We start from the raw sequence: 230,686 nt of genomic DNA on the forward strand, positions 1-230,686 counted from the left end.
GCCACGGCCCGATCGCGATCGCGCAGCCCGGCCGGCTCGTGTGGTCGCTCGGCGCGACGCCCGAGGGTCTGGCCGACGACATCGCCCGCACGGGCGCGACGTTCGTCCACCACGACCTCGACCCGATGGCGGCTTTGGTTGTGGTGCAACGGTTCGCCGTCGCGCTGGCCGTGCGCCGCGGGCTCGACCCCGACCACCCGCGCTCGCTCACGCGCTCGGTCATCCTCACCTGATGGCGGTGCTCGGTGTCGACGTCGGCGGCACCACGGTCAAGGCGCGTGTCACCGGCGACGACGGCGCGGTGCTCGCGCAGTGGCGCGAGCCCACGCCGACGGGCGACCCGCAGGCGCTGGCGGGGCTCGTGCGCCGTGCCACCGAGTGGTACCCGGTCGACGCCGTGGGCCTCGTCGTGCCCGGCATCGTCGACGAGCGTGCGGGGCTGTGCCTGCAGGCCGTGAACCTCGGTTGGCGCGACGTTCCGGTGCGGGAGCTCGTTTCCGCTTCGGTGGACGTGCCGTTGGCGTTCGGGCAGGACGTCCGCGCCGGCGCGCTGGCCGAGGTCCGCACGGGCGCGGCGGCCGGTTCTTCGGAACCGGTTCTGTTCGCGGCCGTCGGCACCGGCCTGGCCGGCGCCCTCGTGGTCGACGGCCGGGTGCTCGACAGCCCGTGGGCCGGCGAAATCGGCCAGGTGCTCTTGGCCGGCGGCGGACGGGTGGAGGAGGTCGCCTCGGCCTCCGCCCTCGCGCGCCACGCCGGCGCGCCCGACGCCTTCACCGTCGCCGAACGCGTCCGCGGCGGCGACGGTGCCGCCCTTACCGCTTGGCGCGAGTGCGTCCGCGTGCTCGCCGAGTCCATCGCCTGGACCACCGCCGCCGTGGGTTGCGGCACCGTCGTGGTCGGCGGCGGACTGGCCGAGGCGGGCGCCCTGCTGCTCGACCCGCTCACTCACGAGGTCGCTGCCCGCCTCGGCATCCTCCGCGCGCCGTCGGTCGTCCGCGCCCACCACGGCGACGCGGCCGCGGTCATCGGTGCGACGTTGCTGGCGCAGGAATTGCTGGCCGCGGGAGTGGCCCGATGACCGGCGTGATGTTGCTCGATTCGGCAGCGGGAGCCACCGATCGCGTGGCTCGGCACGAGTCGGTGACCGTGCGAACGCACCGAGGTTGCGCGGCGCCTGTCGGCGCAGGACTCGCTCGTCGTGGGCGTCCTCCCGTGATCGGTGCGACGTTGCCGGCGCAGGACTTGCCGGCCGCGGGAGTGGCCCGATGATCGTCGTGGTCACGCCGAATCCGGCGGTGGACGTCACCTACCGCGTGGCGCGGCACGAGCCCGGGGAGACGAACCGCGTTCTCGAGGTCCAGCGCCGGCCCGGTGGCAAAGGGCTGAACGTCGCGCGGGTGCTGGCCGGGCTGGGGGTCGAGGTGCTGGCCCTGCTGCCGCTCGGGGGTGAGACCGGGCGGTGGGTCGCGGGCGAACTGACTGTGCCGCACGAAGTCTCGCCGCTCGCCGGGGAGACGCGGACGACGGTGACCGTCGTGGGTGAGGGGCATCCGACCGTCTACACCGAGCCCGGGCCGCAGACGAGCGAAGCCGAGTGGACCGCGTTCGGTGAGCTGCTCGGACGGCGGCTCGCGGGCGCGGAGCTGCTGGTCGTCTCGGGATCGTTGCCGCGTGGGGCGCGGGCGGAGTTGCTCGGGGACTGGGTGCGGGCGGCGCACGAGGCCGGTGTCCGGGTGCTCGCCGACGTTTCCGGGCCCGCACTGGTGGCAGCGGCGAATGCCGGGGCGGATGTGGTGAAGCCGAACCTCGCGGAGCTGCTCGACGCGACGTCCACTGTGGACGAAAACGCCGGCGTCGCCGAACTGAAGCGGCGAGGCGCCCGGCTCGTGGTCGTCTCGCGCGGCGCCGAAGGGATCACCGCGCACACACCGGACGACACCATCGAAATCCCCGCCGTCCCCGGCGTCACCGGAAACCCGACCGGAGCCGGCGACGCCGCGACCGCCGGCCTCGCGGCGGCGCTTGTCGACGGCGTCCCCCTGGCCCAAGCGCTTCGCCGCGCCGCCGCGCTCGGGGCGGCGGCCGTGCTGCGCCCGGTGGCGGGCGAGGTCGATGTCGAGGCCTACCGACGTTTTCTCGAACCGAACGGAGAACCCGCATGATCACCCGCCCGGCTCTCGCCCGGATCCTCGCGTCGGCGCGTGAGCGCAACGCCGCGGTCGGCGCGTTCAACGTCATCCTGCTCGAACACGCCGAGGCCATCGCGAGCGGCGCCGAGCAGGCCGGCGTGCCCGTGGTGCTGCAGATCAGCGAGAACTGCGTGCGCTATCACGGCGGGCTGGCGCCGATCGCGCTCGCGTCGCTGGAGATCGCCAAGCGCGCGAAGGTCGAGGTGCTCGTGCACCTGGACCACATCGAGGACCAGGACCTGGTGCGCGAAGGCGTCGAGCTCGGCGTGGACAGCGTGATGTACGACGGGTCCCGCCTGCCCTACGACGAGAACGTGCGCACCACCCGCGAGATCGCCGACCTGTGCCACGCGGCGGGCATCGCCGTGGAGGCGGAGCTCGGCGAGGTCGGCGGCAAGGACGGCGTCCACGCTCCCGGCGCCCGCACCGACCCGGCCGAGGCCGCCGCGTTCGTGAAGGCCACGGGCGTCGACGCGCTGGCGGTCGCCGTCGGCACGTCGCACGCCATGGTGTCGCGCACGGCCAGCGTCGACCGCGCGCTCGTCTCGCGGTTGCGCGACGCGGTGGCGGTGCCGCTGGTGCTGCACGGCTCGTCCGGCCTGTCCGACGACGAGCTGCGCGGCGCCGTCGAGAGCGGGATGACGAAGATCAACATCTCGACGCACCTGAACGGCCTGTTCACCCGCTCGCTCAAGCAGTTCCTCGACGAGCGGCCGGACGTCGTCGACCCGCGCAAGTACGTCCGGCTCGGGCGCGCGGCCGTCGAGGAGGAGACCGCGCGCCTGCTGCGCCTGCTGGCTGCCTAGGCTTTTCGCTTGGCGGCCAGGCGACCGCCTCGGGGCCACCGCACGTCGGTGGCCCAGCCGCAGCGCTCGAACAGCCAGATCACGCGCGCCGACACGTCGACCTGGCCGCGCAGCACGCCGTGGCGCGCGCAGGTCGGGTCGGCGTGGTGGGAGTTGTGCCACGACTCGCCCATGGACAGGATCGCGAGCGGCCAGAAGTTGGCGGCCTTGTCGCGGCTGGCGAAGGGGCGTTCGCCGGTCAGGTGGCACACGGAGTTGACCGACCAGGTCACGTGGTGCAGCAGCGCGATGCGCACCAGGCCCGCCCAGAAGAACGCCGTGACAGCGCCCCACCACGACCACGTGATCAGCCCGCCCAGCGCGGCCGGCAGGGCGACGCTGAGCGCGATCCACAGCGCGAAGAAGCGGTTCACCAGCCGCAGGTCGCGGTCGCCGACGAGGTCCGGGGCGAAGCGGTCGGCGTTGGTCACCTCGCGCTTGAACATCCACCCCATGTGCGCGTGCCAGAACCCGCGCAACAGCGCCGCCGGCGACGTGCCGAACAGCCACGGCGAGTGCGGATCGCCCTCGCGGTCGGCGAACGCGTGGTGGCGGCGGTGGCTCGCGACCCAGAAGATCACCGAACCCTGCACCGCCATGCTCCCCGCCACGGCCAGCGCGATCCGCAGCGCGCGCGGCGCCTTGAACGCGCCGTGCGTGAAGTAGCGGTGGTACCCGACGGTCACGCCGAGCGTGCCGAACGTGTAGAAGACGACGAACAGCGCCGCGTCGACCCAGCTGAGCCCCCAGCCCCAGAGCAGGGGAACGGCGGCGACCAGCGCCACGAACGGCACCAGCAGGAAAGTCTTGAGCACGACCATCTCCGCCGGACCCCGGCGTCCGGAGATCAACGGCTTCACGGTGCTGGACTGGACGGACGTCATGAGCGTCACCTCGCGGCGCTTCGGATGGCGATTCCGAGCCGAAGAGTAAGTGCCCGTTCTGTCCGCCGCGCCGACGGCGAGCCGACGGAGAGTTACAAAGGCGTGGCCGTCCGGGGCGTCAGCCGGCCGGGGTGAGTTCGCGGTCCGTCGGAGGCGCCGGTTCCAGCGACACCACCGGGCCGCGGTCACGGGTGCCGGTCCACAGCGCCGCCGTGACGACGATGACCAGGGCCGAGCCGAGCACGTGGAACGACACCATCGCCTCGGGGACGCCGAGCGCGTACTGCACGGTCCCCACCACACCCTGCGCGAGCGCCACCGCCCAGACCCACGCGTAGCGCTGCCACACGCTCTTCGGGGCGCCCACGCGCAGCAGCTGCAGGCCGAAGACCGCGAGGACCACGAGGTAGACGATCAGGAGTCCGCTGTGGACCTGAGCGAGCTTCTCGATGGGGACGTCGAGGCGGTGGGTGTGGATGTCGCCGCCGTGCGGGCCGGCGCCGGTGACGGTCGTGCCGGCGATGAGGACAGCCCACATCAGCACCGTCAGCAGCACCAGCACCTTGCGACCCAGCGGCGGCACGATCGGGCGCGCGGGTTGGTCGCCCTCGCGGAACGCGCGCAGCAACAGCACGGCGAGCCAGATCAACGGCGTGGACGCGAGGAAGTGGATCGCGACCGTCCACCACTCCAGCTTCGCCAGCACGGTGATGCCCCCGAGCACGGCCTGCAGCACGACGCCGCCCGGCATCGTCCAGGCCAGCACCAGCAGCCGCTTGCGGCTCGGGTGGTCGATGAGGATGCGCCACGCCGTGAGCACAGCCAGGGCGGCCACGACGATGACCGCGCCCGTCAGCATGCGGTTCGAGAACTCGATCCACTGGTTGACCGCGTGGATCCCGGGGTGCTGCACCGGCACGAGACTGCCGGGCACGCACTGCGGCCACGTCGGGCAACCGAGGCCCGAACCCGTCACCCGCACCACGGACCCCGTGACGCCGATGCCGCCCTGCGCCACCACGGCGGCGATCCCGACGGCCCGCTGGACCGCGGCGGAGGGATAGGGCAGGCGGGCGATCAAACTGCGAAGAGGCACGGGGGAATCGTACTCGCGCGCAATTCCGCGCTTTCCCGCCGCATGCGCTGCGACGCTTTTCTCACACCCGTTTCACGAGCACTCAGGTGAGTTTTGTGGTCCGTGTCGCGATAAGTCCGGCCACGATCGCCCACACGGCGAGCACCGCCATCGGCCCGACGGCGAAGTGACCGTCCACCAGTGCCGCGCGCATGCCTTCCGCGAGCGCGCCCGAGGGCAGCAGTGAGACGACCACGCCGAGGCCCGCCGGCAAAGCCGAAGGCGCCAGCAGGATTCCGCCGGCGAGCAGCAGCACGAACCACACGATGTTGGCCAGCGCCAGCACGGCTTCGGCTCGCAGGGCACCGCCGAGCAACACGCCCAGGGCGCCGAACGCGGCCGTGCCCAGCACCAGCAGCACGATCGCCGACGCGATCCCGGCACCCGAGGGCGACCAGCCCAGGAACGCCGCCACCACACCGATCACGATCGACTGCAGCACGACCACCACCAGCGCCGCGACCACGCGCCCGGCCACGAGCAGCCAGCGCGGCAGCGCGGTGGCCGAAAGCCGCTTGAGTACGCCGTAGCGCCGGTCGAAGCCGAGCGCGATGGCCTGTCCCGTGAACGCGGACGACATCACGGCCAGCGCGAGGATCCGCGGCGTGATCCAGTCCACTTTGGACGTCGAGCCGAGCTGGCTCGCGGGCAGGATGTCGAGCAGGCTCAGGCCGATGAGCAGCGCGAGCGGGATGATCAGCGTGAGCAGCAGCTGTTCGCCGTGGCGCAGCGTCAACGCGGCCTCGACGCGCGCGTGCGTGCGCAGCATCCGGCCCAGCGGCCCGCGGCCCGGCGCGGGGGTGAAGGTGCCTTCCGGGAACGTCGTGCTCACGCTCGCAGCTCCCGTCCGGTCAGCTCGAGGAAAACCTCTTCCAGCGTGCGCCGCCCGACTTGCAGCTGTTCGGGCAGCACGCCCTGTTGCGCACACCACGACGTGACGGTCGACACCACCTGCGGATCCACCGCGCCTTCCACGAGGTACGAACCGGGCGAGGACTCGGTCACGCGATAGCCCTCGGGCAACGCCGCCGTGAGCAGCGACAGGTCCAGCCGCGTGCGCGCGCGGAACCGCAGCTGCGCGGCGTCGCCCTCTTCCAGAGTCAACGAGTGGGGCGAGCCCTGGACCACGACCTTGCCGTGGTCCACGATCACGACCTGGTCGGCGAGCGCTTCCGCTTCTTCCATCAGGTGTGTGGTGAGCAGCACGCTCACGCCGTCGCTGCGAAGCGCGGCCAGCAGCTCCCACACCAGGCGCCGCGCCTGCGGGTCCATGCCCGCCGTCGGCTCGTCGAGGAACACCAGCTCGGGTCGCCCGACGAGCGCGCACGCGAGCGAAAGCCGTTGCTGCTGCCCGCCGGAGAGGCGTTTGAACGGGGTGCGCTTCGCGCCGGCCAGCCCGAGCACGTCGAGCAGCCACGCGGGGTCGAGCGGGTTCGCCGCGCACGACGCGACAAGGCCGAGCATCTCCGCGGCGTGCACGCCCGGGTAGGCGCCGCCGCCCTGCGGCATGATGCCGACGCGCGGACGCAGCCGGGCGCTGTTTTTCACAGGATCGAGGCCGAGGACCCGGACTTTTCCGGCGTCAGGCTTGCGAAACCCTTCGCAGATCTCCACCGTGGTCGTCTTGCCCGCGCCGTTGGGCCCGAGCAAGGCCAGCAGGCAGCCACGCTCCATCCGCAGGTCGAGCCCGTCGACCGCGGTGGTGGAGCCGTAGCTTTTCACCAGGCCGGTGATCTCGACCGCTGGGTTGTCCACAACGAATTACGATACGACGTCCACCACGGCGGGCCGTTCCGGGGACGTCCTGGAGAGCAGGAGCGGCGAAAGCCGGTACACCCACGCGAGCCCGCCGAGCGTCACGAGCACGGCCGCGCCGTAGGCCCACGGCAGGATGTAGGCGTGGCCGTCGAACGTGCTCCCGGTGGGCGGCAGCAGGAACGGCAGCCCGGCGCTGACCACGGTCGCGGCCACGCGGAACCGCGACGTGCCCGCCGCCGCGGCCAGGGGGATCACAGCCCACAGCACGTACCACGGCTGCAGGTTGATCTGCAGGATCATCGCGGCGCCGAGCGCCACCCCGAGCCCGATGATGGGCCGGTAGCGCCACTTGAAGCTGGCCCACAGGAACTTGACGGTGACGAACGCCGTCACCAGGTAGCCGAGCGCGCCGATGATGGGCACCAGCGCGTCGGTGTGGTTGCCGAGCCCGAGTGCGATGCCGAGCACCCCGGTGAGGTTCGCGAGCTCGGCGGTGGGGGAGATCCACGAGCGCACGAGGCCGGGGGTGCCGAGCGCGCCGATCCAGCCGAAGCCCAGACCCGTGCCGTAGGAGACCGCGACGAGCACCGCGCCGAACAGCAGCGCCATCGGCACTCCGGCCCGCACGAGGTCCTTGATGCTCCCGTGCCAGCGCCGCGCCACCATCACCGCGAAGAACGGCAACGCGAGCAGTGCGGGCACCTTGACCGCGGCCCCGAGCGTGATGATCGCGACACCGAGCCCGATGCACAGCAGCTCGCCCTTGGCCATCGGCGGTGGGGAGTCGCCCTTGACGCGCACCGGCAGCCGCCGGATGCCGACCTCCAGCCCGGCGACCATCAGCCCGATGGCCAGCGCGTCGTTGTGGGCGCCGGCGATGAAGTGGAAGATCAGCAGCGGGTTGGCCGCGCCCAGCCACAGCGCCGTCACCGGTTGCACGCCGAAGCGGCGCGCCAGCCGCGGCACGGCCCACACGATGAGGACCACGCCGACGAGCGCCAGGCCGCGCTGCAGCAGCACGCCCGTCACGATGTTGTTGCCGCCGATCGGCGCGAGCCAGCCGCCCAGGCGCAGCAGCAGCGGCCCGTACGGCGCCGGCGTCTCGCGCCACATGTTGGCCACGCCCGCGGTGAGCGGGTCGGCCACGCCGAGCGCCTGGGCCGGGCCCAGGGTGTACGGGTCCATCCCGCGGTGCACGATCTCGCTCTGCGCGAGGTAGCTGTAGACGTCCCGGGAGAACAGGGGCGGGATGAGCAGCAGCGGCGCCACCCACATCGCGATCGTGCGGGCCAGCTGGCCCTGGCTCGCCAGGCGGGCGCTCGCGGGCCGGGCGAAGCGGCCGAGCATCAGCCAGCTCAGCACGAGGATGCCCATGCCGGAGAACGCGATGGCGAGCGAGACGGTGGGGATGCGGGTGAACAGGCGCAGCACCGGCAGGTCCTGCACCGGGTTGATCACGGGCGCCGCGCCGGCGCCGAGCGAGCCGAGCGCGAGGAACAGCGAGCCGACCGTGCCGAAGCGCCGGACGATGTCGAGGCCGCGGTGTTCGGCCTGGTCGAGAGGCTGCGGCTCGCGCGGGAGGACGGGCGAAGGTGGCGCCACGGCCGTCGCCGTGTCGCCGGGTGTGCCCACTTCCGGGTCCCGCTGCACGGGTTGCTCGCCGACTGCCACGTCAGGAAGGGTATCGAGTCCCTCCGGCCGTGACTCAGGTCACTGCCGGACACCCCACCTTTGCCCCTGCGCCGGAAATAAGACACACTTGTGTTGTGAAAAAGAACGGGACGCGTGAGAGAGAGGTCTGCGAGGAGCTCGGCGATCAGCCGCGCGCCGCGGACCTCGGCGTTCCCGTGCAGGTCAGCGCCGCAGAAGGGCGCACGCGCCACGAGGTGGCACGCCTGCTTCTCGAACAGGGCCCGATGACCGCCGTGGTGGTCGCGGAGCAGCTCGGCATCAGCCCCACGGCCGTCCGCAGGCACCTCGACGCACTGGTGGCCGACGGCGAGGCCGAGACCCGCGACGCGCCCCGGCGCGGTCCGCGCGGGCGCGGGCGCCCGGCCAAGTTCTTCCTGCTCACCGAGTCGGGCCGCGCCCGGTTCGGGCACGCCTACGACGACCTCGCGGTTTCGGCCATCCGGTTCCTCGCCGAGCACGCCGGCCCCGACGCCGTGCGCGCCTTCGCCGAGAGCCGCGTCGACGCGCTGGTGGGCCCGCACCGCTCCGCCATCACCGGTTCGAGTGATCCCGCGGAGCGCGCCGAGGCCCTGGCCGCGGCCCTGACCAGGGAGGGCTACGCTGCGTCGACCCGCCAGGTCGGTGTCGGTGAACAGCTGTGCCAGCACCACTGCCCGGTCGCGCACGTCGCGGCTGAGTTCCCGCAGCTGTGCGAGGCCGAGACCGAGGCGTTCGCCCGGCTGCTCGGCACCCACGTGCAGCGGCTGGCGACGATCGCACGCGGCGACAACGCGTGCACCACACACGTACCCGCCGTGACGACGGGTATCCCGGCCCTTCCCGAGCCGGACAGCACCAGGCCCTCCGGGACGACCGAGGCGGTTGCGGCGACGCAGCCGGCGCGGGCGGCCCAGGGGCGTACAGCACGGATCCCGAATGGAGGGAAACCCGCATGACTGCCGCTGCCGAGCAGCGCACTCCCACCACCGCGCCACTGAGCCAGGAAGAGACCATCGAGTCCCTTGGCAAGTACGCGTTCGGCTGGGCCGACTCCGACGAAGCGGGCGCCAGCGCCCGTCGCGGACTGAACGAGGATGTCGTCACCGACATCTCCGGGAAGAAGTCCGAGCCGGAGTGGATGCGCGACGCCCGCTTGAAGGCGCTCAAGCTCTTCGAGCTGAAGCCGATGCCCAACTGGGGCGCCGACCTCTCCGGGATCGACTTCGACAACATCAAGTACTTCGTGCGGTCCAGCGAGAAGCAGGCCACCAGCTGGGAAGAGCTGCCCGAGGACATCAAGAACACCTACGACAAGCTCGGCATCCCCGAGGCGGAGAAGCAGCGCCTCGTCGCCGGTGTCGCCGCGCAGTACGAGTCCGAGGTCGTCTACCACTCCATCCGCGAGGACCTGGAGGCCCAGGGCGTGCTGTTCCTGGACACCGACACCGCGCTCAAGGAGCACCCGGAGCTCTTCCAGGAGTACTTCGGTTCCGTGATCCCGGCCGGGGACAACAAGTTCTCCGCGCTGAACACGGCGGTGTGGTCCGGCGGCTCGTTCATCTACGTGCCCAAGGGCGTGAAGGTGGACATCCCGCTGCAGGCCTACTTCCGGATCAACACCGAGAACATGGGCCAGTTCGAGCGCACGCTGATCATCGTCGACGAAGACGCCTACGTGCACTACGTCGAGGGTTGCACCGCGCCGATCTACCAGTCCGACTCGCTGCACTCGGCGGTCGTGGAGATCATCGTGAAGAAGGGCGGCCGCTGCCGCTACACGACGATCCAGAACTGGTCGAACAACGTCTACAACCTGGTCACCAAGCGCGCCAAGTGCGAAGAGGGCGCGACCATGGAATGGATCGACGGCAACATCGGTTCCAAGGTCACCATGAAGTACCCGTCGGTCTTCCTCATGGGTGAGCACGCCAAGGGCGAGGTCCTCTCGGTCGCGTTCGCGGGCGAGGGCCAGCACCAGGACGCGGGCGCCAAGATGGAGCACCTTGCGCCGCACACCTCCTCGACCATCGTGTCGAAGTCGGTGGCGCGCGGCGGCGGCCGGACCTCCTACCGCGGCCTGGTCCGCGTCGCGAAGCGGGCGCACCACTCGCGCTCCAGCGTGGTCTGCGACGCACTGCTGGTCGACACGATCTCGCGCTCGGACACCTACCCGTACGTGGACATCCGCAACGACGAGGTGTCCATGGGCCACGAGGCCACGGTGTCCAAGGTCAGCGAAGAGCAGCTGTTCTACCTGATGTCGCGCGGTCTCGACGAGGCCGAGGCGATGGCGATGATCGTGCGCGGGTTCGTGGAGCCCATCGCGCGTGAGCTGCCGATGGAGTACGCGCTCGAGCTGAACCGCCTGATCGAGCTCCAGATGGAAGGGTCCGTCGGCTAGTCATGTCGGTTACCGAGAACAACGTTTCCGAGGCACTGCGCGAGGGAGCGGTCATTCCGGCCGCTTCCCGCGCGGAGCGCTTCACTTCCTACGACGTCGAGGCCTTCGAGGTCCCCGGCGGACGTGAGGAGAACTGGCGCTTCACCCCGATGAAGCGCCTGCGCGGCCTCCACGACGGCACGGCCGTCGCCTCCGGCGAGATCACGCTCGAAGCCGACGCCGCGCCCGAGTTGACGATCGAGACCGTCGGCCGAGACGACTCGCGGCTGGGCCAGGCCGGTGTGCCGAGCGACCGGATCGCCGCCCAGGCGTACTCCTCGTTCCAGAAGGCAACCGTCGTGACGGTGCCCAAGGAGACGAAGGCGTCGAAGCCGTCGGTGCTGCGCATCCACGGCCCGGGTGCGGGTTTGGTCTCCTACGGGCACCTGCAGGTCCGCGCCGAGGCGTTCGCCGAAGCCGTCGTCGTGCTCGACCACGTCGGCTCCGGCACCTACGCCGACAACGTCGAGTTCGTCATCGGCGACGGCGCCAAGGTCACCGTGGTCAGCGTCCAGGACTGGGCCGACGACGCGGTGCACGTCTCCGAGCAGCACCTCAAGCTGGGCCGCGACGCCGCGCTGCGGCACACCGTGATCACCCTGGGCGGTGACCTGGTCCGCGTCTCGCCGACGGCGACCTTCGCCGACAAGGGTGGCGACGTCGACATGCTCGGCGTCTATTTCGCGGACGGCGGCCAGCACCAGGAGCACCGCCTCTTCGTCGACCACGCGGTGCCGAACTGCAAGTCGCGAGTGGGCTACAAGGGCGCGCTGCAGGGCGAGGGCGCGCACACGGTATGGATCGGCGACGTGCTGATCCGCGCCGCGGCCGAGGCCACCGACACCTACGAGTTCAACCGCAACCTGGTGCTCACACCCGGGGCGCGCGCGGACTCCGTGCCGAACCTGGAGATCGAGACCGGCGAGATCGAAGGCGCCGGCCACGCGAGCGCGACGGGAAGGTTCGACGACGAGCAGTTGTTCTACCTCCAGTCGCGCGGAATCGCGGAGGAGGCGGCGCGGCGGTTGGTCGTCCGCGGGTTCTTCCACGAGATCCTGGTGAAGATCGACGTGCCCGAGGTGCGCGAGCGCCTCGAAGCCGCGATCGAGGCCGAGCTCGAAGCCGTTGGCGCCTGACCCCGTCCACCGCAGACTTTAGGAAACGAAGAATGGCTACCCTGGAAATCAAGGACCTGCACGCCTCGGTCAACACCGACGAAGGCGCCAAGGAGATCCTCAAGGGCGTGAACCTGACGATCAAGTCGGGCGAGACCCACGCGATCATGGGCCCCAACGGCTCTGGCAAGTCCACCCTGTCCTACGCGATCGCCGGCCACCCGAAGTACCAGGTGACCTCCGGCGAGGTGCTGCTGGACGGCGAGAACGTGCTCGAGATGACCGTGGACGAGCGCGCCCGCGCCGGCCTGTTCCTGGCCATGCAGTACCCCGTCGAGGTGCCCGGCGTCTCGATGTCCAACTTCCTCCGCACCGCGGCCACCGCGGTCCGTGGCGAGGCCCCCAAGCTGCGCCACTGGGTCAAGGAGGTCAAGGAGGAGATGGGCAAGCTCGAGATCTCGCAGGAGTTCGCCGAGCGCTCCGTGAACGAGGGCTTCTCCGGCGGCGAGAAGAAGCGCCACGAGATCCTGCAGCTGACGCTGCTCAAGCCGAAGATCGCCATCCTCGACGAGACCGACTCCGGGCTCGACGTCGACGCGCTGCGCGTGGTTTCCGAGGGCGTCAACCAGTACAAGGCTTCGAGCGAGGTCGGCGTCATGCTGATCACGCACTACACCCGCATCCTCCGGCACATCACCCCGGACTTCGTGCACGTCTTCGCCGACGGGCGCATCGTCGAGTCCGGTGGCAAGGAGCTCGCCGACGAGCTGGAGGAGAACGGCTACGTGAAGTACGTGGGCAAGGCCGAGCCCGCCGCACTCTGAGTTTCCGCACAGTTCGCGAGCACCACGAGAAGTTCCCGACTACACCGAGAGGAGTTGGCTCGATGACCACCACGGCTTCGAACAGCCCGACCAACTCTGTTCCCCTTGACGTGGCGGCACTGCGTGCCGACTTCCCGATCCTGTCCCGCACCGTGCGCGACGGGAAACCCTTGGTGTACCTGGACTCCGGCGCGACCTCGCAGCGGCCGACGCAGGTCCTCGACGCCGAGCGCGCGTTCCTCGAGAACTCCAACGCCGCCGTGCACCGCGGTGCGCACCAGCTCGCCGAGGAGGCCACCGACGCCTACGAGTCCGCCCGCGCGCGGATCGCCGAGTTCGTCGGTGCCTCCCCGGAGGAGCTCGTGTTCACCAAGAACGCCACCGAGGGCATCAACCTCGTGGCGTACGCGATGAGCAACGCGAGCACGGCCGGCCCGGAGTCCGAGCGGTTCAAGGTCGGGCCCGGCGACGAGATCGTGATCACCGAGATGGAGCACCACGCGAACCTCGTGCCCTGGCAGCAGCTGTGCCAGCGCACCGGGGCCACGCTGAAGTGGTTCAAGGTGACGCCCGAAGGCCGGCTCGACCTGTCGGAGATCGACGAGCTGATCACGCCGCGCACCAAGCTGGTCGCCTTCGCGCACCAGTCCAACGTGCTCGGCACGATCAACCCGGTCGACGTGCTCGTGGCCAAGGCCAAGTCGGTCGGCGCGCTGACCGTGCTCGACGCGTGCCAGTCGGTGCCCCACGGGGTGTACGGCCAGGGCAACGTCGACTTCGGCGCGCTGGGCGTGGACTTCGCGGCGTTCTCCGGGCACAAGATGCTGGCGCCGTCCGGCATCGGCGTGCTCTACGGGCGCAGCGAGCTGCTCGAAGCGATGCCGCCGTTCCTCACGGGCGGGTCGATGATCGAGCTGGTCCGCATGGAGGGCTCCACGTTCGCCCCGCCGCCGCAGCGGTTCGAGGCCGGCGTGCCGATGACGTCGCAGGCCATCGGCCTCGGTGCGGCCGTCGACTACCTCTCGGCGATCGGCATGGAGCGCATCGCGGCCCACGAGCACCTGCTCACCGAGCACGCGCTCGCCGGGATCAGCGCCATCGACGGCGTCCGCATCATCGGGCCGACCGACATGGCCGACCGCGGCGGCGCGGTGTCGTTCGTGATCGACGGCGTGCACCCGCACGACGCCGGCCAGGTGCTCGACAGCCTGGGCATCGCCGTGCGCGTGGGCCACCACTGCGCGTGGCCGCTGCACCGGGCGTGCTCCGCGCAGGCCACCGTGCGCGCCACGTTCTACCTCTACAACACACTGTCCGAAGTGGACGCTCTCGTCGACGGGATCCGCGAGGCGCAGAAGTTCTTCGGGGTCGCGAAGTGAACCTCGAGAGCATGTACCAGGAGATCATCCTGGACCACTACAAGCACCCGCACGGGCGTGGCTTGAGCGACCCGTACGACGCCGAGTCGTTCCAGGTCAACCCGACCTGCGGCGACGAGGTGACGCTGCGTGTGAAGCTCACGGACGGCAAGGTCGAGCAGGTGTCGTACGAGGGGCAGGGCTGCTCGATCAGCCAGGCCTCCACGTCGGTGCTGACCGACCTCGTCACCGGCCACACCGTGGAGGAGGCGTTCACCACCATGGACGCCTTCGTGGAACTGATGCAGGGCAGGGGCAAGGTCGAGCCCGACGAGGACGTGCTGGAGGACGGCATCGCGTTCGCCGGCGTCGCCAAGTACCCGGCGCGCGTGAAGTGCGCCCTCCTCGGTTGGATGGCGTTCAAGGACGCCGTGGCCCGCACCACCACAGGAGCTGAGAAGGCATGAGCGAAGAGACCGTGGCCCCGGAGGCCGACCCTCGCGAAGGGCGCACCGCCGCGGACCTGCCGGAGCAGACGGCGTCGTCGGTGCCCGCCGACGTCGCCAAGATCGAGGACATCGAAGAGGCGATGCGCGACGTCGTGGACCCCGAACTCGGGATCAACGTCGTCGACCTCGGCCTGGTGTACGACATCCGCGTGGAGAAGGACAACTCGGCCACGCTGGACATGACGCTCACGTCGGCGGCCTGCCCGCTCACCGACGTGATCGAAGACCAGACCTCCGCGGCGCTGACCTCCGGCGGCCTCGTGAGCGACTTCCGGATCAACTGGGTCTGGATGCCGCCGTGGGGCCCGGAAAAGATCACCGACGACGGCCGCGAGCAGCTGCGTGCGCTCGGGTTCACCGTCTGAGCTTTTTCGAAGGAACAGGCCACTCCGCTCGCAGCGGGGTGGCCTGTTCTGCGTTGAGGGTTGTATAACGAGCTATACAGCACCGATCGATTCGACGTACCAAGGTGCCTCGCGCTCGGGGGCAAAGCGGCTCCAGAGCCCAACGGCCTCGGCCAGCGACGTGCGGCGGTCGACGTGCAGGGCCGCGAGCCGGGGGAGTGGCGCGCCCGAGACGAGCAGGTGGTCGAGCTGGGCGCGGGAGAGGCCGAGCACCCGCAGGTGCCGCAGCTCGCCGAGCCGCTCCAGGCCGGTCACGTCGACGCCGCTGACGTCCAGGTGCACCAGGCTCGGCAGGGCGGCGAGCCGGGCCAGGTCGACGGAATGGTCGAGCACCTTCAGCTCCAGGCGCCACAGCCGGTGCCCGGCGAAGGCGGCCAAGTCGACTTCGCCTGCTTCGACGGACAGGGCCTCCAGCGCCGGCAGTTGGGTGAGGCCGCCGGTGACGCGGGCGGCGCGGTTGATGCTCACCTCGCGCAGCGTCGGGAAGCCTTGCAGCACATCGAGGTTCACGGTGCCGGCGTCGTTGAGGTAGAGCTGCTGCACGAGAGGCTGGTCGGCGACGTCGTGCGCGCGCTCGATGCCCGAGCCGGTGACGACCTCGGAGTGGCTGCGGAAGGGGCTGTCGCGCAAGGAAACCTCGGGTTCGAGGAACACTTCGTCTTCGTAGTCCTCGTACCGGTTCTCGCGCAGCGCCTCGACGACCTCGGTGAGCATCGCCGTGACCGACGGCGCGACGTAGCGCAGCGGGCCGTGGACATCGCGGCCGTACTCCACGACCTGGCCGGCGCGGCCGTTCGGCGCGGGGTCGAGGTCGGTGAACAGGAAGTTCATCGCGCGGTCGCTGCCGAAGGTGACCCACCAGTCGTTGCGGGACAAGCGTTTCACGTGCCCGAACGGCAGCGGCTCGAACACCACGCCGGTGTCGGACACCGAGTCTTCCCAGCCGTAGGAACCCGGCAGGCCTTAGGTGTAGTCGGAGACCACCTGGTCGAGGTCGTTGCAGGAGTACGGGCCGAGCAGGCCGACCTGCTCGGGATCGCCGTCGGCCACGCGGTAGAGCGCGCGCAGGTCTTCCGGCAGCCGCGCGCCGATGCGCGCCTCGGCGGCCGCGATGTCCTCCTCCGTGCGCCCGGCGGGCCACGGCGGCGCCTGGCCCTTGATCCGCGTGTAGTGCGCACCGAACTCCTCGCACAGCCGCGTGACCTCGGCGAGCACCGCCGGGTCCGTCGGCGCTCCGGTGGGCGCGGCGGCGGCCGGGCGGAGCAGGCCGGGCCGGGGGTGGCCCGGGTAGCGGAAGTTCTCGTCGAACACGAGCCAGCCGTCGCCGACAGGGGACAGCGCGCCACCCGCGGCGAAGGTGTAGCTGCCATCCGGGCGCAGCCGCAGCTCGTACGCGCCGGCAGGCGCGTCGAAGAGGCTTCGCAGGCTGCTGCCGCTGATCCGCAGCCACTTACGGGTGGGCGTCCAGGCGTCGAGGGCCAGCGAGCCGCCAGTGGCGCGCACCTGCAGCACGGCTTCTTCGGCGCCGGCGGCGGAACGCAGTGCGGTCGCCAGGTCGCGGGCGGCCTCGTCGAAATCCATGGTGGTGAAGCTAGCGCGAAGGTCCGACGAAAACCGGATCCGGGTGCTATGACTGGCCTATGACCGAACCGGACAACGAGCGGGAACCCCGGCGGGGCCAGGCCGTCGCGGCGGTGGCGATCGCGGTTGTGGCCTTCATGCTGGTCGTGGCGACCTGGATCGCGTGGTTGCTGGTGCGGCCCAGGATGGAGGCGGGGCCGGTGTACCCGATCGTGGGGCAGGTGTTCCTGCTCGTGCTGGGGGCGCTGTTCTTCGTCGGGCTGCTGGCCGGGGTGCTGGCGATCGTGCTGGGCCTGACCGGCGGTGGGCGCGAATACGGGGGCGACGTGGCTCGCGCCGGCGTGCTGCTGGGCGTGGTCACGTGCGTGGTCGCGCTCGGCGGGGCGGTCGCGTTCGCGGTCAATCCACTGTGGACTTCGACGGTGGCCAACTTCGACATCGGGACCCTCGGCAACCCCTTCGGCCGGTGACGGTCCTCAAGTCGATCGCGCTGTTCGTCGCCGCGGCGGTGCTGGAGATCGGCGGCGCGTGGCTTATCTGGCAGGGCGTGCGCGAGCACCGCGGCTGGGCGTGGATCGGCGGTGGCATCGTGGCGCTCGGGCTCTACGGATTCGTCGCCACGCTGCAGCCCGACGCGCACTTCGGCCGCATCCTCGCTGCCTACGGCGGGGTTTTCGTGGCGGGCTCGCTGGCCTGGGGTGTGGTGGCCGACGGCTACCGGCCCGACCGGTTCGACGTGATCGGCGCGCTGCTGTGCCTGGCGGGCGTCGCGGTGATCATGTACGCGCCGCGAACCGGGTAACGCTCGCACAACGCCCACGATAGATCAACGTGACCGAACCCGACTTTCCGCCGCCGCCTGCTCCGGTGCAGGTCAAGCGGCGGTTCTCGCCGCCGCTGGCGATCTTCCTGGTGTTCGCGGTCGCCGGCGCCGTGGCCGGCGCGATCGGCGTGGTGAAGGTGCTCGGCTACGGCATGGTGACCGTTCCGGGCGGCTCGATGGCCGGCATCATCCCGCCCGGCACCACCGTGGTCTACAACTGGGGCGACGGCCGGGAGATCCACCGCGGCGACCTGGTCGTGTTCCAGGCCGACGCGCTGCCCGATATGCCGCCCGGCCGGCTCCTCAAGCGCGTGATCGCGGTCGGCGGCGACCGCGTGGTCTGCTGCGACCCTGGCCACCGCATTGAGGTGAACGGCAAGCCGGTCACGGAGCCCTACCTCGACCCGAAGGTGTCGCCCGCCGCGGCGGCGATGCCCTTCAGCGCGCAGGTGCCGCCGGGCACGATCTTCGTCGCCGGCGATACGCGTGACAACTCCAACGACTCGCGCATCTACGTCAGCGCACCCGGCGCGGGCGCCATCCCGCTGTCCAAGGTGGACGGTGTGGTCGTCGCGAAGGGCACGCTCTTCGCCTCGGAAAGCTTCAAGCCCACCACGGCGTTCACCGACGCGGGCCTCCCGGGCGCGTCCATCGAGGACACCGGCCTGACCACGGACCGTTACCTGGCCGCGGGTGGCGCGGCGGTGTTCCTGCTCGGGTTCATCGGCGCGATCGTCACCGGCGTGCGATCCGCCGCAAGACGACGGAAAGCGCCCCGCGAGTGTCCTGATCACGTGCAGGTTGCAGCCGAAGAGCGACCGGTAACGCCGCCGGGGCCGGCCCGATAGAGGGGCGTGACTGACTTCCCGGCGCCCCCGGCAGCGTCGCCTCGCACGCGCCGCTTTTCGCCGTTTCTGGCGCTTTTCGTGGTGTTCGTCCTGGCCGGCCCGGTGCTCGCGGGGACCGGGGTGGTCAAGCTGTTCGGCTACACCACCGTGCGCATCGGCGAACGCTCCATGGAAGCCACGGTCGGATATGACGAGCCCATGGTTCTCCACTGGGCCGGGAGCCACGAGATCCACCGGGGCGACCTGGTCTTGTTCCAGATCGACGCGTTTCCCGACTCGCCGCCCGGCTACCACCTCCTCGCGCGCGTGATCGCCGTCGGCGGTGACCGGGTGGTCTGCTGCGGGCCCGACAACCGGCTGCAGGTGAACGGCAAGTCCGTCACCGAGCCCTACCTCGATCCGGCGGTGCCGCTCTCGGCCGCCGCCTACGAGTTCACCGCGCAGGTGCCGCCAGGCTCAATTTTCGTCGCGGGCGACAAGCGCGACATCCCCGGCGATTCCCGCAACTATGTCTACGCGCCCGGCGACGGGGCCATCCCGCTGTCCAAAGTAGACGGAGTGATTGTCGCGAGGGGCACTGTCTTCTCCTCCGTGACCCTCAAGCCCACCACGGCGTTCACCGACGCCGGCCTGCCTGGAGCGTCCACCGCGGACACCGGACTCCACCTGGCCCGGTACCTGATCCTCGGTGGTGCCGCGCTGTTCGTGCTCGGGTTCATCTGCTTGATCGTGACCGTCGCGCGCTCCGGCGGAAGACGACGAAGAGCAGCCGTAGGCCCACCAATGCACTGATCACGAGCAGGTTGTAGCCGAAGACCTGGTTGAGCGTGAGGTCCGGCAGCAGCCGCGGGCCGCTCGTGCTGCCGAGCAGCAGCACGGCCATCAGGCCGGTCGCGATGCCGACGAACGCCAGCAGCACCTCGTGCACCAGGCCCGTCACGAGGTCGCGATCGCGTTCGTCGGAGAACAGCCGCACGTTGACCGAAAGGCGGCCCTCTTCGAGCGCCGCGCCGATCCGGTCGACGCGGCGGGGGAGCCGGCGCAGCACCGGCAGCAGGGCCAGCACCTCGTCGCGCACGGTCTCCGGCCGCAGGCGCGCGCCGATCTGCTCGGCGGCGAACGTGCGCGATTCGGCGACCACGTCGAAGCCGGGCGCGAGCGTGGCCAGGGTGCCTTCGGCGGTGGCGAGCGCGCGGAAGACGGCGGCGATGGGCGGCGGCACGGCGAGGCGGAAGTCGGCGACCACACGGAACAGGTCGGTGAACAGGTCGAACCCTGGCGCCCGGCCCGGGCTGAAGTGGCGCACGAGCAACGCGCCGAGCGCGCGTTCCAGGCGTTGCTCGTCGATCTCGTCGGGGCGGTCGACGATCTCCAGCAGGCCGTCGCGCAGTCCCGCCGGGTCGCCGCGGTCGAAGGCGAGCAGCAGGCTCTGGAGACCGGCGCGCAGGCCCGCGTCGAGGCGGCCGACGGAGCCGAAGTCGAGCAGGCCGAGGGTGCCGTCGTCGAGCAGGAGGACGTTGCCAGGGTGCGGGTCGGCGTGGAAGACGCCGTCGATGAGCACCTGATCGAGCAGGCAGCGCAGGAAAACCCGCGCGAGCTCTTCACGGTCGCCCGGCGCCGCGGTCGAGAGGGGTTTGCCGTCGAGGCGGCCCATCACGAGCACGCGCTCGGTGGACAGTGCCTTGTGGACGGTCGGCAGCGTTACCCCGGCCACGGGCCGCGCTGCCACGGCCTCGATGTTGGCCGCCTCTACGCGGAAATCCAGCTCCTCGGCCAGCGCGTCGGCGAAGCCGTCGGCCAGGTCGGTGACGCCGAGCGCCCTTGCCCAGCCGGCCCGTTCGTCGAGGAGCGCGGCGAGGCGGCGGACGATGTCGACGTCGCGTTCGGCCTGCGCGCGGATGCCCGGCCGCTGGACCTTGACCACGACCTCGGCGCCGGAGCGCAGCCGCGCGCCGTAGACCTGTGCGATCGACGCCGCCGCGAGCGGTTCCGGGTCGAACTCGGCGAACACGTCGTCGGGATCGGCGCCGAGTTCCTCGCGTAGCAGGGCGAACACGGCTTCAGCGGGTGCGGGCGCCACGCGGTCCTGGAGCCGGCCGAGCTCGTCGACGAAGGCGGGAGGCAGCAGGTCGGAGCGGGTGGAGAGCAGCTGGCCGAGCTTCACGAACGTCACGCCGCCCTCCTCCAGCGCGCGACGCAGTGACCGCGCGAGCTTGGCGTGGGCCGGGCCCGAGGCCGGGTTCGCGTCGGCCGGTGAGGTACCCGCCGAGGCCGTGGCCGATCGCGATGCGCATGATCCGCGAGTAGCGCCGGGTCCGCGCGACGCGGGCGCGCACCGAACGCAGCTGCCCGAACAGCCCGAGCCCGGTCCCCGACGGCGCGGCGAGCTCCGCGACGAACAGGACAAGCAGCGTCGCGGCCAGCGCGCACCCGGCCAGCGGGATGAGCAGCCCGACTGCCGCGCCGGCGCTGTCGAGTACCGCGAGCGGGAAGGTCCGCACCACCAAGCCGCCGACGACCCAACCGAACACCGCCGCGCACAGCGCCCGGACGTACCCGACCCGCACGCCGAGTACCCGCCGCGACGCGGCGACCAGCGGCCACAGCACGAGGACGTAGGCGAAGAGGCCGACCAGCAGGGTTTCCATGGTTGCCGAGCACACCAGGGTTCCCGGTCGTGCGGTTCCAGCCGCGGCGGGACCGCGCTCCCTCTCGCGGGGGACCGTGATGACGGACGGTGCCGGGTCACCTACTTTCGGACGTGGCCACGGGGATTGGTGAACTCCTAACGTCGTGGGGCGAACCGCGGTTGCCGGGTTTCCGGTGACCGGAGCGGACATTTCGGTGAAGGAGACGCGAATGAGGGCACGCGGGTTCGGGCGCATCGCGGCGATCGCGGTGGCGGTGGCGGCGCCGCTGGGTGTCGGGCTGGTCGCGGGGCCGGGCGCGGAGGCCGCCGCGGCGACGACGGTGTACTACACGTCGAGTGGGGCACCGGATTACGTGGCCCAGATCGACCAGGGCGCGGCGAACTGGAACGCCGTGGTGGCCGATGTGAAGCTCGTGAAGCGCTCGTCCGGGGCGACGGTGGTGTTCCACGAGATCCACAGTGGCGGGTCGTACACGCAGACCGATGGTCACGGGAATGGGGACGTGTATTTGGATACGTCTCAGGTGGAGGAGGGATTTGATCCGACAAGGATTGCGGCGCACGAGCTGGGGCACAATCTCGGGCTGCCGGATGATTACGACGGGCCTTGTTCGGAGCTGATGTCGGGGCACGGTCCCGGGACGTCGTGCACCAATGCCAAGCCCAGTGCGCAGGAGGCGGCGAAGGTGCAGCAGTTGTGGCGCAACGGGTTCGGAGGTGTTAAGGGCGTGGGGACTCGGGTTACGGCTGGGGTTTATTGATATTTTCCGGGATTTTCGGAACCGGGATTACAGGGGTGCGGGAAGGCGCCCCCGAAGGTTGATTGTGACTACGGTTCAGGGCCCTTTGTCAAGGCGGGAAAGAGTACCTTGACAAAGGGCCCTGAACCGCGTTTTAGCTTCGAATCGGGGCAGGGGAGGGACTGGGCGTTCCCGCGCGATTGGTAGATCGGCTGCGGTTTGTCGGGGGCGTTGGCCGGCGGTTTGTGGGTGTGGTTCCCGCTGTGGAGGGAGGCGGGAAGGCGAAGCGGCTGGGAGGATCCGGGGGTGGGAGTTCTCCGGCCGGTGGTGAGCGGGGTGACCTATCGCCGATGGGTCTACCTGATCCTGAGCGGGGCGATCAGCGTGCCGTACCTGTTGTTCGCGGCGGTGGCGGTGCCTTCGTTGGCGCCGTTCGTGACGTCGCTGGGGTGGGCGTCGGTGCTCGGGGTTTTGGTGACGGTGGTGGTGTTGGGGGCGACGTCGTTCCTGCCGGCGGTGCGGGTGCTGGAGGCGGCCGCGGTGCGGGAGCTGCTGGGCGAGGCGGCGGCGGGGCGGCCGGCCACCGTGCGGGCGCGGGCGCGGTACAGCCTGATGTTCGTGCTGCACGTCGGGGTCGGGGCGGTGGTGAGCACCGTGACGCTCGCGGTACCGGTGGGGTTCGGGTTTTCGGTGAGCGCGGTGTTCACGGGGAAGCTGGTGGACAACGGCACCGAGGTCGTCGCGGTGGACCGGGGGTGGGGGTCGGCGTGGCTGCCGGTGGCGTTCGCGGCCGCGTTCGTGGTGCTGGTCTACGTGGTGTGGGGCGTCGGCGGGCTGCTGCGGCGGGCGGCGGGGGCGTTGCTGGGGATGTCGGCGGCCGAGCGCATCGCGCAGCTCGAGCGGCGGACCGAACAGCTGGCCGAGCGCACCCGGCTCGCGCGCGAGCTGCACGATTCGGTGGGGCACGCGCTGTCCGTGGTGACGGTGCAGGCGGGGGCCGCGCGCCGGACGCTGCGGACCGACCCGGGGTTCACCGAGCAGGCGCTCACGGCCATCGAGGAATCGGCGCGCACTGCGCTGGACGACCTCGATCACGTACTCGGGTTGTTGCGCGACGGGGCTTCGTCGCGCAACCCGCAGCCGGGCCTGGCGGAGCTGCCGGCGCTCGTCGAGGCAACGCGGCTGGCGGGCACGGAAGTGCACGCCGACGTGCAGGGTTCGCTGGGTGCGGTGCCCGCGGTCGTGTCGCGTGAGGTGTACCGGATCCTGCAGGAGTGCCTGACCAACGCGGTGCGCTACGCGGGCACGGTGCCGGTGAGTGTCGCCGTGGTGGTGTCGGCGGGGCAGCTGTGCGCGACGGTGGCGAACCCGCTGGGCGTGCCCCGCCCACCGCGGGCCCGAGGTGGGCGGGGCCTTCGGGGCATGGCCGAGCGTGCGGAGCTGCTGGGTGGCAAGCTGGCGGCGGGACCGGCGGGGGACCGGTGGGAGGTCGTGGTGACGGTGCCGTGGGGGAACCGATGAAGGTGACCGTGCTGCTGGTCGACGACGAACAGCTCATCCGCGCCGGCCTGCGCGCGATCGTCGACGCGGAGCCGGACCTCACGGTGGTCGGCGAGGCCGCCGACGGAGCCGAGGTGCCGGGCCTGGTCGCACGCCTGCGTCCCGACGTGGTGCTGATGGACGTGCGCATGCCCGCCGTCGACGGGATCCGCGCGACGCAGCACCTGATGTCTACTGTGGACGCTCCGCCGAAGGTGATCGTGGTGACCACCTTCGAAAACGACGACTACGTCTACGACGCCCTGCTCGCCGGCGCCAGCGGCTTCCTGCTCAAGCGCGCCCGCCCGGAGGAGATCGTCGCGGGCATCCGCACCGTGGCCACAGGTGAATCACTGCTCTTCCCGGCCGCCATCCGCCGCCTCGCCGCCGCCCACCCCCGCGGCCCGGCCCGCGACGGCCTCACCTCCGCCGCCCTCACCGACCGCGAGCGCGAAGTCCTGCGCCTCATGGCCGCCGGCCTGTCCAACACGGAAATCGCCACGGACCTCTACCTGGGCCTCCAAACGGTCAAAACCCACGTCGGCAACATCCTCTCCAAACTCGGCGCGCGCGACCGCACCCAGGCGGTGATCCGGGCTTACGAGTCGGGCTTCGTGACGCCGAAACCCTGAGCGGCCCGCACGTCTCGAATCCCGGCCCAGCCGCGCGCCGACGAAGCCACGGCCAGGTCGGTCGGCTCGTCAAGCCGAGCGACTGACCGCCACGTCGCGGCCGATGCCGCGGAGCACCTCGACGCGGTCGGAGCCCGGGCGGCTCAGGACCCAGCTCGAGCCGGGGACCGCTTTGGCTCGCTTTTTGAGCGGGGCGAGCAGGCGGGAGGCGTCGCGGTAGGAGGGGATGGAGCCGCTGCCGCAGACGACGGTGGCCAGCGACACGGTGACCGGCATGCCCTCGGCGGACCAGTGCGTGTCGAGGAGGGCGGCGGCGACCGTGCCGATCTCGTCGACGTCGCAGACGATGAGGAAGTCGTCGCCGCCGACGTGGCTGACGCGCATGCGCGGGAGGCGCCGCGAGAGGCCCGTGAGGGTTTCGCCGAGGGCGCGGATGAGGTCGTCGCCCGCGGCGAAGCCGGCGTTGTCGTTCACGGACTTGAAGGAGTCCACGTCGAGCCACGCCGCCACGAACTGCTCGCCCGTGGAGATGCGGCGTTCGACGTCGCGCGCCACGGCCTCGCTGCCGGGCAGCCGCGTGAGCGGGCTCAGGGTCACGGCCTCCTCGACCTTCGCCTCGGCGACGCCGCGGACCACCTCGGTCACCAGGACCACGCCAAGAGTCCGGCCGGCGTTGTCGACCACGACCACGTCGTCGCCGGTGCGGCCCCAGTCGGCGTCGGTGACCAGCTCGAGGAACTCCAGCGCGCTCGCCGTGGCGTCGATGGTGTGCGGTTTGTCGGCCAGCCGCTCGGCCGGGCGCTTGGCGTGCAGGGCGTGGCCGTACGGGCCGGTCACGGCGACCAGGAACCGCGTGCGGTCGACCGACCACTGTGGACGGTTGTGCTCGTCGACGCCGATCACGCCGGTCGGGGCGTCGGCCGCCGCGAGGACCTCACGCACGGCGTCGCAGGTCGCGTCGGACGGCAGCGTGGTGGCGGGACGCAGGAAGTCGCCGACGCGGGGCGCGGTGGGCGGCGCGGGCGAGCGGCGGTCGTCGGGCACCACGGCGCCGGCCGACGGCGCGCTGCGGTGCGCGGCCGGGGGCGCCAGGAGGTTGCCCTGCGCGATGCGCACGCCGAGGTTCTGCGCCGCGTCCAGCTGCGGACCGGTCTCGATGCCGGTCGCGACGAGCCGGATGCCGGTGCGCGTCGTGAAGTGCAGCAGCGACTCGACCACGGCCACCGCCGCCGGCTCGTCCGGCAGGCCGCGCAGCACGCTGCGGTCGAGCTTCACCAAGTCCACGGGCGCTTGGGCCAGCAACGCGAGCGGGAGGTCGCCGCGACCGAGGCCGTCGAGCGCCAGCCGGAAGCCCAGCTCCGACAAAGCCCGCATACCGCCCAGAAGCCGGTCTCCGGGCAGGTGCGTGAACGGCGGGCCGATCTCCAGGACCACGTCACGTGTGCGGCGGCCGGCGGCACCGAGCTCGGCGATCAGCTCGTCGAACGCGGCGGGGCCCGACGCGAGCGTGCGGGCGGAGATGTTCAGGTGCAGGGGCAGCGCGCTCGGGCGCTCGGCCTCCTGGCGCACCGCGGCCGCGGCGAGGCCCAGGTCGACCTCGGCCAGGCGGCCGGCGCGGCGGGCTTCGGCGAGCAGCTCGTGGGCCGTGCCCTTGCCGGGGCGGGCGAGCGCTTCGTACGCGACAACGCCGCCGGTGTGCAGGCTGTACATCGGCTGGAAGGCGAACCGGACCGCACGGGGCGTCGTCACCCGGAGATCGTCGCATCCTCTCGCGCGGAAACGAAACCGTTGTCGGCAGATGTTCACCGCGCCGGAACCTGAGTTACCTGAATCGGAGTAGCGAAATCGGTAGCGATCACCCGTTCGGGATGGATTTCCGTGGGCCGTTCGGAAGTGTGAAAATTCCCGTCTTCACCATGCACTCACACGAACTCGCACACCGTCCGTGGTGGCCCGGCTCGCGGCAGTGACCAGCGGGTCCGTCCACCTGGAGCTTGATCGTTTGACCCGAAGAATTTTCGGATACGGAATTCGCGGACCGTCCCCGTCCGGCCCGCCGCTTCCGCACGTGGTACCGCTCCCGGCTGTGCGCCGGAGCATTCGGCCGCCGATTTCGACGCCGTTACCGAATCGTATTCGGCCGGCGGCCCGCGAGCCGCGCGCGCAGCGTCGGCGGCGCCGCGCGGAACAGCCGGGCCATCGCCGCCGCCGTGCCCGGCAGGTCTTCCCGGCCCGACGTGTAGGCCTGCTGCACCGGAGCCGGCAGCGCGAAGAAGAGGTCGAAGAACTCGGCGAGCTCGGCGGGCGACATCCGGCGCAAAGCGCGCAATCCGTACTGCCGCAGGGAATGCACGGCCCGCGCCTCGGTCGTCCACAGTGTCCGGCGGGCCGCGCGCACGGCTGCCCGTGGCCCGGCCTCGAAGGCGCCCGCCAGCGCCGCGGCCACGCGCGGAGCCAGCCGCAGCGCGGTCGCGACGCTGTACCCGGTGGCGGGGTGCACGAGCCCGGCGGCGACCCCGAACGGGACCACCGCGCCGCGCCCCGGCAGCGGTACGTCGAGCACGATCCGCACCCGTTCCTCCCGGCCGTGCGGCCGCAGCCCCGCGCCCGCGAGCCGGGTCCGCAGCCGCGCGGCGAGCTCTTCCACCGGCACGCCCGGCCGGTGCGCGAGTGACGTCTCTTCGACGAGCACCGAGCCGTCGCCCAGCGGGAGCAGGTAGCGGAAGCTCGGCGCGCCGTCGCGCCAGTCCATGAACACGGCCGTGTCCGAAGCGCCGGGCACCAGCCGCTCGGCGTCGGCGGCCGGCAGGACCAGCCCGTACGCGGTCTGCTCGGCGCGGTGCCCACGAGGCGGGCCGCCGGACAGCACCCGGTTCCGCCCCGACGCGTCCACGACTACCGCCGTGGCGAGCCGACGGTCGTCGGCGAGCACCACCGTCGAGCCGTGGTGCCCGTGCTCGGCGCGCGCGACCCGCCCGGCCACCACCGTCACCGGCGCGGCCGTGAGCCACGACCGCAGACCGGCGTTGTCGAGCACGAGGTAGCCGCGGTCGAGCCGGTGCTCGCACGTGCCGAACGCGACCGTCGCGCTGGGTGCCGACGCGATCACCTCGCCCGGCAGCCCGGGCAGCTCGTCGGCCCACGCGCTGTAGGTGGCACGCCACGGTGCCTGCGGCGCGGCGTCGACGAGCGTGGTCGCGAGCCCGCGCCGGGCGCAGGCGCGCGCCAGCGCCCACCCGGCGGGCCCGCCGCCCGCGATCAGCACGTCGCTCACCCGTCCGATCCTGCCGTATCCGGCGAGTCCGCCGGGGGCCGGACAGATACGGTGGAGCGCATGGCCGAGACCGACCCGAGAGCCGCGCGCAGGGACCCGTCGAGCTCCGTGGGCGGGTTCACGGACCTCGCCACCAGCCCGTTCCGCATCGATCGCGACCGCATCGCCGCGTCGCCGTTCTTCGCGCGCCTGGGCGGGGTCACGCAGGTGGTCAGCGCCGGCGGCGCCGGGCTGCTGCACAACCGGCTCACCCACAGCCTCAAGGTCGCGCAGGTCGCCCGCGCGATCGCCGAGCGGATCACCGCGGCCAGCGAGTCGGCCGAGCTGGCCGCGAAGCTCGGCGGCTGTGACCCCGACGTCTGCGAGGCCGCCGCGCTCGCCCACGACCTCGGGCACCCGCCGTTCGGCCACCTCGGCGAGCAGACGCTCGACCGCATCGCCCGCCACCGGTTCAGCCTGGCCGACGGCTTCGAGGGCAACGCGCAGACGTTTCGCATCCTCACCACCACCGACGTGCGCGGTCCATCGGCGATCGGTCTCGACCTCACCGCGGCCGTGCGCGCCGCGGTGCTGAAGTACCCGTGGGCGCGGCTGCACTACCCCGAGCCGCACCCCACGGAAATGCGCACGCCTCCCCGCGGCGCGGCCGAGCCCGACGGCTCACCGGGCACCGGCGCGAGCAAGTTTTCCGCCTACGCCACCGAACTCGACGACTTCGCGCAGGCGCGTGGCCCGTTCATCGGGCGCATCGAGCCCTGGCAGCAGACCGTGGAGGCGTCGGTGATGGACACCGCCGACGACATCGCCTACGCGATCCACGACCTGCAGGACTTCCACCGCATCGGCGTGCTGCAGCACGCGCCGGTCGCCGCGGAGCTGGGGGAGTGGCTCGACCAGGCGCTGGAGCTGGCCTCGCTCGACGACGAGCGGGTCGCCGCGGAGCTGCGCCGCCCCGGCCGTTCGCTCGAACAGCTGCGCCGGCGCATGCACCTCAAGGACGGCTGGATCGCCGACGACGACGCGTTCGCCGCCGCGGTCCGGCGCGTGCAGCGAGAGCTCGTCGACGGGCTGCTGGAGAACGGCTTCGACGGTTCGATCGAGGCCGAGCAGGCCACGGCCGCGTTCTCGGCCGGCTGGATCTCGCGGCTCGTCGACGGCGTCTTCGTGCTGTCCTCGCCCTCCACTCGGTCCGGGCACGTCTCGCTGCGCACCGCGCAGTGGCACGAGGTGCAGGTGCTCAAGTTCGTGCACCGCCGGTTCGTGCTCCTGCGCCCGGACCTCGCGCTGCACCAGCGCGGGCAGGCCAGCCTCGTGACCACGCTCGTCGACGCGCTCGACGCGTGGCTGCTCGACCGAGACGAGATCGGCCGGCTGCCCCGCCGGCTGCACGACCTCGTGGAGCTCGCGCAGGACGAGTACGCCGGACTGGTCCACACCATGCCGGAAGTGCTCGTGGGCGCGACCGGCGAACGCGTGGAGGGCACCGACGCAGTGCGCGGCCTCGCGCGCGGGCGCGCCGTGGTCGACTTTGTGGCTTCGCTCACCGACAAGCAGGCCGTGACGCTGCTCGACGCGCTGTCCGGGCGCGCCGCGCAGCCGTGGTCGGACTCGTTCGTGCTCTGAGGCCGCGCTCCGAAAGGCTGCCCGACCCGGCGCTTCGGGGCGGCACTGCCGCTGAATGGCCTACGACCTCCGGTGGGTATGGGAAAATCACGGCCATACGTCACTCTAACGGCTTCTTTTTCCGATTTACCCACGGTACTTAGCTGGATCCAGCCGGTGATCACCGGCGTTGGCCAGCGTGAGTCGGGGCACGCGGTGCGAGATACGGAGGCGCACGTGCGTCGAAGCCGTTCGAAGAGACCCACCGGAGCCAGAACCAGAACCAGAGCCGCGAGCCGGACGACCGTCCTGGCCGCCGGCGCCGCGGCGCTGATCGCCGCGCTGGGCATCGTCACCCCGCCGGTCGCGGGCGCCGCCACGGCGTCCACACCGGACTCCTTCTCCGACAACTCAGCCCGGCAGATCGCGGCACTGCAGTCGATCAAGACCGGGCAGACCAAGGCAGAGTCCAAACTGGACAGCCGCCTGCTCGTCACGCAGAAGCTGCGTTCCCAAAAGCTGAGTGCCTCGGCCGTACCCGCGCTGGGGGCGGGTACGGCGAGCACCGCGGTCGTGGACATCCGTGTCACCAAGGTGTCCGACGCGCTGGTGAACGACCTGCGCAAGGCCGGCGCCGCCGTGCGCACGGTGTCGGACAAGGCCGCGAGCATCCGCGCCGAGGTGCCGCTCGCCGCGTTGCCGGCGATCGCCGCGCGCGCCGACGTGAAGCGGGTCGAGACCGCCGACCAGGCGATCACCGCCCGTGAGCTGGAAACCAAGGCGGGACAAGGGAAAACGGCGCCCGTCGAAACCAAGCAGCAGAAGGCCGCCCGGCTCGACGCCGCGTTGAACCAGGCCCTCGCGGCCAAGAACCGGCGTGCCGCCGCGGCCACCATCACCAGTGAGGGCGACCGCGCGCACAACGCCGACCTCGCCCGCCAGCAGTACGGCGTCACGGGCACCGGCGTGAAGGCGTGTGCGCTGTCCGACGGCGTCGACTCGCTCAAGGTCTCGCAGGCCAAGGGTGAGCTGCCGGCCGTCGACGTCGTTCCCGGCCAGGCCGGCGACGGCGATGAGGGCACCGCGATGCTCGAGATCATCCACGACCTCGCGCCCAACGCGGCTCTCGGTTTCGCCTCCGCGTTCGCCTCCGACGCGAGCTTCGCCGACAACATCCGCAAGCTGCGCTTCGAGTCGCACTGCGACGTGATCGTCGACGACGTCATCTACTTCAAGGAATCCCCGTTCCAGGACTGGATCATCGCCCAGGCCGTGAACGACGTGACCGCCGACGGCGCGCTCTACTTCTCCTCCGCGGGCAACGAGGGCAACGTCGCCGACGGCACCGCCGCCCACTGGGAGGGCGACTTCGCCGACTCCGGCAAGTCGGTCGGCAAGTTCGCCGGCACCGCGCACAACTTCGCGGGCGCGGCGGGCAACCAGATCTTCGAGCCGATCTCCGACGCGTCGTCGGGGAACATCCCCGTGACGCTGCACTGGTCCGACCCGCTCGGCGCTTCGGGCGACGACTACGACCTCTACCTGCTCGACGCGGCGGGCAACGTCGTCGCGTTCAGCCAGGACGTGCAGGACGGCACCCAGGACCCGTACGAGCAGCTCGCCACCCCGCTCTTCGGTGGCACCGGTCTGCGGCTCGCGGTGGTCAAGTTCTCCGGCGAGGGCCGCTACCTCTCGCTGACGGCGTTCGGCAGCCGCTTCCGCGACTCGGCCGATGGCCTCAAGGCCTTCAGCACCCCGGGCGTCACGGTCGGGCACTCCTCGGCGCGCGACGCGTTCTCCGTCGCCGCGGCACCCGCGGCCGCCGCGTTCGGCCGGGCGCTCGAGCCGGGTGACCCGGCCAACCCGACCGGTCCGTTCCCCGGCGCGTTCTCCTCGGCCAGCAAGGCCGAGCGGTTCAGCTCCGACGGCCCGCGCCGGATGTTCTACGAGGCCGACGGCACGCCCATCACGCCGGGCAACGTCTCCTCGACCGGCGGCGAGGTCCGCGACAAGCCGGAGATCACCGCGGCGGACGGCGTCCGCACCTCGGTCGGCGGGTTCGACCCGTTCTTCGGCACCTCGGCCGCCGCGCCGCACGCCGCCGCCATCGCGAGCCTCGTGCTCTCGGGCAACCCCGGTCTGTCCGGTTCGGACGTTCGCGACGCGTTCCTCGCGACGGCCGTGGACATCGAGGCGCCCGGCAGCGACAACCTCACCGGCGCGGGCGTGGTCCTCGCCGACAAGGTGCTCGCCTACACCGGCGCCAGCCCGCAGCCCTACGCGCAGGCCAAGCAGCCCACCGTCACCGGGCCTGACGGCGGCAGCACCCTCGACCCCGGTGACACCGCGAAGGTGACGCTGCCGGTGACCAACACCGGCGACGGGGTCGCGTCGTCCACGAGCGTGGTGCTCACCACGACGACGCCCGGCGTCACGATCGCGCCGCGCGCCAAGTCGTACGGCACGATCAGCCCGGGCCAGACCGGCGTCAACGACTTCACCGTCACGGTCCCGGCCACCCAGGGTCTCGGCGTGCCGGTGGTGTTGTCGGCCAAGGTGACGTTCGCGGGTTCGTTCTCGCCGGTGACCAGCACGTTCGCCCTGCCGGTGGGCACGCCGTCGCCGGTGGTGCAGACCTTCTCCTACACCGGTGCGCCGGTCGCGATCCCGGACAACTCGCAGCTCGGCGCTTCGGTGCCGCTGGTGGTGAGCGGCGTCGGGGCCGCGTCGAAGGTCTCAGTCTCGATCGACGGTTCCAGCTGCACCGCCGACGAGGGCTCGACCACGGTCGGCCTGGACCACACCTACGTCGCGGACCTGGTCGGCACGCTGACCTCGCCCTCGGGCGCGTCGGCCACGCTGTTCCAGCGGGCCGGCAGCGGCGGCAACAACCTGTGCCAGGTCGTGTTCGACGACAGCGCCTCGGCGCTGCTGAGCACGGTCGGGTCGCAGTTCGCGCCGTTCACGGGCACGTACCTGCCGATCGACCCGCAGACCCCGCTCGCCGGGACCTCGGCCGACGGGACGTGGACGTTCAAGGCGGTCGACGTCGCCGGCGGTGACTCGGGCTCGATCCGCAGCGTCTCGCTGCACGTCAACGGCTACGCCCAGGCTTCGTCGCCCGGCGCGGCCGCGGTCGTGCACAAGACGGTGAACACCGGCCCGGTGCACCCCGCGATCGCTTGATCCTCAGGTGAGTACGGGGCCGTCGCGATTCTCGCGGCGGCCCCGTTCTGTTGTCCGTACGGCTAGGCCGGGGGCGGACTACCGCGGCGACCGCACCTTCTCGTAGTGCCGCGCGGCCCGGGCGCGGTTGCCGCACGCGATGGAGCACCATTCGCGGCGCGGGTGGGTCTTCACGAAGAAGAGCACGCAGCCCGGCGCCTGACACGCTCGCAATTTCGCTGCCCCGGGGCCGCCCAGCAGGGCGATCGACTGCTGCGCGATGTCCGCCAGTCCGGCCGCGACCGGCGAGCTCGCGTAGGACAGGCCTTCCCTCAGCGTGCCGCCGGTCAGTTCGAGGAGGGGAATGGGCCGGTGGGTGACGACCTCGTTCAAATCCCGCAGCGCGGAATCCACGTCCGGGCTTCCGTGCTGCGCCAGCGGACGTTCGTCCTTCGTCACCATCGCCGCCAGGTGGCGGACGGCCGCGCGGAGCCGTCGCGCCGAGGCGAGGTCCGCGGAGGTCGCACCGGGGCCCGCGCTCCCGAAGCCGACCGCGTGCAGCCATTCGTCCACGTCGCCGGCCGAGGTCAGGTCGTCGTGGACGCCGTGGGTGTCGGCCCAGATGGTGGTCATGAGGCGAACGGGTACGGGCTCGTCGGGCAGTACCCAGGTCCGCTCGGCTGCTCCCATGTGGACACCTTATCACGGGTGGATGGGGTTGCATGCGTTAGAACGACCTGCTACTACTTCTCACGGAAAGTTCCAGATCTACCCGTGAGAAAGAGAGTTCGCATGACCACGACCATCACTCCTGTGGAGCCCGAGGCCGCGACGGGCGTCGCGAAGGAGCTCCTCGCCGAGGTGAACAAGGCGCTCGGGCTGGTGCCCAACATGACGAAGGTGATGGCGAACAGCCCGGCTCTGCTGAAGGCCTACCGGCGGCGGCCGGCGGCGCGCTGAACGCCGGGATCCGCGAGCGGCTGGCGATCGCCACCGCTCAGCTCAACGGCTGCGAGTACTGCCTGTCGGCCCACACCTTCATCGGCGAGAACATCGCCCACGTCCCGGCCGGCGAGCTGGCGGCGGCGCGCAAGGCCGAGTCCGACGAGGCGCACGTCCAGGCCCTGCTCGAGCTGTCCAACGAGATCGCCTCCAACACCGGCAACGTCGGCGAAGACGCCCTCTCGAAGGCGCGCGCGGCCGGCGTGACCGACGAGGAAGTCGGCGAACTGGTCCTGAACATCTCCCTCAACGTCCTGACGAACTACTTCAACGTGCTCGCGGGCGTCGAGAACGACTGGCCGGTGGTCTCGCTCTGATCCGGTCGGGGAACTGATCGTCGCGTGGCCTGCTCATCAAGCCGAGAGTCGATGAGCGGGCCCTCGAGCCGTGGCTGTCCGAAGTGGACGCGGTGGCGCTGGACGGACGCGGCCGAACAGGCGATCTTCACGGACGCGGTTCCAGGGGAAGCGTGAGACCCGCCACGCGGCGGAAAACCGTTCGGCGTCGCCCCGTACACTGGGTCACGTGGAACGGGAAATCCTCACGGAGTAGCTGCCGCATCGGGCGCTCGTGACCGATCTTCGCAGGGAGCGGAGACGGCGAGCGATGCCGGTGCCTGCCGCTGTCCACGTTCACCCCCGAATCCGGGAGTTCTCTTGATCACGGCCACTGGCCTCGAGCTGCGTGCCGGCTCGCGCATCCTGCTGAACGGCGCCGCCCTCCGCATCCAGCCCGGCGACCGCATCGGCCTCGTCGGCCGCAACGGCGCCGGCAAGACCACGTCGCTGAAGGTTCTCGCGGGCGAGGGCGAACCGCACGCGGGCGAAGTCCGCCGCAGCGGCGAGCTCGGCTACCTGCCGCAGGACCCGCGCGAGGGCGACCTGTCCGTCACGGCGAAGGACCGCGTGCTGTCCGCGCGCGGCCTCGACACGCTGCTGCGCGACATGGAAAAGGCGCAGACCGCGATGTCCGAGCTCGTCGACGACAACCAGCGCGACAAGGCCATCAACCGCTACAGCCGCCTCGAAGAGCGGTTCGCCTCCCTGGGCGGGTACGCCGCCGAGAGCGAGGCCGCGCGCATCTGCTCGAACCTCGGTCTCGCCGACCGCGTGCTCGCGCAGACGCTCAACACGCTCTCCGGCGGCCAGCGCCGGCGGGTGGAGCTGGCGCGCATCCTGTTCGCGGCCGCCGAGGCCGGCGCGGGCGGCAAGTCCGAGACGATCCTGCTGCTCGACGAGCCGACCAACCACCTCGACGCCGACTCGATCACGTGGCTGCGCGGCTTCCTCAAGCAACATGACGGCGGTCTCGTGGTGATCAGCCACGACGTGGAGCTGCTCGCCGACGTCGTGAACAAGGTCTGGTTCCTCGACGCCACGCGCGGCGAGATCGACCTCTACAACATGAGCTGGCAGCGCTACCTCGACGCGCGCGCCACCGACGAGAAGCGCCGCCGCCGCGAGCGCGCAAACGCCGAGAAGAAGGCGTCGGCGTTGCAGCAGCAGGCCGCGAAACTCGGGGCCAAGGCGACGAAGGCCGTGGCGGCCAAGAACATGGCGCGCCGCGCGGAGCAGATGCTCTCGCAGCTCGACGACACGCGTCAGGCCGACAAGGTCGCGCGGATCAAGTTCCCGGAACCCGCCCCGTGCGGACGCACGCCGCTCACGGCCGACGGGCTGTCGAAGTCCTACGGCTCGCTCGAGATCTTCACCGGAGTCGATCTGGCGATCGACCGCGGCTCGAAGGTCGTCGTACTCGGTTTGAACGGTGCCGGAAAGACGACATTGCTCCGGCTGCTCGGCGGAATGGAAACTCCGGATACGGGTTCCGTCGAGCCGGGTCACGGATTGCGTTTGGGCTATTACGCACAGGAACACGAAACTCTCGACCACGATGCGAGCGTGTGGGAAAACATCCGACACCTCGCGCCGGACACGGGCGCGCAGGAGTTGCGGAACCTGCTCGGTTCGTTCCTGTTCACGGGTGAACAACTCGACCAGCCCGCCGGCACGCTTTCCGGCGGCGAGAAGACCCGCCTGGCGCTGGCCGGACTCGTCTCCAGTGCGGCGAACGTGCTGCTCCTGGACGAACCGACCAACAACCTCGATCCGGCCAGCCGTGCGCAGGTCCTGGACGCCCTGCGCAGCTTCGCGGGCGCCGTGGTGCTGGTGACGCACGACCCGGGTGCGGTCGAGGCGCTGGAGCCCGAGCGCGTGATCCTGCTGCCCGACGGGACCGAGGATCATTGGTCCCCGGATTATCTGGAACTTGTCCAGCTAGCGTGATCAGATACGGCCATTTGGGTGCTTGTCACGCCTCGTGAAGCACTTGAATGGCCCAATGTGATCGCAATTTCGCTCGTTTTACGTCTGTCGTCTGGCATTCCTGGGCTTCGTGTTCGATCATTGCCCCGGCAGGGGCCGTCAAATGGCCCAGAACTCCACTCGGCGGGAAGGCGATCGACGTGGCTGATCTCAAGAAAGGCGCGCGGATCACCGGCAACACGCGCGACAAGCTGGCCGCTGACCTGAAGAAGAAATACGAGAAGGGCTCGAGCATCCGGGCCCTTGCTGAGTCCACGGGGCGTTCCTACGGGTTCGTGCACCGTGTTCTCTCTGAGTCCGGGGTCCAGCTGCGGGGGCGCGGCGGGGCCACGCGGGTCAAGAAGAAGTAGCAGTACCAGGCCGACTGCGCGGGGGGCGCAGTCCCTGTTCGGCCGCTCGGAACGTCAGCACTCCTCCGAGCAGCACCAACGGATAAACCAGGTAGCCGTAGCGGGTTGCCGGGGTGAGCAGGACCAACGCGCCGAGCCCGACGGCGATCCGCAAGAGCGCGGCGGATCCCGTCGCGGGGGGACGGCGCACCAGCCACACCAGCATCGCCACTGCTGCGGCCGCCACCAGGACGAGTGAGATCACGCGGCCCGCTGAGCCGGTTTCCGCGATCAGGTGGCCCGGAAGCGGGCTCGCCGCGGGGGAGCGCACCACGCCCATCCCGAGCGGAAACCGGATCACGTGCTCCACGAACGCGTCCGGGGCGACCAGGTACACCGGCAGGTGCAGCACCACGGTCGCACTGACCAAAGTGGTCACGAACCACGCGAGCGCTCTGCGGTCGCGTGAATTTCCGTTGTGCGTACGGCAGAACACGAAGACCGCGAGCACGGCCGCGGCCGGCGCGACGATGAGCTTCGCGCTGATCACGAGTGCCAGCACGAAACCCGACCAGCCCGCGCGCCCGGTTGCAGCGAGTGCGCACGCGAGCACGAGCAGTCCCACAATGGCGAGATCGGGACCGGCGACGGCCCAAGTCAATGCGGTGAGTGGGCACGCGATTGCCAATTGTGCCGAAAGAACCGGAATTCTCGGCCATTTCAGCATTCGTAGTGAGGCGATCACACAGAGAGACGCACAAAGTGCGAACATCCACCGGGCATCGGTGAGCGCATTGGTGAACGGCGTTCCCCCGAACAACGCGCGCGGAAGGCCGAACACTGTCATCACGGGCCCGTAGGGCGTGTAGTCGTTCACCTCGGGAGCGCGCCCGAGAGCGGTGACGTCGACGTAGGGCGTGCCGTGCTGAAGCAGCAGGCTCGCGCTGCGCTCGATCACCCACACTTCGGGCTGCGCGGCCCACGAGAACGGCGTGACGAGCCAGTCGACCCCGGTCAGTCGGCGAATAACGAGCACCACGAGCGGGATGATCATCGCCAACAACCCGATCACCGCGATCGAGCACCACCGCGAGCCGAGCGGGCCGCGGGGCGTGCGCCCGAGCCGTGCCGACACGAGCAGCCAGCCGCTGTGGGCCGCGGCGAAGCCGTACGCGGCCGTCGCGAAGTTGGCCCAGATGCGGTAGCCGTAGAACTCGGACTTGAGCGCGCTGATCAACGCGAAGGCGAAGCAGCCCAGGTAGAACACGAGATCCCAGGTGAAGACGCGCCGGGCCCGGTCCGCGGCGGCCCGGGCCGGCGCCATCAGCAGATGCACCGCTTCCCCCTCACGAACCTGGCCGTCCCCGTCGCGTCAGGCTACCGAGGGCGTCCGGATCACCCGTGCTCGCCCGTTCGGCCCAGTTCGCGCAGCCGCGGGAGCAGTGCGGCCGCCTGCTTCGCCCGGCCCACGGTGTCGCCGGTGGACGGGAGCATGAGGACGAGGTCGGTGAACCCGGAGTCGAGGTAGGTCCGCGCCTCGCGCAGGGTGTCGTCGTCCTCGGCCGAGAGCCGGAACTGCACGGCCCGGCGCACCGTCGCCGGGCCACGGCCGACCGCCGCGCAGTGCCGGTCGAGCACGCCCGAAAGCCGCGTGAGCTCCTCGACGGGCGTCCCCGGCAGGCTCGCGTTGAGCCACACGTCGGCGTGCTCGGCGACGATCCGCAGGCCGCGGCGCTCGCCGTTGCTGCCGAGCCACAGCGGCGGCTTCGGCGTCTGCACGGGTTTCGGGTCGCTCGTCGCGGCCGTCAGCCGGTAGTGGGCACCGCTGAAGTCGGCGACCGGGCGCGTCCACAGCAGGTCGAGGACGGTGCACGCCTCGGCGAGCCGCTCGACGCGTTCGCGGGCCGGCGGGGTCGGCATGCCGAGCATCGTGTCGGCGAGCTCGTCGCCACCCGCGCCGAGGCCCACGTCGAGCCGGCCGCCGCAGAGGTGGTCGATCGTCGCGGCCATCTTGGCCAGCACGGCCGGGTGCCGGTTGGTGTTGCCCGACACCAGACAGCCGATCCGGACGTGGTGCGTGGCCTCGGACATGGCGGCGAGCAGGGTCCAGGCCTCGAAGACGGCGCCGGTGCGGACGGGGCCCATGGGGGCGAAGTGGTCGAAGGTCCAGAGGCCGTCGAACCGCGCGTCGTCGGCGATCGCCCAGATCTCGCGCAGCGTCGCGACGTCCGTGAACTGCTGGGCGGGTTTCAGTCCGAAGGTCACCATGGGGGACTCCTGATCGTCAGGTACAGAAATCATCAGGACTACTGATGATCAGGGTAGGGCTAGGATGCGGTTCATGTCGAGTGCCCCCGAAACCCCGGCCGTCGTGACCCGCCGGCTCGGTTATCTGCTCAAGCATGCGCAGCTGCGGCTGGCCGAGCTGCAGGAGCCGCTACTCGCACCCCACGGGGTGACCGGGCGGCAGGTCGCCGTGCTCGCGCTGCTGGCCGACGGCGAGCCGCAGGCGCAGCAGGAGGCGGCCGCGCGGCTCGGCGTGGACCGGACGACCATGGTGCAGCTCGTCGACGAACTGGAGGACAAGGCGCTCGTGCGGCGCCACGTCGATCCCGCCGATCGCCGCCGCCGGATCGTGACGCCGACGGAGGAGGGGCTGCGCGTGCTGAAGGCGGCCACCGAGGCGTCAGAGGAGGCCGAACGGCGGCTGCTGGACCCGCTCGACGGGCGCGAGGCCGACGCGCTGCGCGAGGCGCTGCGGGCGGTTGTTCACCGCCGGTGAACGCCCCGGGTGGACGCCACAGGGAAGAACTCGGGACGAACCGGCGTTGTGCTGGGCATCTCTGGAAAAAAGCTCAAGTAATATAGAAGTTTTGTCGACCGGGGGAAAGGCTCCACATGGACAACACGTGGGCGTTGCTCGGCTCCGCGATGCGCGGGGCCGACACGCCGAGGGCGCTCACGCGCGGCACCGTGAAACGGGTCGGGCGCTTCGCTCGTCCGCACTGGGTGCGGCTGCTCGTCTTCCTGGTTCTGACGGTGGTGTCCGCCGTGCTGGCGGTGACCACGCCCGTGCTGGCGGGCAAGGTCGTCGACGCGATCGTCGGTCACCAGGACCTGCCGCTGATCATCTGGCTCGCCGTGGTGATCGCGGTGCTCGCCATCCTCGACGCCGGGCTGGGGCTGGCGGAGCGGTGGCAGTCGGCGCGCATCGGCGAGGGGATCATCCTCGACCTGCGCGTCGCCGTGTTCGCGCACGTGCAGAAGCTGCCCATCGCGTTCTTCACGCGCACCCGTACCGGCGCGCTGGTGAGCCGGCTCAACAACGACGTGATCGGCGCGCAGCGCACGTTCACCGCGACGCTCTCGGGCCTGGTCACCAACGTGATCCAGCTCGTGCTCTCGCTCGCGGTGATGGTGACGCTGTCGTGGCAGGTCACGGTCTTCGCGCTGGTGCTGCTGCCGATCTTCGTGCTCCCGGCACGCCGGCTGGGCCGCCGGATGGCCGGGCTGCAGCGCGAGTCGGCGCAGCTCAACGCCGGCATGACCACGCAGATGACCGAGCGGTTCTCGGCGCCGGGCGCCACGCTCGTGAAGCTGTTCGGCCGGCCGCGCCAGGAAGTCGGCGAGTTCAGCGACCGCGCCGGGCGCGTGCGCGACATCGGCGTGCGCACCGCGATGCTCACCCGCTGGTTCATGACCAGCCTCACGCTCGTGTCGGCGCTCGCGCAGGCACTGGTCTACGGCCTCGGCGGCTACCTCGCCTTCACCGGCCAGATCGCGCCCGGCACCGTGGTGGCACTGGCGCTGCTGCTGACCCGCCTCTACGCGCCGCTCACGGCGCTGGCCAACGTCCGCGTGGACGTGATGACCGCGCTGGTGTCGTTCGAGCGGGTCTTCGAGGTGCTCGACCTCGACCCGATGATCAAGGAACCGGCGAAGCCGAAGGCGCTGCCCGCGGGCGGCGTGGCCGTGGAGTTCGAGGACGTGCGCTTCGGGTACCCGGCGGCCGACCGGTTCTCGCTGGCGTCGCTGGAAGACGTGGCCACTTTGGACAGCCGCGGGGGCGAAGAGGTGCTGCACGGCATCAGCTTCCGCGCCGAACCGGGACAGATGGTGGCTTTGGTCGGCTCCTCGGGTGCCGGCAAGTCGACCATCGCCTCGCTGCTGCCGCGCCTTTACGACGTGGACGGTGGTGCGGTCCGGTTGTCCGATGTGGACGTCCGCGACCTGGACTTCGCGGCGCTGCGCGCCACCGTGGGCGTGGTGACGCAGGACGGGCACCTGTTCCACGACACCATCCGCGCCAACCTGGCCTACGCCCGCCCGGGCGTGACCGACGACGAGATCTGGGCCGCGCTGGAGCAGGCCCGCCTGGCCCACCTGGTGCAGTCGCTGCCCGACGGCCTCGACACGACCGTCGGCGAACGCGGCTACCGCCTCTCCGGCGGCGAACGCCAGCGGCTCACCATCGCGCGGCTCCTGCTGGCGCAGCCGAAGGTCGTGGTGCTGGACGAGGCCACGGCGCACCTGGATTCCGAATCGGAGGCCGCGGTCGGCGAGGCCCTCACGGGTGCGCTCGAAGGCCGCACGGCGCTCGTGATCGCGCACCGGCTCTCGACCGTCCGCGCCGCCGACCTGATCCTGGTCGTCGAGGACGGCCGGATCGTCGAACGCGGCACGCACGAACAGCTGCTGGCCCTCGGCGGCCGCTACGCCGAGCTGCACCGCACGCAGTTCGACGAGGAGCCGACGGCCGTCGCGTGACACACTGTGAAGGGCGCCTCGAGAAGACTCGAGGCGCCCTTGGCGTATCCGCTCAGTGTTCGAGGCAGGCGAAGGTCGCGTTGACGAGCGCCATCTTGCGCGGGTCGTCACGCAGCAACGGGCCCATGCGGTTCATCACGTAACCGAAGCCCACGCCGGCCTCCGGGTCGGCGCCACCGGACGAGCCGCCGAGGCCGTCGTGGCCGAACGCGGCCGGGTTGGGACCGAAGCCGCGTGCGTCGCTGCCGAGGTAGAAACCCAGCGCCCACTCGTTGGGCACGCCGGCGACCACGTCGACCGAGGCGCCTTGGCCTTCGCGGGCCCGGGCGAGCGCGCCGGCCGAGATCAGGCGTTCGGAGCCGTCGGCCAGCGCGCCGTAGATGATCGCGAGCCCCTTCGCCGTGCCGTGGCCGTTGAGCGCGGGCATCACGGCGCGCCGCCACGCGGGATCGTTGGCGTGGTGGCCTTCCACGCGCGGGTTCGCCATGGCGGCGAGCGCGACCGGGCCGGCGTTCGCGAACGCCTCGGTGAGCGCCGTGGTCATCTCCGGCGTGAGCACCGGCTCCACGAGCGTCGAGCAGCGCCCGAGGTCGGCTTCCCTGACGCCGATGGAGAAATCCGCATCGAGGGGACCTGCGACGTGCTCGGCGAAGAACGCGTCGATGCCCTGCCCGGCCACGCGGCGCACGACCTCGCCGACGAGGAATCCGTAGGACAGCGCGTGGTACCCGCTGGCCGAGCCGGGCGGGAACAGCGGTTCCTGCGCGGCCAGCAGCCCCGTGATGTGGTCCCAGTCGTAGAGCTCCTCGACCTTCACCGGGCGCGCCAGGCCGATGCCGACGACACCGGAGCGGTGCGAGAGCAGCCACCGCACCGGGATGTCCTGCTTGGCCGCCGTAGCGAACTCGGGCCAGTACCGCGCCACGGGGGCGTCGAGGTCCAGCTCGCCGGCGTCGGCGAGCTGGTGCGCGCAGATCGCCGCCATGCCCTTGGTGGTGGACCAGACATTGGTCAGCGTGTCCGGCCGCCACGGCGTGGTGCGGCCCGGATCCGCCCAGCCGGCCCAGAGATCGACCACGACCTCGCCGTGATGGGTCACGGCGAAGGCCGCGCCCAGCTCGTCGCGCTCGGAGATGTTCTCGACGAACGCGTCCTGCACCGCCTCGAACCCGGGCGCGCAGGTGCCGTGCAGGGGCACGGCCGTCTCATCATCCATGCTGGCCCGCCTCCACTCGACACCGACTGGTCGGTACGCCGAAGTTAGAAGGGCGGACCGGGCCCGTCAAGACCTGCCGGGCCCGGTCCTTTTTCGCCGGGTGCGACCCCGGTTCGCGACGGGCTACCGCAGTGCGGGCACGCGGGGGCCGTACTTGGCGAGCAGGGCCGTGTTGGCCTCGTCGCCGCCCTCCACATTGGAGCTTCGCCACAGCGGGACGTCGATGCCCTCGGCCGTCCCGCGGTCGTAGACCTCCGCCAGGATCAGGTTCCACAGGAACGCGTTGACCACAGTGGACAGTGGTGCGGTGCGCGGCGCGGCGGCCGGGTGGCTCGCGTCGCCGGGGATCACGAGCGAGTCGAGCACGACCGTGCCCTCCTCGACCAGCGTCGTCGCCGAGCGGCGCGGCGCCGCGGCCACGCACGCGCGCGACGTCACGGCGATCACCGACGCGCCCCGGCGGCGGGCACCGGCAGCCAGTTCCACCGGGTACGGGTTCACGCCGGACGTCGAGAACACCACGAGCACGTCGTCGGGGCCCGGCGCGCGCTCGGCCAGCACCTCTTCGGCGAGCCCGCTGCGGCGCTCGGTCTTCGTGCTGTGCTGCGCGCCGTGCAGGGGCAGCAGCTCCGGGTGGTACAGCGGGTAGACGCAGGCGAGGCCACCCGCGCGGTAGAACGTCTCGGCGACCGCGGCGAGCGAGTGCCCGGCACCGGCGGTGAACACGAGGGCGTCGGACCGGATGACCCCGAGGACGAGGTCGGCCGCCGCCGTCAGCGCTTCGGCGTTGGCCTCCCGCGCGGCCGCGAGCTTTTCCGAGGTGCTCTTCCAGATTTCCGTGGCGCTCACCACACCTGCCCTTCGTCGCGGGTTCGGGCGCCAAATGTATCGCTTGGACACGCTTCGTGGTGGATTAGCGTGAGAGCTGATCATCCGGGCGTACCGGTGACTGGGAGGCGGCACGTGGACGGAGTACCCGTCGTTTCGGTGCGGCGCGCGCACGGGCGGACGAGGGCGGTGGCGCTGGTGCTGCACGGCGGCGCCGAGCACGGCATCGCGGCCGTGGGGCCGTGGCGGCTGGCGTACCTGCGCATGGTGCCGCTGGCCCGCGCCCTGCACCGCGCGGGCCGCGCGGCGGGCCTGGAGGTGCGCCTGGTGCGCAACCGCCGCTACGGCTGGAACGCGCCCGAGGAAGACCCGGTGAACGACGCCCGCTGGGCGCTGGAGCGCGTCCGCGCCGAACACCCGGGCCTGCCCGTCGTGCTCGTCGGGCACTCGATGGGCGGACGGGTGGTGCTGCGCGTGGCCGACGACCCCGCCGTGGTGGGCGTGTGCGCCCTCGCACCGTGGACGCCGGCCGGCGAGCCCGTGGACGCCGTCACGGGCCGCTCCGTGGTCATGCTGCACGGCACGCGCGACCGGATCACCTCACCGCGTGATTCCCACGCCTTCGCCGAGCGTGCGCGGGAGCTCGCCAAGCGCCTCGCGCGCTTCGAGGTCACCGGCGAGGGTCACGCGATGATCAAGCGCCCGGCGGTCTGGACCAGGCTGATGTGTGCTTTCACACTGGAAGCGATCGACGCGGGGGAGACCGACGAAACTCTCCGGCAGGCGTGGACCCGGCCCGCGGACGAGCGGCTGCGCATCCCCGTGTGACCGGATCCGGTGACAACCGCGCAGCGCAGGTCGCGTGTGCCGGGAATACCATCAGATGTGGGCCGATGGGCCCATTCCGGAGGGAGTGTCTTGTCCACCTCAAGTGTTGACCGAGCGGCGGGGCCCGCCTCGCAGCCGGTGCCCGACGAAACCCGGTGGCCGGGACTGGCCACGCCGCCGCACTCGCCGCTGCGCGCGCGGGCCGCGGAGGCGCTCTTCCGTCGCGCCGTGAAGAACCTCGACCTGCGGGTCACGTTCCCCGACGGCACCGTCCTGGGTGCCGGTGGCCCGGAAGCGCCGGAGATGCGCATCCTGCGGCCCTCGGCGTTCTTCCACCGCCTCGGCGCCGACGCGAAGATCGGCTTCGGCGAGTCGTACATGGTGGGGGACTGGACCGCCGAGGACCTCGCGGGAGTGCTGACGCCGTTCGCCGAGAAGCTGGCCACGGTCGTGCCGCCGTTCCTGCAGCGGTTCCGCCGCTTCGCCGAGCGCGTGCAGCCGGCGCACGAGGAGAACACGATCGAGGGCTCGCGGTCGAACATCCACCGGCACTACGACCTGTCCAACGACCTGTTCAGCGCGTTCCTCGACGAGTCGATGATGTACTCCTCGGCGCTGTTCGGCCCGGCTGACGGCCTGACTCAGGCCCAGCACCGCAAGCTCGACAGCGTGCTGGACTACGCGGGCGTGCGCGAGGGCAGCGAGGTGCTGGAGATCGGCACCGGCTGGGGCGAGCTGTCGATCCGCGCGGCCTCGCGCGGCGCGAAGGTGACGTCGCTGACCATCTCGCAGGAGCAGAAGGTGCTGGCCGACGCGCGGATCGCCGAGGCGGGCCTGTCCGACCGCATCGACGTGCAGCTGTGCGACTACCGCCAGGCCACGGGCCAGTACGACGCCGTGGTGAGCGTGGAGATGATCGAGGCCGTCGGGCAGTCCTACTGGCCCACGTTCTTCGCCACGATCGGCAAGCGGCTGCACCCGGGCGGGCGCTTCGGCCTGCAGGCCATCACGATGGACCACGACCGGATGCTGGCGGCGGCCAGGTCGTACAGCTGGATCCACAAGTACGTCTTCCCGGGCGGCATCATCCCGTCGGTGCAGGCGATCGAGGACGGCATGCGCGACAACACTCGCCTCAAGCTGGCCGGGATGCGCGAGTTCGGCCAGGACTACGCACGCACGCTCAAGCTGTGGGGCGAGCGGTTCCACCAGCGCTGGGACGACATCCGCGGCTTCGGCTTCGACGACGTGTTCCACCGGATGTGGGAGTTCTACCTCGCCTATTCGGAGGCCGGGTTCCGTTCGGGGCACATCAAGGTGCACCAGTTCGGGTTCGCAGACCCCCGCTGAGCAGGCCATTCCCCGCCGGATGAACCTGCACCAGGTGCCGCACGTCCTTTGGTGGAGGACGTGCGGTTCACTGGGCCGCACGAGTTTTGCCGGATTCGGGGATTGGGTGAAAGCCAATGACGTACGGAGGCGACGACGGCAGGCGGCGGGTGCCGCCCCGGCCACCGCAGCCCGCCGCACGCCCGCGGCAGCATCAGCGGGCACAGATGATGCCGCTGCCGGGCACGAGCAGCAGCCCGTACGACGAGCGCACCAGACCCATGGGCTCGCGCGGCGAGGCTCCCGTGCCCCCGCCGCCCGCACCGCCTCGCCACGCTCCGCCGCGCCAGTCCCCGCCGCCCGGACCGGCTCCGCGCCGGCGCCGCCGGTGGAGCTTCGGCAAGGTCCTGATGACGCTGGTGCTGATCTTCGTCGTGTTCCTCGGCGGGATCTGGGCCTACCTCGAGTTCTCGATCAAGCGCGTCGACGCGCTGGCCGACTACGACGGCCGTCCCGCGGCCGCGTCGGGCACCAACTGGCTGATCGTGGGATCCGACAGCCGTGACGGACTCTCGGCCGCGGACGAGGAACGCCTGGCGACCGGTGACGTCGCGGCGGCCGGCGGCGGGCAGCGCACCGACACGATCATGATCGCGCACATCCCGGACAACGACACCAAGCCGACGCTGCTGAGCCTGCCGCGCGACTCCCAGGTGAAGATCCCGGGCCACGGCACGAACAAGATCAACGCCGCGTTCTCGCTCGGCGGCCCGGCCCTGCTGGTCAAGACCGTGGAAGGCGTCACCGGCCTGCGGATGGACCACTACGCCGAGATCGGCTTCGGCGGGTTCGCCAACATCGTCGACGCGATCGGCGGCGTGGGCATGTGCGTGGACAAGGACATGCACGACACGTTCACCAACATCGACATCAAGGCCGGCTGCCAGACGCTGGACGGGCGCGAGTCGCTCGGGTTCGTCCGCATGCGCCACAGCAGCGCGACCCCGCGTTCGGACCTCGACCGCGTGGCCAACCAGCGCAAGTTCATCGGTGCCCTCGTGAGCCAGATCGCGAGCCCGGGGACCTTGCTGAACCCGTTCGACTTCTTCCCGCTCCTGTCCTCGGCGCCCGACGCGCTGACGATGGACTCGGGTGACCATGTGCACAACCTGGCCGGCCTGGCGATCGCGATGCGCGGCATCTCGTCCGACGGCGTGCTCACCGGCACGGTGCCGGTCACCGACGGCTCGGCCGAGCACTGGGACAAGACGAAGTCGGCGCAGCTGTTCGACGCGCTGAAGAACGACACCCCGGTGCCGCCCACGGCCGTCGTCAACTAGCTCAGGAGCACCGACCACTGGGGCCCGCCGGAAAACGGCGGGCCCCAGCGTTATTTCGATGTCGCAGTGCTGTTGCGGTGCCACCATGAGGACATGGACACCCTCACCGACGGCGTGGTCACCCTCAACCGCTGGCGCTCCGAAGACCTCGACGTGCTCGTGGACACCGTCTCGGCGTCACGCGAGCACATCGGCGCGTGGCTCGTCTGGGCCACCGACAGCTACGGCCCGGCCGAGGGTACGGAGTTCCTCACCGGCACGGCCGAACGCTGGGAGTCGGGTGAGGCGCGGGAATACGGCATCTACACCGCCGACGGCACGCTGGCCGGCGGCTGCGGCCTGATGCGCCGCGGCGACGGCCGCGAGATCGGCTACTGGCTGGCGAAGCCGTGCACCGGCCGCGGCTTGGCCACGCGCGCGACCGCCCTGCTCGTCGCCGAGGCCTGGCGCCTGGGCGCGCCCCACGTCGACATCCTCCACGACGAGCTGAACACCCGCAGTGGTGCCATTCCCGCCCGGCTAGGATTCACCTTGCACCACAAGGAAGCCGCCTCGGACGCACTGGCCCCGGCGTGCTCGGGCAACGACTTCGTGTGGCGCATCCAGCGGCCGGACTGACCCGAGAATCCCTTGCCGGGCAAGGAAAGCATCAGGCGACGTTTTTGCGCTCGCGCAGCACCTTCAGCGCGCGGTCCGCGTGCGCGGTGAAGTTCAGCTCGCTCTTGATCACGTCGAGCACGCGCCGGTCGGTGTCGATGACGAACGTGGTGCGCTTGGTGTGCAGCGGGATGAACTTGCGCCAGGCGCCGAACTGCTTCGCCACCACACCGTCCACATCGGACAACAGTGGGTAGTCGAACCCGTTGGCAGCGGAGAACTCCCGCTGCTTGGCCACGGCGTCCGGGCTGATGCCCACGCGCTGGGCACCCACCTCGGCGAACTCGGCGGCCAGGTCGCGGAAGTGGCAGCTTTCCGCGGTGCAGCCGCTCGTCATGGCGGCGGGGTAGAAGAACAGCACGACGGGGCCGGATGTCAGAAAGTCCGACAGTGTGCGGTCGTCGCCTTGGTCGTCGGAGAGGGTGAAGTCGGGCGCGAGGTCGCCGGTGTCCATCGGGGTCCTTTCGGTCGGGTCCGCGGGAGATGATCCTCCCCGGTGTTCGGAGCCGCACCGCAGGTGGACGGGTCAGCCGGCGTGGCGCTCGATCATCTCGTCCACTTCGTCGCCCGTGGCCGAATCGGCGACGAACGAACCGCGCGCGGCGAGCACGCCGAGCTCGCGCAACCGCGCCGCGTGCTCGGCGCTTCGCACCCCTTCGGCGCCGATGCGCAGCTTGAGCTCCTTGCCGCGCTCGACCAGCTGACGCAGGTGGCGCACGTCGGTCTCCGCGGCGCCGTCGGCGAGCGCGTCGACGACCGGGCCGCTGAGGATGACGTGCCGAATGGGCAGACTGTGGCGGGGGATCAGCTCGAGGTCCGCCGAGCCGGAGATCGTGAGCACGAGCTGCGCGCCGAGGTCGGCGAGCACCGTGAAGGAGTCGTGCACCTCGCCGTTGTCGTCGAACATCGACTCGCGGTCGGTGCACAGGCGCAGCGCACGGGCCGGCAGGTCGTGGCGGTCGAGCTGCTCCTTGACCAGCATCACGAGCTCGTCGTCAGCGGCGAGGCGCTTCGGCAGCCGGATGCAGACGTCGGGCGCGGCGTCGCCGAACCGCTCGCGCCAGCGCGCCGTGGCCGCCAGCGACTCGGCGAGCAGCCACTTGCCGAGCGGCACCGTCATGCCGGTGGTCTGAGCCAGCGGGTAGAAGTCCTCGGAGTCGAGCTCGCCCTTCTCCGGGTGGTTCCAGCGCAGGCCGGCGTTCACGGCCGCGATCTCGTCGGGCTTCGCGAGCTTCACCGTGGGCTGGTAGATCAGGGAGAACTCACCGTTCTCCAGCGCGCCCGCGATCACGGCGCCGAGCTGGTAGCGGCTGCGGTCGCGTGCGTCCTCGTCCGGGTCGAACAACATCCACTTCGCCTTGCCGTGTTCCTTCGCCCGGTGCAGCGCGAGCTCCGCGGCCCGGCGCAGCTCGATGTGCCCGCCGTCGCGGCACGCGCCCACGACGATGCCGACGCTCGCGCTCACCCCGATCCCGTGGCCACCCAGGTAGACCGGCTCGTTGAGATCCTCCAGCGCGCGGTCCACGAGGTTCACCACGTGCTGCCGTGTGAGGTCCTCGCCGCGCAGCAGCACGGCGAACCCGTCGCCGGACAGGCGGGCGACGTACCCGTCGTGGTGCCCGGTGAAGACCGCCGACAGCTTGCTCGCGACCTCTTTCAGCACCTCGTCGCCGACACCCGCGCCGAGGCCGTCGTTGATCACCTTGAAGCCGTCGAGGTCGAGGTACACCAGCGCGATCTGCTCGGTGCGCGGCGCGGCGAGCGCGGCCTCGACGCGGGTGGTGAACGCCTGCGAGTTCGGCAGACCCGTGAGCGGGTCGTGCACGTTCTGGTGCATCAGGCGTTCGCCGAGCAGGTGCAGGTCGTCGGCGTCGGCCGCCATCAGCACCGGGAAGTGGGTGTCGGGCCGGTCGCCGGGCAGCCACGCGAGCGTGACGTTGGTGGTGAGGCCGCCGTCCTCGCTGTGGTCGAGGCGGATGCCGCGCTCGATGACCTTGCCGATGTCGGTGGTGGTGAGGCGTTCGAGGCCGGCGCGGATCCGCGTGGCGCCGTGCTCGGTGGCGGCCAGGTCGGCGAGGTGCTTGCCCCTGAGCCGGTCCTGGGTCGAGCCGAGCAGCTTGGCCAGCGCGAGGTTGACCTCCATGATCACGCCGGAGGGATCGGCGAGCGCGATCCCGATCGGGGCGGTGGAGAAGAGCGTGGTGAAGCGCAGGACTGCGGCTTCGTACGCGGGGGTCGCGAACTCCGTGACCTCCTGGGCGAAGGAGAGCAGGAGACGCTCCAATTCCGCGGGCGGAAGCGTTACTCCTTTCGTGTCGGTCAGCGTCGTCGCGAACTTGCGCGCGACGTCGACCAACCCTGGCGCGGCACCAGGCTCAGGCACACTCCACCTCTTCATGCGCGGACTAAAGCCAGCTCAGACCCGGTGTGAAGGTTCATGGACCCACACTAGGTATGAGTTGGCCGTGAGTGATGCCACGGCATCATGCGCGAAACGGGGTGTCTACCGGCTGAACGAGTGATGACCCGTACACAAATGGTGACGTGATGTCACCTTGAGTGCTCGAACGTGTTTTTCAGTTCGTCCGATTTCCGTTTCTCCGGCACCGTCGGCTCCCCGCCTCCCGCAGCGTCCGTCAACGATATTCGAGGCGCACCGGCAGTCCGTCAGCGGGGACCGGCAACGACACGTAGTCCCAGCGTGCGGTGTAGTCCTGGGGCACCGACCAGCGGAAAGTCCGCAGCATCTCGTGCATCAGCGCCTTGACCTCGAGGCTGCCGAAGTGCAGCCCGATGCACTTGTGCGCACCGCCGCCGAAGGGCATCCACGCGAACCGGTGCGATTTGTCCTCGCGCCGCGGCTCGGCGAAGCGCTCGGGGTCGAAGCGCATCGGGTCGGTCCAGCAGTCGGGGGTGAAGTGGTTCAGCGTCGGCGAGACGCCGACGAGCGTGCCTTCGGGGATGAAGTGACCGAGCACCTCCGTGTCCTTTGTGGTCTTGCGGGCCATCGACGGCACCGGGGCCCGCAGCCGCAGCGATTCCTTCATCACGAGGTCGAGCGTTTCCAGGCTTTCCAGCGCCTCGATGTCCGGCACGTCGTCGCCGAGCGCGAGCGACTCCGCGCGGGCGCGTTCCTGCCACTCCGGGTGCTTGGCCAGGTAGTAGGCCATGGCGCTGCTGGTGATGGTCGTGGTGTCGTGCGCCGCCATCATCAGGAAGATCATGTGGTTCACGATGTCCGCGTCGGTGAACCGGTCGCCGTCCTCGGTGGTGGCAGTGCAGAGCGCGGCGAACAGGTCGTCGCCGCCCGCGCGGCGCTTTTCCGGCAGGGTCTCGCCGAAGTAGCGCTCCAGCAGCCGCCGGCCGCGCAGGCCCGCGGACCAGCGGCCGCCGGGCACGGGGTAGCGCACCAGTGCCGTGCCCGCGCGCACGGTGTTCACGAACGCGCGGCTGATCCGCATCGCGTCGTCGGGCGAGCGCATGTCCATGAACACGCGCGTCGCCACGTCGAGCGTGAGCTGCTTGAGCGCCCAGTACAGCCGCGGCCGCGTGCCGCCGGGCCACGCCTCGACGCCGGCGCGCAGGGCCGGGCCCATCTGCCCGACGTAGCCGACGAGCCGCTCGCGCGTGAACGCGCTCTGCATGATCCGCCGGTGCAGGTGGTGCTCGCCGAAGTCGAGCAGCATGAGGCCGCGGTCGAAGAACTTCTCGATGAAGAACTTCCAGCCCTCCTGCGAGAACGCCTTGTCCTTGTTCACCAGGGCGATCTGCGTGGCCTCGGGGCCGGACAGCGAGACGATCCGGCGGCCGAAGCCACCCATCCACGAGACGGGGCCGTACTTCTCGTAGCGGCTGAAGCTGAAGTCCAGGCCGAAGCGCATCATCTCCAGCGCGTGGCCCACGACCGGCGGGCCGTCGTCGCCGAGCACCGGCTTCAGGCCACTGCCCGCGGGCGGCGCCGCGAGCTCGCGCACGGGGTAGGTGGCCGCCTGCCAGCGCTGGTCGACGGTGCGGGGCAGCGGCATCGACGTGAGCGTGGGCACCCGCTCACGCAGGCTCTCGGCGACCTTGCCGACCTTGCCGACTGCGCTCGTCATGGCGACCTGCCTTCACTGGCGGAACCCCGGTCCGACCTCCACCGTGCCGCGCTGTTGACCGAATGACAATACCTTTGGCCGGCTCCATCCGGGTGATCCTTGACGAAGATCCGGTGCCGGGCGGTGGTTCGCGCCGCCCGGCACCGTTGCCCGGGGTTGCTCAGCCCTGCTCGGCGCGGACCTGGCGGGCTGCCGCGACGAGGTGGCGCAAGGCGGGCTCCACCTCGGCGTAGCGGCGCGTCTTGAGGCCGCAGTCGGGGTTCACCCACAGCCGGTGCGCCGGCACGGCGGCGGCCGCCGTGCGCAGCAGGTCCGCGACCTCCTCGACGCCCGGCACACGGGGCGAGTGGATGTCGTAGACGCCGGGGCCGACGCCGCGCGCGAACCCGCCGGCCGACAGGTCGGCGAGTACCTCCATTTTCGAGCGCGCGGCTTCGATGCTGGTCACGTCGGCGTCGAGGCCGTCGATCGCCGAGAGCACCTCGCCGAACTCCGAATAGCACATGTGCGTGTGGATCTGGGTGCCCGCGGCGGCTCCGGCCGTCGCGACGCGGAACGCCCGCACCGCCCAGTCGAAGTAGACCTCGTGCCCGGCCGCGCGCAGCGGCAGCAGCTCCCGCAGGGCCGGCTCGTCGACCTGGATCACGCGCACGCCCGCGGCTTCGAGGTCGGTCACCTCGTCGCGGATCGCGAACGCGACCTGCAGCGCGGTGTCGGCGAGCGGCTGGTCGTCGCGCACGAACGACCACGCGAGGATCGTGACCGGGCCGGTGAGCATGCCCTTGATCGGCTTGGTGGTGCGGCTTTGCGCGTACCGCGCCCACGGCACGGTCATCGGCCGCGGGCGCGAGACGTCGCCGTAGAGGATCGGCGGGCGGACGCAGCGCGAGCCGTAGGACTGCACCCAGCCGTGCTCGGTCGAGGCGAACCCGGCGAGCTGCTCGGCGAAGTACTGCACCATGTCGTTGCGCTCGGGCTCGCCGTGCACCAGCACGTCGAGGCCCAGCTCCTCCTGCAGCCGCACCACTCGGTCGATCTCGGCGTGCATCTGGGCCACGTACTCGGGTTCGTCGAGCGTGCCCGCGCGGTACGCGGCGCGGGCCTTGCGGAGGTCGGTGGTCTGCGGGAACGAGCCGATCGTGGTGGTCGGCAGCGGCGGCAGGCCGAGGGATTCCCGGTGCGCGGCCGCCCGTTGCTCGTACGGTGCACGCACGGCGTCCTGCGGTGTCAGCGCCGCCAGCCGCTCCCGCACGGCCGCGTCTGCCGGGTTCGTCGCGCGGTCCGCGACGGCCGCCCGCGCCGCCGACAGGTCCACGTCTTCGCCGCGCAGCGCCCGCCCGAGCAGCACGACCTCGGCGACCTTCTGGTCGGCGAACGCGAGCCAGCTCCCGAGTCGTGAATCGAGGTTCTCGGCCTCGACGTCGTAGGGTACGTGCAGCAGCGAGCACGATGTCGTGACGCTCACGTGCTGCGCGGTGCCGGCCAGCCGCGCGGCGCGTTCCAACGCTCGGTCCGGGTCGGTGCGCCACACGTTGCGCCCGTCGACGACGCCGGCGAGCACCTCCTTGTCGCGCAACGCGCCTTCCGCGGCCACAGCGTCCACAAAGGACGCGTCGGTGACGAGGTCCACGGCCAGCGCCTCGATGGGGGAGCGGGCCAGCACGCCCAGCCCGCGGCCGAGTCCGCCGAAGTAACCGGCGACGAGCAGCTTCGGGCGGTCCTCGGCCTTGGCCAGCACGTGGTACGCGCGGGTCAGCGCGTTGAGCTCCTTCGTGGTGCGGTCACCGGCGAACGCCGGTTCATCAAGCTGCACCCACTCGACGCCTTCGGCCTTCAGCGCGGCCAGCAGCTCCGCGTAGGCGGACAGCAGCTCGTCGAGCAGCTCCAGCGGTTCGAAGCCGGGCTGTGTCGCCTTGCTGAGCAGCAGGAACGTGACCGGCCCGACGAGTACCGGCCGCGTCTCGATCCCCAACTCCCGGGCTTCGCGCACCTCGTCGAGCGGCTTCGTGCCCGACAGCGTGAAGCGCGAGCCGGGACCCAGCTCGGGCACGAGGTAGTGGTAGTTGGTGTCGAACCACTTGGTCATCTCGAGCGCAGGCTCGTCCTGCACGCCGCGCGCGGCGGCGAAGTACGTGTCCAGCGGTGAGAGGCCGAGGCGCGCGAAGCGCTCCGGCAGCGCGCCGAACAGCTCGGCGGTGTCGAGCACGTGGTCGTAGTGGGAGAACGTGCCGGACGGGATCGACTCCAGGCCGGCGTCGCGCAGTCGCGACCAGGTCTGTGCGCGAAGTTCGCGGCCGGTGGCGAGCAACTCCGCTTCGCCGGTGGTGCCGGCCCAGTAGCGCTCCAGGGCGCGCTTGAGCTCCCGGGCCGGGCCGATGCGCGGGTATCCCAGGATGGTGGTGCCGATGGTGGTCACAGGCTCTCTCCTCGCGAGCTCGCCAACGAGCCCGGGCACGCGAGAACCGCGTTTCGCCTCAGGCCTGCTCCCACGGGGCCCGGACTCACGCACGCCGTCGGCGCACGTACCACGGGCAGGTCTTCGGACTCGTGGGCGAACCGCTCGCGCCTACTCACCGTCGCTTCCCGGGCCTTCGCCCAGTGCTTGACCACGAAATCGTGGTGACGGCTTTCGTTCCCACTCACCGCTGCGGGGCAGTCCCGGATTCACACCGGGTTCCCTGTTGCCTCACCGGGGCACGACCGAAAAAGCTCGGCCACGCCCTGGCGAACCAGTGGCGTGGCCGAGCCTAGCGGGTCGGGGTTGCCGGCGGCACAAGACGCACCCCGGTCCCAGAGTCCGGGATCAGTCCCAGTCCAGCGCGCCGCCCGACTGGTACTCGATCACGCGGGTCTCGAAGAAGTTCTTCTCCTTCTTCAGGTCCATCGCCTCCGACATCCACGGGAACGGGTTCTCCGTCTCCCCGAAGATCGGCGCGAGGCCGATCTGCTGGGCGCGCCGGTCGGTGATGAAGTGCATGTACTGCTCGCACAGCTGCGCCGAGAGGCCCAGCATGCCGCGCGGCATGGTGTCGCGCGCGTAGCGGACTTCCAGCTCGCACGCGTCGGTCAGCATCTGCCGGATCTCCGCCTGGAACTGCTCGGTCCACAGGTGCGGGTTCTCGATCTTGATCTGGTTGATGCAGTCGATGCCGAAGTTCAGGTGGATCGACTCGTCGCGCAGGATGTACTGGTACTGCTCGGCGATGCCGACCATCTTGTTGCGGCGGCCGAGCGAGAGGATCTGCGCGAAGCCGGTGTAGAACCACATGCCCTCGAAGATCACGTAGAAGGCCACGAGGTCGCGCAGGAACGCCTGGTCGGCCTCCTGCGTGCCGGTCTCGAAGTCCGGGTTCTCGAGGTTCTGCGTGTACTTCAGCGCCCACGCGTCCTTCTCGGAGATGGACGGCACCTCGCGGTACATGTTGAACAGCTCGCCCTCGACCAGGCCGAGGCTTTCGCAGATGTACTGGAAGGTGTGCGTGTGCACGGCTTCCTCGAACGCCTGGCGCAGCAGGTACTGGCGGCACTCGGGGTTGGTGATCTGGCGGTACACCGCGAGCACGATGTTGTTGGCCACCAACGACTCCGCGGTGGCGAAGAAGCCGAGGTTGCGCTTGAGCATCTGGCGCTCGTCCTCGGTCAGGCCGTCGGGCGACTTCCACAGCGCGATGTCGGCCTGCATGGCGACCTCGGTCGGCATCCAGTGGTTGTTGCACGCGGCGAGGTACTTGTCCCACGCCCAGCGGTACTTCATGGGCAGCAGCTGGTTCACGTCGGCGCGCGCGTTGATCATGCGCTTGTCGTCGACGTTGATCCGGGCGGCGCCGACCTCGATCTCGCCGAGGCCGGTGGCGTCCGTGGTCTCCACGTTGGTCATCAAGAGGCTCCAAGAAAAAAGGCTCGTGAGGGGCGCGGCGGGTTCTCGCCCGCCGCACCCCTCACGAGGAGGTCACTGGCAGGCTTCGCAGTCGGGGTCGTCGATGCGGCAGGCGGCGCCTTCGGTGGCGACGAAGTCGATGTCGTCGACCTTCGGCATTTCCTTAGGCTCGGCGGGCTTGGCGGCCGGGACCGCGGCGGGCACGGCCGCGGCGGGGCTCGCCGGGACAGCGGCCGAGGGCGACGGCGCCGGGGCCGGCGTCGCGGCCGGAGCAGCGGCGGCGGCGGGGGCGGCCGAGACCGCGTTCAGCTTGCCGTCGGTGCCGCGCAGGGTGCTCTTCTCCACGTGCGTCGCCGACTGCGCGCGCAGGTAGTACGTGGTCTTGAGGCCCTTGTGCCACGCGTAGCGGTACAGCTCGTCGAGCTTGCGCCCGCTCGGCGCCGCGATGTAGAGGTTCAGCGACTGCGCCTGGTCGATCCACTTCTGCCGGACCGAGCCCGCGTCCACGATCCACTTCGACTCGATCTCGAACGCGGTGGCGTAGAGCGCCTTGAGGTCGTCCGGCACGCGGTCGATCTGGCCGAGGCTGCCGTCGAAGTACTTCAGGTCGCTGACCATGACCTCGTCCCACAGACCGCGGGCCTTGAGGCTCTTGACCAGGTGCGGGTTCACCACGGTGAAGTCGCCCGACATGTTCGACTTCACGTACAGGTTCTGGAACAGCGGCTCGATCGACTGGCCGACGCCGGAGATGTTGGAGATCGTCGCGGTCGGTGCGATCGCCATCACGTTGGAGTTGCGCATGCCGACGGTCTTCACGCGCTCGCGCAGCGGCGCCCAGTCCAACGTCGTGGAGGTGTCGACGGCGAGGGCGTCGCCCTGGCGTGCGTCGATCAGCAGCTGCATCGAGTCGATCGGCAGGATGCCGCGGCTCCACAGCGAACCCTCGAACGTCTGGTACTGGCCGCGCTCCTCGGCGAGGTCGGTCGACGCGGAGATCGCGTAGTAGGACACGTGCTCCATGCTGAGGTCGGCGAACTTCACCGCCTCCTGCGAAGCGAACGGAACGCCGATCTCGAACAGCGCGTCCTGGTAGCCCATGATGCCCAGGCCCACCGGGCGGTGGCGCAGGTTGGAGCGGCGCGCCTCCGGGATCGTGTAGAAGTTGATGTCGATCACGTTGTCGAGCATGCGGACCGCGGTGCGCACGGTCTTCTCGAGGCGCTTGGTGTCGAGGCCCTCGGGCGTCACGTGCTTGAGCAGGTTCACCGAGCCGAGGTTGCAGACCGCGACCTCGTCGATGTTGGTGTTCAGCGTGATCTCGGTGCACAGGTTCGAGGAGTGCACCACGCCGACGTGCTGCTGCGGCGAGCGCAGGTTGCACGGGTCCTTGAACGTGATCCACGGGTGGCCGGTCTCGAACAGCATCGTCAGCATGCGACGCCACAGGTCGACGGCGCGCAGGCGGCGGAAGACCTTGATCTCGCCGCGGTCGGCGGCGGCCTCGTACTCGCGGTAGCGCTCGGCGAACGCGTTGCCGTAGAGGTCGTGCAGGTCCGGCGTCTCGTTGGGGGAGAACAGGGTCCACTGCGCGTCGGCCTCGACGCGGCGCAGGAACTCGTCCGGCACCCAGTTCGCCGTGTTCATGTCGTGCGTGCGGCGGCGGTCGTCACCGGTGTTCTTGCGCAGGTCGAGGAACTCCTCGATGTCCACGTGCCACGTCTCGAGGTACGCGCACGCCGCGCCCTTGCGCTTGCCGCCCTGGTTCACGGCGACGGCGGTGTCGTTGGCGATCTTGAGGAACGGCACGACACCCTGCGACTGGCCGTTGGTGCCCTTGATGTGCGCGCCGAGGCCGCGCACCGGGGTCCAGTCGTTGCCGAGGCCGCCCGAGTACTTGGCGAGCAGCGCGTTGTTCTTGTACGCCTGGAAGATCGAGTCCAGGTCGTCGTCCACAGTGGTCAGGAAGCACGACGAGAGCTGCGCGCGCGTGGTACCCGAGTTGAACAGCGTCGGCGTCGAGGCCATGAAGTGGAAGGTGGAGAGCAGCTCGTAGAACTCGATCGCGCGGGCTTCGCGGTTGTCCTCGCGGATGGCCAGGCCCATGGCCACGCGCATGAAGAACGCCTGCGGCAGCTCGAAGCGCGTGCCGTTGTGGTGCTGGAAGTACCGGTCGTACAGCGTCTGCAGGCCCAGGAACCCGAAGTCCAGGTCACGCTCGGCGTGGATGGCCGCGGTGATCTTGTCGAGGTCGAACGTGAGCAGCTCGCCGTCGACGAGCTCCAGCTCGACCGCGCGGCGCAGGTAGGTGCGGAAGTACGCGGGGTACTCGGCGGTCATCTCGTCCTGGCTGGCCAGGCGAGCGCGGCCGGCGAGGTAGCTCAGGGCCTCTCCGCGCAGCTTGTCCAGCAGGAGCCGCGCACTCACGTACGAGTAGTTCGGCTCCTGCTCGACGAGCACGCGGGCGGCCATGATCTGCGCGAGCGCGAGCTCGTCGGCGCTGATGCCGTCGTAGAGGTTGCGCTTGGCCTCGGCCAGCACCGGCTCGGCGGACACGTCCTCGAGCCCGGCCACGGCCTCGCCCACCACGTGGGACACCCGGGCCCAGTCGAGCGGACGCAGCGAGCCGTCGGTGCCCTTGACGCTGATCGCGGCCTCGGCGGGCGCCGGCGTGGCAGCCTCGCGGGCCTTCGAGCGCTCGTCGCGGTAGAGCACGTACGCGCGGGCGACCTTGTGGTGCTCACCGCGCATCAGGGCGAGCTCGACGAGGTCCTGGATCTGCTCGATGTGCAGGGCGGGCTCGGGGCCGGCGTGGCGCAGCAGGGAAGCCTCGACCTGCTCGGTCAGCTCGGCGACGACGTGGTGCACGCGCGAGGAAGCGGCCGCGTCGCCGCCCTCCACGGCGAGGAAGGCCTTGGTGAGGGCCACGCTGATCTTGCCAGCGTCGAACGGCGACACACTGCCGTCGCGCCGGATCACGCGGACCGCGCTCGGAGCCGAGTCCGCCGACGAGGGCGGACGCTGACCGGTTTCCACTGACATGCGGGTCTCCAACGAAGTCGAAAATGGGCGCGCTTCATCGGCGCACGGCCTCACAAGGCCGTGCGCTGCTGTTTCTCAAATCGGCCCGGCTGCCCTTCCTGAGCGGTCTCCCCGTCGCTGGGGGCTGCCGGTCCACAGAGACTACATCTAGGGGTTCGGGCTTGCACGTGCCCCAAGGGGTGGCGTGTCGCGGGCTCACCCTCGCGGGTTAGTCGATCACTCAGAGCGGCTGGTCGGGGGCGGTTCAGCCGCCGAAGACGAGGGTGAAGTCGCGCAGGCTCGCGCTCACGATCGGGCGACGTCCGGCCAGGAAGCCGAGCGGTCCGGCGGGGTTCACGGACCAGTCGGCAGCAGCCGCGTGCGGCTTCGCACGCGAGGTGACGGGGCTGCGCTTGAGCCGCCCGCCGAGCGTCTGCGCGATCTCGAACCGCGCGGGCAGCGCGGCCGGCAGCCCGGCGCGGCGGGAGAACGCGGCGGTGGCGATCCAGTCGTCGCCGGTGGCCGCGGTGAACTCGCGGTCGCCGCTGAACTCGAGCGTCGCGAGGTCCTTCGGGATGCCCCACAGCTCGCGTCCGCCCGCGAGCGAGACCTCACTGTCGACCCAGATGTCGGTGATCGACGCGGTGAGGCCGCCGCGCACGGCGACGGCGGCGAGCAGCTCGTGGTAGCTCAGCTGCCCCGGCGCGCGGTAGCCGACCCACGCGGTGAACACCGCGGCGTGGCCGCCGGTGGTGACGGGTTCGACGCCTTCGGGCAGTTCCGGTAGTTTGCCGGCCGGGAGCAGCCACGCGGACAGCTGTGCCTGGCCCGCGAGGTGCCACGGTTCGGGCGGGTAGGCGGTCATTCCTCGATCCAGGGCAGGTAGTCCGGCTGGTCGTGGTCGACGCGGAGCTTGAACTCCGGTGGGCGTTTCTGCAGGAACGACAACACGCCTTCGACCGCGTCCGGATTGGTCGGCAGCCCGCCGATCAGCTTCGAGTCCAGCTCGTGCACCTCGAACGGCGACGGGGCCGACGCCATCCGGTACAGCAGCTGGCGCGTGACGGCGACCGACACGGGAGCGGTGTTGGCCACGAGGTCGCGCGCGAGCTCGTAAGCCTTGTCCAGCACGGCTTCCGGCGGGTGGACGCTGTGCACCAGCCCCTTCCGCAACGCCTCTTCGGCGCCGAAGACGCGTCCGCTCACCATCCAGTCCACGGCCGTGCCCATGCCGACGAGCCGGGGGAGGAACCACGCGGACCCGCCTTCGGGGTAGATCCCGCGGCGGGTGAACACGAAGCCGAACTTCGAGTCGTCGGCGGCCAGCCGGTAGTCGCACGACAGCGTGATCGTGATGCCGCCGCCCACCGCCGCGCCGCGCAACGCGGCGATCACGGGCTTGTTCATCGTGAAGATCCGCTTGGAGCAGCGGCCCGCCGGCTCCTGCCAGCCGTCGGGCGGACCCTCGCCGAGCTCGAAGTCGAACCCGCCGGACGACAGGTCGGCCCCCACGGAGAAGTCCTTGCCGGTGCTGGTGAGCACGACCACGCGCACGTCCTCGTCGCGGTCCGCGCGGTCCATGGCGTCACCCAGCTCGTCGGCCATCCGCACGGTGTAGCCGTTGCGCGCCTGGGGCCGGTTCAGCTTGACCGTCGCGATCCGCTCGGCGACCTCGTAGGTGATGTCCGCGTAGGTGCTCATGGCTGGAACGGTAGGACAACGAGGGTTCTACTGGCAACGTGTCAATAGTGGCTCCGCGCTCGATCAGGGGAGAAAACAATCAGGCGCGCTTGATTTTTCCTCGGTCGGGGTGCGAGGGTGGGCCTGAGCGCGTAGTGCTTACAAGAGGACGCATGGAGGCGCAGGATGGCTGATCTCGGCGTGATCCTCGGGGATCTGGCTGCCGAATCACAGGCGATCGACGACGTGGTGGCCGGGCTGCCGCCCGAGGGGTGGGCCAGGCCGACGCCGGCGGAGGGGTGGACGGTCGCGCATCAGATCGCGCACCTGGCCTGGACGGACTCGAAGGCGCTGATCGCCGCGGCCCGGCCCGAGGAGTGGCAGACCGAGGTCGAGCACCTGCTGAGCGTGGGGGAGAGCTACGTCGACCTCGCCGCTGAGGAAGCCGCCGCGACGCCGCCGCAGGAGCTGCTCGCACAGTGGCGCGCCGGGCGGGCGGCGCTGTCCGAAGCGCTCGCCGCCGTGCCCGCCGGGCAGAAGCTGCCCTGGTACGGGCCGCCGATGAGCGCCGCGTCCATGGCCACCGCGCGGATGATGGAGACGTGGGCCCACGGCCAGGACGTGTTCGACGCGCTGGGGCTGGCCCGTGAGCCGACCGGCCGGTTGTGGCACATCGCCCGCTTCGGCACGCGCACGCGGGACTTCGCCTTCAAGCTCAACTCTCTGGCGCCGCCGCCCGTGGAGTTCCGCGTGGAGCTGGCCTCGCCGGACGGCACGACGTGGGCGTTCGGGCCCGAGGACGCCGAGCAGCGGCTCACCGGCAGCGCCGTGGACTTCTGCCTGGTCATCACGCAGCGGCGCCACCCCGCGGACACGGACCTGGTCGCGACCGGCGCCGACGTCGAAGAATGGCTCACCATCGCGCAGGCGTTCGCCGGTCCTCCCGGTGGCGGCCGGAAGCCGGGGCAGTTCGCATGAGCCGCGTGAACAAGGCCCCGATCCGGATCGGGAACGCGTCGGGCTTTTACGGCGACCGGTTCTCCGCCGTGCGCGAGATGCTGACCGGCGGGCCGCTCGACGTGCTCACCGGCGACTACCTCGCCGAGCTGACCATGCTCATCCTCGGGCGCGACCGGATGAAGGACCCCGAACGCGGCTACGCCAAGACCTTCCTGCGCCAGATGGAGGAGAACCTGGCGCTGGCCAAGGAAAAGGGCGTGAAGATCGTCGCCAACGCGGGTGGCCTCAACCCCGCGGGCCTGGCGACGGCGTTGCGTGAGCTGGCCGCGAAGCTCGCCCTCGATGTGCGGATCGCGCACGTCGAGGGCGACGACCTGATCGGGCGTGCCGACGAGCTGGGCTTCAAGGAACCGTTGACCGCCAACGCCTATCTCGGCGCGTGGGGCATCGTCGAGTGCCTGAACGCCGGCGCCGACGTGGTCGTGACCGGCCGGGTCACCGACGCGTCGGTGATCGTCGGGCCCGCCGCCGCGCACTTCGGCTGGACGCGCGAGGACTACGACGCGCTGGCCGGCGCCGTCGCCGCGGGGCACGTGATCGAGTGCGGCGCGCAGGCGACCGGCGGCAACTACGCGTTCTTCCGCGAACAGCCGATCGGCGTGCCCGGGTTCCCGATCGCCGAGATCCACGCCGACGGGTCCAGCGTCATTACGAAACACCCCGGCACCGGCGGGGTCGTGAACACGGGCACGGTCACCGCGCAGCTGCTGTACGAGATCACCGGCGCCCGCTATGCGAACCCCGACGTCACCACGCGCTTGGACACGCTGACGCTGGCCGAGGACGGCCCCGACCGCGTGCGCATCAGCGGCGTGACCGGCGAGGCCCCGCCGCCCACGCTCAAGGTCGCGCTGAACCGGCTCGGCGGGTTCCGCAACGAGACCACGTTCGTGCTCACCGGCCTCGACATCGAGGAGAAGGCCGCGCTCGTGCGCGAGCAGCTGGAGACGGCGCTCGAACGCAAGCCCCCCGCCGAGGTCCGCTGGACGCTCGCGCGCACGGACCACCGCGACGCCGACACCGAGGAACAGGCCAGCGCGCTGCTGCACGTCGCGGTGAAGGACGCGGACCCGAAGATCGCCGGCCGCGCGTTCAGCGGCGCCGCGGTGGAGCTGGCGCTCGCGAGTTATCCCGGCTTCCACGTGACCGCTCCGCCTTCGGACGCGTCGCCGTACGGCGTCTACTCGGCGGCCTTTGTGGACGCCGGCGAGGTACCGCACATCGCGGTGCTCACCGATGGTCGACGTGTCGACATAGCACCGTCCACCAAGACCCGAGCACTGACCGAAGTGGACGAACCGGCGCTGCCCGAGCCGTTGCCGGACGGCCCGGCCCGCCGTGTCCCGCTCGGCCGGGTGATCGGCGCGCGCAGCGGTGACAAGGGCGGTAGTGCCAACCTCGGCGTCTGGGTGCGCTCGGAAGAAGCGTGGCGCTGGCTCGTGCACCGGCTCACCGTCGCCGAGTTCCGCCTGCTGCTGCCGGAGACGGCGCAGCTGCCCGTGACCCGGCACGTGCTGCCGAACCTGTGGGCGATGAACTTCGTGGTCGAGGACATCCTCGGTGAGGGCGTGGCCTCGCAGGCGCGGTTCGACCCGCAGGCCAAGGCGTTCGGCGAATGGCTGCGGGCGCGCGAGATCGACGTGCCGGAGGCGCTGCTGTGATCGTGGACCCGTTCGCCACGCCGGAACGCAAGGAGCTGCGCGCGACCGTGCGGCGGTTCGTCGAGAAGGACGTGCTGCCGCACCTCGACGACTGGGAACGCGCGGGCGAGCTGCCGCGCGAGCTGCACCGCAAGGCCGGGGACCTCGGGCTGCTCGGCGTCGCGTTCCCCGAGGCCGTGGGCGGCGGCGACGGCAACTACCTCGACGCACTCGTGGTCGCCGAGGAGATGCACTACGCGGGCGGCTCAGGCGGCCTGTTCGCGTCGCTGTTCACGTGCGGCATCGCCGTGCCGCACATCGCCGCGGCCGGGGACCCGGTGCAGGTCGAACGCTGGGTGCGGCCGACACTGGAAGGGACGAAGATCGGCTCGCTCGCCGTCACCGAGCCCGACGGCGGGTCCGATGTCGCCGGCATCCGCACCACCGCCGTGCGCGAAGGTGACGAGTACGTGGTCAACGGCGCCAAGACGTTCATCACCTCCGGCTGCCGCGCCGACTTCGTGACCACGGTCGTCCGCACGGGCGGGGAGGGCGCGCACGGCATCTCCCTGCTGGTGGTCGAACGTGGCACGCCCGGGTTCACGGTGTCGCGCAAGCTGGAGAAGATGGGCTGGGCCGCGTCCGACACCGCCGAACTGTCCTACGTGGACGTCCGAGTGCCGGTGGAGAACCTCGTGGGCGCCGAGAACAGCGGCTTCGCCCAGGTGGCCACCCAGTTCGTGACCGAGCGGCTTTCGCTTGCCGTGCAGGCCTACGCCCACGCGCAGCGCGCGCTCGACCTCACGCTCGACTGGTGCCGGCTACGCGAGACGTTCGGCCGGCCGCTCATCTCGCGCCAGGTCGTGCAGCACAAGCTCACCGAGATGGCGCGCAAGACCGACGTCGCGCGCACCTATGCGCGCCAGACCGCTGTGCGCCACGTCTCCGGCGAAGAAGTGATCGCCGAGGCCTGTTTCGCCAAGAACACCGCCGTCGAAGCCGCCGAATGGGTGGTGAACGAGGCCGTGCAGCTGCACGGCGGGCTCGGGTACATGCGCGAGTCCGAAGTGGAGCGGCACTACCGCGACGTCCGCATCCTCGGCATCGGCGGCGGTTCCACCGAGATCCTCACCGGCCTGGCCGCGAAGCGATTGGGATACACCGCATGACCGCATTGAGGTCTGTCGTGGACACACGGGCCGGCGAGTTCGCCGCGAACCGCGAGTCCATGCTCGAGAAGCTCGCCGAGATCGACGCCGAGCACGCCAAGGCCGTGGCCGGCGGCGGCGAGAAGTACGTGGAGCGTCACCGCAAGCGCGGCAAGCTCCTGGCCCGCGAACGGATCGAGCTGCTGATCGACGAGGACTCGCCGTTCCTGGAGCTCTCGCCGCTGGCCGCGTGGGGCTCGGACTACCGCGTGGGCGCGAGCGTGATCACCGGCATCGGCGTGGTCGAGGGCGTGGAGTGCCTGATCTCCGCGAACGACCCGACGGTCAAGGGTGGCGCGAGCAACCCGTGGACCACCAAGAAGAGCTTCCGTGCAGCCGACATCGCGGCGCAGAACCGCCTGCCGGTGATCAACCTCGTCGAGTCCGGCGGCGCGGACCTGCCGACGCAGAAGGAGATCTTCATCCCCGGCGGGCGGATCTTCCGCGACCTCACGCGGTCTTCGGCCGCGAAGGTACCCACCGTGGCGCTGGTCTTCGGCAACTCGACCGCCGGCGGCGCGTACCTGCCGGGCATGTCCGACTACGTCGTGATGGTCAAGGAACGCGCGAAGGTGTTCCTCGGCGGGCCGCCGCTGGTGAAGATGGCGACCGGCGAGGAGTCCGACGACGAGTCGCTGGGCGGCGCCGAGATGCACGCCCGCACGTCGGGCCTGGCCGACTACCTCGCGGCCGACGAGCAGGACGCGATCCGGCTGGGCCGCAGTATCATCAAGCGGCTCAACTGGCACAAGAAGGGGCCGGCGCCTCGGACCGGGTACGCCGAGCCGCTGTTCGATCCCGAGGACCTGCTCGGCATCGTGCCGAGTGATCTCAAGGTGCCGTTCGACCCGCGCGAGGTGATCGCCCGCGTGGTCGACGGGTCGGACTTCGACGAGTTCAAGCCGCTCTACGGGTCGAGCCTGACCACCGGGTGGGCGAACATCCACGGCTACCCCGTCGGCATCCTCGCCAACGCGCAGGGCGTGCTGTTCAGCGAGGAATCGCAGAAGGCCGCGCAGTTCATCCAGCTGGCCAACCAGATCGACACCCCGCTCGTCTTCCTGCACAACACCACCGGCTACATGGTCGGCAAGGAGTACGAGCAGGGCGGCATCATCAAGCACGGCGCGATGATGATCAACGCCGTGTCGAACTCCAAGGTGCCGCACCTGTCCGTCCTCATGGGATCGTCCTACGGCGCCGGGCACTACGGCATGTGCGGGCGCGCCTACGACCCGCGGTTCCTGTTCGCGTGGCCGAGCGCGAAGTCGGCCGTGATGGGCCCGGCGCAGCTGGCCGGCGTGCTGTCCATTGTGGCCCGCGCGGCGGCCGCGAGCCGGGGGCAGGACTACAGCGAGGAGAACGACGCGGCGATGCGCGCCATGGTCGAGAACCAGATCGAGGCCGAGTCGATGCCCATGTTCCTCTCGGGCATGCTCTACGACGACGGCATCATCGACCCGCGCGACACCCGCACGGTGCTCGGCCTGAGCCTGTCGGCGATCCACAACGGACCAGTGAAGGGCGCCGAGGGTGGCTTCGGCGTCTTCCGGATGTAGGGGTGCAGTCGTGATCCACAACCTGCTGGTCGCCAACCGCGGCGAGATCGCCCGCCGCGTTTTCCGCAGCTGCCGCGACGCCGGCATCGGCACGACGGCCGTGTTCTCCGACGCCGACGCCGCGGCCCCGCACACGCGCGAGGCCGACGTCGCGGTCCGGCTGCCGGGAGACGCGCCGGGAGAGACGTACCTGCGCGCGGAGCTGATCGTGAAGGCCGCGGCCGACGCGGGCGCCGACGCCGTGCACCCGGGCTACGGGTTCCTGTCGGAGAACGCCGCGTTCGCGCGGGCCGTGCTCGACGCCGGGCTCACGTGGGTCGGCCCGCCGCCCGCCGCGATCGAGACGATGGGCTCCAAAGTGGAGTCGAAGCGGATCATGGCCGCCGCCGGTGTGCCGGTGCTGTCCGAACTGGACCCCAGTCAAGTCGGCGACGCCGATCTGCCGTTGCTGGTCAAGGCTTCCGCAGGCGGCGGCGGTCGCGGTATGCGGGTGGTCCGGGAGGTGAGTGAGCTCGCCGAGGCCGTCGAGAGCGCCCGGGCCGAGGCCGGTTCCGCGTTCGGGGACCCGACGGTGTTCTGCGAGCGTTACCTCGAGACGGGCCGCCACATCGAGGTGCAGGTGCTCGCCGACAGCCACGGCACGGTGTGGGCGGTGGGGGAGCGCGAGTGCTCCATCCAGCGCCGGCACCAGAAGGTGGTGGAGGAAGCGCCGTCGCCGTTCGTCGACGACGCCATGCGCGCGGAGCTGTTCGACGCGGCGCGCAAGGCCGCGTTGGCCATCGACTACGTCGGCGCGGGCACGGTGGAGTTCCTCGCCGGGCCGGACGGTCGGTTCTACTTCCTGGAGATGAACACCCGCCTGCAGGTGGAGCACCCGGTGACCGAGAACGTCACCGGCCTCGACCTCGTGGCGCTGCAGCTTTCCGTGGCCCAGGGCGCGAAGCTGCCGCCGGAACCGCCTGCGCCGCAAGGGCATTCGATCGAGGTCCGCCTCTACGCCGAAGACCCTGCCGCGGGTTGGCAACCGCAGAGCGGCACGCTGCACACCTTCGAGGTGCCCGGCGTCGACCGCGAGTTCACACACGGCGCGGGGCTGCGGCTCGACTCCGGCGTGGAGAGCGGGTCCGTCGTCGGCGTGCACTACGACCCGATGCTCGCCAAGGTCATCACGTGGGCGCCGACGCGCGACGAGGCCGCCCGCCGGCTCGCCACCGCGCTGGCCGGGGCGAAGATCCACGGCGTGGTCACCAACCGCGACCTGCTCGTGAACATCCTGCGCCACGACGCTTTCCTCGCGGGCGAGACCGACACGGCGTTCTTCGACCGCCATGGCCTCGGCACGCTCGCGAAGCCGCTGGTCAGCGGTGACGGGGAAAAGCTCTCCGCGCTCGCCGCCGCACTGGCCGGCGCCGCGGGCAACCGCGCGGCCGCGACCACTCTGGGCCGTCTGCCCAGTGGCTGGCGCAACGTGCGTTCGGTGGGGCAGCGCAAGGTTTTCACGCGCGGGGACACGACCCACGAGGTCCTGTACTCGCTCACCCGGGACGGCCTGCGGGCCGAGGGGCACGACGACGTGCGGCTGGTCTCGGCGGAGCCGGGCCGGGTAGTGCTCGACGTGGCGGGTGTGCGACGCACGTTTACCGTCGCGCGGCACGGCGAAAAGTCCTTTGTCGACTCCGCGCTCGGCTCGGTGGCGTTCACGGCGGAGCCGCGGTTCGCGGACCCGTCGGCGGCGCTGGCGGCGGGCTCGCTCGTCGCGCCGATGCCGGGCACGATCGTGCGGCTGGCGGTGGGCGTGGGCGACGCCGTGGCGGCGGGGGATCCGCTGCTGTGGCTGGAGGCGATGAAGATGGAACACCGGATCGCGGCCCCCGCCGACGGCGTGGTCACCGAGCTGCCGGTGAAGGTCGGGTTGCAGGTCGAGGTCGGCACGATTCTGGCTGTGGTGGGAGAAGCTGTGGTGGGAGAACGAGCATGAACGCGATGAACTTCGTCGAGCCCGAGGAGCGCGTGGCGCTGCGCAAGGCGGCTTCGGAACTGGCGCGCAAGTACGGGCACGAGTACTACTCGAAGAAGGCCCGCTCGGGCGAGAAGACCGTCGAACTGTGGGACGAGGCCGGCCGGCTCGGTTACCTCGGCGTGAACCTGCCCGAGGAGTACGGCGGCGGCGGTGCGGGCATCGCCGACCTCGCCGCGGTGCTGGAGGAGTTCGCGGCCGCGGGTTCGCCGTTGCTGCTGATGGTCGTCTCTCCGGCGATCTGCGGCACGGTGATCTCGCGCTTCGGCACGGACGAGCAGAAGAAGCAGTGGCTGCCGGGAATTTCCGACGGCAGCAAAAAGATGGTCTTCGCCATCACCGAGCCCGACGCCGGGTCCAACTCGCACAAGATCACCACCACCGCGCGCCGCGACGGCAGTGATTGGGTCCTGAGCGGACGGAAGGTGTTCATCTCCGGCGTCGACGAGGCCGACGCGGTGCTCGTGGTCGGGCGCACGGAGGACGCGAAGTCGGGCCGCCTCAAGCCCGCGCTCTACATCGTGCCCACCGACACCCCGGGCTTCGAGTTCAAGCAGATCGAGATGGATCTGGTCTCGCCGGAGAAGCAGTTCGGCCTGTTCCTCGACGACGTCCACCTGCCGGCCGAAGCGCTGGTGGGGGAGGAGGGCGCGGCGATCGCGCAGCTGTTCGCGGGCCTGAACCCCGAACGCATCATGGGCGCGTCGTTCTCGCTCGGCACCGCTCGCTACGCGCTCGACAAAGCCGTAGCGTACGCCAACGAGCGCCAGGTGTGGGGCGCGCCGATCGGCTCTCACCAGGGGCTGGCGCACCCGCTGGCGCAGATCAAGATCGAGCTGGAGCTGGCGAAGCTGATGACGCAGAAGGCGGCTTCCCTCTACGACTCCGGGGACGACTTCGCGTCGGGCGAGTCGGCCAACATGGCCAAGTACGCCGCCGCGGAGGCCGCGATCCACGCCGTGGACCAGGCCGTGCAGACGCACGGCGGCAACGGGCTCGCGACCGAGTACGGCCTCGGCACGCTCGTGACCGCGGTGCGGCTCGGGCGGATCGCGCCGGTGAGCCGCGAGATGGTGCTCAACTTCGTCGGGCAGCACACCCTCGGGCTGCCGAAGTCCTATTAGGAGTGAGTGTGTCTGAGAAGACTGAGAGGTCTCTGGCGGGCCGCACGATCATCATGTCCGGCGGCAGCCGCGGCATCGGCGAGGCGATCGCCCTGCGCGCGGCCGCCGACGGCGCGAACGTGGCTCTGCTGGCCAAGACCGCCGAACCGCACCCGAAGCTGCCCGGCACGATCTACACCGCGGCCGAGGCCATCGAGAAGGCCGGCGGCAAGGCGCTGCCCATCCTCGGCGACGTCCGCGACGACGAGGGCGTGGCCGCCGCGGTGGCGAAGACCGTCGAGCAGTTCGGCGGCATCGACATCGTGGTGAACAACGCGAGCGCGATCGACCTCACGCCCACCGAGCAGGTGAGCATGAAACGCTACGACCTGATGCAGGACATCAACGCGCGCGGCACTTTCCTGCTGTCCAAGCTGGCCATCCCGCACCTGCGCAAGTCGGCCAACCCGCACGTGCTCACGCTGTCGCCGCCGATCAGCCTCGACGAGAAGTGGTTCACGGCCGGGCACCTCGCGTACAGCATCGCGAAGTACTCGATGAGCCTCGTGACCGTCGGGCTCGCGGCGGAGCTGAGGAAGGACGGCATCGCGGCGAACTCGCTGTGGCCGCGCACCACGATCGACACCGCGGCGATCCGCAACGTCGTGGGCGCGGAGCTGGCCGACCGCAGCCGCACGCCGGAGATCATGGCCGACGCCGCGTACGCGATCCTCACCCGGCCCAGCCGCTCGACGACCGGCAACTTCTTCCTGGACGATGAGGTGCTCGCGGCCGAGGGCGTCACTGATCTGTCGAAGTACCGGATCGGGTCGTCGGAAGCGGACCTGCAGCTCGACTTCTGGGTCGATCCGGCCTGATGCTCCGGGAACCGCAGCAGGAGCGCAGCCGCACCACTCGCCGGCGGCTGATCGAGGCCGCGATGGACTGCATCGGCGAGCGGGGCTGGCACGGCGTCACGGTGGCCGTGATCGCCGAACGCGCCGGCGTGTCGCGCGGCGCCGCGCAGCACCACTTCCCGACGCGCGAGGACCTCGTCGCGGCGGCCGTGGAGCTGCTCGGCGAGTCGCAGATCACCGAGCTGCGGACGAAGGCCGACAGCCTGCCGACGGGCGCGTCGCGGATCTTCGGGGTGGTGGAGATGGTGCTCAACCTCTACACCGGACCCCTGTTCCGTGCCGCGCTGCAGCTGTGGGCCGTGGCCTCCAGCGACGAACAGCTGAGGTCGACGCTGGTGCCGCTCGAGGCGCGCGTCGGCCGCGAGGCGCACCGCGTGACGGTGGAGCTGCTGGGCGTCGACGAGGCGAAGCCAGGGGTCCGCGAGCTGGTCCAGGCCACCCTGGACCTGGCCCGCGGCCTCGGCCTCGCCAACCTGCTGACCGACGACACCCGCCGCCGGCGCCAGATCGTGCGGGAGTGGGCCCACACTCTGGAGACGCGACTGTCCGGAACCGGCGAGGCCTAGTGAACGTCACAACTTCGGCCTAATACGATGTGGTTGTTAACACATTCGGCCCAACGGACGATGACTCCGAGTAAGTGGCTCCACCAGGAAGAAGGTCGGTACCGGTGTCCGGTTCAGAAGACGCGGCAGTCGAGCTGACGCACCGCGCGATGGCGATGCTCAGGGCGGTCGCCGCCCACCGCGCGGAGATGACCACGAGCAGCGAGCCCGACCTCTTCATCGACGGTTTCGCTTGCTGCGACCAGATGACCGCCCACAACCTCGCACACGGCGGCTACATCCGCCCCGCCGTGCAGGACGCCGCGGGCCGCGTGCCCGCCGAGCTGACCGAGGCCGGGCACGCCGCGCTGGAGATCACCGTCGCCGCCTGAGTCGACCACGCGGTCTCGCGAACGGGTGAAGGTTTCGCTTGCCCGTTCGGGTGACCCTTCGGCTCGGGTCGGTGCCCCTGGCCTGGGGTCGGGCTTGCGTGTGAGTGGTCCGGTCGTGACCCTCGCACGGTGAGGTTCAACCACCGCGCCGCCAGCCGCAGTTGCTCGCGGATTTCGCGCGTGACCAGCCGGTTCTTGCACCGGTTCCGGGGCGCATATCGCTGGTCCGGTCGGGCCCTCGGGTAGCGAGGTCGAACCACGCCGCCTCGGCTACGTGCGGGCTTGCCTCGCGAATCGGCTTCACACCGCGCGCTGGTGGTCCAGGCCCCTGCCCTCGGCCGATGAGGTCGGACCACCTCGCCCGCGGTAGGACTCCGCCGTCAGAGCTGCGAGCGGATCTCGCCCGCTCGCGCCGTCACGGTGTCGAGGACGCGTTTCGCCGCCTCCAGGTCCTCAGGGGCGATGCCCGCGAACAGTCGATCGCCGGCCGCGGTCGAGTCCGCCGTCAGGCGTTCGACCAGGTCCCGCGTTGCCGGGGTGACGTCGACGACGTCCCCACTGGTCAGCCGACCCGCCGACACGAGCCGGTCCACCACCGAGCGCACCACCTCGGCGGGCGCGACGGCCGTCGCCGCGATGGTCTCCACCAAGGTGTCGGCGGGCTGGGCGCCATTGGCCACCGTCCGCAGGACCACGTATTCGGTGAAGTCCAGACCTTCGCGGTCCAGTAGCGCGGTGAGCAGGGAACGAGACGCCGCGGCGGCCAGGTTCAGGTCGCGGCCGCCGACGGCACGGGCTGTGGTCATGGTCTTCTCGCTTCCGGTGGGGTCCTCACCCAGCAGCGTCTGCAGGGTGTGTCGGAACCGGCGGGTCCGCGCGCTGCGGGAGCCGCCGAGGTCCGCCGTGAGCTCCTCGTGCAGGTCGCGCACGAGGGCGATCGCCTCGGTGATCACCTCGTGGCCCCGGGCGGTGAGGTCGAGCCGCACCGCGCGCGGGTCGTCCGGGTCCGGGGGACGGGTGACGAGGCCGGCCTGTTCGAGCGCCCGCGCCAGCTTCGACACGTGCAGCGCCTCGAGTCCCGTGTGGTCGGCCAGTTCGCGCTGGCTCGGCCGGACCCCGCGCACCACGAGGCCGGTGAGCGTCGCCAGCAGCGAGTACTGGGCGTGGGTCAGGCCGAGCGGCTTCACGGTCCGGTCGACGGCCGCCCGCCACTTCATGGACAGCCGCCACACGAGGTGACCGGTGGTCGGGTTCTCGAGGCGCATGAAAGATAATGTACATGGATACTATGTCCATGGCTACTATCGACCGGAAGAAACGGGGATCCCGAAACCAAGGGATCCCCGTCTTCAGGCAGCTCAGCCCTGGTACCCGGCCACGATCTTCGTGAACGCGTACTTCTCCTGGTCGATGCCGCTGCACTCGCCGCCGCCGCTGCAATCGCGGTTGGTGGCCCAGAACGTGAAGCGGCCGAGGTGGTGGCTCGAGGCGTAGTCGCGGATCGAGGTGAAGTTCGCGACGGACACGTTCTCGCCGGCGTTGTCGGTCTTGCCGTTCATCGACGACAGGCCGCTGTGCCGGTAGGCCTCGTCGTCGCTCCAGCCGAAAGCGGACTTCAGCTGGTCCTTCAAGCCGTCGACGGCCGACTTCGTCATCGCGGCCATGTCGCCGCCGTCGGAGAAGTCGAAGGGCATGACCGACCAGACGTCGACGTTCGCGCCGATCGCCTTGGCCTGCGTGATGAGGCGGCTGCCCCACTCGGTCGGGCCCTGCGGGCTCGTGCCCATCGTGATGACGACGCGCACGCCCGGGTTCTTCTGCTTGGTGATCTTCACTGCGTTCAGGATCCGGTCCTGCACCGTCGCGTTCTCGAACTCGTCGGTGTTCTCGATGTCGAGGTCGATCGCCTTGAGCTGATAGGCGTCGATCACCTTCTGGTACGCGCCGGCCAGGTCTTCCGGCGACCCGCACTGCGAGCCGAGCTTGGTGCCCGACCAGCCGCCGAACGACGGGATCACGTCGCCGCCGGCCGAGCGGATCTTCTGGATCAGGGCGGCATCCGAACCGTTCAGGTCGCGGTTGCCGTCCCACTTCGGGTTGCAGCCGCCGTCGGACAGCATGAAGGCCAGCGTGAACGCCTTCACGCCGGTGGCCGACATGGCCGCAGCGGGGTCGGTCTGCCCGCCCCATTGGTACAGGTACGGCGAAGCGAGCACGGGGTCCGGCGCGGCCAGCGCCGACGGGGCGAGGCCGAGGGTGGTGGCCAGCGCGGCGCCCGCGGCGAGCGCGACGGTGGCCAGACGGCGCAGGGGTTTCATTGGTCCTCCAACGTGGGACGCACGCGTGAGCGCGCTTGTGTGGAGCACCTCCGATGCTTGATGCGGCGGTATCAACTCAGAGGAGCACTCGGCAGGGATGTGTGCCCCGCCACAATGGACTAGACCATTGACAAGTGTCAAGGTTCCGGCTCGGAAAGAAAAAAACCCACTGTCTTTGGCCCCGGCTCCGCCGGGGCGATCTCGCGCTGGGGTCGGCTCCAACGAATCGGCGAGCCCGCGGCGATCGGTCGCCACGGGCTCGCTCGGTGGTGCTGAAGAGACGGGTCAGGACTGGGCGTAGCAACGCTCGAGCTCGTCGAGCCGGTAGAAGTGGCTGCCGCGGTGCACCGGCGCGCAGCTCGCCTTGAACGCGGTCTGCTTCTCGTTGTAGAGCATGCGCACGAGGTAGCTGTGACCGTCGGTGTAGAGGTCCCACTGGATGTTCGCCGCCATCGGCGCCACCTGCGCGCCGCGGAACGGGTTGTTCGCGTAGGTGAACAGCTTGCTCTCGGGCTGCTGCTTCGTGGCGCCGGGCAGGCCGAGCAGCGACGCCAGGGGGAAGATCTCCTCGGCGTGGGTGAAGCGCAGTTCGGCATCGCGCGTGGTGGTGCCGGCGCGCTTGGCGTCGAGCTGGGCGAACATGTCGCCGAGCAGGCCGCCGGCCATCTTGTACGTGATGTCGCTGCCGGAGAACGCGGGACCGTTCTCGTAGAACGAAGTCACGTCGTCGAGGTAGCCGAACCACGAGGCCTCGTCGAGCGTGATGTAGCGGTCGAAGTGCCAGTGGCCCTCGCCCGCGAGGTCCACGGTGACCTGGTCCATCGAGTACAAGGCGTCGGCCGCGGCGACCTCGTCCTTGAACTCGGCGTGCTTCCCGGCCGCGATCTCGTCCACGAACTTCTTCGAGAAGCTGCGCTGCAGCACCGAACGCGCCACGGCGTGCGTGTGCGGCTGGTCCGTCGCGGCCTTCTCGGCGGCGGCGACGCGCGGGTCGTTGTCGACGTAGTCGTTGTACTCGACGTTCGACTTGTGGAAGTACAACAGGGCGTCGTCGGTGCGGGTGGCTGTGGTCGCCAAGCCGGGCTTCGCCGCCTTCAGGCCGGCGACGAACTCGTTGGCACTGTCCACCGTGCGCTGCTGGCTCGACGCGACGACGTCGATCTTCGGCGTCGTTCCCTTTGCCGCGTCGGCGAAGAGCGACGGCAGCCGTCGCACCATGCGCTGCGCTGTGGTGCGCATCTCGTCGCGGCCAACCTGGGTGAGCAGGCCGTAGCCGTCACGGGCGTTGGCGGCGAGCAGCGCCTGCACGTCCGGGCCGAGCTGCTTGCCGACGCCGGTCAGCGCGCCCTCGGACTTCGCGGTGTTCCACAGCGCCAGCAAGGCGTCGCCGTCGTCGCTGTCGGACAGCGTACGCGCGCCGTGGCGCGAGACGTTCTCGGTGAACACCGGGCGGAACGACGAAGGCAGCCGCTCGTAGGAGTACAGGTTGCCCTGCGGCTCGTAGGCGGTCTTGGTGGTGAACGCGTCCTGGTTCGCGTTCCCCTCGTGCGCCTGCGCCGGCAGGGCGAACAGCCCCGACAGGGCCAATGCGGCCCCGCCGATTCCGGCCACAACACGTCTCATCGAGCTACCCCGCTGTCTGGTCTGGGTGAAAGGACGGCTCAGTAGACACGCCGGTCGTGACGCGGTTCGGGACAGCGGGTATCGCGCCGGTGAATTCCCGGGGTTCCGGTGAGCGGGAAACGCGGTGGTGGGGCGCGCCGTTGCCGTCGGTCCCGGCGGCGACGTTCGTATCGGTGAATGTGTCGGCCGAGGCGATCGCGCCGGCGGCCACGATGCGGCGAATGGTGTTCATGGAAGCTCTTCTTCTCGTCGGTCCGAAACCGTGATCGGCTTCGATCGGACGGTTTTCCGAGCACCCCGCCGGCTGACCACCGCGGCCCGGTGATCACTCTCACCGCGTCCGGGACCCATCCGCGCGGCATCGCGGCTCTGAAGCACCTGCCCACTTAAGGAGGTGCCGCAACCGCGGTGAACCGGCTATTTTGCCGAAATGGTGGGGGATCCGGCGACGGCCGGAGGGGGTCGCCGGCGCCGGTTTCCTGTCGCTGTGGCGAACTGGGAGCTGTGGCGCGTGCGCACCCGCGCGCTGGCGGCGTTCGTGGTGTGCGTGGATGTGGTGGCGCTGGCCGCGACCATCGCCGTGGCGGTGCTGGTTCCCTTGCCGCTCACGGGTTCCGCGCGGTTCGCCGTGCTGGTCGCGGGGCTGTTGGTGAGCGCGGAACTGAGCCGCTCGGCCGAACGCGGACGCGGGGAAACGTTGCTGGGCCCGGGTTTCGGCACGCCGTGGGTGTTCGCCGGCGCGGTGGTGCTGCCGCCGGTGCCCGCCGTGGTGCTCGCGGTGGTCTCGGGCGCGCACCGGTGGCTGCGCGTGCGGCGGCGCGCGCCGTACCGGCAGGTGTTCGAGGTGGCCGCGACGGCGCTGGCCGTGCTGCTCGTCGGCCGGTTCCTCGCCGTGACGGTGCCCGTCCCGCCGAGCTCGCTGGGCGATGTCCGCTTGATGGGACTGCTAGTGGTCGCGGCCGTCGTGTTCACGCTCGTCGACGCGGCGCTGACCGGGGTTGTGCGGGGCTACCGGCAGGGTGTGGCGGGGCTGCTGTTCGACGTCGCGATGGTCGGATTGGGTATCGCACTCGCCTGGGCCGTGGTGGATTCGCCGCTCGTCGTGCCACTGCTCGCCGCGGCGCTCGTGGTGCTGCACCGCGGCGGCGTCGGCGCCACCTCGCGCGCCGAGCCGACGGCGGACGCGGGCACCGGCGCCCTCACAGCTTCCGCCTGGTGGGACGCCGTCCGTGTGCAGCCGGCCCCGGCGTACTCCGTGCTGGTGCTCGACCTCGACCGGTTCGGCGACGTCAACGCCCGCCACGGCCGCCGCGTCGGCGATGCCGTGCTGCGGGCCATCGCCGACGCGTTGCGCGACGAAGTCCGCTCCGCCGACCTCGTGGGGCGCTCCGGTGGTGGCGAGTTCGCCGTGTTCCTCCCCGGCACCAAGCCGTTCGACGCGCTCGCCATCGCCGAACGCATCCGCTTGCGAGTCGCCTCGACAGCCGTCGCGTTGAAGGCGCCCTACGGCAGCCCGCAGTTCGCGTGGGCGACCGTGTCCGTCGGCGTCGCCTCCCGTTCCACTGACGCCGACACGGCGGACGCGGTCTTCGCGGCCGCTGTGAAAGCCGTGCGGCGCGCGAAAGCCGGCGGTCGCAACCGGACCGTGTGTGCCGGTGCTTCGGAAGCGCAGTAGGTCAGTCCGAAGTGGACGGGACGCCGATGTCCTCGAACCACAGCTGCGGCCGAGTCTCGATGAACTCCTCCATCAGCGCCGTGCACGCGGGGTCGTCGAGGACGTCGATGCGCACGCCGTGCTCGGCGAGCCAGTCGTGGCCGCCGGAGAAGGTCTTGGCTTCGCCGATGATCACCCGCGGGATGCCGAACTGGCGCACGAGGCCGCTGCAGTACCAGCACGGCGAGAGCGTGGTGACCATGATCGTGTCGCGGTAGTGGGGGCGGCGCCCGGCGTTGCGGAACGCCGTGGTCTCCGCGTGCAGCGACGGGTCGCCGTCCTGCACCCGGCGGTTGTGGCCGCGGCCGAGGAGCTTGCCGGAGTGGTCGAAGAGGGCCGCGCCGATCGGCACGCCGCCCTCGGCCTTCCCGAGCTCGGCCTCCTCACGGGCGACGGCGAGCAACGCGTGCGGATCGATCTGCATGGCCCACACTTCACCGGCCCCGCTCGCGGAAGGCAAGTCCACGGACATCGAGGACAGATCCTGTCCGCGATGTCTGGCAGAGTGGCCCGCATGTACGGAACCTCGGAGCGGCTGCTGCGCCTGTTGTCCCTGCTGCAGGCCCGCCGCGACTGGCCGGGGCCGGACCTGGCCGACCGGCTCGGCGTCGACGTGCGCACGGTCCGCCGCGACGTCGAGCGCCTGCGTGGCCTCGGTTACCCGGTGCACGCGACGCCGGGGGTCGCGGGTGGCTACCGGCTGGGGGCCGGCGCCGCGCTGCCACCGTTGCTGCTGGACGACGACGAGGCCGTGGCCGTCGCGGTCGGGCTGCGGACGGCGGCGAACGGCACGGTGTCGGGCATCGAGGAGACGTCGGTGCGGGCGCTGGCCAAGCTCGAGCAGGTGCTGCCCGCGCGGCTGCGCCACCGCGTGAGCGCCATGGGCTCGGCGATGCTGCAGCTCGGTGGCGGGGGACCGGTCATCGACGCCGAGGTGCTCACCGTGATCGCGTCGGCCTGCCGCGACCACGAGCGGGTGCGCTTCACCTACGCCAACCACACCGGCCAGGTCACCGAACGCGACGTCGAGCCCCTGCGCCTGGTCCACACGGGTCGTCGCTGGTACCTCGTCGCCTACGACCTGGGCCGCGACGGCTGGCGTACGTTCCGCGTCGACCGCATCGAAGGTGTGCCGGCGCCCGGGTTCCGCTTCACGCCGCGCGAACCGCCCGCGGAAGACCTCGCCGCGTACGTGTCGCAGGCGATCTCTTCGGCGCCGTACGCACACCAGATGTCCCTGCTCGTGTCGGTGCCTGCGGAGGTGCTCGCGGCCCGCGTGCCGCCGACCGCCGGCACCGTCGAGCCCGTGGACGAGCACACGTGCCGGCTGCGCACCGGCGCGACCGACCTCGCCGCGGCGCCGTTCTACCTCGCGCAGTGGGACTACGACTTCGTCGTGGAAGACGCGCCGCCCGGCCTGCTCGACCGGCTGGCGCGCATCGCGGAACGCTTCGCCTCGGCGGCGGCGCGCAGCTGAGCCGGTCGAGGGGTCAGGCTGTTCGCGTGCCGAGCATCCGCAGCACCAGCTCGCTGTACTCCTTGCCAAGCGCGGCCGGCGTCTGGCGCGTGCGCTCGCTGTACCAGCGGGCCACGTCGACACCCAGCGACAGCACCGCGCGCGCCGCCGTGTGCGAATCGGTCACGGAGAACGCACCGGACTCGGCGCCCGCGGCGATCACGTCGCGCACGATGCGCTCGATGCGCCGCCGCAGCTCCGTGACGACCTCGAACTCCTTCTCCGGCAGTGCGTTGAGCTCGTACTGCACCACCCGCGCCACGGTGTGGCGCCGCGCGTGCCAGGCCACGAAGTCCTCGACCACGAGCCGGATGCGCTCGACCGGGTCCTCGGCCTTCTCCAGGGCGTTCTCCACCAGGGCCAGCGTCTGCTCGTGGCCGCTGCGGCTGATCTCGAACAGCAGCGCCGCCTTCGACGGGAAGTGCACGTACAACGCGGCGGGGCTCATTCCCGCAGCGCTGGCGATGTCCCGCGTGGTCGTGGCGTGGTACCCGCGCTTCGCGAAGGACTCCACCCCGGCCAGCATCAGCCGGCGCGCGGTCTCGGGCTGCACGTCGGGCCACAGCTCGGCCGAGAGCGAAGTCGTCATCCGGCGATCCTCCCAGATCTGCTGCCGCGCCCGGCGGGCGTGAACCGTCCACCCAGTCTAAGCGGTTGCTTTGTGCAGGGATCCGGTGACTATTCCCCGATTCTGGGATGCCGTACCTGAAACCCTGGCGGACATCAAGGTCCAGACCCGCGGAAGGCAGCTGGTTTTCGTGCTGGTCAGCCGCGTCCTGTCGTCCGGAGGTACGGGCTCCGGGCCGGTGGGCAAGGCGTGACCCTTCTCGTGCAGCCGAACCGTGGAGTTCGTGTGGTTAAGATCGACAGGACGCAGGACACAGGGCGAGGGCCCCGCCGCGGCGGCAGGCCGTCTCGGTGTCGAGGCGGATCAAGAGCGTATCGAGGTGGGGTCGTCTCCGGTCGTGGACGCGACCTGGTTGATATCGGAGCTGTTGATACGACAATTCGCGGCGAAGGCTCTGATGACGGCGAGGCTTCTTGACGTTTGCGGCCGGATTTTCGTTTGGTTCGATAATCCTTGGCCTGGTCGAGGCGTAGCACCGCGGTAGCTCGCCAGGGGCGGGCTCGCCGCCTCACGTCCCTGTCCGTGCGGCAGGCCGTAAGCCCGGCGCCCGGTTCGTCGCCGGAGTGACGCCCTACCAAGGTTTCGGCTTGATCGGTGTGTGAGATTGCCTGCCGCAACGCGGATCGTGGTTCGATCACGGATCGTGGTGTGTTTAGGTGGGCGTCCCCGCCGATGGAGTGAAGCATGCCCGAACCGGTTGATCTATTGAACGATGACGCCGCAGACACGGCAGCGGATTCGCCGGTGTTCGTGGACGCGACGGGGCGGCGGCGGAAGATCTTCCGCCGAGTGGCCGTCGGCGGAGGGGTTCTGACGATCGGGTACGTCGCGGTTCTGGTCGCCGCGTTGCTGGGTGCCCCGGTTCCGGCGCCGCTGCTCGTCCCGATCACGCAGCTCGGCCCCGGGCACACCGACGTCGCGACCACGCCCGCGGATCCGCCGGAGCAGAGCACCACGACCGACGCCTCGCCGGCACCGGAATCCAGGGCCGACTCCACCCCTGGCCGTGGCGGCGCCGGTCCGGTCGACACCGGCGGGGTGCCCTCGGCCACCACCGGGCAGCCGCCCGCCGAGACGGTTTCAGGCCCCGACCACCGCAATACCCACGCCCCGGACACACCACCGGGTCAGGCTGACCACAGCAAGAAGCCGCGGCCCTGATGGCCACCGGCCGCCACCGGCCGCGGAGAGGCGCTCCGGCCCCACGCGCGCACTGGTTCCTGCTGATCGTGGTGCTGGCCGCCGTCGTCGGCCTGCTCGCGCTGCACGCCGTGGTTCTGGGGGAGTTCCACAGCGACGAGACCGCGCCCCAGATGACCTCGTCAGGCGTGCCCGACGAGGTGCGCACCGGCGGCTCCCTGATCGATGACCGCAACGGCTCGCCGGACGTGCGGCGCCCGCCGGACAAGACGCTGGCCCTGACCTTCGACGACGGACCCGACCCGACCTGGACTCCGGCGGTCCTCGCCGTTCTCGACCGCTATCACGTCAAGGCCACGTTCTTCGTCACCGGCGGGCACGCGGCCGAGTACCCGGGGCTGGTGCGCGACATCGCGGCTCACGGTCACGACATCGGCAACCACACGGCCACCCACGTCGATCTCCGTTCGGCCAGCGACCTGCGGACGCAGCTCGAGCTGCGCTTCACCGATCTCGCCGTGGCCGGTGCGGCCGGGAAGTCCCCGGCGTTGGTCCGTCCGCCGTACTCCGCCACGCCCGCTTCGATCGACAACCCGGCCTGGGCGTCGATCCAGCGGATCGGCGCCGACGGCAAGATCGCTGTGCTCTCCGACACGGACTCCGAAGACTGGCAGCGGCCCGGGATCGCTTCGATCGTCGCGAACTCGACCCCGAAGGACGATCGGGGAACCGTCCTGCTCATGCACGACGCGGGCGGTGATCGTTCGCAGACCGTCGCCGCGCTCGACCGGCTGATCCCGGAGCTGCAGGCCAAGGGGTGGCGGCTGGGTCCGGTGAGCGCCGCGGTCGGTCTCGGCTCGGCCGGGGCTCCCGCCGGTTTCGGCCAGCGAGCGGCCGGCTGGCTGCTGATCGGCGCGGTGCAGGCCAGCGGCGTGGTCGCGAGTGCGCTGACCGTGCTGCTGATCGTCGCCGGTGTGCTCGCCGGGCTGCGCACCTTGGTCACGCTGATCACCACCGCGATGCACGTCCGGCGGCGCCGGTCGAGGAGGCTCGGCGCCGTCACCGCACCGGTGACCGTCATCGTCCCCGCCTACAACGAGCGGGCCGGGATCGAGGCCACGATCCGCTCGGTCCTCGCCTCCGACCACCGCGTCGCGCTGATCGTCGTCGACGACGGGTCGACCGACGGCACCGCCGAACTCGTCGAGAAGTACGTCGGCCGGCGCGTCCGGCTGATCCGCCAGGCGAACGCGGGGAAGGCCGCGGCGCTCAACGCCGGCATCGCCGCGGCGAGCACGGACCTCGTGGTGCTCGTCGACGGAGACACGGTGCTGGAACCCGGCACCGTGCGCACCTTGGTCCAGCACTTCGCCGACCCCGGAATCGGGGCGGTGTCCGGCAACGCGAAGGTCGGCAACCGCCGCGGCCTGCTCGGGCAGTGGCAGCACATCGAGTACGTCATCGGGTTCAACCTCGACCGCCGGCTCTACGACGTGCTGCAGTGCATGCCGACCGTGCCGGGCGCGATCGGGGCCTTCCGCCGGTCCGCGGTGCTGCGGCTCGGCGGCATTCCCGTCGACACGCTGGCCGAGGACACGGATCTGACCATGGCCATGGAACGCGCCGGCTGGCGGGTCGTCTACGAGCAGGAGGCGCGGGCCTGGACCGAGGCGCCGACGACGCTCGGGCAGCTGTGGAAGCAGCGGTACCGGTGGTGCTACGGGACGCTGCAGGCGGTGTGGAAGCACCGCCGTGCCGTGCTCGAACGCGGTGCTGCCGGCCGCCTGGGCCGGCGTGGCCTGCCGTACCTGCTGCTGTTCCAGGTGCTGCTCCCGGTGCTGGCGCCTCTCGTGGACGCCGCCGCGCTCTTCGCGATCCTCACCAGCGACGGGCTCGCCGTCGGCGCGTACTGGCTGGTTTTCCTGGCGCTGCAAGCGATACCCGCGGGGATCGCGTTCCGGCTCGACGGTGAGCGCCTGCGTTCGCTGTTGCTGCTTCCCCTTCAGCAGTTCGTGTACCGGCAGCTGATGTACCTCGTCGTCGTGCAGTCCGTGGTGACCGCGCTCGCCGGGGCGCAGCTGCCGTGGCAGAAGCTTCAGCGCACCGGCCTCGACGCCGACGCTGCGAACCTGCCCGGCGGCTCGTAGCGGGCACCGCATCGCGGTGGGTCCGGGATCCGTGAGCTTCGCTCACGGCTCGTCAGCAGGAGGCCCCACCCCTGCGCCGTGATCGTCTCAGTGCGCACGTCGAAGGAGCCCCCGCCGCCGGCCATCAGTGAACTCCGGTCCCGGGTGCGGCCTGGTGATCGAGCAACCGCGTCTCGAGGCCGGCTCAGTTGCGGGACAGGTCGTCGGTCGCGTGGCGGCTCTGGTGTGCCGCAGGAACCCGGCGAGCAGCTCGGGTTCGGCCTCGCTGTAGTCCGCGAGGATCTCGGCCATCGCCGTGTTCCTCCCGGCGTGGAGCCGGAACAGCTCCCGTTGCGCCCGCGCACGATCCAGCCGCCGTGCGCCGTCCGCCGACCTGGTGGTGGAACAGCGACAGCTGGGTGCGCAGCTCGCGCAACGACTCCTTGACGACCAACGTCGAACGCCGCCGGCGATGGGCCTGGCGCGGATGACCGGATAGTACGTAACTCATATGATATGATAATCGTATGGCATGAACTCAGGCTCGGGGATGCCCGTCATGAGACTCACGCTCTTCGCCGCGACCGGGGGTACCGGCGGCCACGTGCTCGACCGAGCCGTGGCCGCCGGTCACGACGTCACCGCCGTCGTCCGCGACCCCGGCGCGCTCCGCGCATCTGTGCGCACCGTCGTCGCGGACCTGAACGACCCCGACCCGGCAGTCCTCGAGGCGGCCGTGGCGGGCGCGGACGCCGTGCTTTCCGGGCTGGGGCCGCGCAAGGCGGCCGAGTACGGCATCGTCTCGCGCGGCACGCGCGCCATCGTCACGGCAATGCGGGCGGCGCGCGTGCGCCGGCTCGTCGTCGTCAGCGTCGCGGGGGTGCTCGCGCTGCCGACACCCGCACGGCCGCACCCGCCGGGCGACCCCGGCGTGGGGGTCTTTGTGCGGACCGTGCTGAGCCCCCTCGCGCGGCTGCGCCTGGGCCGGCACTACGCCGACGTGGCGCGGATGGAGGACGACCTGCGCGCCAGCGGGCCCGACTGGACGTCGGTGCAGCTGCCGGTGCTCACCAATCGGCCGCCCACCGGGCACTACCGGACGTCCTGCGAGCAGAGCGTCCCGCGCGGCTACCGCATCGCACGGGCCGATGCCGCCCACTTCGTGCTCGCGTGCCTCGGGATGCCCGAGACCGTGGGGCACTCGATCGCCGTCGCGTACTGACCCTGGAGCGTCCCCGATGTCCACCACTTTCCTCGTCGTGACTCTGATCGCCGTGCTGTGCAACGGTTTCTCCGGCATCGCCGCGTTGCTCCACTTCGGACCCATCCTGCCGGGCATGACCCGCGCCGGGGTGCCGGAGTCCTGGCTGACGTTCCCGATCGGCACGCTCAAGACCGCCGGCGCGGTCGGGTTGCCGGCAGGGGTCCTGGGCGTCCCGCAAGTGGGCCGGGCGGCCGCGATCGGCCTCGTGCTGTTCTTCGTTTGCGCCCTCTACACCCACACCCGCGCACGTGACTACACCGCGCAGTTCGGGCTTGCCGTCGCCTTCCTGCTGCTCAACGTCGCCGCCCTGCTGCTGGGCCTGCAGGCCGCTTGACCCGCGCTGGCCGTGCGGCCGGTCCGACGTCAGGCACCGGCCGGCCTCGCGACGAGCCGGGCCTGCCCGGCCGCGGCAGACACGTCGCTGCACGCGGCCGGAGCGGCCCATCGCCTACGCGGGCTCCTCGTAGCGGATGTCGTACTCGGCGGCGATGGGGTTGATCTTCCGCGGGTCCAGCGCCCCGTCGGTCAGCACCGCCGGGCCGGCTTCGAACAGGTCCTCCAGGTAGCACTCCCAGCCGCCCGGTGACGAGATCTGCAGCAATCGCGGCGGTGGCGACGACACGCGGCGCAGTGCGTGCGGGACCCCGTGCGGCAGCAGGACGAACATGCCTTTCGTCGCGGTGAACACACGGTCGTCGAAGTCGACGCCGAGCTCACCGTCCAGTACGTAGATGCACTCGTCCGCGACGTGGTGCGTGTGCCGCGGGATGTCGCGGGCGAGAACCACCTCCAGCAGCGAGAACCGGCCTTCGGTATCGCTGGTCATGGCCTTCACCGCGAAGGCCGGAGGCAGTGGTACGCGCCCTGGGCGTACCTCGCCGGGTTCGAGCAGAAAAAAACGATCGTCGGGCATGGGTGATACCCTCCATCTGCCAAGAATCGGAACCGGACTCCGACTCCGTATTACTGAGTGTATCCGTGGAGAGAACGCAGTTGTCAAGTTCGCCACCGCGCAAGCCGCGAGCCGACGCCGCGCGTAACCGCGCCCGGATTCTTGCGGTCGCCCGCACCCTGCTTGCCGAGCACGGCAGCGAGGTGCAACTACCCGAAGTAGCTCGCGCTGCCGGAGTCGGCACCGGCACGGTGTATCGCCATTTCCCCACCCAGCGTGACCTCGTCGAGGCCGCGGCCGAACTGCGCTTCGCCGAGATCGAGGAGTTCGCCCGCACCCGATGCCTGCGCGCCGAACCAGGACACGCGCTGGCCGGCTACCTCCACCACGTCGGCGAGGTGCTGGCCGCCGACCGCGGACTCTCCGAGTCGATCGAGGGCGCGCGGCAGTCGGCGAGCAGTGAACCGCGAGGCGAGACCCGCGCCCAACTCGAAACCGTCGTCGGTGAGCTCATCGAGCGCGACCGGGGGGCCGGCACGCTCCGCGACGACTGCACGGTCGCGGACGTGTACATGATCGTCGGGTCGGTCTCGGCGACCATCCGCAGCGAAGCCGGCGACTGGCGGCGCTTGCTCGAGATCGTGCTCGACGGGCTGCGCCCACCGACCGGCGCGCGCTGAGCAAACGCCTCAGCCGGCGGCCAGTTCATCGGCGGCGTCGCACACGACCGAGCACGATCCCGGCACCGTGCAGCTCATCTTGGCCAACGCGACCTACCTCAGCGGGCGGATCGCCGACGCCCACGCCCGATTTCGGTTCTTGCCAAGGCTGCGGCCTGTCGCGGTGGTCAGCTGCTGCTTTCGCGGACTTGGAGGGTCGGGGTGAGGCGGGCGGACTCGGCGGGTTCGCCGTGCATGACGGCGTGCAGGAGACGCACGGCGGCCTGGCCGATCTCGAACATCGGGGAGCGCACAGAGGACAGCGGGATCGGCAGCTCGGCGGCCAGCGAGGTGTCGTTGAACCCGACGACCGCGCAGTCGCGGCCCACGGTGAGGCCGTGGGAGCGCAGCGCGCCCATCGCGCCGATCGCGGCGAAGTCGTTGACCGCGAACAACGCCGACGGGCGGCGGCCCGAGGCGAGGATCTGCTCGGCGGCTTCCCGGCCGCCCTGGGTGTCGAAGCGGGACAGCACGATGTCGTCGGCGGCGATGTCGCCGCCGAGTTCACGCCAGCGGTGGACGAAGCCGGCGGTGCGGTCCACGCCGGTGGTCGCGTAGGCCTCGCCGGCGATCACGCAGACGTCGCGGTGTCCCTTGTCCCACAGGTGTTCGGCGACCAGTTCGCCGCCGCGGGTGTCGTCGCAGGTGGCGGACGGGATCTCGGGGTGGTGGCGGTTCATGAGCACGAACGGCACGGCCCGGCGGCGCAGGTCGGACAGCACCATGTCGACGTCCAGGTGCCGGTCGCCGATGATCAGCCCGTCGACGCGGCGGGCGAGCATCAGCTCGACCTTGCGGCGCTGCTCGTCCACGTCGTCGCGGGAGTTGGTGACGAACGAGGAGTAACCGATGGTCGCCGCTTCGGCTTCGACTCCCTCGTACATCACGGCCAGCACGAGGTCGGACAGCCGTGGCACGACCACGCCGAGCAGCCGCGTGCGGCGCGTGCGCAGGCCGGACGCCTGCGGGTCGGGGGAGTAGCCGAGCTCGGCGGCGAGCTCCCGGATCCGGCGCGCGGTGGCGTCCGACGCCGCGCCGCGTGCCGATTCCGGATCGGAGTGCAGCACACGGGACACGGTCGACGGGTGGATGCCCAGCTGCTGGGCCAGATCCTTCAAGGTCGGCACGTGCTCGACGGCCGCCCCGTCTCCGGCGGCCGTGCCATCGCCTTCCCGCGCAGCCTTCGCCCTGGGCAAGCCCCCACCTCTCCGCGGGGTATTGACCCCGATTCGACGCACACCGTACAGTCCGCAGCCATCGTACCCAATCGTTTGGGTACGCCACGGGCACCGTAACCCAAACGATTGGGTTCGGAAACGACCAGGTAACGACGGAGGTAGAGCGTTCGTGACGACCGGCCGGACGAGGGAACGAGGTGAGCACGTCGTGCTGCTCGCGACCGGCGGCACGATCTCCTCCCGCAGCCGTGCGGAGCTGGACGGCGCCGCCGTCGCCTCGGACGGCGCCGACGACCTGCTGCGCAGCACCGGCGGGCCGCACTCGCTGCCAGTGCGCGTGGTCGACGTGCTGCGGGTCGGTTCGTACATGCTCGACGTGGACGACATGCTGCTGGTCTGCGCCCGGATCCGTGAAGCGCTGGCTGACCCCGCGGTGGTCGGCGTCGTGGTCACGCACGGCACCGACACCATGGAGGAGACGGCGTTCCTCGCCGACCTCGTGCACGCGGACCCGCGCCCGGTGGTGTTCACCGGCGCGCAGCGGGCCGCGGACGCGCCCAACCCGGACGGCCCGGACAACCTGGCCCGCGCCCTGGCCCTCGCGGGCACGCCCGACACCCGCGACCGCGGGGTGCTGGTCTGCTTCGCGGGCGAGGTGTTCGCCGCCCGCGGGGTGCGCAAGTCGGAAACCCTGCTGGCCCACGCGTTCAGCAATCCCGACGAGGGCCGCGACGGCTGGGCCGGCGACCGGCCCGAGCCGCTGCCGCTGCCGGACGGCGGCGCCGGCTGCCGCGTCGACTTGGTGGCGTCCTACCCGGGCGCCGACGCGGCGCACCTGCGCGCGTCGCTGGCCGCCGGCGCGGCCGGAATCGTGCTGCAGGGGACCGGGATCGGCAACGCCAACCCGGTGCTGTGCGAGGCCGTCGCCGAGGCCACCGCGCGGGGCCTGGTGGTGGTCACCAGCACTCGCGTCGAGGCCGGCCCGGTCGTCCCGGTGTACGGCGCCGGCGGCGGCAAGGACCTGCTGGCCGCCGGCGCGATCCCGACTGGGCTGCTACGTCCTTCCCAGTCGCTCATCCTGCTGTCTTTGCTCCTGCGGCTCGGGTGGTCCCGCGAAGACATCGCGGCGGCCTTCGCGCGGAGGGGAGGCGAACCCTGACTCCGTTGCTCGGCCCGCATCCGTTGTTCCCCACTCCACGAAAGGCTTGTTCATGACGAAGGACATCCAGGTCGCGTTCGGCATCGACGTCGATGCCGTGGCCGGCCAGCTCGGCTCCTACGGCGGTGAAGACTCGCCCTGCGACATCTCCCGCGGGATGTTCAGCGGCGAGGTCGGCGGCCCGCGGTTGCTGCGTCTGTTCGAGCGGTACGGGCTGACCACGACGTGGTTCGTGCCCGGCCACTCCATCGAGACCTTCCCCGACCTGACCCGCGCCATCGTCGACGCCGGGCACGAGATCGGTGCGCACGGCTACTCGCACGAGAACCCGATCGCGATGACCCGCGAGCAGGAGACGGCCATCCTGGACCGCTCGATCGACCTGATCGAGAAGGTCGCCGGCCGCCGGCCCACCGGCTACGTGGCGCCGTGGTGGGAATTTTCCCCCGTCACCAACGAGATCCTGCTCGAACGCGGCATCAAGTACGACCACTCGCTGATGCACCGCGACTTCGAGCCGTACTACGTCCGGGTCGGCGACAGCTGGACCAAGATTGACTACGCCCAGCCGGCCGAGACCTGGATGAAGCCCCTGGTCCGCGGCGAGGAGACGGACCTGGTCGAGATCCCGGCGAACTGGTACCTCGACGACCTGCCGCCGATGATGTTCGTCAAGGCGTCGGCCAACTCGCACGGCTTCGTCAGCCCGCGCGAGCTCGGCCAGACCTGGCAGGACCAATTCGACTGGGTCTACCGCGAGATGGACCAGGCCACCTTCACCATGACCATCCACCCGGACGTGTCCGGGCGGCCGCAGGTGCTGCTCATGCTGGAGCGGCTCATCGACCACATCAACTCCCACGATGGCGTCAGCTGGCTGACCTTCGACCAGATCGCCGACTCCTTCCTCGCCCGCAACCCCCGGAAGGGAGCCGGGTCGTGAGCGTCGAACCCCTCGACCTGACGGCGCCCGCCGTTGACGAGAAGCGCAGATTCCCCGCCTTCTCCCGGAAATCCACCCGCACCGCCACCGTCCTGGCGCTGATCGCCTGGACCATCGCGGTGTTCGACTACGGCCTGTTCGGCACGCTGCTGCCCGCGATGCAGGAGTCGTTCGGCTGGACCGCGTCCGAGGCCTACCAGATCAACACGTGGATCGCCGTGGGCACCGCGATCGTGTGCTTCGGGATCGGCCCGATCATCGACCGGCTCGGCCGCCGCCGCGGCATGATGACCACCATCGGCGGCACCGCGATCATCTCCACCCTGACCGCGCTGATCCCGGCCGCGCTCGGCGCGGTCAGCGGCGTGATCCTCACCGTCATCCGCTCGTTCGGCGGGCTCGGGTTCTCCGAGCAGGCGGTGAACGCGACCTACATGAACGAGGTCTACCAGGTCACCGAGGACGAGAAACGCCGCAAGCGCCCCGGTTTCTACTACTCGTTCATCCAGGGTGGCTGGCCGCTCGGCTTCCTGCTCTCCAGCGCGCTCGCGTTCGTCTTCCTGGACTCGCTGGGCTGGCGCGCGCTGTACGTGATGGCCGCGGTCCCGGCGGCGATCGTGGTGTGGGTGATCTGGCGCAAGCTGCGCGAGACGCCGCAGTTCGAGCTGCACCAGAAGCTGACCGAACTGGAGAAGGGCGGGCGCGCGACCGACGCGCACGCGCTGGCCGCGTCCTACGGCGTCGAGCACTCCTCGGCCTCGCCGCTCAAGCGGCTGTGGGAACCGGCGTTCCGGCGCAACACGATCGTGCTGTCGCTGGCGTGGATCCTGAACTTCTTCGGCATCGCGATCTTCAGCGTGCTGGGCAGCTCGGTGTTGAAGAACGCCAAGGACGTTTCGCTGTCCAGCGCGTTCTGGATGCTGATCGTGATCAACGCCATCGGCTACTTCGGATACGTGTTCCACGGCTGGCTCGGCGACCGGATCGGCCGCAAGCGCACCATCATCATCGGCTGGATCATCTCCGGCCTGTGCTTCGCGCTGATGCTCAGCCCGGCCGCGAGCACTTCGTTCGTGATCATCCTGACCTACGGCGCCGGGTTGTTCTTCCTGGTCGGCCCGTACGCGGCCATCCAGTACTTCATGGCCGAGTGCTACCCGGTCAGCTGCCGGGCCACTGGCACGTCGTTCATCGGCGCGATGAGCCAGCCCGGCACGATCATCGGCGGCGCCCTGTTCACCGCGGTCGCGGCGGGTTCGGGCACCGGGGCGGCGGCCCTGTGGGTCGGCGCGCTCGGCACCGTGGTCTCCGGTGTGCTGATGATCGCCGCCAAACCGCCCGTCGTCGCCCTGCGAGAGGACCACGCGGATGTCTGAGCCGAAAGCGGCGATCGTCACCGGCGCCGCCAGCGGCATCGGCCGTGCGCTGGCCGTGCACTACGCGCACCGTGGTGTGCACACGGTGATCGGCACGTTCCCCGGCGACCCGCACGACCCGGCCGAGACGCTCCGGCAGGTCGAGGCGGCGGGTGGGAAGGCCGTGGTGCACGAGGTCGACGTGCGCAGCACCGAGCAGGTGGAGGCGTTCGCGCAGCGCGCGGTGGACGAGTTCGGCCGGCTGGACTACGCGGTCGCCAACGCCGGCGTCCTGCGCAACTCCGCGCTGGCCGACCTGTCGGACGAGCGTTGGCACGACATGCTCGACGTCGACCTGACCGGCGTGCTGCGCACCCTGCGGGCCGGCTCGACCCGGATGGGCGAGGGCGGCGCGATGGTGGCGGTGTCCTCCATCGCCGGCGGCGTCTACGGCTGGGAGGACCACGCCCACTACGCCGCGGCCAAGGCCGGCGTGTTGGGCCTGGTGCGCAGCGTCGCGGTCGAACTCGGGCCGCGGCAGATCCGGGCCAACGCGGTGATCCCCGGTCTGATCGAGACGCCGCAGTCGCTCGACCCCGTCAACTCGCTCGGCCCGGACGGGCTCGCGCGCGCCGGCGGCGATATTCCGTGGGGCCGCGTCGGCCGGCCGGAGGAGGTGGCCGACGTGATCGGCTTCCTCACCTCGCCGGCCGCCGGCTACGTGACCGGTCAGGCCATCGTCGTCGACGGCGGCCTGACCGTCCGGATGCGCGCGTGACCGCCCGGACCGTCGTGGTCACCGGCGGCGCCAGCGGCATCGGCCAGGCCATCGCGACGGCGTTCCGGGCCAACGGCGACCGCGTCGCCGTGCTCGACCGGAGCGCGGGCGCCGACGTGATCGCCGTGGACGTGTCCGATGAGGACAGTGTGCGTTCGGCGTTCTCCTCGGTGCGCACCGAGTTCGGGGTGGTCGACGTCCTGGTGAACTCGGCCGGTCTGCTCACCGAGTCGCCGGTCGAGGACATGGACCTGGCGGTGTGGAACGAGACCATCGCGGTCGACCTGACCGGGGTGTTCCTGTGTTGCCGGGAGGTGCTCAAGCCGATGCGGGCACAGCGGTGGGGCCGGATCATCAACATCTCCTCGCAGCTGGGCATCAAGGGCGGCACCGGCCTCGGCCACTACAGCGCGGCCAAGGCCGGGGTCATCGGGTTCACCAAAGCGGTGGCGCTGGAGGTGGCGGCGGACAACGTACTGGTCAACGCCATCGCCCCCGGCCCCATCGAAACCCCGTTGGTGGACGGCATTTCCGAGGCCTGGAAGGTGGCGAAGCGGGCCGAGCTGCCGCTGGGCCGGTTCGGCACCCCGCAGGAGGTCGCCCCGGCGGCGCTGCTGCTGGCCGACGATCCGGGCGGAAACCTGTTCGTGGGGCAGACGCTGGGGCCGAACTCCGGCGACGTGATGCCCTGAAATCACCTGCGGGAAAGGGGTTCGAGGTGTGCGGAGCCTGCGGCCGGACGGTCGTCGCCGATCCGGTGTTCCCGGACGGCCGCAGTACCCGCGGCAACCTGATCGCCGGCCAGGTCCTCGACGCGCTGTGCGCCGCGGCGGGCAACCGGGTCCGGGTCAAAGGTCGCCCCGAGGGTTTCACCGTGGCCCTCCCCGGGCGGCGGCCGGTGCCGTGCGCGACCGTGGCCGAAGTCTGGTCGGCTGTGTTCGCCGCGGCGCCGGCCACCGCCATCACCCCGACCGCCGAGCTCGAAGCGCGGTACCGGACCGAGATCCGGTTGCTGCGCGCCATCATCACGGCTTCCGGTACCGCACCACTGCCGTGATTGGTGAATCAACTCCTCGCTGATGAGCGCACCCGCGGGCCAGGTCACGCATGTGGCTCCGTTGACGCTGCCTGGCGTGCTGCACACGCGCCGCACCGCGAAAAACGTGATGCGTCGGCGGGCGCGCCCCTGATCGCGCGACTCACGATTCTGCACTTACAACGGTCCTCGGTGTCGTGGTGTCGGCAGCCCGGCGCGGCCGGTGGCATCGCGGCAGCGATCTCGGCATGTTTCGGCTCGGATCTCACCGATGGATCCCGAAAACATGCGGGAACGACGGTTCGACTCAGTGCACGAATGGACGGTTCGACATCACCGTGCGCACAGCTCGTCCAATGCCGACTGGCTCTCCTCGTCCGCGGCGCGGTAGATCACCAACAGCTGGTCCGGATCTTGAACTGGCGTCAGCGTTTCGAAATGCACTGCGATCACGCCGACGTCAGGATGCCGCATCACTTTGCGCCCGCGGCCGTTGACCTTGACGTCTCGCTCGTCCCACAATCGCGCGAATTCCTCGTCACGAGTGATGCATTCGGCGATGAGGTCGGTCAACGCCTGATCCTCCGGATGCGCAGCCCACGCGGCGCGCAGGTGGGCGACCCCCTCCCGCACGACGCGTTCGCGGTCGACATAGAACTCACGGATCTCCGGATGCATCAGGCACAGCCACATCGCATTGCGCTGCGACGGCGGCAGCGCGTCGAAATCCAGGAGCAGCCTCGCCATTTCGCCGTTCCAGGCGAGGATGTCGTAGCGGTGGTTCATCAGCATGGCAGGCAGCGGCGAGAGGTCGGCGACCAGCCGGACCAGCGACGGCGCCGCAGTGGTGGCGAGCTTGTCGCCGTTGCGGGGGCGCTGCCGGGCCAGGCCGAAGAGGTAGGCGCGTTCGTCGGGGGCCAGGCGCAGCGCCCGGGACAGCGCCTCCACCACCTCCGCTGAGGGCCGCAGCCCGCGGGCTTGTTCCAGTCGCACGATGTAGTCGACGCTGACCCCGGCCAGTTCGGCGACCTCTTCGCGGCGCAATCCCGGGGTCCGTCGGGCCTGCCGACGCGACGGCAGGCCGAAATCCTGCGGATCGAGGCGTTCGCGCCGGGTCCGCAGGAACGCGGCCAGCTCCTGTGTCACGTCCACGGCGTTGGTGATCATGGCTGGTCCAACAGCTTGGGTAGGACTGGTGTTCCCAGGAACTTCCTTCCCTTACCCCCGGCTCGCGGTGGTCGCAGGCTGGTGCTCGACGACGATCACGAGCACAGGAGGACTTGATGTCGCTCACTCTCGACACCTACCGGCTGCTGGGCCGCTCCGGGTTGCGGGTCTCACCGCTGGCCCTGGGCACGGCGACCTTCGGCACCGAGTGGGGCTGGGGCGCCGAGCGGGACGATGCGCGCAAGCTGTTCGACACCTACGTCGAGCGCGGCGGCAACTTCATCGACACCGCCAGCACCTACACCAACGGCAGCTTCGAGCGCATGCTGGGCGAATTCACCCGCGACCACCGCGAGAGCCTGGTGTTGGCGACGAAGTACATGACGTTGCGACGGCCCGGCGACCCGAACTCCGGGGGCGCTCACCGCAAGAGCCTGTTCGCGTCGGTGGAGACCAGCCTGCGGCAGCTGAACACGGACTACATCGATCTGCTCTTCCTGCACGTGTGGGACTTCACGACACCGGTCGAGGAGATCCTGCGCGGCATGGACGACCTGGTCCGCCACGGCAAGGTCCTGTACGTGGCGATGTCCAACGCTCCGGCCTGGGAGATCTCGCGCATGCAGGCGATCGCCGACCTGCGCGGCTGGTCGCCGCTGGTCGCGCTGCAGATCGAATACAGCCTCATCAACCGGGGCGGAGAACGTGACCTGATCCCGATGGCACGCACGATGGGGCTGGGGGTGACCCCGTTCTCACCGCTGGGCGGCGGAGTGCTTTCCGGCAAGTACAGTCGCACCGACCTGACCGCGACGAGCGCTGACTCCGATGAAAGCAACCGCAAGAGCTTCAACGCCGGCTTGGGCATGGTCACCGAACGCACCCTCGCCATCGCCGACGTCGTGCGGGAGGTCGCCGCGGAGGTGGGACACACATCCGCCCAGGTTGCACTGGCGTGGACCCTGCAGAACCCGGGAGTGACGGCACCCGTTGTCGGCGCTCGCACCCCCGAGCAGCTGGTGGGAAATCTGGGCGCCCTGGAGGTCGACTTCACCGCCGATCAGCTGGCCCGCCTCGACAAGGTCAGCGCGATCGACCTCGGCTACCCGCACGACATGCTCGCCAGTGATCACATCCACGCTGCGACCGCAGGCGACCTGAAGATCCAAACCCACCGCTGATACTCGACATAGCGGTGAGGCAGCACTACCGCCGTACTCTGATGGCGCTCTCTGAAGTGGGCCGGACGCGCTCGCTGAAATGCCCCAGCTGAGGGCTGCAGCGCGACTGGTGTCAGCGGCGGAGTGTGGCAGCGGCGCCGCGGGCGCCGGCGGGGTCGCCGCAGGCGCCCGTGTCCCGAAGGGCCTGGCGACGCTGGATGCGGGCGTGGTGCGCTCGACCTCCGGGCGGGCGCCGGTGGTGCGTTTGCACCGGGGTGAGCAGTAGAGCCGGGTCTTGGCTTGCCGGCCGGTGGCCACGAACGCTTCCCGGCAGATCGGGCAGGTCTTGCGGGTCGCGTTGCAGGTCGGGTCGCGTGGGTCAGGAGGCATGCGCGTTCACCGCCTTCCGCGGCTTGTCCAATGTAGACTGAAGCGGCCGGAGCCGATAAGATCGGTCCGTCCAGGCCGACGACTGTCGCGCGGTGCAGCAACCGCATCCCGCCAGACCGCAGCCCGGCGTGTCGGGCCGGAAACACCGATCTTGGAACAGTCCCATTTACTCTGTGGGCTGGGATGAATCTGAGCTGAGAGCAGGCGGTAGGCGACGTAGAGCTTCCTGGCGTCGTAGGCGATGTAGAGGCCGGCGAAGTTTTCGATCATTTCGAGGAGCCATGGGGATTCTGTGGTCTCGCCGGCTTCGCGAGCTCTTTGCGCCCGGTGGGAGCGGCCAGTCCGCTCGTTCGAGGTCTTCCCTTGGCTTGCGTGTGTGTTCTCCCCGCGCCACTCCGGAAGGAACGGATCGGCGTTCATCGGGAGGAAGCCGGGTCACACGCGATCCCTCCGCTCACCGTCCGGCTCGCCGAGCAGTTCCGGGGTGACGTTCTCGTCGTAGCGGTGCAGTGCCAGCGCCCGCGCGTAGCGTTGCGCGATCCGGGTCATCACCGGTTCGCCTGGCGCCTCAGTCACGCCGAAGACGGTTCCCTGGTAGTCGAGCGGTTCCATCACCGCGGTGATGCGTTCCCACTGCTGCGGTGGGATCAGCCGAACCGGGTCACCGCCGGCGAACCAGCCTATCGGCACCGCCGTTCCCGGCGGAACCACGGTGTTCACGTGCACCACGGCCCCGAACCCGACATCGGCGCCGGACCCGATGCGCGCGCCGTTGTACAGCATCGCGCCGGTCGCGACTCGCGCGTTGCCTTCCACGACGCAGCCACTGAGGTGAGCGTGCGGCCCGACCAGGACGTGGTCCCCGAGGCGAACCGGATGGCGCAGGGAGCCGCGCAGCACCGCGTGCTCCATGATCACGCAATGCGCGCCGATCTCGACCGGCCCTCCCTCCGCGGTGAGCACGGCGCCGAAGAGGACCCGGCTGTGCGGCCCGACGGTGATATCTCCACACAGCACGGCTGTCGGGGCGATGTACGCCGACTTGTCGACCCGCGGGTGCCGGTGCTGGTGTTCGATGAAAACCGCGCCGCGGCCCACCGGATGCAGGTAGTCCTCGGGAAATGTCATCGCGGCCTCCGATCGGTGGGGAAGATCGGTACCGGCGGCGGCGAAAGCCGGGTCCGATCCCGGTTGTTCAGCGTCGTAACCCCTCACACGTCGTAGTACAAAGCGAATTCGAACGGGTGCGGGCGCAGCCGCAGCGGGTCGATTTCGTGTTCCCGCTTGAAGTCGATCCAGGTCTCGATCACGTCCGGAGTGAACACGCCACCTCTGAGGAGGAACTCGTGGTCGGTTTCCAACCGGTCGATCACAGCCTCCAGAGACCCGGGTACCTGGGCGACGTCGCGGGCTTCGTCGGGTGGCAGTTCGTAGAGGTCCTTGTCGATCGGCGGCGCCGGTTCGGTCTTGTTGTGGATCCCGTCGAGGCCGGCCATCAGCATGGCGGCGAACGCGAGGTAGGGGTTGCCCGAGGAATCGGGGCAGCGGAATTCGATGCGCTTGGCCTTGGGGCTGGCGCCGGTGATCGGGATTCGGACGCAGGCGGAGCGGTTGCGCTGGGAGTACACGAGGTTGATCGGTGCCTCGTAGCCGGGGACGAGGCGGTGGTAGGAGTTCATCGTCGGGTTGGTGAAGGCCAGCAGGCTCGGCGCGTGGTGCAGGATGCCGCCGACGTAGTGGCGCCCGATGTCGGACAGGCCGCCGTAACCGGTCTCGTCGTAGAACAGGGGCCCGTTCTCGTCCCACAGGGATTGGTGGCAGTGCATGCCGGAGCCGTTGTCGCCGAAGAGCGGTTTGGGCATGAAAGTGACGGTCTTGCCGGCCGCCCAGGCGGTGTTCTTCACGATGTACTTGAACAGCTGCAGGTCGTCGGCGGCGTGCAGGAGGGTGTTGAACTTGTAGTTGACCTCGGCCTGGCCGCCGCTGCCGACCTCGTGGTGCGCCTTCTCCACGACGATCCCGACGCCGGCCAAGTTGCGCACCATCTCATCACGCAGGTCGGCGTAGTGATCCCGTGGTGGGACGGGGAAGTAGCCGCCCTTGTACGGCGTTTTGTAGCCCTGGTTCCCGCCGGCTTCGTCGGCGCCTGTGTTCCACCAGCCCTCGATCGAGTCGACCTCGTGGAAGGCGCCGTTCTCCGCGGAGTCGAACCGGACGGAGTCGAAGATGTAGAACTCCGCTTCCGGCCCGAAGAACGCCCGGTCCGCGATGCTGGATTCGGTGATGTACTGCTCGGCCTTGCGGGCGATGTTGCGCGGGTCGCGGCTGTACGCCTCGTGCGTGAACGGGTCGTGTACGAAGAAGTTCATCGCGAGCGTCTTCTGGGCTCGGAATGGGTCGACGCGGGCCGTGACCGGGTCGGGAAGCAGCAACATGTCCGACTCGTGGATCGACTGGAACCCGCGGACCGACGAGCCGTCGAAGGCGAGCCCGTCGGTGAAGGACTCCGCGTCAAAGGAGACGGCCGGGACGGTGAAGTGCTGCATGATGCCGGGCAGGTCGCAGAACTGGACGTCGATGAACTGGACGTCCTCATCGGCGATGAAGCGGAGGATCTCGTCGGCGTTGGTGAACATGTTCTCCTGTCTCCTTCGCGGTATCGAGGACGGATTGCGGCGGGCTCAGGACACCAGGACGACGCCGCCGATCGCGATGGGCTGCCACCAGGCGGGTTTCGGCAGTCCGGTGGGCGCCGGCGGATCGACGCAGGCGCGGAGAGCCATCCCGGGTGGGCCGCCGAGCGGCATGGCCGGACTTGTCATGGGCGCGCACCCCAACCTGTATTGCTGGGATCGTGGACCAGGTAGGGACCGTTGGCGGCCGAAGCCGCGGTTCGGGTCCGGCGAGCCCCACCGCCGGGCGCAGTTGCGCTGGGGAATGAGTTTACTGCACATCGAGGACGCCTACGGTGAGCTTGGCGAACCTCTTCTTCCAACGCAGCACAGTATTGCTGTGCGGCCTGGAACTACCCACTGACACCGACCCGGATAACCGTCCTCGCCCGGAAAATTGAGAATCTCCAACGGGACGTCGCACCACACCGGCGAATGTGCGCGACGTCCGGCGTCAGACTGCCGCTCCACCGCCGGCAGCGGGCGGGCATCCGCCCCGAGCCCGGTCAGGACCACGGCTCGGGACATCGGGAGTTCCTCTCGTAGTCGCGTGAGTTCACTGCCTGCACCACGTGTCATACCGGGGTCGGGATCGGGGTGCCGTCGTTGCAGTAGGTCGTCAGGCGGACCGTGCGGGTTCGGCTCGGCGGGTCGAGCACGCTCGTTTGCGGCTGCCGTTCGGGCCCGTCGCAAGGGAGGTCGGTCACGGCCGAAGCCTGTTGTTCTCGGGCGGGGTCAGGCCCCGTCGGATCTGGCTGTCGGCGGTTGCCACGATCGTCTCGGTGACATCCCGGGGCTTCCAGTCCAGCATCGTGCGGGCCTTTTCATTGCTGATGACCGGGATCCGGCCTTGAAGGGCCGCGGCGTCCCGCAGGGCCGGCTGTGTCTTCGCGGCCTCGTGTACCTGCTCAAGGGTCAGTTCGACGGTAGGCAGCATGGCGGCTGCGGCGGGGAAGTGCTCACGCAGGATCTGTGCCATTTGGAAGAAGCTGATCGACGCTCCGCTCACGGCGATGAAGCGCTCGCCCGCCGCGTTCGGGTGCAGCATGGCCCGCAGATGCAGGTCCACGACGTCACGTACGTCGACGACGCCGAAGTACATGATCGGCACCGAGGGCATCTGCCCGGTCAGCATGCCTCTGACCAGGCCCACCGAGCCGGACGGGCGGGTGCCCAGTTGGGGGCCGAAAATGCCGGTGGGGTTGACGACGGTCAGCTCGATGTCTTCGTGGGTGTCGACGTAGTTCCAGGCCGCACGTTCGGCGAGGACCTTCGACTTGTGGTAGGCGGGCAGGCCCTCGGTGTCCGGGTCGGTCCAGTCCGCCTCCGAGTAGTGGTTGTCGGGCTTCACCGTGTATCCGACTGCGGCGTACGAGGACGTCATCACGATCCGCGTTACCCCGGCCTTTCGGGCCGCGGAGATGACCCGCAGCGCACCGTCACGGGCGGGGATGATGAGTTCGTCCTCGGTCTCGGGCGCAGTGGTGGGGAAGGGCGACGCGTGGTGCAGTACGTGACTGACGCCGCGCATGGGTTCCTCCCAGCCCTCGTCGGCGCTGAGGTTGGCGACAGCGAACTCCAGCCGATCCGCCGGATCCACCTCGGCTTGCTGGAGGGCTGCGAGTACCGCGGCCTCCTGTCCGGACTCCCGAACCGTCACGCGGGTCTGATACCCCTCGTGCAGCAGCCGGGCGATCGAGTGTCCGCCGACGAAACCGGTACCGCCGGTGACCAGTACTGTCCCGCGTTCGAGGTTGGAGACGGTGAGATCGTCTGTGCTCATTTTTGTTCGGTCCTTCAGTGTGTGAATTGTTCAAGTACGCGCATGATCGCTGCGCCCGCGCGCTTCTCGGCGGTGGCGTCCCCACGGACCCGGGCGTCCCACAGATCCGCCTTTCGCCGCAGATACGTCAGGCGCAGCTGAAGCTGCTCAATGTCAGCGGCCAGCTTTTCCGCCTGCGAGGCGAACAGATCCCGCTGATCGGCCGCCGCGGAGTCTCCGCGGGCGAGCAGGTCCAGGTAGCGGCGCATCCCACTGACCGTCACTCCCGCCGAACGCAGGCAAGACAGTGCCTCGACGCGGGCCGCAGTCGCCGGCTCGTACCGGCGATGACCACTGGACTCGTCCCGGGCGACCGCTCCGAGCAGGCCGATCTTCTCGTAGTAGCGAAGCGTGGGCTCACTGAAACCCGACCGTCGCGCCATCTCCTGAACGGTCAGACCCGCTGCTTGCTCTCCGGTCGCTGCTGCCATGGGGGAAGCCTCCGATACTTGAAGCGCTTGAAGTCAAGCCCACACATAGATCAATGGGACGCATGTCACCGATCAACAACGTCCATGGTCACTACACCTAGCTCCGGCGCACTCGGGGGATGAGGGCGGAGATTCGCGGCTCAGGCATCCAACCACCGCTTGACCGGCGCCAGCTTCCGGCTAATCCGACATATCGGCTGGAGATGGCGGTGTGGAGAGTTGTACGCACTCCGTCGGAGTGTCTGCTCGACGAAGTCGGACGCTGGGGGATGAATCCCCGGAAATCTCGGCGTGGCGCTTGCTTTGTGCAGGGATCCGATGATGCGTCCCGGATCGGCAGTTGCCGGAGACCGGTGGTTGACACCTTTTTAGATAACCGCTATCTATTGCGGTACCGCAGGGGAGGACGGGTCGTGCAGGACGTGGTGCTGGCGTTGCTGGCCAAGGAGCCGTCGCACGGGTATGACCTGCGCCGCCGGCTGGTGGCGGCGCTGGGACCGCTGGGGGAGACGCTGAACGTGGGGCAGGTCTACGTGACGCTCGCGCGGCTCGAGAAGGCGGGCCTGGTCGTGCAGGACCGCGAGGACGCGCCGGTGCGCGGCCCGCGGCGCAAGGTGTACGCGCTGACGGCGGCCGGGCAGGAGCGGGTGACCGCGTGGATGGGCGAGAGTGCCGGGCCGAGAGCGGACGTGCCGGAGTTCCACCTGAAGCTCGTGGCCGCCGCCGAGTCGGGCCTGGCCGATCCGCTCGCGCTGGTGGATGCGCGGCGGCGCGAGCTGATGCGCAGCCTTGCCGAGGCCCAGCAGGCCAGCCTCGATCACGACCCGAACTCGGAGGCCGGACTGCTCCTGGAGGGCGTCGCCCTGCGGTTGCAGGCCGATCTGCGCTGGCTGGAGGCGTGTGAGCGGACCTGGGCCGCCCGCGCCACGCGGGGGAAAGACGGAGGAAACGGATGACGAGAGACGGTCGGCTGGTCAGCGGCCGCGCACCGCGGGAGAGCGGCCGGCCCGGGGTGGTGCGCGCGGTCGGTCTGTCGCGGGCGTATGGACAGGGCAAGAGCGTGGTGCGCGCCGTCGACGCGGTCGACCTCGACGTGCCCGGCGGGCAGATGCTCGCCGTGACCGGTCCCAGCGGCTGCGGCAAATCGACCCTTCTGCAGCTGCTCGGCGGTCTCGACCGGCCGACCGGCGGCGAGGTGTGGCTCGGCGGCCGGCGCATCGACCACCTCGGCGAGCGGGCGCTGGCCCGGCTGCGGCGCCGCGCCATCGGCTTCGTCTTCCAGTCCTTCCACCTGATGGACGAGCTGAGCGCGGTGGAGAACGTCGAGCTGGCGGCGCTGCTCGCCGGCGCCTCGCCTCGGGCGGCCCGCACCCGTGCCACCGGGCTCCTCGAGCGGGTCGGACTCGCCAACCGGGCCCGGCACCTGCCCTCGGAGCTGTCGGGCGGGCAGCGACAGCGGGTCGCGATCGCCCGTGCGCTGGTCAATGAGCCGCTGGTGGTCTTCGCAGACGAGCCCACCGGAAACCTCGACAGCACCGCGACCCGGGACATCCTGCGGCTCTTCGGCGAACTGCGCGCCGCCCGCCAGACCCTGGTCGTGGTCACCCACGACGAGCGCGTCGCCGCCACGGCGGACCGCGTCGTCGCCCTGCGCGACGGAACGCTGCTCGACGACACCCGCCTGGACGGCGGCACCCGACCGCTCGGCGCGCTCCTGAGCTGGGAGGGCTGAGCCGTGGGGCGCCTGCTGCTGATGTGGCGCTTGGCCGCGCGCGACCTGCGCCGCCGTCCGGCCGAGGCCGCGACCTTCCTGGTCGCCGTCACTCTCGCCAGCGTCAGCCTGACGGTCGGCATCGCGACCACCGGCGCGGTGTCCGACGGGTACGCGAAGACCCGGGAAGCCACCGCCGGCCCCGACGTGATGTCGGTGACCGCGGACCCCGACCCCGCCGCCTTCGCGTCGCGCCTGGCCCGGGTGCCCGGCGTGACCGCGGTCGGAGGCCCGTTCTTCGCGTTCGACACCACCATCCAGGCGCACGGCCGTTCCGCGCACTCCGCGGTGGAGGGGCGTGCCGCCGAAACGTCCTCTGTGGACCGTCCATTGGTGACTTCGGGGACCTGGGTGAGTGCCGGTGGAGCGGTGATCGAGCGCGGCTTCGCCCAGTCGCTCGGAGTGGGTGTCGGGGACCGGATCACCGTAAGTGGCCGTAGCGTTCCCGTCGTGGGGATCGCGATCAGCGCGGCGACCGCGGTGTATCCGTGGGGTGACCCGGCGCAGATCGGGCCGTCCGACCCCGGTGGGATGGTCTGGCTCACCACCGCCGACGCCCGCGCGGCGGCGGGCGGTGATTCCGGCGTCCATCTGATCTACTTGAAGCTGTCCGACCCCTATGCGGCCACCGGGTTCGGGAAGTCCGCGGCGGTCCGGGCCTTGCGTCCCGACGGCGACACGTTCTTCCACTACTGGCAGAACGTCCTGCAGACGGACAAGGCCATCATCGAGTTCACCCGGCCCACGCTGGTCATCGGCGGCTGGCTGCTCACCATCGCCGCGATGGTCACCCTCGCGGCGCTCGCCACCGCGCGCGCCGCCCGCGACAATCGGCGTGCGGCAGTGCTCAAGGCCGTCGGCGCGGGGCCCGGCACGGTCGCCGCAGTGCTGCTGGCGCAGTACCTGGTGCTCACTCTCGTGGCCACGGCATTCGGATTGACCGCCGCGACGGTGGCCGCACCCCACCTGGTCGATCCCAGCGCCGGATTGCTCGACACCGTCAGCCCTCCCGGTGCCGGCACCGTTTTGGCCGCGGTGCTGCTGGCTGTCGTGGTCGCCGTGACCGGTGCGCTCGGCCCCGCCGCGCGGGCGGCCCGCGGCAGCACCGTCCACGCCCTGGCCGACCCGGCGCATGCGCACCCGCGCCTGACCGCCCTGACGGCGTACCTGCCGACGTCGATGCTGCTCGGTGTCCGGCTGGTCGCCGGCCGGCCCGGCCGCGCCGCGCTGGCCTCCGCGGGCACCGCCGCCACCACCCTCATGGTCACCGCGCTGCTCACGTGGCACGCCGATCTCGACGCGACTCCGGCCGTCGAGCGGTTCGGCCCCATCGAAGTGCGCACCGGCCAAACCGGTCAGGTGCTGCTCGCGGTCACCGTCGCGCTGATCGCCCTGTCCACTTTGAACACTGTGCTGCTCGGCTGGAGCACCGCCGTGCAGGCCCGCCGCGCGCTGACCATCTCCCGCACCCTGGGCGCCACACCTGGCCAGGTCGTCGCGGCGTTGAGCGTCTCGCAGCTCCTGCCCGCCGTGCCCGGAGTGGTGACGGGTGTCCCGGTCGGGCTCGGGCTGTACTGGCTGTTCGGAACCCAGGTCACGCCCCCGGGCACGTGGCTGCTCACCGCGGTACTCGCCATCCTGCTCGCCGTCGCGGTGCTGACCGCGCTGCCCGCATGGGCCCACACTCGGAGCCCTGCGGGGAGCGCCCTCGACGGCAATCTCGGCTGAGTGCTTGCTCAGCGCGCGCCCGGCCTCGGCCCGTTCGCCGGGAGACACGTCACAGCGCCTAACGACGGCGACCTGGCCCCGTAAAGTGACCGGAATGGCCGGAAGCAGAGCGGGTGGAGCCAGGTGAGTCGCCGTACGACGCAGCTGGCCGGGCTCGACCTGAACCTGCTTGTCGTTCTCCGGGAGCTGCTGCGTGAGCGCAACGTGACCCGCGCGGCGGGGCGGGTCGGGGTCAGCCAGCCGGCGTTGAGCGCGGCGCTGGCGCGGCTGCGGCGGCACTTCGACGACGAGCTGCTGGTCCGCGAGGGCCGTGGCTACGTCCTGACCCCGCTGGCTCGCCAGCTCGGCCGCCAGGTCGAGGACGTGTGCGCGGCGGCCGAGCAGCTGTTCGCCACCGGGTCGAGCTTCGCGCCCGGCACGTCGGTGCGGGAGTTCACACTGCTGATGGCCGATTACACACTGTCGGTGATCGGGCAGCCGCTGGCCGAGTTGTTCGAGCGGGAGGCGCCGCGCGCGCGGCTGCGGATCCGGCTCGTGCGCGAGTCGCTGAGCGCGGATCTGCCGCGGGTCGTCCGGTTCGTCGACGGGGTCGTCGCGCCGCCGATCGAGCTGGAAAAACTGCCCCGGCTGCGCTCGGCCGAGCTGTTCCGCGACGAGTGGGTCTGCGTCGTGTGGGCCGGGCACGAACTCGGCGCCGCCGGGCTCACCCTGGCCGACCTGCAGCGGCTCGACTGGGTGGTGCCGTATCACCGCGAGCCGGGGGTGCCACTGCCGCCGGTGTCGCGCCGGCTCGCCGCGCTGGGGCTCGCGCCGCGGGTCGCGATGAGCGTGGAGAGCTACCAGGCCGTGCCCGCGCTCGTGGTCGGAACCCACCGGATCGCGCTGGTGCAACGCCGGCTGGCCGTCGAGTTCGCGAAGCGGTCCGACATCTCGGTCCTCGAGTGCCCCGGCGAGCCGGAGGGGATCGTCGAGACGCTGTGGTGGCACGACGACCTCGACCTCGATCCCGCGCACGCCTGGCTGCGCGAGGCGCTGCGCGGCATCGGCGAGCGGCTGGACTGACGGCGCCAACCATAACCCAGGCTGATTATCGGGATCAGGATTTCTGACTTCCGGGCTACGGCGAGGATTCTTAGACTCCTTCGGTGTCAGCGATATATCGCAGCGGAGCGGTATTCGTGATCGGAAGGAATTCCCTGGATGTCGACGACCGTATCCACGACAGACGAGCGACTGACTCCGGAAGCACGACGATCGATCGTCGGCGGCATCCTCTCATTGTTCGTCGACAGCTTCGACATCTATCTGCCCGCGCTCGTGCTGCCGGCGGTGATGGACTACTTCGAACCGCCCTCCATGCCGGCGACGACGAAGGTCACCCTGGTGACCGTCATCTTCGTCGTCACCTTGCTCGGACGGCCGATCGGCGGCCCGATCTTCGGTAACCTGGCGGACAAGATCGGGCGCCGCCGCGTCACCCTCATCACCGGCGTCGGGTTCACGATCGTCACCCTGCTCATCGGCCTCATGCCGGGCTACGCAACCTGGGGTTATGGCTCGATCGTCGGCTTGATCCTGCTTCGCCTGATCGGCGGTGTCTTCCTGGGTGGCGGCTACGCGGGGCCGGTCCCGCTGGCTATCGAACGCTCGCCGATGAGCCGGCGTGGGCTGGTCGGCGGCGTGATGGCGGCCGGTGCTCCCGCGGCGATCACGCTCATCAGCATCATTCAGCTCGTGGTGCTGGAACGGTTTTCCGGTCCGGACCTGCAATCCTGGGGCTGGCGCATTCCGTTCTTCTTCGGGTTTCTGCTCGGAATCGCGTACGTCGCCTACTATTCGCGCGTCAAAGAGGTCGACCTCGAGGCACTCAAGAAATCGCGAAAGGGAAATCGCGCGCCGCTTTTCGAGCTGTTCAGCCGACGCAACATCCGTGGCTTCGGTCAGGTTTTCCTCCTGATGACCGGTATGTGGTTCGCCGCCCAGATCGTGCTCTCGTTCATGCCCGGGCTCCTGGTCGGCGTCCTGCACCAGAACCCGTCCAACGTGAGCACGCTGGAGATCATCGCCAACGTCGCGACGATTATCGGCATGATCCTCGCCGGGGTACTGGGCCAGCGGATCGGCCGCCGGAAACTGCTGCTCGGCTGCGCTGTCGCCATCACCGTCGGGGCGAGCCTCGCCTACGTGTTCCTCGTGCTGGTCGCGCGGTCCGGGGCGGGGTTCCTGCCGATCGGCATCCTCGCGTTCGTCGCCTTCGTACTGCCCAACGCCCCGCTCGGCTGCCTGGTCGTCTACCTCAACGAGCGCTTCGGCGCCGGTGTCCGCTCCTCGGGCTATGGCACGGTCTACACCCTCAGCCTCATCCTGCCCGCGCTCTACAGCGTCTGGATCACCGTGCTGCAGGCCGTGCTGCCGTACGAGTACACCGCGGTGGTGCTGATCGTCCTGGGTGGCGTGCTGTTCTTCATCGGCGCGTGGATCGGCCCGGAGACCAAGGGCACGGTGCTGCTCGGCACGCCGGTCGAATCGGGCCGGGCCACGCAGACGGCCGAATGATCCCGCCCCGACAAGAACGAGGAGCCACGATCAGCACACGCAGCAACCACCCGGTCGGCTCGCCCCGGTGGGCGACGACCCGGACGCAGTGGAAGTCGATGGGCTACACCGACGAGCAGATCCGGCGGCCCAAGATCGCCGTGGTCAACTCGTCGTCCGGGCTCGCGCCGTGTTTCGCCCACCTCGACGCGATCGCCACCGCGGTGAAGGAGTCGATCGACGCCGCCGGCGGGCTGGCTTTCGAGATCCGGACCGTGGCTCCGACCGACTTCATCATGGCCGCCGGCCGTGGTGGTGGCTACGTCCTGTCGGGCCGGGACCTGGTGTCCTACGACATCGAAGCCGTCGTCGACGGGGCACAGCTCGACGGGATGGTCTGCCTGGCCTCGTGCGACAAGACGACGCCGGGCCAGCTGATGGCGGCCGCGCGCACCGACGTGCCGACGCTGGTCATCGCGTGCGGCTACCAGAGCTGCGGTGCCCTCGACGACGGCCGTCGCGTGGATATCGAGGACGTGTTCGTCGACGCCGGCAAGCTGGCGTCGGGCGCGATCAGCTTCGATGACCTCTGCGCCATGTCGGACCGGGCGATCACCGGCCCCGGTGTCTGCACGGGCATGGGCACGGCCAACACGATGCACGTCGTCGCCGAGGCCCTCGGCATGGCACTGCCCGGCACCGCGCCGACCCGCGCCAACAGCGACACCATGTGGGCGGCGGTCCGGGCTTCGGGCGCCGCGATTTTGGCCGCGGTCGAGGCCGACCGGCGACCCAGCACGGTGATGACACCGGGTGCGGTCCGCAACGCGGTGGCCGCGGTGATCGCCGTCAGCGGGTCGATCAACGCGGTCAAACACCTCGAGGCGATCGCCGCCGAACTCCCCGGCGACTTCGATGTGCACGGCCTGTTCGAGGAGCTCGGCCGCCACGTCGGCCCGCTCACGGCTGTGCGCCCCAACGGGCCGTCGTCGATCGAGGAGTTCGACGACGCCGGTGGTGCTCGCGCGGTGCTGGCCCAGCTCGGCGACGTCGTCGACGGCTCGGTCGCGACGATGAGCGGCCGGACGATGGCCGAGAACCTCGCCGGTGTGACGGTGGACGCCGCCGTGATCCGAGCCGAACCGATCCGGCCGGAGTCGACGATCGTGCTGATGCGGGGCAGTCTGTGCCCCGGCACCGCGATCGTGAAGCTGTCGGTCACCGAGACGCGAGCGCGAACATTCCGCGGCCCGGCGCGGGTTTACGAGTCGGCGCCCGAGGCCACCGCGGCGATCGAGCGCGGTGAGGTGCGGCCCGGCGAGGTACTCGTGCTCCGCGGGCTCGGCGTCACCGGAACCCCGGGGATGGGCATGGCGTCGGCCGTGGTCTTCGCGCTCAACGGCGCCGGGCTGAGCGAGCAGGTCGCCTTCGTCACCGACGGGCAGCTCTCCGGGCTCGTGAACAAGGGCATCGTCGTCGGGGAGGTCACCCCCGAAGGCGGGGTCCCCGGCCCGCTCGGTGTGGTGCGCACCGGGGACGAGATCGCGATCGACGTCCCGGCTCGCACCGCCGACCTGCTCGTGGCACCGGCCGAGCTCGAGCACCGGCTCGCGGACTACCCCCGCACGCGGTCGCCGCAGACCTGGCCGGCTCGCCCGGGTTCGTGGCTCGGTGTGTACGCCGACGCCGTGGAACCACTCGACCGGGGCGCGACCCTGCGCCGTTCTTCTTCGTCCTAAGGAGTTTTTGTTGCCTCACGCACTGACCGATCTGCGGGTGAACACCGTCACCCGGCCCGCCGACCGCTCCGTGGAGTCGCTCGAAGCCGACATCCTCGTCGTCGGCGCGGGGATCGCCGGACTGACCGCGGCGATCGACGCGAAACGACGCGGCCGCGACGTCGTGCTCGCCGACGCGCTTCCTGTCCTGGGTGGACAGTGCGTGAACTCCATGATCGGGCTGTTCTGCGGGATCTACGGAAACGCTCCCGAATACCACCAGCTCACGCACGGGATCTTCGACGAGATGTTCCCGGCGCTGGAGCGTTCCGGCGACATCGCGTACAACCGCACCCACACCCAGACCGTCCCCTACGACGAGGTCGCGTTGGGCCGGTGGTTCGAGAACCTCGTTTCCGAGCTCGGGATCAGGGTCGTGCTGGGCGCGTCGATCAACGGGGTCGCCATTGAGGGCGGGGTGATCGAGCAGGTGGACTTCGCGACCCGCTACGGTCCGGTTTCGGTGCGCGCCAAGGGATTCGTGGACGCGACCGGCGACGCCGCGCTGGCGTGGGAAGCCGGGCTGCCGTGCCGGGTGCCGGAGCGGACGGTGTGGGGCTCACAGCAGATCCGGCTCGCCGGTCTGGTCGAGTCGGCCAAACCCGACCCGGCCGAATTGGTGGCCCGCATCGACGAGAAGGCCGACGAGTACGGCCTCCTCCGTCGCGACGGGCTCGCCTTCTTCTTCCCGGGACGCAACACTGCCGTGATGAACATGACTCACGTGGAGGCGCCCCTGACCGCGGTCGAGGCGACCGAGGCGCAGCTGCGGGGGCGGGCGCAGGCCGACCGGGTCGTCGAGTTCCTGCGCATCGAGTTCCCGGCGGCGTTCAAGGACGCTTCCGTGCTGGCCTACGGTTTTCCCGGGCGCCGGCAGACGCGATGGCTGGCCGCCGATCACCAGCTCACCCTCGACGAGGTCCGCAACGGCACCGGTTTCGCGGACGCGGTGGCGCGGACGGCGTGGCCGGTGGAGCTGCACGACCGGGCGTCGGGCTACGCGTGGGAGACTTTCGGGCCGGATCACGTGCACTACGTCCCGCTGCGCAGCCTGACCTCACCGGAGGCACGGAACCTGGTCGCGGCCGGCCGGTGCGTCGACGGCGACGCGGCGGCTCTGTCGAGCGTGCGGGTGATGGGCCCGTGCTCGGCGATGGGCAGCGCCGCCGCGCACGCACTGGACCTGACGCTGGGTGGCGATGTCCACGACGTCGATCTGACCGCGTTGCGTGACCGCATCCGTGACAACGTGGAGGGCTGAGCGATGGTAGGGCTCACCGACGAAGAGAAGGGCATGCGCGACGGCGCGGAAGGCGGCGCGGTCGCGGCGGCGATGGATCTGCTGATCCGCTACGCCGACGCGCTCGGCGCCGAGCGGCTGTGCGAGACCCGAAACGTCGCGGGCACGACCACACAACCTTCGCCGGCCAAGGAAAAGCTGGTCGCCGAGGGTGGCTGGGCCAAGGCGTTCTCGGTGATCAGCCTCGACTGCGACGACGACCTCGAAATCCCGCCGATGCGGGTTCCGACCTGCCAGCTGCAGCACGGGTTCGGCGAAGACGCCCGCGGCATCATGCCGTACCCCGAGCACAAGATCGACCTGCAGGCCGAGGCCGAGTCGTTCGCCAGCAGCCGCGGTGTCAACGTGCTCGCCACTTGCACGCCCTACCAGGTCGGCAACCTCCCGACCTACGGCGAGCACGTCGCCTGGATGGAGTCGTCGGCGGTCGTCTACGCCAACTCCGTCCTGGGCGCGCGCACCAACTGCGAGGGTGGTGCCTCGACCGGCGCCGCGAGCCTGACCGGGCGGATCCCGTGCTGGGGCAACCACCACCGGGAAAACCGCTACGGCACGCACCTCATCGAGACGACGCTGGCGCTCAACGGATTCCAGGACTGGGGGCTGCTCGGCTACTTCGCCGGCGACGTCGTCCAGGAGGAGCGGCCGGTCGTCATCGGCGAGCTGGGCAGCCCGGATCTGGCGGACCTCAAGCATTTCGGTGCCGCCGCCGCGTCGTCCGGCGGCGTGGAGATGTATCACCTGCCGGGCCGGACCCCCGACGCGCCGACGCTCGAGGCCGCCTTCGGAGGCCGCTCGATCCCCGCGTCGATCCGGTACGGCGAAGCAGAGCGTCGTGCCGTCTACGAGTCGCTCAACTCGATCGGGGACAGCGAGGACGTCGATTTCGTGCTGCTGGGCTGCCCGCACGCTTCGCTGGACCAGATCGGCCGGGTTGCCCGCGCGCTCGAGGGCCGCACGATCTCGGCCGGCTGCGAACTGTGGTTGATGACCCCCCGCGCGCTGCGGACGGTCGCCGATCGCAACGGCTGGACCGAAACCATCCGGCGCGCCGGCGGGCGGATCCTCACCGACTCCTGCCCGGCGATGTCGCGTGTCGCTCCGGAAGGCACGAAGGTGTTCGCGACCGACTCCGCGAAGCAGGCCCACTACCTGCCCGCGATCCTCGGGATCGAGGCGTGGTTCGGCACGCTCGAGGAATGCGTCGACGCCGCTGTCACCGGCCGGTGGCGCGGCTCGCTCGCGCCCGTCGGGAAGGCCCGCCGATGACCGGCGTGCAGCTGCGCGGCCGGGGCATCGTTCCCGGCCGCGTCGTCGGCGAGGCGCTGGTCTCCCGAGAGACGATCTCGGGCTGGGGCGGCATCGACCCGGCGACGGGCACGATCATCGAACGCCGGCACGAGCTGTTCGGCGTCTGCTTCACCGGGAAGGTCCTGGTGTTCCCGGGCGCCAAGGGTTCCTCGGGGTGGTCGGGCTTCTTCCAGTCCACCCGGCTGCTGGGCACCGCGCCGCTCGCGATGGTCTTCACCCGCCTCACGACGAAGGCCGCGCTGGGCGCGATCGTGACCCGGGTTCCGGCGATCACCGACCTCGACGACGACCCGGTCGCCCGCATCACCACCGGCGACCTCGTCGAGGTCGACGCCGATCGCGGGCTGGTGCGGGTGCTCCCGCGCTGAGGTCCGAGACGAAGGGGCGGTGCCTCCGGCCCCTCGTCTCGGCCGGTCCACGGGCCGGTCCGGGTGCGCGTGTGCCCGACCTCACCGAGGTTCGCGTTGACCTTGACATTCGTGTGAAGGTTCGATCCTGGTGGCATGCGATACGAAACCGCGGGGCCGGCCGAGACCCCGGACGCAAGCGCGCACCACAAGTTCCCGTGGGGGGCCTTGGCGGCGCTGGCCACCGCCGCGTTCATCACAGCCGGTCGTAGTCGGCGGCACCGAAGGACGCCTGTCCGTGTCGGACGAGCGGGAGGATGCCCAAGGTCTCAGCCCGTGACGCCGGAGCTGCGCCGGGCGGCCGCCCGCTTGAGCTCGCCGCGGGCGATGGTGCGCCGGTGGACGGCGTCGGGGCCGTCGACGATGCGGAGCACCCGCGCCCAGGCGTAGAAGTACGCCCGGGGGAGTGTCGTCGGAGACGCCGGCGCGCCCGGGCGCAGGCCGAGTGCTCCGGCACCGAGCGCGGCGACTCGACTCCCGGAAGACGGTAGCCTCCACTGAGCGACCGCTTAGCCGCCGGGGTGCGCGGCAGAACAGGAGACCAGAGCTGTGAACTCGTTCAAGGACCGCGTGGCGATCGTGACCGGCGCCAGCCGCGGGATCGGCCTCGCCATCGCGAAGGGCCTGGTCGAGCGGGGTGCGAAGGTGTGCATCACCGCGCGGAAGCCCGAGCCGCTCGCCGAGGCCGTCGCTGAGCTCGGGGGCGAAGACTTCGCGATCGCCGTGCCCGGCAAGGCCGACGACACCGGGCACCAGGACGAGGCGGTCGCCAAGACGATCGAGCGCTTCGGCAGGCTCGACATGCTCGTGAACAACACCGGCATCAACCCGGTCTACGGGTCCACGCTCGACATCGACCCGGCCGCCGCGGCGAAGATCTTCGCCGTGAACGTGCTGGCGCCGATCGCCTGGACCAGGCGCGCCCGCGACGCGTGGATGGGCGAGCACGGCGGCTCGGTCGTCAACGTCGCCTCGATCGCCGGCCTGCGCGCGTCGCCCGGTATCGGCATGTACGGCGTGAGCAAGGCCGCGCTGATCCGCCTCACGCAGGAGCTCGGCGCCGAGCTCGGGCCGAAGATCCGCGTGAACGCGGTCGCCCCGGCCGTGGTCAAGACCAAGTTCGCGACCGCCCTGTACGAGGGCAAGGAAGAGGAAGTGGCGGCGGCCTACCCGATGAAGCGCCTCGGTATGCCCGAGGACATCGCGGGCGCGGTGGCGTTCCTGCTCTCCGAGGACGCGGGCTGGATGACCGGCCAGACCGTGGTCCTCGACGGCGGCGTGACTCTGGGCGGTGGCCTGTGAGCGCCGGGGTCGTCATCACGGGTGGCGGCGGCGGGATCGGCCGGGCGCTGGCGCGGCGCTTCGCGGCCGACGGTGCGCGCGTGGTCGTGGCCGACCTCAACGGCGAAGCCGCGGCGGAGGTGGCCGCCGAGGTCGGTGGCACCTCGTTCACCGGTGACGTCGCGAGCGAAGACGGCGTCGCGAAGCTCCTCGCGGCCGCCCGCGAGACGCTGGGCGAGATCGACGTCTTCTGCGCCAACGCGGGCGTCGCGCCCTTCGGCGACGAGCAGGCCACCGAGGACGACTGGGCCCGCACCTGGGACGTCAACGTGATGGCCCACGTCCGCGCGGCCAAGCAGCTGCTGCCCGCGTGGCTCGAACGCGGCAAGGGCCACTTCATCGCCACCGCGTCGGCCGCGGGCCTGCTCACGACGCTGGGCTCCGCGCCGTATTCGGTGACGAAGCACGGCGCGCTGGCCTTCGCCGAGTGGCTTTCGGCGACCTACCGCCACCGCGGCATCACGGTGCAGGCCATCTGCCCGCAGGGCGTGCGCACGGCGATGCTGGAGAGCAGCGGCCCGCGCGGCCAGCTGCTGATGGGCGCGTCGGCGATCGGCCCCGAGCAGGTGGCCGACGCGTTGTTCACCGCCATCGACGAGGGCCGGTTCCTCGTGCTGCCTCACCCCGAGGTCGCCGAGTACTACGCGCTGCGCGCCACGCAGACCGACCGCTGGCTCGGCGGCATGAACAAGCTGCAGCGCAAGATCGAGGCGCTGCCGGAGGATTGATCGTCGCGGGCGGGCGCCCGGCTCGGGTGCCCGCCCGTGCGTTCCGGCTTGCCCGTTCCGGGTACCCGGGGTTGACGCACGGCACGCGGGCTCTCTAGCGTCCCCATACCGACTGGTCGGTGTCCGAGGGAGGCCGCGGGATGAGCTGGTACGACGCGAAGCCCTGGCTCGCGAGCTACGACGAGCAGCGCGCCGCCGCGAGCGAGTTCACGCCGACCACGCCGCTGGCCACCTTCCGCCGCACCGTCGCGCAGGCACCGGAAACCACGGCGCTGGTGTACTTCGACGCCCGGATCACCTACCGCGAGCTGGACGAGCTCTCCGACGCGTTCGCCCGCCACCTCACCGCCTCCGGGTTCGGTCGCGGCGACCGGCTCGCGCTGGTGCTGCAGAACATCCCCCAGTTCGTGATCTCCCTGCTCGGCGCGTGGAAAGCCGGCGGGATCGTGGTGCCGGTCAACCCGATGTACCGCGCGGGCGAGCTGAGCCACGTGCTGACCGACGCCGGCGTCAAGGCGCTCGTCTGCTCACAAACCGCGTGGCACGACTACGTCAGCGCCCTCGTGCCCGACAGCTCGGTGACGATCGCCGTGACCACGAGCGAGCTCGACCTGCAGACCCGCGACGACGAGCGCGTGCTCGGCAAGGTGCGCCGCGAGGCGACGCCGGGCGCGGCCGACCTGCTCGAGGTGCTGCGCTCGACGCCCGGTGATCCGCCGCCCGACCCCGGGCTCGGCCTCGACGACGTCGCGCTGATCAGCTACACGTCCGGTACGAGCGGGAAACCCAAGGGCGCCACCAACACCCACGGCAACCTCGGCACCAACGCCGTGATCCTCGCCGGCGCCGGCCGCGTCGAACCGGGCGCCACGGTGTTCGCGCTCGCGCCCCTGTTCCACATCACCGGGATGGTGTGCGAGGTCGCCTACGCCATCGAGATCGCCGGCACGCTGGCGCTCGCGTACCGCTTCGAAGCTGGCGTGGTGCTCGGGGCGCTGCTGGAGCACAAGCCGGCGTACATGGTCGGCCCGTCGACGGCGTACATGGCGCTGATGGCGCACCCGGACGTCACTCCCGAGCACTTCGCGTCGTTCGACGCGCTGTACTCCGGCGGCGCGGCGCTGCCTCCGGCGGTGGTCGACACGTTCCGCGACCGGTTCGGCCAGTACATCCACAACGGCTACGGCCTCACCGAGACCACAGCCGGCTGCGTCGTGGTGCCCGCCGGTGTCGAGGCGCCCCTCGACCCGGCTTCGGGCACGCTGTCGATCGGGCTGCCGGTGCCCGGCGTGATCGTGCGGATCCTGGCTGACGACGGCACGGAGCTGCCGTTCGGCGAGGCGGGCGAGATCGCCGTCGAAGGGCCCATGGTCGTGCCCGGCTACTGGAACCGGCCGGACGCCACGGCCGAGGCGTTGCCCGGCGGGCGGCTGCTGACCGGCGACGTCGGGTTCATGGACGAGCGTGGCTGGGTCTACGTCGTGGACCGCAAGAAGGACATGATCAACGCCTCCGGGTTCAAGGTGTGGCCGCGCGAGGTCGAGGACGTGCTGTACACGCACCCCGGCGTCCGCGAGGCCGCTGTGGTGGGCGTGCCGGACGAGTACCGCGGCGAGACGGTGAAGGCGTACGTGAGCGCGGCGCCGGGCGCGGCGCCCGATCCCGACGAGCTGGTGGCCTACTGCCGGGAGCGGCTGGCCGCCTACAAGTACCCCCGATCGGTCGAGGTGCTCGCCGAGCTGCCGAAGACCACGAGCGGGAAGATCCTGAGGCGCGAGCTGCGCGCCCGAGGCTAGGAGGACGCGACGGTGGTCGAGACGGTCCGCGGCGCGGTCGAGCCGGCAGCGCTGGGCAAGGTGCTCATGCACGAGCACATTTTCGTGCTGAGCCCGGAGTTCGTGGCCAACTACCCGGAGCACGACGGGTTCGACGAGTCCGTGCACGTGCCGGAGGCGATCGCGAAGCTGCAGGCGCTCAAGGACGCCGGGATCGACACGATCGTGGACCCGACGGTGATCGGGCTGGGGCGCTACGTGCCGCGTGTGCAGAAGGTCGCCGCCGAGGTGGGCCTGCAGATCGTCGTGGCGACGGGTCTGTACACCTACCACGAGGTGCCGCACTACCTCTCGCTGCGCGGGCCGGGCACGCCGCTCGGCGGTGACGACCCGCTGGTCGCGATGTTCGTCGGCGACATCACCGAGGGCATCGCCGGCACCGGCGTGAAGGCCGGGATCCTCAAGTGCGCCACCGACGAACCCGGGATGACGCCCGGCGTCGAGCGGGTGCTGCGCGCGGTCGCCAAGGCGCACCGGGCCACGGGGGCGCCGATCATGACCCACACGCACGCGGGCACGCGGCGCGGGCTGGAGCAGCAGGACGTGTTCGAGTCCGAGGGCGTGGACCTGAGCCGTGTGCTGATCGGGCACAGCGGCGACTCGGCCGACCTCGGCTACCTCACGGCCCTGGCCGACCGCGGCTCGCTGCTCGGCATGGACCGCTTCGGCCTGGACGTCTACCTGCCGTTCGAACAGCGCGTGGCGACGGTCGCGGCGATGTGCGAGCGCGGCTACGCCCGCAGCATGGTGCTCTCGCACGACGCGTCGTGCTACTTCGACTGGCTCGAGGCACCGGTGCGCGAGGCCGTGCTGCCCAACTGGCACTACCTCCACATCACCGACGACGTGCTCCCCGCGCTGCGCGAACGCGGCGTCAGCGAAACCGACCTCACCACGATGCTCGTCGACAACCCGCGCCGCCTGCTCGACCACGGGGGCGCGTACTGACCGGCCTCGGCCGGTAGGCTGGCTGTTCTCTGAGTTCCCGGAGGGGGTGTGGCGATGACCCGGGCCGGCACGCGCAAGGCCGTCGTCTCCGACGAGTCGCCCGCGGTGCCTCGCCGCCTGCTTCACCACGCGACGAAGCTCTTCGCGAAGAAGGGCTTCGACCGCACGTCGGTGCAGGAGATCGTCGAGGCCGCCGGCGTCACCAAAGGCGCCATGTACCACTACTTCGGCTCCAAGGACGACCTGCTCTACGAGATCTACGCCCGCGTGCTGCGCGAGCAGACCTCCCAGCTCGAACGCGTCGCCTCCAGCGCCGCGCCGCTGCGCGAACGCCTGGCCGCCGCCGCGTCCGACGTGGTCGTCAGCAGCATCGACAACCTCGACGACAACACCATCTTCCTGCAGTCCATGCACCAGCTCAGCGCCGACAAGCGCAAGGCCGTGCGCGCCGAACGCCGCAAGTACCACGAACGGTTCCGCCGCCTGATCGAAGAAGGCCAGGCTTCCGGCGAGTTCCGCACGGACAAGCCCGCGGACCTGGTCGTGGACTTCTTCTTCGGCTCGGTCCACCACCTGGGCACGTGGTACCGCCGAGGTGGGCCGCTGTCGGCGCGCGAGGTGGGGGACCAATTCGCGGACCTGCTGCTGTCGATGCTCCGGCCGTAATTCTGCCTCGGCTGTTTTTCTGCCTCGGCTCCGTCGAGGCGTGCGAGATCGCGTTTGAGCCGGCTTCCGAATTCAGCGGTCTGATCGGCCGGGGGCCGATCGCACCGCTGAATTCGGAAACCGGCGCGATCTCGCGCTGTGGTTGGGTTCGCGCACCTCATTCCACGGGCGCGACCACCACCCCGTGGCGCGCGAGGACGCGGGTGACGAAGTCCGTTTTGCCCGCGGTGTAGGCCTCGCGGTCCGTGGTTTCCGTGGCGAGGCGGCGTTTCAGCGTGCCGTACTCCGCGGCCAGCGCCGGATCCGCCCGCAGGGCGTCGCGGAAAGTGAGCTGGGCCCGCCAACGCGGGTGGCCGGCCGGGATCAGGTGCAGGTGCGCCAGCCGATGCTCGTTGGTGGAGTCGGGTAGCACGAAGAACCGCCGCCATTGCGCGCTGACGTCGAGGGACGGCGGCACGTACGCCCAGCCATCGGCCGACAGGACAGCGCCGGCGGAAGCCACCACCGCATCAACGTCCGCCACCGAAGCCATCACGTCCACCACCGGCTTGGCCGCCAACCCCGGCACCGACGTGGACCCGACGTGCTCCACCCCGTCGACCAGCCATGGCCCGAGCACCTCGGCCAAGCGCGCGCACAAGGTCGCACCACGTGCCGCCCACATCGGGTCGGCGGCGGTGACGTGCGGCTTTTCGTACGCCCAAGCCGGGGGATCACTCATGGGCACGCACGCTACCGGCGGGCACCGACAGTTTCGGTGCCCGCCGGGGTTCACGGGCGAGGCGCCGTCGTACTGCCCGGCACTGTTTCGTCGGCCGGGTCGAACGGGAGATACGTCGTGCCCAGCCTGGGGGCCCAGCCGATGGTCAGCGGGGACACGGCGGGGGTCTCCGCGTGCTGGGGGAGGAACCCGATGTCCACCGGGGTCGAGAAGTCCACGGTCAGGAACCGGGTGGGTTCGGCGACGCTCACGAGAGAGCCCTCCTGATCGCTTCCTCGCCCAGGATCGGGTCGTTGGTCGGGTCCTCGACGGCCGGGGCGAGGGCGCGCGGCGCGATTTTCGGGGTGAGGGTCCCGAAGACCGGGTCCGGTGGGGCCGCGGTGTGGTACTCGGGGAAGTGGGCCTGGTAGTCCACCATCGACTGGACCAGTGCGGGCTCCGCGAAGCGCGGTCCCCAGAACTGGGCCGAGATCGGCAGGCCGGCGGTGGCGCCGACGGGGAAGCTCACCATGGGCCAGCCCAGCGCGTTCGGCACCTGGTAGTACGCCCGGTACACCGGGAAGCCGGGGCCACCGCCGGCACGTTCGCCGATCACGTCGCCGAGGGCCAGCACGAGCATGAAGTCGACGCCGGCGTCCTCCAGCGCCCGGGTGTAGTTGGCGATGAGCCGGCGCCGCCGCTGTTCGCCCTCGTAGCGGACGGAGGCGGGGATGCCGCCGTTGAAGCGGTCGGCGCTCGCGAAGCTCGCCGCCGTCTCACCGGGCGCGCGCCGGCCGTACTGGCCGGTGAGGGTCGCGACAGCGTCGGCCGTCGGGATGCCGCTCGCGCAGAAGTCCGCCACCGCCGCGACGAACCGAACCTCGTAGCGGTTCGCGTTCACCACCGCGGCCGAGGGCGACACGGGCGATCCGTCCACCGTCGCCAGCACGTCCGCCGACGCGAAGTAGGGGTTCTGCGCGGGGTCGGTCATGTCCAGACCGGGGAACTCCTTCACCTGGGCGCCCAGGCTCTTCAGCTGTCCCACCAGCCGGTTGAACGCCTTCAGGTGCTCGGCGCCGTAGGTGTCCTGCGGGCTGACCCCGGTCTTGATGGTGCCGCCCACGTTCATCCAGTCCGTCTGCGGGACGCCGATCGTCAGGCCCTGCAACGGAGTCCGCCCTGGCCGCGGCGACGACGGGATCACCGGGAACGGCAGGGGCGCCGAGAGCGTCTGCGGGTCGTTCACCGGGTCCGGACCGAGGATCGTGCTCAGGATCAGCGCCGAGTCCCGTGCGCTGCGGGAGATCGGGCCGAGCACGTCGTAACCCGGTGAGAGCGGCATGAGCCCGGCGATCGACACCGTGCCCAGCGACGGCTTGATCGCGCTGGCGCCGTTCGCGGCCGACGGCATGATGATGCTGCCGCCCGTCTCCTCGCCGATGCAGGCAGCGGCCAGTCGCGCGATGGGAGCGACCCCCGAGCCCTGGCTCGATCCGCCCGGCACGTGCGACGGGCTCCAGGCGTTGCCCGCGAACGTGCCGGTGATCGAGCCGGAGAAAGCCGAGCAGATGGTGTTGCCTAGCAGCACCACGCCGGCCGCGCGCAGCCGGGCGACGACCGTCGCGTCCTGGAGCGCCTTGTTGCCGGTGAACGCCGCGCTGCCGTCCTGCGCGTTCAGGCCCTTGATGCCCACGGAGTCCTTGATGCCCATGGGGATCCCACACAGCGGCGACAGGTCGCCGCCGTGCCGGCGCCAGGTCGAGATCCGCTGGTCGGCGGCTCGCGCGGCGGCGAGCGCGCCGGCGGTGTCGACGCGTACGAACGCGTTGTACGCGCCGTTGTCGCCGTAGACCTCGAAGGGACCGTTGAACTTCGAGATCCGGCCGAGGTAGGCCTGGGTGATCTCGACGCTCGACGTGCGGCCCGCGCGCAGCAGCGCGGCGAGCTCGGTGATCTCGTAGTCCACGAGCCGGCCGCGGTGGGGGATCTGGTTCACCGACGGCAGCGCCGGGCCGCCGGACGGCGCCGCGCTCGCCGGCGCCGCACCCAACGTGAGGGAAAGGGTGCCACCGGCGACCGCCGCACCGGCGCCGCCGAGCACGGATCTCCGCGTGAGTCTTCCTGGTTGTGCCACGTACTGCCTCGCTTCTGAACAGGTGGGGAAGGGCAGGCGCGACGCTAGGACCCTGCGGTTGCGGGGGAGTTTTCGAGTATTACGAAGACATTTCGTGTTCAGACCTTTCGCCCTATGCCGGGAAGCCGTGCCCGGCAAGGAGGCCCTCAGTACCCCGGCCCCGCCACGATTCGGCGCACCCGCCCACCGCGGTTCGCGACCGCAACCCGACCCCGGCGCGAGATCGCGCCGGCTTCTGGATTGAGCGGTGCGATCGGCCCCCGGCCGATCAGACCGCTCAATCCAGAAGCCGGCTCAAAGGCGATCTCGCACGCCTCGGCGGAGCCGAGGCAGACAACACAGCCGAGACAGTTGACTCAGTGCCGCTTCAGGTGATCCAAGATCCGCGGCAGGATGAACTCTCCGGCCTCTTCGGGCAGCCAGTGGCTGGCGCCCTCCACGACCTCGAACTCGTACTCGCCGTCGACATAAGAGCGGGTCAGCTCGGCAGCCGTGCGGCCCAGGTACGGGTCCTCGCCGCCCCACAGGTACAGCGTCGGCACGGAGATGCGGCCGGCGGGGATGTCGAATTCGCTGGCGGCCGGGCCGCGGTACCAGTTCAACGTGGCGGTCAGCGCGCCCGGCTCGGTCAGGCGCGTGATGTTGCGTTCGACCAGCTCGGCGGGCACGCGGTCGCCGTACGCGGCGCGCAGTTCGGCGGCGTCGTCGGCGAGCAGGGAGGCCTCGGCGCGGCCGTCGAGGTGGCGGAAGAAGCGGACGTAGCCGAGGTCGCGGAACTGGCGGGTGTCGTCGGTGGCGGCGCGGTGCAGGGCGGCGGGGTGCGGGGTGGTGAGGATGGTCAGGGATCGCAACTGGTCGGGGTGCGCGCTGGCGAACGCCCAGCCGACCATGCCGCCCCAGTCGTGCGCGACGAGGTGGAAGCGATCCGACCCCAGCGCCGCGGCGAAGGCGATTACGTCGGTGATGAGGTGGCGCACCGAGTACTGGTCGACGTCCAGCGGTCGAGCGCCCGAGGCGTAGCCGCGCTGGTCGACCGCGACGGCGCGGTAGCCGGCCGCGCCCAGTACCGCGAGTTCCGTGGTCCACGAGTCGGCGAACTCCGCCCATCCGTGCAGCAACAGGACGAGCTCCCCGGACTCGGGGCCGGCGGCGAGCGCGCTGTGGTGGTGGGTGCCGACGGTGATCGTCAGCTGCTCGGTGCCCGGGACCATGATCACCAGGCTAGGAAGCCGAAGCTTCCGGCCACCACAGGAAAAAGTGCACTCTTGCCGCCTGTTCGTACGTGCCGGGCACCACCGTCCACAGTGTCCACCACGTGCCCAGGCCCCGCCAGCCGAAACGGCGGGCGGGGCCCCGGAAAACGACCTCAGGCAGGCAGATCCACGAGATCCGCCAGCCGTGCGCGGTGCCGGCCCGGCGTGCCGAACGCGAGCTCGTCGCTCTTGGCGCGCTTGAGGAACAGGTGCGCGGGGTGCTCCCATGTCATGCCGATCCCGCCGTGCAGCTGGATCGCCTCCTCCACGGCGTGCACCGCGATCGGCGCGACGCGCGCCTGCGCCACGGCCACCGCGATCGGCACGTCGAAGCCGCCGGCGAGCGCGTCGGCCGCGTACCGCGCCGTCGCGCGCGCGTTCACCAAGTCCGTGTACAGGTTCGCCAGCCGGTGCTTGAGCGACTGGAACCCGCCGACCGGGCGGCCGAACTGGTAGCGGGCCTTGAGGTAGGTGACGGTGGTCGTCAGCGCCCACTCCGTGAGCCCCGTCTGCTCCGACGCGAGCAGCCCCGCCGCCGTGGTCAGCGCGGTGTCCAGCGCCGCCTGCGCGGCCGCGCCGCTCACGACGAGGCGCGCCGCGGCGTGGTCCAGCTCGACGTCGGCCACCCGCCGCGTGAGATCCAGCGACACCAGCTCGGTCACCTGGGCCGCCGAAGCCTCCACCGCGTACAGCCCCGGCCCGTCCGGCCCGGTCGCGGGCACCACGAGCAGCTCGGCCACGGACGCGTCGACGACCGTGCCGGCCCGCCCGCTCAGCGTCCCGTCACCGTTCACGGACACCGTCGCCGGGAAAGCCGCACCCGGCGCGGTCGACAGCGGCACGGCCAGCGCACCCGTCAGCTCGCCCGCGGCGAGCCGGGGGAGCAGCTCGGCCGCGACCGAGCCGCCCGCCGCCAGCAGCGCCGACGTCGCCAGCACCGCACTGCCGAGGAACGGCACCGGCGCCACACTGCGGCCCAGCTCTTCGAGCACCACGGCCGTCTCGCGCGCCGAAGCGCCGTGCCCGCCGAGCTCCTCGGGCACCATCAGCCCGGCCGCGCCGAGGTCGGCGGCGAGCGTCTTCCACAGCTTCAGGTCGTACGGCTCGGCCGTCTCGACGCGCGCCAGCAGCGCGGCCGGCGAGGCCTGGTCGGTGAGCAGGTCCCGCACCGACGCGCGCAGGTCCTCCTCGACGTCGGAGTACAGCAGGTCCGGGGTGGGCAGCTCGCTCATCGCGGCAGGTCCTTCCAGGCGACGTCCTTGTCCACCCGCGGCTCGGACGGCAGCCCCAGCACGCGTTCGGAGATGATGTTGCGCAGGACCTCCGAGGTCCCGCCCTCGATCGAGTTGCCCTTCGCGCGCAGGTAGCGGTAACCCGCCTCGCGCCCGAGGAAGTCGACCTTCTCCGGCCGCCGCAGCGTCCAGTCGTCGTAGCGCAGGCCTTCTTCGCCGAGCAGCTCGATCTCCAGCCCGGTGAGCTTCTGGTTCAGCTCGGAGAAGGCCACCTTCATCGCGGAGCCCTCCGGCCCCGGCGCACCGGCCGTGAGCTGCTGGCGCAGCCGGGAAGCGGCCAGCCGCAGCGACTCGGCCTCCACCCAGTGCTGCACGAGCCGGTCGCGCAGCTCCGGCGTGCGCAGCTCGGGCCGCTCGCGCCAGGTCTTCGAGACCATGCCGATCAGGCCGCCCTCACGCGGCAGAGCGTTGCCGCCGATGGCCACGCGCTCGTTCATCAGCGTGGTCTGCGCGACCTTCCAGCCCTCGCCGACGGCACCGAGCCGCTGCGAGTCCGGGATGCGCACGCCGGTGAGGAACACCTCGTTGAACTCGGCCTCGCCGGTGATCTGGCGCAACGGCCGGACCTCGACGCCCGGCGCGGTCATGTCGCACATGAAGTACGTCATGCCCTGGTGCTTCGGCACGTCCGGGTCGGTGCGGGTGACGAGGATGGCCCACTGCGAGTTGTGCGCGCCCGAGGTCCACACCTTCTGCCCGGTCACGACCCAGTCGTCGCCGTCGCGCACCGCGCGCGTGGCCAGCGCGGCGAGGTCGGAGCCCGCGCCGGGTTCGCTGAACAGCTGGCACCACACTTCCTCGCCCGTCCACAGTGGACGCAGGAAGCGCGTGCGCTGCTCCTCGGTGCCGAAGGCGAGGATCGTCGGCGCGGCCATGCCGAGGCCGATGCCGATGCGGCGCGGGTCGTTGTCCGGCGCGCCGGCCGCGGCGAACGCGCGGTCGACCACCGGCTGCAGCGCGCGCGCCGCACCCTGGCCGCCCAGGCCCTCGGGGAAGTGCACCCATGCCAGACCCGCGTCGTAGCGGGCGCGCAGGAACTCCAGCCGTTCGGTGGTCTTCGGGTCGTGCGCGGCCAGGAACCCGGCCACCTGGGCCCGGAGGTCGTCGGGGGTCATCGGCCGGCCTCCGCCCGGTACTTCTTGAGCTCACGACGCGCCAGCGAGCGCTTGTGCACCTCGTCCGGTCCGTCGGCCAGGCGCAGCGTGCGCACGCCCGCCCACAGCTCGGCCAGCGGGAAGTCCTGGCTCACGCCACCGGCGCCGTGGGCCTGCACGGCCTTGTCGAGGATCCACTCCACCGTGATCGGGGTGGAGATCTTGATGGCCTGGATCTCGGTGTGCGCGCCCTGGTTGCCCACGGTGTCCATCAGCCACGCGGTCTTGAGCACCAGCAGCCGCTGCTGCTCGATGCGCACGCGCGACTCGGCGATCCAGTCCTGCACCACGCCGGACTCGGCGATGGGCTTGCCGAACGTCTCGCGCGAGAGAGTGCGGCGGCACATGAGCTCCAGCGCTCGCTCGGCCATGCCGATCGCGCGCATGCAGTGGTGGATGCGGCCGGGGCCAAGGCGGGCCTGGGCGATCGCGAACCCGGCGCCCTCGTTGGCGATGAGGTTCTCGGCCGGCACGCGCACGTCCTCGAACAGCACCTCGGCGTGGCCGCCGTGGTCGCCGTCGGTGTAGCCGAACACGTGCATGCCGCGCTTGATGGTCACGCCTGCGGCGTCGCGCGGCACCAGGATCATGCTCTGCTGCTGGTGCGCGGGTGCGTCCGGATCGGTCTTGCCCATCACGATCATGATCTTGCAGTTCGGGTTCATCGCACCCGAGATGAACCACTTGCGGCCGTTGACCACGTACTCGTCGCCGTCACGGCGGATGCTGGTGGCGATGTTGCGCGCGTCGGACGAGGCCACGTCGGGCTCGGTCATCGCGAACGCGGAGCGGATCTCGCCGTCGAGCAGCGGCTGCAGCCACTGCTTTTTCTGCTGCTCGCTGCCGAACATGTGCAGCACTTCCATGTTCCCGGTGTCCGGCGCGGCGCAGTTGACCGCGGTCGGCGCGAGCCGGGGGCTGCGGCCGGTGATCTCGGCCAGCGGCGCGTACTGCAGGTTGGTCAGGCCCGCGCCGTCCTCACCGGGCAGGAAGAAGTTCCACAGGCCGCGCTTGCGCGCCTCGGCCTTGAGCTCCTCGACGACCGGCACCGACGACCAGGGGTTCTCGCGCTCGGCGAGTTGCTCTTCGAAGACCGGTTCGGCCGGGTAGACGTGCGAATCCATGAAGTCGAGCAGCTGCCCGCGCAGCTCCTCGGTGCGCGCGTCGAACGCGAAATCCATGACTACTTCTCCTCTTTGAGCGTCTCGTAGCCGTGCGAGACGAGCGGGGCCACGGCGTCGCCGATGCCCTCGAACCCGGACCCGACGGTCTGGCCCTTGCTGTAGCGGAAGTAGATGCCTTCCAGGATCACTGCGAGCTTGAAGAACGCGAAGCTCACGTACCAGTTGAGCGCCGACACATCGCGGCCGGAGCGCTCGGCGTAGCGGGCGATCACCTCGTCGGTGCTCGGGTAGCCGGGTGCGGAGCTGGCGTTGGACACCATCTGCAGCGACACCTTGTCGCGCTCGGCGTAGGCCACCAGCAGCGCGAGGTCGGTGAGCGGGTCGCCGAGGGTGGACATCTCCCAGTCGAGCACCGCGGTGATGCGGTCGTCGCCGTCCACGAGCACGTTGTCGAGCCGGTAGTCGCCGTGCACGATCGTGGCCGGACCGGAGGTCGGCAGCTTCGCGGCGAGGCTGTCGTGCAGCTCGTCGGCGCCGGGCAGGTCGCGGCTGCGGGAGCCGTCGAGCTGCTTCTTCCAGCGCCGCAGCTGGCGTTCGAGGAAGCCGTCGGGCCGGCCGAAGTCGCCGAGCCCCACCGCTTCCGGGTCCACGGCGTGCAGGTCGACGAGCGTGTCCACGAGCCGGAACCCGATCTCGCGCGTGCGCTCGGTGCCCAGCACGGCCAGCTCGGAGTCGCTGCGGTACGGCGTGCCGGCCACGAACTCCATCACGTAGAACTGCGCGCCGAGCACGTCGGCGTCCTGGCACAGCACGACGGTGCGCGGCACCGGGACCGCCGTGCCGGCCAGACCGGAGATCACCTTGAACTCGCGCGCCATGTCGTGCGCCGTCGGCAGCACGTGCCCGAGCGGCGGCCGCCGGACGACCCAGCGGTGCGTGCCGTCGCCCACGATGTAGGTGAGGTTCGAGCGGCCGCCCTGCACCACCTCGGCGGTCAGCTCACTCGTGACCAGGCCGGGCCGCTGCTCGTCGAGGTAGGCGCGCAGGCGGGCCAGGTCGAGTCCTGGCGGGTCGGACGGGGTCATCGGGCCTCCTCGGGGGTCACCGGGCCACGCTACCGACTAGTCGGTATGTCGTACAGCCGCCGGCCCGGGTGTCCCCGGGCCGGGTGCCTCTCGCGTGGTCAGGCGGGTTGTCGGGCAGTTCCGTCAGGCGACGGTGTCAGATGGGTCGGGCAGGTCAGGCGATCATGCGGGCGACGAACTCGGCGACGCAGGCCGGCTTGGCCTCGCCGTCGATCTCGACGGTCCACCGCACCACAGCCTGCTTGCCACCGGGCACGTCTGTCACCTCGAGCAGGTCCGCGCTGCCGCGCACCTTCGCCCCGACCTTCACCGGGTGCGGGAACCGCACCTTGTTGAGGCCGTAGTTGATGCCCATCTTCAGGCCGTCGACGCGGTAGACCTGCGAGCCGAAGTGCGGCAGCAGTGACAGCGTGAGGAATCCGTGGGCGATGGTGGTGCCGAACGGTCCCGCCGCGGCCTTCTCGGTGTCGAGGTGGATCCACTGGTGGTCGTCGGTGGCGTCGGCGAACTGCTGCACCCGCTCCTGCGTGACGGTGAGCCACTCGCTCTCGCCGAGGCGCTCGCCCGCCGCGGCGGCGAACTCGTCGACGTTCGTGAACACGCGCATGGCCATCAGTCCTTCGGTCCGCCGGCGACGTAGATGACCTGACCCGAGACGAAGCCCGCGCCCTCGCTCACGAGGAACGAGGTCAGGTGGGCGATGTCGTCGGGCGTGCCCACCCGCTGCACCGGGATCTGAGAGGCGGCCGCCTTCTTGAAGTCCTCGAAGTCCATGCCGAGGCGCTCGGCGGTGGCCGCGGTCATGTCCGTGGCGATGAAGCCGGGCGCGATCGCGTTGGCGGTGACGCCGAACTTGCCCAGCTCGATGGCGAGGGTCTTCGTGAAGCCCTGCATGCCGGCCTTGGCGGCGGAGTAGTTGACCTGGCCGCGGTTGCCCAGCGCCGAAGTGCTGGACAGGTTCACGATCCGGCCCCACTTCTCCTGCGTCTGGTACTTCTGCACCGCGCGCGTCATGAGGAACGAGCCCTTGAGGTGCACGCCGAGCACCGAGTCCCAGTCGTTCTCGGTCATCTTGAACAGCAGGTTGTCGCGCGTGATGCCGGCGTTGTTGACCAGCACGGTGGGCGCGCCGAGCTCCTCGGCGACACGGGTGACGGCAGCCTCGACCTGGTCGGCGTCGCTGACGTCCAGCGAGACGCCGACGGCCCGGCCACCCTCGGCCACGATCGCCTCGGCGCCCTGCTTCACCGCGGACTCGTCGAGGTCCAGCAGGCCGACGGCGAACCCGTCGGCGGCGAGGCGACGGGCGACGGCGGCACCGATGCCGCGGCCGGCTCCCGTCACGATGGCAACCCGGGCGGGGGAATCGGTCACGAGGACCCTCCTCAACGTTGAGAAACAGCGATCGGGCACGCAGTCTGCGCGCTAAGCATCCGCTTAGGGAACATACCCGGGGGGCTCCCGGCGGGCCACTGTGACCGGCCTCATGTTCGCCCGGACGAGCGCAGGCTGGGCCGAGAAGGCGCCGCGAGCTGCTCGGTCGTCGCTGGATCGTCGGTGAGGAGGTGCGGGTCAGGACCGGAACCGGGTGATCTTCGCGAGGTGGCGTTCGCGGGTCTCGTGGTCCTCGACGCCCTGGTCGGTGCCCTGGGCGAGGCACAGCACGCCGACCTTGCCGTTGTGCTGGTTGGTGTGGACTTCCTGGACCGCCTGGCCGATCCGGTCGAGCGGGTACACCGTGGACAGCGTCGGGTGGATCATGCCCCGGGTGATGAGGCGGTTCGCTTCCCAGGCTTCGCGGTAGTTGGCGAAGTGGGTGCCGACGATGCGCTTGAGACGCATCCAGAGGTGCCGGTTGTCGTAGACGTGTTCGTAGCCCGAGGTGGAAGCGCAGGTGACGATCGTGCCGCCGCGACGGGCGACGTAGACGCTGGCACCGAAGGTTTCGCGACCGGGGTGCTCGAAGACGATGTCGGGGTCGGTGCCGCCGGTGAGGTCGCGGACCAGGGTGCCGAACCGCTTCCACTCGCGGGGGTCCTGCACGTTTTCCTCCGGCCAGAAGCGGAATCCTTCGGCCTTGCGGTCGATCACCAGCTCGCCTCCCATGGCGCGGACGAGCTCCGCCTTGCGGGGGCTGGACACGACGCACACCGGGATGCCGCCGCCGTTGAGCACGAGCTGGGTGGCGTAGGAGCCGAGGCCGCCGGCCGCGCCCCAGATCAGGACGACGTCGCCCTGTTTCATGGTGGCGCCGTTGCGGGAGACGAGCTGCCGGTAGGCCGTCGAGTGCACCAGGCCGGAGGCGGCGGCCTCCTCCCAGGTCAGGTGGCCGGGCTTCGGCATGAGCTGGTTCGCCTTCACCAGCGCGAGTTCGCCGAGGCCACCGTAGTTGGTCTCGAACCCCCAGATGCGCTGCTCCGGGTCGAGCATCGAGTCGTCGTGCCCGTCGGGGTCCGTGAGCTCGACGTTCAGGCAGTGCGCGACGACGCGGTCGCCGGGCTTGACCGAGCGGACCGCCGCCCCGATGCGCAGGACCACGCCGGACAGGTCGGAACCCACGACGTGGAACGGCTGGTCGTGCTTGCCGGCGCCGGGCACGGTCCTGGCGTAGCGCTGGAGGAAACCGAACGTGGGCAACGGCTCGAACAGCGCGGTCCACACCGTGTTGTAGTTGACGCTGCTGGCCATCACCGCCACCAGGACTTCGTCGGGCCCGACCTCGGGGGTGGCGACCTGCTGGACGTGCAGCGCCTTGGCCGGATCCTTGTCCGCGGTGGCCATGCCCTCGAACATGTCCGACTCCGCGGCGAGAACCACGGCGGCGCGGTAGCTCTCCGGCACGGGCACCGAACCGATCTCGTCGGCGGAAATGTTCTCGGCCGTGACGGCCGCGACGATCTGTTTCACCGTGTTCCTCCGGGTCCTTCGCCGTGGACGATCTGCTCGCGCAGGGCAGCCAGCACCTCGCGCAGCCGCTGGGCGGCCTGGTGGTCGATGAGGTGCCCGGCGCGGTCGAAGCGGTCGTGCGCGGCCGACACGAGCAGTTCCGGCCCGCTCAGCACGCGGTGGCCGTACCCGGCCAGCAGCTGCCGCAGCGCAACCTGCCCTCGTACGGTGCCGAAACCGCCGGGCGAGACGCCGATGACGGCGACGTCCTTGCGAAGCAGCGGAGTGCTCATCGCCGGACGGACGAGCCAGGCGAGCGCGGTGCGCACGACCTCGGGCACCGCGAACGTGAGTTCCCCGGTCGCGATCAGGAGCCCGTCGGCCTTCGCCACCGCCGCGCGCAGATCGCGCGCGGCCGGCGGAAGCCGGCTCTCGGTGTCCTCGTCGCGGTCGTAGCGCGGCACCTGCGCGAGTCCTTCGTGGATCTCGATCGTGACGCCGGCGGGCGCGAGCCCACGCGCCGCGTGCAGCAGCGCGGTGTTCGGCGAGCCCGCCCGCCCGCTGCCCGACATCGCGAGGATGCTGACGTCGTCCTCGGAACCCGTGGTGCTCATCTCGGCAACGCGTCCGAGATCGCCCGGATCAGCTGGGGCGCCCGGTCGTTGAGGTAGAAGTGTCCGCCCGGGTGGGTGGTCACGGTCGTGCGGCCGGTGGTGTGGACCTGCCACGACTCGGCCTCCTCGAACGAGACCTTCGGGTCGGTTTCCCCGACGTGCACGTGGATCGGCGCCGCGATCGGCCCGGTTCCCGCCCAGCGGTAGGTTTCCGCGGCGCGGTAGTCGCTGCGGATGGCCGGGAGGATCATGCGCAGCATCTCCTCGTTGCCGAGGATCTGCGCGTCGGTGCCGCTGAGGCTGCGGATCTCCGCGAGCAGCCCGTCGTCGTCCCGCTGGTGGACGGTTTCGTCACGGCGGCGCGACGGCGCCCGTCTGCCGCTCGCGAACACCACGATCGGGACCACGTCGCGGGCTTCCAGCCGGCACGCGACCTCGAACGCCACCGACGCGCCCATGCTGTGCCCGAAGAAGGCCATGGGCCGGTCGCGGTAGCGCAGCAGCGGGGCCACGAGCGCGTCGGCGAGCTCACCCACGCTGTCCAGGCACGGTTCGGAGCGCCGGTCCTGGCGGCCCGGGTACTGCACGGCGATCACGTCGACGCCGGGCGAGAGCGCCTTCGACACGGGGAAGTAGAAGCTCGCCGAACCGCCGGCGTGCGGGAAACAGACCAGTTGAACCGCGGCTTCCGGAGCGGGGTGGTACCTGCGCGTCCAGAGTTCGATGTCCACGTCGGGAGACACGACAGGCTCCTTCGATCCGGCCGGGGCGTCCGCCACCGGGTCCGGGGCCGATCGTCGGACGGCGCCGACAGCCTGGGCAACCCCTATCCGCAGGACGGCCTTTCCGCCCGCCGAGCGGCGGAATCCGGCGCCGCGACTTGGTCAACTGCGGGGCGCGTTAGGGGTGTGCGCCGTGGTGGGCCGGGAGCACGCTGGACTCGGGTACCGGTCTGGATGTTCCGAGCGGGTTCGACGCGCGTCGGCGTGATCGACGGCGACCAGGCGACGCAGCCGGCAGGTCGCCTAGACGCGCCGGCGGGAAACCGTCGCGCGCGCCCGTTCGCGGTCGTCGGGTGGAGGGGATGACGCGTGAACGCGTTCGATGCGAATCCGGTGTTCGCCGCAGTGGCGCCTCGTGCGGGCCGGGGGTGGTCGGCACCGCGGTGCCGGGCCCGGCCGGAAGGGCGCGAGGGCCGGACAGGCCGGTCGTGCTGAACCTTCCGGAGTCGGCCTTCGTGTCGGATCCGCCGGTGCGGGCCACGGAGACCTTTCCCGAGGCGTTGCGCCGTCTGCGAAAACGGGCCGGCATGACCCAGCAGGAGCTGGCCGACTTCGCCACGTTGAGCGTGCGCGCCATTCGCAACCTCGAACAGGACCGGGTGCGTCGGCCGCGCGCGGAGACGGTGAAGCTCCTCGCGGACGCGCTGCGGCTGCCGGCGGAGGACCGGCGGCTCCTGGAAACCCTGGCGCGGGGCGGCGATGTCGTGGCCGAGCCGCCGCCGTACCCGCCGTTGCGGCTGGCCGAGCCGCGCCCGCGCGACGGCGAGATCCACTTCCTGGCCCGGTTGCTCGTCGAGGCGCGGCGCCGCAAGCTCGTGTCGACCGAGTGCGGCGGTGCCGAATCCCGCGGCGAGACCGTGATCGCCGCGACGCGGGGCGACGGGACCGACGGCGAGTGGCGGGTGCTGTGGGTGGTCTCCACCCCGGATCCCGGCGCGGACGACGGCACCGGGACGTCACGATGACGAACGCCGGTGCGGCCGAACTTCCGCGCCTTGTGCCCGCTCAACTGCCGGTCCGGCCGAATCGCCGTCGCTACGTTGGAAACAGCGGCCGATCGCGGGCGGATCCCTCGGCGCGGCCGACGCGGCAGGAGCCTCGTGTGCCCGGCTGCCGACCAAAGTGGGTCCGCGGGGCCGGATCGGCGCGCGGACGCGCCTGACCACTCGACCTCTGAGGTGTGATCATGGTGGTGCCGACAGCCGGGCTGGCCGACGTCTCGCTCCGAGAGGTCTGGACCAGCATGGCGGTGGTCAGCGAAGCCCAGGAGTTCCGCCCGGTGCCGAAGGTGGGCGACGGCTTCGCCCGGGCGTTGCGGATCGTGCACGACGCACTGCTCGGGCCGAGCGGCGGGGCCGGCCGGCCGGTCCCCTCGGCCGGCGCGATCTTCCCGTACGACGTCCTGGTGCTGACTGACGAGCCGGGCTCCGCTCCGGGTCTTTTCCGCGTCGACGCGGTGCGCCGCGCCTGTGTGCGGCTGCTTCTGCCGGCTCCGGCCCTGCGCGCAGTGGTCCAGGCCATGCCGCGGGCGGCCGGTGTGACCCGTGACGTGTGGGCGATCCTGCTGTCCCGGCCGTGGCTTTCGGTGCGCAAGTACGGGCCGCGCGGGTACCTCTACGCGCAGCTCGACACCGGGCACGCCGCGACCAGCCTGCTGGGTGGCGCACTGGCGACCGGCCCCGCGGAGCTGCACCTGAAACTCGCGCGCCGACAGATCCAGAAGGCGTTGTGGGGACTGCTGCCGTTTCGCGAGCCGCACTCGGTGCTGGCCATCGGCCCGGCGCCGGTCGAGGCCGGACCCGACCTGCTGCCGGTGGTCGAACCACTGCACGCGGTGCGGACCGACTCCCACGGCGATCTCGAGCGCTTCGGCTGGGCGATGCTGCCGGACGGACTGGCCACCGGTGCCGACACCCCCGGCACCTCGGCGGCGGTCCCGACGTCCGTGGTCCCGGGCGCCGGGCCGGGGATCCCGGCGGGGGACTGGCTGAGGTGGACCCGCGCGAGGCGGTCCTGCAACCAGTTCCGGGCCCGGCCCGTCGCCGGCTCCGCCCTGTCCGACGCGCTCGGGGCGCTCGGCACCAGGCTGGTCACGGACCTCGACGGCGCGCCGTCGGAGCTGCGCCTGACCCTCGTGGTCACCACCGACGAGGTCGCCGCCGCGTGTCGCGCGGCCTGGCGCGGCACGGGCGTGGACGTCGTGGTGTCGGCGCCGGCCGACGACCCCGACCACATCCGCCGGCTGTGCATGGGGCAGCGCCACCTCGGTGGCGCCAAGGCGTTCCTGGTGTGCCATGTGGACGGACGGACCACCCTCGGCCGTGGCAGCACCCAGGTTTTCCGCGAAGCGCTCTTCCGCGCCGCCGCGGCGGCGCACCTCGTCTACCTCGGCGCCGCACGGGCCGGGGTGGCGGTGACCTCGGTCGGCGGCTACGACATCGACGGCTGGCGGCTCCTGGCGGGCCTGGGACCGGACGACGAACCGGTGTACCTGATGGCACTCGGCGAGGACGGTGCCGGTCGCGTCAAGCAGGACCGCGCCGCGATCGCCTACGCCCACGGTGAATGAGACGAGAGGAGCCGAGGACATGACTGTGCTCGACCAGGTGCTCACCGAGCACTTCGCCCGCCACCGTGACGCCGCCCTGGTCGCGGACACGCGGGGCGTGCTCACCGGGGCCGAGCTGGCCGGCGCTGCCGGGCGCTTCGCGGCGGAAGCCGCCGCCTGGTGGAACGGCACCGGTGCCACCCGCCGTGACGGCAGGGTCCGGGTGCTCGTGTCGGCCGCGAACTCCGCGGCCTACGTCGCCGCCTACGCCGGGATCCTGCACGCCGGCGCGGTTCCGTTCCTGATCGACCCGGCGCTGGGCGGCGACGAGTTCACCAGCGTGGTCGAAAGCTGCGGGATCGACGTCGTGCTGCACGACCGCGATCTGCCCGCGACAGCGCGACCGGGCGCCCGCACGGAGCTCGGCGGCTTCCGGCTCACCGAGGTCGCCGGCGGTCCGCGGCCGGAGCTGCTCGCCGGCACCGAGGTCTGCCGGTTCACCTCCGGCACCAGCGGGACACCGAACTGCATCGAGTTCTCCGGCACCGCGGTCCACAACGCCGCCGTCGCCTGGAAGGAGGCGACGGCACTGGCACCCGCCGACCGGGTGCTGTGCTTCGCCGGTCTGTTCAACGGGTTGGCCTACAACACTTCCCTGCTCGCCTCGATCCTCGCCGGCGCGTGTCTGTGGCTGCCGTCGGGGCTGCCCAGCGCCGGGCACGTGACCAGGTTCCTCCGTGAGCTCGCCCCGACCCGGCTGGTGGGGTTCCCTGCGCTGTACGAAGCGTTGCTGCGCAAGGAAGGCGAGGTGCCCGAGCTCGCCGGGGTCCGGGTGGCGCTGTCCTCGGCCGCGCCACTGAGCGAGCAGACCGCCCAGGACCTGCTGCGGCGCCACGGCCTGGCCGTCTCGAACTACTACGGGATCGCCGAGGCCGGGCCGCTGACCTTCGACCCGGTACCCACCCCGGAGGGTGGGCTCGGCCTGCCTCTGCCCGGCGTGCGGTTCCGGCTCGACGACGGCGAGATCAAGGTGCGCAGTGAGTCGATGGGGTCGCGGTACCTCAACGTGCCCGGCGCGTTCGAACGCAAGGTGGGCGCCGACGGGTTCTACGCCACCGCGGACGAGGGCTTCTTCGACGACCGGGGCAGCTTGCACCTGCGCGGCCGGGTCGGCAAGGCGCTGAACATCGCCGGGCGCAAGCTCGACGGCGAGGAGATCCGCCGGGTGGTCCTCGACGCGGGGTGCGCCGACGCCGTCGTCTTCGCCGACCGCAAGAACAACGGCGACCCCGTTCTCGTGGCGGTGGTCGCCGGTGCCGGGGCGCCGGACGAGCGCGCGCTGCGCTCGTGGTGCCACGCGCGGCTGGCCGCGCACAAGGTGCCCGAGCGGTTCGTGCGCGTCGAGGCGATTCCCCGCACCAGCCTCGGGAAGCTGCGGATGGCCGCGGTCCAGGAGTTGTTCCACGAGGCCATCGCGACCTCGCCAGCACGGTGACAAGGAGAAAGACACGATGCCGGACGCCCAGGAGATGTACACCAGCGTCGCGAACCTCGTCGCGGAGTCGAGCGACGGCGTGATGACGGCGGCCGACGCCACGCGCCCGGGCCACACCCTGGTCGAGCTCGGTCTCAGCTCGCTCGCGTACCTGCGCCTGATCGACGCGATCGAAAACCGCTACGGGGTCTACATCGACCTCGAGGAGGCGGCCGGGAAACTGGGCACCGTCGAGCAGATCGTCGACTACATGGTGAGTCAGGGCGCGGTCAGTGGCGCTTGATCCGGCCGGCGACCTGACGGTCGGCATCGTCGGCGTGACGGGCCGGCTCGGTTCGCGGATCGCGAGCGAGTGCGCCGCGCAAGGCATCCCGGTGGTGCTGCGGGCCACCCGCGGCGGCTGGAGCCAGGACGCCGTGCCGTCGGTGGTGATCGACGCCGGTACCGCCGAGGCGCTGCCCGAGACCACGCGGTTCTGCGCGCGCCACGGTGCCGCGCTGGTCGAATGCGTGTCGGCACTGGGCCAGGACGGCCCGGCGCTGCTCGACCGGCTGGCCGAGCGGGTCGCCGTGGTGCGCGCCGTGAACCTCTCCGTGGGGCACTGGCTCCAGCGCCACCTCGTCGCCACCGTCGCGCGGATCGCCGGCGCGCTGCCCGCGACGCCGCGCGCGGCCGTGCTGGAACGGCACACGCCAACCAAACGCGACCGGCCGAGCGCGTCCGCGCTCGCCCTGGCCGGGGTCTGGCGCGACGGCGGGCAGCCGCCGGTCGACGAAGTCGTGTCGCTGAGGGCCGGCCACCCCGTCAGCGAGCACACCGTCCGCCTCGACCTGGAGGACGAGTCACTCGAGCTGCGTCACGACGTTCGCGATCTGCGCGCGGCCGCGTTCGGCGCCGTGACCGCGGCCCGCTGGGCGCACACCGCGGAACCGGGACTGGTTCCGCTGCAGCACCTGTTCGATCGGCTGTTCCTCGAGGAGACAACGTGACCACCACCGACAAACCCGCACTCTCGCGTGAGCTCCGCCCGGTCGACCTGCGGATGCGCGTCCTGGTGTCCCTGGCGGCGCGGTCGCTGTCGCTCGGCGGTCACGACGACTTCAACCAGGGGCAGGTTTCGGCGCGCCTGCCCGGCGCGGACTACATGCTGATCAAGGGCGCCGTGCGCGGTTTCGACGAGTGCTGCCCCGACGACGTCATCGTCGCCCCGATCGACCACCGGATCGCCGCGCACCCGATGGCGCCGCCGGAGCTGCCGCTGCATCAGGCCGTGTACTCGGCCCGGCCGGACGTCAACGCGGTCGTGCACAGCCACGCGCCGCACACGCTGGTGTTCGGGGCCACGGACCTCGAGATGCGCCCGGTTTCCCACGACGGCGCCTACTTCGAGCACCGGTTGCCGAGGTTCACGATGGTCACCAACACCATCCTCGACATCGAAACCGGGCTCGGTGTCGCCGAGGCACTGGGCGACGCCCCGGCGGTGTTGCTACGCAACCACGGTGGTGTCGTCGTGGGCGAGTCGATCAAACACGCGACGGTGCACGCGCACACGCTGGAGCGCGCGTGCGGGCTCCAGCTGATCGCCGAGCAGCAGCCGGGCGGTTACCACTGGTCCCCGCCGAAGGACGTCGAGGCGAAGCGCGAGTACATCTACGCGGACCTGTCCGTGCGGTCGTACTGGGACTACTGCGTCAGCAAGGTGAAGCGCACCTGGCCGGAGGCCCGGACATGGTCGTGACCCCCTGCTTCGCGACCGAGGAGCAGGCCGAGCTCCACACGGTGGTGGCGAAGTTCGCCCGCGACGAGCTGCCGGCGCGGGCCGGCGAGGCGGAGGAAGCGGCGCGCTTCCCGCGAGAGCTCGTCCGGCACGCGCTCGGCCTCGGCGTCGCGGCTGTGCCGTTCGACGCGCGGTGGGGCGGCGGCGGGCAGCCGTACGTCTTTTTCCTCCAGCTGCTGGAAGAACTGGCCCACGGCTGGTTCGCCGTGGCCGAATCCGTGCACCTGCAGGTCCTCGCCTCCCACGGCCTCGCCGCGTTCGGCACCGAGGAGCAACGCGAGAGCGTGCTCACCCGGTTGCTGACCGGCGAGCTGCTGGGCGCCACCTGCATGTCCGAGGCTGCGGCCGGCTCGGACCTCGGCGCCGTCGCCACCCGCGCCGAGCTCGCCGGCGAGGCGTACACCTTGTCGGGCACCAAGTCCTGGGTGAGCCACGGCGGGGTCGCCGACGTCTACAACGTCTACTGCCGCACCGGCTCGGGAACCGGGCTGGCCGGGCTTTCGTGCCTGCTGGTGGACGCGACGGCCGACGGGGTGCACCCCCAGCGGCACGAACGCAAGATGGCGGTGAACACCGTGCCCACGGCGCAGATCGTGTTCGACGACGTCCGGGTGCCGGCGGGCCGGCTCGTCGGGCGGCGCGGCCGCGGCATGCTGGTCGCGGCCCACGTGTTCGACCACGGCCGGCTCGGCATCTCGGCGTGCGCGGTCGGCCTCGCGCAGGCCGCGCTCGACGAGGCCGTGGCGTACGCGAAGCAGCGCACCGAGTCCGGCCGGCCCTTGATCGCCGCCCAGGGCACCGCGTTCCTGCTGGCCGACCTGGCCACGCAGGTCGCCGCCGCGCGGGCCCTGCTGCACGCCACCGCCCGCCTCAAGGACACCGGACGTCCGTTCTCCACCGAGGCGGCCAAGTCCAAGCTCTTCGCCACCGACACCGCCGTGCGGGTGACCACCGACGCGATGCAGGTCCTCGGCGACGACGGCTACACGCGCGACTTCCCGCTCGAGCGGTACCTGCGGGAGGCCAAGCTGCTCCAGATCATCGAAGGCACCAACCAGATCCAGCGCAACGCCGTCGCGGCGAGCCTGTGACCCGCCCGTACCCCGAGAGGAAAGCCATGTCTTCGTTGCGTTTCGGTGCCTTCATGTCGCCCCTGCACCCCGTCGGGGAGGATCCCACTCTGCTGCTGCAGAGAGATCTCGAGATCGTCCAGCGGCTGGACGAGCTGAACTACGACGAGGTCTGGATCGGTGAGCACCACTCGTCCGGCTGGGGATCCATTTCCTCCCCGGAGGTCGTCCTCGCCGCCGCCGCCGAGCGCACCCGCCGGATCCGCGTGGCCACCGGGGTCACGGCGCTGCCCTACCACCACCCGTTCATGGTGGCCGAGCGGGCGGTGCAGCTGGACCACCTGACACGGGGCCGGTTCATGCTCGGGGTGGGAGCCGGCTCGGTCATCGGTGACATGCACATGATGGGCGTCGCGCCCGCCGACACCCGCCGCCGCACGGAACAGTCCCTCGAAGTGATCGTGCGGCTGCTGCGCGGGCACGTCGTCACCCACTCCACCGACTGGTTCGCCCTGGCGGACGGCCGGCTGCAGCTGCAGCCGTTCACGCCGGGCGGGTTCGAGATCGCCGTGGCGAGCGCCGCGTCGCCGTTCGGCATGCGCCTGGCCGGGCGGCTGGGTGTCTCGGCCCTCTCGCACGCGGCGCCGCCGTGGGGCGCGATGCGCGCGGGGCACGGGATCGGTGTGGAGAAGCTGGCGGGACAGTGGCAGCACCTCGCCGAAGCGGCGGACGCGGCGGGCCACGAGGCGTCGCGCTCGAGGTGGCGGCTCGCCGTCCCGGTCCACGTCGCGCACTCCCGCGACGAAGCCGTCGAGCAGGTGTACGGCGGCTGGCTGCGCCAGCGCGTGGAGCTGTGGACGGAAACGATGGGCATGCCCATGGGGCGCGGGGATGCTGCGGCCCGCAAGGCATTCGAGTCCACGGTCGACGCCGGCGGTATCATTCTCGGCGACGTGGACGACTGTGTCGCAGGTGTTCAGAAGCTGCAGGAAGCCAGTGGGGGATTCGGAACTTTGCTGCTGTCGATCCAGCATTGGGCCCGCCACGAGCACACCGTGGAAAGCCTCGACCTCTTCGCCCGCCACGTCGCTCCCCGCTTCACCGGTTCCGCCGAGGGCCTGCGCGCCTCGCAGAGCTGGGCGGCGGCCAGCAAGGCGATTTTCCAGCGGGAGAACCACGAAGCCCGCACCCAGGTGACCAGCGGACAGGAGACCGCCCGATGACGCAGGTCGAACCGAAGGCCCCAGGCCGTACCCGCATCGGGCGGGACCTCTGGATCCTCACGTTCTGCCAGTTCCTCTACTACGGCGGCACGAGCGTCGACCTGACCCTCACGGCCGTCGTGGGCCTGCACCTGGCCCCCACCCCGGCACTGGCGACGGCGCCGCTGACCGCGATGACGACGGTCGCGGTGATCGCCTCGTACGGGACCGGTGTGCTGGCCGCCCGGTTCGGCCACCGGCAGGTGCTCGCCGTCGGCGCGTTCCTCGCTGTGGTCGGCGGGCTCGTCTCGGTCTACGCCACCATCACCGGGTCCTTCTGGGTGCTCTGCGCCGGCACCGCGATCGTCGGCCTGTACAAGGCGACGGGCGGCTACTTCCGGTACCTGGCCACGGATCTCGCACCCGAGCACCAGCGGGAGCGGGCACTGAGCATCGTGCTGACCGGCGGCGTGCTGGCGGCGATCATCGGCCCGCTCGCGGCCACCTGGGCCAGCGACCTGTTCCGGGCCGAGTTCGCGGGGTCCTACCTCCTGGTGGCCATCCTCGGTGCCGTGACGGTGCCACTGGTGATGGCGGTCCGCAGCCCCGCGCGGCGGCGCGCGGCCACCGCCGTGGCCGCTGCCGCCACCACGGCCGCGGCCGTGGTGCAGGTTCGCGTGCGCGAGGTGGTCCGCACCAGCAACTTCATCGTCGCGTTCGCGCTGCTGGCGGTGTCGGGCGGGGTGATGACGCTGTTGATGGCCGTCGGGCCGATCGGCAGCGAGCACGCCGGGCACACCCTCGGCGAGGGCGCCATGGTGATCCAGTGGCACCTGATCGGCATGTTCGCGCCGTCACTGATCAGCGGCAAGCTCGTGTCCCGCTGGGGCGCCGACCGCACCGGCCTCATCGGCGCCGCGGTGCTGCTCGCGGGTGCGGTCGTCGGCGCGTCCGGCCTCGGCCTGACCGCCTTCACGGTGTCGCTCGGCCTCGTCGGCGTGGGCTGGAACCTGCTCTACGTCGCGGGAACCGCGTTCGTGATCCGCACCTACCCGGCCGGCGGCGGCGGGCGGGTGCAGGGGGTCATGGAGGCGACGACCGCCGTCGTGTCGGGTGCGGCTTCCTTCTCCGCCAGCCCGATCTTCCTGTCGCTGGGCTGGCAGGGCACCAACGTCGCCGCGGGTCTGTTCCCACTGGTGCTCGTGATCGCCATGGTTTTCGTGTACCGCAACGGTCGCCGGCAGAAGGCGCTCGAACCGCAACTCGGCTGACGGGAAGCGAAAGGGGGCTCGCGGAGGTTCCGCGAGCCCCGTTCGCCGTTCGGCCGTCAGGCCGGGAAACGCCGGCCGTGCAGGAGCGCGTGCATGCCGAGCAGCACACCGCGGACGTGCTCGGCCGTGGTGTCCCTGGCTCGCAGGCGGAACGTGACACCCGCCTTGCCGTGGTCGATGGCGCGCAGGTAGAAACGCGGGCCGATGGCGTGGAACGGCTCGGCCCAGGTGATCCGCGGCTCCGTGTCGTCGAGCGGGTCGATGGCTGCGTCGGTGGTGAAGAAGTTGAACGACCACACGGATTCCGGTTCCGAGCCGGCCGCGGTGACGCGCGTCCGCAGCTCGGCGACGCGGTCGAGGTCGTAGACGCCGAGGCGGTAGGCCTGGAGGCCGAGCTGGTTGACGCGGACGATCACGTCGTCGAACGGTTCGCCCGGCTCTGCGTCGACCTGGGTCGGCGCCCAGGAGTTCAGCGATGTGACGTACTGCTGCAGGCGCGCGGAAAACCGGTTGGAGGAGATCAGCCGGACCGGCAGCGACCACGTGTCGTGGACGTGGCCGGCAGCGACCAGGTACGCGCTCAGCAGCACCGAAGAGAGCGACACGCCCAACCGGTCGGCCGTCTCCTGTGCGGCCACTCGGGCGGTCTCCGAGCTGAGCGCGGCGAGCAGCACGGGGGAGTCGTGCTCGGCGAACGGCCCGCCGCCGGCGCCGGCCGGCGCGGGGGTGGCGTAGGTGGCCGTGAGCATGCGTTCCCAGTGCCGCAGGGCGGCGTCGTGCTTGGCGCGGAACTTCTCGGAGCGCTGCTCGTTCGCGAGGTCCACGAGGTGGTAGGCGGCCTCGGCCGGCGCGGGTGCTCCCGGGCCGGTGAGCTCGGCCAGCACCTCCTCGCACAGCAGCCGGCGGCTGAACGCGTCGGCGGTGATGTGATGGTTGGCGAAGACGATGTGGCCGGCACGGAACCCGTCGGTCACGATTCGCGCCCGCCAGCTGAAGTCGCTGCGCAGGTCGAACGGTTCGCGCGCCGCCTCGTCGGCCACCTCGCCCAGCTCGGCCCGTTCGGCGGTGACGACCTCGACGTCGAGCGGCCCGCCCGGTGCGTTCACGGTCTGCGTGGGGTTCTTCTTGTCGGTGAGGTCGTAGGTGGTCCGCAACGAGTCGTGCCGGGCGGCGACGACGTCGAACGCGGCGCGGACCCGGTCGGTGCTCACCGGGACCGGAACCGGCCACAGCTCGGCGCCGTTCGGCTCGTGCCACCGGTGTCTCGGGTGGAACTCGACGTCACGCCAGCAGGAAAGCTGTCCGAACGTCAAGGGCCCGGTCAGGGTTCCGGATGGTTTCATGGTGTCCTCGTGGTCGTCGAATCTCCCTCGCCTGTTCATTGATAGCGCGGCAGCCGGGTCCCGGGCGGCAGCTTGGCGCACGGATAACTGCCGCCGGAGTGCCCGCCTTGCTGCCGGATGGTGCGGCGGCGCCGAACCTAGATTTTTCAGGGTGCGTAGCTCATCCGGTGCCGACGAGTTCGAGCCCGCTCTAGTCGGCGAAGGCGCCCCGGGCGCCGAATGGCAGTCGATCGCGCTGGCCACCCGGCTCCCGTGTGGGGTGCCGGGCGAAAGAGCGTGGCTGGGCGCTTGGGCGATCGCACTGGGCGCCACCCTGGGCCGCACCGAGGTCTGCTTCGGCGCAGGCGAGGACACCGTGTTCGCCCACCTCGATCCCGACCGCACGGTGGCCGAGCTGCTCACCGGTCTGGACCACCGCAGTGGACACAGGAAAGGGCGCTACGACACGGCTTTCGGGGAGAGCGGCGACAAGGACGTGGTCGTGGTCGTCGACCGGGGTGTGCTGCGCCACCGCACGGACGCCGCCCGGGCCCGGTCGCTGGCCGTGCGTCTCGAACTCGCACTGGCGGCCGTCGTCACCACCCCCGGCGCCCGCCTGCGGGAGCTCGACCTGCTCACCCGGCAGGAACGCGAAGATGCGCTCGTGGGCTGGCAGGGCGAGGTCGTCGAGCTGCCGGCCACGACGCTGCCGGACCTGATCACCGAGACCGTCCGGCGTGTGCCCGCCGCGACCGCGCTGCGTTTCGAGGGTGCCTCGGTCACCTACGCCGAGCTGGCGGCGCGCGCCAACCGGCTGGCTCACCACCTGAGCGCGCTCGGGGCCGGGCCGCGAAGCGTGGTGGCGGTGGCCGTCCCGCGGTCGGTGGAGCTGGTCGTCGCCCTGCTGGCGGTGCACAAACTGGCCGCCGCCTACCTGCCGCTCGACCGCGACCACCCGCGCGAGCGGCTGGCGACGGTGCTCGAGGAGGCGCGGCCCGCAGTGGTCCTGACCACCGGCCCGGAGGCCGATCTGCCGGACGGTCACCCGGTGCTGGCGCTGGACGACCCCGCCGTGGTGGCTGCGCTCGAGGCCGAACCTGAGACACCTCCGTCGATCCGCGTGGCCGGGGACGACCCGGCCTACGTCATCTACACCTCCGGGTCGACCGGGCGGCCCAAGGGTGTCGTGGTCACCCACGCGGCGATCGTGAACCGGTTGCTGTGGATGCAGTCGCGCTACCCGCTCACCGAGTCGGACCGGGTCGTGCAGAAGACCCCGATCACCTTCGACGTGTCGGTGCCGGAACTGTTCGGCCCGCTGATCGCCGGCGCGGTGCTCGTGCTCGCGCGCCCGGGCGGGCACCGGGATCCGGCCTACCTCGCCGGGCTTTTCACCGGTGAAGGTGTGACGTGCGCACATTTCGTGCCGTCGATGCTCCAGGTCTTCCTGCAGGACCCGGCAGCCGCGCGCTGCGCCTCGCTGCGCCGGATCTCCTGCAGCGGCGAAGCGCTGTCTCCGCAGACCCGGGACCGGTGCCTGGCGCTGCTCGACGTGCAATTGCTGAACCTTTACGGGCCGACGGAGGCCGCGGTCGAGGTGACCTACTGGGACTGCGGCGGCGACGAGCCCGGCGCACCGGTGCCGATCGGGCTGCCGGTCTGGAACACGAGGCTGTACGTGCTGGACGCGGTGTCCCGGCCCGTCCCGGTGGGAGTTCCCGGCGAGCTGTACCTCGCGGGCGCCCAGCTCGCCATCGGGTACCTCAACCGTCCGGACCTGACCGAGGAACGGTTCGGCTCCGATCCGTTCGGTCCGCCGGGCAGCCGCATGTACCGGACCGGTGACGTGGTCCGCCGGCGCGCCGACGGAGTGGTCGAGTACCTCGGGAGGGCCGACGACCAGGTGAAGATCCGCGGCTTCCGCGTGGAGCTCGGCGAGGTCGAGTCCGTGGTGCGGCGGGCGCCGGGGGTGGTTCACGCCGCCGTCGTCGTGCGCCCGGACCGGTTCGGTGAGCCGCGGATCGTGGCCTACCCGGTGTCCGCCGGTGGTGTCCTCGACGTGGCGGCGCTGCGCGCGTTCGTCGCGGGCGTGGTGCCCGACTACATGGTGCCCGCTGCGTTCGTCCGGCTCGACGAATTGCCGGTGACCGCCAACGGCAAGCTGGACCGCAAGCGGCTGCCCGAACCGGCCGCCGTGGCGACGGGCGCCGGCGGCAGTGCGCGGACCGAACGCGAGGCACAGCTGTGCCGGCTGTTCTCCGACGTGCTCGAACTGCCGGGGATCGGTGTGGGGGACGACTTTTTCGCGCTCGGCGGGCAGTCCCTGCTTGCCGTGCGGCTGCTGAGCCGGATCCGGACCGTGCTGGGCGCCGACCTCGACCTGGCCACGGTGTTCGACGCGCCGACCCCGGCGGAGCTCGCACGTGCCCTCGATGCCGCGGCCCCCCGGCCGGAGCGCCGTGCGTTGCGGCCGGCCTCCCGACCGGAGCGTGTTCCCCTTTCCGCGGCCCAGCGGGGGATGTGGTTGCTGAACCGGTTGGAGGGCCCCAGCGCCACCTACAACATCCCGCTGTCGTTGACCCTGCGCGGCCCGCTCGACGTGACGGCGCTCGGGGCGGCACTGCGGGAACTGGTGACCCGGCACGAGATCCTGCGCACCGGCTACCGCGAGATCGACGGCGCGCCGGTCCAGGTCGTGCGGGAGCCCCGGATTCCGCTCGACGTTGTGCGCGCCGAGCCGGCGGGGCTGGCCGACCGGGTGCGCGTCGAAGCGCGGCGGCCGTTCGACCTCACACGCGACCCGGTCGTCCGGGCGACCTTGTTCGCGGTCACCGAGGAGCACCACGTGCTGCTGCTCGTCGTGCACCACATCGCCGGCGACGGCTGGTCGATCCGCCCGATCGCCGACGATCTCGCCGCCGCGTACCTTTCCGAAGTGGACGGAGTACCCGCGTCGCGGCCACCGCTTCCGATTCAATACGCGGATTACGCGCGCTGGCAGGCGGAAACGCTCGAACCGGTGCTGGCGGAGCAGCTGTCCTATTGGGAACGCCGGCTTGCCGGAGCGCCGGCCGAACTCGCCTTGCCTGCCGACCGGCCGCGGCCGGCAGGCGGGGAGAGTTCGGCCCACCGGGCTGGCCTGGTCGAGTTCACCGTGGACGCCACCGTCACCGGCCGGCTGCGCGAGCTCGCAACCCGGCATCGGGTCACGCTGTTCATGGTCCTGCACGCGGGCCTCGCCGCGCTGCTCACCCGGCTCGGCGCGGGCGAAGACCTGCCGATCGGCTCGGTGGTCGCGGGCCGGCCGGACGAGGCGCTGGAGGAGCTGGTCGGCTTCTTCGTCAACACCCTCGTCCTGCGGACCGACACCAGCGGGAACCCGGGGTTCGGCGAGCTGCTCGACCGGGTCCGGGAGGCGGACCTGGCCGCGTTCCGATACCAGGACGCGCCGTTCGACCTCGTCGTCGAACGGCTCAACCCCCCTCGCCCGCCGGGCCGGCACCCGCTGTTCCAGACGATGCTCGTGCTCCAGAACACCGCGACGGCCGGGTTCGGCGCGGGCGCGCTGACCGGCGAGGTCGAGGAACTCCCGGTCGGCGAAGCGAAGTTCGACCTGTGCGTCACCTTCACCGAGCACCCGACCGGGCTGGCGGCGGTGCTCGAATACGCCACAGACCTGTTCGACGAGGAGACCGCGGACCTGCTCGCGACCGCCCTGCGGGACGTGCTGGCCGAGCTGGCCACCGCTCCGGACACTCGGGTCGGTGAACTGGCCGTGCCCGAGGAACTCGTCGGCCGCGGCACACCGCCGGTCGCGGAACCGGCCGGCACGGCGGCGGTCGTCACGGGACCGCCACGCACCGCGCAGGAGGAGCTCCTGCTGGCCGCGTTCCGGGACCTGCTCGGCCGGCCCGACATCGACCTGGGCGGCAACTTCTTCGAGTTCGGCGGGTACTCGCTGCTCGCCGTCCGCCTGGTCAGCCGGGTGCGCGCCGTGCTCGGCGTCGACCTGACGGTGCGGCAGCTGTTCGAGACTCCGACTGTCGCGGGCCTCGCGGGCTACCTGCGGGGCGCGTCCGGGCCCAGCCGGCCCGCGCTCACCCGGCAGCCGGCCGAGCCGGACCAGATCCCGCTTTCCCACGCACAGCAACGGCTTTGGTTCCTCAACCACGTGAGCGGGCCGACCGGCACGTACAACGTGCCCTGGGCGTTCCGCGCCCGCGGCCCGCTCGACCTGGCCGCCCTGCGCGCCGCGGTCCGCGACGTGGTCACGAGGCACGAGCCGCTGCGCACGGTCTTTCCCGACGTGGCCGGTGTGCCCGCGCAGCGGCTGCTCGATCCCGGTGAGGTCACCGTGGCCGTGGTCGACGGGGACGCCGACCTGGTCTTCCGGCAGCACGCCGGGCGCGGGTTCGACCTCGCGGTGGACGCACCCCTGCGGGTGACGGTGATCGTGGTGGCACCGGATGAGCACGTCGTGCTGTTCGTGATGCACCACATCGCGGTCGACGGCTGGTCGTTGAACGTGCTCGCGCGTGACTTCGCCACCGCGTACCGGGCGCGGCTCGGCGGCAACGCGCCCGGCTGGTCCGAGCTGCCCGTCCGATACGTCGACTACACCGCCTGGCAGGACCGGCTGGACACCACCGAGGGGCTCGCCTACTGGCGGCGCGCGCTGGCCGGGTCGCCGGACACGATCGCGCTGCCCACGTCCGGGGACCGGCCGGACGCGCCGGCCGGGGAGGTCCGCCTCGCGCTCGGCACCGGTGCCCACGCCGGTCTGCAGGAGCTGGCCCGGGCGCACGGCGTGACGCTGTTCATGGTGCTGCAGGCCGCGGTCGCCGTGGTGCTCACCCGGACCGGGTCGGGCACGGACCTCCCGATCGGCACCGCCGTCGCGGGCCGTGCCGACGACGCGCTGGCCGACCTCGTCGGCTTCTTCGTCAACACCCTCGTGCTGCGCGTGGACACCTCCGGCGAGCCGTCGTTCGCCGGGTTGCTCGAGCGGGTGCGCGAGGTCGACCTCGCCGCCTACGTCCACGAGGATCTTCCGTTCGACCGGCTCGTCGAGGCGCTCAACCCGCACCGGTCGGGCACGAACCAGGCGTTGTTCCAGGTCAGCGTGGTGCTCAACGAGGGCGATCCGCTGCCCCCGCGGCTGCCCGGACTCGTCGTGACGCCCGGGCCCGAGGCGGGCCCGACGGCGAAGTTCGACCTGGCCTTCACCTTCACCGAGCGGGACGGCTTGGCGGGCCTCGTGGAATACAGCACGGGCCGCTTCGACGCCGCGACCGTCACGGTGCTGGCCGAGTGCGTGAGCGCCGTGCTCGAAGCGGTGCTGCGCGCACCGGACGTGCCGATCGGCGAGATCGACCTGCCGAGGCTGCCTGCGCGGGCTGCCGGGCCGGTGACGCGGCAGCGGACGGCCGGCCCCGAGGTGATCGCCGACCCGGAGGTGACCGAGGCGCTGCGCCGCCTGTTCGCCGACGTGCTGGAACGCGCGGACGTGGACCCGCACGACAACTTCTTCGAGCTGGGCGGCTATTCGCTCACCGCCGCCCGGCTGGTGGGCACGATCCGCCGGTCGCTGGGCACGGACGTCGCCGTACGGACCCTCTTCGAGGCGCCGACCCCGGTCGCGCTGGCCGCGCGGCTGGGTGCCGACCGCCGGACCGAACGGGCGAGCTCGCTCGAGCCCGTGTTCGCCTTGCGTGCCACCGGATCCGGAACCCCGCTGTTCTGCGTGGCCCCGGCGGCGGGCATCGGCTGGGTCTACTCCGGACTGCTGGGGTGGCTCGGGGCAGGCAACCCGGTGTTCGCGCTGCAGTCGCGAGCGCTCGGGGAACCCGCGGCGCTGGGCGAGAGCGCCGAGGAGATCGTGGCCGGTCACCTGGCGCGGATCCGGGCGGTGCGGCCGCACGGGCCGTACGCCTTGCTCGGCTGGTCGTTCGGCGGCGCGGTCGCGCACCGGCTGGCGGCCCGGCTGCAGGCCGAGGGCGAGGTGGTCGAACTCGTGTCCATTATGGATGGTTACCCGGCGCGTACCGGCCGGCCCCGGGATCCGCAAGACCCTGAGCTGATCGGCGAGCTGCTGGCCTCATTGGGGCTCGACGAGGGCTTGCCGGGACAGGATTTCGTGAAGATCGTGTCCCATGAGGACAGTCCGCTCGCCGGGCTGCCCGAGGACGTCGCGCGCCGCCTGCCGGCCGTCTTCGCCGGCAACGTCGCGGTGGCGGGCCTGCCCGACGACGCGCCGGTCTACACCGGCCCGGTGCTGTTCTTCCTGGCCACCGAGGGCCGCGACGAGACGTTCCCCGAACCGGCCGACTGGGCGCCGTACGTGGCCGGGGAGTTCGAGGTGTGCGAGGTACCGGTGGCCCACGGTGAGCTGACGTCGCCCGCCGCGCTCGCCGTGGTCGGCCCGGAACTCGCGCGGCGGCTGCGCTGACGGCGAAGGGCGCGGGGGCGGCTCGCCGTCCCCGCGCCCTCGAGAAGGGTCAGGACACGTCCATCGGCGCGCGGACGCACCGGTCCAGCTCGGCGATGAGGTTCCCGGGATTCTCGGTGAAGTACATGTGCGCACCCGGCAGCGCCACGAAGTCCACCCCGGACCCGCCGACCTCGGCCCAGCCCGCGGCGTCGGCTTCGGACACCAGCTCGTCGTGCTCACCGCGCAGCACTGTGATCGGCACGGGCAGCGGGAGCCGGGAGCTCGGCTCGTACTCGTCGGCGATGGTCATGTCCGCCCGCAGGGCGGGCAGGACGACCTCGCGCAGGTCCGGGTCGGCGAGGGCGGCGTGGCGGTAGCCGACGAGGTCGGCGAGCCGCGACACGAACTCGTCGTCGGACAGGGCGGCGGTGCCCAGCCGCACCCGGGGTGCCCAGGGCGAGGCGATGCCGCTCACCACGAGCCGCCGCGGGAGCGGCAGCGCCCGGGTGACGAGCGCCTGCGCCGTCTCGTAGGCCGCCAGTGCGCCGAAGCTGTGTCCGAAGAGGACGAACGGGCCGCCGGCCGCGGCCTCGGCGGCCTTCGCGGCCACCACGTCGACCACCTCGGCCATGGTGGTCAGCGGCTGGTCGAGGAACTGTTCCTCGCGCCCGGGCAGCTGCACCGGCACGAGCGACAGGCGATCGCCGGCGTGCTCGCGCCACTGCCGGAACAGGCTCGCACCGGCGCCGGCGAACGGCACGCACACCAGGCTGGTCGTCGTCATGGGGTCGCCTCCTGCTTGGTTCGGACGAGTTCGGTCATCGCGGTCAGGGAGGAATGGGCGTACAGCTCCCGCATCGAGACGGCCGGCAGGCCGGCGCCCGCGAGCTCGTTGCCCAGCCGGGCGGCCAGCAGCGAGTTCCCGCCGAGCTCGAAGAAGTTGTCCCCGGCCGCGACCGGGCCGCCGAGCAGTCCTTCCCACAGCCGGGCGATCCGCTTGGTCAGCGGGTCGTCGTGCGGGCCCGGTCCCGACGCGCCGGACGGGGGAGCGGGCGCGGGCAAGCGCGTGGTGTCGACCTTGCCGTTGGCGTTGAGCGGAAGCGCGGGAACGGCGGTCAGCGTGTCGGGGACCAGGTGCGCGGGCATTCGCGTGGCCAGCCGCCGGCGCAGCTCCGCCAGCCTGTCGGGCGCGGTGGTCACCACGTACGCGTCGAGGCCTGTGGAACTCCGGGGGACGACCGCCGCCGCGGTGACCGCGGGATCGTCGGTCAGGGCCTGGCGGACCTCGCCGAGCTCGATCCGGTGACCGCGGATCTTGACCTGGTCGTCGAGGCGCCCGAGGTGCTCCAGCTCGCCGTCGGGCAGCTCCCGCCCGCGATCGCCGCTGCGGTACAGCGTGCCGGGGCCTTCCGGGTCGGGGAGGAACCGCTCGGCGGTCAGCTCGGGCCGGTCGAGGTAGCCCAGGGCCACGCCGGCGCCCCCGACGTGGATCTCGCCGGGCTGCCCGGCCGGCACCCGGGTGCCGTGCTCGTCGAGCAGCCGCACGGTCCAGCCTGGCAGCGGGCGGCCGACCGAGCGGGAGCCGAGCGCGACGTCGGCGGCGGTCAGCGTGCGCGCCGTGACGTGCACCGTGGTTTCGGTGATGCCGTACATGTTCTCCACGCGTGCGTGCGGGTACCGGTCGAACCACGGGCCGAGCGTGCGGACGTCGAGCGGTTCACCGCCGAACACCAGCAGGCGGACGGAAAGCCCGCCGCCGGCGAACGCCGGGGTGGCGAGCAGCGGGGCGAACGCCGACGGCGTCTGGTTCAGCACCGTCACGTGTTCGCGCTCCAGCAGGGCGTGGAACTCGGCGGGATCACGGGCGGTCCAATGGGGGACGACCACCAGCCGGCCGCCGGTCATCAGGCACACCCACATCTCCCACACCGAGAAGTCGAAGGCGAAGGAGTGGAACAGGGTCCACACATCGCTCCCGGACAACTCGAACTCCGCCGCGGTGGCGTCGAGCAGTGCGACGACCGTCCGATGGGCAACGAGCACGCCCTTGGGTCGCCCGGTGGAGCCGGAGGTGTGGATGACATACGCGACATCGCCCGCGGCCGGTCCGGCCGGGGCGGGCCGGTCATCCGCGGCAGGCGACGCCACGTCCACGACCCGTGCGCCTTCGACGGCGGTGGCGGAATTCCCGACCACCACGTCGATTCCGGTGTCCGCGGCGATGAACGCGAGCCGCTCGGCGGGGTAGTCCGGATCGAGCGGCACGTACGCGGCGCCGGCCTTCAGCACGGCGAGCAGCGCGACGACCAGCTCCGTGCCGCGGGGCAGCCCGACCCCGACCCGGTCGCCGGGCGACACTCCGGCCGCGGCCAGGGTCCGGGCGAGGTCCGAGGAGCGCCGGTGCAGCTGCGCGTAGGTGAGCGTGGTGCCGTCGGACGTCACGGCCGGGCGGTCCGGTGCGGCCGCGGCCTGACGGGCGAACAGGGACACGATCGTGCGCTCGGGGAGGGCGCCGGACTTCGCGGGTGACGACTTCACGGTGGGTCTGGTCCATTCGTCCGAAGTGGATCGTGCGGCGCAGCCGCGCCGCGAGATCAACGGTATCCGTGCGGGCTCGGACTTCCGGGGAAGAACAACGGCATTTGGGCCGGGCCGCGCCGCGCGCGCAACTGCCGGTCGGGTTGCCGGGCGCGGGCGGGTGGTGCTGGTAGAAACCGCGGCAGCGCCTGCCGCGGCACGGAAATCCGGGCGGGGGCACGCGTTCGACCACGAGGTCCGGATCGGGCCTCGTGGTCGAACGCGGGCGGCGCGGCGCCGGAAACTCAGGAGGGGGTGACGTCCAGCGGCAGCCGCCGCACGCCGATGAGGCTCTTCGGGTGGTGGAACAGGGTCGGCTCGTCGGTGGCGACGGCGAACGACTGGTACCGCTCCAGCAGGTGCTCGAGCGCGATGCGCGTTTCCAGCCGCGCCAGCGGGGCACCGAGGCAGAAGTGCATGCCCTGCCCGAAACCGAGGTGCCGGTTCGGGCTGCGGTGCGGGTCGAACCGGTCCGGGTCGGGGTAGGCCGCTTCGTCCCGGTTGGCCGAAGCCACCCAGAGCGTGAGCATCTGGCCCGCCGGAATGGTCCGGCCGCCCACCTCGGACTCGCGCTTGGTGATCCGGGCGAGGCGGGAGAACGCCGGGCGCATCCGGACGACCTCTTCGACGGCGTCGGGGATCAGGCCGGGGTTCGCGCGCAGTTCCGCCACGGCGCCGGGGTTCTCGTCGAGAGCCAGCACGGTGTTGCCCAGGACGGCGGTCGTGGTGATGTGGCCGGCGAGCAGCAGCAGGGCGACGAACCCGCACACCTCGTCGTCCGACAGCCGTTCCCCGTCCAGCTCGACCTGTACCAGCTGGCTCAGCAGATCGTCGCCGGGCGCGGAGCGGATCTTCGCGACGTGGTCGGTCAGGTAGGCGTGCATCTCGGCCGCGGTCGTGGCGAACCCGATCACCTCGGCCTCGGTCGGCAGCGCGTTCTCCGACCCGCCGTTGGCGAGGATGAACGCGTCGGCCCAGCGCTGGAAATGCGGCCGGTCCTCGCTCGGCACCCCGACCACCTCGGCGATCACGGTCACCGGCAGCGGGTGGCTGAGGTGCCCGACCAAGTCGATCCGCTCCTGCCCGGCGACCTCGTCGAGCAGGGCGCGGGTCAGCTCGTGGATGCGGGGCGCGAGCTCGTTGACGAACCGGGGCGTGAACGCCTTGCTGACCAGGCTGCGCAGCTTGCGGTGCAGCGGCGCGTCCATGCCGACGATGTTGCTCCGGTTGATCCACTCCATGCCCGGGAACGACGGGATGAGCGCGCTCATGTCACTCGAGTACGTCTCGGGGTCGGCGAGCACGCGGGTGATGTCGGCGTGCCGGAACACGTGCCAGACGCCGGGGGTTTCGTCCTGGCTCACCGGTTCCGTCGCGCGCATCTCGGTGAACCAGGCCAACAGCGAACTCAAGGACTCCGGGGTGATCTGCTCGGCATCCGCTCCGGCGGTGGTCATCTGCTGCACTCCTGTCGTACGGGACGGTTGCGCGGCGAACTCGACGCCTGGACCTTATGCGGCCGGCGGCGCCGTTTTGCCTGGTCAGGGTGGTCAACGGGGTGAACGGTAGGGGTAGGCGCGCTCCCGCGCCTACCCCTAGCGGACCCCATGCCCGCCCGTGCGCCGCGCCGATCCCCTAACCTCCGCGCCGCGTGGTTGTCGGTGCTGGTTCGTGATCCTTAGGTTCGGTGCCGAGGCCTGGCGGTGGTGTGCGCACCGAAGACGCCGCGTGGTCCGCGAACCCGAGGAGACGACTCATGAGCACGCAAGATGTGGCCGCGCCCGACTCCGCCGAAAGCACGAACGGCAAGGTGGAGTTCCCGGCTCGCCCGCCGGCGCCCGTGCAGATGCACGAACTGGACTTCCTGCTCGGCGAGTTCCGGTGCGAATACACCAATCTCACCACGGACCCGGTGAGTTCGGGCGTGGCCACCTGGACAACGGTGCCGATTCTGGGCGGGCATTACTACGAGATGACGCAGACGGTGCCGGTTCCGGGCGTCAGCAGCCGCTGGGTGTTCGGCTGGAATCAAGCGGACTCCACATTCTTCACAAGTTATTACGACGATTGGGGTAACCACGGGGCAACCAAATGCGAGGGGTGGCAAGACGGCGAGCTCAAATGCACCGGTGACTACTTCGCGTTCGGGCAGCCCTTCGTGTTCCAGGAGGTCTTCGCCCAGGTCGACGACGACCACTACACCAAGCACGGCTTCGTGCGCCAGGCGGACGCCTGGGTGCCGGTCGACGTGATCCACTGCCACCGCGTCTGACTGCCGACGGGTCCGGCAGACCGGCTCCCCCGGGCGACGTCCCGGTGTCCGGGGACCGGTTTGCCTGATCGGGCAGTGGCGGCCAGGAGTTCGGGCAGACTTCGGCCTCCGTGGGACTGCCCGGTTCGTCGTGTACGCCTCGCCTGCTCCGGTGCGCGGCCGGGTGCGCCGGGGGATCGGGTCACCTGCGCTGGTAGCCATCGCGCGGGAGCACGATCACCGGCGGATCACGGCACGTGGGCGAACGAACACGCCGTCGTGGAGCCCGGGGCAACGGTTCGCCGGGCGCCTTGACAGGAGCGACGGTGATCGTATCCTCAGAGTTATGAGCGTCATCGAGGGAATCGATATCGAATCGGCGACGGCGCTGCGCACTATGGTCTTCTGGTGAAATTCGATTGAACCAATCGAGTGTTCACGCATTTTTTGTGTGACTTCGAAGCGGGACGAGAAGTACTGTCCGGTGTGCTCAATGACGAGTTCCGGAATTCCCGGATGATTTCCGGATGCGTCTCGGAAAGCGAACTGCTTTCGCCCGCCGTCGGCGCGGCCGTGCCACTTCGACCGCCGATGGCTCGACGGGAATCGACGCAGGACGGGCTTGACGCCGCTTGTCTTGAGCAACCCTGGCCGGCGGCCGGATTTTCGCACACGGCGGGGAGACACCGGTGGACTTGGTTGAGCGTGAGCAAGCGCTTGCGTTGCTCGAAGCCCTCTTCGAAGAGGTCGCGGCGGGCGAGGGACGTTCGGCACTGATCAGCGGTCCGGTCGGGACCGGCAAGACCGCCTTGCTCGGCCGGGCGGTGACTGCCGTGGCCGGGCCGGCGCTGGTGCTCTCCGCGCGGTGCTCCCGCGCGGAGCAGTCGCTGGCGATGGGCGTGATCGACCAGCTGCTGCAGTCCCCGGCGTGGCCGGCGGAGGTGCGAGCGCCGCTGCTGCAGCAGTTCGGCCAGGCCGGTCTGCCCTGCGCGGCGGCGGATCTGTCGCACTCCAGCGTGACGTCGACGGCGGTCACCGTGTCCAACGCGATGCTGTCGCTGGCTCTGCGGCGTCCGCTGGTGGTGGTCGTAGACGACATCCAATGGGCCGACCGGACCTCGCTGGCGGTGCTCGCGATCTTCCTCCGCCGTATCAGTTCGTCGCGGATCCTGGTGCTGCTCACGGAATCGACCTCGCGGTTCGGCGTCGACTGGGAGTTCCGGGCGGAGCTGCACGCGCAGCCGGGGTTCCTGTGGTTGCGGCTGCGCCGGCTCTCCGCGACCGGGACCGGCGAGCTGGTCCGGCGGCGGGCCGGGGCCGAGGTCGCCGCGAGATCGGCGACCGCGTACCACGACGCGTCCGGCGGAAACCCGTTGCTGCTGAACGCGTTGCTGCGTGATCACCTGTCCGGCGGAACCGGTGCGGCCGGTGCGACCAGTGCGGCCGAAGCGGACGAGCCGATCGTGGCGGGGGAGTCGTTCGCCAGGGCGGTGCAGGCCTGTCTGCACCGGTGCGAGCCGGCCGTGCGCGAGATCGCCCAGGCGCTGGCAGTGCTGCCCGACGACAACGTTGTCGGCAGATCGAGGCGCCTTCTCGACCTGAACACGCACGACGTCGTCAGCGGTGTGTCGACGCTTGCGGAGATCGGGTTGGTCGAGAACGGCGCTTTCCGGCACCCCGCGGCGCGCCGCGCCGTGCTCGATTCGCTCTCGCTCGAGGAGTGGGCGCGCCACCACGCGCGCGCCGCGCGGCTGATGTACCTGGAGTCCGCGCCGGCGCCGCTGGTCGCGTCGCTGCTGTTGCTCGCGGGTGAAACCGAGGAACCGTGGGCTCCGGGGGTCTTGCTCGAAGCGGCACTGGAGGAGGACGAGCCCGCCCGCGCGCTGGAGATGATCGACCTCGCCGCTCGGAGCACGTCGGACGAGCGCGAGCGCGCGCTTGTCGTCAGCGCCCGGGTCCGGATCGAATGGCGGGCCAACCCGGCGGCCGCGCAGCGCGGCCTGCCCGCGCTGCAGGACGCGATGCGCCAGGGCCACCTCACGGACTGGAGCGCCAGCGCGCTGATCCTGTACTTGCTCTGGCACGGCAAGGCCGACGAGGTCAGCACGACCTGGAACCTGCTGAAGGAGCTGCCGCCGAGTGCCGAGCCTCCGGAAGACTCGGAACTGCGCGCGATGCACCTGTGGACGCAGTACCTGCACCCGGAATCGCACTCGCAGCTGGACACCCTTGCGCCGCCGGTGCCGGCGGACGCGGGGCCGGCCCAGGAGATGAGCGTTCTCGCGGCGAGCGCGCTCACCGCCGTGCTGACCGAGGGGCCGGACGAAGAGCGGGTGGTGGACGCCGAGTACGTGCTGAGCACCTGCCGGCTCGGCGACACGACCGTCGAATGGCTGCTCGTCGCCGTGCTCACGCTCATCTACGCCGGCCGGCTGGACCGCGCGTCGACGTGGTGCGACTCGTTGCTGGCCGAGGCGAACGTGCGTGGGGTGGTGACCTGGCAGGCGATCCTGTCGGCTGCGTCGGCCGACATCGCCCTGCGGACGGGGGAGACCGAGACCGCGCTGGAGCTGGCGACGGCCGCGCTCGACCTCGTGCCACTGGAGGGCTGGGGCGTGGTCGTCGGCTATCCGCTGGGGTGCCTGCTCACGGCGGCGCTCGTCACCGGCCGGCTCGACGACATCGGCGACGAGGTCTGGGATGCCGTGCCGGACAAGATGTTCGCGAGCGGCTTCGGGGTGCAGTACCTCCACGCCCGCGCCTACCACCTGCTCATCACCTCCCGGCCGAGGGCGGCGGTCGACGAGTTCCGCCGCTGCGGTGAGGTCATGCGCGACTGGGGTCTGGACAACCCGCTGCTGGCCGCGTGGCGCCACGGTGCCGCGGAGGCGTACCTGGTCCTCGGTGAGGTCGACGAGGCGCGGGAACTGCTCGCGGAGGAGGCCGGTCTGCCCGGCGCCGGCGACGCGGTCGTGCGCGGTGGCTGGCTGCGGTTGCGCGCGGCCACGGAGGAGCAGGCGCCGGCGCGGGTTTCCCTGCTGCGCCAGTCGGTCGAGCTCCTGGAGGCCGGCGCGAACCGGATCGAGCTGATGCTCGCACTGGCGAGCCTGGCGAACGCCCACAGCGAGCTGGGCGAGTTCGGGCGCGCCAAACTGGTCGCGCGACGGGCCAGGCAGATGGCGAAGCTGTCCGGGGCCGCCGCGCTGTGCGACGAAATCCTTTCCGTCGCCCTGACGCGCCGCCGCCAGACCTCGCCCCAGGACACTGTCGAGCAGGTTGCCCGGGCCGCGCTGTCCGACGCCGAGTTCCGGGTCGCCAACCTGGTTTCCCGCGGGATGACCAACCGGGAGATCAGCGCGGAGCTGTTCCTCACCGTGAGCACGATCGAACAGCACCTCACGCGGATCTACCGGAAGCTGGACGTCAAGGGTCGTCCGGAGATGGTTTCGTTGCTGCAGTGGGGAATCGGGGCTTCGCGCTCGCGCGATACAGGGGTCTCCTAGGGGTAGGGGGTGCGATTCCCGACGGCGAAGATCGGTAGCGGGCCACCGGCCGCCGTCGGCCGTAAGCACCGTTCGGGAGTTGATCCCGAGCGCGTTGCCGACCGGTGATCATCCCGGCTTGAGCCCACGTCGTCACCGTCGGCGGATGTGCGGCCGTCGCGCTGACTCCCCACTGCGAAGAGGTAGGCGCCATGCCGGAATCCCTGCCGGGTCACTCCTCGACCGAGTCCGAGGAACCGGCCGAGCCGATCGCCGTGGTCGGGATTTCGTGCCGGTTGCCCGGTGCGCCGGACCCCGCGCGGTTCGCCGCATTGCTGAGCACCGGACGCGACCACGTCACCGAGGTACCGCCGGGCCGCGCCGCTGCCGACGCGTTCGCGATGTTCCCGGAACTGGCGGCCCGGGGCGGGTTCCTCGACGACGTCGCCGGCTTCGACGCCGCGTTTTTCGGGATCTCGCCACGGGAAGCGGCGTCGATGGACCCGCAGCAACGGCTGATGCTCGAGCTGGCGTGGGAGGCGTTCGAGGACGCCGCGATCGTGCCCGAGCGGCTGCGGAAGACGGCGACGGGTGTGTTCGTCGGCGCCATCGCCGACGACTACGCGGCGCTGGTGCACGAGCGGGGTGCGGTGGGCGTGTCCGCGCACACGCTCACCGGGCTCAACCGGGCGATGATCCCCAACCGGATCTCCTACACGCTGGGGCTGCGGGGGCCGAGCCTCGCGGTGGACACCGGTCAGTCCTCGTCGCTCGTCGCGGTGCACCTCGCCGCGGAGAGCGTGCGCCGAGGCGAATGCTCGATCGCCGTCGCGGGCGGGGTGAACCTGAACCTCGCGGCGGCGAGCACGGTCGCGGTCGCGCGGATGGGCGCGTTGTCCCGCAGCGGCCGGTGCCACACCTTCGACGCCCGCGCCGACGGCTACGTTCGCGGCGAGGGCGGCGGGGCCGTTGTCCTCAAACGACTCTCGGCCGCGGTGGCCGACGGCGATCGGATCTACTGCGTGCTGCGCGGCGGCGCCGTCAACAACGACGGCGGCGGCGCGGGGTTCACCGTGCCCGAGCAGCAGGCACAGGAGGAGCTCCTGCGTGCCGCGTACCGGCGGGCCGGGGTCGCCCTCGCCGAGGTCGGCTACGTGGAGCTGCACGGGACCGGGACCCCGGTCGGTGACCGGGTGGAGGCCGCGGCACTCGGCGCCGTCCTGGGTGCGGCCCGCGCGGTGGGCGCACCGCTTCCCGTGGGCTCGGTCAAGACGAACGTCGGTCATCTCGAAGGCGCCGCGGGGATCGCCGGCCTGCTCAAGGTCGCACTCGGACTGGCACACGGCACGCTGTACCCGACGCTCGGGTTCCGTTCCGCGCCACCGGAGATCCCGCTCGAGACGTTGCGGCTGAGGATGACCACCGAGTCCGCGCCCTGGCGGGGCACCGCGGCGGTCGCCGGCGTGAGCTCGTTCGGGATCGGCGGCACCAACTGCCACCTCGTCCTTTCCGGACCCCCGGTGACCGAAGCCGAGTCCGAAGTAGACTCACCGGTGGCGGGTTCGTGGGTTCCGCTGGCGGTGAGCGGACGTGACGTCGCCGCCGTGCGGGCGCAGGCCGGCGCCGTGCTCGCGCACTGGGACGACCGCCCCGCCACGACCCCGGCCGAGCTGGGCCACGCCCTCGTCGCGACGCGATCGCACTTCGCCGCTCGCGCCGTGGTGCTCGGCCGTGATCGAGCCGAGCTGCGCGCGGGCCTGACCGCGCTCGCCGCGGGAGAAGCCGCTCCGCAGGTGGTGCGTGGTTCGGTGGTGCCCGCGCAGTCCGCGGCGTTCGTGTTCCCGGGCCAGGGCTCGCAGTGGCCCGGCATGGCGACCGAGCTGGCGGCGGCGTACCCGGTGTTCGCGCGGAACCTGGCCGAGTGCGCCGGGCACCTCGCCGACTTGGTGGGCTGGAACCTCCTGGACGTGCTGGCCGACCCCGACCCGGCGGCGCTGGACCAGGTCGACGTGGTGCAGCCGGCGCTGTTCTCGGTGATGGTGAGCCTGGCCGAGCTGTGGCGCTCGTTCGGAGTCCGGCCGGCGGCCGTCGCCGGGCACAGCCAGGGCGAGATCGCCGCCGCGGTGGTGGCCGGTGGGCTGAGCCTGGCCGACGGCGTGCGAGTGGTGGCGCTGCGCAGCCGCGCGTTGCGGGCGCTGGCGGGCGCGGGCGGCATGCTTTCCGTGGCGCTGCCGGCGCACGAGGTCGAGCGGATGCTGGAGCGCCGGGGCGCCGGGTTGTCGCTCGCCGCGGTCAACGGGCCGCGGGCGACGGTCGTCTCGGGCGAACCGGGCCTGCTCGACGAGCTCGCCGCGGAAGTGGCCGAGGCCGGCGCGCGGGCCCGGCGGGTGGCCGTGGACTACGCGTCCCACTCGGCTCAGGTGGAGCAGATCGAAGACCGCCTGCTGCGTGATCTCGCCGGGCTCGAGCCGCGCTCGTCGGAAGTGCCCTTCTACTCGGCGGTGACCGGCGAGCCGATCGACACCGCGGGCCTGGACGCAACCTACTGGTACCGCAACCTCCGTCGCCCGGTGCAGTTCGAGCGCACGGTGCGCGCCCTGCTGCGGGACGGGCACGGGGTCGCCCTCGAGTGCAGCCCGCACCCCGTGCTCACGGTGGGTGTCGCCGAGACGGCGGAGGCGGCCGGGCACGACGTCGCCGTGGTCGGTTCCCTGCGTCGCGGTGAAGGCGGCCCTCGCCGGATGCTCGCGGCCGTGGCCGAGGCGCACACCCGCGGGCTCGAGGTCGACTGGCGGCCGGTGTTCGGCGAACCCGCACCTCGCCGGGTTTCCCTTCCGACGTACGCGTTCCAGCGTCGAGCGCACTGGCTTCCGGCCACTGGTGAGTCCACAGTGGAATCTCGCTCGCCCGCGGTGAAGATCGGACCCGTGGAGATCGAACCCGCGCGCCGGGCCTCTGCCGGCGACGTCCGCGATCTGGTCCGGCTGGTGCGGGGCGAGACCGCGGCGGTCCTGGCGCACGACGACATCGCCGAGGTCGCGGCCGAGGTGCCGTTCCGGGAACTCGGCGTCGACTCCGTGCTCGGGGTCGAGCTGCGGGGCCGGCTGGCCGCGTCGCTCGGGGTGGCGCTGCCGAGCACGCTGCTGTTCGACCACCCGACCCCCGCGGCGGTGGCCGCCTTCCTGACCGGGCACGACGACGTCGAGACCGCCGGCCCGGGTGCCGCGGCGGGCGCGCAGGATCCGGTCGCCATCGTCGCGATGTCCTGCCGGCTGCCCGGCGGGATCGGGTCGGCGGACGAGCTGTGGCAGGCCGTCGTGGACCGGGTGGACACGGTGTCCGGCTTCCCCGACGACCGCGGCTGGGACCGGGACGGCGACTACCCACGGTTCGGTGGTTTCCTCACCGGGGCGCAGGACTTCGATGCCGGGTTCTTCGGCATCTCCCCGCGCGAGGCGCTGGCGATGGACCCGCAGCAGCGGTTGCTGCTGGAGGTCTCGTGGGAGGCGCTCGAACAAGGGGGGATCGACCCGACGTCGCTGCGGGGCAGCCGCGGCGGGGTGTTCGTGGGCGCGATGCCGCAGGACTACGGCCCCCGGCTGCACCGGTCGGACCCCGGAACCCGTGGGCACCTGCTCACCGGAACCACGACCAGTGTCCTTTCCGGACGCTTGGCGTACTTCCTCGGGTTGCGTGGACCGGCGATCACGGTGGACACGGCGTGTTCGTCGTCGTTGGTGGGGTTGCACCTGGCGGCGCAGGCGTTGCGCGGTGGTGAGTGTGACCTGGCGCTGGCCGGTGGGGTCACGGTGATGTCCACTCCGGGCATTTTTCTGGAGTTCTCGCGCCAGGGTGGGCTCGCGGCCGACGGGCGGTGCAAGGCGTTCTCCGCTGACGCCGATGGCACGGGGTGGGCCGAAGGTGTCGGCATCGTCGTGCTGGAACGGCTGTCGGACGCCCGCCGCAACGGACACCGGGTGCTGGCGGTGGTGCGGGGTTCGGCAGTCAACCAGGACGGTGCGTCCAACGGACTGACGGCGCCCAACGGCCCTTCACAGGAACGCGTGATCCGTGACGCACTGGCGGTCGCGGGGCTTCATCCGTCCGAAGTGGACGCCGTCGAGGCGCACGGCACCGGTACCCGGCTCGGCGACCCGATCGAGGCCCACGCTTTGCTCGCCACCTACGGCCGCCACCGCGACACCCCGCTTCTGCTGGGGTCGTTGAAGTCCAACATCGGCCACACGCAGGCCGCGGCCGGAGTGGCCGGCCTGATCAAGATGGTGCAGTCGATGCGGCACGGTGTATTGCCGGCGACGTTGCACGCGGGCGAACCTTCGCGTGAGGTGGACTGGTCCTCGGGTGCCGTGGAGTTGCTGACCGAGAACCGGCAGTGGCCCGAGACGGACCGGCCACGGCGGGCCGGGGTGTCGTCGTTCGGGATCAGCGGAACGAACGCCCACGTCATCGTCGAACAGGCGCCTGCCGGTGAGCCGGTGATCGCCGCGCCGCCGCCGGGCCCGGCGGTGCTGCCGCTCTCCGCGGCCGCGGGACCCGCCGTGGCCGATCAGGCGCGGCGCCTGCGCGACCACCTCGCGGCGCACCCGGAAGCCGGCCTCGCCGACGTCGCCGCTTCGCTGGCCACCGGCCGCGCCGGGCTGGCCGAACGGGCCGCGGTCGTCACCGACGAGCGGCCGCAGGCACTGGCCGCGCTCGAGGCGCTGGCCGCGGGGGAACCCGGAATCGGCCTGGTCCGCGACACCGTCTCCGATGGTGACTTCGCGATGCTGTTCTCCGGGCAGGGCTCGCAGCGGGCCGGCATGGGACGTGAGCTCGCCGAGCGGTTCCCCGCGTTCGCCGCCGCCTTCGACGAGGTGTGCGACACGCTGGCCGGGGAGCTCGGCCTCGACCTGCGTGAGGCGATCTTCGAGAACCCGGCCGCGGCGCTCGACCGGACGGTGTTCACCCAGCCGGCCCTCTTCGCTTTCCACGTGGCGGTTTTCCGGCTGCTGGAATCCTGGGGGGTCCGCCCGGACGTGCTGGCCGGCCATTCGATCGGCGAGCTCGCCGCCGCCCACGTCGCGGGGTTGTGGTCGCTGCGGGACGCCTGCCGGGTGGTGGCCGCCCGGGCCCGCCTGATGCAGGACCTGCCGGCCGGGGGCGCGATGGTGTCCGTGCGCGCGGACGCGTCGCAGGTGCTGGCCCTGATCGGCGATCAGGGTGGGCAGGTCTGTCTCGCCGCGGTCAACGGCCCGGACGCGGTCGTCGTCTCGGGCGCCGGCGACGCCGTGGCGGACCTCGAGGCGCGATGCGCGGCCGGTGGCCTGAAGACCCGGCGGCTGGCGGTCAGCCACGCCTTCCACTCGCCGTTGATGGAGCCGATGCTCGCCGAGTTCCGCGCGGTGCTGGCGGACGTGCGGTTCACGCCGGCGGCGATTCCCTTCGTGTCCACCGTGACCGGCGGTGGCGTGACCACCGAGTGGCTGGAGCCGGACTACTGGGTGCGCCACGCCCGCGACACCGTGCGCTTCGTCGATGCCGTGGCCACGTTGCACGAGGCCGGCGTCCGCACGTTCCTGGAAATCGGCCCGGCCGCCGTGCTCAGCGCGATGGTTCCGGCGTGTCTCCCCGCCGCTTCGGAATGCGCCGCGGTGCCGGTCGCCCGCGCGGACCAGGGCGAGGTGCGCACCCTGCTGACCGCGCTCGCCGCGGTGTGGTGCCGGGGGGTGCGAGTCGACTGGCGGCGATTCCACGGACCGGGTCCGCGGCCGGTCCAGCTGCCCACCTACCCCTTCCAGCGCGAGAGGTTCTGGCTCGACGCCGACGAGCCGGCCACGGCGCCCGGAAACGACGACGTCCAGGCGCTCCTGCGCCGGGCGGACGTCGCCGAAGCCGGCGCGGAGCTCGGTCTCGACGGGGACGCCTCGTTCGCCGACGGCTGGGCCGCGCTGGCCCGCCGGGCCGAGGCCGCCGACCGCGACGCCGCCGTCGACGGCCTGCGCTACACCGTCGAATGGGTGCCGGTGAGCGAACCGCCGGTCACCCGGATGAGCGGGACCTGGCTCGTGGTCGCCGCCGAGGCGGGGGCCGACCTCGAGCTGCTGAGCGGTGCGTTGCGCCGGGCGGGCGCCACCGTGGTCGCCGCCGTCGTACCGGACCACGGCGACTTCGGCGAGGCGCTGCGCCTGAAAATCCACAGTGGACTGTTCGCCGGCGTCGTCGCGCTGCCGGGGCTCGGTGGCGGTGAACCTGTTGCGGCTCTGCTGCTGACCCAGGTGCTGGGTGAACTGGGCGTCACCGCGCCGCTGTGGTGGCTGACGCGGGGCGCGCTGTCGACCGGACCGCGCGACGAGCAGCTCGCGCGTGATCCGGGTGGCCTCGGAGGAGCCGCGCTGTGGGGGCTCGGCCGCGTCGCGGCGCTGGAGCACCCTCGGCGCTGGGGCGGGCTGATCGACCTGCCCGAAACCCTCGACGACCGTGGTGTGCAACGGCTTCTCGCCGTACTCGGCGGGGAAACCGGCGAGGACCAGGTCGCGGTGCGCGGCGCCGGCGTCCTCGCCCGGCGTCTGGTCCCGGCCGCCCGGCCGGCCCGCCCGGAACCCGGCTGGCGGCCGGACGGAACCGTGCTCGTCACCGGCGGAACCGGCGCGCTCGGCGCCCGGGTCGCGCGCTGGCTCGCGCAGCTGGGCGCGCCGCACCTCGTGCTCGCGAGCCGGGGCGGACCGGCGGCCGACGGCGGTGCCGACCTCGCCGACGAGCTGCGGGCGCTCGGCGCCGAGGTCACCCTGGCCGCCTGTGATCTCACGGATCCGGGTGCCGTGACGCGGCTGGTCGCGGGCACGCCTTCCTTGCGAGCGGTGTTCCACCTGGCCGGGGCTCTCGACGACGGGGTGCTGGACGGGCTGACCCCGGCGCGGCTCGCGGGCGTGTTCGCCGCGAAGGCCGGCGGTGCCTGGGCGCTGCACGAGGCGACGCGCGAGCTGGACCTGTCCGCGTTCGTGGTCTTCTCGTCGTTCACCGGTGTTCTCGGCAATGCCGGGCAGGCCGCGTACTCGGCGGCCAACGCCTACCTGGACCGGCTCGCCGAACACCGCCGAGCACTCGGCCTGCCCGCGAGCGCGGTCGCGTGGGGCTCCTGGGGTGAGGGTATGGCCGGCGGCGCCGGTGCGGCCGGCCGGACGCTGGCCCGCCTCGGGCTGCGGCCGTTGCTGCCGGACCACGCGTTCGCCGCCCTGCACCGGCTGATCGACGACGGCGGGTCCGCGCTGGTCGCCGACGTCGACTGGCCCCGGCTGGCGGCTTCGTTCGGTGCCGCCCGACACAGCCCCTTGATCAGCGCGATGCTGGCGGGCAGCGGCGAACGGCCGGCCACCACGCCGGCCGGCCCGGCACCGGGCGCGGCGCCCGCCGCGCTGGACCGCCAGGCGCTGGTGCACCTCGTCCGCACCCACGTGGCCGACGCCCTCGGCTACTCGTCGATCCGCGACGTCGCCGAAGACCGCGCGTTCGCCTCGCTCGGGTTCGACTCGATGGCCATGGTGGACCTGCGCAACCGGCTCGGCGCGGCTTTGGGGACCGACCTGCCCAGCACGGTCGTGTTCGACCACCCGTCCGCGGGGCGGCTGGCCGGGCACTTGCACGACCTGGTGTCCGGCCGCGCCCCGGAAGCCGATGGCCGAGCTGCGCCCGGGTCCGTCGCCGACGAGCCGGTGGCGGTGGTGGGGATGGGGTGCCGGCTGCCGGGCGGGGTGAGCTCGCCGGAGGATTTGTGGCGGCTGGTGTCGGACGGGGTCGACGCTGTGTCGGGGTTTCCGGTGGATCGTGGTTGGGAGGCGTGGCCTGGTTCTGCCGGTGGCCGTGGCGGGTTTCTTGCCGAGGTGGGTGGGTTCGACGCGGGGTTTTTCGGGGTGTCGCCGCGGGAGGCGTTGGCGATGGATCCGCAGCAGCGGTTGTTGTTGGAGGTGTCGTGGGAGGCGGTGGAGCGGGCGGGGATCGATCCGTTGTCGTTGCACGGCAGCCGCACCGGCGTCTACGTGGGAACCAACGGCCAGGACTACAGCCGGCTGCTGGACCGCTCCGGTGAGGAGCACGTCGGCCACGGCATCACGGGCGCGGCCGGCAGTGTCCTTTCCGGACGGTTGTCGTACTTCCTCGGCCTGGAGGGGCCGGCGGTCTCGGTGGACACGGCGTGTTCGTCGTCGTTGGTCGGGCTGCACCTCGCGCTGCAGGCGTTGCGCGGCGGTGAGTGCGACCTGGCTCTGGCCGGTGGGGTCACGGTGATGTCCACGCCGGGGAACTTCGTGGAGTTCTCCCGGCAGGGCGGGCTTTCGGCCGACGGGCGGTGCAAGGCGTTTTCGGCTGAGGCCGACGGCACGGGCTGGGCCGAGGGCGCCGGTGTGGTGGTACTGGAGCGGCTTTCGGATGCCCGCCGTAACGGGCATCGGGTGCTGGCGGTGGTGCGGGGTTCGGCGATCAACCAGGACGGCGCGTCCAACGGCCTGACGGCCCCCAACGGCCCCTCGCAGGAACGCGTGATCCGTGCCGCGCTGGCCGCTGCCGGCCTTGATCCGTCCGAAGTGGACGCGGTCGAAGCCCACGGGACGGGGACGAAGCTGGGCGACCCGATCGAGGCGCATGCGTTGCTGGCGACGTACGGGCGCGACCGGATCGCTGGCGAGCCGCTGTGGCTGGGTTCGCTCAAGTCGAACCTCGGCCACACCCAGGCCGCGTCCGGTGTGGCGGGTGTGATCAAGATGATCGAGTCGTTGCGGCACGGCGTGTTGCCGGCGACGTTGCACGCGCACGAACCGTCGCGTGAGATCGAATGGTCCTCGGGCGCGGTGGAGTTGCTGACCGAGAACCGGCAGTGGCCGGAGACGAACCGCCCGCGGCGGGCCGGGGTTTCGTCGTTCGGAGTGAGTGGCACGAACGCGCACGTCATTCTGGAGCAGGCACCCGAGGAAGAGCCGGTGGTGTCCGAGCCGTCGGATGGTGAGGTGCTCCTGCCGTTGTCCGGGGCGACGGGTGCGGCGTTGGCAGCGCAGGCCGGGCGCTTGAGCGCGTATCTGGCTTCGCATCAGGATGTGTCGGCGGCGGAGGTTGCGCACACGCTCGCGATTGGACGGTCGCGGTTCGAGCATCGCGCGGTGGTGATCGGTGACCGGGCGGCGGCGCTGGGCGGTTTGGCGGCGGTGGCTGAGGGTGTCGAGTCTCCGGATGTGGTGCGGGGGTTGGTGTCGGGTTCCGGTGGTGTGGCTGGTGTTTTCGCTGGTCAGGGTGGTCAGTGGGTTGGCATGGGTCGGGCGTTGTGGGAAGCGTCTGCGGTGTTTGCGGAGTCGATGGTTGCGTGTGAGCGGGCTCTGTCGCCGTGGGTTGACTGGTCGTTGTCCGAGGTGCTCGATGATCCGGTGGCGATGGACCGGGTGTCGGTGGTGCAGCCGGTGTCGTGGGCGGTTGCGGTGTCGTTGGCGGCTTTGTGGGCTGAGGCTGGTGTTGTTCCGGCTGTGGTGGTTGGGCATTCGCAGGGTGAGATCGCGGCTGCGTGTGTTGCTGGTGCGTTGAGTTTGGAGGACGGGGCGCGGGTTGTGGCGGTGCGGTCGGCGTTGATCGAACGTTCGCTTTCGGGCTTGGGGGCGATGGGGTCGATTGCCTGGCCGGCGGAGCGCGTCGAGGAGGTCATCACGACGCTGGAGTTGACCGGTGTCGGTGTGGCGGCGGTGAACAGTCCGGGTGCGGTGATCGTGTCGGGCACGATCGGCGACCTTGAAACGCTGGTTGGGCATTGCGCGAATGAGGGTGCGCGGGCGCGTCGGATTCCGGTGGACTATGCCTCGCACTCGGCGCAGGTCGACACGATCGCCGGCGAGCTGCGTGCTGCGCTCGGCGAAATCTCGCCGCAGGCTTCCGCTGTTCCCATGGTTTCCACTGTTACCGGGCAACGTGTCGATACCACGACGCTGGACGCGGACTACTGGGTTCGGAATCTGCGTTCGACGGTGCGGTTCGCCGACGCGATCACCGCGGTTGCCGAGAGCGGGTTCAGCCGGTTCCTCGAAATCAGTGCCCATCCCGTTCTCACGACCGCTGTCGACGAGATCACCGGTGGCACTGTCCTGCACACGTTGACCCGCAACGGCGGTACTTACCGGCAGTGGCTCACTGCCCTCGCGACCGCGCACGTCACCGGAATCGACGTCACCCTCCCGCAACCCACCCCCCGTCCCACCTACCTGGCCGACCTGCCGACGTATCCCTTCCAGCACCAGCACTTCTGGCTCACCCCGGACACGCCCGAACCGCTCGACGCCGAGTTCTGGTCCATTGTGGAGAAGAAAGATCCGGCGGCCTTCGCGGAAGCGGTCGGTGGCGACGTCCCGGCCGAGTTGTGGGAACAGGCACTGCCTGCGCTGAACCAGTGGCGCGACCGCCGGCGCCACACCCCCGACGACTGGTGCTACGACGTGGCCTGGAGCCGCGTCGACGAGCCCGCGCCCACCCCCCTGCGCGGCAGGTGGGCGCTCGTCGCCGAGCCGGATGACGTGGTTGCCGAAACGGTGGCCGGCGGGCTGATCGCGCGCGGCGCCGAGGTCGACCGCCTGAGCGTGGCCGACCTGCCGTCGGATCTGTCCGAAGTGGATGGCGTGATCGCTGTGCTGGGCCGGGCCGGGGAGACCGCGGACGCCCTGGTGCGCAAGGGGATCGAGCTGCTGACCGCGGCGCGCCGCGGGCCGGTCCCGATGTGGTGGGTGACCGCCGGTGCCGTGGGCATCGACGACACCGAAGCCCCGCGCGCCGTCGACGCGGCGGCGCTCTGGGGACTCGGCCGGGTCGCGGGCCTCGAGCACCCGCAGATCTGGGGCGGTCTTGCCGACCTGCCCCCGGTCGTGGACAACGCCATGGCCGCCCGGCTGTGCGCGATCCTCGCCGCCGGCGGCGACGAACAGGAGTTCGCGATCCGCCCGTCGGGCACCTTCGTCAGGCGGCTGGTGCGCCGTCCCCTCGGGACCGCGGCGCCGGGCCGGCCCTGGACCGTGCGCGGGACCGCGCTCGTGACCGGCGGAACCGGCGCGCTCGGTGCCCGGGTCGCCCGTGAGCTCGCCGTACGCGGTGCCGAGCACCTCGTGCTGACCAGCCGGCGCGGGCCGGCCGCGCCGGGCGCCGCTGAGCTTGTCGCCGAGTTGGGCGAGCTGGGCTGCACCGTCACCATCGCCGCTTGCGACGTGGCCGATCGTGCCGCATTGGCGGCGGTTCTCGCGGAGATCCCGGAGGACAACCCGCTGCGGGTCGTCGTGCACGCCGCCGGCGTCAGCGGGCGGGGTTTGCTGAAGGACGCGACACCCACCGCGGCCCTGCCGGAGCTCACGGCCAAAGTGGACGGTGCCCGCCACCTCGACGAGCTGACCACCAGCCTGGATCTGGACGCGTTCGTCCTGTTCTCCTCCGGCGCCGCGGTGTGGGGGAGCGCGGGATCCGGTGCCTACGCGGCCGGCAACGCCTTCCTCGACAGCCTCGCCCAGCACCGCCGCGCCCGCGGCCTGCCTGCCACCTCGATCGCCTGGGGCAGCTGGGCCGGTGGCGGCATGGTCGACGACGACACCGCGGCGGCGTTCGCCCGCACCGGCCTGCGGTCGATGCCGCCGGAGTCCGCCCTCGCCGTGCTGGGACGGGCGGTCGAGCTGGACCTCACCGGGCTTACCGTGGCCGACATCGACTGGGAGCTCTTCGCCCGGACGTACTCGCTCGCCCGGCGCCGCCCGCTGATCGCCGCGGTGCCGGAGGCGGCGGCCGCGCTCCGCGCGCAGCCGGTCGCGGACCCCGCACCCGGCGGTGAACTGCGCGAGAGCCTGGCCGAGCTGGCGCCGGGCGAGCGGCACCGGCGGCTGGTGGAGCTGGTGCGGTCGCAGGCGGCCGTCGCCCTCGGGCACGCGGCCGCGGTGGACATCGCCGTCGACCGCTCGTTCCGGGACCTCGGCGTCGATTCGCTGACCGCCGTGGATCTGCGCAACCGACTCGCCACCGCGACGGGGCTGACCCTGCCGGTGACCGTGGTGTTCGACCACCCGACCGTCGCCGCCGTCGCGGAGTTGCTGCGGGACGCGCTGTTCGGCGCGCGGGACACCGCCGCGCCGGTCGCCGCCCGGGCCGAGGAGGACGGGGGCGAAGGGGTCGACGAGGTGGTCGTGGTCGGGATGGCCTGCCGGTTCCCCGGCGACGTCGACTCGCCGGACTCCTTGTGGCAGCTGCTGCTCGCCGGCCGGGACGGGATCCGCGACTTCCCGGACGACCGGGGCTGGGACCTCGGCGCATTGCGTGACGGAGCGTCCGGCGGGTTCGCCCTGCGCGGCGGTTTCCTGGACGCACCGGCCGACTTCGACGCTGCCTTCTTCGGCATCTCCCCGCGAGAGGCGACGGCGATGGACCCGCAGCAGCGGTTGCTGCTGGAGACGTCGTGGGAGGCGCTCGAACGCGCGGGGATCGACCCGCGAGCGCTGCAGGGTAGCCGGACCGGGGTTTTCGTCGGCTCCTCGGCCCACGACTACGCGGCGGTGGTCGCCGCGGCCGACGACGGCGACGCCGCTCACGACTATGCGCTGACCGGCGCGGTGGGCAGCGTGATGTCCGGTCGCATCGCCTACGTGCTCGGCCTGGAAGGACCGGCGGTCACGATCGACACCGCGTGCTCGTCTTCGCTGGTGAGCGTGCACAACGCGGCGCAGGCGCTGCGCGGCGGCGAATGCGATCTCGCCCTGGCGGGCGGTGCGTCGGTGATGGCCACGCCGAACGCCTTCGTCGCGTTCGCCCGGCAGGGCGGGCTCGCGCCGGACGGCCGCTGCCGCGCCTTCGCCGACGACGCCGACGGCACGGGGTGGGGTGAGGGCGCGGGAATGCTCGTGCTCGCCCGCCGCTCGGACGCGGAACGGCTCGGCCGCCCGATCCTCGCCGTCGTGAAGGGGTCCGCGGTCAACTCGGACGGGGCCTCGAACGGGCTCACCGCGCCCAACGGCCGGGCCCAGCAACGGGTGATCCGGCAGGCGCTGGCGGCCGCCGGGCTCGGGCCGGAAGCCGTCGACGCGGTGGAAGCGCACGGCACGGCCACCCGCCTCGGCGACCCGATCGAAGCGGAGGCCCTGCTCGCCACCTACGGCGAGCGGGGACCCGACGCCCCTCCGCTGTGGCTCGGCTCCGTGAAGTCCAACCTGGGCCACACGCAGGCGGCCGCCGGGGTCGCGGGCCTGATCAAGGCCGTGCTGAGCCTGCGCCACGGCATCCTGCCGGCGACCCTGCACGCTTCGGTGCCCTCCTCGCGAGTGGAGTGGTCGGGCGGCCGGGTCGAGGTCCTCACCCGGCAGCGGCCGTGGCCGGAGACGGGACACGCGCGCCGGGTCGGGGTGTCCGCGTTCGGCATCAGCGGCACCAACGCCCACGTGATCCTCGAGCAGGGTCCGGAGCCCGTCGCAAATCCCGTCGCCGCGGCCGGGGGGTTCGTGCCGTGGGCCGTCTCGGCTCGCAGTGCCGCGGCGTTGTCCGCGCAGGCTCGCCGGCTGCGCCTGTTCGCGGGCGCGCATCCGGCTGACACCGCCCGGTCGCTGGCGTCCGGGCGGGCCGCGCTCGAACACCGCGCGGTGATCGTCGGCGACACTCCGGACCGGATCGAGGCGGCGCTGACCGCCCTCGCCGAGGACCGCCCGGCCCCCGGCCTCGTCCGGGGCGTCGCGGGCGGGGCACCGTCCGCGGTGCTGTTCTCCGGTCAGGGTTCGCAGCGCCCGGGGATGGGCCACGAGCTGTACCGCGCGTTCCCGGTGTTCGCGGAGACGTTCGACGCCGCGTGCGCCGAGCTTCAGCGTGACCTCGACGAGGACCTGCGGGACATCGTCTTCGGCCAGTCCGAACCGGGTCTGCTGGACCGGACCCGCTACACGCAGGCCGGGTTGTTCGCGCTGCAGGTCGCGTTGTTCCGGCTCGTCGAGCACGCGGGACTGCGGCCGGACTTCCTGGCCGGGCATTCGATCGGCGAGCTCGCCGCGGCGCACGTGGCCGGGGTGTGGTCGCTGGCGGACGCCTGCAGGGTGGTCTCCGCCCGTGGCCGGCTGATGCAGGCGTTGCCGGCCGGCGGCGCGATGCTCGCCGTCCGCGCGACCGAGGACGAGGTGCGCGCCCGGCTCGGCGGACGGTCCGATGTGGACATCGCGGCCGTGAACGGTCCGGCGGCCGTGGTGATTTCGGGCGAGAGCGACGCCGTCGCCCGGCTGGGTGCCGAGTTCGCGGAGCTCGGCCGCAAGATCACGGCCCTGACGGTCTCGCACGCGTTCCACTCACCGCTCATGGAGCCGATGCTCGGCCGGTTCCGGGAAGTCCTCGCCGGCATCGGGTTCGAGCGGCCCGCCCTGACGATCGTCTCCACCCTCACCGGCCGGCCCGCCGGACCGGAGCTGTGCACCCCGGACTATTGGGTCCGTCAGGTGCGAGAGACGGTCCGCTTCGCCGACGCGGTGCGGACGATGCACACCGAAGGCGTGCGGAGCTTCCTCGAGATCGGCCCGAGCGGCGCCCTTTCCGCACTGGTGCCCGACGTCGCCGACGAGGTGACCGGCAGCGCCGAGAGCCCGGCCGTGGCGTCGGCCACCGTCCTGCGGCCGAACCGGCCGGAGACGGAGTCGTTGCTGCTCGGCCTCGCCGAGATGCACGTGAGGGGCGCCGCCCTCGACTGGTCCGTGCTCGTCGAGGGCGGCACCGGCGAGCACGTCGAGCTCCCCACGTACCCGTTCGAACACCGCCGGTTCTGGCCGGAGCCGGGCACGGCGCCGGCGAACCTGGCGAGCGCCGGGCTCGCCGGGGCGGAGCACCCGTTGCTGCGGGCCGCCCTAACCCCGGCCGGGCGCGACGAACGCGTGTTCACCGGGACGGTGAGCCACCGCGACCAGCGCTGGCTCGCGGACCACACCGTGCTCGGCTCCGTCCTCGTGCCGGGCACGGCGTTCCTCGACGTCGTCGCCTGGGCGGGCCTGCAGGCCGGCTGTACCGAAGTCCGCGAACTGGCTCTGCCGGTGCCGCTGCGGGTCCCCGACGACCGCGCGGTGGCGATCCAGGTCCTCGTCGGGGCGCCCGACGACAGTGGTGTCCGCGCGGTGACCGTCCACTCGCGACCCGACGGCGACGCGGACGCGCCGTGGACCTGTCACGCCGAGGGAACCGTGGCCGAACCGGCCGGGCCGCCGGCCACCATGGACTGGGCCGCCACCTGGCCACCGGCGGACGCGGACCCGGTCGATCTGGACGGCTTCTACCCGGACCTGATCGCCGCCGGGTTCGACTACGGCCCGGCGTTCCGCGGCCTGCGCACCGCGTGGCGGGTGGGTGCCGACGTCTACGCCGACGTCGCGACCGAGACCGAGCCCCGCGCCGGGCACGCGGTCGACCCGGCCTTGCTCGACGCCGCGATGCACGCGCTCGGCCCGGCTCGCCGGCCCGAGGACGCCCCGGGCTCCGCGCGCTTGCCGTTCGTGTGGTCCGGCGTTCGGGTGGCCGGTCCGGGCCGCACCCCGAGCCGGGTGCGGCTCACCCGGGCCGGCGACGGCACCGTGCGGGTCGAGGTCGCCGACGGCACCGGCCGGCCGGTGCTCGAGGTCGGCTCGCTCGTGCTGCGCCCGGTGACCGCGGCCGCGCTGGCGGACGTCCCCGGCGCCGAGCCGGACCCCCTCTACCGCGTCACGCAGGTCCCGCACCCCGAGCCGGCCCCGATCTGTCCGGAGTGGACGGTCGTGCCCGTCGCGGCCGGGGCTGTGTCCGACCTGCCCGCGGTTGTGCCGGTCGTGCTCGCCCAGTGCCCGCCGCCCGGCCCGGATCCGCGCACGGCAGCGCACCGCATAACCGCCGACGTGCTCGCCCTCATGCAAGCCTTCCTGGCCGATCCGCGGGCCACGGACGCGGTGCTCGCGGTGGTGACCCGCGACGCCCGCACCGAACCCGCACACGCCGCCGTCGCCGGCCTCGTACGCACCGCGCACACCGAACACCCCGGCCGCTTCGTCCTGCTCGACACCGAGGAGGACGTGGAGCCCGCCGTGCTGGCCGGCCTGGCGAGCAGCGGTGAACCGGAACTCACGGTGACCGCGGCCGGCGTCACGGTGCCGAAGCTGCTCCCCGCCGGGAACCCGGCGCGCCTGGTCCCGCCCGCGGGCGCGGAGTCTTGGCGCCTCGACCGGACGAACGGGGACTCACCCGACGACGTCGCCCTGGTCCCGGCACCGGAGGCCCTGCGGCCGCTCGCGCCCGGCGAGGTGCGGATCGCGGTGCGGGCGGCGGGCGTGAACTTCCGCGACGTCCTCATCACGCTCGGCATGTACCCGGGGGACGCCCGCCCCGGCACCGAGGCGGCCGGGATCGTCGTCGAGACCGGCTCCGGGGTCGACCGCGTCGCCGTCGGCGACCGGGTGATGGGCCTCGTGCCCGACGCGTTCGCGCCGATCGCGATCACAGGACAGCACGCGGTCGTCCGGCTGCCCCGGACCTGGAGCTTTGTCCAGGGTGCCTCGGCGACCGTCGCCTTCCTCACCGCCTCCTACGGCCTGCGCGACCTGGCCGGGCTGCGCTCGGGCGAGTCGGTCCTCGTGCACGCCGCGGCGGGCGGGGTCGGCGGCGCGGCCGTGCAGCTGGCCCGCTCGTGGGGCGCGGAGGTGTTCGCCACCGCGAGCGAAGGCAAGCAGAACGCGTTGCGGGCCATGGGTTTGCCCGGCGACCACGTGGCGTCGTCGCGGACCACAGAGTTCGGCGCGGCGTTCCGCGCCGCCACCGGCGGGCGCGGGGTGGACGTGGTGCTGAACTCGCTGACCGGACCCGTCGCCGACACGTCTCTGGACCTCGTCGCCGACGGCGGGCGGTTCGTGGAGATCGGCAAACTGGACGTCCGGGACCCGGCGCGGCTGCGTTTTCCGTACCACACCTACGACCTCGGCGACATCCCGCCGGCGCGCACGGCGGAGATCCTCGACGAGCTGGCCGAGGGATTTGCCGGCGGTACTCTCGTCGCGCCTCCGGTCACGTGCTGGCCGGTGACCGAATCGCCGGCGGCGTTGCGCGCGCTGAGCCAGGCCGCGCTCGTCGGCAAGGCGGTGCTGACGTTCGGCCCCGGGTTCGCCCCCGGCGACACCGTGCTCGTCACCGGCGGCGCGGGTTCGCTGGGCCGCGTCGTCGCGAAACACCTCGCCGTCGAGCACGGAGTGCGGCACCTCGTGCTCACCGGGCGCCGTGAGCGGCCGGAGGTCGCGCGGCTGCGGACCGAGCTCGGTGAGCTCGGGGTGACGGTCGAGTTCGCGGCGTGCGACGTCGCGGACGAGGCCGCGATGTCTGCGCTGCTGGCGTCGATCACCGAGCGCGGGCGGCTGGCCGGGGTGGTGCACACCGCGGGCGTCACCGACGACGGCGTGCTCACCGCCCTCGGCCCCGATCGGCTCGCGTCCGTGCTCAGGTCCAAAGTGGACGGAGGCTGGCTGCTGCACCGGCTCACGGAAGGGCTCGGCCTCGACGTCTTCGCACTCTTCTCGTCGGCCTCGGCCGCGTTCGGCGCCGCCGGACAGGGAAACTACGCCGCGGCCAACAGTTTCCTCGACACGCTTGCCCGCTACCGCCACGAGCGCGGCCTGCCGGGCACGGCGCTGGCCTGGGGACCGTGGGAACAGGCCGACGGGCTCACCGCGGACCTGACCGAGCGTGACCGCGCCCGGATGGCCACGCTCGGGGTCGGCCCGATCACCACCGGGCAAGGACTTGACCTGTTCGACCGGGCACTCGCCGAGGCGGCCCCGGACTTCGTCACCGCGCGGATTTCCGTGGCGGGCCTGCGATCCCGGGCCGATACGGTGCCGGCACTGCTCACCGAGCTGGTCCCGGCCCGGCGCCCCGACCCGTCGCCGCGCCCGCAGCCCGGTCCGGCGCTCGACCTGCGGGCGCTGCCCGAGGCCGACCGCGCACAGGCGGTGCTGGGGCTCGTGCGTGAGCAGGCGGCTCTCGTGCTCGGCCACGGTGAGGCAGGGGAGGTCGATCCCGGCCAGGCGTTCCGCGAGCTCGGGTTCGACTCGCTGACCGCGGTCGAACTGCGCAACCACCTGCAACGGGCGACGGACCTGGTGCTGCCGGCGACGCTGGTGTTCGACCACCCGACGCCCCGGACCCTGAGCGAGCACCTGCTCGGCCTGCTCGTGCCCGAGCCGCGTGACCCCCGCGAAACCGTGGTGCACCAGCTGGACCGACTCGAACCGGCCATCGAGGCGCTCGAGGCGGCCGCCGGCGGAACCGACGAGATCGCCGGCCGGCTGCGGCGCCTGCTGCGCCGGCTGGAGCGCGTCGGCGGGCCTGCTCCCGCGAGCGCCGGGCCTGGGCAGGTCGATCCGCTCGAGGTGCTGGCCTTCATCGACAAGGAGTTCGGCGACGTGAGCTGACCCGGCCCGGCCCCGACCACCGTCCCGCCCATCCCGGCCCAGGAGCGAATCGCATGGCGAACACCGAGCAACTCGTCGCTTATCTGAAGCAGGTCACCGGCGACCTGCAGGAGGCCCGCCGCCGCGTCGCCGAACTGGAGGACGCGGCCGACGGCCCGATCGCCGTGGTCGGGATGGGCTGCCGGTTCCCCGGTGGGGCCGACTCCCCGGAGCGGCTCTGGGACCTCGTCGACACCGGTGTCGACGCGATCTCCGACTTCCCCGCCGACCGGGGCTGGCAGACGGCGCACCTGGGCGACGGTGTCCGCAAGCAAGGCGGGTTCCTCTACGACGCGGCCGAGTTCGACCCTGCGTTCTTCGGGATCTCGCCGCACGAGGCCCTCGCGATGGACCCGCAGCAGCGTCTGGTGCTGGAGACGGCGTGGGAGGCCCTCGAAAACGCGGGGATCGACCCGGAGACCCTGCGCGGCACCGCGACGGGGGTCTTCGTGGGAGCCGCCAACCAGCACTACGGCCCGGCCGACGCCGAGGCGCTGCAGCTGGTGCGGGGCCACGTGCTGACCGGCGGCACGACCAGCGTCGCGTCGGGCCGGCTGGCCTACGTCCTCGGTCTCGAGGGGCCGGCGGTCACGGTGGACACCGCCTGCTCGTCCGCCCTGGTCGCGCTGCACCTCGCGGTGCGCTCGCTGCGCGCGGGGGAGAGCACGTTCGCCTTCGCCGCCGGCGCGGCCGTGATGGCCGATCCCGGGCTGTTCGCCGAGTTCGCCCAGCAGGGCGGTCTCGCCGGCGACGGGCGCTGCAAGTCCTTCGCCGCGAACGCCGACGGCACCGGCTGGAGCGAAGGCGCCGGTGTGCTCGCGCTCTGCCGCCTCGAGGACGCCCAGCGGCTCGGGCACCCCGTGCTCGCCGTGATCGCCGGCAGCGCGGTGAACTCCGACGGCGCCTCCAACGGCCTGACCGCGCCCAACGGCCCTTCGCAGCAGCGCGTGATCCGCGCGGCGCTGCAGGACGCCGGGCTCGGCCCCGGGCAGATCGACGTCGTCGAGGCCCACGGGACCGGCACCCGCCTCGGGGACCCCGTGGAGGCGCAGGCGCTGATCGCGACCTACGGCGCCGCGCGGACCGCTGCGGAACCGCTGTGGCTCGGGTCGGTCAAGTCGAACATCGGGCACAGCCAGGCGGCCGCCGGCATGGCGGGTGTCATCAAGATGGTCCAGGCGATGCGGCACGGCACCCTGCCCCGGACGCTGCACGCCGACGAGCCCACCACGCAGGTGGACTGGACCACTGGCACGGTGCGGTTGCTGACCGAGGCCCGCCCGTGGCCGCGGACCGGCCGGCCGCGCCGCGCGGCGGTGTCCGCGTTCGGCATCAGCGGCACCAACGCCCACGTCGTTCTCGAGCAGGCGCCGGATTCCGCCGATACCGCCGCCGTGCCTTCGGTGCGGCTTTCCGGCGAGGGGCAGGCGCTGCCGATCGGTGGCGACGAGGTGGCCGGCTCAGCCGCGCAGGTCCCGGCCGGTACTCCGGTACCCCTGCCGCCGGGGTACCGGCTGCCGTTCGTCTTCTCGGCGCGGGGCGAAGACGCGCTCCGCGGGCAGGCCCGCCGCCTGGCCGCACTGCTCGACCAGCGCTCCGGCACCGAGCTCGCCGACCTGGCCACGTCGCTCGTGACGACCCGCGCCCGCCTCACCGACCGCGCGGTCGTGGTCGCGGACGGCGCCGAGGATCTTCGCTCGGCGCTGGCGTCGGTCGCCGAAGGGCGGCCGGACCCGCGGGTCCGGCGAGGCCGGGCGGGTTCGCCCGGTGGGCTCGCGTTCCTCTTCACGGGCCAGGGCTCGCAGCGCGCCGGAACCGGCGCCGAGCTGGCGGAGCTCGACCCGGTGTTCGCCGCGGCGTTCGACGAGGTGTGCGCGGCGTTCGGCGGCGAGCTCGGTGAACCGCTGCGGCCGCTGGCGTTCGGCAGTCCGGGGGCCGGGCCGCTAGACGACACCCGGTACGCGCAGCCCGTGTTGTTCGCCCTGGAGGTGGCGCTGTTCCGGGTGCTGGAGCACTGGGGGGTGCACCCGGATTTCCTGCTGGGGCACTCGATCGGCGAGCTGAGCGCCGCGCACGTGGCCGGGGTGCTGTCCCTGCCCGACGCGGCCCGGCTGGTCGCCGCCCGCGGCCGGCTCATGAGCGCGCTGCCAGTGGGCGGAGCGATGGTCGCCGTCGAGGCCGCCGAGGCGCGGATGCTCGAACTGCTGGCCGCCGAGGGCGGCGGTGAGCCGGTGTCGATCGCCGCGGTGAACGGTCCCGAATCCGTGGTCCTGTCCGGAGCCGAGGACGCCGTGCTGCGCCTGGCCGGCCTCGCCGCGGCACAGGGGCTGCGCACCCGGCGGCTGCGGGTGAGCCACGCGTTCCACTCGCCCCTGATGGAGCCGATGCTGGCCGAGTTCCGGGCCGTCGCGGAAACGCTGGCGTTCCGGTCGCCGCGGATCCCCATCGTGTCCGGCGTGACGGGCCGACCCCTGGCGGATGAGCTCTGCCGGGCGGACTACTGGGTCACCCACGCCCGTGAGGCGGTCCGGTTCCACGACGGAGTGCGGTTCCTCGCCGAGGCCGGAGTGAGCGCCTTCCTGGAGCTCGGCCCTGGCGGGGTGCTCACCGCGATGGCCCGGGACTGCCTCGGCGACTCCGTCGCGCTGACTGAGGCCACGCTCGTGCGCGACCAGGCCGAGCAGGCGTCGCTGCTCTCGGCCGTCGCCGGCCTGCACGTCCACGGGTCCGAAGTGGACTGGTCCACAGTGGTCGGTCGCGCCGGTGGCCGGCGCGTGGCTCTGCCGACCTACGCGTTCCAGCGCCGGCGGTACTGGCTGCCCGCGCACCAGCCCGACGTCTCGGGCACACCGGCGGCCGGCCGCGGAATCCGCTACCGCGAGGCGTGGGTGCCGATCACGCGGGACGACGGCCACCTGGCCGGAACGTGGGTGGCTGTGCTGCCCCGTGACGGCCGCGGCCTCCCGGCCGTCACGGGGGTGCTCGACGCCCTCGGCCGGCGAGCCGAGCGGCTGGTCAGGGTCGACGGGGCCGACGGGCTGGGCGAGGCGCTCCAGGCGCCGGCAGCCGGCGTTCTGTCGCTGCTCGCACTGGCGCCGGACACCGAGCCGCTCGGGCCGACGTCGGCCGTGCTCGAAGCGCTCGACTCGGCAGGCGCCGACATTCCACTGTGGATTATCACCGCCTCGGCCGTGGTGGCCACCGCCGACGACCGGGCCGTCGAGCCCGGGCAGGCGAGTCTCACCGGCGTGCTCCGCGGCCGGGGCGGCCTGGTCGACCTGCCGCCGGTCGCCGGCCGGCGCGACGCCGAGCTGCTCGTCTCGCTGCTCGCCGACCCGCGGGGCGAGGACGAGGTCGCGGTGCGCGCGGCCGGTCTCTTCGGCCGGCGCCTGTTGCCGGCCGGGGCACCGTCCGGCGCGGATCCGTTCGGCCGGGCCGGCGGCACCGTGCTCGTGACCGGCGACCTGGGCGGGTTCACCCCCGACGTGCTGGGCCGGCTGCGGGCCGACGGTCCCCGTCGGGTGCTGCTCGCGCTCCGGCCCGGCGCCGAGGTGCCGGCCGGTCTTCCCGAGGACGTCGAGGTGGCGCCTTGGCCGACCGGCGCCCCACGCCCTCCGGCGCTGGACACCGACCCCGTGCACGTGGTGCTGCACCTGGAAAACCTGAGCCCGGACGGGTCCGCGCGGCCTGGCCCCGACGAGGTGGCGGAGCGCACCGCGCTCGCCGAACTGGCCGCGACGTGGCCCGGCCTCGACGCGTTCCTCGTGTTCTCCACGGTCGCCGGGATCTGGGGCGGCGCCGGCGATCCGCGGCACCTGGCCGCACACACCCGCCTCGCGGCCCTGGTGCACCGTCGCCGGCTCGCCGGGCAGCCCGCCTGCCTCGTCGCGTGGGGCCCGTTCGCGGGTTCCGGTGAGCGAGCCGGCGCCGCGGGTCTCGTGCCGATGGAGCCCGCCCGCGCGCTCGGCGAGATCAACGCGGCCGGGGACGCGGTCCAGGTGATCGCCGACGTCGACTGGCCGGCGTTCCACCCGACGTTCGCCGCTCTTCGGCCGCGCCCGCTCGTGTCTCTGCTCGACGAGGTCCGCGCTCTGCCGGCCGCGCCGGCGCCACGGCCGGGACCGCTCACCGGCCTGCCGGCGGGCGAACTCGACGGCCGCCTGCTCACCGTCGTCCGGACGGCGGCCGCGCTGGTGCTCGGCCACCCGTCCGCGGACGCCGTGCCACCTGAGAGCCGGTTCCAGGAACTGGGTTTCGACTCGCTGCTCGCCGTCCGGTTCCGTGACGCCCTGGCCGAGGCGACCGGGCTGGCGGTGCCGGCGACGGTCGGCTACGACCACCCGACCCCGCTCGCCGTCGCCACGTTCCTCGGCGATCTCGTGCGCGGCGCCGACAGCGCCGACGGCGCCGACGAGCGCCCCACCCCGGCCGTGCACAGCGGCGACCCGATCGCGGTCGTCGCGATGGCCTGCCGGTACCCGGGCGGCGTGACCGCGCCGGAACAGTTGTGGGACCTCGTGTCCGACGGGCGCGACGCGATCGGGCCGTTCCCGGCCGATCGTGGCTGGGACCTGCGCGAGCTGCGGCAGGCCGGGGACGCCGAAGCGGGCCGTGCGCTGCCGCTCAAGGGTGGTTTCCTGGCCGGCGCCGCGGAGTTCGACGCCGCCTTCTTCGGTATCTCGCCCCGCGAGGCGACCGCGATGGATCCGCAGCAGCGGGTGTTGCTGGAGGTCTGCTGGGAGTCGCTCGAACGAGCCGGGCTCGACGCGGGCGCGCTGCGCGGCAGCCGGACCGGTGTGTTCGTCGGCGTCGCCGGCTCCGACTACCAGGGCGTGCTGGACCGGGCCACCGGGGCCGACGGCCACGCGATGACCGGCACCGCCTCGAGCGTCGTGTCCGGCCGGGTGAGCTACACGTTCGGCTTCGAAGGCCCGGCGCTGACGGTGGACACCGCGTGTTCGTCGTCGCTGGTGGCCATCCACCTCGCCGCCCGCGCGCTGCGGGCCGGCGAGTGCGACCTCGCGCTCGCGGGCGGCGTCACCGTGATGAACACGCCGGGTGGTTTCCTCGAGTTCGCCCGCCAGGGTGGCCTCGCGCCCGACGGCCGCTGCAAGTCGTTCGCCGCCACCGCGGACGGGACGGGCTGGTCCGAAGGTGCCGGAGTGCTTGTGCTGCAACGGCTTTCCGACGCCCGGCGCGACGGCAACCGGGTGCTGGCCGTGATCGCCGGCAGCGCGCTGAACTCCGACGGCGCGTCCAACGGCCTCACCGCCCCGAACGGGCCCGCGCAGCAGCGTGTGATCCGCGCGGCGCTGGCCGACGCCGGCCTCCGTCCGTCCGATGTGGACGCGGTGGAGGCCCACGGCACGGGCACCGTGCTCGGCGACCCGATCGAGGCGCAGGCGCTGCTCGCCACCTACGGCCGGGCCCGCGCGGACGAGCAGCCCCTCTGGCTCGGCTCCCTCAAGTCCAACATCGGGCACACCATGGCGGCCGCCGGCGTCGGCGGCGTGATCAAGATGATCCTCGCGATGCGGCACGGGCACCTGCCCGCCACCCTGCACGTGGACCAGCCGACCGGCAAGGTCGACTGGACGGCCGGGGCGGTCCGTCTGCTGACGGAGACCCGGTCGTGGCCGGAGACCGGGCGTCCGCGCCGCGCCGGCGTGTCGTCGTTCGGGATGAGCGGTACCAACGCGCACCTGGTGCTGGCGCAGCCCGACCCGGAGCCTGCAGCCGATCCGGTGTCCGACACCGCTACGCCGGACGCCCCGGAAACCGTTCTGCCCTGGGTGCTCAGTGCCCGCTCGCCGGAGGCACTGGCCGGGTTGGCGGGACGGCTGACCGAAGAGGTCGCCGGCGGTGCGCTGGCGGACGTGCCGCCCGCGCTGCTCGGGCGGGCGCTGCTGGATTCGCGGACCCGGCTGGAGCACCGCGCGGTGGTCCTCGGCCGGGATCGCGCGCAGCTGCTCGACCGGCTCGCCCGGCTCGCGGTCGAGCCCGAGCCCGCCGGTGTGGTGCGGGGTGTCGCCTTGCCCCCGGTTCGCGGGCACGTCTGGGTGTTCCCCGGCCAAGGTGGCCAGTGGGCCGGGATGGCGGCCGCGCTGCTCGAAAGCTCGCCCGTGTTCGCGGTCCGCTGGGCCGAGTGCGAACGCGCGCTGGCGCCCTACCTCGAGCGGTCGCTCACCGAGCTGGCCGCGGCGGACGAGGGGTACCTGGCGGGCGGCCGGGTGGACGTGGTGCAGCCCGCGTTGTTCGCGATGATGGTTTCGCTCGCCGAGGTGTGGCAGTCGTTCGGAGTCGAGCCCGCGGCCGTCGTCGGCCACTCCCAGGGCGAGATCGCCGCCGCGTGTGTGGCCGGGGTGCTGTCGCTCGAAGACGCCGCGAAGGTGGTCGCGCTGCGGGCCAAGGCTCTCACCGCGCTGGCGGGTGCCGGCGGCATGATCTCGCTCGCCGCGCCGGTCGACGTCGTCGCCGAGCTCGTGGGCGCCTGGTCCGGGCGGGCTTCCGTGGCCGCGGTCAACGGCCCGGCCGCCGTCGTCGTGTCCGGTGAGCCGGCCGCGCTGGCGGAGATCCTCGCCGAGGCGGGCGAGCGCGGCATCCGCAACCGGCGGATCGACGTCGACTACGCGTCGCACTCCGCCCAGGTCGAGGTGATCCGGGACGAGGTCGAGTCGGTGCTGGCCGGCATCCGGCCCCGCCAGGGAACCGTGCCGTTCTTCTCGACCGTGACCGGCGAGTGGCTGGACGGGACCACAGCGGACGCCGCCTACTGGTACCGCAACCTGCGTGCGCAGGTGCGGTTCCACGAAGCCGTGGAAACGCTGATGGCCGAAGGGTTCCGCTCGTTCGTCGAGGTCAGTCCGCACCCGGTGCTGGGTGTCGCGATCACGGAGGCCGCGGACCTGGCCGAGCTCGAGACCGCCGTCGCGGGAACGCTGCGCCGGGACGACGGCGGGCTCGAGCGGATGCTCACCTCCGTGGCCGAGGTGTTCGTGGCCGGTGCCCCGGCCGACTTCTCACCGGTGCTGCCCGCGGCCGCCCGGCCATTGCCCGAGCTGCCGACGTATCCGTTCCAGCGCAGGCGGTTCTGGCCCGAAGGTGCGCCGGCGACCGCGACCGGCGACCCCGAGGACGCCCGGTTCTGGGAGCTGGTCGACGGCCTGGACGCCGAGAAGATGGCCGGCACCCTGGGGCTCGCGGACACCGCCCCGCTGAGCGAAGTGCTGCCGGCGCTCTCGTCGTGGCGGCGTGGCCGCCGCGATCAGGCCGCGCTCGACTCGTGGCGCTACGCCGAGACCTGGCAGCCGCTCCCGCCCGCGGCGGTGCGCGGCGGCCGGTGGCTGGTGGTGGTCCCGGACCGGCTCGCCGCCGACCCGGCGGTCACCGTCGTGCTGAGGGCCGTCCCGGACCACGTGCTCGTGCCGGTCGGGGCGGAAGACGTCCGGACCGGTGGTGAAGGACCCGGCGGTGAAGAACACGGCGGTGAAGAACACGGCGGCGAAGGGAACACTGCCGCCGGCGCCCTCACGGAGCGGTTGCGCACCGCGTTGGCCGACCCGGCGATCACCGGAATCCTGTCGCTGACCGCGCTCGACACCGGCGCGCACCCGGCCGACGACGTGGTCCCGGCCGGGCTCGCACTCACTCTGGCGCTCGTCCAGGCCTTGGTGGACCTCGGCGCCGGCGTACCGCTGTGGTGCTGCACCGACGGGGCGGTCGGGGTGCCCGGCGACGGCGGCCCGCGCCGGCCCGAGCAGGCGGCGGCCTGGGCTCTCGGCCGGGTCGCCGCGCTCGAGCACCCCAAGCTGTGGGGCGGTCTGATCGACCTGCCCCGGCACCTGGACCAGCCGGTGATCGACGGGCTCGCGGCTGCCCTCTGCCGGGAAGACGGTGAGGACCAGCTCGCCCTTCGCGAGGACGGCCTGTACGGCCGGCGCCTGACCCACGGCGACGGCGGTCGCGTCACCGGCGGCGGCTGGCGGCCGTCGGGCACGGTGCTGGTCACCGGGGGAACGGGCGCGCTCGGCCTGCGCGTCGCCCGGGCGCTCGCCGCCGGCGGGGCCGGGCACCTCGTCCTGATCAGCCGGAGCGGGGACGCCGCGCCGGGGGTCGCCGACCTGGTTGCCGAACTCGCCGGTGCACACGGCGTCGGGGTCACCGTCGCCGCCTGCGACACCGCCGACCGGACCGAGGTCGCGGCCGTCCTCGACCGCGTGCAGCGGGACTCCGGGCCGGTCACAGCCGTGGTGCACGCGGCAGGCGCCGGCGTGCTGGGCCCGCTGGCCGAGGCGTCGTTCGCCGACCTGCGGACGGTGCTGGGCGCGAAGGTCGCCGGGATCGAGAACGTCGAGGCGGCGCTGGAGACCGCCCGGCTGGAGGCGGTCGTGTACTTCTCGTCGATCACCGCCGTCTGGGGCGCGGGTGACCACGGGGCCTACGCCGCGGCCAACGCAGTGCTCGACGCCCGCGCCCAGAGGCGGACGGCCGACGGCGTGCCGACCCTGTCGGTGGCCTGGGGCCCGTGGGCGGGTGGCGGCATGGTCGCCGACGAGATCCACGACACCCTGCGCCGGCGCGGGCTGCCGGTGCTCGACCCCGACCTGGCGGTCGCCGGTCTGCTCCGCCTGCTGGCCGAGGGCAGCGGTGCCGCGATCCTCGCGGAGGTCGACTGGGCGCGGTTCGTGCCGGTGTTCACCTCCGGCCGCGCTTCCCGCCTGCTCGACGCCCTGCCCGAGGCCCAGCCCGAGCCGGAAGTCGCGGAAACCGGCCCGGTGGCGGGAAACACGACGCTGCGCCGGCTGTCCGAACTGGACGAATCCCAGCGGGTGCGCGCGCTGCGCGAGCTGGTTCGCGAACACACCGCCGCGGTCCTCGGCCACCCGGACGCGGCGGCCGTCGAGCCGCGGCGCGCGTTCTCCGACGCGGGGCTCGACTCGCTTACCGCCGTCGAGCTGCGTGACCGGCTGACCAAGGCCACCGAGGTCCGGTTGCCGACCACGGTCGTGTTCGACCACCCCACGCCCGTCGCCCTCGCCGCCTTCCTGGACCGGTTGGCGTTCGGTGCGCGAACCACCGCCGCGGCGCCGGGCCCGGCACGGATCGTGGCCAAGCCCGAGACCGCCGACCCGATCGCGATCGTCGCGATGAGCTGCCGGTTCCCGGGCGGCATCGACTCGCCGGAGCAGCTGTGGCAGGCGGTGTCCGGTGAAGCCGACCTCATCACCCCGTTCCCGGCCGACCGCGGCTGGCCGCTGGGGAGCCTGTTCGATCCGGACCCGGACGCGCCCGGGACCAGCTACGTCGACCACGCCGGATTCCTGCGCGACGCCACGATGTTCGACCCGGAGTTCTTCGGCATCTCGCCTCGCGAGGCCGTGGCGATGGATCCGCAGCAGCGGGTGCTGCTCGAGACGGCGTGGGAGGTGCTGGAGCGCGCCGGGATCGACCCGAAGTCGTTGCGGGGCAGCCGGACCGGCGTCTACGTCGGCACGACGGACCAGGCCTACGGCGGCCGCCTGACGGCACCGGGCGCGGGCATGGAGGGCTACCTGGCCACGGGTGGCTCGACCAGCGTCGCGTCCGGCCGGATCTCCTACCTGTTCGGCTTCGAAGGACCCGCGGTCAGCATCGACACGGCCTGCTCGGCTTCGCTCGTCGCACTGCACCTCGCCGCGGGGTCGCTGCGCAGCGGCGAGAGCGACCTCGCGCTCGCCGGTGGCGTGATGGTGATGTCGGACCCGACGTCGTTCGTCGCCTTCAGCCGCCAGCGCGCGCTGGCCGCCGACGGGCGGTGCAAGTCGTTCGCCGCGGCGGCCGACGGGTTCACGCTGGCCGAAGGCGCCGGCCTGCTCCTGCTCGAACGGCTTTCCGACGCGCGCCGGCACGGCCATGAGGTCCTCGGGCTGGTGCGGGGGAGCGCGATCAACTCCGACGGCGCGTCCAACGGGCTCACCGCGCCCAATGGCCCGTCGCAGGAGCGGGTGATCCTCGGCGCGCTCGCCGACGCCGGGCTCGAACCGTCCGAAGTGGACGCTGTCGAAGCGCACGGCACCGGCACCCGGCTCGGCGATCCCATCGAGGCCCAGGCGCTGCTCGCGACCTACGGCCGGGCGCACTCCGCCGAGGCCCCGCTCTGGGTCGGGTCGGTGAAGTCCAACATCGGCCACACCCAGCACGCGGCCGGTGCCGCCGGGATCATCAAGATGGTCATGGCCATGCGCCACGCGACGTTGCCGCGGACCCTCCACGTCGACGCGCCGTCGCCGCACGTCGACTGGTCGGCCGGCGCGGTCGAACTGCTCACGGAGGCCCGGCCGTGGCCGGAGACCGGGCGCCCGCGCCGCTTCGGCGTGTCCTCGTTCGGAATCAGCGGCACCAACGCGCACGTGGTGCTGGAGCAGGCGCCGGCAGCCGAGCCGGAGCCGGCACCCGACCCCGTGGCGGAACCCGGACCGCTGCCCGTGGTCGTCTCGGCGCGCAGCCGGGCGGCGCTGGCCGAGCAGGCCGCACGCTTCTCGGCCCTGGTGACCGCGGATCCGGCCCTGCCTCCCGCCGACCTCGCGTTCTCCTCGCTGACCTCACGCGCGGTGCTGGACCACAGCGCCGTGCTGGTGGCCGAGGACCGCGACGAGCTGCTGGCCGGTCTGGCGCGCCTCGCCACACCGGACGGCTCGGACGTGATCCGGGAACGTTCCGCCGAGGGCGAGCTCGCCGTGGTGTTCGCCGGACAGGGTGCACAGCGGACCGGGATGGGAAGCGTTCTGTACCAACGGTTCCCGGTGTTCGCCCGAGCCCTCGACGAGGTGTGCGCTCAGCTCGACCGGCACCTGCGGCGGCCACTGCGGAACGTCATGTTCGCGAAGGCCGGCACCGAGGACGCGGCGCTGCTCGACCGGACCGAGTACGCCCAGTGCGCGCTGTTCGCGTTCGAGGTCGCGCTCTTCCGCCTCCTCGAACAGTGGGGCGTGCGCCCGGACGCGCTGCTCGGGCATTCGATCGGCGAGCTGACCGCGGCGCACCTCGCCGGCGTTTGGACGCTGGAAGACGCGGCTCGGGTCGTCGCCGCACGGGGCCGGCTGATGCAGGAGCTGCCGGCCGGAGGCGCGATGATCGCCGTCGCCGCCGCGGAGCCGGTGGTGCGCGAGTGCCTGGCCGGGCTCGCCGGGCAGGCGACGATCGCAGCCGTCAACGGACCCGAGGCCGTGGTCGTCTCGGGTGCCGAGGACGCAGTGCTCGCGGTCGCCGCCACCCTGGCGGAGCGCGGTGCCCGCACCCGGCGGCTGGCGGTCTCGCACGCGTTCCACTCGCCGCTGATGGAGCCGATGCTCGCGGAGTTCGCCGGGATCCTCACCGGCGTCGAGGCCGCCGACCCGGCGGTGGTGGTGATCTCCGACGTCACGGGCGAACCCGTGAAGGCCGGGCAACTGGCCGATCCGGCGTACTGGGTCGACCAGGTCCGCCGCGAGGTCCGGTTCGCCGACGGGGTCCGCACCCTGGTGTCCCGGGGCGTCACCACGTTCCTGGAGGCCGGCCCCGGGGCCGAGCTGACGGCCGCGGTGCTGTCGGTGGTCGAGGAACCGGTGGGCGCGCTCGCGTGCCTGCGCCGCGACGGGGACGAGGTGCGGGCCTTGTTCACCACTCTCGGCCGGCTGCACGCCCGCGGCGTGGCCGTCGACGTTCCCGCGGTGTTCGAGGGCACCGGCGCCCGCCGGGTCGAGCTGCCGACGTACGCGTTCCAGCGCCGCAGGTTCTGGTTGCAGCGCGACCACGCGACGACGGATCCGGCGTCGGCCGGGCTCGCGGCGACCGGCCATCCGGTGTTCACGACGAGGGCCGATCTCCCGGGCGGCGCCCGGCTCTACCACGGTCGCGTGACCGGTGCGGGGGAGGCGGACCTGACTGCGGCAGCGCTGTGGGTGGCCGCCGACCTCGGCTGCGCGCGGATCGACCGGCTCGGCGCGCACCGGCCCGTTCCGGCCGGTGCCGACCTGGCCGTGCAGCTTCGGGTGAGCGCACCGGAATCGGACGGCCGCCGGGAGCTGACCGTGCACCACCGGCTCGCCGCCACTCCCGAGCAAGCCTGGGAGCACACGATCATTGCCACACTGCGGCCGGCGGCGGGCGAACCGTCGTTCGACCTCTCGGCGTGGCCACCGGCCGGTGCGCTGGAGCTCGACGGGACCGGCGGCACCGCGGTCTGGGCCGCCGCTGCGGACCTCTATGCGGAAGTGCGCCTCGAGTCCGGCGCAGGCGAGGCGGACACGCTCGGTGTCCTGGCCCCGGATCTGCTCGCCGCGCTCGACACGCTGGTCCCGCAAGCCGACCGCGCGCGAGGCGGGCAGGGGCGGCGGATCCGCGCCTGGCACGGCGTCACGCTCGTCGCGACCGGCGCCGAAACCCTGCGCGTCCACCTCACGCCCAGCGATCCCGATGGGCTCACCCTGCGGCTCGCGGACCCGGCAGGTCGGCCGGTCGCGGTGGCCGAACGCCTGGAGCTGGGTGATCCGGCACCCGTCCGGCCCACTGTGGCGGGGGCGGCGCTGCACCGGCTCGACTGGGTGCCGGCGGGCCCGGCCGCGGAGCTCGACGTCAGCTGGGCCGTACTCGGCGGGCACGACGGTGTGGACTTCGCCCGCGCGCTCGGATCGCAGCCGGGGCGACAGATCCGCAGCTGGCCCGACCTCGCCGCGTTGCGCGAGGACCTCGGCACCGGCCGAACCGACGCCGTCGCACCGGACCTGCTCGTGGTGGTCGTCGAGCCACCGGTGCGCGGTCTCGCCGACGCCGCGCACCACAGCGCCGAAGAGGTGCTCGAGCTGGTTCGTGCGCTCGTCGCCGAGGAGCACCTGGCCGGCACGCGGTTCGTGACGCTGACCCGGGGCGCGACCGGCGCCGCGACGAGTGCCCGGCCCGCCGCGGCGGCCGGGTGGGGGCTGCTGCTCTCCGCCCAGGCCGAGTACCCGGACCGGTTCGTCCTCGTGGACCTCGACGACTGGGCGGGTGACGCCGAGCAGGTTCCGGCGGCGGTGGCCGTCGCACTGGCCACCGGTGAGCAGCAGCTGGCGATCCGCGCAGGTGAGGTGCTCGTGCCGCGGCTCGCGGTCGAGGTGCCCGGCCCTGATACCGAACCCTGGCCTGCGGGGACGGTGCTCGTCACCGGCGCCACCGGCGCGATCGGCGAGGTGATCGCCCGGCACCTGGCCGCGGCGGGTGCCGAGCGGCTGCTGCTGCTCAGCCGCGGCGGGCCCGGTGCCCCGGGTGCCGACCGGCTCGTGGCCGACCTCGCGACGCACGGCACCGTGGCCGAAGTCGTCGCCTGCGACGTCGGCGACCGGGACGCCCTCGCGGCGGTGCTCGACGACATCCCCGCCGAGTTCCCGCTCAGCGCGGTCGTGCACGTGGCCGGCGTGGTCGACGACGGCACCCTCACCGCGCTCACCCCCGCGCGGTTGCACGCCGTGCTGCGGCCGAAGGTCGACGCGGCGGTGAACCTCCACGAGCTGACCGCGGGGCTCGACCTCGCCAGGTTCGTGCTCTTCTCCTCCGCGGTGGGCACGCTGGGTGCCGCCGGGCAGGCGAACTACGCGGCCGGGAACGCCTTCCTCGACGCCCTTGCCCGGCAGCGCCGCGCGGCCGGGTTGCCCGGGACGTCGCTCGCGTGGGGGCTGTGGGGCACCGGCGGCGGCATGAGCGGTGGGCTCGACGAGGTCGACCGGCGGCGGATGGCTCGCGCGGGTGTCGTCCCCCTGACCGAGGACGCCGGGCGCGGGCTCTTCGAGGCGGCCTGGGCGTCCGGCGAGGCGGTGCTGCTGCCGATGCACCTCGACCTGGGGGTGCTGCGCGGAAACGCGCGGTCCGGCACGCTGCCCGCCGCCTTGCGGGGCCTGGTGCCGGCCCCGTTGCGCCGGGCCGCGACCGCGGAGGTCGCCCAGTTGCCGTTCGCCGAACGCCTCGCGGGCCTCTCAGCGCAGCGCCGCGCCGAGGAACTGCTCGACGTGGTGCGCCGGCAGGTCGCCGCGGTGCTTTCCCTCGGCGACCCCGCCGGCGTGGACGAGCGCAAGCAGTTCCGCGACCTCGGCTTCGACTCGTTGACCGCGATCGAGCTGCGCAACGCCCTGACCGCCGCCACGGACCTGCCGCTTTCCGCAGCCGTCGTGTTCGACTACCCGACCCCCGCGGAGCTCGCCGCGCACCTCGAAGCCGGCTTGCGCAAGGCGGAACCGGGTGGCCCGCCGCCGGTGGTGGCGACCCAGCTGGACCAGCTCGAGGCCACCGTCGCCGGGCTCGCCGCGGACGACCGTGAGCGCTCGCGCATCGCGGAGCGGCTCAAGGCGCTGGTCCTCGCGTGCGAGCAGGCCGACCAGTCCACTTCGGACGTTTCCGTCGAAGCGCGGCTCGACACCGCGTCCGACGAAGAGATCTTCGATTTCATCCGCACCGAGCTCGGGCGGGACCGATGACGAGGAGTGCTTTCGATGGCCGATGAGCAGGAGCTCCGGGACTACCTGAAGTGGGTCACGACCGACCTGCACCGGACCCGGCAGCGGCTGGCCGAGCTGGAGGACGGAGCCACCGAGCCGATCGCCGTCATCGGCATGGCGTGCCGTTACCCGGGCGGGATCAAGTCGCCCGCCGATCTGTGGCGCACGGTCTCCGAGGGCGTCGACGTGATCGGGCCGCTCCCGGACGACCGCGGGTGGGGAGATCTGGACGCGCTCTACGATCCCGACCCGGACAACCCCGGCACGTGCTACGTGCGTGAAGGCGGCTTCCTGACCGATGTGGCGGAGTTCGACGGCGGGTTCTTCGGGATCTCGCCCCGCGAGTCGACCGCGATGGACCCCCAGCAGCGGCTCCTGCTGGAATCCTGCTGGGAGGCCGTGGAACAGGCCGGCCTTACCGCGGACGCGTTGCGCGGCAGCCGCACCGGGGTGTACGCCGGAGTGTCGCAACAGGACTACGCGACGCTGCTGGCGTCGTCGGAGATCGGCATCGACGGGTACGCCGCGACCGGCATCGCGAACAGCGTCCTGTCCGGCCGGGTGTCGTACGTGCTCGGGCTGGAGGGCCCGGCGGTCACCGTGGACACCGCGTGCTCGTCGTCGCTCGTGGCGCTGCACCTCGCGGTTCAGGCCTTGCGCACCGGTGAATGCGATCTCGCGTTCGCCGGTGGTGCCACGGTGATGTCGACCCCCGCGGTCCTCGTCGCGCTGTCGCGCCAGCGCGCGCTCGGCCAGGACGGGCGGTGCAAGGCCTTCTCGGCCGACGCCGACGGCGCGGGCTGGAGCGAGGGCGCCGGTGTGCTGCTCGTGGAACGGCTGTCCGACGCCCGGCGGCTGGGCCATCCCGTGCTGGCCGTGGTGCGCGGGAGCGCGGTGAATCAGGATGGCGCGTCGAACGGCCTGACCGCCCCGAACGGCCCCGCGCAGCAGCGGGTGATCCGCGCTGCGCTGGCGCAGGCCGGGCTGACGCCGGCCGACGTGACGGCTGTCGAGGCACACGGCACCGGCACGAAACTCGGCGATCCGATCGAAGCGGACGCGCTGCTCGCCACCTACGGCCAGGCCCACACACCGGCCGACCCGCTGTGGCTGGGCTCGGTGAAGTCGAACCTCGGCCACACGCAGGCCGCGTCCGGGGTGGCCGGGGTGATCAAGATGGTCGAGGCGCTGCGCCGCCGCGAGCTGCCCCGGACCCTGCACGCCGACGAGCGGACTCCGTTCGTGAACTGGGATTCCGGTGCCGTCGAGCTGCTCACGCACGCCCGTCCGTGGCCGGTCGCCGAAGACGGGCCGCGTTCGGTGCGCCGCGCCGGGGTGTCGTCGTTCGGCATCAGCGGGACCAATGCGCACGTCGTGCTCGAGGAGGCACCGGCCGGCCAGACGCCGGTCGCCGGCCCGGCCCCCGCGTTGCTGCCGTGGGTGCTGTCCGCGCACTCACCGGCCGCGCTGCGCGGGCAGGCCGAGCGGGTGGCCGCCCGGGTCCGTGCGGACGCGGACCTCGACGTGGCGGATCTCGGGTTCGCGCTCGCGACCACGAGGACGGCTCTCGAACACCGCGCCGCCGTGGTGGGCGAGGACCGCGAAGGCCTGCTGCGCGGGCTGGACGCGATCGCGAGCGGCGGCCGCGCGGACGGTGTGGTCGACGGCACGGCCGTCGGGGGCAAGGTCGTGTTCGTCTTCCCTGGCCAGAGCTCGCAGTGGCGGGGGATGGGCCGGCACCTCCTGGAGTCCTCGGAGGTGTTCGCCGAGTCGGCGCAGCGGTGCGCCCGGGAGATCGAGCGGCTGGTCGACTGGCGCGTGCTCGACGTGCTGCGTGACGAGCCGGGCGCCGCCTCGCTCGACCGGATCGACGTGATCCAGCCGGTCCTGTTCACCATGATGGTGTCGCTGGCCGAGGTCTGGCGTTCGCTGGGTGTGGTGCCGGACGCCGTCGTCGGCCATTCGCAGGGCGAGATCGCGGCGGCCTATCTCAGCGGCGGGCTCTCGCTCACCGACGCCGTCCGCGTGGTGGTGCTGCGCAGCAAGGCGTGGGTTCCCTTGGAGGGCAAGGGCGGGATGGCGTCGGCTCTGTTGTCGCCCGCCGAGGCCGAGGCCCGGATCGAGAAGTGGGGCGACCGGCTTTCGGTGGCCGCGAAGAACAGTCCGCAATCGTGCGCGGTGGCCGGTGAGGCGCAGGCGTGCGACGAGTTCGTCGAGGCGTGCCTCGCGGATGGGATCCGTGCGCGCCGGCTCCACGGGATCGGTGGTGCGGCAGGACATTCGCGTGGGGTCGAGGTGGTGCGCGACCACATCCTCGACGTGCTGGCGCCGGTGGCGCCGGTGTCCGGCACGGTGGCTTTCTACTCGACGGTGACCGCGGGGCCGCTCGACACCACGGAGCTGGACCACACCTACTGGTACCGCAACATGCGGGAGCCCGTCGCGTTCGAGGGCGCCGTGCGCGAGCTGCTGGCCGACGGCCACCGGCATTTTCTCGAGATGAGCCCGCACCCGTTGCTCGCGTTGTCGCTGCAGCAGACCATCGACGACGCCGGCGTGACGGCGCGGGTGGTCAGCAGCCTCCGCCGGGACGAGGGTGAGCTCGCCCGGCTGCTGCGGTCGGTCGCGCAGGCGAACGCGAACGGCGTCGCGCTTGACTGGGACCGGGTCTTCGGTGGTGCGCGGCCGCGGATCGACCTGCCGACGTACGCGTTCCAGCGGAGCCGGCACTGGTCGGACGTGCGCGCGGAGACCGCAGACGTGTCGGCCGCGGGGCTGGACGCGGCCGAGCACCCGATGCTCGGCGCACTGGTCCGGCTGGCCGACGGCGACGGGATCGTGCTCAGCGGGCGGATCTCGGTGCGGACCCACGAGTGGCTGGCGGGCCACCGCGTCGGCAACGACGTGATCTTCCCGGGCACCGGGTTGGTGGAACTCGCGATCTTCGCGGGCGACCAGGTCGGCGCCGGCCGTCTGGAGGAGCTCGTGCTGCACACGCCCCTGGTCGTGCCCGACGGGGCCGGGGTGTTCGTGCAGGTGCGGGTGGAAGCCCCGGACGAGTCGGGGCAGCGGGCGATCGGTGTCTACTCGCGCCCGGCCGGTACCGGGCTCGATCCCGTGTGGACCCGGCACGCCGCAGGCACCGTCACCGCCCCCGGTGCCGCGACGGCCGCGCTGCCGCCGGGGCAATGGCCACCGTCCGATGTGGATACTGTCGATGTCGGTGCGCACTACGAGCGGATGACCGGGTCCGGCTACGGGTACGGCCCGCAGTTCCGTGCCCTGTCGGCATTGTGGCACCGCGGCCGGGAAGTCTTCGCGGAGGTGAGCCTCGGCGCGGACCTGCCGGTCGACGGGTTCGGCATCCACCCGGCGTTGTTCGACTCCGCCCTGCACGCGATGTACGTGCTCGGCTCCGGCCAGGACGGCGTGCGGCTGCCGTTCACGTGGACGGGTGTCCAGCTGCACGCCGCCGGGGCCGGCCGGCTGCGAGTGCGGATGACCGCGCGTGACGACGACTCGGCGTCGGTCGAGCTGTTCGACGAAACCGGGCTTCCCGTCCTCACCGCGGAATCGCTGGTGGTCCGCCCACTGCGCGACACCGCCCGGCCGGACCGGGCCGATTCGCTGTACCAGGTTCGCTGGCAGCCGATGCCGATCGCGGAACCGGTGTCGGTCGCCGTGCTCGGCGACTGCCCCTCGCCCGACGGCGCGGTCGTGGTCGCGGACCTCGCCGGCGTTACCGCCGCACTCCCGGCCGGCGGCCACGTCCTGCACCGGATCGCACCGGCCGGACCGGGTGAAATTCCTTGGCAACCGGCCGAATCCGCGCTGGAGTTCGTACAGACGTGGCTCGCGGACGAGGCCTTCGCCGATACCCGGCTGGTGCTCGTCACCCGCGGCGGCGTCGGCGTGACGGACGAGGACGTGCCCGATCCCGGTGCCGCCGGTGTCTGGGGCCTCGTGCGGTCGGCGCAGTCGGAACACCCGGGCCGGCTCGTGCTCGCGGACCTCGACGACACGGCCGAGTCGCTCGCCGCACTGCCCGGCGCGCTCGGCACCGGAGAAGATCAGCTCGCCTTGCGTGGTGGGGCTTTGCTCGTGCCGCGGCTCGTGAACTGGGACCCCGGGCAGAAGCTGCTGCCGCCGGCGGGCGAAGCCGCGTGGCGGCTCACGAACACCCGGCCGGGCACCTTCGAAGGACTGGAGCTCCTGCCGTACCCGGAGGCGCTGGCACCGCTCGGGCCGCGCGCGGTCCGGCTGCGGATCCACGCGGCCGGCATCAACTTCAAGGACGTCGTGGTCGCGTTGAACCTCGTGCCGGGGCTGACCGGCCTCGGCGGTGAGGTGGCCGGTGAGGTCCTCGAGATCGGCGACGAGGTCACGTCGGTCGCGGTCGGAGACCGCGTGCTCGGCCTGAGCACGGAGACGTTCGGTCCGATCGGGACCACCGACGAGCGGTACCTCGTGGGGGTTCCGGAGGGCTGGGGCTGGGTGGAAGCGGCGTCGGTCCCCGTCGCCTACCTGACCGCGTACCTGGGCCTGACGGAGCTCGCGAAGATCGGGCCGGGTTCGACGGTGCTGATCCACGCCGCCGCGGGTGGCGTGGGGACCGCAGCCGTGCAGATCGCGCGCCATTCGGGGGCCACGGTGTACGCCACCGCCAGCCCCGGCAAACACGCCGCCGTCATCGCGGCCGGTGTCCCGGCGGAGCGGGTGTTCAACTCCCGGACCGCGGATTTCGAGGATGAGGTGCGAGCCGCGACGCAGGGCCGGGGGGTGGACCTCGTCCTCAACTGCCTGACCGGTGAGCTCACCGACGCCGGCCTGCGTCTCGTCGCCCCCGGCGGCTTTTTCCTGGAGCTCGGCAAAACCGACCGGCGCGATCCCGGCACCGTCCACACCGGCTACCCGGGGATCCGTTACCAGGCCTACGATCTGCGCGACCTGACTCCGGACGACACCCACACCCTCCTGAAGCGGCTGACCGCCCTGTTCGGCGAAGGGCAGCTCACTCCTCCGCGGGTCACCGCCTACGACGTCCGCCAGGCCCGGACCGCGTTCCGCCACCTCGCACAGGCCACCCTCACGGGCAAAGCGGTGCTGACCATGCCGGCCGCCGATCCGCTGTCAGGGACCGTGCTCATCACCGGTGGCACCGGCACCCTCGGCTCGTTGCTGGCCCGCCACCTCGCGACCCACCACCGCACCCCGCACCTGCACCTGGTCTCCCGCCGCGGCCGCGCCGCTCCCGGCGCCACCGCGCTCGAACACGACCTCGAACAACTCGGCACCACGGTCACCATCACCGCCGCCGACGTCACCGACCCGGAGACGCTCACCGGCCTCATCGCCGGTACCGACGACCTCACGGCGATCGTCCACACCGCGGCCGCCCTCCTCGACACCCCCTTCCACACTCAGACTCCCGCCACCCTCACCACCACGGCGCACCCCAAAGTCACGCCGGCGCTGACGATCCACCACCACGGCCACCGGCCTCCGCCGACCCTCATCACCTTTTCCTCCCTGGCCGCGACGATGGGCGGTCCGGGGCAGGCCAACTACGCGGCGGCGAACGCGATGCTCGACGCGCTGGCGCAGCACCGCCGGGCTCAGGGCCTGCCGTCGCTTTCCCTCGCCTGGGGTTTCTGGGAGCAGCGCAGCGAAATGTCGGCGCACCTGGACGAGGTGGACATGAGCCGGCTCAGCCGGGGTGGCGTGCTGCCGCTGTCCACAGAGGAGGGTCTCGCGCTGTTCGACCTGGCGCTGCGCACCGGCGAACCGTTCCTCGTCCCGGCGAAGCTGGACGTCGGACGACTCGCCTCGTCGACCGAACCGGTACCCGCGATGCTGCGGGCCCTTGTGCGCCGGCCGGAGCGCCGGCGGATCCGTGCCACCGCCTCGGCCGGCGAGGAATCACTGCGCGACCGGCTCGCCGCCATGACCGAGGGCGAGCGCCGCCGGAGTGTGCTCGCCCTTGTGCGGGACAACGCCGCCACCGTGCTCGGGTACGGCGACGCCGACGCGATCGGCGCGGACCGCGCGTTCAAGGAGCTCGGTTTCGACTCCCTCACGGCCGTGGAGTTCCGCAACCGCCTCACTACGGCCACCGCGCTCAAACTCCCCGTGACCCTCGTTTTCGACCACCCGACACCGGACGAGCTCACCGAGTTCCTCCACACAGAGCTGCTCGGTGACACCCCGGCCGCGCCCGCCGTGCCGGTGCGGGCCACACCGGTGGTGTCCGAAGTGGACGATCCGGTGGTGATCGTGGGCATGGCGTGCCGGTATCCCGGCGGGGTCGCCTCGCCCGACGAGCTGTGGCAGCTCGTGCTCGACGAGCGCGACGCGGTCGGCGGTTTCCCGGCCGACCGCGGCTGGACCGGGCCGGAGCGGGCCGGTGGGTTCCTCACCGAGGCCGCTTCGTTCGACGCCGGCTTCTTCTCGATCACGCCCCGCGAAGCACTGACCATGGATCCGCAGCAACGCGTGCTGCTCGAGATCTCCTGGGAGGCGATCGAGCGGGCCGGAGTCGCTCCCAGTTCATTGCGGGGCAGCAAGACGGGGGTGTTCGTCGGTGCCTCCGCCCAGGGGTACGCCACGCTGTTCGCGCCCGGCTCGGAGAACATGACCGGCTACGGCGTCACCGGGACGTCGACGAGCGTCGTGTCGGGCCGCGTCTCCTACGCGCTGGGACTCGAAGGCCCGGCGGTCACCGTGGACACCGCCTGTTCCTCGTCGCTGGTCGCCCTGCACATGGCGGCGCGGTCGCTGCGCTCGGGTGAGTGCGACCTCGCGCTGGCGGGGGGCGTCGCGATCATGGCCGGCCCGTTCCTGTTCGACGACTTCGCCAAGCAGGGCGGGCTCGCGGAAGACGGCCGGTGCAAGGCCTTCGACGCCTCGGCCGACGGCACCGGCTGGTCGGAGGGCGCGGGCGTGCTGGTGCTGGAGCGGCTTTCGGCCGCCCGCCGCGCCGGGCACCGGGTGCTCGCCGTGCTGCGGGGTTCCGCGATCAACCAGGACGGCGCGTCGAACGGGCTGACCGCGCCCAGCGGCCCCGCGCAGCAGCGCGTGATGCGGGCGGCGCTCGCCGACGCGGGCCTCGACCCGTCCGATGTGGACGCGGTCGAGGCGCACGGCACCGGCACCGTGCTCGGGGACCCGATCGAGGCCCAGGCGGTTCTCGCGGTGTACGGCCAGGACCGCGCGGGCACCGGGCCGCTGCGGCTCGGCTCGCTGAAATCGAACATCGGCCATTCCCAGGCCGCGGCGGGGGTCGGCGGGGTGATCAAGATGGTGCACGCGCTCACCGAGGGCGTGCTGCCGAAGACCTTGCACCTGACCGAACCCACGCCGTTCGTGGACTGGACCGACGGTGCGGTCGAGCTCCTCACGACCGCGCAGCCGTGGGCCGGAGACCGGCGGCGTGCGGCGGTGTCCTCCTTCGGGATCAGCGGAACCAACGCCCACGTCATCCTCGAACAGGCGCCCGATCTCGCCGCCCCTGCGGGCCCGGAAGCAGTGACCACGCTGCCGGCCCTGCCCTGGGTTCTTTCCGGACACGACGAGACCGCGCTTCGGGCTCAGGCCCACCGGCTGCACGAGTACCTGGAGCGGAACCCGGAACTGTCCTCTGTGGATGTCGCATGGTCGTTGGCCACCAGCCGCGGCCCGCTCGCCTGCCGGCTCGGCCTGCTCGCCGCCGACCGGACGGCCGCGCTCGCGGCTCTGGCGGGGTACGCCGCCGGTGAGGCGCCGCGAGAGATCTTCGCGGGCACCTCGGCGACCGGCGGTCCGGCCTTCGTGTTCTCCGGCCAGGGCGCCCAGCGGCCCGGGATGGGCGCGCAGCTCTACGACACGTTCCCGGTGTTCGCGGCGGCCTTCGACGAGGTCTGCGCACAGGTCGACGAGCCGATGGGCGCGTCGCTGCGGGAGCTGGTTTTCCGCGCTGACGCGGCGGAACTGGACCGCACGGCCGTGGCCCAGCCGGCGTTGTTCGCGGTCGAGGTGGCGCTGTACCGGCTGGTCGAGTCGTGGGGCGTCACGCCGGACTACGTGCTCGGGCACTCGGTCGGCGAGATCACGGCCGCGCATGTCGCCGGCGTGCTGAGCCTGGCCGATGCGGCCGCGATGGTCGTCGCCCGCGGCCGGCTGATGCAGGCGCTGCCGGCCGGCGGCGGCATGCTGGCGGTGGCCGCTCCGGAAGCCCAGGTGCGCGCCCTGCTCGGCGACGGTCCCGTGGTGATCGCCGCGGTGAACGGCCCGGCCGCCGTAGTGCTGGCCGGACCGTTGCCCGCGCTTGCCGAGATCCGGGTCCGCGTCGAGGCGGCCGGGTACCGGGCGCGGGAGCTGGCGGTCAGCCACGCGTTCCACTCGCCGCTGATGGCGCCGATGCTCGGCGAGTTCGAGGCCGTGCTCGGCGAGCTGACGTACCGGCCGCCGCGGATCCCGGTCGTGTCCGCCGTGACCGGCGCGGTCGCGGACGCCGACGAGCTGTGCTCACCCGGGTATTGGGTCCGGCAGGTCGAACGGACCGTCCGCTTCGCCGACGGCGTCAGTGCCCTGGGGCGCGCCGGGGTCCGGGCGGTCCTGGAGCTCGGTCCCTCCGGCGCGCTCGCGGCGGCCGCGGGCGAAGTGCTCGACCGCGACCTGCCCGCTGCCGCTCTCACCTGTGTGGGGGCGGCGCGCCGGGACCGGCCCGAGGTGGAGAGCCTGCTCGGCGCAGTGCTCGGACTGCACGTGCACGGCTGTGCGGTCGACTGGGCCTCGGTCCTCGGCGGCACGGGCGGGCGGACGATTCCGCTGCCGACGTACGCGTTCCAGCGGCGCCGGTACTGGCCCGACCACGAACGGGGCGCACGCGCGGATCTCGGCTCGGCCGGGCTGCGCGGCACCGGGCATCCGTTGCTGGCGGCGGAGGTCGCCGCCGCGGGCGGCGAGTCGATCTTCACCGGCGAGTTGTCCGCGGCCGCGCTGCCGTGGCTCGCGGACCACGTCGTCGGCGGCCGGATCCTGTTCCCCGCCACCGGTTTCGCGGAGCTGGCGCTGGTCGCCGGACAAGCGGTGGGCTGCGAGACCCTCGACGAGCTCACCCTGGCCGCGCCACTCGTGCTGCCGCCGCGTGAGGGCGTGCAGGTGCAGGTCGTGGTCGGCGTGCCCGACGAGGACGGCGCGCGGGCCGTGACGGTGTACGCGCGGCCGGAAGAAGGGGAGTGGACCGCGCACGGCCGCGGTTTCCTGCGGCACGAGTCCGCGCCGGCGCCGGCGGCGGCACCCGGTGCGTGGCCGCCGGCCGGGGCGGTCCCGGTTGACGTCACGACGTTCCACGAGAACCTGGCCGAGGCCGGATTCGCCTACGGGCCGGCGTTCCGAGGCCTGCGGACGGCGTGGCGACGCGGTGGCGAGATCTTCGCCGAGGTCGCGGCGCCGCCCGCGGTGGCCGGCGGAGAAGCGGCGTTCGCCCTGCACCCGGCTCTGCTGGACGCCGCCCTGCAGATCCTCGCGTTCCGCCCGTCCGCCCCGGCGGGTGGCCGGCCGCAGCTGCCGTTCTCCTGGCGCGGGGTCACCGTCCACCGCCGCGGCGCGGGCGAGCTGCGCGTGCGGTTGACCGAAGCCGGGCCGGACACGGTTTCCGTGCAGCTCGACGACGCCGCGGGGCAGCCCGTCGCGCGGGTCGACGCGCTCGCGCTGCGGGAAGCCGTCCTCGACCGCCTCGGCGGCGGGACGCCCGGCGGCGCACTGTTCACTGTGGACTGGTCGCCCGCGCCGGAACCCGAAGAGGCGGGCGATCCGGCTGGAGCGGTCCCGGGGATCCTGGAAGCTCCGGTGCCGCCGGACGCGTCCGGAGAGAGCGCGCCCGGGGAAACTGCGCCCGGAGAAACGGTCGCCGAGCGCGTGCACGACGCGGTGCACGAGACGCTGCGCCTCGTGCGCGCACGGCGGGCGGACGGTCCGATCCTGGTCCGGACCTCGGCCGCGGTGCGGGTCGGGGCCGGTGACTCCGCGCCCGACCCGGCCGCCGCGGCCGCCTGGGGTGTCCTGCGCTCCGCCCGGCTGGAACACCCGGACCGGTTCGTCCTCGTCGACTCCGAAGGAGCCCTCGACGACGTGATGGCCGGCCGGGCGCTGGCCGTCGCCCGCACCACAGGGGAGACCGAGTTCGCGCTGCGCGACGGACAGCTGCTCGTACCGCGGCTGGTCAAGACCGTCGCGGACGCACCCGCCGCGGTGGCGCCGTTCGGACCGGACCCGGCGGCCGGCACGGTGCTCGTGACCGGAGCCACCGGTCTGCTGGGGGGCTGGGTGGCCCGCCACCTGGTGGCCGAACATGGCGTGCGGCACCTCCTGCTCGCCGCGCGGTCCGCGGCCGGGGCGGCGGACTCCGCGCTCGCCCGGGACCTGGCCGCACTGGGCGCGACGGCGCGGTTCGCCGCGTGCGATGTCACCGACCGCGAGCAGCTCGCGCGGTTGGTCGAAGCGATCCCCGCCGAGCGGCCGCTCACCTCGGTCGTCCACGTGGCGGGCGTGGTCCGCGACGGGGTGCTCGAAACGCTCGGCACGGAGCAGGTGGACGAGGTCCTGCGCGCGAAGGTCGATGCTGTCGCCCACCTGCACGAGCTGACGCGGGAGCTGCCGCTCTCGTCGTTCGTGGTGTTCTCCTCGCTCGCGGGCACCCTCGGCTCGGCCGGGCAGGCCAACTACGCGGCCGCGAACGCCGCGGTCGACGCGCTCTGCGAGCAGCGGCACGAGGCCGGGCTACCGGCGTGCTCGTTGGCCTGGGGCCCGTGGGAAGGCAGCGGCGGCATGGTGGCCGCGCTCGCCGAGTCCGACCGCCGGCGGATCGAGCGTGGTGGCCTGCGCCCGCTCACGGAGGAGCAGGGCCTGGCCCTGTTCGACCGCGGTTTGGGCGCGGGTCAGGCGGTGGTCGTGCCTGTGCGGGTGGACACTCGTGCGCTCGAGGAGCTTCCCGCGGGAGCGGTGCCGGCGTTGCTGCGCGGCCTGGTCCGGCCGGGCCGGGCGGTCACCGCACCGGCCGTCGGACCGGCGCTGCGCGACCGGCTGGCCGGACTGTCCGAATTGGACCGAATCACTACGCTCGTGGATCTCGTCCGATCGGAGGCGGCGGCCACGGCGGCGCTGGCCGTGCCGGAGGTCAGCGCCGGGAAGACGTTCGCCACCGTGGGTTTCGACTCGCTGATGGCGCTCGAACTGCGCAACCGCCTCACGCAGGTCACCGGTCTGCGGCTGCCCGCGACCATGATCTTCGACCATCCGACCCCGGCCGCGCTGGCGGAGTTCCTCCGCGCGGAGCTGAAGCTGGATCCCGTCCCGGTGCTCACCCCGGCGTTGACCGCGCTCGCCGCTCTGGAAGAGGTGGCGCTGGGCCCGGACGCCGACGGCGGTGAGCACGTCGCGGTGGCCGCGCGGCTGCGCCTGCTGCTGGCACAGCTGGAAGACCGCTCGGCGGGTGCGGCGCCCGATCGGGTGCCGGACGCCGATCTGGCGTCGGTCAGCGCCGAGGAGCTGCTGGACATGATCGGCGACGAGTTCGGAATCCGATGAGGGCAACAGTGGGAACAGCGGCGAACAGTGGGAGCCCCGTGATGAGTACTTCCGCCACCGAGGTCGTCGACGCCCTGCGTGCGTCGCTGGTGGAGAACGAGCGCCTGCGCCGGCAGAACCAGCGCCTGGCCTCCGCCGCGGCCGAACCCGTCGCGATCGTCGGGATCGCGTGCCGGTTCCCGGGCGGGGTGCACGGGCCGGAGGAGCTCTGGCGGCTCGTCGCGGACGGCCGGGACGCCATGACGGCGTTCCCGGCGGACCGCGGGTGGGACGGTTTCGACGTGCCGACGGCCCGCGAGGCCGCCTTCCTCACCGAGGCGGGGGAGTTCGACGCGCCGTTCTTCGGGATCTCGCCCCGCGAAGCGCTGACGATGGACCCGCAGCAGCGGCTTCTGCTGGAGGCGGCCTGGGAGGCGGTGGAACACGCCGGTGTCGACCCGGTTTCCCTGCGGGGCAGCCGGGCCGGGGTGTTCGTCGGTGGTGCGTCGCAGGAGTACGGCGCCTTGCTCGCGGAGTCCGGCCAGGCGCCGGGTTACGCGCTCACCGGGGTGCCGGGAAGCGTGATGTCCGGCCGGATCGCCTACTGCCTCGGGCTGGAAGGTCCCGCGGTCACGGTCGACACCGCGTGCTCTTCTTCGCTGGTGGCTCTGCACCTGGCGACCCGGTCGCTGCGGTCGGGGGAGTGCGACCTCGCGCTCGCCGGCGGGGTGCTGGTGATGTCCACTCCGGCCATCTTCGCCGAGTTCGCGGGCCAGGGTGGCTCGGCGGGCAATGGGCGGTGCAAGCCGTTCGCCGACGCGGCCGACGGTACGGGCTGGGGTGAGGGGGTCGGGCTGCTCGCGGTGATGCGGCTGTCGGACGCGCGCCGGCGGGGGCTTCGCGTGCTCGCGACGGTTCGCGGCACGGCCGTGAACTCCGACGGCGCCTCCAACGGCCTGACCGCGCCGAGCGGCCCGTCGCAGCAGCGGGTGATCCGGGCGGCGCTCGCCGATGCGGGCCTGTCACTGTCCGATGTGGACGCCGTCGAGGCGCACGGGACCGGCACGCGGCTCGGTGACCCGATCGAGGCCCACGCATTGCTCGCGACGTACGGCCAGGACCGCTCCGGCGACCGGCCGCTGTGGATCGGTTCGATCAAGTCGAACATCGGGCACACGCAGTACGCCGCCGGGGTGGCCGGGGTGATCAAGATGGTGATGGCGCTGCGGCACCGAGTGCTGCCGCGGACGCTGCACGTGGACCGGCCCACCTCGCAGGTCGACTGGACGGCCGGCGCGGTGGAGCTGCTGGGGGAGAACCGGCCGTGGCCGGATCCGGGCCGGGTCCGCCGGGCGGGGGTGTCCTCGTTCGGCATCAGCGGCACCAACGCCCACGTCGTCCTCGAGCAGGCCGAACCCTTCGAACCCACGGAACCCTCGGCAGCCGAGCCGGCCCAGATCCCGCTGCCGCCGGTGCTGGTGTCGGCCAGGGGGAGTGACGCGCTGGGCGAGCAGGCCGCGCAGCTGGCCACCTGGCTGAGCCGCACCCCCGACGCCGATCCCGGTGACGTCGCGCGGGCGATGGCGGCCGGCCGGGCGAGCCTCGAGGAGCGGGCCGCCGTCGTCGCGGGGGATCGGGCCGGCGTGCTCGCCGGGCTCCGCGCCCTGGCCGGCGGCGAGGTCGTGCCCGGCGTCGTGCGCGACCGGGTGCGGGAGGGCCGGCTCGCATTTTCCTTTGCGGGACAGGGAGCCCAGCGCCCGGGGATGGCCCGGTCGCTGTACGAGGCGTTCCCGGTGTTCGCGGCCGCGTTCGACGAGATCTGCGCGGCGTTCGCGCCGGGGCTCGACCGGCCGCTCGCCGACGTCGTTTTCGCCGTCGAGGGCACGGACGCCGCGGCGGCGCTCGGCACCACCACCTACACCCAGCCGGCGTTGTTCGCGGTCGAGGTCGCGCTGTACCGGCTGCTCGAGAGCTGGGGTGTGCGGCCGGACGTGGTGCTCGGCCATTCGATCGGCGAGCTGGCCGCGGCGCACGTGGCGGGGCTGTGGACGCTCGCCGACGCCTGTGCCGTGGTGCTGGCCCGCGCCCGGCTGATGGGGGAGCTTCCGGCCGGCGGGGCGATGGTGGCCGTCGGGCTGCCCGAGGAGCAGGTGCGGGCCGTGCTCGCCGAGCACGGGGACCAGGTCGGCGTGGCGGCGGTGAACGGGCCCGCCTCCGTGGTCGTGTCCGGCGTCGAGCCGGCGGTGCTGGAGGTGGCCGCGCAGTTCGCCGCGCAGGGTGCTCGCACCCGGCGGCTCGCGGTGAGCCACGCGTTCCACTCGCCGCTGATGGCACCGATGCTCGACGCCTTCCGCGCCGTCCTCGAGCGGGTCACCTTCGGTGTCCCGCAGCTGCCCGCGGTCTCGGGTCTCACCGGTGCGCTCGTCACCGCGGAGCAGTGGCGCGATCCGGGCTACTGGGTCCGGCACGTGCGCGAGACCGTGCGGTTCGCCGACGGCGTGGGCACGCTCGTGGACCGCGGGGTCGCCACGATCCTGGAACTGGGACCCGGCAGCGCCGGTACCGCGATGGCCGAGGAATGCCTGGCGTTTCGGGAAACCGAGCCCGACGCTGTGGTGTGCGCGGCCGGGATGCGCGGGGATCGCGGTGAGGTCGACGCCCTCTACGCCGCCGTCACGCGCGCCTACGTCCGAGGCGCGGCCCTGGACCGGGAAGCCTTCACCGGCGGGCGGCCGCGCTCGGCCGTCGAGCTCCCGACATACGCGTTCCGGCACCGCCGCTACTGGCTCGACGGCGAACCCGGCTCGCGAACCCCGAACCCGCCCGCCGATGCCGAATTCTGGGCCGCGGTCGAGCAGGCCGAGCCGGTGCGGTTCGCGGACCTGCTGGGCTCCGACGCGGCGGTGTGGGAACCGGTGCTGCCCGCGCTCGCGCGGTGGCACCGTGACCGCGACCGGCACGCGCTGCTCGGGTCCTGGCGGTATCGCACGGACTGGTCGCCCGTGCCGGTGGCCTCCGCCCGGGCGCTCGGTGACTGGCTGGTGATGCTGCCCGAGGGCGAGGACGAGTTCGCGGCCCGCGTGACTGGAGCGCTTCGGGAGCACGGCGCGACGGTGCGCACGGTGTCCGCGACGTCGGCCGAGGACCTGGCGGCCCGGCTTTCCGGGGCGTTGGACGGTTTCACCCCGGCCGGTGTGCTGTCGTTGCTCGGCCTGGCCGAGGGCGCGGATCCCGAATTCCCGGCGCTGTCTTCGGGCCTGAGCACCACGGTGTCGCTCTTCGGGACACTGGCCGGTGTCGACGCTCCACTGTGGATTCTCACGCGGTCGGCCGTGGCCGTCGGCCGGACCGACGAGGTCGTCTCCCCGGCGCAGCGACAGCTGTGGGGTCTGGGCCAGGTCGCGGGGCTGGAGCTGCCGCGGTCCTGGGGTGGGCTGGTCGATCTCCCGGCGGATCCGGACGAGCGGGTGCTGGACCGGCTGGCCGGGGTCCTCACCGCGACCGGCGGCGAGGACCAGGTCGCGATCCGCGCCGCCGGGGTGTTCGGCCGCCGGCTGGTCCGGGCAGCGGGCGGGCCGGGGCGCGGGCGGGGCGGCTGGCGGCCGCGGGGCACGGTGCTGGTGACCGGTGGCACGGGCGGCCTCGGTGCGCAGGTGGCCCGCTGGCTCGTCGCCAACGGCGCGGAGCGGCTGGTGCTCGCGAGCCGGCGCGGACCGGCGGCCGCCGGGGCCGGCGAACTGCGTGCGGAGCTGTCCGCGGCGGGCGCCGAGGTCGTGATCGAGGCGTGCGACGTGGCCGACCGCGAAGCTGTCACGGCGTTGCTGGCCCGAGTGCCGGACGAGCAGCCGTTGCGCGCGGTCGTGCACGCGGCCGGAATTGCCGAGTACCGAGATCTGCTGAGCAGCTCGGCGGCCGATTTCGCCGTGGCCGCGGGGGCCAAGGCGGCGGGCGCCCGGCACCTGCACGACCTGACCGCGCAGCTCGACCTCGACGCGTTCGTGCTGTTCTCCTCGGGCGCGGCCGCCTGGGGAGGTGCCGGTCAGGCCGCGTACGCGAGCGCGAACGCCTACCTCGACGGCCTTGCCGAGCACCGACGAGCACGAGGACTCACGGCCACCTCGATCGCCTGGGGCCCTTGGCGGGCCGGAGGGATGGCCGCCGACGTGGACGACGAGGCGCTGCTGCGACGTGGCCTGCGCGCCATGGACCCGGAGCCGGCGCTCGCCGCGCTCGGCGAGGCGGTCGGGTCCGGAGCGGCGACTTGCACGATCGCGGCGATCGACTGGGCGCGGTTCACCCCCGCGTACACGATGGCGCGGCGCCGTCCACTGATCGAGGGCGTGCCCGAGGTCGTGGGAATCCTGAGTGCGGAGGAGGAGCCGGCCGGCACCGAGGCCGGCGACGAGCTGCGGACCCGCCTCGCGGCGATGGCGGAGGCCGAGCAGCGGATGAGCCTGCTCGAGCTGGTCCGCCGCGCGGCCGCGGAGGTGCTGGGCCTGCCCGGGCCTACCTCGATCGGGGCCGGCACCGCGTTCGGCAGTCAGGGGTTCGACTCGCTGACCGCCATGGAGCTGCGGACCCGCCTCGGTACCGCGACCGGCCTGACCCTGCCCGCGGCGCTCGTGTTCGATTTTCCGACGCCTGCGGAGCTGGCCGACGCGCTGCGCGAGCGGCTGCTGGGCGTCACCACCGCACGGGAAGCGGCCGTGGCCCGGGCCGTCGCCGACGAGCCGGTGGCAGTGGTCGGGATGGGGTGCCGGCTGCCAGGCGGGGTGAGCTCGCCGGAGGATCTGTGGCGGCTGGTGTCGGACGGGGTCGACGCTGTGTCGGGGTTTCCGGCTGACCGCGGCTGGGAGGCGTGGCCTGGTTCTGCCGGTGGCCGTGGCGGGTTTCTTGCCGAGGTGGGTGGGTTCGACGCGGGGTTTTTCGGGGTGTCGCCGCGGGAGGCGTTGGCGATGGATCCGCAGCAGCGGTTGTTGTTGGAGGTGTCGTGGGAGGCGGTGGAGCGGGCGGGGATCGATCCGTTGTCGTTGCACGGCAGCCGCACCGGCGTCTACGTCGGCGGGACGGTGCAGGAGTACTCGACCGTCCTGGTGAACTCCGCCGAATCCGACTCCGGCTACGTGCTGACCGGTGCCGCCGGGAGTGTCCTTTCCGGACGGTTGTCGTACTTCCTCGGCCTGCAGGGCCCGGCGGTCTCGGTGGACACGGCGTGTTCGTCGTCGTTGGTCGGGCTGCACCTGGCGGCGCAGGCGTTGCGCGGCGGTGAGTGCGACCTGGCTCTGGCCGGTGGGGTCGCCGTGATGTCGACGCCGGGCAACTTCGTCGAGTTCTCGCGGCAGGGCGGGCTGGCCGCGGACGGCCGGTGCAAGGCGTTCTCCTCCGCCGCCGACGGGACCGGCTGGGCGGAAGGCGTCGGTGTGCTCGTTCTGGAGCGGCTGTCGGATGCGCGTCGCAATGGGCATCGGGTGCTGGCGGTGGTGCGGGGTTCGGCGGTGAACCAGGATGGTGCGTCCAATGGTCTGACGGCACCGAACGGTCCTTCGCAGGAGCGGGTGATCCGGGACGCGCTGGCCGCTGCCGGCCTTGAACCGTCCGAAGTGGACGCGGTCGAAGGGCACGGGACCGGCACGAAACTCGGGGACCCGATCGAGGTCGAGGCGCTGCTGGCGACCTACGGGCGCGACCGGCTCGGTGGTGAGCCGCTGTGGCTGGGTTCGCTCAAGTCGAACCTCGGCCACACGCAGGCCGCCGCGGGCGTGGCGGGAGTGATCAAGGCCGTGGCGGCGCTGCGGCACGGAAGGTTGCCGGCGACGCTGCACGTCGACGCGCCGTCGGGAGAGGTGGACTGGTCGTCGGGCGCGGTGGAATTGCTCACGGAGGCCCGAGAGTGGCCGGCGACGGGCCGCCCCCGGCGGGTGGGGGTGTCGTCGTTCGGCATGAGCGGGACGAACGCGCACGTGGTGCTGGAGCAGGCTCTTGAGGAAGAGCCGGTGGTTTCCGAGCCGTCGGACGGTGTGGTGCTGGTGCCGTTGTCGGGGGTGACGGACGCGGCGCTGGCCGGTCAGGCCGGGCGGCTGTCCGCGCATCTGGCTTCACATCCGGATGTTTCGGAGGTGGCGGTCGCGCACACGCTCTCGGTGGGGCGGTCGCGGTTCGAGCATCGTGCGGTGGTGATCGGTGACCGGACGTCGATGCCGGCGGGATTGTCCGCGGTGGCCGAGGGCGCCGAGTCTCCGGATGTGGTGCGCGGGACGGTGTCGGGTTCCGGTGGTGTGGCCGGGATTTTCGCTGGGCAGGGCGGCCAGTGGGTCGGCATGGGCCGGGCGCTGTGGGAAGCGTCGCCGGTGTTCGCGGAGTCGATGGCCGCCTGTGAACGGGCTCTTGCTCCGTGGGTCGACTGGTCGTTGTCCGACGTGCTGGACGATCCGGTGGCGATGGGCCGGGTCTCGGTGGTGCAGCCCGTGTCATGGGCGGTGGCGACCTCGCTCGCGGCGCTGTGGGCGGACGTGGGTGTGGTTCCGGCCGTGGTGGTGGGCCATTCGCAAGGGGAGATCGCGGCCGCGTGTGTTGCCGGGGCGCTGAGCCTCGACGACGCGGCACGGGTCGTCGCGGTGCGATCGGGCTTGATCGAACGGTCCTTGTCCGGGCTGGGCACGATGGGGTCGATCGCGTGGCCGGCCGAGCGGGTCGAGGAAGCGATCAGCACGTTGGGCCTGGCCGGTGTCGGCGTTGCCGCGGTGAACAGCCCGGCCGCGGTGATCGTGTCCGGGCCGGTCGGCGAACTCGAAACCTTGGTCGCGCACTGCGCGGCCAAAGGCGCGCGGGCGCGTCGGATTCCGGTGGACTACGCCTCGCACTCGGCCCAGGTCGACACGATCGCCGACGAACTGCGTACCGCGCTGAAGGGAATCACCCCGCAGACCTCGGTCATCCCGATGGTCTCCAGTGTCACCGGGCAACGCATCGACACGACCACCCTCGACGCGGACTACTGGGTGCAGAACTTGCGCTCCACCGTGCGGTTCGCCGACGCGATCACCGCCGTCGCCGAGAGTGGGTTCAGCCGGTTCCTCGAGATCAGCGCCCACCCCGTGCTGAGCGCTGCCGTCGAAGACACCACGTACGAGTCCGGGGCACCGGCCACCGTGCTCACCACCCTCACCCGCGACAACGGCGACCACCGCCAGTGGCTCACCGCCGTGGCCACGGCCTACGTCAAGGGGATCGACCTCACGTTGCCCCAACCGACGCCTCGGCCGGCGTACCTGCTCGAACTGCCGACGTATCCGTTCCAGCACCAGCACTTCTGGCTCACCCCGCGGACCACGGCCGCGGGCGGCGCGGCGGACGACGCGTTCTGGTCCGCGGTGGAGAAGCACGACGTGCCCGCGTTCGCGGAAGTCCTCGGCGGCGACCCGCCGGCGGAGTTCTGGGGGCAGGCCTTGCCGGTGCTGGCGCAGTGGCACGAAGGGCGCCGGCGCAGCGAGCGCCTCGACGCGTGGCGCTACCGCCTCACCTGGAAACGGCAGACCGGAGACCGACCGGCGAGGCCGTCGGGAACCTGGCTCGTCGTCGCTCCGGCCGCCGAGCAGAGCACGGTCGACGCACTGCTCGCCGAAGGCCTCGACGGCTTCGTCGTGCCGGCCGAGGCCGAGGCGACCCGGGAGCGGATTGCCGAGGACATCACGGACGCCCTGGCGCGGCACGGGAACCAGGCCGGCGACCTGACCGGTGTCCTCTGCCTGACGCCGCTGGACGAACGTCCGCTGACCCGGCACCCCGTGGTCCCCGCCGGTCTCGCCGGCACCGTCGCGGTGACGCAGGCGTTGGGGGCGCTGGAGATCGAGGTGCCGGTGTGGCTGTTCACCCGGGGCGCGGTCGCGGTCGACGACGCCGAGCCGGTGTCGGCCGGCCAGCGCGAGAGCTGGGGCCTCGGGCAGGTGCACGGGCTCGAGAACCCCCGGTCCTGGGGCGGCCTGGTGGATCTCCCGGCCGCGCCGGACGAGCACACCGCCCGTCGGGTGCTGGGCGTGCTCACCTCCGGTGAGGACCAGGTCGCGGTGCGAGCATCGGGCGTGTGGGCGCGCCGGCTCGTGCGCGGCGCGGGCGGCCCCGGGACGTGGACCCCGCGAGGGACGGTGCTGGTCACCGGCGGGACCGGTGGCGTGGGCTCGCACCTCACCCGCTGGCTCGTCGCGAACGGCGCCGACCGGGTAGTGCTGGTGTCGCGCCGCGGTGCCGACGCCGTGAGCGAGCCGGATTCGGTGGGTTCCGTGGTTTCGGTGGTCCGCTGTGACGTGGCCGATCGGGATGCGCTGGCGGAAGTTGTGGCCGGCCTTTCGGATGAGCTCACCGCCGTTGTCCATGCCGCCGGTGTCGCCAGCTACGGGCCCACTGCCGGCCTCACCCCGGACGATCTCGCCGAGGCGACGCTCGGGAAGGTCGCGGGCGCGCGGAACCTCGACGAGCTGACCGCGGATCTCGACCTCGACGCCTTCGTGCTCTTCTCGTCGGGCTCGGCGGTATGGGGCAGCGCGGGCAACGGCGCCTACGCCGCCGGCAACGCGTTCCTGGACGGGCTGGCGGAGCAGCGGCGGGCCCGCGGTCTGCCGGCCACGGCGATCGCCTGGGGCGCGTGGGGATCCGGCGGCATGCTGCAGGACAACGAAGGCGCGGCCGAGGCACTGACGCGGCTGGGCCTGCGGATGATGGACCCCGAGCTGGCCGTGGCGGCGATGGCCGAGGCCGTGGCCAGCGGTGAGACGGCGTTGACGGTGTCCGATATGGACTGGGCCCGGTTCACCCCGGCTTACACGATGGCGCGGCGCCGTCCGCTGATCGAGGACATCCCCGAGGTCGCCGCCGTGCTGAGGGAGCAGGCCGAGACCACAGCGGACACCTCGACCGGAGACGAGCTGCGCGAGCGCCTCGCCGGTCTGCTGGAGGCCGAGCGTCACGCGGTGCTGCTCGGCCTCGTCCGCAAGCATCTCGCCGCGGTGCTGCGATACGACTCGCCGGACGCCATCGCCGACGACCGGGCACTGGCGGAGCTCGGGTTCGACTCGCTCACGGCGGTCGAACTGCGCACGCGCCTGGGTGCCGAGACCGGGCTCGTCCTGCCGGCCACGCTCGTGTTCGACCACCCGACACCCGCGGCGTTGGCGCGGTTCGTGCTCGCGCGACTCGTGCCGGCCGAGCAGTCGCTCACCGACTTCGTGGACGTCGCCCGCGAGCTCAACCGGATCGCCGGCGCGCTGCCGGGCCTCGGCGCGGCGCGGGACGACGTCGCCCGGCGGCTGCGGGAGCTCCTGGCCGCGCTCGACGGCCCCGGCGAGGACCCGGACGCCGACGTCGACCTCGACACCGCGTCCGACGACGAGATCTTCGACTTCATCGATCACGACCTGGGTGTGTCCTGACCCGTCCCCGCTTACGCGACCATCACCCCGGAATGAGGAAGCATGACCGAGGACAAGCTGCGCACCTACCTCAAGCGCGTGACGACCGACCTGCAGCAGACGCGTCAGCGGCTGAAGGAGAGCCAGGAGCGGCAGCGCGAGCCGATCGCCGTGGTCGGTATGGCCTGCCGGCTGCCGGGCGGGGCCGACACGCCTGAGCAGCTGTGGCAGCTGGTCGTCGACGAGGTGGACGCGGTCGGCCCGTTCCCGACCGACCGCGGCTGGGACCTGGCCGCGCTGTACGACGCCGACCCGGACCGGTCGGGCACCACGTACACGACGCAGGGCGCGTTCCTGCGCGGCGCGGGCAACTTCGACCCGTCGGTGTTCGGCATTTCGCCGCGCGAGGCCTCGATGATGGATCCGCAGCAGCGGTTGCTGCTCGAGATCTCGTGGGAAGCGGTGGAGCGGGCGGGGATCGCGCCGTTGTCGTTGCGGGGCAGCCGGACCGGGGTGTTCGTCGGCGGCGCGGCGCTCGAACACACCGCGGCGCTGATGGGCGTGCCGGGCGGGGAGGCGTACGCGCTGACCGGCGGCACGGGCAGCGTGATGTCCGGCCGCATCGCCTACGTCCTCGGGCTCGAGGGACCGGCCGTGTCGGTCGACACGGCCTGCTCTTCGTCGCTCGTCGCGATGCACACGGCCATCCAGTCCCTGCGGCAGAACGACTGCTCGCTCGCCCTGGCGGGTGGGGCCGCGATTCTCGCCACCCCGTCGGGATTCGTGGCGTTCGCGCGTCAGCGCGGGCTGGCGGTCGACGGCCGGTGCAAGGCGTTTTCCGACGCGGCCGACGGGATCGGCTGGGGCGAGGGTGCCGCGGTCGTGCTGCTGGAGCGGCTGTCGGATGCGCGTCGCAACGGGCATCGGGTGCTGGCGGTGGTGCGGGGTTCGGCGGTGAACCAGGATGGTGCGTCCAACGGGCTCACGGCACCGAATGGTCCTTCGCAGGAACGGGTGATCCGCGACGCGCTGGCGAGTGCCGGGCTTTCGGCGGCCGAGGTGGACGCCGTCGAGGCCCACGGGACGGGCACGAAGCTGGGCGATCCGATCGAGGCGCAGGCGTTGCTGGCGACGTACGGGCAGGACCGGCTCGGGGGCGAGCCGCTGTGGCTGGGTTCGGTGAAGTCGAACATCGGCCACACGCAGGCCGTTTCCGGTGTGGCCGGCGTGATCAAGATGGTCGAGTCGTTGCGGCATGGGGTGCTGCCGGCGACGTTGCACGTCGGGGAGCGGTCGGCGGAGGTCGACTGGTCCGCGGGCGCGGTGGAACTGCTGACCAAGGCGCGGGAGTGGCCGGAAACGGATCGGCCGCGGCGGGCGGCGGTGTCGTCGTTCGGGATGAGCGGCACGAACGCGCACGTCGTGCTGGAGCAGACACCCGAGGAGGAGCCGGCCGAGGCGGGCGCCGGTTCCGGCGGGCCGGCGTCGTGGGTGGTGTCCGCTGGGTCGGAAGCCGCCTTGCGGGAGCAGGCCCGGCGGCTGGACACGGTGGCGTCGGAGTCGGCGTGGCAGGCCGGTGACCTCGGGTGGGCGCTGGCGGCGGGGCGGTCGCGGTTCGAGCATCGCGCGGTGGTGATCGGTGGCGACCGTGCGGCGCTGGTGGCGGGTGTGCGTGCGGTGGCCGAGGGTGTCGAGTCTCCGGATGTGGTGCGGGGGTTGGTGTCGGGTTCCGGTGGTGTGGCTGGTGTTTTTGCTGGTCAGGGTGGTCAGTGGGTTGGCATGGGTCGGGCGTTGTGGGAAGCGTCTGCGGTGTTTGCGGAGTCGATGGTTGCGTGTGAGCGGGCTCTGTCGCCGTGGGTTGACTGGTCGTTGTCCGAGGTGCTCGATGATCCGGTGGCGATGGACCGGGTGTCGGTGGTGCAGCCGGTGTCGTGGGCGGTTGCGGTGTCGTTGGCGGCTTTGTGGGCTGAGGCTGGTGTTGTTCCGGCTGTGGTGGTTGGGCATTCGCAGGGTGAGATCGCGGCTGCGTGTGTTGCTGGTGCGTTGAGTTTGGAGGACGGGGCGCGGGTTGTGGCGGTGCGGTCGGCGTTGATCGAACGTTCGCTTTCGGGCTTGGGGGCGATGGGGTCGATTGCCTGGCCGGCGGAGCGCGTCGAGGAGGCGATCACGACGCTGGAGTTGACCGGTGTCGGTGTGGCGGCGGTGAACAGTCCGGGTGCGGTGATCGTGTCGGGCACGATCGGCGACGTCGAAACGCTGGTTGGGCATTGCGCGAATGAGGGTGCGCGGGCGCGTCGGATTCCGGTGGACTATGCCTCGCACTCGGCGCAGGTCGACACGATCGCCGGCGAGCTGCGTGCTGCGCTCGGCGAAATCTCGCCGCAGGCTTCCGCTGTTCCCATGGTTTCCACTGTTACCGGGCAACGTGTCGATACCACGACGCTGGACGCGGACTACTGGGTTCGGAATCTGCGTTCGACGGTGCGGTTCGCCGACGCGATCACCGCGGTTGCCGAGAGCGGGTTCAGCCGGTTCCTCGAAATCAGTGCCCATCCCGTTCTCACGACCGCTGTCGACGAGATCACCGGTGGCACTGTCCTGCACACGTTGACCCGTAACGGCGGCACTTACCGGCAGTGGCTCACTGCCCTCGCGACCGCGCACGTCACCGGAATCGACGTCACCCTCCCGCAACCCACCCCCCGTCCCACCTACCTGGCCGACCTGCCGACGTATCCCTTCCAGCACCAGCACTTCTGGCTCACCCCGGAGGCTTCGCCCGAGCGGACACCGGCCGACGACACGTTCTGGTCCATTGTGGAGCAACGGGACGCCTCGGTGATCGCGCAGGCGGTGGGCGGCGGCGTCCCGGCCGAGTTCTGGGAACAGGCACTGCCAGCGCTGAACCGGTGGCGCGATCGGGACCGTCGCCGCCACACCCTCGACGACTGGCGCTACCGGGTGACCTGGGCGGCCGCGTCCGCGCCGCCCGCGCACCTGGCCGGCATCTGGCTCCTCGTGACCACCCGTGACGAGGTCTGGCCCGACCGGATCCACGACGCGCTGGTCGCCCACGGCGCCAAGGCCGAACGGCTCGTCGTCGATCCCGCTCGCGACGACCTGACCGCCCTGCTCGCCGAGAAACTCGACGGGCTCGGCGGCCTCGCCGGGATCCTTTCCCTGCTGGGCCTCGACGAAGAACCACTGCCCGCGGCGCCCGGAGTCGGCGCCGGCCTCTACGGCACCGTGTCGCTCAGCCAGGCGCTGCGGCACCTGGAGATCGACGCGCCGCTGTGGGTCGCGACGCAGGGAGCCGGCGCGCTCGACGGCGAACCGCCGGTCCGCCCCGGCCAGGCCCAGGTGTGGGCGCTCGGCCAGGTCATCGGACTGGAACAGCCGCGAACCTGGGGAGGTCTCGTCGACCTGCCCGGGAAGTGGGGGCGCCGGAGCGCCGAGCTGTTCGCCGCCGCGCTTTCCTGGGACACCGGCGAGGACCAGCTGGCAGTGCGCGGGTCCGGAGTGTGGGTACGCCGGCTGGTTCGTACTGCCGGTCGTCCGGGCGGGTGGGCTCCGCGAGGCACGGTGCTGGTGACCGGTGGCACCGGCGGCATCGGCCGGCACGTGGCCCGCTGGCTCGTCGCGAACGGCGCGGAGCGGGTCGTGCTCCTCTCGCGCAGCGGGGCGAACGCCGGGGACGAGCTGGAATCCGGGGTTTCGGTGGTGCGCTGCGACGTGGCGGACCGGGCCGCGCTGGCGCAGGTGCTGGCCGGCCTCTCGGCCGAGCTGACCGCCGTTGTCCACGCCGCCGGGGTCACCGCGTACGAAGAGACCGCCACGACAAGCCTCGAGAACTTCGCTTCCGTGCTTTCGGCCAAAGTGGACGGTGCCAGAAACCTCGACGAGCTGACCGCGGATCTCGACCTCGACGCCTTGGTGCTCTTCTCCTCCGGCGCCGCGATCTGGGGCAGCCACGGCAACGGTGCCTACGCCGCCGCGAACGCCTTCCTCAACGGCCTGGCCGAGCAGCGCCGCGCCCGTGGCCTGCCGGCGACGGCGATCGCCTGGGGCGGCTGGCGGAATTCCGGCATGGCGGCCGGCGACGCCGGTCAGCTGCTGACCCGGCTGGGCCTGCGGATGATGGATCCCGAACTCGCGGTGACGGCGATGGCCGAGGCCGTGGGCAGCGGCGAGACGACACTGACGGTGTCCAATATGGACTGGGCTCGGTTCACCCCGGGCTACACGATGGCACGGCGCCGTCCGCTGATCGAGGACATCCCCGAGGTCGCCGCCGTGCTGAAGGAGGAGGCCGAAAGCGCTGCGACCACCGGCTCGGGCGACGCCGCCTTCACCGCCGGCCTCGTGCCGCTGGCCGAGACCGAGCGGCGCGGCGCGCTCGCCGATCTCGTGCGCCGGGAAGCTGCGGCCGTCCTCGGCCACGCCTCCGCCGCGGACGTCTCGCTCGGCAAGCCGTTCCAGTCCCTGGGGTTCGACTCGCTGACCGCGTTGGAGCTACGCAACCGGATCGGCGCAGCCACGGGCCTGCGGCTGCCCGCCACCCTGATCTTCGACTACCCGACCGTGCCGCAACTGGCCCGGCACCTCGACGACGCGCTGTTCGGCGGCGCGGCCGACGCCCTCACCCTGGCTCCCGCACCGGCGCCGGCGCAGGCCGACCCCATGGTGATCGTCGGCATGGCCTGCCGGTTCCCCGGTCACGTCCGCGGCCCCGAGGACCTCTGGCAGCTGGTCGCCGGCGAACGCGACGAGATGACCGGGTTCCCCGCCGACCGCGGCTGGGGCGGGGCCGGGCTCTTCGACCCGGGACGCGGGGCGCTGGCGTCGGGGCAGGGCGCGTTCCTGGCCGAGGCCGGCGACTTCGACTCCGCGTTCTTCGGCATCTCGCCGCGCGAAGCGCTGGTCATGGACCCGCAGCAACGACTGCTGCTCGAGTCCGCGTGGGAAGCGCTGGAGGACGGCGGGATCGACCCGTTGGCTCTGCGCGGCAGCCGGACCGGCGTGTTCGTCGGCGGCACGCCGCAGGAGTACGGCGCCGTGCTGATGAGCGCGCCGGAGGTGGCGGCGGGTTACGGCCTGACCGGGTCCGCGGGCAGCGTGATGTCGGGCCGGATCGCCTACACACTCGGCCTGGAGGGGCCGGCCGTCACGGTCGACACCGCCTGCTCGTCTTCGCTCATGGCCCTGCACCTGGCCGGGCAGGCGCTGCGGGGCGGTGAATGCGACCTGGCGCTCGCCGGCGGGGTCACGGTCATGTCGACACCCGGCGCGTTCGCCGAGTTCTCCCGCCAGGGCGGGTTGGCGACCGACGGCCGGTGCAAGGCCTTCGCCGATGCAGCCGACGGCACAGGCTGGGGCGAGGGCGTCGCGATGCTGGTGGTCGAGCGCTTGTCCGACGCGCGGCGCAACGGGCACGAGGTGCTGGCGGTGGTCCGGGGGAGCGCCGCCAACCAGGACGGTGCCAGCAACGGCCTCACCGCGCCGAACGGCCCGTCGCAGCAGCGGGTGATCGCGCAGGCGCTCGCGAACGCAGGGCTCGGCCCAGTCGACGTCGACGCGGTCGAAGGCCACGGCACGGGCACCCGGCTGGGCGACCCGATCGAGGCGCAGGCCCTGCTCGCGACCTACGGCCGGGGCCGCGACGAGGACAACCCCGTGTGGCTCGGTTCGCTCAAGTCCAACATCGGGCACACGCAGTACGCGGCGGGCGCGGGCGGGGTGATCAAGATGGTGCTCGCGATGCGGCACGAACTGCTGCCCCGCACCTTGCACGTCGACAAACCGACCGAGCAGGTGGACTGGTCCGCGGGCACGGTGCGGCTGCTCACCGAGGCCCGGGCCTGGCCGGCCGGTGACCGGGTGCGGCGGGCGGGCGTCTCGTCGTTCGGCATCAGCGGGACCAACGTGCACGTGATCATCGAGGAACCGGCGTCCGTCGCCGAACCCGCCCCGGAAACCCAGACGCCAGAGGAAATCCGGCCCTCCGGCCTGTGGGCCTGGCCGCTGTCGGCCAGGTCGGCGACGGCCCTGCCCGCCCAGGCGGCCCGGTTGCTCGACCGGGTGGCCGCGGCGCAGGACACCGACGCCGGCGACGTCGCCTGTGCCCTGGCCACGACGCGCGCCGCGCTGGAGCACCGCGCCGTCGTCCTCGGTGCCGACGAAACCGAGCTGCGCGCGGGACTCGCCGCGCTCGCCGCCGGCGATGCCGCGCCCGGTGTCGTGCGCGACTTCGTCCGCGACGGTCGCACCGCGTTCCTGTTTCCCGGCCAGGGCGCGCAGCGGCCGGGGATGGGCCGGGAGCTGGCCGAGGCTTACCCCGTCTTCGCCGAGGCGCTCGACGAGGTGTGCGCCCAGTTCGACGGCGAGCTGACCCGGCCCCTCCGTGACGTGCTGTTCGCCGATGCCGGGTCCGCGGACGCGGCGGCCCTTGATGACACGGCGTTCACCCAGCCCGCGTTGTTCGCGATCGGCGTGGCCCTGCACCGGCTCCTCGAGCAGTGGGGCGTACGGCCCGACGTGGTGGCCGGCCACTCGATCGGCGAGCTGACCGCCGCCCACGTCGCCGGGCTGTGGTCGTTGCCGGACGCCTGCCGCGTGGTGGCCGCGCGGGCCCGGCTGATGGCGGCTTTGCCGGTGGGCGGCGGGATGCTCGCCGTCGCCGCGAGCGAGAGCGAGGTCGCCGACGCGCTCGCCACGGCCGATCCGGCCGCGATCGGCGTCGCGGCGGTCAACGGGCCGGCGTCGGTGGTGCTGTCCGGTGGGAAAACGGCCCTCGAAACGCTGGCGCGGCGGTTCGGCGACCTCGGCCGGCGGGTGAAGTTCCTGCCGGTGAGCCACGCGTTCCACTCGCCGCTCGTCGAGCCCGTGCTCGACGAGTTCGCCACCGTGCTCGATCAGGTCGGGTTCGCGCAGCCGCGGATCGCCGCGGTGTCCACGCTCACCGGTGAGCCCCTGTCCGCCGAGCTGTGGGGCGATCCGGGGTACTGGGTCCGGCACGCGCGCGGCACGGTGCGGTTCGCCGACGGCGTGCGCGCCCTGCTGGGGTACGACGTCCGGACCGCCTGGGAACTGGGCCCGGGCGCCACGCTCACCGCGATGGTCGCCGAGATCTGCGCTGAACCTGAAGACCTCATTGTCCTCCCGGCGTTGCGGGGCGAAGACGGCGAAGCACGGGCGATCGTGCGAGCGGTGGGGCACGCGCACAGCCGCGGCGTCCCCGTGGACTGGACGGCGTTCACCGGTGTCCCCGGGCGACGGGTCGCGTTGCCGACGTACGCGTTCGAGCACCAGCGCTACTGGCTGAAGCCCGGCGGCGGCGGTGCGCCGGCGGCGATCGGGCTCACGGCCAGCGGGCATCCGCTGCTCGGCGCCGAGACCCCGGTGGCGGGCAGCGACGAGGTCCTGTTCACCGGCCGGCTGTCGCGGGACACGCAGCCGTGGCTCGCCGACCACGCGCTCGGCGGGACCGCGATCCTGCCCGGCACCGCGTTCGCCGAGCTGGCGCTGCACGCCGGCACCCGGGTCGGCCTCGACTGCGTCGAGGAGCTCACCCTCGCCGCACCGCTGGTGCTCCCGCCCGACGGCGGAGTGGCCGTGCAGTTGATCGTCGGCGCGCCCGGCGACGCCGGCCACCGCCCGGTCCGGATCTCCTCCCGGGGCGACGACGCTCCTGAATGGACGGTGAACGCGGCCGGCCTGCTCGGCTCGTCCGCCGTGGCGCCGGCCGGTTTCGCGGACACCGCCTGGCCTCCGGCGGACGCGGTCCCGGTCGACCTCGACGGGTTCTACGAAAGCCTGGCCGACGGTGCCGTCGTGTACGGGCCGGCGTTCCGGGGGCTGCGCGCGATGTGGCGCCGAGCGGGCGAGGTGTTCGCCGAGATCGAACTTCCCGCCGAACAGGCCGGGTTCGCGGTGCATCCGGCGCTGGTCGATGCCGCGCTGCAGCCGCTCGCCCTCGGGGTGCCCGCCGCGGACGGGGAACCGGACGTCCGCGGGGTGCCGTTCGCGTTCGAAGGCGTGCGGCTCTTCGCCGAGGGCGCGGAGACCGCCCGTGTGCGCCTGTCGCGCGGACCCGGTGGCACCGCGTCGGTGCTCATAGCGGACGACGCCGGCGAGCCGGTCCTCACGATCGACGCGCTGACGCTGCGGGCCCCGGCCGTGGCTCCGGTGGCTCAGAACAGCGGAGACCTGCTCGCCCTCGAATGGGGGGCGGTCGAGCCGGCCGCGGGCGAGGTCGCCACGGACTGGGCTGTGCTCGGGTTCGACCCGCTCGAGCTGCGACCGCGGCTGATCGAGGCCGGGATGTCGCTCAGCACCTACCTCGATCCTCAGTCGCTCGACGACGCCCTCGACGCCGGAGTACCGGTGCCGCGGACCGTCCTGGTGTTCTGCGCGGCCGGCCAGGAAGACGGCGTGGTGGCGCAAACCCACGCGCTCACCCGCCGCGTGCTGGAGCTCGTCCGGCACTGGCTCACCGACCACCGCCTCACCGAGCACCGGCTGGTGGTGGTGACCCGCCGAGCGGTCGCGACCGCGCCGGACGACGAGCCCGAGGACGTGAGCGCCGCGGCCGCGTGGGGCCTGCTGCGCAGCGCACAGCAGGAGAACCCCACCCGGATCGTCGTGGTCGACCTCGACGACGAACCCGCCTCGCACCGCGTGTTCGCGGCGGCGGTCGCCACCGGGGAGGCGCAGCTCGCGCTGCGGGCCGGCGCGGTGCTGGTGCCTCGCCTGCGCCGGGTCGAGGCCGCCGAAGCGGCCGGTGCCGAACCAGGCGACCGTGAACGCGGCCTCGAGGCGCGGGGCACCGTCCTCGTCACCGGGGCGGGCGGGGCGCTCGGTGGCCACGTGGTCCGGCACCTCGCCGCCGCCCACGGAGTGCGGCACCTCGTCCTGGCGAGCCGGCGCGGCACCGTCGACCCGGGTCTGCTGGCGGAGCTGACCGAGCTCGGCGCCGACGTGACCGTGGCCGCTTGCGACGTGGCGGACCGCGCCGCCGTGGCCGCCCTGCTCGCGGCGGTCCCGGCCGAGCGGCCGCTGGAGCGGGTGGTGCACGTGGCGGGTGCGCTCGACGACGGGCTCGTCACGTCACTCGACGGCGACCGGCTCCACGCGGTCCTCCGGCCGAAGGTCGACGGGGCCTGGCACCTGCACGAGCTGACCTCGGCCGAGCTGGTGCTGTTCTCCTCCGCGGCGGGGATCCTCGGCAGCCAGGGGCAGGCCAACTACGCCGCTGCCAACGCGTTCCTCGACGCCCTCGCCGCGCACCGCCGGGCCGAGGGTCTGCCCGCCCGGTCGCTGGCCTGGGGCGCCTGGGAGGTCGACGGCGGGATGACCGGGCAACTCGACGAGACGAACCGGACCAGGATGGGCCGCAGCGGGATGATCGGGTTCACGCCCGAGCGCGGTCTGGCGGCGTTCGACGCCGCCCTCGGCGTCGACGCGGCGGTCGTGGTGCCGATGCGGCTCGCCGGCGGCACTCCGCCCGCGGGGTTCGAGGTTCCGCCGGTGCTGCGGGATCTGGTCCGGCTGCCCCTCCGCCGCACCGCGCGGCGCGGCGGCCTGCGCGACCGGTTCGCGGGCCTGGCCGGACCCGAGCGGGAGGCGGCGCTGGTCGAGCTCGTGCGCGCGGAGACCGCGGCCGTGCTCGGCCACTCCGACCCATCGGCGCTGGAGACCGGCCGGGCCTTCGGGGAGCTGGGCTTCGACTCCCTGACGTCGGTCGAGCTGCGCAACCGGCTCAACACCGCCCTGGACCTGCGGCTCGCGCCGACCCTGGTCTTCGACCACCCCACGCTGGGCGCGCTCGCCGGCGAGCTGGGCACCCTGCTCGACCGGACCGGTGGGGCCGTGCCGCCGCCGGCCGAGGTCGACCGGCAGACCGCGCTCGTCAACGGCATCGAGACGCTCTACCGCCAGGCGTGCGAGGCCGGGCAGTACGAGGTGGCCCACCGGGTGCTCACCACGACGGCCCGGCTGCGGCGCAGCTTCACCGACGCCGGCGCGGTCGAGAAGGGACCCGACCTGGTCCGGCTCGCCTCCGGCGACGGTCGGTTGCCGCTGGTCTGTTTCCCGTCGACCTCGGTGTGGTCCAGTGACCAGGAGTTCGTGAGCCTGGCGAGCACCCTGCGCGGGCGCCGGGACATGTGGTCGCTGATGCTCCCGGGCTTCGTGCCCGGCGAGGACGTGGCGGCCGATCTCGCCGCCCTCGCCGACTACGGCGCGCGGCGGATCGTGGCGCGCCTCGGCGACGGGCCCGTCGCGCTGGCGGGCCGGTCCTCGGGCGGCATGGTGGCCCACGCCGTCGCCGCCCGCCTCGAGGCCCTCGGCGTGCCGGTCCGCGGTGTGGTCCTGGTGGACACCTACCTGTCCGACAACGAGCAGACCCACTACATCATGCCGGTCATGGAGATGCGCACCCTGGAGATGGAAAAGGACTTCGGCCGCATGACCGGGGTCCGCCTCACCGCGATGGCGGCCTACCTGATGCTGTTCGAGCACTGGCTCCCCGCACCGGTGTCCGCGCCCACACTCCTCGTCCGGGCCACCGAGTTCGTCGGCGCCGAACCCGACGCGGAACCCGTGCCGGGCGAGCAGTGGCAGACCACCTGGCCGCTGACCCACGACCAGGTCGACGTGCCGGGCAACCACTACAGCATGGTCGAGGAACACCGCGAGGTCACCGCCCGCGCCATGCAGGAGTGGCTGCTCGAACGGGAATGACGCACACGCCCCGACCGGACCCCGCCGGACGCGCACCGCGTCCGGCGGGGTCTTTCGCTGGTGCGTGCGTGGTTTCCGGTGGGGGAGTTCGTCCGCGCCGGGTACGAAAACAGCGCCACCCTTCGGGAGGGCGGCGCTGTTTTCCTGCCGGTGGACGGGTTCCGGTCAGTCCTTGCCGAGGCTGGCCAGGGCGAGGCGGACGAGTTCGGAGTCGTCCGCCTCGAGGATCCGGTCGGTGTCGTCCGGCGGGGGCTCGGGCGTCTCGGGGTCGGGCGTGCGGGCGAGGTCGAGGAGCGGGTCGAGGAGACCGGCCTGGCGCAGGCGGGCCACCGGGATGGCCGCGAGGGCCTGCCGGATCTCGTCGTCGGGGTCGGCGGTCGCACCGGCGTCGGCGTCGTCCGGGACGAGCTGCGCGGACAGGTGTTCGGCGAGTGCCGAGGTGCGCGGGTGGTCGAACACGAGGCTCACCGGCAGCCGCAGGCCGGTTTCCGCGGCGAGGCGGTTGCGCAGCTCCACCGAGGTCAGCGAGTCGAAGCCCAGGTCGCGGAAGGACTTGTCGAGGCCGACCGACTTCGGGTCGGTGTGGCCGAGCACGGTGGCGACGTGGCGGCGCACCATCTCGACCAGCAGGTCGAGGCGGTCGGGCCGGGACATCCGCTCGAGGCGTTCCCGCAGCGCGTCGCCGTCGCCCGCGAACTCGGCGGCGCGCCGGGTGGCGGGGCGGACCAGGTCGCGCAGCAGGGCCGGCACGGGCTGGGTCTGCCGGCGCAGGCCGGCGAGGTCCAAGCGCGCGGTGACCAGGGCCGGGTTTCCGGCGCCGAGCGCCGCGTCGAGGAGCGCGAGGCCCTCGGCGGTCTCGAGGGGCAGGGCGCCGCCGCGGCCGAGCCGGCGACGGTCCCGTTCCTCCAGGTGTCCGGTCATGCCGCTCGCGGCCGCCCACAGTCCCCAAGCCAGGGAAGTGCCGGGGAGGCCGTGCCGGCGACGGTGGCGAGCCAGGCCGTCGAGGAAGGCGTTGCCCGCCGCGTAGCCGGCCTGACCCGCGCTGCCGAAGGTCCCGGCGGCCGACGAGAAGAGCACGAACAGCGACAGGTTCATCGGCTCGGTCAGCTCGTGCAGGTGCCAGGCACCGTCCACTTTGGGCGCGAGGACCCGGTGCAGCCGGTCGGGGTCCAGCGAGTCCAGCGTCGCGTCGTCGGTGATCCCGGCGAGGTGCACGACCCCGGCGATCGGGTGCCGGGCGCCGACATCGGCGAGCAGGCCCGCGACGGCCGCGCGGTCGCCGACGTCGCAGGCCGAGACCGTGACCGCGCCGCCGAGCCCGGACGCCTCGGTGGCGAGTTCGAGGACCTCCGGGGTCGTGGTGCCCGACCGGCTCGTGAGCACCAGGTGCCGGAAGCCGTGGCGCCGCAGGAGGTGCCGGGCGACGAGCAGCCCGAGCCGGCCGGTGCCGCCGGTGAGGATCACCGCTCCGTCGCCCGCGTCGAACGTGAGCACGGCCTTGCCCGTGATCGCGGCCTGGCTCAGCGCGCGCAACGCCTGCGGCGCCTCGCGAACGTGCCAGGTCGTCACGCGGGGCGGCTCGAGGACCCCGGCTGCGAAGAGCCGGGCGAGCTCGCCGAGGATCTCACCGACCCGGTCCGCGGACACCGCGCTCAGGTCGAACGCCGTGTACCGCGTGCCGGGGTGGTCCCGGCCGGCCGTCTCGGGGTCACGCAGGTCCGTCTTGCCCATCTCCACGAACCGGCCACCGGAGCGCAGGGACCGCAGGCCCGCGTCGACGAACTCCCCGCTCAACGAGTTCAGCACCACGTCGACGCCGTCCGAACCGTCCGAAAAGGACTTCTCGAACTCCGTGGTCCGCGACGAGGCGATGTGGTCGTCGGCCAGGCCGGCCGCCCGCAGCGCCGGCCACTTGCCCTCGCTCGCGGTGCCGAAGACCTCCGCGCCGAGGTGCCGGGCCAGCTGCACCGCCGCGGTCCCCACCCCGCCGGCGGCGGCGTGCACGAGCACGCGTTCCCCGGCCCGCAGCCCCGCGAGGTCGACCAATCCGTGGTAGGCGGTCAGGAACGCGACCGGCACCGCGGCGGCCGCGGCGAACGACCAGCCGTCGGGTATCGGCACCACGGTCCGTTCGTCGCACACCGCGACGGGGGCGAAGGCGCCGTCGAACATGCCCATCACCCGGTCGCCGGGCGCGAACCGGGTGACCGCGGAACCGACCTCGACCACGACCCCGGCACCTTCACTGCCCGGGCGCGCGGCACCGGGGTAGACGTCGAGCGCGATGAGCACGTCGCGGAAGTTGACGCCCGCGGCCCGCACCGCGATCCGGACTTCACCCGGCGCGAGCGGCGCGTCGGCGGCCGCGTTCGCGACCACCGCGAGGCCGTCGAGCGAACCCCGCTGTACGCAGTCCAGCCGCCAGGCGCTTTCGCCGGCCGGGGGCAGCGCCAAGGTGCCGGGTGCGGGGCGAGCCGGGCCCAGCCGGGGCGCGTGCAGCCGGCCGTCGCGCACCGCCAGCACGGGCTCGCCGGTCGCGAGGGCGCGGTTCACCAGCTCGGCGTCGGGCTCCGTCGAGTCGTCGAGGTCCAGCAGGACGATCCGGCCGGGGTGCTCCGCCTGCGCGGAGCGCACGAGACCGGTGATCGGCGCGTGCGCGAGGTGCACGTCCTCCTCGGCCACGGCGGCCGCGCGGCGGGTCACCACGACGATCGCGGGTTCGTCCTGCGCGAGCGCGTCCCGCAAGGCCGCGACCGTCCAGCCGGTGACCTCGTGCGCGAGGTCGGCGACGTCGCCGGCTGCCTTGTCGGGGCACCGCAGCAGGACCACCGGTCCGCCGCCGGATTCGCCGGCGGACACCGGTTTCCAGCGCACCTCGTACAGGGATTCCGGCGCGGCGGAGCCGAGGCCGCTCAGCTGGGCCGCGCCGACCGGGCGCAGCACGAGGGACTCGACGGTGACCACCGGCAGTCCGGCGCCGTCGTAGGCGCGCACTGTCACCCCGCCCCGCGCGTCCCGCGAGAGGTGGACCCGCAGGGCGCGGGCACCCGTCGCGTGGACGCGCAAACCCGCCCATGAGAACGGCAGGTGTGCGGCGCCGGTGCCCGGGCCGCCGAGCGGGTGCAGGGCGGCGTCGAGCAGTGCCGGGTGCACCGCGAACGCGCCGGGCTCCAGCGTGTCCGGCAGGGCGACCTCGGCGTACACCTCGTCCCCGGCCCGCCAAGCCGCGCGAACCGCCCGGAACGTCGCGCCGTAGTCCAGGCCGGCGTCGTGCAGCGCCGAGTACAGCTCGTCGACGTCGGCCGGTTCCGCGGCCGCCGGCGGCCAGGCACCCGGCCAGGCGGGCTCGGCCACCTCGCCGGCGTCCTCGAGCACCCCCTCGGCGTGCGGTGTCCACAGTGGATCCGGATTGCCGGCGGGACGGCTGTGGACCGTGACGCGCCGGGACCCGTCGTCGTCCGCCTCGTCGACGAACAGCTGCACTTCGACCCTGCTCCGCTCCGCCAGCACCAAGGGAGCGGACAATGTCAGCTCCCGGACCGTGGCACACCCCAGCCGCTCACCGGCCCAGGCGGCGAGTTCGGCGAACGCGGTGCCGGGGAGCAAGACGGTGCCGGCGACGCGGTGGTCCGCCAGCCAGGGCGGTGTGCTCGCTGACAGCGTCCCGGTCCAGACCGCTGTGCCCGTTCCCGCGACCTCGACCGGCCTGCCGAGCAGGGGGTGCCCGCCTTCGTTCCTGACCATGGACGTGCCGGCGGTGAGCCAGAAGTGCTGGTGCTGGAAGGGATACGTCGGCAGATCCACCGGACGTCCGGAGCCGGTGGCGGGCTGGGGGAGGGTGAGGTCGAGGCCGGCGGCGTGGGCGGTGGCGACCGCGGTGAGCCACTGCCGGAGGTCGCCGTGGTCGCGGGTGAGGGTGTGCAGGGCGGGCGTGCCGGCGGTTTCTTCGACGGCGGTGGTGAGGACGGGGTGGGCGCTGATTTCCAGGAAGCGGGTGAAGCCGCTCTCGGTGATCGTGGTGATGGCGTCGGCGAACCGGACGGCCGATCGCAGGTTCCGCACCCAGTACTCCGCGTCGAGCGTGGTGGTGTCGACGCGCTGCCCGGTCACGGTGGAGATCATCGGGATCGTCGATTCCCCCGGGGTGATTCCCTTCAGCGCGGCGCGCAGTTCGTCGGCGATGATCTCCACCTGCGCCGAATGCGAGGCGTAGTCGACGGGGATCCGCCGGGCCCGAGCACCTTCGTTCGCGCAATACGCGACCAGCGCGTCGAGGTCATCGGTGGTGCCGGACACGATGACCGCGCCCGGGGAGTTGACCGCGGCAACGCCGACACCGGCCAGGCCCAGCGTGCTGATCGCTTCCTCGACCCGTTCGGCGGGCCAGGCGATCGACCCCATGGTCCCGAGACCGGAGAGGGAGCGTTCGATCAGTGCGGACCGCACGGCCACGATCCGGGCGGCATCGGCCAGGCTCAAAGCTCCTGCGACGCACGCGGCCGCGATCTCGCCTTGTGAATGCCCCACCACCACGCTCGGAACCACACCCACGCCGGCCCACAGCGCGGCCAGCGACACCGCGACCGCCCAGGAAACGGGCTGCACCACCGATACCCGCGCCATCGCGTCCGGGTCGTCGAGCACCCTCGACAGCGACCAGTCGACGTACGGCGACAGTGCCTCTTCACACGCGGCCATCGACTCGGCGAACATCGGCGACGCTTCCCCCAGCGCGCGGCCCATGCCGACCCACTGGCCACCCTGCCCGGCGAAAACCGCGGCCACACCACCGGAACCCGACACCACCCCACGCACGACATCCGGGGATTCGGTGCCCTCCGCGAGCGCGGACAACGCGGCCGGCACCGTCGCCCGGTCACCGATCACCACCGCGCGGTGCTCGAACCGCGCCCGGCCCGCCGCCAGCGAGTGCGCGACGTCCGCGACCGGCACCTCCGGATGAGCGGTCAGGAACTCACCCAACCGCGCGGCCTGCTCAGAGAGCGCCGCACCGGTCACCGCCGACAACGACAACAACACCTCACCGTCGGGCGGTGCCGGCACCACCGCGGTTTCCTCCGGTGCCTGCTCCAGGACTACGTGCGCGTTCGTGCCGCTCATGCCGAACGACGACACCCCCACCCGCCGCGGCCGTCCCGTCTCCGGCCAGCCCCTCGCCTCGGTCAGCAACTCCACCGCACCCGCGGTCCAGTCGACTTCACGCGAGGGCTCGTCCGCGTGCAACGTCGCCGGAAGCACCCCGTGGCGCAACGACTCCACCATCTTGATGACACCCGCGACACCGGCGGCGTACTGGGTGTGGCCGATGTTGGACTTCAGGGAGCCGAGCAGAAGGGGAGTGTCGCGGTGGCGGCCGTAGGTGGCGAGCAGGGCGTGGGCTTCGATGGGGTCGCCGAGAGTGGTGCCGGTGCCGTGGGCTTCGACGGCGTCCACTTCGGACGGATCGAGCCCCGCGACGGCCAGCGCGTCGCGGATCACGCGTTCCTGGGAGGGGCCGTGGGGTGCGGTGAGTCCGTTGGAGGCACCGTCCTGGTTGATCGCCGAGCCCCGGACGAGGGCGAGGATCCGGTGGTTGTGACGGCGGGCGTCGGCGAGGCGTTCCAGCACGACCATGCCGACGCCTTCGGACCAGCCCGTGCCATCGGCGGCAGCGGAGAACGCCTTGCACCTTCCGTCGGCCGCGAGCCCGCCCTGTCGCGAGAACTCCAGGAACACGCCCGGCGTGGACATCACCGTCACCCCACCGGCCAGCGCCAGGTCGCACTCACCGCCGCGCAACGCCTGCGCCGCCAGGTGCAGCCCGACCAAGGACGACGAACACGCTGTGTCCAGGGTGACGGCGGGTCCTTCCCACCCGAAGGTGTAAGACAGGCGTCCGGACAGCACGCTGCCCGAGCCGCCGGTCAGCAGGTGGCCCTCATCGCCGTGGCTCGACGTCGCGAGCAGTCCGCCGAAATCCTGCGACATGCCTCCGACGTAGACGCCGGTGCGGCTGCCGTGTAGCGACGACGGATCGATCCCCGCGCGCTCCACCGCCTCCCACGACACTTCCAACAGCAACCGCTGTTGCGGATCCATCGCCAGCGCCTCCCGCGGCGACACCCCGAAAAACCCCGCGTCGAACCCGCCCGCGTCGGCGAGAAAGCCGCCCTCGACCGTGTGTGCCCGGGCCTCACCGTCCACTTCGGATTCGTCGGGGTAGAGGTCCTCGGCCGGCCAGCCGCGGTCGGCGGGGAACGGCGTGATCGCGTCCCGTCCGTCGGCGACGAGGTGCCAGAGGTCCTCCGGGGTGCGCACTCCACCGGGGAACCGACAGGCCATCGCCACGATCGCGACCGGTTCGGCCGCCCTGCCCTCGAGCTCCTGAAGCCGGCGCTGCAGGGTCCGGCCGTCGGCGATCGCGCGTTTCAGGTACTCGCGAAGCTTCGCTTCTTCGGACATGACGTTCTTCAGCTCCTACGGGTTCGCGCGATCGCCTGCCGGGACTCAGGACAGCCGGAAGTCGTTGTCGATCATGGAGAACAGCTCGTCGTTGCTCGCGGCGTCGAGGTCGGTGTCGTCGTGGGTCTCACCGCGCCCGTTCCAGAGCGTGAGCAGCGACTGGAGCCGTCGGGACACCTCGCCGCGACCCTGGTCGTCGTTGCCGATCGAGGTGAGCAGTGCACCGAGCCCGTCGAGGCCGGCCAGCGCGGCGTCCACCGGCGAGGCCGACTCCGGTGCCAGTTCGGTCAGCAAGTGCGTGGCCAGCTCGGCCGGGGTCGGGTGGTCGAACACCAGTGTCGTCGGCAGCCGCAGCCCGGTGAGCGTGGTCAGTCGGTTGCGCAGTTCCACCGCCGCCAGCGAGTCGAAACCCAGCTCGCGGAACGAGCGCTGACGGTCCACTCCGGACGCGGAACCGTGGCCGAGCACCGTGGCCACCTCGGACACGACGACTTCGATCAGCTCCCGGTGCTGGTCGGCCGCGGTGAGCCCGGACAGCCGCGCCACGAGTGCCGGCCCGTCGGCGGTGGTCTCCCCGCCACTCGCCCGGCGGGGGCCGCTCCGGACCAGGTTCGCCAGCAACGGCGGAAGAGCGCCGTTGCCTGCCTGCGTGCGAAGCGCCGCTGGGTCGAGGCGGATCGGGGCGAGTAATGCCGAGTCCGTGCGCAAGGCCGCGTCGAACAGCGCCAAGCCGTCTTCGGGCGAGAGCGGCCTGACGCCACCGCGGGCCATGCGCTGCCGGTCGGCTTCGCTGAGCCCGGCGGTCAGGCTCGACTCGGAATCCCAAGCGCCCCAGGCGAGGGACAGCGATGGGAGGCCGCGGGCCCGGCGGTGCACCGCCATGGCGTCGAGGAAAGCGTTGGCCGCGGCGTAGTTCGCTTGGCCCGCGGCACCGAACATGCCTGCCGCAGAGGAGAAAGTGATGAGGGGGATGGCGGGCTTGTGCTGGTGGATGGTGCGGGCGGGGGCGATTTTGGTGTGGGTGGTGGCGAGAGTCGTCGGGGTTTGGCCGTGGAGGGGTGCGTCGTGGAGGGTGGCGGCGGCGTGGATGACGGCGCTGAGGTGGGGAGTGGTGTCGAGGAGATGGGTGAGGGTGTGGGGGTCGGTGATGTCGGCGGCGGTGATGGTGACGGTGGTGCCCTGGGATTCAAGGTCTTGTTTGAGGGCCGCGGCGCCGGGGGCGGTGGCGCCGCGGCGGGAGACGAGGTGGAGGTGGGGGGTGTGGTGGTGGGTGGCGAGGTGCCGGGCGAGCAGCGAGCCGAGGGTTCCGGTGCCGCCGGTGATGACGACGGTTCCCGACAGCAGGCCGGCGGTGGGGATGGTGAGCACTGCTTTGCCGACGAGGGTGGCTTGGGAGAGGTGGCGGAACGCGGTGCGGGCGCGGCGGATGTCGTAGGTGGTGACGGGTGGCGGGGTCAGCGCGTGCCGGGTGAAGTGGTGGGTCAGGTGGGTGAGCAGGGTGTGGGTGTGCTCGGGCGTGATGTCGCGGAGGTCGTAGGCCCGGTACCGGATCCCGGGGAACCGGCTGTGCACGTCCTCGGGGTCGCGCAGGTCGGTTTTGCCCAGCTCCAGGAAGTCCCCGCCGGACGCGGTGAGGCGGAGGCCGGCGTCGGTGAACTCACCGGAGAGGCAGTTCAGGACGAGGTCGGCTCCCCGGCCCTCGGTGGCGGCGGAAACCTGCTGTTCGAAGTCGAGGGTGCGGGAGTTGAACAGCCGCTCGGCCGGTACCCCGGCGGCGATCACCGCGGCGTGTTTGCCCGGGCTGGCGGTGGCGAACACCGTGGCACCCAGGTGGTGGGCGATCTGAACCGCGGCGGTGCCGACTCCGCCCGCGGCGGCGTGGATCAGGACCGTGGACCCGGGACCGATCTTCGCCAGCTCCACCAGTCCCAGGTAAGCGGTGAGGTAGGCGATCGGGACCGACGCGGCGTCGGCCCAACCCCATCCTTCCGGAACACGCGCCACGAACCGACGGTCCACAATGGCCCGCGGACCGAAGGAACCGGGCACCACGCCGAAGACGCGGTCACCGACCTCGAGACCGGTCACTTCGGCGCCGACCTCCAGCACGACCCCGGCCGCCTCACCGCCGATCCCGGCCTGGCTGGGCACCAGGCCGAGCGTGGTGACCACGTCGCGGAAGTTGACCCCGGCCGCGCGGACGTCCAGGCGGATCTCGTGCGGTTCGAGCGGGCGCTCGACGTCCGAGACGGGGAGCAGGCGCAGCCCGTCGACGGTGTCGGTGCCCGTGGTGTCCAGCCGCCACGAGGTGCCGGCCGGCGGGATCAGCGCCTCTCCTGTGGAAGCGAGGGCCAGGCGGGGTACGCGGGCCTCGCCCCGGCGCACCGCGACCTGGTCGTGCCCGGCCACGCGGGGCAGGAGCAGCAGCGACGCGGGATCGTCGTCGACGTCCACGAGCACGATCCGGTCCGGGTGCTCGGTCTGCGCCGACCGCAGCAGCCCCCAGGCGGCGGCGCCGCCGAGGTCGAGCACATCCTCACTGTCGTCGACGGCTTGTGTCCGGCGCGTCAGCACGACCAGCCGGGCCGCGGCGAACTCCTCACCGGCGGTCCACTCCTGGGCGAGTGACAGCACCTGATCCAGTGTTGTGGCAGGCTCGTCGGGCCCCAAAGCTGCCAGGGCCGCCAGTACGAAGTCCGGTGCCGGCGTGCCCGCGTCGAGCGCGGTCCGCAGCGCGGCGAGATCGGAGTAGGACTGCGCACCGAGACCGGCTTCGGCCAGGACAGCGGAATCACCCAGCGCGGCCCAGGCCCGGGTACCGGCGACGGCGTCCGGTTCGGTGACCGGCCACTCGAGCCGGTACAGCGAGTCGAGACTCCGGTCCGGTGCCGCTTCGGCCACGACCTCCCGCAGGACCAGTGAGCCGACGGTGGCCACGGGCAGCCCGGCCGGATCCGCGAGCCGGAGCGAGAACGAGTCCGGGCCGGTCGGTGTGAGCCGCACCCGCACCGCCGACGCACCCGTGGCGTGCAACTCGATCCCGGTCCAGGCGAAGGGAAGCCGGCCGGTTTCACTGTCCACATCGAACGTTCCGCTCGCGCACACGGCGGCGTGCAGCGCGGCGTCGAGAAGCGCGGGGTGGAGCAGGAAACCGTCGGGGGTGGCCGGCTCGGGCAGCTTGATCTCCGCCAGCACGTCGTCACCGAGGCGCCAGGCGGCGGTGAGCCCGCGGAACGCCGGCCCATAGGAGAACCCGGTTTCCGCGAACCGATCGTAGAGCTGCGAAACGTCCACCGGCTCCGCGCCCGAGGGCGGCCACGCCGCGGGCTCGTCGGTCACGGTGTCGGCGGCGTCGGTGAGCCGGCCACTCGCGTGGCGCGTCCACGGCTCGCCGTCACCGTTGGCCGAGTGGACGGTGAGGGCCCGGGCGCCGTCGGCGTCGGGGCCGCCGACCCGCACCTGCAGCCGCACGGTCCCGGTCGGCGGGACCACCAGCGGTGTCTCGAGTGTCAACTCGTCGACGCGCCCGAGGCCGACCTCGCCGGCGCAGTGCAGGGCCAGCTCGACGAACGCCGTGCCCGCCAGGAGGGTGGTGCCGGCGATCGTGTGGTCGGCCAGCCAGGGGTGCGTCGTCGTGCCGAGCAGACCGGTGAAGACCATTCCCTCGGACTCCGGCAGCGCGACGGCCGCGCCCAGCAGCGGATGCCCGGCCGGGGTGAGCCCGGCCGCGGCCACGTCCGCGCTGCCGGTCGGCCGGTCGAGCCAGAACCGCTTGCGCTGGAAGGCGTACGTCGGCAGCGAGACGGACCGGTGGCCTTGCCCGGCGAACACCGCCGCCCAGTCCACCGGCACCCCGTGGGCGTGCAGTGCCGCCAGCGCGCCGAACGCGGTGCGGGTTTCGGGACGCCCGGACCGCATCGCCGGGACGCGCACCGGGTCTCCGTCCTCGGGCACGAGTGCGCTCAGCACCGCGTCCGGCCCGAGTTCGAGGTAGGCCGTGATGCCCGAGCCCGCGAGCTCACGCAGCACCGCGTCGAACCTGACGGTGGCCCGCACCTGCCGGACCCAGTAGCCCGGCGTGGCCGCCGTCTCAGGGTCCAGCCGGGTTCCGGTGACAGCCGACACGATCGGGACCTCCGGCCGGCCGAACTTGAGTCCACTCGCGACGGTCGCGAACTCGGCGAGCATCGGCTCCATGAGCGGCGAGTGGAACGCGTGGCTGACCTGCAGCCGTTTCGTCTTGCGGCCGCGGGCGGCGAACGCGCCGGCGATTTCGAGCACCGGCTCCTCTTCGCCGGACACGACCACCGAGGCCGGGCCGTTGACCACGGCCAAGTCGGCTCGGCCGACCAGGTTCTCGAGCAGCGGCCGCACTTCGTCCACGCCGGCTTCGAGCGAGACCATCGCACCACCGGCGGGTAGCGCCTGCATCAGGCTGCCCCGCGCCGCGACGAGGACCGCCGCGTCCGGCAGCGAGAGCACCCCGGACACGTGCGCGGCGGAAAGCTCGCCGACCGAATGGCCGGCCACTACCTCCGGCGCCACGCCCCAGGATTCGAACAGCCGGAACAGCGCGACCTCGAGTGCGAACGTGCTCGCCTGCGTGTAGCGGGTCTGGCCGAGCAGTGCCGCCTCCGGTGAGCCGTCCGGGGCGGACATCAGGTCACGCAGCGACCGGCCCAGCGGGCCGTCCAGCTCCGCGCAGACCTTGTCCAGTGCCGCGGCGAACACCGGGAACTCCTGGTACAGAACACTTCCCATGGTGGCCCACTGTGCGCCCTGACCGGTGAACACCATCGCACACCGGCGTTCGCCGGCCGTCGCGGTGCTGCCGTGGGCGATCGGCCGGTCGTGCTCGATCGCGTCGAGCCCGGCGAGCAGCTCGTCGCGGTCCGCCGCGACGAGCACCGCGCGGTGGCTCAGGTTTGCGCGTCCGGTGGCGAGGGTGTGGGCGACGTCGCCGAGCTCGAGGTCCGGGTGCGCGCCGAGGTACTCACGAAGACGGTTTGCCTGAGCCCGCAGGGCTTCCCCTGACCGCGCCGAGAGCGGTACCGGCAGCACCGACGGTGGCGTGGCCTCGGCCACCGGCCGTGTGGGCGTGGGTGGTTGTTCGAGGATGAGGTGGGCGTTGGTGCCGCTGACGCCGAAACTGCTGACGGCGGCCCGTCGGGTGCCGGTGGCGGGCCAGGGCCTGGCCCGGGTGAGCAGCTCCACCGTGCCCGCCGACCACTCGATCTTCCGCGACGCCTCGTCGGCGTGCAACGTTGCCGGGAGCACCCCGTGCCGCACCGACTGCGCCATCTTGATCACGCCGGCGACTCCTGCGGCGGCTTGCGCGTGCCCGATGTTGGATTTCAACGATCCGAGCAGGAGCGGGGTGGCGCGGTCGCGGCCGTAGGTCGCGAGCAAGGCGTTCGCTTCGATGGGGTCGCCGAGCGTCGTACCGGTGCCGTGGGCTTCGACAGCGTCCACTTCGGACGGTTCGAGCCCGGCCGCGGCCAGTGCGTCGCGGATGACGCGTTGTTGGGAGGGGCCGTTGGGTGCGGTGAGTCCGTTGCTGGCGCCGTCTTGGTTGGTGGCGGTGGCTCGGATGAGGGAGTGGGTGGTGTGGTTGTGGTGGGTGGCGGTGGTGGTGCGGGTGAGGAGGATGAGTGCGGTGCCTTCGGCCCAGCCGGTGCCGTCGGCGTTGTCGGAGAAGGCTTTGCACCGCCCGTCCGGCGCCAGACCGCGCTGGCGGCTGAAGCCCACGAAGGGCGTCGGGTTGGACATCACGGTCGCGCCGCCTGCGATGGCGTAGTCGCATTCTCCGTTGCGCAGGGCTTGGATCGCGAGGTGGATGGCGACCAGGGAAGACGAGCAGGCGGTGTCGAGGGTGATCGCGGGGCCTTCGAGCCCGAGCGTGTAGGCGATCCGTCCGGACGCGACACTGCCGGACACGCCCGTGCCGATGTAGTCCTCGGTTTCCGGTGAGCCTGGGGCCACCCAGGAGCCGTAGTCGTGGTAGATCACGCCGGTGAAGACGCCGGTGCGGGTGCCGCGGAGTGTGTTCGGGTCGATGTTGGCGTGTTCGAGGGTTTCCCAGGCGGTTTCGAGCAGAAGTCGTTGCTGGGGGTCCATGGCGAGGGCTTCGCGGGGGGAGATGCCGAAGAAGTCGTTGTCGAAATAAGCCGCCTCGTGGAGGAAGCCGCCGTGGCGGACGTAGGTGGTGCCGGGGTTGTCGGGGTCGGGGTCGTACAGCGCGTCGAGGTCCCAGCCCCGATCCACCGGGAAGGGGGTGATGGCGTCGATCCCTTGGGATACGAGGTCCCACAGTTCGTCCGGGTTGGACACTCCGCCGGGCAGGCGGCACGCCATCCCGATGACCGCGATGGGCTCGTCCGCCGGCGCGACCGGGTCCGGGGTCCGCGTTGTCGTGGTCGCCGCCGCCGCGCGCTCGTCCGGCGTGGCGAGCTGATCGATCAGGTAGTCGGCGAGGACTCGCGCGCTCGGGTAGTCGAAGACCAGGGTGGCCGGCAGCCGCAGCCCGGTCAGGGTGGTCAGCCGGTTGCGCAGCTCCACCGCCGTGAGGGAGTCGAAACCCGCGTCGCGGAACGCCCGGTTGGGCTGCACCGACTCCACCGAACCGTGGCCGAGCACGGTCGCGGCATTGGTGCGCACCAGGTCCACGAGCAGCCGGCGCTGTTCCTGGCCGGTCAGCCCGCGCAGCCGGGCCGGCAGCTCCGGCTCACCGGCCGTTGCCGGCTTCGCGGCCCCGGCGGACGGCCGGACGACGGTACCCACCAGGTCGCGCAGCAGCGGGCCGACGGGGCCGCTGCGCAGCGCGGCGAAGTCCAGCCCCGCCGGTGCGACGAACGCGAGGTCGGCCGACAGCGCCCGGTCGAACAGGGCCAGGCCCTCGTCGGTCTCGATCGGGCGGGCGCCGGACCTCTCCAGGCGGGTCACGTCGGCGTCGCTGAGGTGGGCGGTCATCCCGCCGCGTTCGCGCCAGAACCCCCACGCGAGGGACTGGCCCGGCAGGCCGTGCGCCCGGCGGTGCTGGGCGAGCGCGTCGAGGAACGCGTTGGCGGCCG

General features: G+C 72.0%; 136 protein-coding genes, 4 pseudogenes and 1 riboswitch (2 of these 141 only partly in view). Of the genes and pseudogenes, 83 read left to right on the forward strand and 57 right to left on the reverse strand.

The genetic code is table 11. The annotated features are described in order from the left end of the window. The 4 genes from K1T34_RS33310 to K1T34_RS33325 form a co-directional block, all read left to right on the forward strand. Positions 1–233 carry the final stretch of an SIS domain-containing protein gene (locus K1T34_RS33310; RefSeq protein WP_220238718.1) on the forward strand. The gene continues 646 nt to the left of window position 1, outside the view, so 233 of the gene's 879 nt are visible here — the last part of the coding sequence; its start codon lies beyond the left edge, outside the window; the stop codon is at positions 231–233. Continuing rightward, the gene (locus K1T34_RS33315) at positions 233–1,078 is read left to right on the forward strand and encodes an ROK family protein (RefSeq protein WP_220238719.1); all 846 of its coding nucleotides are present in this window, start codon (positions 233–235) and stop codon (positions 1,076–1,078) included. Before K1T34_RS33310 ends, K1T34_RS33315 begins: the two co-directional genes overlap by 1 nt. A 187-nt stretch (positions 1,079–1,265) precedes the next feature. Further along, positions 1,266–2,162: a 1-phosphofructokinase family hexose kinase gene (locus K1T34_RS33320; protein WP_220238720.1), complete on the forward strand. Its 897-nt coding sequence runs from the start codon at positions 1,266–1,268 to the stop codon at positions 2,160–2,162. Beyond that, the gene (locus tag K1T34_RS33325; RefSeq protein ID WP_220238721.1) at positions 2,159–2,995 is read left to right on the forward strand and encodes a class II fructose-bisphosphate aldolase; all 837 of its coding nucleotides are present in this window, start codon (positions 2,159–2,161) and stop codon (positions 2,993–2,995) included. The genes K1T34_RS33320 and K1T34_RS33325 overlap by 4 nt, the downstream gene beginning before the upstream one ends. Here the strand turns inward: K1T34_RS33325 and K1T34_RS33330 are convergent. The 5 genes from K1T34_RS33330 to mptB all read right to left on the reverse strand — a co-directional run bounded on the left by K1T34_RS33330 (position 2,992) and on the right by mptB (position 8,443). Then, positions 2,992–3,918, reverse strand: a complete 927-nt coding sequence (locus tag K1T34_RS33330) for an acyl-CoA desaturase (protein ID WP_220238722.1) — start codon at positions 3,916–3,918, stop codon at positions 2,992–2,994. The two genes, K1T34_RS33325 and K1T34_RS33330, sit on opposite strands and share 4 nt — an antisense overlap. A gap of 118 nt (positions 3,919–4,036) precedes the next feature. Further along, the gene (locus tag K1T34_RS33335) at positions 4,037–5,014 is read right to left on the reverse strand and encodes a heme A synthase (RefSeq protein WP_220238723.1); all 978 of its coding nucleotides are present in this window, start codon (positions 5,012–5,014) and stop codon (positions 4,037–4,039) included. 82 nt (positions 5,015–5,096) lie between these two features. Next, positions 5,097–5,822: an ABC transporter permease gene (locus tag K1T34_RS33340; RefSeq protein ID WP_255638807.1), complete on the reverse strand. Its 726-nt coding sequence runs from the start codon at positions 5,820–5,822 to the stop codon at positions 5,097–5,099. Between the two features lie 59 nt (positions 5,823–5,881). Further along, a complete protein-coding gene (locus K1T34_RS33345) occupies positions 5,882–6,808 on the reverse strand; it encodes an ABC transporter ATP-binding protein (RefSeq protein WP_220238725.1) in 927 nt (308 codons plus the stop codon). Between the two features lie 6 nt (positions 6,809–6,814). Further along, entirely contained in the window at positions 6,815–8,443 is a 1,629-nt protein-coding gene (gene mptB / locus K1T34_RS33350) for a polyprenol phosphomannose-dependent alpha 1,6 mannosyltransferase MptB (protein ID WP_220247533.1), read from the reverse strand. A gap of 134 nt (positions 8,444–8,577) precedes the next feature. On the opposite strand from mptB, the gene K1T34_RS33355 reads away from it, so the two are divergent. From K1T34_RS33355 to K1T34_RS33385, 7 genes are all read left to right on the forward strand, one after another. Next, positions 8,578–9,438 (forward strand): helix-turn-helix transcriptional regulator, encoded by an 861-nt coding sequence (locus tag K1T34_RS33355; RefSeq protein WP_370643429.1) that lies wholly within the window; start codon positions 8,578–8,580, stop codon positions 9,436–9,438. After that, entirely contained in the window at positions 9,435–10,883 is a 1,449-nt protein-coding gene (gene sufB / locus K1T34_RS33360) for a Fe-S cluster assembly protein SufB (protein WP_220238726.1), read from the forward strand. The genes K1T34_RS33355 and sufB overlap by 4 nt, the downstream gene beginning before the upstream one ends. Before the next feature lie 2 nt (positions 10,884–10,885). Continuing rightward, positions 10,886–12,058, forward strand: a complete 1,173-nt coding sequence (sufD, locus tag K1T34_RS33365; RefSeq protein WP_220238727.1) for a Fe-S cluster assembly protein SufD — start codon at positions 10,886–10,888, stop codon at positions 12,056–12,058. A 32-nt stretch (positions 12,059–12,090) separates the two neighbouring features. Beyond that, complete coding sequence (sufC, locus tag K1T34_RS33370) at positions 12,091–12,861, forward strand: Fe-S cluster assembly ATPase SufC (RefSeq protein ID WP_220238728.1); 771 nt, start codon at positions 12,091–12,093, stop codon at positions 12,859–12,861. Positions 12,862–12,923: 62 nt separating this feature from the next. Continuing rightward, a complete protein-coding gene (locus tag K1T34_RS33375) occupies positions 12,924–14,240 on the forward strand; it encodes a cysteine desulfurase (protein ID WP_220238729.1) in 1,317 nt (438 codons plus the stop codon). Continuing rightward, on the forward strand, positions 14,237–14,686 hold the full coding sequence (gene sufU, locus K1T34_RS33380) for a Fe-S cluster assembly sulfur transfer protein SufU (RefSeq protein ID WP_220238730.1): 450 nt from the start codon (positions 14,237–14,239) through the stop codon (positions 14,684–14,686). Before K1T34_RS33375 ends, sufU begins: the two co-directional genes overlap by 4 nt. Beyond that, positions 14,683–15,093 (forward strand): metal-sulfur cluster assembly factor, encoded by a 411-nt coding sequence (locus tag K1T34_RS33385; RefSeq protein WP_220238731.1) that lies wholly within the window; start codon positions 14,683–14,685, stop codon positions 15,091–15,093. The genes sufU and K1T34_RS33385 overlap by 4 nt, the downstream gene beginning before the upstream one ends. A 72-nt stretch (positions 15,094–15,165) precedes the next feature. Here the strand turns inward: K1T34_RS33385 and K1T34_RS33390 are convergent, their stop codons facing one another. Further along, complete coding sequence (locus K1T34_RS33390; RefSeq protein ID WP_220238732.1) at positions 15,166–16,062, reverse strand: hypothetical protein; 897 nt, start codon at positions 16,060–16,062, stop codon at positions 15,166–15,168. 33 nt (positions 16,063–16,095) lie between these two features. Further along, positions 16,096–16,713 (reverse strand): SMI1/KNR4 family protein, encoded by a 618-nt coding sequence (locus K1T34_RS33395; RefSeq protein ID WP_220238733.1) that lies wholly within the window; start codon positions 16,711–16,713, stop codon positions 16,096–16,098. A gap of 59 nt (positions 16,714–16,772) precedes the next feature. Here K1T34_RS33395 and K1T34_RS33400 point away from each other — a divergent pair, with 59 nt between their 5' ends. From K1T34_RS33400 to lepB (K1T34_RS33415), 4 genes are read left to right on the forward strand one after another with little or no spacing between them, the layout of a single operon-like run. Then, positions 16,773–17,183, forward strand: a complete 411-nt coding sequence (locus K1T34_RS33400; protein WP_220238734.1) for a hypothetical protein — start codon at positions 16,773–16,775, stop codon at positions 17,181–17,183. Beyond that, positions 17,180–17,515, forward strand: a complete 336-nt coding sequence (locus tag K1T34_RS33405; RefSeq protein ID WP_220238735.1) for a YnfA family protein — start codon at positions 17,180–17,182, stop codon at positions 17,513–17,515. The genes K1T34_RS33400 and K1T34_RS33405 overlap by 4 nt, the downstream gene beginning before the upstream one ends. A 29-nt stretch (positions 17,516–17,544) precedes the next feature. Next, on the forward strand, positions 17,545–18,384 hold the full coding sequence (lepB, locus tag K1T34_RS33410; protein ID WP_220238736.1) for a signal peptidase I: 840 nt from the start codon (positions 17,545–17,547) through the stop codon (positions 18,382–18,384). A gap of 6 nt (positions 18,385–18,390) precedes the next feature. Beyond that, positions 18,391–19,176: a signal peptidase I gene (gene lepB, locus K1T34_RS33415; RefSeq protein ID WP_220238737.1), complete on the forward strand. Its 786-nt coding sequence runs from the start codon at positions 18,391–18,393 to the stop codon at positions 19,174–19,176. Here the strand turns inward: lepB (K1T34_RS33415) and K1T34_RS33420 are convergent. After that, positions 19,100–21,032, reverse strand: a pseudogene (locus K1T34_RS33420) (ABC1 kinase family protein). The gene lepB (K1T34_RS33415) and the pseudogene K1T34_RS33420 overlap by 77 nt on opposite strands. A gap of 211 nt (positions 21,033–21,243) precedes the next feature. Here K1T34_RS33420 and K1T34_RS33425 point away from each other — a divergent pair. From K1T34_RS33425 to K1T34_RS33435, 3 genes are all read left to right on the forward strand, one after another. After that, entirely contained in the window at positions 21,244–21,795 is a 552-nt protein-coding gene (locus K1T34_RS33425) for a snapalysin family zinc-dependent metalloprotease (protein WP_220247535.1), read from the forward strand. A gap of 285 nt (positions 21,796–22,080) precedes the next feature. After that, positions 22,081–23,295 (forward strand): sensor histidine kinase, encoded by a 1,215-nt coding sequence (locus tag K1T34_RS33430; protein ID WP_220238738.1) that lies wholly within the window; start codon positions 22,081–22,083, stop codon positions 23,293–23,295. Continuing rightward, a complete protein-coding gene (locus K1T34_RS33435) occupies positions 23,292–23,945 on the forward strand; it encodes a response regulator transcription factor (RefSeq protein ID WP_220247536.1) in 654 nt (217 codons plus the stop codon). Before K1T34_RS33430 ends, K1T34_RS33435 begins: the two co-directional genes overlap by 4 nt. Positions 23,946–24,014: 69 nt before the next feature. Here the strand turns inward: K1T34_RS33435 and K1T34_RS33440 are convergent, their stop codons facing one another. Next, positions 24,015–25,694 carry a GGDEF domain-containing protein gene (locus K1T34_RS33440; RefSeq protein ID WP_220238739.1) on the reverse strand — a complete coding sequence of 560 codons (1,680 nt, stop codon included), beginning with the start codon at positions 25,692–25,694 and terminating at the stop codon, positions 24,015–24,017. Between the two features lie 373 nt (positions 25,695–26,067). Next, positions 26,068–27,219 carry a lycopene cyclase family protein gene (locus K1T34_RS33445; RefSeq protein WP_220238740.1) on the reverse strand — a complete coding sequence of 384 codons (1,152 nt, stop codon included), beginning with the start codon at positions 27,217–27,219 and terminating at the stop codon, positions 26,068–26,070. Positions 27,220–27,279: 60 nt separating this feature from the next. On the opposite strand from K1T34_RS33445, the gene K1T34_RS33450 reads away from it, so the two are divergent. Next, positions 27,280–28,842 carry a deoxyguanosinetriphosphate triphosphohydrolase family protein gene (locus tag K1T34_RS33450; protein ID WP_220238741.1) on the forward strand — a complete coding sequence of 521 codons (1,563 nt, stop codon included), beginning with the start codon at positions 27,280–27,282 and terminating at the stop codon, positions 28,840–28,842. 288 nt (positions 28,843–29,130) lie between these two features. Continuing rightward, positions 29,131–32,007, forward strand: a complete 2,877-nt coding sequence (locus K1T34_RS33455; RefSeq protein ID WP_370643850.1) for a S8 family serine peptidase — start codon at positions 29,131–29,133, stop codon at positions 32,005–32,007. A gap of 78 nt (positions 32,008–32,085) precedes the next feature. Here the strand turns inward: K1T34_RS33455 and K1T34_RS33460 are convergent, their stop codons facing one another. Beyond that, positions 32,086–32,676, reverse strand: coding sequence for an ABATE domain-containing protein (locus K1T34_RS33460; RefSeq protein WP_220238743.1), 591 nt, complete (start codon positions 32,674–32,676; stop codon positions 32,086–32,088). Between the two features lie 102 nt (positions 32,677–32,778). On the opposite strand from K1T34_RS33460, the gene K1T34_RS53625 reads away from it, so the two are divergent. The 3 genes from K1T34_RS53625 (at position 32,779) to K1T34_RS33475 (ending at position 35,662) form a co-directional block, all read left to right on the forward strand. Beyond that, complete coding sequence (locus tag K1T34_RS53625; protein WP_255637736.1) at positions 32,779–32,946, forward strand: hypothetical protein; 168 nt, start codon at positions 32,779–32,781, stop codon at positions 32,944–32,946. Positions 32,947–33,644: 698 nt separating this feature from the next. Then, the gene (locus K1T34_RS33470; RefSeq protein ID WP_220238744.1) at positions 33,645–35,273 is read left to right on the forward strand and encodes an ABC-F family ATP-binding cassette domain-containing protein; all 1,629 of its coding nucleotides are present in this window, start codon (positions 33,645–33,647) and stop codon (positions 35,271–35,273) included. Positions 35,274–35,452: 179 nt separating this feature from the next. Continuing rightward, positions 35,453–35,662 carry a helix-turn-helix domain-containing protein gene (locus K1T34_RS33475; protein WP_003071237.1) on the forward strand — a complete coding sequence of 70 codons (210 nt, stop codon included), beginning with the start codon at positions 35,453–35,455 and terminating at the stop codon, positions 35,660–35,662. Here K1T34_RS33475 and K1T34_RS33480 read toward each other — a convergent pair. Beyond that, positions 35,649–36,965: a glycosyltransferase 87 family protein gene (locus tag K1T34_RS33480; RefSeq protein ID WP_220247538.1), complete on the reverse strand. Its 1,317-nt coding sequence runs from the start codon at positions 36,963–36,965 to the stop codon at positions 35,649–35,651. The genes K1T34_RS33475 and K1T34_RS33480 overlap by 14 nt on opposite strands. A 71-nt stretch (positions 36,966–37,036) precedes the next feature. Then, the gene (locus tag K1T34_RS33485; RefSeq protein WP_220238745.1) at positions 37,037–37,909 is read right to left on the reverse strand and encodes an LLM class flavin-dependent oxidoreductase; all 873 of its coding nucleotides are present in this window, start codon (positions 37,907–37,909) and stop codon (positions 37,037–37,039) included. Positions 37,910–37,982: 73 nt separating this feature from the next. Here K1T34_RS33485 and K1T34_RS33490 point away from each other — a divergent pair, with 73 nt between their 5' ends. Then, on the forward strand, positions 37,983–38,423 hold the full coding sequence (locus K1T34_RS33490) for a MarR family winged helix-turn-helix transcriptional regulator (RefSeq protein ID WP_220238746.1): 441 nt from the start codon (positions 37,983–37,985) through the stop codon (positions 38,421–38,423). Between the two features lie 116 nt (positions 38,424–38,539). Continuing rightward, on the forward strand, positions 38,540–40,408 hold the full coding sequence (locus tag K1T34_RS33495) for an ABC transporter ATP-binding protein (RefSeq protein ID WP_220238747.1): 1,869 nt from the start codon (positions 38,540–38,542) through the stop codon (positions 40,406–40,408). A 52-nt stretch (positions 40,409–40,460) separates the two neighbouring features. Here the strand turns inward: K1T34_RS33495 and K1T34_RS33500 are convergent, their stop codons facing one another. Together K1T34_RS33500 and K1T34_RS33505 are read right to left on the reverse strand one after the other, a co-directional pair. Next, positions 40,461–41,624, reverse strand: coding sequence for a serine hydrolase (locus K1T34_RS33500; protein WP_220238748.1), 1,164 nt, complete (start codon positions 41,622–41,624; stop codon positions 40,461–40,463). Between the two features lie 123 nt (positions 41,625–41,747). Continuing rightward, the gene (locus tag K1T34_RS33505; RefSeq protein WP_220238749.1) at positions 41,748–42,476 is read right to left on the reverse strand and encodes an SIS domain-containing protein; all 729 of its coding nucleotides are present in this window, start codon (positions 42,474–42,476) and stop codon (positions 41,748–41,750) included. A 111-nt stretch (positions 42,477–42,587) separates the two neighbouring features. Here K1T34_RS33505 and K1T34_RS33510 point away from each other — a divergent pair, with 111 nt between their 5' ends. From K1T34_RS33510 to K1T34_RS33525, 4 genes are all read left to right on the forward strand, one after another. Next, positions 42,588–43,280 carry an alpha/beta hydrolase gene (locus tag K1T34_RS33510; RefSeq protein ID WP_255637737.1) on the forward strand — a complete coding sequence of 231 codons (693 nt, stop codon included), beginning with the start codon at positions 42,588–42,590 and terminating at the stop codon, positions 43,278–43,280. Positions 43,281–43,370: 90 nt separating this feature from the next. Further along, on the forward strand, positions 43,371–44,630 hold the full coding sequence (locus K1T34_RS33515) for a cyclopropane-fatty-acyl-phospholipid synthase family protein (protein ID WP_220238750.1): 1,260 nt from the start codon (positions 43,371–43,373) through the stop codon (positions 44,628–44,630). A gap of 116 nt (positions 44,631–44,746) precedes the next feature. Continuing rightward, a complete protein-coding gene (locus K1T34_RS33520; protein WP_220238751.1) occupies positions 44,747–45,949 on the forward strand; it encodes an LCP family protein in 1,203 nt (400 codons plus the stop codon). Between the two features lie 93 nt (positions 45,950–46,042). Continuing rightward, a complete protein-coding gene (locus K1T34_RS33525) occupies positions 46,043–46,567 on the forward strand; it encodes a GNAT family N-acetyltransferase (RefSeq protein ID WP_220238752.1) in 525 nt (174 codons plus the stop codon). A gap of 31 nt (positions 46,568–46,598) precedes the next feature. On the opposite strand, the gene K1T34_RS33530 is transcribed toward K1T34_RS33525, so the two are convergent. The 8 genes from K1T34_RS33530 to K1T34_RS33565 all read right to left on the reverse strand — a co-directional run bounded on the left by K1T34_RS33530 (position 46,599) and on the right by K1T34_RS33565 (position 59,302). Further along, entirely contained in the window at positions 46,599–47,060 is a 462-nt protein-coding gene (locus tag K1T34_RS33530; protein ID WP_220238753.1) for a peroxiredoxin, read from the reverse strand. Positions 47,061–47,132: 72 nt separating this feature from the next. Continuing rightward, positions 47,133–49,004 (reverse strand): diguanylate cyclase domain-containing protein, encoded by a 1,872-nt coding sequence (locus tag K1T34_RS33535; RefSeq protein WP_220238754.1) that lies wholly within the window; start codon positions 49,002–49,004, stop codon positions 47,133–47,135. A 238-nt stretch (positions 49,005–49,242) separates the two neighbouring features. Beyond that, entirely contained in the window at positions 49,243–50,703 is a 1,461-nt protein-coding gene (locus K1T34_RS33540; protein ID WP_220238755.1) for a cytochrome P450, read from the reverse strand. A gap of 160 nt (positions 50,704–50,863) precedes the next feature. After that, entirely contained in the window at positions 50,864–53,119 is a 2,256-nt protein-coding gene (gene metE / locus K1T34_RS33545; protein WP_220238756.1) for a 5-methyltetrahydropteroyltriglutamate--homocysteine S-methyltransferase, read from the reverse strand. Between the two features lie 96 nt (positions 53,120–53,215). Continuing rightward, positions 53,216–53,412, reverse strand: a riboswitch (cobalamin riboswitch). Positions 53,413–53,506: 94 nt separating this feature from the next. After that, positions 53,507–54,580 carry a ribonucleotide-diphosphate reductase subunit beta gene (locus K1T34_RS33550; protein WP_220238757.1) on the reverse strand — a complete coding sequence of 358 codons (1,074 nt, stop codon included), beginning with the start codon at positions 54,578–54,580 and terminating at the stop codon, positions 53,507–53,509. 72 nt (positions 54,581–54,652) lie between these two features. Further along, positions 54,653–57,622 (reverse strand): ribonucleoside-diphosphate reductase subunit alpha, encoded by a 2,970-nt coding sequence (locus K1T34_RS33555; RefSeq protein ID WP_220238758.1) that lies wholly within the window; start codon positions 57,620–57,622, stop codon positions 54,653–54,655. A 244-nt stretch (positions 57,623–57,866) separates the two neighbouring features. Next, on the reverse strand, positions 57,867–58,466 hold the full coding sequence (locus K1T34_RS33560; RefSeq protein ID WP_220238759.1) for an acetoacetate decarboxylase family protein: 600 nt from the start codon (positions 58,464–58,466) through the stop codon (positions 57,867–57,869). After that, the gene (locus K1T34_RS33565; protein ID WP_220238760.1) at positions 58,463–59,302 is read right to left on the reverse strand and encodes an enoyl-CoA hydratase-related protein; all 840 of its coding nucleotides are present in this window, start codon (positions 59,300–59,302) and stop codon (positions 58,463–58,465) included. Before K1T34_RS33565 ends, K1T34_RS33560 begins: the two co-directional genes overlap by 4 nt. Positions 59,303–59,467: 165 nt before the next feature. On the opposite strand from K1T34_RS33565, the gene K1T34_RS33570 reads away from it, so the two are divergent. The 9 genes from K1T34_RS33570 to K1T34_RS33610 all read left to right on the forward strand — a co-directional run bounded on the left by K1T34_RS33570 (position 59,468) and on the right by K1T34_RS33610 (position 69,682). Then, complete coding sequence (locus K1T34_RS33570; RefSeq protein ID WP_220238761.1) at positions 59,468–60,259, forward strand: TIGR03084 family metal-binding protein; 792 nt, start codon at positions 59,468–59,470, stop codon at positions 60,257–60,259. Then, positions 60,256–61,962 (forward strand): acyclic terpene utilization AtuA family protein, encoded by a 1,707-nt coding sequence (locus K1T34_RS33575; RefSeq protein ID WP_220238762.1) that lies wholly within the window; start codon positions 60,256–60,258, stop codon positions 61,960–61,962. Before K1T34_RS33570 ends, K1T34_RS33575 begins: the two co-directional genes overlap by 4 nt. Then, a complete protein-coding gene (locus K1T34_RS33580) occupies positions 61,962–63,110 on the forward strand; it encodes an acyl-CoA dehydrogenase family protein (RefSeq protein WP_220247540.1) in 1,149 nt (382 codons plus the stop codon). The genes K1T34_RS33575 and K1T34_RS33580 overlap by 1 nt, the downstream gene beginning before the upstream one ends. Next, a complete protein-coding gene (locus tag K1T34_RS33585; RefSeq protein ID WP_220238763.1) occupies positions 63,107–64,708 on the forward strand; it encodes an acyl-CoA carboxylase subunit beta in 1,602 nt (533 codons plus the stop codon). Before K1T34_RS33580 ends, K1T34_RS33585 begins: the two co-directional genes overlap by 4 nt. 10 nt (positions 64,709–64,718) lie before the next feature. Then, the gene (locus K1T34_RS33590) at positions 64,719–66,686 is read left to right on the forward strand and encodes a biotin carboxylase N-terminal domain-containing protein (protein WP_220238764.1); all 1,968 of its coding nucleotides are present in this window, start codon (positions 64,719–64,721) and stop codon (positions 66,684–66,686) included. Then, positions 66,683–67,849, forward strand: coding sequence for an acyl-CoA dehydrogenase family protein (locus K1T34_RS33595; protein WP_220238765.1), 1,167 nt, complete (start codon positions 66,683–66,685; stop codon positions 67,847–67,849). The genes K1T34_RS33590 and K1T34_RS33595 overlap by 4 nt, the downstream gene beginning before the upstream one ends. A gap of 8 nt (positions 67,850–67,857) precedes the next feature. Further along, entirely contained in the window at positions 67,858–68,706 is an 849-nt protein-coding gene (locus tag K1T34_RS33600; RefSeq protein WP_370643432.1) for an SDR family oxidoreductase, read from the forward strand. After that, positions 68,706–69,311, forward strand: coding sequence for a TetR/AcrR family transcriptional regulator (locus tag K1T34_RS33605; RefSeq protein WP_220238766.1), 606 nt, complete (start codon positions 68,706–68,708; stop codon positions 69,309–69,311). Before K1T34_RS33600 ends, K1T34_RS33605 begins: the two co-directional genes overlap by 1 nt. Before the next feature lie 104 nt (positions 69,312–69,415). Next, complete coding sequence (locus tag K1T34_RS33610; protein WP_220238767.1) at positions 69,416–69,682, forward strand: hypothetical protein; 267 nt, start codon at positions 69,416–69,418, stop codon at positions 69,680–69,682. 380 nt (positions 69,683–70,062) lie between these two features. Here the strand turns inward: K1T34_RS33610 and K1T34_RS33615 are convergent, their stop codons facing one another. The 4 genes from K1T34_RS33615 to K1T34_RS33630 form a co-directional block, all read right to left on the reverse strand. Beyond that, a complete protein-coding gene (locus K1T34_RS33615) occupies positions 70,063–70,947 on the reverse strand; it encodes a MarR family transcriptional regulator (protein WP_220238768.1) in 885 nt (294 codons plus the stop codon). Positions 70,948–71,040: 93 nt separating this feature from the next. Further along, complete coding sequence (locus K1T34_RS33620; protein WP_220238769.1) at positions 71,041–72,000, reverse strand: chitinase; 960 nt, start codon at positions 71,998–72,000, stop codon at positions 71,041–71,043. Between the two features lie 285 nt (positions 72,001–72,285). Continuing rightward, complete coding sequence (locus tag K1T34_RS33625; RefSeq protein WP_220238770.1) at positions 72,286–73,623, reverse strand: histidine-type phosphatase; 1,338 nt, start codon at positions 73,621–73,623, stop codon at positions 72,286–72,288. Positions 73,624–73,627: 4 nt separating this feature from the next. Continuing rightward, complete coding sequence (locus tag K1T34_RS33630; protein ID WP_220238771.1) at positions 73,628–73,855, reverse strand: hypothetical protein; 228 nt, start codon at positions 73,853–73,855, stop codon at positions 73,628–73,630. 255 nt (positions 73,856–74,110) lie between these two features. On the opposite strand from K1T34_RS33630, the gene K1T34_RS33635 reads away from it, so the two are divergent. Then, positions 74,111–75,298, forward strand: coding sequence for a diguanylate cyclase (locus K1T34_RS33635; RefSeq protein ID WP_255637741.1), 1,188 nt, complete (start codon positions 74,111–74,113; stop codon positions 75,296–75,298). A 1-nt stretch (position 75,299) separates the two neighbouring features. On the opposite strand, the gene K1T34_RS33640 is transcribed toward K1T34_RS33635, so the two are convergent. After that, entirely contained in the window at positions 75,300–75,761 is a 462-nt protein-coding gene (locus K1T34_RS33640; RefSeq protein ID WP_220238773.1) for a nucleoside deaminase, read from the reverse strand. Positions 75,762–75,851: 90 nt separating this feature from the next. On the opposite strand from K1T34_RS33640, the gene K1T34_RS33645 reads away from it, so the two are divergent. Further along, positions 75,852–76,814: a YafY family protein gene (locus K1T34_RS33645; protein WP_220238774.1), complete on the forward strand. Its 963-nt coding sequence runs from the start codon at positions 75,852–75,854 to the stop codon at positions 76,812–76,814. A gap of 13 nt (positions 76,815–76,827) precedes the next feature. Here K1T34_RS33645 and K1T34_RS33650 read toward each other — a convergent pair whose 3' ends face one another. Beyond that, a complete protein-coding gene (locus tag K1T34_RS33650) occupies positions 76,828–77,442 on the reverse strand; it encodes a TetR/AcrR family transcriptional regulator (RefSeq protein WP_220238775.1) in 615 nt (204 codons plus the stop codon). Positions 77,443–78,165: 723 nt separating this feature from the next. On the opposite strand from K1T34_RS33650, the gene K1T34_RS33655 reads away from it, so the two are divergent. From K1T34_RS33655 to K1T34_RS33670, 4 genes are all read left to right on the forward strand, one after another. Then, the gene (locus tag K1T34_RS33655) at positions 78,166–78,642 is read left to right on the forward strand and encodes a hypothetical protein (protein ID WP_220238776.1); all 477 of its coding nucleotides are present in this window, start codon (positions 78,166–78,168) and stop codon (positions 78,640–78,642) included. Beyond that, positions 78,642–80,768, forward strand: a complete 2,127-nt coding sequence (locus K1T34_RS33660) for a bifunctional polysaccharide deacetylase/glycosyltransferase family 2 protein (protein WP_220238777.1) — start codon at positions 78,642–78,644, stop codon at positions 80,766–80,768. Before K1T34_RS33655 ends, K1T34_RS33660 begins: the two co-directional genes overlap by 1 nt. A 538-nt stretch (positions 80,769–81,306) precedes the next feature. Next, positions 81,307–81,969: an NAD(P)-dependent oxidoreductase gene (locus K1T34_RS33665; RefSeq protein ID WP_220238778.1), complete on the forward strand. Its 663-nt coding sequence runs from the start codon at positions 81,307–81,309 to the stop codon at positions 81,967–81,969. 16 nt (positions 81,970–81,985) lie between these two features. Beyond that, entirely contained in the window at positions 81,986–82,345 is a 360-nt protein-coding gene (locus tag K1T34_RS33670; RefSeq protein ID WP_220238779.1) for a DoxX family protein, read from the forward strand. Between the two features lie 114 nt (positions 82,346–82,459). Here K1T34_RS33670 and K1T34_RS33675 read toward each other — a convergent pair whose 3' ends face one another. Next, positions 82,460–82,837 carry a cupin domain-containing protein gene (locus K1T34_RS33675; protein ID WP_255637742.1) on the reverse strand — a complete coding sequence of 126 codons (378 nt, stop codon included), beginning with the start codon at positions 82,835–82,837 and terminating at the stop codon, positions 82,460–82,462. Positions 82,838–83,004: 167 nt separating this feature from the next. Here K1T34_RS33675 and K1T34_RS33680 point away from each other — a divergent pair, with 167 nt between their 5' ends. Then, entirely contained in the window at positions 83,005–83,583 is a 579-nt protein-coding gene (locus K1T34_RS33680; RefSeq protein WP_255637743.1) for a TetR/AcrR family transcriptional regulator, read from the forward strand. A gap of 167 nt (positions 83,584–83,750) precedes the next feature. On the opposite strand, the gene K1T34_RS33685 is transcribed toward K1T34_RS33680, so the two are convergent. Further along, the gene (locus tag K1T34_RS33685; protein WP_255637744.1) at positions 83,751–84,818 is read right to left on the reverse strand and encodes a LacI family DNA-binding transcriptional regulator; all 1,068 of its coding nucleotides are present in this window, start codon (positions 84,816–84,818) and stop codon (positions 83,751–83,753) included. Positions 84,819–84,969: 151 nt separating this feature from the next. Between K1T34_RS33685 and K1T34_RS33690 the strand changes: the two genes are divergently transcribed. Genes K1T34_RS33690 through K1T34_RS33715 form a run of 6 tightly spaced genes read left to right on the forward strand, consistent with a single transcriptional unit; the run spans position 84,970 to position 90,092 of the window. After that, positions 84,970–85,959 carry an asparaginase gene (locus tag K1T34_RS33690; RefSeq protein ID WP_220238781.1) on the forward strand — a complete coding sequence of 330 codons (990 nt, stop codon included), beginning with the start codon at positions 84,970–84,972 and terminating at the stop codon, positions 85,957–85,959. Positions 85,960–86,011: 52 nt separating this feature from the next. Then, positions 86,012–86,902 carry a polysaccharide deacetylase gene (locus tag K1T34_RS33695; RefSeq protein ID WP_220238782.1) on the forward strand — a complete coding sequence of 297 codons (891 nt, stop codon included), beginning with the start codon at positions 86,012–86,014 and terminating at the stop codon, positions 86,900–86,902. Continuing rightward, a complete protein-coding gene (locus K1T34_RS33700; RefSeq protein WP_220238783.1) occupies positions 86,899–88,278 on the forward strand; it encodes an MFS transporter in 1,380 nt (459 codons plus the stop codon). The genes K1T34_RS33695 and K1T34_RS33700 overlap by 4 nt, the downstream gene beginning before the upstream one ends. Next, positions 88,271–89,035 (forward strand): SDR family NAD(P)-dependent oxidoreductase, encoded by a 765-nt coding sequence (locus tag K1T34_RS33705; RefSeq protein ID WP_220238784.1) that lies wholly within the window; start codon positions 88,271–88,273, stop codon positions 89,033–89,035. Before K1T34_RS33700 ends, K1T34_RS33705 begins: the two co-directional genes overlap by 8 nt. Further along, complete coding sequence (locus K1T34_RS33710) at positions 89,032–89,727, forward strand: SDR family NAD(P)-dependent oxidoreductase (RefSeq protein WP_220238785.1); 696 nt, start codon at positions 89,032–89,034, stop codon at positions 89,725–89,727. Before K1T34_RS33705 ends, K1T34_RS33710 begins: the two co-directional genes overlap by 4 nt. A gap of 26 nt (positions 89,728–89,753) precedes the next feature. Next, complete coding sequence (locus tag K1T34_RS33715; protein ID WP_220238786.1) at positions 89,754–90,092, forward strand: hypothetical protein; 339 nt, start codon at positions 89,754–89,756, stop codon at positions 90,090–90,092. 312 nt (positions 90,093–90,404) lie between these two features. On the opposite strand, the gene K1T34_RS33720 is transcribed toward K1T34_RS33715, so the two are convergent. Then, entirely contained in the window at positions 90,405–91,238 is an 834-nt protein-coding gene (locus K1T34_RS33720; RefSeq protein ID WP_220238787.1) for a helix-turn-helix transcriptional regulator, read from the reverse strand. 116 nt (positions 91,239–91,354) lie between these two features. Between K1T34_RS33720 and K1T34_RS33725 the strand changes: the two genes are divergently transcribed. Beyond that, positions 91,355–92,419, forward strand: coding sequence for an aldo/keto reductase (locus K1T34_RS33725; RefSeq protein ID WP_220238788.1), 1,065 nt, complete (start codon positions 91,355–91,357; stop codon positions 92,417–92,419). A gap of 804 nt (positions 92,420–93,223) precedes the next feature. On the opposite strand, the gene K1T34_RS33730 is transcribed toward K1T34_RS33725, so the two are convergent. The 6 genes from K1T34_RS33730 to K1T34_RS33750 all read right to left on the reverse strand — a co-directional run bounded on the left by K1T34_RS33730 (position 93,224) and on the right by K1T34_RS33750 (position 97,713). Then, positions 93,224–93,916, reverse strand: a complete 693-nt coding sequence (locus K1T34_RS33730; protein WP_220238789.1) for a gamma carbonic anhydrase family protein — start codon at positions 93,914–93,916, stop codon at positions 93,224–93,226. A gap of 83 nt (positions 93,917–93,999) precedes the next feature. Next, entirely contained in the window at positions 94,000–95,424 is a 1,425-nt protein-coding gene (glnA, locus tag K1T34_RS33735) for a type I glutamate--ammonia ligase (protein ID WP_220238790.1), read from the reverse strand. Between the two features lie 45 nt (positions 95,425–95,469). Beyond that, positions 95,470–95,610 carry a hypothetical protein gene (locus K1T34_RS33740; RefSeq protein ID WP_220238791.1) on the reverse strand — a complete coding sequence of 47 codons (141 nt, stop codon included), beginning with the start codon at positions 95,608–95,610 and terminating at the stop codon, positions 95,470–95,472. 425 nt (positions 95,611–96,035) lie between these two features. Further along, positions 96,036–96,167 carry a hypothetical protein gene (locus K1T34_RS53630; protein ID WP_255637746.1) on the reverse strand — a complete coding sequence of 44 codons (132 nt, stop codon included), beginning with the start codon at positions 96,165–96,167 and terminating at the stop codon, positions 96,036–96,038. Continuing rightward, complete coding sequence (locus tag K1T34_RS33745) at positions 96,164–97,243, reverse strand: NAD-dependent epimerase/dehydratase family protein (protein ID WP_220238792.1); 1,080 nt, start codon at positions 97,241–97,243, stop codon at positions 96,164–96,166. The genes K1T34_RS53630 and K1T34_RS33745 overlap by 4 nt, the downstream gene beginning before the upstream one ends. A 14-nt stretch (positions 97,244–97,257) precedes the next feature. Beyond that, positions 97,258–97,713, reverse strand: a complete 456-nt coding sequence (locus tag K1T34_RS33750) for a MerR family transcriptional regulator (protein WP_220238793.1) — start codon at positions 97,711–97,713, stop codon at positions 97,258–97,260. A gap of 413 nt (positions 97,714–98,126) precedes the next feature. Here K1T34_RS33750 and K1T34_RS33755 point away from each other — a divergent pair, with 413 nt between their 5' ends. From K1T34_RS33755 to K1T34_RS33820, 14 genes are all read left to right on the forward strand, one after another. Then, positions 98,127–98,669: a PadR family transcriptional regulator gene (locus tag K1T34_RS33755; RefSeq protein WP_220238794.1), complete on the forward strand. Its 543-nt coding sequence runs from the start codon at positions 98,127–98,129 to the stop codon at positions 98,667–98,669. After that, positions 98,666–99,445: an ABC transporter ATP-binding protein gene (locus K1T34_RS33760; RefSeq protein ID WP_220238795.1), complete on the forward strand. Its 780-nt coding sequence runs from the start codon at positions 98,666–98,668 to the stop codon at positions 99,443–99,445. Before K1T34_RS33755 ends, K1T34_RS33760 begins: the two co-directional genes overlap by 4 nt. 3 nt (positions 99,446–99,448) lie before the next feature. Continuing rightward, a complete protein-coding gene (locus tag K1T34_RS33765; protein WP_220238796.1) occupies positions 99,449–101,212 on the forward strand; it encodes an FtsX-like permease family protein in 1,764 nt (587 codons plus the stop codon). Positions 101,213–101,335: 123 nt separating this feature from the next. Next, on the forward strand, positions 101,336–102,274 hold the full coding sequence (locus K1T34_RS33770) for a LysR family transcriptional regulator (RefSeq protein WP_220238797.1): 939 nt from the start codon (positions 101,336–101,338) through the stop codon (positions 102,272–102,274). Between the two features lie 138 nt (positions 102,275–102,412). Next, positions 102,413–103,768 carry an MFS transporter gene (locus K1T34_RS33775; protein ID WP_220238798.1) on the forward strand — a complete coding sequence of 452 codons (1,356 nt, stop codon included), beginning with the start codon at positions 102,413–102,415 and terminating at the stop codon, positions 103,766–103,768. Between the two features lie 98 nt (positions 103,769–103,866). Next, complete coding sequence (locus tag K1T34_RS33780) at positions 103,867–105,486, forward strand: dihydroxy-acid dehydratase (RefSeq protein ID WP_255637747.1); 1,620 nt, start codon at positions 103,867–103,869, stop codon at positions 105,484–105,486. Between the two features lie 10 nt (positions 105,487–105,496). After that, positions 105,497–106,786, forward strand: a complete 1,290-nt coding sequence (locus tag K1T34_RS33785; protein ID WP_220238800.1) for an FAD-dependent oxidoreductase — start codon at positions 105,497–105,499, stop codon at positions 106,784–106,786. A 3-nt stretch (positions 106,787–106,789) separates the two neighbouring features. Then, positions 106,790–108,094 (forward strand): aconitase X catalytic domain-containing protein, encoded by a 1,305-nt coding sequence (locus K1T34_RS33790; protein ID WP_220238801.1) that lies wholly within the window; start codon positions 106,790–106,792, stop codon positions 108,092–108,094. Continuing rightward, on the forward strand, positions 108,091–108,504 hold the full coding sequence (locus K1T34_RS33795) for an aconitase X swivel domain-containing protein (RefSeq protein WP_220238802.1): 414 nt from the start codon (positions 108,091–108,093) through the stop codon (positions 108,502–108,504). Before K1T34_RS33790 ends, K1T34_RS33795 begins: the two co-directional genes overlap by 4 nt. A 588-nt stretch (positions 108,505–109,092) precedes the next feature. Beyond that, positions 109,093–109,845, forward strand: a complete 753-nt coding sequence (locus tag K1T34_RS33800; RefSeq protein WP_220238803.1) for an SDR family oxidoreductase — start codon at positions 109,093–109,095, stop codon at positions 109,843–109,845. After that, a complete protein-coding gene (locus K1T34_RS33805) occupies positions 109,842–110,612 on the forward strand; it encodes an SDR family oxidoreductase (protein ID WP_220238804.1) in 771 nt (256 codons plus the stop codon). Before K1T34_RS33800 ends, K1T34_RS33805 begins: the two co-directional genes overlap by 4 nt. A gap of 140 nt (positions 110,613–110,752) precedes the next feature. Beyond that, a complete protein-coding gene (locus K1T34_RS33810; protein ID WP_220238805.1) occupies positions 110,753–112,408 on the forward strand; it encodes an AMP-binding protein in 1,656 nt (551 codons plus the stop codon). A gap of 12 nt (positions 112,409–112,420) precedes the next feature. Next, entirely contained in the window at positions 112,421–113,395 is a 975-nt protein-coding gene (locus K1T34_RS33815; RefSeq protein WP_220238806.1) for a phosphotriesterase, read from the forward strand. 54 nt (positions 113,396–113,449) lie between these two features. Then, positions 113,450–114,061, forward strand: a complete 612-nt coding sequence (locus K1T34_RS33820) for a TetR/AcrR family transcriptional regulator (RefSeq protein WP_220238807.1) — start codon at positions 113,450–113,452, stop codon at positions 114,059–114,061. A gap of 157 nt (positions 114,062–114,218) precedes the next feature. Here K1T34_RS33820 and K1T34_RS33825 read toward each other — a convergent pair whose 3' ends face one another. The 13 genes from K1T34_RS33825 to K1T34_RS33885 form a co-directional block, all read right to left on the reverse strand. Then, positions 114,219–114,782 (reverse strand): GrpB family protein, encoded by a 564-nt coding sequence (locus K1T34_RS33825; RefSeq protein ID WP_220238808.1) that lies wholly within the window; start codon positions 114,780–114,782, stop codon positions 114,219–114,221. 50 nt (positions 114,783–114,832) lie between these two features. Then, positions 114,833–115,033, reverse strand: coding sequence for a hypothetical protein (locus K1T34_RS33830; RefSeq protein WP_220238809.1), 201 nt, complete (start codon positions 115,031–115,033; stop codon positions 114,833–114,835). Beyond that, entirely contained in the window at positions 115,030–116,862 is a 1,833-nt protein-coding gene (locus tag K1T34_RS33835) for an amidase (protein ID WP_220238810.1), read from the reverse strand. The genes K1T34_RS33830 and K1T34_RS33835 overlap by 4 nt, the downstream gene beginning before the upstream one ends. Positions 116,863–117,251: 389 nt before the next feature. Then, on the reverse strand, positions 117,252–118,106 hold the full coding sequence (locus tag K1T34_RS33840) for an alpha/beta fold hydrolase (protein ID WP_220238811.1): 855 nt from the start codon (positions 118,104–118,106) through the stop codon (positions 117,252–117,254). Positions 118,107–118,261: 155 nt separating this feature from the next. Then, positions 118,262–119,380 (reverse strand): acyl-CoA dehydrogenase family protein, encoded by a 1,119-nt coding sequence (locus K1T34_RS33845; RefSeq protein WP_220238812.1) that lies wholly within the window; start codon positions 119,378–119,380, stop codon positions 118,262–118,264. Continuing rightward, positions 119,377–120,555: an acyl-CoA dehydrogenase family protein gene (locus K1T34_RS33850; RefSeq protein WP_220238813.1), complete on the reverse strand. Its 1,179-nt coding sequence runs from the start codon at positions 120,553–120,555 to the stop codon at positions 119,377–119,379. The genes K1T34_RS33845 and K1T34_RS33850 overlap by 4 nt, the downstream gene beginning before the upstream one ends. Next, the gene (locus K1T34_RS33855) at positions 120,552–121,775 is read right to left on the reverse strand and encodes an acyl-CoA dehydrogenase family protein (RefSeq protein WP_220238814.1); all 1,224 of its coding nucleotides are present in this window, start codon (positions 121,773–121,775) and stop codon (positions 120,552–120,554) included. Before K1T34_RS33855 ends, K1T34_RS33850 begins: the two co-directional genes overlap by 4 nt. A gap of 2 nt (positions 121,776–121,777) precedes the next feature. Continuing rightward, positions 121,778–122,803: a phosphotransferase family protein gene (locus tag K1T34_RS33860; protein ID WP_220238815.1), complete on the reverse strand. Its 1,026-nt coding sequence runs from the start codon at positions 122,801–122,803 to the stop codon at positions 121,778–121,780. Between the two features lie 154 nt (positions 122,804–122,957). Beyond that, entirely contained in the window at positions 122,958–123,410 is a 453-nt protein-coding gene (locus K1T34_RS33865) for a MaoC family dehydratase (RefSeq protein WP_220238816.1), read from the reverse strand. Positions 123,411–123,415: 5 nt separating this feature from the next. Then, a complete protein-coding gene (gene fabG, locus K1T34_RS33870) occupies positions 123,416–124,177 on the reverse strand; it encodes a 3-oxoacyl-ACP reductase FabG (protein ID WP_220238817.1) in 762 nt (253 codons plus the stop codon). A gap of 198 nt (positions 124,178–124,375) precedes the next feature. Further along, complete coding sequence (gene ccrA, locus K1T34_RS33875; RefSeq protein WP_220238818.1) at positions 124,376–125,710, reverse strand: crotonyl-CoA carboxylase/reductase; 1,335 nt, start codon at positions 125,708–125,710, stop codon at positions 124,376–124,378. Then, entirely contained in the window at positions 125,707–126,303 is a 597-nt protein-coding gene (locus tag K1T34_RS33880; protein WP_220238819.1) for an NADPH-dependent FMN reductase, read from the reverse strand. The genes ccrA and K1T34_RS33880 overlap by 4 nt, the downstream gene beginning before the upstream one ends. Then, positions 126,300–127,046 carry a thioesterase II family protein gene (locus tag K1T34_RS33885; RefSeq protein WP_220238820.1) on the reverse strand — a complete coding sequence of 249 codons (747 nt, stop codon included), beginning with the start codon at positions 127,044–127,046 and terminating at the stop codon, positions 126,300–126,302. The genes K1T34_RS33880 and K1T34_RS33885 overlap by 4 nt, the downstream gene beginning before the upstream one ends. Positions 127,047–127,513: 467 nt before the next feature. Here K1T34_RS33885 and K1T34_RS33890 point away from each other — a divergent pair, with 467 nt between their 5' ends. The 9 genes from K1T34_RS33890 to K1T34_RS33930 all read left to right on the forward strand — a co-directional run bounded on the left by K1T34_RS33890 (position 127,514) and on the right by K1T34_RS33930 (position 136,451). Next, on the forward strand, positions 127,514–128,050 hold the full coding sequence (locus K1T34_RS33890; RefSeq protein WP_255637749.1) for a helix-turn-helix transcriptional regulator: 537 nt from the start codon (positions 127,514–127,516) through the stop codon (positions 128,048–128,050). Between the two features lie 221 nt (positions 128,051–128,271). Then, on the forward strand, positions 128,272–129,654 hold the full coding sequence (locus tag K1T34_RS33895; RefSeq protein WP_220238821.1) for a nitroreductase family protein: 1,383 nt from the start codon (positions 128,272–128,274) through the stop codon (positions 129,652–129,654). 19 nt (positions 129,655–129,673) lie between these two features. Then, complete coding sequence (locus K1T34_RS33900) at positions 129,674–131,128, forward strand: class I adenylate-forming enzyme family protein (RefSeq protein ID WP_220238822.1); 1,455 nt, start codon at positions 129,674–129,676, stop codon at positions 131,126–131,128. Between the two features lie 16 nt (positions 131,129–131,144). Continuing rightward, positions 131,145–131,411, forward strand: coding sequence for an acyl carrier protein (locus K1T34_RS33905; RefSeq protein ID WP_220238823.1), 267 nt, complete (start codon positions 131,145–131,147; stop codon positions 131,409–131,411). Next, the gene (locus K1T34_RS33910) at positions 131,401–132,117 is read left to right on the forward strand and encodes a dihydrodipicolinate reductase C-terminal domain-containing protein (protein ID WP_220238824.1); all 717 of its coding nucleotides are present in this window, start codon (positions 131,401–131,403) and stop codon (positions 132,115–132,117) included. The genes K1T34_RS33905 and K1T34_RS33910 overlap by 11 nt, the downstream gene beginning before the upstream one ends. Further along, positions 132,114–132,869 carry a class II aldolase/adducin family protein gene (locus K1T34_RS33915; RefSeq protein WP_220238825.1) on the forward strand — a complete coding sequence of 252 codons (756 nt, stop codon included), beginning with the start codon at positions 132,114–132,116 and terminating at the stop codon, positions 132,867–132,869. The genes K1T34_RS33910 and K1T34_RS33915 overlap by 4 nt, the downstream gene beginning before the upstream one ends. Beyond that, a complete protein-coding gene (locus K1T34_RS33920; protein WP_220238826.1) occupies positions 132,860–133,999 on the forward strand; it encodes an acyl-CoA dehydrogenase family protein in 1,140 nt (379 codons plus the stop codon). Before K1T34_RS33915 ends, K1T34_RS33920 begins: the two co-directional genes overlap by 10 nt. Before the next feature lie 26 nt (positions 134,000–134,025). Continuing rightward, positions 134,026–135,201: an LLM class flavin-dependent oxidoreductase gene (locus tag K1T34_RS33925; RefSeq protein ID WP_220238827.1), complete on the forward strand. Its 1,176-nt coding sequence runs from the start codon at positions 134,026–134,028 to the stop codon at positions 135,199–135,201. After that, complete coding sequence (locus K1T34_RS33930; RefSeq protein ID WP_220238828.1) at positions 135,198–136,451, forward strand: MFS transporter; 1,254 nt, start codon at positions 135,198–135,200, stop codon at positions 136,449–136,451. The genes K1T34_RS33925 and K1T34_RS33930 overlap by 4 nt, the downstream gene beginning before the upstream one ends. A gap of 56 nt (positions 136,452–136,507) precedes the next feature. Here the strand turns inward: K1T34_RS33930 and K1T34_RS33935 are convergent, their stop codons facing one another. Then, the gene (locus K1T34_RS33935; RefSeq protein WP_220238829.1) at positions 136,508–137,794 is read right to left on the reverse strand and encodes a condensation domain-containing protein; all 1,287 of its coding nucleotides are present in this window, start codon (positions 137,792–137,794) and stop codon (positions 136,508–136,510) included. A gap of 151 nt (positions 137,795–137,945) precedes the next feature. On the opposite strand from K1T34_RS33935, the gene K1T34_RS33940 reads away from it, so the two are divergent. Further along, on the forward strand, positions 137,946–144,221 hold the full coding sequence (locus K1T34_RS33940) for a non-ribosomal peptide synthetase (RefSeq protein WP_220238830.1): 6,276 nt from the start codon (positions 137,946–137,948) through the stop codon (positions 144,219–144,221). Between the two features lie 49 nt (positions 144,222–144,270). Here the strand turns inward: K1T34_RS33940 and K1T34_RS33945 are convergent, their stop codons facing one another. The 3 genes from K1T34_RS33945 to K1T34_RS33955 all read right to left on the reverse strand — a co-directional run bounded on the left by K1T34_RS33945 (position 144,271) and on the right by K1T34_RS33955 (position 148,237). Beyond that, a complete protein-coding gene (locus K1T34_RS33945) occupies positions 144,271–144,987 on the reverse strand; it encodes a thioesterase II family protein (RefSeq protein WP_220238831.1) in 717 nt (238 codons plus the stop codon). After that, entirely contained in the window at positions 144,984–146,741 is a 1,758-nt protein-coding gene (locus K1T34_RS33950; protein WP_220238832.1) for an amino acid adenylation domain-containing protein, read from the reverse strand. The genes K1T34_RS33945 and K1T34_RS33950 overlap by 4 nt, the downstream gene beginning before the upstream one ends. A 284-nt stretch (positions 146,742–147,025) precedes the next feature. Next, the gene (locus K1T34_RS33955) at positions 147,026–148,237 is read right to left on the reverse strand and encodes a cytochrome P450 (RefSeq protein ID WP_220238833.1); all 1,212 of its coding nucleotides are present in this window, start codon (positions 148,235–148,237) and stop codon (positions 147,026–147,028) included. A gap of 251 nt (positions 148,238–148,488) precedes the next feature. On the opposite strand from K1T34_RS33955, the gene K1T34_RS33960 reads away from it, so the two are divergent. The 7 genes and pseudogenes from K1T34_RS33960 to K1T34_RS34105 all read left to right on the forward strand — a co-directional run. Next, positions 148,489–149,052 carry a DUF1579 family protein gene (locus tag K1T34_RS33960; RefSeq protein WP_220238834.1) on the forward strand — a complete coding sequence of 188 codons (564 nt, stop codon included), beginning with the start codon at positions 148,489–148,491 and terminating at the stop codon, positions 149,050–149,052. Between the two features lie 668 nt (positions 149,053–149,720). Further along, positions 149,721–152,534 carry a LuxR family transcriptional regulator gene (locus K1T34_RS33965; protein WP_220238835.1) on the forward strand — a complete coding sequence of 938 codons (2,814 nt, stop codon included), beginning with the start codon at positions 149,721–149,723 and terminating at the stop codon, positions 152,532–152,534. A 191-nt stretch (positions 152,535–152,725) separates the two neighbouring features. After that, positions 152,726–170,947: a type I polyketide synthase gene (locus K1T34_RS53635; RefSeq protein ID WP_255637750.1), complete on the forward strand. Its 18,222-nt coding sequence runs from the start codon at positions 152,726–152,728 to the stop codon at positions 170,945–170,947. A gap of 53 nt (positions 170,948–171,000) precedes the next feature. Next, positions 171,001–185,448, forward strand: a pseudogene (locus tag K1T34_RS53640) (type I polyketide synthase); the annotation flags it as partial. 15 nt (positions 185,449–185,463) lie between these two features. Then, positions 185,464–197,034: a type I polyketide synthase gene (locus K1T34_RS34095; RefSeq protein WP_220238836.1), complete on the forward strand. Its 11,571-nt coding sequence runs from the start codon at positions 185,464–185,466 to the stop codon at positions 197,032–197,034. A 38-nt stretch (positions 197,035–197,072) separates the two neighbouring features. After that, positions 197,073–206,435: a type I polyketide synthase gene (locus K1T34_RS54495; RefSeq protein ID WP_370643436.1), complete on the forward strand. Its 9,363-nt coding sequence runs from the start codon at positions 197,073–197,075 to the stop codon at positions 206,433–206,435. Between the two features lie 75 nt (positions 206,436–206,510). After that, positions 206,511–217,154: pseudogene (locus tag K1T34_RS34105) on the forward strand (type I polyketide synthase); the annotation flags it as partial. A 165-nt stretch (positions 217,155–217,319) separates the two neighbouring features. On the opposite strand, the pseudogene K1T34_RS34110 reads toward K1T34_RS34105, so the two are convergent. Next, positions 217,320–223,601 (reverse strand): annotated as a pseudogene (locus tag K1T34_RS34110) (SDR family NAD(P)-dependent oxidoreductase); the annotation flags it as partial. Between the two features lie 60 nt (positions 223,602–223,661). Further along, positions 223,662–230,686, reverse strand: partial view of a type I polyketide synthase gene (locus K1T34_RS34115; RefSeq protein ID WP_220238840.1) — the 3' portion only. The gene runs 5,584 nt beyond the window's last position; the window shows 7,025 of its 12,609 coding nt (coding positions 5,585–12,609); the start codon falls outside the window, past its right edge; the stop codon is at positions 223,662–223,664.

It is taken from the genome of Amycolatopsis sp. DSM 110486 (assembly GCF_019468465.1).
Classification (GTDB): Bacteria; Actinomycetota; Actinomycetes; order Mycobacteriales; family Pseudonocardiaceae; genus Amycolatopsis.

Bases quoted from the DNA above. Each gene is read 5' to 3' on its own strand.
- K1T34_RS33935 (WP_220238829.1), bottom strand. From the start codon at position 137,794: ATGAAACCATCCGGAACCCTGACCGGGCCCTTGACGTTCGGACAGCTT.
- K1T34_RS33570 (WP_220238761.1), top strand. From the start codon at position 59,468: ATGGCTGATCTCGGCGTGATCCTCGGGGATCTGGCTGCCGAATCACAG.
- K1T34_RS33595 (WP_220238765.1), top strand. From the start codon at position 66,683: ATGAACGCGATGAACTTCGTCGAGCCCGAGGAGCGCGTGGCGCTGCGC.
- K1T34_RS33525 (WP_220238752.1), top strand. From the start codon at position 46,043: ATGGACACCCTCACCGACGGCGTGGTCACCCTCAACCGCTGGCGCTCC.
- K1T34_RS53635 (WP_255637750.1), top strand. From the start codon at position 152,726: ATGCCGGAATCCCTGCCGGGTCACTCCTCGACCGAGTCCGAGGAACCG.
- K1T34_RS33620 (WP_220238769.1), bottom strand. From the start codon at position 72,000: ATGAAACCCCTGCGCCGTCTGGCCACCGTCGCGCTCGCCGCGGGCGCC.
- K1T34_RS33480 (WP_220247538.1), bottom strand. From the start codon at position 36,965: ATGGCGCCGGCCCGGGCCGCCGCGGACCGGGCCCGGCGCGTCTTCACC.
- K1T34_RS33585 (WP_220238763.1), top strand. From the start codon at position 63,107: ATGACCGCATTGAGGTCTGTCGTGGACACACGGGCCGGCGAGTTCGCC.
- sufB (WP_220238726.1), top strand. From the start codon at position 9,435: ATGACTGCCGCTGCCGAGCAGCGCACTCCCACCACCGCGCCACTGAGC.
- K1T34_RS33880 (WP_220238819.1), bottom strand. From the start codon at position 126,303: ATGAGCACCACGGGTTCCGAGGACGACGTCAGCATCCTCGCGATGTCG.
- K1T34_RS33825 (WP_220238808.1), bottom strand. From the start codon at position 114,782: ATGAGTGATCCCCCGGCTTGGGCGTACGAAAAGCCGCACGTCACCGCC.
- K1T34_RS33530 (WP_220238753.1), bottom strand. From the start codon at position 47,060: ATGGACACCGGCGACCTCGCGCCCGACTTCACCCTCTCCGACGACCAA.
- K1T34_RS33650 (WP_220238775.1), bottom strand. From the start codon at position 77,442: ATGACGACTTCGCTCTCGGCCGAGCTGTGGCCCGACGTGCAGCCCGAG.
- K1T34_RS33865 (WP_220238816.1), bottom strand. From the start codon at position 123,410: ATGCGCGTGTTCACGAACGTCGACGAGTTCGCCGCCGCGGCGGGCGAG.
- K1T34_RS33660 (WP_220238777.1), top strand. From the start codon at position 78,642: ATGGCCACCGGCCGCCACCGGCCGCGGAGAGGCGCTCCGGCCCCACGC.
- K1T34_RS33325 (WP_220238721.1), top strand. From the start codon at position 2,159: ATGATCACCCGCCCGGCTCTCGCCCGGATCCTCGCGTCGGCGCGTGAG.
- K1T34_RS33670 (WP_220238779.1), top strand. From the start codon at position 81,986: ATGTCCACCACTTTCCTCGTCGTGACTCTGATCGCCGTGCTGTGCAAC.
- K1T34_RS33555 (WP_220238758.1), bottom strand. From the start codon at position 57,622: ATGTCAGTGGAAACCGGTCAGCGTCCGCCCTCGTCGGCGGACTCGGCT.
- sufC (WP_220238728.1), top strand. From the start codon at position 12,091: ATGGCTACCCTGGAAATCAAGGACCTGCACGCCTCGGTCAACACCGAC.
- sufD (WP_220238727.1), top strand. From the start codon at position 10,886: ATGTCGGTTACCGAGAACAACGTTTCCGAGGCACTGCGCGAGGGAGCG.
- K1T34_RS33810 (WP_220238805.1), top strand. From the start codon at position 110,753: ATGAGCTGGTACGACGCGAAGCCCTGGCTCGCGAGCTACGACGAGCAG.
- K1T34_RS33460 (WP_220238743.1), bottom strand. From the start codon at position 32,676: ATGGGAGCAGCCGAGCGGACCTGGGTACTGCCCGACGAGCCCGTACCC.
- K1T34_RS53625 (WP_255637736.1), top strand. From the start codon at position 32,779: ATGACCACGACCATCACTCCTGTGGAGCCCGAGGCCGCGACGGGCGTC.
- K1T34_RS33605 (WP_220238766.1), top strand. From the start codon at position 68,706: ATGCTCCGGGAACCGCAGCAGGAGCGCAGCCGCACCACTCGCCGGCGG.
- K1T34_RS33385 (WP_220238731.1), top strand. From the start codon at position 14,683: ATGAGCGAAGAGACCGTGGCCCCGGAGGCCGACCCTCGCGAAGGGCGC.
- K1T34_RS33560 (WP_220238759.1), bottom strand. From the start codon at position 58,466: ATGACCGCCTACCCGCCCGAACCGTGGCACCTCGCGGGCCAGGCACAG.
- K1T34_RS33795 (WP_220238802.1), top strand. From the start codon at position 108,091: ATGACCGGCGTGCAGCTGCGCGGCCGGGGCATCGTTCCCGGCCGCGTC.
- K1T34_RS33840 (WP_220238811.1), bottom strand. From the start codon at position 118,106: ATGGTCCCGGGCACCGAGCAGCTGACGATCACCGTCGGCACCCACCAC.
- K1T34_RS33500 (WP_220238748.1), bottom strand. From the start codon at position 41,624: ATGGATGATGAGACGGCCGTGCCCCTGCACGGCACCTGCGCGCCCGGG.
- K1T34_RS33630 (WP_220238771.1), bottom strand. From the start codon at position 73,855: ATGAACACCATTCGCCGCATCGTGGCCGCCGGCGCGATCGCCTCGGCC.
- K1T34_RS33655 (WP_220238776.1), top strand. From the start codon at position 78,166: ATGCCCGAACCGGTTGATCTATTGAACGATGACGCCGCAGACACGGCA.
- K1T34_RS33955 (WP_220238833.1), bottom strand. From the start codon at position 148,237: ATGACCACCGCCGGAGCGGATGCCGAGCAGATCACCCCGGAGTCCTTG.
- K1T34_RS33520 (WP_220238751.1), top strand. From the start codon at position 44,747: ATGACGTACGGAGGCGACGACGGCAGGCGGCGGGTGCCGCCCCGGCCA.
- K1T34_RS33895 (WP_220238821.1), top strand. From the start codon at position 128,272: ATGGTGGTGCCGACAGCCGGGCTGGCCGACGTCTCGCTCCGAGAGGTC.
- K1T34_RS33695 (WP_220238782.1), top strand. From the start codon at position 86,012: ATGACGAAGGACATCCAGGTCGCGTTCGGCATCGACGTCGATGCCGTG.
- K1T34_RS33665 (WP_220238778.1), top strand. From the start codon at position 81,307: ATGAGACTCACGCTCTTCGCCGCGACCGGGGGTACCGGCGGCCACGTG.
- K1T34_RS33485 (WP_220238745.1), bottom strand. From the start codon at position 37,909: ATGGTGACCTTCGGACTGAAACCCGCCCAGCAGTTCACGGACGTCGCG.
- K1T34_RS33645 (WP_220238774.1), top strand. From the start codon at position 75,852: ATGTACGGAACCTCGGAGCGGCTGCTGCGCCTGTTGTCCCTGCTGCAG.
- K1T34_RS33725 (WP_220238788.1), top strand. From the start codon at position 91,355: ATGTCGCTCACTCTCGACACCTACCGGCTGCTGGGCCGCTCCGGGTTG.
- K1T34_RS33905 (WP_220238823.1), top strand. From the start codon at position 131,145: ATGCCGGACGCCCAGGAGATGTACACCAGCGTCGCGAACCTCGTCGCG.
- K1T34_RS33855 (WP_220238814.1), bottom strand. From the start codon at position 121,775: ATGGATTTCGCGTTCGACGCGCGCACCGAGGAGCTGCGCGGGCAGCTG.
- K1T34_RS33900 (WP_220238822.1), top strand. From the start codon at position 129,674: ATGACTGTGCTCGACCAGGTGCTCACCGAGCACTTCGCCCGCCACCGT.
- K1T34_RS33730 (WP_220238789.1), bottom strand. From the start codon at position 93,916: ATGACATTTCCCGAGGACTACCTGCATCCGGTGGGCCGCGGCGCGGTT.
- K1T34_RS33320 (WP_220238720.1), top strand. From the start codon at position 1,266: ATGATCGTCGTGGTCACGCCGAATCCGGCGGTGGACGTCACCTACCGC.
- K1T34_RS33340 (WP_255638807.1), bottom strand. From the start codon at position 5,822: ATGCTGCGCACGCACGCGCGCGTCGAGGCCGCGTTGACGCTGCGCCAC.
- K1T34_RS33535 (WP_220238754.1), bottom strand. From the start codon at position 49,004: ATGAAGAGGTGGAGTGTGCCTGAGCCTGGTGCCGCGCCAGGGTTGGTC.
- K1T34_RS33675 (WP_255637742.1), bottom strand. From the start codon at position 82,837: ATGACCAGCGATACCGAAGGCCGGTTCTCGCTGCTGGAGGTGGTTCTC.
- K1T34_RS33495 (WP_220238747.1), top strand. From the start codon at position 38,540: ATGGACAACACGTGGGCGTTGCTCGGCTCCGCGATGCGCGGGGCCGAC.
- K1T34_RS33615 (WP_220238768.1), bottom strand. From the start codon at position 70,947: ATGCGCCTCGAGAACCCGACCACCGGTCACCTCGTGTGGCGGCTGTCC.
- K1T34_RS33640 (WP_220238773.1), bottom strand. From the start codon at position 75,761: ATGCAGATCGATCCGCACGCGTTGCTCGCCGTCGCCCGTGAGGAGGCC.
- K1T34_RS33860 (WP_220238815.1), bottom strand. From the start codon at position 122,803: ATGACCCCGTCCGACCCGCCAGGACTCGACCTGGCCCGCCTGCGCGCC.
- K1T34_RS33400 (WP_220238734.1), top strand. From the start codon at position 16,773: ATGACCGAACCGGACAACGAGCGGGAACCCCGGCGGGGCCAGGCCGTC.
- K1T34_RS33925 (WP_220238827.1), top strand. From the start codon at position 134,026: ATGTCTTCGTTGCGTTTCGGTGCCTTCATGTCGCCCCTGCACCCCGTC.
- K1T34_RS33490 (WP_220238746.1), top strand. From the start codon at position 37,983: ATGTCGAGTGCCCCCGAAACCCCGGCCGTCGTGACCCGCCGGCTCGGT.
- K1T34_RS33850 (WP_220238813.1), bottom strand. From the start codon at position 120,555: ATGACCCCCGACGACCTCCGGGCCCAGGTGGCCGGGTTCCTGGCCGCG.
- K1T34_RS33745 (WP_220238792.1), bottom strand. From the start codon at position 97,243: ATGAGCACAGACGATCTCACCGTCTCCAACCTCGAACGCGGGACAGTA.
- K1T34_RS33760 (WP_220238795.1), top strand. From the start codon at position 98,666: ATGACGAGAGACGGTCGGCTGGTCAGCGGCCGCGCACCGCGGGAGAGC.
- K1T34_RS33395 (WP_220238733.1), bottom strand. From the start codon at position 16,713: ATGGATTTCGACGAGGCCGCCCGCGACCTGGCGACCGCACTGCGTTCC.
- K1T34_RS33845 (WP_220238812.1), bottom strand. From the start codon at position 119,380: ATGAGCGAGCTGCCCACCCCGGACCTGCTGTACTCCGACGTCGAGGAG.
- K1T34_RS33575 (WP_220238762.1), top strand. From the start codon at position 60,256: ATGAGCCGCGTGAACAAGGCCCCGATCCGGATCGGGAACGCGTCGGGC.
- K1T34_RS33775 (WP_220238798.1), top strand. From the start codon at position 102,413: ATGTCGACGACCGTATCCACGACAGACGAGCGACTGACTCCGGAAGCA.
- K1T34_RS33780 (WP_255637747.1), top strand. From the start codon at position 103,867: ATGGGCTACACCGACGAGCAGATCCGGCGGCCCAAGATCGCCGTGGTC.
- K1T34_RS33625 (WP_220238770.1), bottom strand. From the start codon at position 73,623: ATGAGACGTGTTGTGGCCGGAATCGGCGGGGCCGCATTGGCCCTGTCG.
- K1T34_RS33330 (WP_220238722.1), bottom strand. From the start codon at position 3,918: ATGACGTCCGTCCAGTCCAGCACCGTGAAGCCGTTGATCTCCGGACGC.
- K1T34_RS33435 (WP_220247536.1), top strand. From the start codon at position 23,292: ATGAAGGTGACCGTGCTGCTGGTCGACGACGAACAGCTCATCCGCGCC.
- K1T34_RS33920 (WP_220238826.1), top strand. From the start codon at position 132,860: ATGGTCGTGACCCCCTGCTTCGCGACCGAGGAGCAGGCCGAGCTCCAC.
- K1T34_RS33820 (WP_220238807.1), top strand. From the start codon at position 113,450: ATGACCCGGGCCGGCACGCGCAAGGCCGTCGTCTCCGACGAGTCGCCC.
- glnA (WP_220238790.1), bottom strand. From the start codon at position 95,424: ATGTTCACCAACGCCGACGAGATCCTCCGCTTCATCGCCGATGAGGAC.
- K1T34_RS34095 (WP_220238836.1), top strand. From the start codon at position 185,464: ATGGCCGATGAGCAGGAGCTCCGGGACTACCTGAAGTGGGTCACGACC.
- K1T34_RS33930 (WP_220238828.1), top strand. From the start codon at position 135,198: ATGACGCAGGTCGAACCGAAGGCCCCAGGCCGTACCCGCATCGGGCGG.
- K1T34_RS33750 (WP_220238793.1), bottom strand. From the start codon at position 97,713: ATGGCAGCAGCGACCGGAGAGCAAGCAGCGGGTCTGACCGTTCAGGAG.
- K1T34_RS33425 (WP_220247535.1), top strand. From the start codon at position 21,244: ATGAGGGCACGCGGGTTCGGGCGCATCGCGGCGATCGCGGTGGCGGTG.
- K1T34_RS33315 (WP_220238719.1), top strand. From the start codon at position 233: ATGGCGGTGCTCGGTGTCGACGTCGGCGGCACCACGGTCAAGGCGCGT.
- K1T34_RS33945 (WP_220238831.1), bottom strand. From the start codon at position 144,987: ATGACGACGACCAGCCTGGTGTGCGTGCCGTTCGCCGGCGCCGGTGCG.
- K1T34_RS33550 (WP_220238757.1), bottom strand. From the start codon at position 54,580: ATGACCAACGTGGAGACCACGGACGCCACCGGCCTCGGCGAGATCGAG.
- K1T34_RS33450 (WP_220238741.1), top strand. From the start codon at position 27,280: ATGGCCGAGACCGACCCGAGAGCCGCGCGCAGGGACCCGTCGAGCTCC.
- K1T34_RS33740 (WP_220238791.1), bottom strand. From the start codon at position 95,610: ATGACAAGTCCGGCCATGCCGCTCGGCGGCCCACCCGGGATGGCTCTC.
- K1T34_RS33375 (WP_220238729.1), top strand. From the start codon at position 12,924: ATGACCACCACGGCTTCGAACAGCCCGACCAACTCTGTTCCCCTTGAC.
- K1T34_RS33540 (WP_220238755.1), bottom strand. From the start codon at position 50,703: ATGACGAGCGCAGTCGGCAAGGTCGGCAAGGTCGCCGAGAGCCTGCGT.
- K1T34_RS33565 (WP_220238760.1), bottom strand. From the start codon at position 59,302: ATGAGCACCTACGCGGACATCACCTACGAGGTCGCCGAGCGGATCGCG.
- K1T34_RS33705 (WP_220238784.1), top strand. From the start codon at position 88,271: ATGTCTGAGCCGAAAGCGGCGATCGTCACCGGCGCCGCCAGCGGCATC.
- K1T34_RS33720 (WP_220238787.1), bottom strand. From the start codon at position 91,238: ATGATCACCAACGCCGTGGACGTGACACAGGAGCTGGCCGCGTTCCTG.
- K1T34_RS33790 (WP_220238801.1), top strand. From the start codon at position 106,790: ATGGTAGGGCTCACCGACGAAGAGAAGGGCATGCGCGACGGCGCGGAA.